The organism is Streptomyces sp. NPDC111516 (assembly GCF_055635345.1).
The window spans coordinates 1-230686 of the sequence record NZ_JBVKBV010000005.1 but is presented as its reverse complement, the minus strand read 5'-3'; the positions used below and the strand labels follow the sequence as shown (position 1 = coordinate 230686).

Below are 230686 nucleotides of genomic sequence, written 5' to 3'. Positions count from 1 at the left end.
GGATGACGGAGCAGCTGACGCCCATGCCCACGGACTGGCGGCGTGCCCTCGCCGTGGTCGCGCACCCCGACGACCTGGAGTACGGCTGCGCGGCGGCGATCGCGGACTGGACCGATGGCGGGCGCGAGGTCTCCTATCTCCTCGCCACCCGCGGCGAGGCCGGTATCGACTCGCTCGCCCCGGCGGAATGCGCACCACTGCGCGAGAGGGAACAGCGGGCGAGCGCGGCGGTCGTCGGCGTCACCACCGTGGAGTTCCTGGATCACCGCGACGGAGTGATCGAGTACGGAATCCCGCTGCGCCGCGACATCGCCGCGGCCATCCGCAGGCACCGCCCCGAACTGGTCATCACGCTCAACCACCGTGACACCTGGGGCGGCGTCGCCTGGAACTCCGCGGACCACCGGGCGGTCGGCCGTGCCACCCTGGATGCCGCGGCCGACGCGGGCAATCGCTGGATCTTCCCGGAGCTGACCGGGGCGGGGCTCCCGCCGTGGAACGGGGTGCGATGGGTCGCGGTAGCGGGGTCGGCCACCCCCACCCACGCCGTCGATGCGACGCCCGGACTGGAGCGGTCCGTGGAATCACTGCTGGCGCACCGTACGTACATCGAAGGGCTGACGGACGAGAACCCCGAGGCATACTGCCGCACCTTCCTGACCGGACACGCGCAGTCCGCGGCCGAGCGATTCGGTGGCCGCCCCGCCGTCACTTTCGAGCTCTTCGCCCGCTGATCGCGGGCCCGGGCAGGGTAGAGCTCCAGGCCCTGGTGTTGATGTTGTCCAGACCATTGACATGCAAGCGACACAATGTTGAATTCAGTGTTGTTGTGTTGTGTGACTCCGGTGACTTGAGTGATCAATGGAGGACCTGTGATGCCTCGCCCGTCCCGTTTCACCGCGCTCGGCACGGCGGCGACCCTGCTGGCCGGCGGTCTGCTGACCGCGGTGCCGCCCGCGCAGGCAGCCGACCGTGCCGGGACCGCCGCACCGGCGAAGTCCGCGGCGGGGCAGCGGACCCCCGCCATCTCGCCGACCCCGCAGTCCGTGCGGAACCGACCCGACCGGATCACCATCAGCCCCACCGTCACCGTGGTGGCGGGCGCGACCGCTGACGAGCCGTCCCTCAAGGCGGTGGAGACCGCGCTCCGCCGGGCCGGTGCACAGAGCGTGGTACGCAGCGACAGACCGGGCAGGAGCGGGCTCACCGTCCATGTCGGTGACTCCGCCGCGCTCGCCGCCCAGCACCTCGACGGCCCGTCCGGGCTGCCCGCCGACGGCTATGTGCTCGGCATCGGGGCCGACCGCATCGTCCTCGCCGGTAAGGACACCACCGGCACGTACTACGCCGCGCAGACCCTGCGTCAGGTTCTGCCGCAGGTGAAGCATCCGGGTGCCGAGGTCGCCGGGCTCGCCGTGCGTGACTGGCCCGGCACCGCACTGCGCGGAGTCATCGAGGGCTTCTACGGAACCCCGTGGTCGCACGAGGCCCGGCTCGACCAGCTCGACTACTACGGCGAGCACAAGATGAACATCTACGTGTACTCGCCCAAGGACGATGCGTATCTCCGGGCGAAGTGGCGCGACGCCTACCCCGCCGACCAGCTGGCCCAGATCAAGGAGCTCACCGACCGGGCAGTCGAACGGCACGTGGAGTTCACGTACGCGCTCTCGCCCGGCCTCTCCGTCTGCTACAGCTCGGACGCCGACGCCAAGGCCCTGGTCGACAAGTTCCAGACGATCTGGGACATCGGCGTACGGACCTTCGCCATTCCGCTCGACGACATCAGCTACACCAACTGGAACTGCGCCGAGGACAAGGCCAAGTGGGGGACCGGCGGCGGTGCGGCGGGCGCGGCGCAGGCCTATCTGCTCAACCGGGTCAACAAGGAGTTCATCGCCACCCACCCGGGTGCCCAGCCGCTCCAGATGGTCCCCACCGAGTACTACAACGTCTCCGCGTCGCCGTACAAGAAGGCGCTGGCCGAGCAGCTCGACCCCGGTGTCCTGGTCGAATGGACCGGCGTCGGCGTCGTCGCACCGACCATGACCGTCGCGCAGGCCGAGGCGGCCCGCACGGTCTTCAACCACCCGATCCTGACGTGGGACAACTACCCGGTCAACGACTACGCGACCAACCGGCTGCTGCTCGGCCCGTTCAACGGACGGGAGAAGGGCCTGCCCGGCAAGCTGGCCGGGATCACCGCCAACCCGATGATCCAGCCGTACGCCTCGAAGATCGCGCTCCATACCGTTTCCGACTACGCCTGGAACGACGCCGCGTACGACCCGCGCACCTCGTGGGGCGAGGGGCTGAAGGAGTACGCGGGCGGCGACCCCCGTACCGAGAAGGCGCTGCGGGCCTTCGCCGACGTCAACTACAGCTCCGCCCTCAACGAGGGCCAGGCCCCCGAGCTGGCGGCCGAGTTCGCCCGCTACTGGGAGTCCGGCGACACCGCGCGGCTCACTTCGGTGCTCGGCGCGCTCGGCTCCGCACCCGGCCGGTTGCGCGGCAGCCTCCCGGACCGTGGCTTCATCGCCGACTCCGGCCCCTGGCTGGACGCCACCGAGTCCTGGGCCACCGCCGCCCGTACCGCTCTGCGCATGGTCGAGGCGGCCCGCGCCGGAAAGGGCGCGCAGGCCTGGGAGCTGCGGCAGCAGCTGCCCGCACAGGTCGCCGCGGCGAAGTCGTTCACCTACACCGGGCTGGACGGCCGCAAGGTGCCGGTCCTCGTCGGTGACGGCGTGCTGGACCGGTTCATCGACGCGGCGAGCGCCGAACACGACCGGATTCTCGGCGTGAGCGGTCGGCCCTCGGCAACTACGAGCCTGGGCACGTACCAGAGCAACACGGTCGCCCGGATGCTGGACGGCGACGACTCCACCTACTTCTGGAGCGACCGCGCGCCCGCGGCGGGCGACCAGGTCACCGTGGACCTGGGCCGGGTGCGGGACATCGGCGACATCACCCTCGCCATGGCCAAGCCCGGCAGCACCGACGACTACCTGCACCAGGGCGTGCTCGAATACTCGGCCGACGGGCAGAACTGGCAGCAGCTCACTGCCTTCGCCGGGAAGCCGGACGTCACCGCGACCGCGCCCGCCGGAACGAAGGCCCGCTATGTGCGGGCGCGGGCGACCGCCGGCCAGGACAACTGGCTCGTCGTACGGGAGTTCAGCGTCCCGGTCGAGGACGGTGCGGTCACCGGAGGTCCGCCGGCCGCGACCGGATCCTCGCTGCGGGCGGCGTCCGACGGGGACCCGGGCACCGTCTACCGGGCCGCCCGCGCTCCGGAGGCCGGGGAGGCGCTGGAGATGGGGCTCGTCGCCGCGCGTCCCGTGCGGTCCGTCACCGTCCTGCAGCCGGCCGGATCCGCCGGGCGCGCCGACATCCAGCTGCGCGGCACCGACGGAACGTGGCAGACGGTCGGCGCGCTCGCCGGCCCGTACGCCGAGGTGCCTGCCGCGGGCCGCACCGCCGACGCGGTACGCCTGGTCTGGCGCGCGGGGTCGGCGGCGCCGCAGATCGCCGAAGTGGTGGTGGCCGGCCAGGACTGACGCCCGGCCGTCGGATCACGGCCGGGGTCGCACCGGCCGCCGGCCCCGGCCGAACACGCCCGGTCCGGGCCGAAGCGCTTCGGCCCGGACCGGGCGCAGCCATGCCCGCCTCGGGCCGAAACCGGCAACGGCAGGTTGTTTCCAGAGAGGCAAGCAACCGCTTAGTATGCGCCGGAGCAGTGGTAATGCCGACAGCGTTGTGGAGGCCCCTCATGCAGGCATGGCGAGTGCACCGGAACGGCGAGCCGAACGAGGTGATGCGGCTCGAAGAGACCGACCGGCCCACGCCTGTCGACGGGCAGGTGCTCATCGAGGTGCTCGCGGCGGACGTCAACTTCCCCGATGCGCTGCTCTGCCGGGGCCAGTACCAGGTGCGGCCGCCACTGCCGTTCACGCCCGGGGTGGAGATCTGCGGCCGGACGCCGGACGGCCGACGGGTGCTCGCCACGCCTGCCCTGCCGAACGGCGGATTCGCCGAGTACGTCGTCGCGGACGAGGCCTCCCTGCTGCCCGCCCCGGAAGCCCTGGACGACGCCGAGGCCGCCGCCCTCCACATCGGCTACCAGACGGGCTGGTTCGGCCTGCACCGCAGGGCACATGTCCAGGCGGGCGAAACGCTCCTGGTCCATGCGGCGGCCGGTGGGGTCGGCAGCGCGGCCGTGCAGCTCGGCAAGGCCGCCGGAGCGACCGTCATCGGCGTCGTAGGAGGTACCGAGAAGGCGAAGATCGCCGGCGAGCTCGGCTGCGACCTGGTCATCGACCGCCGGAGCGAGGACATCGTCGCCGCCGTGAAGGAGGTCACCGGCGGGCGCGGAGCCGATGTGGTGTACGACCCGGTCGGCGGCGACGCGTACGCCAAGTCCGTGAAGTGCGTCGCCTTCGAGGGCCGGGTGATCGTCGTCGGCTTCGCGAGCGGAGTCATCCCCGCCCCGGCGCTGAACCACGCCCTCGTCAAGAACTACTCGATCGTCGGACTCCACTGGGGTCTGTACAACTCGCAGGATCCGGCCGCCGTCCGCGCCTGCCACGACGAACTCACCCGTCTCGCGGCCGCGGGGGTCATCAAGCCGCTGATCAGCGAGCGTGTCGGGATGGACGGGGCCGCAGCCGCCGTCCAGCGGGTCGCGGACGGCACCAGCACCGGCCGGATCGTCGTCCTCCCGTCAGGAGCCGCCCGATGACGACCCCCGACGCGGCCGAACTCCGCCGCCGCACCCAGGAGCTGCTCGCCGCACACCCCCCGGCCACCACCGACCGCACCGCCTTCCTCAAGGCCCGCTTCGACGCCGGACTCGCCTGGGTCCACTACCCGGCCGGCCTCGGCGGCCTCGACGCGCCGCGCTCCCTGCAGTCCGTCGTCGACGCCGAACTCGCCGCCGCGGGTGCGCCCGACAACGACCCTCGCCGGATCGGTATCGGCCTCGGTATGGCCGCCCCCACCATCCTCGGCTATGGCACCGACGAGCAGAAGCAGCGCTTTCTGCGGCCGTTGTGGGTCGGCGAGGAGGTCTGGTGCCAGCTGTTCAGCGAACCGGGCGCCGGATCCGACCTCGCCGCGCTCGGCACCCGCGCCGTCCGTGACGGCGAGGACTGGGTGGTCGACGGACAGAAGGTCTGGACGTCCAGCGCCCATCTGGCGCGCTGGGGAATCCTCATCGCCCGCACCGACCCGGACCAGCCCAAGCACCGCGGTATCAGCTACTTCATCTGCGACATGACGGACCCCGGCGTCGAGGTGAGGCCGCTGCGCCAGATCACCGGCGAGGCCGAGTTCAACGAGGTCTTCCTGACCGGCGTACGCATCCCGGACAGCAGGCGCCTCGGCCCGGTCGGCGAGGGTTGGAAGGTCGCCCGGACCACTCTGATGAACGAGCGGGTCTCCATCGGCGGGGCGCGTATCCCGCGAGAGGGCGGCATGATCGGCCCGGTCGCCGGCACCTGGCGCGCACGCCCCGAACTGCGCACCCACGACCTCCACCAGCGCCTGCTGAGCCTCTGGGTCGAGGCCGAGGTCGCCCGGCTCACCGGCACCCGGCTGCGCCAGCAGCTCGTCGCCGGACAGCCCGGCCCCGAGGGTTCAGGCATGAAGCTGGCCTTCGCCCGGCTCAACCAGGAGATCAGCGGACTGGAGGTCGAACTCCTGGGCGAAGAAGGTCTGTTGTACAGCGACTGGACCATGCGCCGCCCGGAACTCGTCGACTTCACCGGACGCGACGCCGGTTACCGCTATCTCCGCTCCAAGGGCAACTCCATCGAGGGCGGCACCAGCGAGGTACTGCTCAACATCGTTGCCGAGCGCGTCCTCGGTCTGCCCGCAGAGCCGCGCAACGACAAGGACGTCCCCTGGAAGGACCTGGCCCGATGACCGCACCGACCGAAGAGACCCAGGCGCCCGATCTGCTGTACTCGGAGGCCGAGGACGATCTGCGCGCAGCGGTGCGTTCGCTGCTCGCCGACCGGTGCGACGCGCCGGCGGTCCTTGCCCGCATCGAGTCCGACACGCCCTACGACCAGCGGCTCTGGCAGGCCCTCGCCGCCGACATCGGCGCCGCCGGACTGCTGGTGCGGGAGGAACTGGGCGGGCAGGGCGCCGGCCATCGCGAGGCCGCGGTGGTGCTGGAGGAGCTGGGGCGCGGCGTCGCCCCCGTGCCGTATCTGACGAGCGCGGTCGTCGCCACCGAGATCCTGCTCGCGCTGGGGGCACTGGACGGACCGGTCACCGAACTGCTCCGCGACCTCGCCATCGGGCGCAAGGTCGCGGTCCTTGCCGTACCGTTCTCCGCCCCGTCGCCCGGCGCCGTACAGCCGGCCGGTGTCGTGGCCGACGCGCTGGAGGGGACCGTGACCGGCGTCGCCGACGCGCCCGCGGCCGATGTGCTGCTGGTGCCGACGACCGACGGTCTGTACGAGGTGGAGACCGGCGCCGAAGGCGTCACCGTCGAGCCCCTCGTCCCGCTCGACCTGACCCGCCCGCTCGCCACCGTCACCCTCGCCAAGGCCCCCGGAACCCGCCTGGCCAACGGTGCGTCCGCGGTCTCCGCCGTGCGCCGGGGCCTGCTGGCGGGCGCCGGACTGCTCGCCTCCGAGCAGCTCGGACTCGCCGAGTGGTGCCTGACCGAGACGGTCCGCCACACCCGCGAACGGCACCAGTTCAACCGGCCCGTCGGCTCGTTCCAGGCCCTCAAGCACCGTATGGCGCAGCTCTGGCTGGAGGTCGGGTCGGCCCGCGCCGCCGCGCGGAACGCCGCGGACGCCCTCGCGACCGGCAGCCCCGACACGCCGTTGGCGGTGGCCGTCGCGCAGGCGTACTGCTCGAAGGTCGCGGTGCACGCGGCGGAGGAGTGCATTCAGCTGCACGGCGGCATCGGCATGACCTGGGAGCACCCGGCGCACCTGTACCTCAAGCGCGCCAAGGCCGACTCGATCGCGTACGGCACGGCCGGACACCATCGCGAGGCCATCGCCGAGCTGGTCGATCTGCCCGCTCCGTAAGGAACGCCCCGCGGTGCGGCGGTAGTTGGGAGCGGAGGTGCGTGTCGGCGCACCTCCGCTCCGTCGCTCCGGCGTCCGGTGGGGTACCGAGCATCCCTTTACCTGTTGTTTAATTGCGAGGGATTCGCAACAACAGTCGATCTTCAATAAGGGGTGTGCAGAGTATGACGGGCCGAACGATACGGGGAGGGGTCGCCGCGACACTGGCGACCGTGCTGTCGTTGACCGCGGCGGCCTGCTCACGACCGGGTGGCTCGGACGACGGCAACTCCGGTTCGGGGGCGGGGGAGTCGGCGGTGGTCGCAATCGCCTACGAGCCCGACAGCCTCAGCCCGCTGCTGGGCTACGGCAAGGACGGCAACTCCAAGATCTTCGACGGGCTGCTCGCCCTCGACGCGCACATGAAGCTGCGGCCCGCTCTCGCCACCGCCCTGCCCGCGGTGAGCGACGACGGGCTGACGTACACGTACAAGCTCCGCCGAGGCGTGAAGTTCAGCGACGGGAAGCCGTTCGGCGCCAAGGACGTCGTCTTCACCTACCGCACCATCCTGGACGGGAAGACCAACAACGCGTCCCGGACCGAACTCGACGCGGTGAAGAGCGTCGCGGCGACGGGCGACGACACCGTGGTCTTCACACTCAAGTACCCCTACGCGCCCTTCGCCCAGCGCACCGTCCTGCCCATCGCCCCCGAACACGTCGCGGGCAGGCAGGATGTCAACACCGGCGCCTTCACGACCCACCCCATCGGCACCGGACCGTACGTCCTCACCAAGTGGTCCAAGGGCGAGAAGCTGAGCTTCAGGGCCAACCCCGACTACTGGGGCGGCGCACCGAAGGTGAAGAAGTTCACCATGGCGATCATCAAGGACGACGACGTTCGCGCCACCCGGCTGCGCTCCGGTGAGCTCGACGGCGCGATCCTGCCGCCCAACCTGGCCAAGGGCTTCGCCCGCGGCAGCGGTATGCGGACGTACGCAGCGACGACGTACGACTACCGCACGGTGACCCTGCCCACCCACAACAAGGTCACGGGCGACCCCGCGATCCGGCGCGCCCTCGATGCCGCCGTCGACCGCGAGGCCATGGTCGACTCCATCCTCAACGGCGAGGGCAGGCCCGCCTACGGCCCCGTCCCCACCCACAGCGAGTGGTTCGCCAAGGGCACCGAACGCCCCCACGATCTGGCCGCCGCGAAGAAGATCCTCGACGACGCCGGGTGGAAACCCGGCAAGGACGGCATCCGTACCAAGGACGGCGTACGCGCCGCGTTCCCGCTCTGGTACCTCACCGGCGACAAGCTCCGCCAGGACCACGCACTCGCCTACGCGTCCGACGCCAAGAAGGCCGGCATCGACATCACCACCGAGGCCGGAACCTGGGAGGTCATCGAGCCCCGGATGAAGCAGGACGCCGTGCTCGCGGGCGGCGGATCGCCGGCCGACCCCGACTTCGACCAGTACACCCTGCTGAAGTCCTCGCTCGCGGGCGACGGCTTCAACAACATGGCGTGGTACGACAACAAGGCCGTCGACCAGGCCCTCGAAGCGGGCCGCCGGAGCGGCGACACGGCCGCACGCAAGGCCGCCTACGACACCGTCCAGCGCGAACTGGCGAAGAACCCCGGCTATACCTTCCTCACCCACATCGACCATCTCTACGTCGTGAAGGACCGTTTCGGCGCCCTCACCACCCAGGTGGAACCGCACGACCACGGTCTGGCATCCGGCCCGTGGTGGAACGTCGAGGACTGGACGCCGAAGCAGTGAACCACCGCCTCCCCTGGGGAGAGATGGGCAGGATGGCGGGACGACGGGTGCTGCTCGCCGTCCCCGTCCTGGCCGCCGTGACGTTCGGGGTCTTCGCCGTCGCCGCCGCCTCCCCCTTCGACCCCGTCAAGGCGTACGCGGGCACCGCCGGTCTCACCGCCTCGCAGGAGAACCTCGATCAGCTGCGGGCCGGCCTCGGCGTCGACCAGCCCCTCGTGTCCCGCTGGTGGGACTGGCTGACCTCCGCGCTCAGCGGTGACCTCGGCGCCTCCAGCGTGCTGCGCCAGCCCGTAGCCGATGTCATCGGCGAGCGCCTGGGCTGGTCCGTGCTGCTCGCCGCGACCGCCTTCCTGGTCGCCGTAGTCCTGGGCACGGGCCTCGGCGTACTGGCCGCGCGTCGGCCCGGCGGTCTTCTCGACCGGTGCGTCAGCTCCGCCGCGTACACGCTCGAAGCCGCCCCGGCCTTCTGGCTCGGACTGCTCGCCATCTGGTTCTTCGCCCTGAAACTCGATGTGCTCCCGGCCGGCGGCCTCACCGACGCGGCCAGCGATATCGTCACCTTCGGGCAGGTGGCCACCCATCTGGTGCTGCCGGCGGCCGTGCTCGGGATCTCCCAACTGCCCTGGTTCTTCCTGTACGTACGCCAGGGCGTCGCCGACGCACTGGACGAGGACCCGGTGCGCGGCGCCCGTGCCCGAGGACTGCGCGAACGCACCGTGCTGCTCGGCCACGCCCTGCGCTCCGGCATGCTGCCGATGCTCACCCTCATCGGCTCCCGCGTCCCCGAACTCATCACCGGCGCCCTGCTCGTCGAGACGGTCTTCAGCTGGCCCGGCATCGCCGCCGCCACCGTCCAGGCCGCCACCTCCGTCGACTTCCCGCTGCTCGCGGCGCTCACCGTGCTCGCCACCGTGGCGGTCGTCCTCGGCAACCTCCTCTCCGATCTGCTCTACGCGATCGCCGACCCGAGAGTGGGCTTCGATGGCTGAACTCGTCCTCGGATCCGCCCGCCGCACCAACCGCCGCATCCGGGTGGCCGGCTCCGCCGGAATCGTCGCCGTGGTGCTGCTCGCGGTCCTGCTCGTACCACCGCTGGTCCAGCTCGACCAGCAGGCCGTCGACCTCGCGGCCAGACTCCGACCACCTTCCTGGGAGCACCCGTTCGGCACCGACGACGTCGGCCGCGACCTGCTGCTGCGTTGCGTCTACGGGCTCCGCGTCTCGCTGCTCGTCGGCATCGTCGCCGGGCTCACCGCCACCGTCATCGGGACCGCCGTGGGTGCGCTGGCCGCCGCGTTCGGGGGCTGGACCGACCGGATCGTCATGCGGCTCGTGGACATTTTCTCGTCCGTACCGCATCTGCTGCTCGGCATCTTCATCGTCGCCATGTTCCGGCCGGGCGTCGGCCCGGTGATCGTGTCCGTCGCCCTCACCCACTGGCTCTCGACGGCCCGGATCGTCCGCTCCGAAGTGCTGTCGCTGCGCTCCCGCCCGTTCATCGACGCGGCGATCTCCGGCGGGGCCTCACGCGGCCGGGTCATCGTCCGGCATCTGCTGCCCGCGGTACTTCCACAGGCGGGCCTCGCCGCGGTGCTCATGGTGCCGCACGCCATGTGGCACGAGTCCGCGCTCTCCTTCCTGGGGCTCGGACTCCCCACCCACCAGGCGAGCCTCGGCAACCTCGTGCAGACGGCGCGCGGTTCGCTGCTCGCCGGGGACTGGTGGCCGACGCTCTTCCCCGGCCTCTTCCTGATCATCCCGACCCTCGCCCTGGCGGGCCTCGCCGGTGCCTGGCGGGAACGGATCAACCCGCGCCGCCGATCGGAGCTGATGCTGTGAACATCGTCCCGGCCCCCCAGAACCCGGACTCGCAGACGAAGGAACCGCGGCCCCCGGTCCTGTCCGTCCGCGGGCTCTCCGTCCGCTTCAGCATGCGCGGCGGGCGGCACATCGCGGCCGTCAGCGACGCCCACTTCGACCTCGCGGCGGGGGAGTGCCTCGCCCTGGTCGGCGAGAGCGGCTGCGGCAAGTCCGTGCTCGCCTCCGCGCTGCTGGGCCTGCTCCCCGGCAACGCGCGGACCGCCGGCTCGGCGCTGCTCCACGACGGCACCGATCTCCTCACCGCCGACGAACGGACCCTCGCCCGCACGGTACGGGGCCGCCGCATCGGACTCGTACCGCAGAGCCCGGCGGCCCACCTCACCCCGGTCCGCACGGTGCGAGCCCAGCTGGAGGAGACGCTCCGCGAACTGACCGGCATCCGAAGGCCCGCGCTGCGCGCCGCCGCTGAACAGGCCGCCGCGCGAGCCGCGTTCCCGGCCGGCCACCTGGACCGGTACCCGCACGAACTCTCCGGCGGGCTCGCCCAACGCGCCGCGACCGCACTGGCCCTGATCGGCGACGCACCCCTGCTCCTGGCCGACGAACCGACCACCGGACTCGACCGCGACCTGGTCGAGCGGACCGTCGACGAACTGCGCCACCACACCGACGGTGACAGGGCGCTGCTGATCATCACCCACGACCTGGCGGCGGCCGAGCGGATCGCCGACCGGGTCGCCGTGATGTACGCGGGCCGCATCGTCGAACTCGCCGACGCCGACCGGTTCTTCGGGGGGCCGGGACCGGGCCACCCGTACGCCCGCGGTCTCCTCGACGCGCTCCCGGAGCGAGCCTTCACCCCCATCCCCGGGATGCCACCGGAACTCGGCGCGCTCCCCGACGGCTGCGCGTTCGCGGCCCGCTGCAGCCGCGCCGACGACCAGTGCTCCGTCCCACCCCCGTTCGACGGCCGTCTCGCCTGCCACCACGGCGTGCGGACCGCCGCGGAGGAGTCCGCCCATGCTTGAACTCACCCGTATCACCGCCGGATACCACCCCCGCGACCCCGTGGTCCGCGATGCCTCGTTGACGGTTGAACCCGGCGAATCCGTCGGACTGCTGGGCCCGAGCGGTTGCGGTAAATCGACCCTGGCCAGGGTCGCCGCGCTGCTGCACCGCCCGGACACCGGCACGGTCACGCAGGACGGCCGACCGGTACGAGGCTGGCGGCACCGCGCCCCGAGAGCGCAGCGCACCGCTGTCGGCGTCGTCTTCCAACAGCCCCGGCTCTCGGCCGACCCCCGGCTCAGCCTCCGCGAACTCATCGCCCAGCCCCTGCGCGCCACCGGCCGGCGCTCGGCGGTGACGGACCGGGTGGCCGAACTGGCACCGGCCGTCGGCCTCACCGCCGAACTGCTGAACCGGCGTCCGCACGAGGTGAGCGACGGCCAGTTGCAGCGCGCCTGCCTCGCCAGAGCACTGGTCCTGCGGCCGCGCTGGCTGATCTGCGACGAGATGACGGCGATGCTCGACGCGTCGACGACCGCCGCGCTGGTCGCGGTCGTCGAGTCCTACCGACGCGAGTCCGGGGCCGGTCTGCTGGCCGTCGGCCATGACCGGGTGCTGCTGGAACGCTGGTGCGACCGCACGGTCGGCTGGCAGGAAATCACCGGGCACGGCGCACCGAAGGAGGCCATGAACCCGGCTTGATGAGGGCGTGCTCTTCACGCATACGACAAGGAAGATCCCGGGGCGGTCCGCATTCGGCAGGCTCCGGTCGAAGGGAGACACGGCGGCGGCCCCCACCACCCCCGGACGGTCCCGGCCAGGGGAACGACAGTCGACGAGCGCACGACGAGCCGGTCAACTCTTGTGCGGCGCCTGCCGTTTGCAGGGACACCGGTCGCATACTCGGTCGCGTCCGACCGTCCGATCCGCCCCTCGCCCCGGGAGAATCCATGGCGTATCCGACCCGCCGAAGCGTCGTCACCACCGCGCTCGCCACCGTCGCCGCAGGCGCGGTGCTGTCCCCGAAGACAGCCGCCGCGTCCGAGGCCTCCGCCGAGCCCCCGGCCGCGGGCCGGCATCGCCCGCGACCGCTGCGCCGGGCCCACGCGCACAACGACTACCTGCACACGCGCCCCCTCCACGATGCGCTCGACCACGGCTTCACCAGCGTCGAGGCGGACATCTTCCTCGTGGACGGCGAACTGCTGGTCGCCCACGAGGCCACGGATCTCGACCCCGGCCGGACCCTCGCCTCGCTCTACCTCGACCCGCTGCTGGCCAGGATTCGAGCCAACCACGGCACGGTCCACCCCGGCTACCGCGAACCCGTCCAGCTGCTGATCGACATCAAGACCGACGGGGCGGCCGCCTACCTCGAACTCGACCGGCAGCTGAGGCGGTACCGGAAGATGCTGACGGCGTACCACCACGGCCGGGTCCGGCCCGGGGCGATCACACCCGTCATCTCCGGCGACCGCGCCGCCCGCGTCCCGATGGAGGCACAGCGCACCCGCTACGCCTTCTACGACGGCCGGCCCGACGACCTCGGGACGGCGGCCACCGCTTCGTTCATTCCGCTCATCAGCAGCAGCTGGAGCGACAACTTCGGCTGGCTGGGCGCGGGTCCCTTCCCCGTGGCCGAGCGGGACAAACTGCGCTCGCTCGTCACCACGGCCCACCGAAGTGGCCAACGCGTCCGCTTCTGGGCCACTCCCGACGTCGCCGGACCGGAGCGGGACGCCGTATGGACCGAGCTGCTGGCCGCCGGGGTCGACCATCTCAACACCGACGACCTGGCGGGGCTCGAACTCTTTCTCCGCACCCATGACAGGGACGCCGGGGCCGAGGCCGATGCGCTCGGCGGCTGACCGGACACGGCGCGCCGTCCGGGTGTGACAGCCAGTCAACACCCGGATGGCGGACACGCCAGTCCGCCGGATGGCCTCTCCGCTACGCCACACTGGCGGCCGAATGCCGCATTCCGGCGCGGCGGAGGAGGTTGGCCATGGCCATTTCGATCTCACTGGTGCTGTTTCTGCTGATCCTTGCGGTGATCTTCTTCCGCAACGGGGGGCTGAAGCTCTCGCATGCGCTGGTCTGCGCCATGCTCGGGTTCTTCCTCGCGGGTACGAGCATGGCGCCGACCATTCAGAACGGCCTGACGGCCACGGCCGACGTCGTCAGCAGCCTCAAGCCCTGACCACGGCGGCCCGTTCGGTGACCGGGACCCCAAGGGCGCGGTCACCGGACACCGTGTGCATTGCCGCCTCAGGGCGGTCCCGGGCATCGGTCGCAAACGGTCGTCGGTGATCCGGAACAGGGTGGATACGGGCCGGTATCACGAGCAGAAGGTGATCGTTCCGAACAGTCGGTGGCACGAAGCCGTCATCCGGGGACGGCCGGCCCGTGGGGATGAAACGGTCCTGGGCGACACGGACTGAACGGGTGACGGGGCCCCGACCGGACCTCGCACCGGGTCCCGCGCCTCCCCAAGGACCTGGAGAACGCCGCCATGTCTTTCCCACCCCTCGGACGAGATTCCGGCGCCGCTCACCACGAGTACTGTGCCCCCGGACGCTGTTGCCGCTGTCAGCAACGCCCCTGGACGACCAGGGCGGGCAACGAAAAGCTCTGCGGTCCGTGTGCCGCCTGCTGCCGCGAATGCGGCCGGGCCCCGGCGCCGCATCTGGACGGGCTGGACGGCGGTCTCTGTCTCGACTGCCGCGGCCTGTGCGGGCGTTGCCGTAAACCGCTGCCGTCCGAGGGCGGTTGTCCGTGCCGGAAGAAGTGGGAGAGGGCGGGGAGCGACCCGGTCGGATACGTTCTCCAGGCGCTTCCCCAGCCGCTGCTGCGGGAGCTCGGCCGCCGTCTTCCGCCCGCTCTTGTCGAACTGGTCCATCAGGAGCTGTCCGGGCGCAGCGCCTACCAGCTCCTGGACCGGGTGGAGCGCCGCTGGAATCTCCGCTGGGCCCACGCACTTCATGAGAAGAACGAGGAATACGGGCGTCGTTGGAGCGCTGAGGACATCGCCGAGCAGCTGCTGCGGCCGGGTTCCTGCTCCAACCCCCAGTGCGAGGACGGTTGTCTCGTCGCCACCGACACCGCGTGTCCGCACTGCCGACGGCCCGAGCATCGTTTCCTTTCCTCGGTCGCGGACCGGGTCGCCACGTCGGACCACGCACGGACCGCGGCCGCCGAGATCCGGCGCGCGATGCTCGACCGGCGCGACCGCACGCGACGCCCGGGCCCACGGTCCGGTCCCGCCTGACCTCGGTCTGCCGTACAGGACCGGCACCGAACCGCCGCCGTGCGGCGCCTCTTCACGAGCCGACGAGCCGGGACCGGATGAGGAAACGCACCCCCTCCGGCGCCTCCAGAGAGAAACCGCTGCCCCGCCCCTCCACCACGTCGACGATCAGCCGGGTGTGCGCCCACACCTCGTACTGGCTCCTCGACATCCAGAACGGGACGCTCTCCGCCACCCCGTCGACATCGAGTGACGCCAGCAGCACGTCCGAGCCGCCGGTACGGAATTCACCGGCCTGGTAACACATGGGCGCACTGCCGTCACAACAGCCGCCCGACTGGTGGAACATCAGCGGACCGTGGGCCGCGCGCAGCCGGCGCACCAGATCGGCGGCTGCGGCGGTGAGCTCCACGGCCACACTCCCCGACGGGCTCATCGCCGCGGTCCGGAAGCGGAGTTCCCCGCAGCGCGGCGGACCGGCGCCCGGGTCTTCGTACCGAGTCGGTTCATGGATCGGTCCCTTCGCACTGGTGCGTGAGATGGTGTCCCGGCGCCGCGGCCGGGCCTGTACGGCACCGTACGCCGCTCAATTCGCCTTCGCCCACGCGTAACGGTGTTCGGGCCGACCGGTGTCGCCGTACTTGAGACTGAGGCTGATGCGGCCCGCGCCCTCCAGATACTTGAGGTATCGCTGGGCGGTGGAGCGGCTCAGTCCGGCCCGGGCGGCGACCTCATGCGCGGAGAGCGGCTCCTCGGCCGCCGACAGGACGTGGCGGATCACGTCGGCCGTGGGCGCCGAGTGGCCCTTGGGCAGGGCCGCCGCAGGGCCGGACTCCGCGGTGCGAAGCGCGGCGAAGATCTGGTCGACCTGTTCCTGCCCCGCCTCGCCCCGACCGCCGCCCACGCCTTCGAGGGTGCGGCGCAGGGCCGCGTAACTCTCCAGCTTCGACCGCAGACCGGTGAAGCTGAACGGCTTGACCAGGTACTGCAGGGCGCCGTACCGCATCGCGGTCCGGACGGTCGACACATCACGGGCCGCGGTCACCATGATCACATCGGCCGGGTGACCGAGCTGGCGCAGCCGTCGTACCAGGGTCAGCCCCGTCTCGTCGGGAAGATAGTGGTCGAGAAGGACCAGATCGACACGTTCGCGCTCCAGGAAGGCCAGCGCCTGTGCGGCGGTGTGCGCACGCGAGACGACGCGGAAGCCGGGAACCCTGGCCACATACTCGGCGTTGATCTCGGCGACACGGAAATCGTCGTCCACCACCAGGACATCGATCATCGCAACTCTCCCACTTCGGTCGGCGGCCGGACGCCGAGTGCCTCGGGCAGAACGACGGTGAAGACCGCGCCACCGCCGGCCCTGGCCGTGACGCGAGCCGCGCCACCGTAGCGCTCGGCCAGCCGGCGCACCAGTGCCAGCCCCAGCCCGCGGCCGCGGTGCGCGGGGGATTCCTTGGTGGACCAGCCCTCGGTGAAGATGTGCTCGCGCATGGCGGGAGGTATCCCGGGGCCGTTGTCGCTGACCCGCAGGACCGCGGTCGTTCCCTCGGCGAGCAGCTCGACCTCGATGAGCGAGGCGACGTCCAGCGCATTGTCGATGAGGTTGCCGAGGACCGTCACCAGATCGCGCGGGTCCACCACCACGTCCGGTAGCCGGGTGCCCGGCGAGACGCGCAGGGACGCGCCCCGCTCCGCCGCGATGGCCGACTTGCCCACCAACAGTGCCGACAGCAGCGGGTCATTGACGCGCTCGGCGACCTGTTCCGCCGACGCCCGGTGACCGTCGGTCACCTCCGCGACGAACTCCACCGCGGCTTCGTGCCTCCCGAGTTCGAGCAGCCCGAGCAGGGTGTGCAGCCGGTTGGCGTGCTCGTGGTCCTGGGCGCGCAGCGCGTCGAGCAGGCCGTGCGTGGAGTCCAGTTCACGGCCGAGGAGCTCCAGCTCGGTGCGGTCGCGCAGGGTGACGACGGCTCCGCCGTCACCGGTGGGCATGCGGTTGGCGATCAGCACGCGTCCGTTGCAGACGGTGATCAGGTTGGCCCCCTCGACCCGCCCCGCCAGCACCTCCGACGTACGGCCGGGCGGCAGCACCTCGCCCAGCGTGCGTCCGACGGCCTCCTGGTCCAGCTCCAGCAACCGCTGGGCCTCGTCGTTGAGCAATCGGATCCGGCCCCGGGCGTCGAGGGCGAGAACCGCCTCGCGAATGCTGTGCAGCATGGCCTCGCGCTCGTCCAGCAACGCGGAGATGTCGGCGAAGGCGAGGCCGTGGGTGCTGCGCTGCAGCCGCCGGGAGACGGCCAGCGCGGCCAGCACACCGGCGGCGAGCGCCGCCCCGGAGTAGAGCAGCAGACCGGGGATGGCTTCGAGCAGCCGCGTGTGGACGCTGTCGTAGGCGATGCCCACCGAGACCGCGCCCACGATGGTGTGCCGGCTGTCCCGCAGCGGGACCTTCGCGCGTGCCGAGCGGCCCAGGGTTCCGTTGTCGATCTGCATGATCTCCCGGCCGGACAGCGCCGTGCTGGGGTCGGTCGAGACGTGCTTGCCGATCTGCTCGGTCTCGGTGTGCGACCAGCGCACCCCGCGGGTGTCCATGATCACGATGTACAGCGCTCCGGTGGCCTGCCGTATCCGCTCGGCCTCGGCCTGCACCGGCCCCGTGGGGGTGGGGTCGGTGCTCGTCAGGTTGCGCACCAGACCGGGTTCGGCGGCGGCGGTCTGGGCGATGGACAGGGCCTGACGCATCGCCTGATTGTCGAGCTGGTGACTCAGGGGCGCGAGGAAGAGCCCGGTGACGAGCATGATCACGCCGGTGGTGATCACCACCTGGGTGAGCAGGACCTGGGCGAAGACACGGCGGGGCCAGTGAATCCGCATGTGCTTCGACCTCTGCCTTTCGCCGGCCAGGAACCTGATGCTCCGTTTCGTCCTTGTGTGAACGCAACGTAAACGTCTCCGACGCCGATGACCAGTCCTCGTGTCGCATTCGTTGTCGCAGCGCGAGCAAAACGAGCAGAACCACGGGTTATGGGCAGAAGCAGGAGTTGTGAGCGCAAGGGTGCCCAGGTCCGCGCGCCGCACTTAGCGTCCCGCTCCATGAACAGCGATACGAGCCCCGCCATCGAGCTGCGGGGGGCGAGCAAAGCGTTCCGGACTCCGTCGGGGACGCTCCACACCGCCGTACGGGATCTGGACCTCACCATCGGGCGCGGCGAATTCGTCGCCGTGGTCGGCCCCACCGGATGCGGCAAGTCAACCACTCTGACCCTGGTCAGCGGTCTGGAAGAGCCCACCGAGGGGGAGGTGCTGGTGGGCGGCGAGCCGGTGCGCGGCATCGGCGACAAGGTCGGCTTCGTCTTCCAGCAGGACGCGGTCTTCCCCTGGCGGACCGTGCTCTCCAACGTGATGGCGGGGCCCCGCTTCCGTGGCGTGCCGAAGCCCGAGGCGAAGGAGCGGGCCAGGGAATGGCTCGCCCGGGTCGGCCTGTCCTCCTTCGAGGACCGCTATCCCCACCAACTGTCCGGCGGCCAGCGAAAGCGGGTCGCCCTCGCGGCCACCTTCGTCAACGACCCCGAGATCCTGCTCATGGACGAACCCTTCTCCGCGCTCGATGTGCAGACCAGGGCCCTGATGTCGGACGAACTGCTGGAACTGTGGGCCGGCACCGGCTCCTCCGTCGTCTTCGTCACCCACGACCTGGAGGAGTCCATCGCGTTGGCCGACAAGGTCGTGGTCATGACCGCGGGACCGGCCACGGTCAAGGAGGTCTTCGAGATCGACCTGCCCCGCCCCCGCAAGGTCGAGCAGGTGCGTCTGGAGCCCCGGTTCGTCGAGATCTACCGGGAGATCTGGTCCTCGCTCGGCGAAGAGGTCCGCATCACCCGTGAGAGGGGTGCGCTCAATGTCGCCTGAAACCGTCACCGCGAGCGCCCCCGTCACCAAGACCGAACGGACCCAAGCCAGGGCGCGGGCCGCCCGGAACCGCAAGTACCTGGTGCTCGGGAGCCGGGTGGCGGTGCTCCTCGCGGTCATCGGACTGTGGGAGTGGCTGGCCCGGACCGCGGTCATCGACCCGTTCAACTTCTCCATGCCGTCGAAGATCTGGGACCAGATCCGCACCTGGGTCGTCGACGGTACCGCCCAGGGTTCCCTGTGGGAGCAGATCTGGTACACGCTGTACGAGGCGCTGCTCGGCTGGGTCATCGGCGTGATCGCCGGTGTGCTGCTCGGAATCGCACTGGGCCGCGTCCGGTTCGCCGCCGATGTCCTCGGCCCGTACATCAAGGTGCTCAACGCCCTTCCGCGTATCGTGCTCGCCCCGATCTTCCTCATCTGGTTCGGCCTCGGACCGGCCTCGAAGGTCGCCTCCGCGGTCGTCCTCGTGTTCTTCCCCGTCTTCTTCAACGCCTTCCAGGGAGCCAGGGAGGTCGACCGCAACCTCGTCGCCAACTCCCGCATCCTGGGCGCCAGTAACCGGCAGGTCACTCTTCAGGTGGTCATCCCCTCGGCCACGTCGTGGATCTTCACCAGCCTGCACGTGAGTTTCGGCTTCGCGCTCATCGGCGCCATCGTCGGCGAGTACATCGGCGCCACCAAGGGGCTCGGACTGCTGGTCGCCGCCTCTCAGGGCACGTTCAACGCCGCCGGTGTCTACGCCGCGATGGTCATCCTCGCGATCGTCGCGCTGCTGGCCGAAGGACTGCTGACCTTCCTCGAAAAGCGGCTCTTCCGCTGGAAGCCGGCCGACGCCGACTCCGCCCGGTGACGCCCGCCGCGCACCCGCACATTCGCACACCCGAACCGTTTCTTCACAAGGACGTGAATCAGATGCGCACATCCACCCGGATCTCGGCCGTCGCCGTAGCAGGGGCGCTCGCCCTGACCACCCTGACCGCCTGTGGCGGCGACTCCACCTCGGCCTCCGGTGGCAAGAACGACAAGGTCAAGATCATGGTCGGGGGCCTGGACAAGGTCATCTACCTGCCCGCGATGCTCACCGAGCGGCTCGGCTACTTCAAGGAGGAGGGGGTGTCGGTCCAGCTCCTCACCGAGCCCGCGGGCGTCCAGGCCGAGACGGCCCTGGTATCCGGCGACGTCCAGGGCACAGTCGGCTTCTACGACCACACCCTCGACCTGCAGGTGAAGGGCAAGCACGTCGAGTCGGTCGTCCAGTTCTCGCAGGCTCCCGGCGAGGTCGAGATCGTCTCCAACCAGGCAGCGGGCGACATCAAGTCGGCCAAGGACTTCAAGGGCAAGAAGCTCGGCGTGACCGGCATCGGTTCCTCGACCGACTTCCTGACGAAGTACCTCGCCGTGAGTAACGACGTGAAGACCAGCGAATTCTCGCCCGTGGCCGTCGGAGCGGGGCAGACGTTCATCTCCGCCCTTCAGCAGGGGTCCATCCAGGGCGGTATGACCACCGACCCGACCGTCGCCACCATCCTGGACAAGAAGCTCGGAAAGATCCTCATCGACATGCGGACCCCCGAGGGCTCCAGGCAGGCGCTCGGCGGGCTCTACCCGTCCTCCAGCCTCTACATGCAGACCGAGTGGGTCAACAGTCACAAGGAGACCGTCCAGAAGCTGGCCAATGCCTTCGTCAAGACGCTGAAGTGGATGTCCACGCACAGTGCCGACGAGATCGCCGCGAAGATGCCCGCCGACTACGCCCAGGGCGGGGGCAAGGCGCTGTACGCACAGGCCATCAAGAGCACCCTGCCCATGTTCACCACGGACGGCGTCATGCCCGAGGACGGGCCCGCCACCGTCGAGCGCGTGCTGAAGGCCTTCAACCCGAACCTGAAGAACGCGAAGGTGGACCTCGCCAAGACGTACACCACGGAGTTCGTCAAGAAGGCGAACTGACCGCGGGCGCCGAGGACGCCGCGCGCACCGGACCGCGGAGCCCCGGCCCTGAACGACTCGTCACGTCCTGCGAGTTGTTCGAGGCCAGGGCTCCGCGGTCCGCTTTCATCCGCCTACTGCCGCCAGTTCGGCGGCTGGGCGGGGTCGAGCGTCCGCCACTGGGCGAGGACCTCGGGGTCCTGCGCATCCAGCCAGTCGGTCAGTTCACTGAAGGAAACACAGCGCACCTCCTTGCGCGGGCAGACTTTTCGCATGGTTTCCTCGGCGGCATCCATGTAGATCCCGCCGTTCCAGTCCTCGAAGTGGTTTCCGATGAACAGCGGAGCCCGGCTGCCGTTGAACACCCGTTCGAAACCGGCGACGTAGGAATCCCGTGCCTCCTTGCGCCACTTCCGGTACTGCGCCGGGTCGCCCTCGGTGCTGCCCTCCGACTGGTTGTAGAGGAAGTTGAAGTCCATCGAGAGCACCTGGAAATCCTTGCCGGGGAACGGCAGCATCTGCAGCGGGAGGTCCCAGATGCCGTTCTTCTTGGACGGCCAGATCTGGAAGTCCCCCGGGGAACTCGCGTCGTACCGCCAGCCGAAGGGCTTCGTCGCCGGCAGAAGGGTCTTCTGGCCTTCGAGGCACGGGGCACGCCCGCCGACCACCTCGCGGGTGGGGTCGAAGGGCAGCGGATCGAGGTCCTTGAAGCCTGTGTTCGTCTTCCAGTTCTGCACGAAGGAGTAGAACTGGTTTATCTCGCTGATCCACTCGTCCGTACTCCAGTCCCCGCCACCCTTCTTGTCGCAGAAGTGGCCGTTGAAGTGGGATCCGATCTCGTTGCCCTCCCGCCAGGCGCCGCCGAGCTGTTCCAGCGTCATGCGGATGTGTTCGCGCGTCGGGTAGGAGATCGCGGCCGCTCCGGGCTTGTGCCGGGGCGGTTCGTAGAGGTTCCTCTTCTCCTCCGGAAGGAGGTAGATACCGGTGAGGAAGAACGTCATGTGCGCATTGCTCTCCTTCGCCGCACGGCGGAAGCGCGAGAACGTGCGGTCGTCCCCCTCGAGCGCGCCGTCCCACGAGAACACCACGAACTGGGGCGGTTTCTCCCCGGGCTTGAGGCGCTCGGCCTTCGACCGGCCGGGCTGCGGGCCCGTGTAGGACGTGGAACCGTCCCCCAGAATCCTGACCTTCCCGTCCCACTTCTCCTCTTCCGTCACCTTCCCGTCGCTCCCGCGATGCTCCCGGGCAGTAGGGGTCGGCGCGGCGACGGTGCTCGCCCCCTGCTGCGGGGTCCCGTGGTCCGGGGAATCGTCGGATGCCGACGCAACGAGCGCCGCGGCACCAGACGCCACCACACATGCCGCGAGCCCCAGGACGATACGGGGCGTCAAGCCGGCCCGTATTCGTTGAACGGCCGATTCTGCTCTGGTGTCTGTCATTTCGTCGTGGCTTCCGTGTATGAGTGCCAGATCCGGGACGGGAGCTTCTTGCCGTCGGCCGCGGTGCCGCCGAGCCCCTTCAGCGGAAGTGGCGCCAGACTCTTTGCCAGGTCCATGCGGTACACGACCACGGCAGTGGACGCGGCCCGGTCGTAACCGACGTACCAGCGTGCGGTGTCGTCCTCGGTGGTTCCCGCCTTGGCGGCGACGGGTGCGGCGGAGGGCGTGCCGCTCTCCTTGCCGGGCCGTGCGAGCGCCGCGGTGACCTCGTCGGCGACGGCGGAGCGCACGGCGCGCGTGGCCCGCGGAAGATCCAGCCGGACCGGCTCGCCGTTGCGCGTGACCTTGCGAACCGAGTACGGATCGGTGTGCATGCCGTGGGCCGCGAACATGCCGTACGCGTCGGCCATACGGATGGCGCTCGGCGTGGAGTTGCCCATCGAGAATGCGGGAACGGGTGGACCGAAGCTGGAGGGGAGCAGCCCCGATGCCTCGGCCGTCCTACGGACCTGCTTCAGCCCGGCATCCATGCCGAGTTGGAGAAACGGGGAGTTCACGGCCTTCGCCATGGCGTCGTGCAGACTGATGCGGCCGTAGGATCGGTTGCCGTCGTTGTGACCATTGACCGTCTTGCCGCTGCGGTCCCAGTAGGGGCCTTCGGGCGTCACGACCGGAGTGCCGTCGTCACCGTCGTACACGGTCGAGGGTGTGACGGTGGTCCGGGGACCGTTGCGCCCGCGTGAGACGCCGTGTTCCAGACCGGCGGCGTAGACGAACGGCGTGAACGCCGAACCGGCCGGTACGGTACTCGCGTTGGATTCGTTGAAGGCCTGCCGCTCGAAGTCCGGTCCGCCGTACACGGCGAGGATCCGGCCGTCCGGGGCGACGGACGCGGCCCCGAACCGGACATGGCGATCGGTCTTGCGCTGCCCGGGGTCGAGTGTGTCGTGGCGCGCATCCTTCACGGCCCGGGTGAGGGCGGTCATCCGCGGCTTCTCGAACGTCGTGTAGATCTGGTAGCCGCCGAGGTCGAAGCGTGCGTCGGAGATGTGCGCCGCACGCTTGGCGTACGACTCGGCGAGCTGGACGAGATAACCGTCCTGTCCGGCCGTGCTGTTGGGTCTGTGGGGCGGCTTGGGCTCGGGAAAGGTGGTGTACCGGGCGCGCTCGGCCGGGCTCAGCCTGCCGATCTCCACCATGCGGTCCAGCGTCCATTTCCACCGTTTGACGGCACGGTCACGGTTGCGGGGGCTGACGGCGGGGTCGTAGAGCGAGGCCCCCTTGAGTAAGGACGCGAGGAACGCGCCCTCGCCGGCGTCGAGTTCGGTGACCTCCTTGCCGTAGTAGGCCTGGGCCGCGCGCTGGAGGCCGTAGGTGCCGCGGCCGAACCAACTGGTGTTCAGGTACTCCTCAAGGATCTTGTCCTTGCTCACATGCCGGTCGAGTTTGACCGCGAGCAGCATCTCGGTGAACTTGCGGGAGAAGGACTGGTCCTGCGAGAGGTAGACGTTCTTGACGTACTGCTGGGTGATGGTCGATCCGCCCTGGGTGTCCCCCTCGCCGACCGTGCGCCACAGCGCGCGGGTGATTCCCTGCGTCGATATGCCGTGGTCCGAGTAGAAGTCGGCGTTCTCGGCCGCCAGCACGGCCCATCGGACATCGTCGGGAATCTTCGACAGAGGCATCTCCTGGCGGCTCACCCAGCCCGTACGGGCCATGGGAGTGCCGTCGGCCCAGTAGTAGACGGTGTCCTGCTGGGTGGCGAAAGCGTTGAGGTCCTCGGGGATGTCCGTACGCGCGTAGGCGATGGCCACCACGGTCGTCAGCGTTGCGGTGAACATCAGGAACGAACCCACGGCGAGCCGCCACGAGGGCACCCACCTTCGCCAGCCGCGTCGGCCCGTGCGCGGATAGTCCGGCTTGCGGGGCAGGCGCAGGCGCGGTCGGTTCGCCTGTCTTCTGCATCTCTTCCCGGGGGCTAACACGGCCCGAGCGGCATGTGCCGTTCTACTGAATAAGTTGTGTTGTGTCATTCCGTCCAGCCATGACAGGCCGGGCCGGCCGCAGACTACGACCGTGCCCGTACACGTGTAGTGGTCATTGCTCGTGCGCCGCCACGCGCCGTTTCGGCCGGCCCTCCCGGGGCCCCGCGGAAGCCTGCCCGGCGCTCGGCGGGCGGCAGGGTCAGGCGTCCCGGCCGGTGTATGGCATGTGCATCCCCAGGTTCAGTTCAGGCCGTGCGGCTGCTGATCGGTCCGAAACGCCCAGAGGGCGGTCACGCGCTTCCCCCTTGCGACTCCGCCACAGCAAAGGCCAAAGCATGACCGAGAGTTGCGTCGCGAAGTCACGTAAAGATAACAGGCTGCCGGGGCGGGCCATGCCGCCCGGCCCCGACCGGTCGCGGCGGGTGCGTAGTCGGGCTCGGAACGAACGCTCGGTTCCGTGTCATGCCCTTGTCCGGTTCATTCCGATCCGCTGAGCGCCGGGCTCGGTCCACGGGTTCCACTGAGTGGTCGCCGATACGTTCGCTTTCGGGTGACCTCGCGGCCGGTTGCCGCTGGAGCCCCGATTGCGATACCCACGATCGCTACCAGCCGGATCTGCCCGGCGTTGGGAGATTGCCATGCACATTCTGATCATGGCGAGCGCGTTCAACAGTCTCACTCAGCGTGTTCATGCCGAGCTGAGGGACCGCGGTCACGCCGTGGCGGTGGAGCTCACAATCGGGGACGCGTCAGCTCGCGACGCGTCGCTGCGCCGAGCCGTCCACGAGTTCGCGCCCGACCTCATCCTGGCTCCGTTGCTGAAGACCGCCATCCCCCGGGACGTGTGGGCGGCGCACACCTGCCTCGTCGTCCACCCCGGCCCACCCGGTGACCGCGGGCCTTCTTCCCTCGACTGGGCCATCCACGAGGACGCGGACACCTGGGGCGTGACGGTCCTGCAGGCCGACGAGGAGATGGATGCCGGAGACATCTGGGCATCGGCCACCTTCGCGGTGCCTCCGGTGGGCAAGAGCGACCTGTACCGCAACGAAGTCTCCGACGCCGCGTTGCGGGCTGTGCACCTCGCCGTCGAGCGCTTCGCGTCCGGTACGTACGTCCCTCGTCCGCAGACCGGCGGGGACGAGGAGCTGTGTATTCGTACGCGCCCGTACTTCCGCCAGGAGCGCCGTCGCATCGACTGGGAGTCGGACTCCACGGAAGCGGTCCTGCGCAAGCTGCGGGCCGCCGACTCGTTCCCCGGAGTGCTCGACGAACTGCTCGGGGACGAATGGTTTCTGCACGGGGGGCACCCGGAGCACGAACTGCGCGGCAGGCCGGGCGAGCTGGTGGCTGTACGGGCAGGGGCCGTTTGCCGGGCGACGACCGACGGCGCGGTGTGGATCCCCGAACTCCGCCCCCGCCGCACACCGGGCGGGCCCGCCACGTTCAAGCTGCCCGCTGTGACGGCGCTCGCCGGGCGTCTGCCCGCACTGCCCGAGCATCCCGCGCCGCTGTACGACGAAGGGGGTTGGCACGGCTGGAGCGACATCCGGTACCGGGAGGTGGGGCAGGCCGGGATCCTCTCGTTCTCCTTCCCCGGCGGTGCGATGAGCACGGCGCAGTGCCGACGCCTGCACGACGCCTACCTGGTGGCCTGCCGACGGCCCACCGCGGTGCTGGTGCTGGGCGGCGGCCGGGACTTCTTCTCCAACGGCATCCACCTCAATGTCATCGAGGCCGCCGCCGACCCCGGCGAGGAGTCCTGGGCCAACATCAACGCCATGGACGACCTCGTGGAGGCCGTACTGACCACCACCGACCGGCTGGTGGTCTCCGCCGTGGGCGGCAACGCGGCCGCGGGCGGGGTGATGCTCGCCCTGGCCGCGGACGAGATCTGGTGCAGGTCGGGCGCGGTGCTGAACCCGCACTACCGACTGATGGGGCTGTACGGCTCCGAGTACTGGACGTACACGCTGCCGCGCCGGGTGGGGAGCGCCGCCGCGGATCGCCTCACCGGCGATGCGCTGCCGGTGAGCGCCGAAGCCGCGGTGCGGCTCGGACTGGCCGACCTGACGGTCGACTGCGCTGCCCAGTCGTTCACGGACGAGGTCACCCGGCTGGCGGCCCGCCTCGCCGCGTCGCCCGCGGCACAGGCGCGGATCGCGGCGAAGAAGGCGGAGCGGGACCGGGACGAGGCCCACAGACCCCTGGCCGACTACCGCGAGCAGGAACTGGCGGCGATGCGGCGGACCTTCTTCGACCCACGGTCGCCCTACCACGCACTGCGGCGCGCATTCGTCCACAAGGATCCTCCCTCGGGCCGCCCCTCGCACCTCGCCCCGGCCGCCGGACCCGCAGCGGGACGGCCCGCCTTTGAGTCCGGCGTCACCGCACTGGCGGCGCACGATGGTGTATCCGCACCGAAGGCTTGCTACCAACAACAGTGAAGGCCGACATACCGGCCTTCACTGTTGTCTCTTTCCAGGGAGGCATCCTCATGGATGCAGCAACGTCGAACACCGTGGACGCATCCGCTGCGGCCACCGGAGAAGAGTCCCCGATCCACATCCTCTGGATCAACGCGGGGCTGAGCTGTGACGGCGACTCGGTGGCCCTGACCGCCGCGATGCAGCCGAGCATCGAAGAGATCGTGACCGGTGCGCTGCCCGGTCTGCCCAAGATCGAGGTCCACTGGCCGCTGATCGACTTCGACAGCGGCCCGGTGGGCGGTGCGGACACGTTCATCGAGTGGTTCTTCAAGGGCGAGCGCGGCGAGATCGACCCCTTCGTCCTGGTCGTGGAGGGTTCCATCCCGAACGAGACGATCAAGGCGGAGGGCTACTGGTGCGGCTTCGGTGACAACCCGGAGACCGGCCAGCCGGTCACCACCAGCGAATGGATCGACCGGCTGGCGCCCAAGGCCCTGGCCGTCGTCGCCATCGGGACCTGCGCCACGTACGGCGGAATCCACGCGATGGCCGGCAACCCGACCGGTGCCATGGGCCTGCCCGACTATCTCGGCTGGGACTGGAAGTCGAAGGCCGGGATCCCGATCGTGTGCGTGCCCGGCTGCCCGATCCAGCCGGACAACTTCTCGGAGACCTTGACGTACCTGCTGTACCAGGCGGCGGGATCCGCTCCGATGATTCCGCTGGACGACAAGCTCCGTCCCACCTGGCTGTTCGGCGCCACCGTGCACGAGGGGTGCGACCGGGCCGGGTACTACGAACAGGGCGAGTTCGCCGAGACCTACGACTCGCCCAAGTGCCTGGTCAAGCTCGGCTGCTGGGGCCCCGTCGTCAAGTGCAACGTACCCAAACGCGGCTGGATGAACGGCATCGGAGGCTGCCCCAACGTGGGTGGCATCTGCATCGCCTGCACCATGCCGGGCTTCCCCGACAAGTTCATGCCGTTCATGGACGAACCGCCGGGCGCCAAGGTCTCCGTCACCGCCAGCGGCGCGTACGGCGCGGTCATCCGCCGGCTCCGGTCGATCACGGCGAAGACCGTGGACAAGGAGCCGAAGTGGCGGCACAAGAGGGACCGGCTGACCACCGGCTACCGGCCCCCGTGGTGAACCCGTCCAGGACACCGACGGCACTGCGCACCTCCCGGTGACGACCCCACCTCACGCTTATCAGAAGGGCTACGGCACACACGATGGCACCGACAACGAAGGCGGCCGGCGACGGCAGCGGCCTGGTGGAGATGGCCTGGGATCCGATCACCCGGATCGTGGGCAGTCTCGGTATCCACACGAAGATCGACTTCAAGCAGAAGCGGGTCGCGGAGTGCTACAGCACCTCATCGGTCTTCCGTGGCTACAGCGTCTTCATGCGGGGCAAGGACCCCAGGGACGCGCACTTCATCACCAGCCGCATCTGCGGGATCTGCGGCGACAACCACGCCACGTGTTCCGTGTACACGCAGAACATGGCGTACGGGGTGAAGCCGCCGCACCTCGGTGAGTGGATCATCAACCTCGGCGAGTCCGCGGAGTACATGTTCGACCACAACATCTTCCAGGAGAACCTGGTCGGGGTCGACTACTGCGAAAAGATGGTCCGCGAGACCAATCCCGGTGTCCTGGAACTCGCCGAGCGTACCGAGGCGCCGCACGCCGGGGAGCACGGATACCGCACGATCGCCGACATCATGCGGTCTCTCAACCCCATCGAGGGCGAGTTCTACCGCGAGGCCCTCCAGGTGAGCCGCTACACGCGGGAGATGTTCTGCCTGATGGAGGGGCGCCATGTGCACCCCTCCACGCTCTACCCGGGCGGGGTGGGCACCGTCGCCTCCGTCCAGCTCTTCACGGACTACCTCAGCCGCCTCATGCGCTATGTGGAGTTCATGAAGCGGGTCGTGCCCCTGCACGACGACCTGTTCGACTTCTTCTACGAGGCCCTGCCCGGGTACGAGGAGGTCGGGCGCCGACGGGTGCTGCTCGGCTGCTGGGGAGCGCTCAACGACCCCGAGCACTGCGACTTCACCTACGCCAACATGAGCGACTGGGGACGGAGGATGTTCGTCACCCCGGGTGTGATCGTGGACGGCAAGCTGGTCACCAACGACCTGACCGAGATCAACCTCGGCATCCGGATCCTGCTAGGCAGTTCGTACTACGACGACTGGCAGGGCAAGGAGCAGTTCGTCACCCACGACCCGCTCGGCAACCCGGTCGACCCACGCCACCCGTGGAACCAGCACACGATCCCCGCGCCGCAGAAGCGGAACTTCGACGACAAGTACAGCTGGGTGATGTCGCCGCGCTGGTTCGACGGCAAGGACCACCTGGCCCTGGACACCGGCGGCGGTCCCATCGCCCGGCTGTGGTCCACCGCCCTGTCCGGGCTCGTCGACGTCGGCTACGTCAAGGCCACCGGACACAGCGTCGTCATCAACCTGCCCCGCACCATGACCAAGCCCGAGACCACCTTCGAGTGGCAGATCCCGAAGTGGAGCAACGCGCTGGAGCGCAACCGCGCCCGCACGTACTTCCAGGCGTACGCGGCCGCGATCGCGCTGCACTGCGCCGAAAAGGGGCTTGAGGAGGTCCGCGCCGGACGCACCCAGACCTGGGAGAAGTTCGATGTCCCCGACGAGAGCATCGGCGTCGGATTCACCGAGGCCGTGCGGGGTGTGCTGTCGCACCACATGGTGATCAGAGACGGCAAGATCGCCAACTACCACCCCTACCCTCCGACGCCGTGGAACGCCAGCACCAGGGACACCTACGGAACTCCCGGCCCGTACGAGGACGCCGTGCAGAACACTCCGATCTTCGAGGAGAACCCGCCGGAGAACTTCAAAGGCATCGACATCATGCGCACCGTGCGCAGCTTCGACCCCTGCCTCCCGTGCGGCGTCCATATGTACGTCGGCGGCGGCCGAACCGTGCAGAAGATGCATGTGCCCACCGGTCTGAGCGGACTCGGCGGATGAGCGCGACCACACATACCGCGGCAGCGAAGGTGCTCGACGCGGAGCAGGCCGGGCGCCGCGTCGAAGAGGTGCTCGAACAACTGACGGCAGCCGGTGACCGGAAGACCTCCGCGACGGCCGAGGAACTGGTGCGGGCCCTGATGGACTTCTACGGGGCAGGGCTGGCCCGGATCATCGACGGGCTCCTGGCCGCACCGGGCCGCGATACCGGCGACACCCTGGACGCGCTCCTGGGCGACGGCCTCGTGTCGAGCCTGCTGGTCCTGCACGACCTGCACCCCGAGGACACCGGCATGCGTATCGGGCGGGCCCTCGAAGCCGTCCGTGATCCCGTCGAGGTGGTGAGCTTCGACGACAGCACGGGCACCCTGCGCCTGCGGACCGCCGGCACGGGCGGCTGCGGCTGCAGCGGTGCGCCGGTCGCACAGCTGTCCGTCGAGAATTCCCTGGCCTGCTTCGCACCGGAAGTCACCACGGTCGAGATGGAGCCCGCCTCCGCCAGTCGGGAGCCGGCACTCCTTCAGATCGGAACCCGCACGCCGAAAGGCGCGTCGACCGCCCGTCCGGCCCCGGCCGGGACGCCATGAGCGCGCCCCGGACGTGGGCCGGGCGGTCCGCGCCCGCCTCGGGCGTACACATCCTGCGGCGGTTCGCGCTACCGCGTGAGCCGCGGCAGGAGCGGTGCGAACTGTGCGGAGTCCTGGTCGCCGAGGACAACCACCGGCATCTGGTGGACACCGAGCAACGGTCGCTGGCGTGCGCCTGCACCCCGTGCGCCCTGCTCTTCGAGCGGCCCGGCGCCGCCCACGGCCGCTTCCTGAGCGTCCCGGACCGCTACCTCGCCGACCACGACCACCGTCTCGACGACAACGCGTGGGAGCTCCTGCAGATCCCGGTCGGCGTGGCGTTCTTCTTCCGCAACGCCGCACTGGACCGGCTGGTGGCGCTCTACCCGAGCCCCGCCGGAGCCACCGAGAGCGAACTCGATCCGTTGGCCTGGCAGACGGTCCTCGGCGGCAGCCGTCTCTCCGAGCTGCTCGAACCCGACGTGGAAGCCCTGCTGTTGCGCCGCTCCGAGGGCCGGGCCGAGTGCTATCTGGTACCGATCGACATCTGCTACGAGCTGGTGGGACGCATGCGCCTGCGGTGGCAGGGCTTCGACGGCGGAGCCGAGGCCCGGGCCGATCTGCAGGCGTTCTTCGAACACATCGAACGTCGGGCCGAGGCAACGGTGGGGGAGCGTCAGCCATGACGGACTTCACCTTCACCTGCACCGGCGTACGCGCCGATCCGTACGCCGCCGGCCCAACCCTCGTCTTCCGGCTGCGCATCACCGTGTCCGAGGGAGCGCGGGTCCACGCGCTCGCGCTGCGCTGCCAGATCCGCATCGAACCGGCCCGGCGCGGCTACGAAACGACCGAGGCCGAAGGCCTGACGGACCTGTTCGGAGAGCGCTCACGCTGGGGCAGCACACTCCAGCCCGTGCAGTTCGCCCAGGTCCCGGTCATGGTTCCCGCGTTCACCGGAGAAACCGAGACGGACGTCGTCGTGCCCTGCACGTATGACCTGGAGATCGCCGCGACGCGGTACATGAACGCGCTGACGGACGGTGAGGTGCCGCTCCTGATGCTCTTCTCCGGCACCGCCTTCACCGGCTCCGGCGGCTTCCGGGTCGAGCCGGTGCCGTGGGACCTGGAGGCGCCGTTCAGGATGCCGGTGGCGGTGTGGCAGGAGATGGTCGATCAGCACTTTCCCGGGTGCGGCTGGATCCGCCTCCGCCGCGACACCATGGACGCGCTGCTGGAATTCCGCTCCCGGCAGGCACTGCCGTCCTGGGAGGCGACCGTCCAGGCACTTCTCGACGCGGCCGGGACCACGGCCGCCCTCCCGCCACCGGACCGAAGACTCGCCGACGCGGGGCTCGCCGAGAGGACGGCGCAATGACCACATCCGCGCTCACCCCCGCGCTGGAAGCCCGTTTCGCCGCCGCCCGAGGCGTGGCCGACGCGGTCCTCTTCGAGGGCTACGTCCTGTACCCGTACCGTGCGTCGGCGGCCAAGAACCGGCTCCGCTGGCAGTTCGGGGTGCTCGTGCCACCGGCCTGGGCGGCGGCCGCCGAGGAACACGACTTCCAGCACACCGAGTGTCTGATGGAACCGAAGGCGAATGCGACGCTGGCGGCCGAGGTGCGGTTCCTGCACGCCCAGCGCCGCACCGTGCAGCAGATCCGGGGGGACGGTACCTTCCGGACCGTCCCCGAACTCCATCTCACCGACCGGGTCCTGGTTCCCTGGGACGAGGGCGCGGAGGAACGGGTCGAAGTGCTCACCACCGTGGCCGAACTCGCCGGCGACGGCGTCGTCGTCCACTTCACGCGCCCGGCACGCGAGGAGTACGAAACGGTCCGCGACGAGGAGGGCCGGACCGTGGGGCGCCTGGTGCGCCGCTGCGAGGAGGTCAACGGCACGGTGAGGCTGTCCGCCGCCGAACTCGACGGCCCCTACCGGGCGATGCGGCTCACCGCCGTGGTGGAGAACACCAGCACCTGGACGCCGGACGCCGCCGACCCCGACCGCGATGCCGCGCTGCCCAGATCACTGGTGGCCGCCCACCTCCTCCTGGGCCTCGACGCAGGCTCGTTCCTGTCGATGACGGACCCTCCCCAGTGGGCCAAGGGCGCGGTCGCGGGCTGCCGGAACCTGCACACCTGGCCCGTACTGGCCGGGGAGCCCGGCCGAGCGGACCTGATGCTCTCGTCCCCGATCATCCTTGAGGACCACCCGGCCATCGCCCCTGAGAGCCCCGGAGCGCTGTACGACTCCACGGAGATCGACGAGATCCTCGCGCTGCGGACGGCCGCCCTGACGGACCAGGAGAAGCGTGAGGCCCGGGGGACGGACGACCGGGCGGCCGCAGTGATCGACCTGGCCGACTCGATGCCCCCCGAGGTCCTGGAGCGGCTGCACGGCGCGATGCGGGCCCTGCGGGAGGTCACCGAGCCGAGTGCGCCCGCGGCCGTCGCCTCCGACGGAATTCCACAAGTGCCGGAAGGGTCCGACGAGTACGACCTGATCAGGCCGGACCAGCCGTGGTGGGACCCGGCAGGCGACGGCGGCGCCGACCCGGCGCACGACCGGATTCTGGTGGACGGCCGACCGGTGGGCGCGGGCAGCCGCGTACTGCTGCGGCCGGGCCTGCGCCGTACCGACGCCCAGGACCTCTTTCTGAAGGACCGCAGCGCACTGGTCGAAGCGGTACTCCACGACGTGGACGGGGGAGTGCACCTCGCGGTCACCGTGGAGGGCGACCCCGGTGCGGACATCCGGCGCGAGCAGGGCCGGTTCCTCTACTTCCAGCCCGACGAGGTCACACCCCTGGAGGACGCATGACGGTGCCCTCGGAGCAGCGAGCGACGACTCTGGTCGCGGGCGTCGGGAACATCTTCCTCGGCGACGACGGCTTCGGTGTCGAGACCGTACGACGACTGGCGGCAGGACCCCTGCCCGGCCACGTCGAAGCGGTGGACATCGGGGTGCGCGGAGTCCATCTTGCGTACCAGCTCCTCGACGGGTACGACACACTGGTCCTGATCGATGCCACGCAACGCGGCGGCGAGCCCGGAACGCTGTATCTGATCGAGGCCGACCGGCCCGGCCGTATCGAGCCGCAGGAAGCGTTGCTCGACGGCCACCGGATGTCCCCCGACGCGGTCCTGACCCTGCTGGAAACCCTGTGCGCCGGGACGGGCTGCACGCCCCCGGGGCGCACGCTGGTCGTCGGATGCGAACCCGCCCGCGTCGACGAGGGCATCGGCCTGAGCGAGCCCGTCGCGGCTGCCGTTCCGGAGGCCGTGAAAATGGTCCTGCACCTGGTGCGGGACGACGAACGGGCCGCGTCCGCCGCGCAGTCGGCGGCCGGCCCGGCCCAACTCTGAGGAGACGAACCTGTCATGAAGAAGATCATCATCGGTGGCGCCCTTGCCGCCGCCCTCGCCGCACTCGTGGCCCAGGTACTGCCCGACATCAAACGCTACGTGCGCATCCGGTGCATGTGACGGCACCCGAGTGGCCGGGCCCGGGCTGCACCGAATGACGTACCTGCCGGGCGGCGTCGGCGAGCCGGGCCGGAGGCGGCCGTGACCTCCCGTTGTAATGACCCGGGCAGGACGGAGACCCATGCACGAGATGTCCATCGCCATGGCCGTCGTCGGTCAGGTGGAAGAAGCAGCCCGGGACGGTGGAGCCGTCGCCGTCACCTCCGTCCGGCTCCAGGTCGGCGAGCTGGCCGGAGTGGTCCCCGACGCACTGTCCTTCTGCTTCGAGCTGGCCTGCGCCGGAACCGTGCTGGAAGGCGCGGAGCTCGTGGTCGACGCCGTACCGGCGCGAGCACGCTGCGCGCCGTGTGCTGACGAATGGGCGGTCGGAATGCCACCGCAACTGTGCTGCCCCTTGTGCGGCGAGGCGACCGCGGAGCTGCTCTCGGGCCGCGAGCTGCAGATCGCCGACGTCCGCTGGGACGAAGGGCCCATGCAGAGACGTACCCGTGAACCGATGTCCGAGGAGCGCTGAACCATGTGCCGTGTGGTCGATCTGCAGCAGGCGGTACTCGCGAAGAACGACACGACAGCGCATCACCTGCGCACCGAACTCGCCGCCCGCGGCACCGCGGTCGTCAATCTGCTCTCCAGCCCGGGCAGTGGGAAAACGGCACTGCTCGAACGCGAACTGGTCCTGGCCCGCGAGACGGGCGTCCCCGTCGCGGCACTGACCGCCGACCTGGCCACCGAGAACGACGCCACGCGCCTGGCCCGCTCCGGCGCCCCGGTCAAGCAGGTGCTCACCGACGGGCTCTGTCATCTGGAGGCCCGGATGCTGGGCGGACACCTCGACGGGTGGCTGCCCGAGGCCACGCGGCTCCTGTTCGTGGAGAACGTCGGCAACCTGGTCTGCCCGGCCTCGTACGACCTCGGTGAAACCCTGAGGGTCGTCCTCGCCTCGGTCACCGAGGGCGAGGACAAGCCGCTGAAGTACCCCACCGCCTTCGGGCTGGCGCACCTGGTGCTCGTGACGAAGACGGACATCGCCGACGCCGTCGAGTTCGACGAGGACGCGTTCCGCGCCCATGTCGAGCAGGTCAATCCCGGTGTGGAGGTGCTCCTCACGTCCGCCCGGCGCGGTGCCGGCGTCGGGGCGCTTCTCGACCGGGCGCTGGCCGCCGCGAACGGCGCGCCGGTCCACCGGCCCGTCATGGCCCAGCAGCACCACTCCACGCACACCCATACACACACGGAGCCCGGCGAAGCTTCTCGCAGCCGGACCCACACGCATGCCGGTCGGGGCGAGCCGGGTGCTGCGGCGGACGCGTCCGGCGCCACGGCGCCGACCCGCGCGTGACGGCGCAACGGTCCGGCCCTGCCACCGCAGAGCCGGCGCAGCGTCGCCGGGTCACCGTCCGGGGGATCGTCCAAGGCGTGGGGTTCCGGCCCTACCTGTACACACGCGCCCTCGCGATGGGCCTGGCGGGACATGTCACCAACACTCCCGAAGGCGTCGTCGCGGAAGTCGAGGGCTCACCGGCCGCCGTGACCCTGTTCTGCGAAGGAATCGCCGCGGACGCGCCGCCCATGGCCGTCCTCGATTCCGTCGAGCACAGGGAAGTCCCCGCCGCGGGTGACACAGGATTCACCATCGTCGCCTCCCGGACCGGCGGACCCTCCCGCACTCTGGTCCCCCCGGACGTGGCCACCTGCGCCGACTGTCTCGCCGAGCTGGCCGACCCCGCGGACCGGCGCCACCGGCACCCCTTCATCACCTGCACCAACTGCGGGCCGCGGTTCACCATCGTCACGGATCTGCCGTACGACCGCGCGCACACCACCATGGCCCGCTTCCCCATGTGTCCGGACTGCGCCCGCGAGTACGCAGACCCCGCAGACCGCCGCTTCCATGCCCAGCCGGTCGCCTGCCACCGATGCGGGCCCCGTCTCGAACTGCTGGTGGCACACCCGGATCCGGACAAGCCCGCACGACGCGCGACCGCAACGGACCCGGTCGCCGAGGCCCGCCGGCTCCTGGCCGGCGGCGCGATCCTCGCCGTCAAGGGGCTCGGCGGCTACCACCTCGCCTGCGATGCGGCCAGCCACCGGGCCGTGGCCGATCTACGCCGCCGCAAGGCCCGTGGCGACAAGCCGTTCGCCCTGATGGCCCGCGACATCACCGACATCGAACACCTCGTCCATGTCGGAGCCGAGGAGCGGGCCCTGCTCACCGGCGTCGTCCGGCCGATCGTCCTGCTGAGGCGCCGCAGTCGCGGTGACTGCGGGCCGGACGCCCCGGTGCCGTCGGACAGCGTCGCCCCCGGCAGTCCCGACCTCGGCGTCATGCTCGCCTACACCCCCCTGCACCACCTGCTCCTCGGCCTGCCCGGCGACCCGGCCGGGCCGCGCCTGCTCGTCATGACCAGCGGCAACGTGGCCGGGGAACCGATCGTCACCGACGATGCCGAAGCGCTGGACCGGCTCGCCCGCCTGGCCGACGCCTGGCTGACTCACGACCGTCCGATCCATGTACCGTGCGACGACTCCGTCGTACGCGTCTGTGACGGGGAACCGCTGACCGTACGCCGCTCGCGCGGTTACGCCCCCCGGCCCCTCGAACTGCCCCTCCCGGTACCGGCGATCCTCGCAGCGGGCGGCGACCTCAAGAACACCCTGTGCCTGGCGGAAGGGAGCCGGGCCTGGCTGTCCGCCCACATCGGTGACATGGACGACCTTGCCACCCAACACGCGTTCGAGCATGCCGGACAGCAGCTGGAGACCATCGCCGGGGTGCGACCCGAAATCCTGGCGGCCGACGGACACCCCGGATATCGCTCGGGACAGCTGATTCGCCGTCTGGCCGGTGGACGGCCCGTCGTGCGCGTGCAGCACCATCACGCACACATTGCCTCCGCGATGGCCGAACACGGCCTGGACGGCGGCCGGCGGGTGATCGGAGTGGCGTTCGACGGCACCGGCTACGGCGACGACGGTGCTGTGTGGGGCGGCGAGTTCCTGTTGGCGGACTACGATGGATACCAACGGTTCGGGCATCTCGCGTACGTCCCGCTCCCCGGCGGCGACGCAGCCGTACGGCGTCCCTACCGGATGGCCCTGGCACATCTGTACGCGGCAGGCATCGGCTGGGCGCAGGACCTGCCGTGCACGACGGCCTGTCCGTCCGACGAACTGGCAACGCTGAAACGTCAGTTGGAGCGTAATCTCAACTGCGTCCCCACCTCCAGCATGGGCCGGCTGTTCGACGCCATCTCCTCCCTCACGGGAATCTGTCACCGGGCCGGATACGAGGCCCAGGCCGCCGTCGAACTCGAATCCGCTGCCCTGGGAACGGCTGAGGACGACTGCGGCGGATACGGTTTCGCCCTGCGATCGCCCGCGCCGGACAGCGGGGGTCCGCTGATCGCCGACCCCGCGCCGGTACTCTCCGCAGCGGTCGAGGATGTATACGCGGGCACCGCGCCGGGAGTTGTCGCGGCCCGCTTCCACGAGGCGGTCGCCGCCCTCGTACACAGCGTCTGTGTTCTGGCGCGTGAGCGGTATGGCCTGGACACCGTCGCCCTGACCGGTGGTGTGTTCGCCAACACGCGACTCTCCTCGGCGTGCGCCCGGATACTCCGCGGCCACGATTTCACCGTCCTGCGACACCACAAGGTCCCCCCGAGCGACGGGGGGCTGGCCCTGGGACAGGTGATGGTGGCCGCTCGGACGCACGCCGCCCGGCCACTCGACGGCCGTATCGGATCGGCGCGGGGCAGTGCAGCCATCGACTGACGGCGTGTCCCGGCAGGGCCGGGCAGGCGGATTCAACCACAGCAAGGAGGAGCCATGTGCCTGGCGGTGCCCGGCAGAGTACTGGAAATCGAGGAACGGGACGGTACCCGCATGGCCACCGTCGATTTCGGTGGGGTGGTCAAGGAAGCGTGTCTGGAGTATCTGCCGGACCTTCAGGTCGGCGAGTACGCCATCGTCCACGTGGGGTTCGCCCTGCAGCGGCTGGACGAGGAGTCGGCCCGGCAGACGCTGGAGCTGTTCGCTCAACTCGGAATGCTTCAGGAGGAGTTCGGCGACCCTTGGGAAATGGCGGCAGAGGCCGGCGGATTGCCGTTGCCCGACGCCGGTGACGCACCGCAGGAGGCGCGGCAGTGAAGTACATCGACGAATTCCAGGACCCCGAGCTGGCCCGCAGGCTGCTCGACGAGATCCGCTCCACCGTCACCAGGCCGTGGGCGCTGATGGAGGTCTGCGGCGGGCAGACCCACACCATCATCCGGCACGGCATCGACCAACTCCTGCCGGACCAGGTGGAACTGATCCATGGACCGGGCTGCCCCGTCTGCGTCACCCCGCTGGAAGTCATCGACAAGGCGCTCGAGATCGCCTCCCGTCCCGAAGTGATCTTCTGTTCCTTCGGCGACATGCTCCGCGTCCCCGGCACCGGACGCGACCTCTTCCGAGTCCGCAGCGAGGGCGGAGACGTGCGCGTCGTCTACTCCCCGCTCGACGCGCTGAAGATCGCCCAGCAGAATTCGGACCGGGAGGTCGTGTTCTTCGGAATCGGCTTCGAAACCACCGCCCCTCCCAATGCGATGACGGTCCATCAGGCACGCAGGCTCGGCATCCGCAACTTCAGTCTGCTGGTGTCCCATGTCCGGGTGCCACCGGCGATCGAGGCGATCATGCAGTCGCCGAACTGCCGGGTACAGGCATTCCTCGCCGCGGGACATGTGTGCAGTGTGATGGGCATGGGCGAATATCCCGGGCTGGCCGACCGGTTCGGCGTCCCGATCGTGGTCACGGGATTCGAACCGCTGGACATCCTGGAAGGTGTACGCCGCACCGTGGCCCAGTTGGAGCGCGGCGAACACACCGTGGACAACGCCTATCCGCGCGCGGTCCGCCCCGAGGGGAACCCCGCCGCTCTGGCCATGCTGGAGGATGTCTTCGAGGTGACCGACCGGACCTGGCGCGGCATCGGCGTCATTCCCGGCAGCGGCTGGCGGCTCTCCTCGCGCTATCGGGACTACGACGCCGAATACCGCTTCTCGGTGACCGGCATCGATACCCGTGAACCCGCTCAATGCCGTAGTGGAGAGGTCCTGCAGGGCCTGCTGAAACCCCATCAGTGCGAGGCATTCGGCACCGCCTGCACCCCTCGAACCCCGCTGGGAGCCACCATGGTCTCCAGCGAGGGCGCCTGCGCCGCGTACTACCTCTACCGGCGGCTGGACATGAACAAGACCGCACGACTGGAGGCGACCCCCGTTGGCTGAGACCGTCGACATCCTCACGCGCGGCGACGGAGCCGCTTCGGCAGCGTCCACCCCGGGTGTCCCGCCCCTCGATCCCACAGCATGGACGTGTCCGGCCCCGCTGCGGGATCACCCCCGCATCGTGATGGGCCACGGCGGTGGCGGCGCGCTCTCCGCCGAACTGGTCCAGCACATCTTCGCCCCCGCCTTCGGAGGCGAGACGCTCGCGCAGATGGGCGATTCGGCTTCGGTGTCGCTCGGCGGCGCCCGACTGGCCTTCTCCACCGATTCCTTCGTGGTACGGCCTCTGTTCTTCCCCGGCGGCAGCATCGGCGACCTCGCGGTCAACGGCACCGTCAACGACCTGGCCATGAGCGGTGCGCGTGCCGCCCATCTGTCCTGCGGATTCATCCTGGAGGAGGGTGTCGAGCTGTCTGTCGTCGCGCGTGTCGCCGAGGCCTTCGGCGCCGCCGCGCGCAACGCGGGCGTCGAGGTGGTGACGGGGGACACCAAGGTGGTCGAAGCCGGTCACGGAGACGGCATCTTCATCAACACCGCCGGTATCGGCCTCATCCCGGCCGGCGTGGATCTGCGGCCGCAGCGCGTCGTCCCGGGTGACGTCGTGATCGTGAGCGGAGCGATCGGCGTCCACGGCGTGGCGATCATGAGTGTGCGTGAGGGGCTGGAGTTCGGAGTCGAGATCGCGAGCGACTGTGCCGCCCTGGGCGGACTCGTGCAGGTCATGCTCGCCGTCACCCCGGACCTGCACGTACTGCGCGACCCCACCCGTGGGGGGCTCGCCGCATCTCTCAACGAGATCGCGGCCGCGTCCGGCACCGGCGTCCTGATCCAGGAGCGACACGTCCCCGTTCCCGCGCCGGTGGCCAATGCCTGCGCCATCCTCGGGCTCGACCCGATGTACGTCGCCAACGAGGGGAAGCTGGTGGCGTTCGTACCGCGCGAACACGCCGACGCGGTCCTGGACGCGATGCGGGCACACCCGCTGGGCCGGGACGCCGCAGTGATCGGTGAGGCGGTGGACGCCCACCCGGGCATGGTGGTGGCCCGCACGGGGCTCGGAGGGACACGTGTGGTCGACCTCCCGGTCGGGGAGCAGTTGCCGAGGATCTGCTGACGCCATCGTTGCGTCGTGCGGGTCCGGCCGCATCGAACCGGCCATTTCGAAGTGGCGGCCGGACCCGGCACGCTGGGCCACCGAGCCGCACCTGCCCCGGCACTGGGAGCGGCAGTGGGGGCGAGAAGGGGTGCGAGGAGGCGTCAAGCGCTGTTCCGGCCAAGACCGAAACGGGCGCCGGACAGTGGCGTGGTGGCAACGGGGGGTGCATGCCTAAGGTCTGAGTGTGCGCATCGGGGCAGACCGGTCGAGCCACTGAAAGGCTCGACGACGCATCCCACAGGGGGGAAGCAGTGCCGCCTGCCAAGCCCGTCCTGGCACGGCTCCTCCGCAGGGCTCCCATACTTCACCTGGACGTCGCCCGCCGGGGCCGGGTGCGACGTCCGGGACCCGAACTCGAGGAGCACGGCCCCACCGGATCGGTGAAGGACCGCAGCGCCGTGGGGCTGTTGCAGGCGCTGCACGACGAACGGCCGCTCACCCCGGACACGGTGATGGTGGCACCCACCTCCGGCAATCTCGGCCCGGCCCCGGCCCGTCTGCTGCCCTCCATCGACCGTGCCCTCCTCGCGGTGGTCGATCTCAAGACCCCGCACGCCACCCGCGCCATGCCCCCCGAGCCCGGCGCCCGCGTGACCGTCGTCGACGAACCGGACGGCTACCTGCTGGAACGACCGCGCGGACGACCGGCTCGCGGTCTGCCTGGCCGCCGACGGCGGCGAATACCGCGACACCCGCTACTGCGACGACTGGGCGACCGGGCGGGGCGTCGTCAAGGAGATCGCCGCTGCCGTGGAACCACCGCGCCGCGGAAGCCTCTTCTTCGACCGAAAGCATCAGGAGCACTGCCCATGGGTACGAGCACCACCCTCGACCGGCGGCGGACGAGAACCGACCACCGGCAGTTCCTGCCGCTGGTCCAGGGCGCCACGCTGATCGAGTGGACCGGCACGGGACTGTTCCTCGCCGTCTCCACCATCTACTTCGTCAAGGTCGCCCACCTCAGCACCTCGTCCGTCGGCACCGGCCTGACGATCGGCGGAGCCGTCGCCCTCGCCGCCGCCGTGCCCCTCGCCCGGCTGGCCGGACGCTTCGGGCCGAAGCCCGTCCTGATCGGTGTGATGCTGCTGCGTGCGCTGGCCACCGCCGGCTATCTCTGGGTGGACGGCTGGTGGAGCTTTCTCGTCGTGGTCGCCGTCATCGCGGTCACCGAGCAGTCCTCGCCCGCACTCGTGCAGTCGTACGTCGGTGCGCGAACCCCCGAGAGCCTGCGCGCGAAGGTGATGGCCGTCCAGCGCACCGTCGTCAACCTCGGCATCAGTCTGGGCGGGCTGATCGCCGGAGTCGCCCTGGGCTCCGGCGCGCCCGGAGCCTTCCGGCCGCTGCTGATCGGCGGCGCACTCGCCTACGTGGCGGTGGCCGTGGTGTACGCCACCGCGCAGGGCGAGGGAGCGGCGACCGCTGTCGAGAGCGCCCGCGTCGGGGATCTGCTCAAGGACCGCCGGCTCCTGGGCTTCACCGCGTACAACGCACTGGTGTCGCTCTGGATGCCGGTGCTCAACGTGGCCTTCCCGCTGTGGCTCGTCACCGAGACGGACGTACCGGAGCGCTACGTCGGCATCCTGTACGCCGTCAACACCGTGCTGTGCATCGCTCTTCAGTACCCGCTCAACCGCTGCTACAGCACAACGCGCCGCGCGTGGTACTCGTACGCGACCGCGGCACTGCTGCTCAGCCTCGGCGCCCTGGCCTTCGCCGCCGCGCCCGGCTTCGGAGCGCGGGAAGCGCTACTGGTGCTCGGCGCCGCCGTCGTCCTTCTGACGTTCGCCGAACTGCTCCAGGTCGGCGCCTCGTGGACCCTCTCCTTCGACTTGGCGCCGGAGCGGTCACGCAGCGCCTACCTGGTGCTGTTCAACACCAGCCGCACCGTCGCCAACCGGGTCGCGGGCCCGGTGCTGATGACCGGCGTCGTCCTCGCCCTCGGGACGGCCGGTTGGACAGCCCTCGCCTGCGTCCTGCTGCTCGGCGCCCTCGTCCCCTTCGCGATGCTGCGCGGACCGGGCGGCACCGGCGACTGAACCAACCAGGACCCCACCCGGCACCGCCACCGACCCGCACATCAAGGAGCTTCGCCCGCCATGGACTTCGAGCATTGCCCCGGCGGGCCGGCGCGTGCCACCGCGCCACGTCCTCGGCGCACCCACCGTGACCCAGACCGCCGCACCGTGCAGCGGGACCCAGCAGGAGGAGCAGGCATGAACGTCCCATGGTTGAGCGTGCCGGACCCGGACCCGCAGGCCGGCACCCTCGCCGTGTGCTTCGCGCCCACCGGCGCGCACGGTTCGGCATTCGCGAACTGGCGGGGCCTGCTGCCCGAGGACATCGCCCTCGCGCTGATCACACCGCCCGGTCGGGGCACCCGCGTCGGCGAGGAGCCCGTCACCGACCTGGCCGCCTACGCGGACGCCGTGGCGGCCGAGGTGCGCGCACTGCGGGGCGGGCGGCGACTGGTGCTGATCGGCGTCGGCGTCGGCGCGCTGCTCGCGTACGAGACGTCCTGCCGGCTGCTCGACGCGGGGGTGCCGGTCGCGCGGCTCTGCGCCGTGGCCGGGCAGTGTCCCGGTGACTTCCACGGCGATGGGGGCGCTGTGACCGTCGAGGACGCACGTGCCTTCGTCACCGGGACCGGACCGACCGGTCCGGAGCTGCCGGCGGACCCTGAGTTCGAGGATGTGCTGCTGCCCCCCGTCATCGCCGATCTGCGGATGGCCGCGGGATACGACGGCAGCCACACCCCCGTACCGCACGTCGAATTGCGCGCGGTGTGGGCGACCGACGACCCGCACGTGCCAGAAGTGACCGTGCGCTGCTGGGCCGAGTGGACCCGTGCCGAGTGCACGACGCTGTCCGTCGAGGGCGGTCACCACGCCCACCGGGAGAACCCGGCAGCGGTCGTCTCCGCCTGCCTGGACGGCTTCCCCCGAGTCCGGCCGTCACGCCGCTCCGTGCTCGGCGCCGGGGCGACGGCCGTCGCGGGCACGGCGCTCGGCCTCGGCGCGATGGCATCGGCAACACCAACGGCATCGGCCGCACCCGCTGCGGGCGGCGTCACCTTCCACGGAGATCCCACCGACCCCGTGGTCCTCGCCGTGGCCATGATCCGCCAGAACACCAGCAACCCCGGCGACGGCGCGCTGACCCGGCCGCTCGCCCGGATGCTCCAGGGCGTCTTCCGCGCGGCCGGGGTCGGCACCGAGATCGTGCCCACCCCCAAGAACGGCAACGTCCACTTCTTCGCCCGCGTCCCCGGCAGCGGACCGGCCCGCAAGAAACCGCTGATCCTGCTCGGCCACTCCGACGTCGTCCCCGCCATCGGAGACAGATGGACGACGGACCCCTTCGCCGGCGACATCAAGGACGGCAAGCTGTACGGCCGCGGCTCGCTCGACATGAAGGGCGTCAACGCCGCCTTCGCCGCCGCCCTGCTGCGCCACGTCCGCGAGGGCACGGCCTTCGACCGCGACATCGTGTTCTGGTCCGACTGCGACGAGGAACAAGGACCTTACGGGGTGCGCTGGTTCCTCACCGAACACCCCGGAAAGGTCGAGGCGGGCGCGGTCCTCACCGAGGGCGGCTGGGTGCTCAACCAGCGCGACGGCAGGACGCCCATGATCGCCTCGCTCACCTGCAACGACAAGCGTTCCCTGCTGCTGCGCCTGGAGACCTCCTCGTATGCCACCCACACGTCCAAGCCGTTCACCGGGCAGGCCGTGATCCGGCTGGGCGAGGTGCTGGAGCAGCTCGGGGACTGGCGCGCCCACACCCGTCCCAACGCGCTGTCCCGGCGGTACTTCGCCGAACTCGCCGAGGCCACAACCGACCGGCCGCTCGCCGAGGCCGTGCGCTCGATGCTCGACGCCCGTACGGAGCAGCAGCGGGACAGGGCCGGCGAAGCGGTGGTCCGGCTCAGCGAGACCCCGGAGCTGCACAACGCGATGCTGCGTACCACGCTCGCCTTCACCTCGGCGCAATCCGGCTACTACCCGAGCATCGTGCCGGGCACGGCGACCGCGGAGTTCCGCGCCGCTTTCCTGCCGGGCGGCGACGACCCGGGCCGTATCGTCGCCGAACTGCGCTCACTGGTCGGCAACCGGGCGACGCTGACCGTGGTCGGGAACACCGGCGAGAGCGAGCAGCAGGCCCTGGACCGGCTGCGCGGCTATCTGGCCACGCCCGACTCCAGCTACGACACGGACGTCTTCCGCGCCTGGCAGACGGCCGTACGCCGGACACACCCCGGAGTACGGGCCACCGCCTGTCAGTTCGAGGCCGTCACCAGCGCGGTGCCGTTCCGGGAGCAGAACATACCCGTCTACGGCATGTACCCGTTCACTGTGAACCGGGACATGCTCAAGCGCATGCACGGCACCGACGAACACATCGGCGTGGACGCGCTGCGGCAGGGCACCGAGACCGTCTACCAGCTACTGGCCGGACTGCGCGCCGGGGCCTGACCCGCCGGACGCCGTACGGGCCGGACCCGCCGGGCACGCCCGTACGGCGCGCTCGACGGACCCCGACGTCATTCCACCCGCACCCAGTCCAGGGTGCGCTCGACCGCCCGCTTCCAATCGGCGTATCCCGCGGCGCGCCGCTCCTCGCTCCACTGCGGCTGCCAGCGCTTCGACTCCTGCCAGTGCTCCCGCAACTCGCCCCGGTCGCGCCAGAATCCCGTGGCGAGACCCGCCGCGTACGCGGCGCCCAGCGCGGTGGTCTCGGCGACGACGGGGCGGCTGACGGGCACTCCGAGGACATCGGCCTGGATCTGCATGCACAGGTCGTTGGCCGTGACCCCGCCGTCGACCTTGAGTACATCAAGATGGACGCCGGAGTCCTGTTCCATCGCGTCCACCACATCCCGGCTCTGGTAACAGATGGCCTCCAGAGTGGCCCGCGCCAGATGGGCGTTGGTGTTGTAGCGGGCCAGGCCGACGATGGCTCCGCGGGCGTCCGAGCGCCAGTACGGGGCGAAGAGGCCCGAGAACGCCGGCACGAAGTACATCCCGCCGTTGTCCTCGACGGTCCGGGCGAGCCATTCGCTCTCGGCGGCCTCGGTGATGATCTTCATCTGGTCCCGGAGCCACTGCACGGCGGACCCGGTGACCGCGATGGAGCCCTCCAGGGCGTAGACCGCCGGACTCTTCCCGAACCGGTAGGCGACGGTGGTGAGCAGGCCGTGCTGCGACCGGATCAGCTTCGTACCGGTGTTGAGTACGAGGAAGTTGCCGGTGCCGTACGTGTTCTTCGCCTCGCCCGGCTCGAAGCACACCTGCCCCACGGTGGCCGCCTGCTGGTCGCCGAGCACCCCGGTGACCGGGATCGCGGCCCGCAGGGGCCGGGACGTGCGTGTGCGGCCGTACGCCTCGGGGTCGGAGGACGGGTTGATGACCGGCAGCATCGCCCTCGGAATGCCGAAGATGTCCAGCAGTTCGTCGTCCCAGTCGAGTGTTTCCAGGTTCATCAGCATCGTCCGGCTGGCATTGGTCACGTCGGTGGCGTGGATGCCGCCGTCGGGGCCGCCGGTGAGATTCCACAGCACCCAGCAGTCGGTGTTCCCGAACACCGCGTGGCCCCGCTCCGCGGCCGCGCGGACCCCCTCGACGTGATCGAGGATCCACTTGATCTTCCCGCCGGAGAAGTAGGTGGCCGGCGGCAGCCCCGACTTGCGCCGGATGACCTCGCCGTGCCCCTCGTCCTCCAGGGCCCGGGCGATCGAGTCGGTACGGGTGTCCTGCCACACGATGGCGTTGTAGTACGGACGGCCGGTGCGGGGATCCCAGACGACCGTGGTCTCACGCTGGTTGGTGATCCCGATGGCGTCGAGATCGGTGGCGCCGAGACCTCCGGTGCGCAGAGCGTTCTGCATGACCGAGTTGGTACGCTCCCAGATCTCCACCGGGTCGTGTTCCACCCAGCCCGGCCGGGGCAGAATCTGCTGGTGCTCCAACTGGTGCTTGGCCACTTCGTTTCCGTCGTGGTCGAAGACCATGAAGCGGCTGCTGGTGGTGCCTTGATCCACCGCGCCGATGAAGTCCGCCATGGCATGCCGCCTTTCCGCGGTCCGTCCTCGATGAATGAACCGGGCGGTCAATTCTCCGGGGGCAGGGGGAGGGTGCCCTCCGGCTCCGCTTCCGCGGCGGGCAGGAAGCGGCCGATGAAGGTCTGATAGAGGAACGCGCCGACCGGGCCGCCCACGAGCGGGCCCACGATCGGCACCCAGTAGTAGAGATTGCCGTACTGGTCCCGCCACGCCCCTCCGTAGCCGGTGAGGAAACTCGCGAGCCGGGGCCCGAGGTCACGAGCCGGATTGATGGCGTAGCCGGCGTTGGTCCCGAACGCCATACCGATGGCCACGATGATGAGACCCACTATGAACGGGCTGAGGTTGGCGCCCGGTGGCGTATTGAGAAGATCCGTGACCGCGAAGATCAGCAGCATGAGAATAGCGGTGCCGATGACCTGGTCCCGCAGTGCGCCCCACTCGTGGACAGGAAGTGCGGGGTTCCCATTGGCGGGCAGCGTGGAGAAGACGAATTGCGTCTTGATGGTGTGCCCGGGATCCGCCTTGGCCAGGGCCTCGGCGTAGTTCCAACGCACCAGCAATGCACCGATGAACGCCCCGACGAACTGCGCGACGGTGTAGGGAGCCACCTTCTTCCAGGGGAAATCCTTGAAAGCGGCGAGCGAGAGGGTCACCGCGGGATTGAGGTGGGCTCCGCTCAGTCTGCCCGCCACATAGATACCCAGAGTGACTCCGAGCCCCCATGCCCAGGCGATGCTGTCGTGATTCCCTAGGCCCCCCGGCGGTTCGGTGAGTGCTCCGCCCGCCACGACCTGGGCCACCACACCACAGCCGAACAGGATGAGAATCATCGTGCCGAGGAATTCCGCCGAGAGTTCCCCGACCAGTCCCGACGCCTTGAGCCGCTCCATGGGCATCTCGCTTCCTGATCGGGTGCACGACCGTCGGCGGCATGGATCCAGAAGTGAGCGTAGACGCAGAGAATCGCTCCCGCATTCGGTGGCGCGTGCCCGGGCGACGGCCCCCGGCACACCCCGTGAAGGGGCGTGACCGGCGCCCGGTTCAGTACACGTCGACGTTGTCGGCCCTGCACCCCGGACGGCACATCGCCTGGCTTCAGTGGATGGCGGCGACCACCGCGTCACCGGCTCCCACCGCTTCCTCCGCGGGGGTGTCGTGCAGGCCGAGGCGCAGGTGTTCGATGTGGAACAGGGCCTGGTCGAGGAGTTCGGCGACGTGGTTGTCGTACAGCGCGTAGATCACCGAGCGGCCCCGGCGCTCGCCGGTGACCAGGCCGAGGTTGCGCAGCAGCCGCAGCTGATGGGAGCAGGCGGACTGTTCCATGCCGACCGCGTCGGCGAGCTCCGTCGCCGGGCACGGCCCCTCCTGGAGGCGGGCCAGGATACGGAGCCGGGACGGGGTGGCGAGAGCCTGCAGGGTGGCCGCCACATCGGCGGCCCCCACGGCGTCGAGGCGCTCGCGCGCGGTGGCAGCAGTGTTCGCGTCAGCTCCGTGGCCCATGCTCTACATCCTACGGAGATGAACACATGAATGTGTGTTCATGTGATCCTGTATGGTGCGGGGGTCGAAGTACTCCGCCTTCTCGTGTGAAGGATCACCGCCCATGTCTTTCACCGTCACCCGGACGGCTTCGCCGGTCGACCCGGTCCGGGACGCGGTCGTCACCGGACGGCGCACCCGGATCCTGGCTCTTCCGGAGGCCCGTTGGGCCGCGGCTGCCCTGGGGCTGTTCCTGTCGGCGCTGTGCCTGCACCTGCTCGGCGCCCCGTGGTGGGCGTGGGGCCCGCTGTATGCGCTGACGTACCTCGCGGGCGGCTGGGAGCCCGGGTGGGAGGGCCTGAAGGCCCTCAAGGACCGGACATTGGACGTGGATCTGCTGATGGTCGTCGCCGCCCTCGGGGCGGCGGCGATCGGGCAGGTGCTGGACGGTGCCCTGCTGATCGTCATCTTCGCCACGTCGGGCGCCCTGGAAGCGTTCGCGACCGCACGGACCGCCGACTCGGTGCGGGGCCTGCTCGACCTCGCACCCGCCACGGCGGCCCGCCTCGGCGACGGCGGTGTCGAAGAGACCGTGCCCACCGCGCAGTTGAGGGTCGGGGACGTGATCCTGGTGCGTCCCGGTGAGCGCGTCGGCGCCGACGGCCGGGTCCTCGACGGGGCCAGTGAGGTCGACCAGGCGACCATCACCGGCGAGCCGCTGCCGGTGACCAAGGAGCAGGACGACGAGGTCTTCGCCGGGACGTTGAACGGCACCGGGGCGCTACGGGTCGCGGTGGAGCGTGACCCGTCCGATTCGGTGATCGCCCGGATTGTCGCCCTGGTCGAGGAGGCGTCCGGGACGAAGGCCCCCACCCAGCTGTTCATCGAGAAGGTCGAACAGCGGTACTCCATCGGCATGGTGGCGGCCACCCTCGCCCTGTTCACCCTGCCCCTCGCCTTCGGTGCGGACCTGCAGCCGACACTGCTCCGGGCGATGACCTTCATGATCGTGGCGTCTCCGTGCGCCGTGGTCCTGGCCACCATGCCGCCGCTGCTGTCCGCGATCGCCAACGCCGGACGGCACGGAGTGCTGATCAAGTCCGCCGTCGTGATGGAGCGCCTCGGACAGATCGACGCCGTGGCCCTCGACAAGACCGGCACCCTGACCGAAGGCACCCCACGCGTCACCGACATCCGCCCCCTGGCCGGCCCCGGCCTGACCGCGGACACTCTGCTCACCCTCGCGGCGGCGGCCGAGCATCCCAGCGAGCACCCCCTCGCGCGGGCCGTCACCGACGCGGCCCGGAGTCGCGGTCTCGCCCTGCCCGCCGTGAAGGACTTCGTCTCCACCCCCGGCACCGGCGTCGCGGCGACGGTGGACGGCCGCGCCGTCGCCGTGGGCAGCCCCGCCCGTCTGCTGAACGGCCGCCCCCACGAAGGGGCCGCCGAACTCAGCGCACATCTGGAGGAAGACGGCCGTACCGCCGTACTGGTCGTCCTCGACGGCGCGCCCGTCGGCGCTCTGGGTATCGCCGACCGGCTGCGCATCGAAGCCCGGGACACCGTCACCCGCCTCACCGCTCTCACCGGGAGCACACCGGTGCTGGTCACCGGCGACAATCCGCGCGCCGCCGCTCGCCTGGGCACCGAGGCCGGGATCGGCGACGTCCGGGCCGGTCTGCTGCCACAGGACAAGGTGCGCGAGGTCAAGGAGATGGAGGGCGCCGGACGGAAGGTCCTCGTGGTCGGGGACGGGGTCAACGATGCCCCGGCACTGGCCGCCGCCCACACCGGCATCGCCATGGGCAGAGCCGGCTCCGACCTCGCCCTGGAGACCGCCGACGCCGTCGTCGTCCGCGACGAACTCGCCACCATCCCGACTGCCGTGGCGCTCTCGCGCCGGTGCCGCCGCCTCGTGGCGCAGAACCTGGTGATCGCGGCCGTCTTCATCACCGGCCTCGTCATCTGGGACCTGACCGGCACGCTGCCGCTGCCCCTGGGCGTCGCCGGGCACGAGGGCTCCACTGTCATCGTCGGCCTCAACGGACTGCGCCTGCTGCGCGACGCCGCCTGGACGCGCGCCCGCAACGCCGGGTGAGCCATCGCGCATCGGATGCCCCGGCCCGGCTGTCTTCGTCCGCGCCCCGCACGAGCAGGTCGTCCTACCGCAGTCCGTACGGATGCAGACGCTTTCGTGGGCACGGCGGCCGAGCACGTCGTCCCGGCGGCACGGGGGTGCGACGGCACGTCGTGCGACAGGACGGGGGGAACCCGGTGGGGGTATCGTCGGGCCGGTACCGCAGGACTCGTACGACCGGGAATTCGAGGCAGCCGTGGATCGCAGCAGGACGCGCGCACCGGGAATGTCCCGGTTGCTCGTGCTGTGTGCCGTGCTGTGCGGGCTGTTCCTCATGCACGGGGCCCCGGCGAGTGCTGCCGGGGGCTGTCACGGTGGCATGGCCGTGACCTCGGAATCGCCCATGTCCATGGCGACCGGTGCCGGGCATACGGCCGTACCGGAAGAACATGGCATCCTCCGGGCGGACGCCGCCGCGACCGGGATGAACGGCGAGTCGTGCGTATCGACCCACGTCCGCGACCGGTTGCTGCCACTCTTCATGGCGCTGGGTCTCGTGACCCTGGCCGTGTGGGTGCTCGGGCGGTTGCGTCCGGCGGTGCGAGGACCGGCACGGCGGGGGCCGCCGTTCGTCGGCAGAGAGCTACTGCTCCAGGTGTGTGTGGCGCGGACGTGACGGGTGTCCGCCGGTTCCCTGCCCTACGGCCGGACCGGCTCGAGGATCCTGCCCGTTTCGCGCGCCACCGGTGTGGCGCGATCCACCTGGAAAGAACGTGTGATGTCCGTTTTCCTGTCTTCCGCTGCCCCCCGCCGCACGCTCGCGGCCGTCGGCACCGTCGCCGCACTCGCCCTGACGCTGGCGGCCTGCGGCTCCTCCGAAGGCTCCGGCTCCGACGGCTCGTCCATGCCCGGCATGGACCACGGCTCCGCCGGTGCCTCCGCGCCGGCCATCCCCGTCGGTGCGTTCAACGACGCGGACGTGAAGTTCGCGCAGCAGATGATCCCGCACCACCAGCAGGCCGTCGAAATGGCGAAGCTGGCCGACGGCCGCGCCGCCGACCCCGAGATCAAGGAACTGGCCGCCGCGATCGAGAAGGCCCAGGACCCCGAGATCAACACCATGAAGGACTGGCTGACTTCCTGGGGCAAGCCGCTGCCCGAGTCCTCGGCCACGATGGGTGACATGCCCGGCATGGACCATGGCTCGGACGGCGGTTCGGGGTTGCCCGGGATGATGTCCGACAAGGACATGAGCGACCTCGAAGGTGTCCGGGGCAAGGGCTTCGACAAGAAGTTCGCCCAGCTCATGATCGGCCACCATCAGGGTGCGGTCACCATGGCCGAGGACGAGCAGAAGAACGGCAGCAACGCCGACGCGAAGAAGCTCGCCGGCGCCGTCATCACCGCCCAGACCGCCGAGATCACGAAGATGAACAAGATCATCGCCAGGCTCTGACCCGTGGCACGGGTGCGGGCCTCCGTCCTGCTGAAGGCCCGCACCCCCTCCCGTGCTCCTCTTACGCCTCCGCTCGCTCCGTTTCCGGTGCTGCGAGCAGTTCACGCACCTCCTCCGCGGTGGTGTCCTGGAGCTCCTCCCCGAGGAGCAGCCAGCGGGTGATGCCGACCGATTCCAGGAACGGCAGGTCGTGGCCGGCGACCAGCAGCGCACCCTCGTACGACTGGAGTGCGCTGGTCAGCTGTCGCACACCGGCGATGTCGAGGTTGTTGGTCGGCTCGTCCAGCATCAGCAACTGCGGGGCCGGTGCGGCGAGCATCGTCGCGGCGAGCGCGGCACGCAAGCGCTCTCCACCCGAGAGGGTGCCAGCCGGTTGTTCCGCGCGCTTCCCCTGGAACAGGAAGCGCGCGAGCTGGGAGCGGATGTGATTGTCGGTGACCCCGGGAGCCATGCGGGCCACGTTCGCCGCAACGCTCAGCTCCTCGTCCAGCACATCGAGCCGCTGGGGAAGGAACTGCAGCGGTACGAACGTCCTGGCCTCGCCGGACAGCGGAGCCAGCTCGCCGGTGAGGGTGCGCAACAGCGAGGTCTTGCCGGCCCCGTTGCGCCCGACGAGTGCGATGCGTTCGGGCCCGTGCACATGGAGGTTGCCCTGGCGCAGCCTGCCGAACCGGGGGCGCAGTTCGTGCAGGCTCAGCACGGTGCGGCCGGTGGGAACGGCGGTGCGGGGAAGACTCACGCGGATCTCGGCGTCGTCACGTACCGCGTCCGCGGCCTCCTCGCGGCGTTCGCGCGCCTCGCTGAGCCGCTCCTCGTGGACGCCGCGAAGCTTGCCCCCGGACTCCTGCGCGGACCGCTTCCGACGGCCGGCGAGGATCTTCGGGAGGCCTCCGTCGGCCTCCGCCTTCCTGCCTTGGCGCTGGCGGCGGGCCAGCTTCACCTGGGTCTCCTCCAGTTCGCGTTTCTGCCGGCGCACGTCGGCCTCTGCGGCCTTCAACATCCGTCCGGCGGCCTCCTGTTCGGTGGCCAGTGCCTCCTGGTAGGCCGACCAGCCACCGCCGTACCAGCTCACGGATCCGGCGCGCAGTTCGGCGATGCGGTCCACGCGTTCGAGCAGTTCGAGGTCGTGGCTGACCACGACCAGTACTCCGGAGCGCCAGTTGTCGACGGCGTCGTAGAGCCTGCGGCGCGCGAACACATCGAGGTTGTTGGTCGGTTCGTCCAGCAGGAGGACGTCGGGCCGTTCCAGCAGCAGGGCGGCCAGGCGCAACAGGACGGTCTCCCCGCCGGACATCTGGCCCACGGTGCGGTCCAGTTCCAGGTATCCGAGCCCGAGCGACCCCAGTGTCGCGAGGGCCTGTTCCTCCACGTCCCAGTCGTCGCCGATCGTCTCGAAATGCTTCTCGTCCACATCTCCGGCCTCGATGGCGCGCAGCGCGTCGCGCCGCCCGGCGATGCCCAGGGCCTCGTCCACCCGCACTGTCGTATCGAGGGTGATGTTCTGAGGAAGGTAGGCGAGGTTGCCGCCGACGGTCACCGAGCCGTGGGAGGGGCGCAGCCGGCCGGCCAGCAGGCGCAGCAGTGTGGACTTGCCCGCGCCGTTGTTGCCGACGAGGCCGGTTCGGCCCCGGCCGATGCTGAGCGAGAGCCCGTCGAGGACGGTAGTGCCGTCCGGCCACTGGAAGGACAGGGCGGAGCAGGTGAGGGAGGCGCTGGGGGTGGTGGGTGTCGCCATGGTGATCCTCGCAGTCGTGAGCGCGGTGAAGGGGGCTTCGTATGCGAGCACCACGCAGCGACCGAAACGGGAACAGGTACGGCGGTCCGAAAGATCGAGGGACGGCTCATGCACCGAGGTCGCATCCACGCGGGGTCACGGGCAGGGGGAAACACTGCTACTGCGTGACGGGCGTACGACCGGAGCCGTACGGCGCGATGATCGCGAACCTCAGATGCGCAACGTCCACCTCTATCGGAGACAACAGGACAGCTTGAAACCTTAGCGATCCGGCGGGCGGAAGGCAACGCCTCGGTTGCGTGCGGGGGAGTGGCACCAGTGAACGGGCGGCCGCTCCTGCCGGGCGTGGTCGGCCCGACGGCGGCGCACCGGAGCGAGAACATGCGAAGAGTCAGTCAAATGTCCAATATGTGCAATTTTGTTGGACATGAGCCCTTGGGTAACAAAGGGGCATTTAGGGGAGTTGCGGTCTCTGGGTGTTGCCCGAAATGCCCCTTTCTGAAGCTGCGTGGTGTGAGTCACGTTCAGGCCTCGCCGTGTCGTGGAGTGCCACCCGGTTCCCTTCTGTGCAAGGGAATTTGACATGGCTATGTGAGGTGGCTTACTTCCCGTTCAGTGATTCGATCTTGCAAATGAATTGTGATCAAAAATTAGAGGCTTGTTCCCTTCGGCATTTCTCGCCTACGGTCACCCTCAATCCGGACGGAACGCCGAATCCTGCCACCGTCCGAAAAACCGACCCACTCACGTACGGCAGGAGCGGGGGACCCAGGTAAGCCGCCGAACCGGTATCCGGAACGGCTCGGGGTGAAGTCGCAATTGCATGCGGCCAGACATCTCCAGTCTGAACCCGACAGCTCACCTCGTAGGCGACGGAGAGGAATTCGCCATGCCCGCTACGGGTAAGTATCGTCGTCGCAAGCCCACTTCGCTGACCCGCAGTTTCATCGCCGCGACCACGGGCGGAGCCGCCCTCGTGCTGCCGCTGGTCTGCGCCGGCTTCGCCTCGGCCGCGCCGGCCCAGGCCGCCACCGCCGAAAAGGCCACGGCGTCGGCCGCCACCAAAGAAATCTCCGTACAGAAGGCCGCGCCCACCGTCTATTCCGTGATCGCGGGTGACACCCTTTCCAAGATCGCGAAGCAGCATTCCGTCAGCGGTGGCTGGCAGAAGGTGTACGAGGAAAATCGAGAGACCGTCGGTGACAACCCCGCCCTGATTCACGCGGGCATGAAGCTGACCATCGGCGCCAAGGCCGGGGCCAGCGCTTCCACTGGCGTATCCGCCGTGAACAACGTCGCCGTTGCGGCCGCCGCCGCCCCCGCCAAGTACACCAACAATCTGGACGGCTGGATCAAGGAGTCGCTGGCCGTTATGGCTCAGAACGGCATCCCCGGCAGCTACGACGGCATCCACCGCAACATCATGCGCGAGTCCTCCGGCAACCCCCGGGCCATCAACAACTGGGACTCGAACGCCGCCGCCGGAATACCGTCCAAGGGTCTCCTGCAGATCATCGACCCGACGTTCCGTGCCTACCACGTGCCCGGTACGTCGATGGACAGCTACGACCCGGTCGCCAACATCACCGCAGCGTGCAACTACGCGGCCCACAAGTACGGCTCGATCGACAACGTCTTCGGTGCCTACTGACACACACTGTCACCGAACGGCGGTTCAGGGCCGACGGGTTCACGGGTTCACGCGGGGTCGAGCAGACCCCTTGTGAAGGACCGCACCCGCCGGTCAGGGACCGCCGTTCGGTCGCTGCTGGACAAGAACGGAGAGCCGGAAGAGCAGGGACTCCAGTTCCTCTCCGCCGCCGCGAGCAGGGCGTCGTCCAACGCCGACGTGTGCTGCGCGCAGTCCCCCGCGCTGCCGGCGCCTCGACGGCACGCACCAGCCGGGCTCCGCTGTGATGCGAGAAAGCCGCCGTACGGAACGACGCGATCTGCCCCGGCCGACGGTGAGCGCTACTCCGGCTTCTGGGGTGGTGGCCTGGGAACCGTGGCCGCTGCTCCTTGACGGACGGACTTCACCACGGCGTCGTGAAGGCGTCGACTGTCGTCCTCGGAGCAGCAGCGCACGGGGCTGCCCGACATGGTGAACCAGTCGATCGCACCCGTGTACTGCACAGTCACCTGGGCCGTGTCATCGGCCCAGGTCGTGTGAACCGTCAGGTCTCCGGACAGGACGCCGACCTCGTCCGTCAGCACGCCACCATGCCCGGAGAACACACCGCGAGTCGTCCATGACGCCCAAGCCATGAGACCAGGCTGGCACCAAGTCCGTGGACGCGCACCCGCAGCCGGAGCGTGGGGACTCGCCGCCCGAGCGACGCGCACGCTCAGCCGTCCGCCCTCCGCGGTGCCCCGGGACGCCCGCACCCTTCCGGAATCTGGAACGGGCGAAACTTTCCACCGGATCCCGCTGCGGTTCCCGTATCCGCCGATCCTCAACGGAATGACGCACTTTTAACACCAAACCGTTGGACCAGTTTGCCGAAACAACGAATTCCGTAGGTGAATAGCTCTTGACCTGCGGAACTCGTCAGGATTGCATGTCGTCGCCGGGAGCGACGAAACCACTCACCACGTCCTCGTCTGGAGGCGATACCGCTCCCGCGCTCAGTCACCGCACCTGTTGATCGGAATCGCACGATGACCGAAACGCTCAGCGCTCCCCAGGCGCTGGCCCCCGCGACCGGCCCCACCCCGCAGAAGCTCAAGCGTTCCATCGGTGTCGTGGGCGGAACACTGCTCACGCTCTCCTGCGTGACGCCCGCTTCGACACTCTTCGTGGTCGTACCGGACCTGTTCTCCAGCCTCGGCACGTACACCGCCCTGACCATCGGCATCGGCTCGCTGCTCTGTATCGCAGTCGCCTTCTGTTACTCGGAACTGGGCACCCTCATCCCGAGTGCGGGCGGTGAGTACGCCATGGTGTCGACCATGGCGGGACGGCTGGCCGGTTGGCTCGTCTTCGTGCTCTCTCTGCTGGTCGTGATGATCGTGCCCCCGGTCATCGCCATGGGCACGGCCGACTACCTCGCTCCCGTGGTGCACATACCGGCCCCCCTCGCGGGCGCCGGAGTCATGGTGCTCGCCACCCTCGCAGGTCTCCTGGACCTGCGCGCCAACGCGTGGATCACCGGAATCTTCCTCGTCCTGGAAGTGATCGCGGCCGGCGTCGTCGCCGTTCTCGGCTTCGCGCACTCCGAGCGCGGAGCCTCCGCGCTGGTGCACGGTTCGGTCGCCTCGTCGGGCGGGACGAGCTCCACGGTCACCGCGATGATGGTGGTCTCCGGGCTGGCGATCGCGCTCTTCATCACCCAGGGCTTCTCCACGGCCGTCTACCTCTCGGAGGAGCTGGAGAATCCCCGACGCAACGTGGCCCGTACCGTCCTTGCCACGCTTGCCATCTCCACCGCGGTCATCCTCGTCCCGGTCATCGCCATCACGCTCGGCGCCCCGGACCTCGCGGACCTGACCTCGGGCGACCTCAACACCATGGTCGCCGCCTGGTCCAACTCGGCTGTCGGCACGTTCGTGAGCCTCTGCGTCGCCCTCGCGATCATCAACGCGGGCATCGTGATGGTCATCCAGAACTCACGGGTCCTGTTCGCCTCCGCCCGCGACAAGGCATGGCCCGAGCCGGTCAACAACGCCCTTTCCCGGCTCGGCCGGTTCGGCTCCCCGTGGGTCGCGACCCTGATCGTCGGCGTCCCCGGCGCGGCACTCTGCTTCGTCAACCTGGACACCCTCTACGGCGTCACCGGCGTCTCCGTCACCGGCATGTACCTGCTGGTCGCGGTCGCCGCCCTGCTCTGCCGCCGCGGGGCGCACCGCGAGGCGCCGGCCTGGCGCATGCCGCTGTGGCCGGCGATCCCTGTGCTGCTCATCGCCGTGCTCGCCTACATCCTGACCCAGCAGGAGACCGAGTACCTGCTGTGGACCGGTGGAATCACCGCGGTCGCCACGCTTTACTGGGCGCTGTATCTGCGGCCCCGCCAGGAGACCCGCTGGCTGGTCAGCATTCCGGAGGACGTGCGGCCCTGACCGGACGACCGGGGCCCGCGACCACCGTCCTGCACTCCGGTCCGCCCGGCCCCGCCGTCACCCCCGCTCTGCCGTCACCTCATGACGGGCGTCGGGGGTGGCGGCGTCGGCGCGGCCGGAATCCGCGGGACACCCGGGTGTCACTTCCAGATGCCGGTGATGTCGGACGCCGAGGCCGCGTTGCCTGCGTGCGTCGTCAGACCGGCCAGGTCCTCCAGGGTGCGGAGCACGTCGTAGTGGTCGTAGGCGTCGCCGTTGGAGCTGCCGGGGATGACGTGCTCGCCGTAGAGGACGGTGGGTATGCGGTTGCCCGACCACTTGCTTCCCTCGTCGAACGTGACGACCAGGAGGCTGTTGTGGGTCCTGGCCCAGTCGGCATAAGCACCCAGCTTGTTCTTGATCCAGGTGTCACCGGTGGAGACCGGGCACGTGTGCATGTCGTCGCACAGGTTCGGCACGACGAACGAGACCTTCGGCAGTTTGGTGAAGTCGGCCGGGAACTGCGCCATGGTCTTCGCGGTGCTGGTCGGCACATTGGAGAAACCGAACCAGGGGTTGTGCCGCTGCGTGTAGTCGCCGCCGCCGCAGACCGTCGAACCCTGGCGGGGCAGCGACTCGTTGAAGCTGGCCCAGGTCTTCCCGGTTGCGATCAACTCGGCGGCGAGATTGGGCGCGGACAAGGAACCGACGCCCGTACAACTGTCCGTGGTGCGGCCCTGGTCGGAGCCTGAGAACAGCATGTAGTAGTTCGGCTCGCTGGGGTGCGTGAGTCCGAAGGACCGGGTGAGGTCGGCGCCGCCCGCCTTGAGGGTGTTGTTGATGTACGGGGCGTCCGAGCTGCCGATCACCTGGTTGTAGCCGTGGTTCTCCATCACCACGACCACCACGTGATCCGGGGCCGGGAGACCGGCGGCCGGCGCGAGGGAACCGGTGGTGGCCCAGAGGCCGATCGAGGCGGCGGCGAGAGCCAGGGCCCCGGCCGACGCGCTGAGAGGACGCCGCTTGTGCCGGGACGCCTCGACCTCGGTCATGACGCGTTCCTCCGGACGGATGTGACGGGCACACGGTGCCGCGCTCCCGGAAGCCACCGGGCGGCACCGGCCGCGTCCCGTGCATGAAGAGCGGACGAACCCTTCCCCACCAGTCTGCCGCGCCCGCTCCGCATCACGCCGCGCCCCGTAGCGCCCGATCGCCTGACCGCGGACGGCCCGGCGGCCCGGTGATCGAGCGGGCGCACCCGTGGGCCATCAAGGTGGAGTCAGGACATGGTCACTGCCACCACACAGGAACACGGGGAGTCGGAGCGAGATGAGTGTCGAGCGGGTCGGAATCGTCGTCCACCAGGGACATCCCGAGGCTGTCGTCGCGGCGCGGGTGGTACGCGACTGGTGCGCGGGCGAGGACATTCCGTGCACGGACATCGACGTGTGGCGCGACGACGCACGTCGGCGCGGCGGACGGGAGGAGGCCCATGTCGCCGGCAACCCCGACCTCATCGTGACACTCGGCGGCGACGGGACCTTTCTGCGCGGCGCCAGGATCGCGGCCAAGAACCACGGCGCCGTCCTCGGGATCGACCTGGGCCGGGTCGGCTTCCTGACCGAGGTGCCGGTCGAGGACGTGGTCCGGGCACTCGATGCCGTCCACCGCGGGCGGGCGGACGTCGAGGAGCGCATGACGCTGACGATGAGGACCTCCCGGGTGCTGAAGGTTCCCAAGGACATCGATGCCTTGATGGGCTATGGACGACGCCCGATGCTGCCGCCTCCCCAGGTCGACCGGGAGGCCGAGGCCGGGGGGGAGGGCTGGGGAGTGGCGTTGGACGTCACGGCCCTCAACGACGTCGTCGTCGAGAAACTCGCACGCGACCGGCAGGTGAGTCTCGGCGTGTACATCGGCGGCCGGCTCCTCGCCTCGTACTCGGCCGACGCCGTCATCATGGCCACCCCCACGGGGTCGACCGCCTACAGCTTCGCCGCGGGCGGTCCGGTTGTCTCACCGCGCATGGATGCCATCCTCTTCACGCCCGTCGCGCCGCACATGACCTTCGATCGCACCGTGGTCGTCGCGCCGGACGAACCGGTCGCGGTGCGGGTCCTGCCCCATTCGGGGCAGGGCGCGGTCACGATCGACGGGCAGCTGCGCGGCGTGCTGGACGCCGGGGACTGGCTCGGGGTGTACGCGGCCCCGCGCCGTCTGCGCGTCATCAGGTTCGGTCCGCACGATTTCTACGGGCGGCTGCGCACACGGCTCCGCCTCACGGACGCCCCGGCCACGGCCGCCGACGGGGAGAGCGCACCCCTCATCCGCCACGACGGCCCCGTGCCGCACGACCTGGCCCACCTGCATCTCTCCCCGGATTACCGGGACGCGGCCACCGATCGCTGACCGTGCGAGGGGTCGCGCTGGTGACCGCGGGGGTGGAGTACGACGTGCTCGGCATCGGGTACGTCGACATCGGCCTTGGGGACCAACGGGACAGCCAGTAACGCTAAGCACTTGATCTTGGGCGTTTAACACGGGTGATCGGTGCCGTGCGGGGGTTCGGCGGAAGGTCCGGCAGGTCTCGGAGGTCCGTACGATCGCCGAGAAGCGGCGGTGTTCACGGGTGAGCGGGCAGCTCGTACGGTTCTGAGGCGTGCGCCCGTTCCACCGCCGCCTACGGAAAGGCCATGCTGTGCCGGTTGTCCTCGTGCTGCTGCTCGCCGGGACCTGGCTGCTCTCCGGCGCCCTGGTCACCGGGACCGATCCGCTGATCGTCGCCGTGGGCCGCACCGCGGTGTGCTGCGCCGTACTCACCGCAGTCGCCGCCTCCAGCGCGGGCGGCAGGGCCGAACTGCGCCGGGCCGCCGCCCGGCCGGGCAACGTATGGCTGCTGGGCCTGCTCGGTTTCGCCGGATACGCGGCCGGTACCCTGCTCGCCATCCCGCGCATCGGCACCTCGCTCACCAATCTCGTCGTCGCGCTGATGCCGTGTGCCTCGGTTGCCGTGGGTGCGTTGTTCTTCGGCGAGCGGTCCGGGCCGCGCAAGGCGGTGGGGGCGGCGCTGGCCTGCGCGGCGGCGGCCGGATACGCGGGGCTCGGCGCGGACGCGGGCGACGTGGACGGGGTGGGGCTGCTGCTGGTGGCGGCCGCGACCGTGGCCTTCGCGGTGTACGGGTTCCTGTACCGGGAACGGTTGTCGGGGCTGCCACCTCTCGCCGTTCTGCCGGTGCTGCTCGCCGCGGCCACCTGTCTGCTGCTCCCGATGGCCTTGCCCGCGCTGATCGTCCACCCTCCGACACTCGCCGCGACCGGTGGCATCGTGGCGCTGGGCGCGGCTGTGTACGCGCCCGCCTACCTCGTACAACACCGGCTCATCCTGCTGCGGGGGCCGGTCTTCACCGCCGCTGTGCAGCTGGCCGTTCCCTTCACGGTGCGCCTCGGCGACTGGGCACTGGGCACCGCGCCCGCCCCCTCGGTCACCGAACTCCTGCTCCTCGCGTTGTGCTGCGCGGGCATCGCCCTCGTCACCGTCCAGCCGCACGGCAGACTCGCCACGGTCAGGTGAGTGCGGGAGCAAGGCAGGCACAACGACGTGCTACGCCCGGGCGTGCGCCGAGGTGATGAACCGGCGCGCACCGCCCTTCGCCTGCAACCGGTGGGATGCCGGAAACGTCGTGTGCAAGAAGTGCGACCGCACGAGAAGACAGGTTGTACAAGTGTGAGAAGACGGACTGCACGCGAGGGAAGGCGGGAGATCTTGAAATCGAGCAGGGGCGCGTCACGCCGTGCGGTGCTCGCCGGCGGTCTGGGGGTGGCGCTGGCCACTGGCTCCATGACAGCGGCCGCGTACGCCGCCGGCCCGGGAAGCGGGGCGGCGCGGAAGCTGCACGACCTGGAACGGGAACATGCCGCGCGGCTGGGGGTGTTCGGGTGGAACACGGTGACGGGCAGGGCCGTCCTCCACCGGGGGGATGAGCGCTTCCCCATGTGTTCGGCGTTCAAGACGCCGGCCGTCGGGGCCGTCCTGAGGGACCTCGACCATGACGGGGCGTTCCTTTCGAAGGTCATTCACTACACGGAGCAGGACATCAAGAGGTCGGGAGGCGCGCCCGTGACCGGTCTGCCCGAGAACCTCGCGCACGGGATGACGGTCGAGGATCTGTGCGGCGCGGCCATCTCGCACAGCGACAACACCGCTGCGAACCTCCTGCTGGAGGAGCTCGGCGGACCGACGTCCGTCACTCGCTTCTGCCGGTCCATCGGGGACGCAGTGACCCGGCTCGACCGCTGGGAGCCTGAGCTGAACTCGGCGGAACCAGGGCGTCCGACCGACACCACCAGTCCCCGGGCCATTGGCCGGACCTACGCGCGGCTCGCACTCGGGAACGCCCTGGCGGCGGGGGACCGGAAGCGGCTGACCGGGTGGCTGCTGGCCAACACGACCGGCGACAACCGCCTGCGCGCCGGCCTTCCCGAGGACTGGACCGTCGGCGACAAGACCGGCACCGGCCGCTACGGGACCACGAACGACGTGGGCATCGCCTGGCCGTCCCACCGGGGGCCGGTCGTGATGGCTGTCCTGTCCACTCGGCACGAGGAGGACGCCGAGGCGGACGACCACCTGATCGCCGAGGCAGCCACCATCCTGGCGGCGGCCCTCACCTGACGCCGGCGACCGAACCCACCACCTACGCACGTGATGGGGCGTGGCGACCACAGCAGGGGCTCGCCCGCCCCGTGACCTGGGGGGAGTGCAGTCAGCGATCCGTGTCACCGTGAAGGTAGCCTCTCCCGATGCGTATCGGGATCACTGGCACCGAGAACACCCATGTCGACCACATCGTCGGCCACCTCAACGTCCACGAGGCGGCCGGCGACGCCCGCGTCGTGGCTCTCAGCGGTGGGCAAAACCGGCGTAACGACATGCTGGCAACCACCCCGGGGGTGGAGAGGATTGTCGACGAACCCACCGCCCTGCTCGGACTGGTGGACGCCGTCATCGTCGCGGACCGGCACGGTGCGCACCACCGCGACCTGGCCGTCCCCTTCCTGACCGAGGGGCTTCCCGTGTTCGTGGACAAGCCGCTGGCCTGCACCGTCGAGGATGCCCGGGCCATGACGGACACCGCGCTCGCCCATGACGCGCCGCTCACGTCGTCCTCGGCACTCCGCTGGATTCCCGACGCCGACGCACTGGTGGCCCGGTCCGCGAGGGCCGGCAGGCCGCACGCGGTCGTCATGTCCGGGCCGGCCGATCCCGACAGCGAGTACGGCGGGATCTTCTTCTACGGCATCCACCCGGTGGACCTCGCTCTCCGGCTCGCCCCCGGCGAGATCTCCGACGTACGCACCGACGCCACCGACACCACGGTCACCGCGTCGTTCACCGCGGGCGGCACCCGTGTCGTCGTGAACTTCGTCAAGCCGAACGACAGGGACCAGATCCCCTTCCACGGAATGACGTTCACTCAGGACACCATGGTCCAGCAGACGCTCACCCTCGGCGCGCGGTACTGCGTACCGGGCCTCGAGGCGTTCCTGGAGATGGTTCGTACCGGCAGGCCACCGATCGGCTACGGGGACTTGCTGCGCCCCATCGAGGTTCTGGAGTCCGTCGCCGCCGCCGTGCGTTCACCGGCGGCCGACCTTCGTTGAGGCCACGGGGGCCGGCCCCCGCCATCCAGCCGGGCAGGTGAGGACGAACGGGCCGCCGGGACAGTGGCGGAGCGGCTGCTCCACCTGATCCCCACTGCCTGGGCGCCTGGCCGGCCCGGCTCGAACTCCAGCTGTCCCTGCACCGGCTCGCCGGCCGCTTCCCCGGCATCCGCCTGGCACGCCCCGCCGACGAAGTCGAATGGCGAAGCGGCACCACATCCCGCAGCGGATCACCGTCACCTGGTAGGACGGGGACCGGCGGACCGGTCCATGGGGACGCGAGGTCCGTACGCCCGCTCAGTGCAAGTGCACCGGCAGCGATTCGACGCCGTACACGATCGACAGCTTCCGGAAGGCCAGTTCCTCGGGCGGGACGGCGAGGCGCATCCGGGGAAACCGCCGGGCCAGGGCGGGATAGGCGGAGCGCAGTTCCATGCGTGCCAGTTCGGCGCCGATGCAGCGGTGGATGCCGTGACCGAAGGCGAGATGACCCGAGGGATTGCGGTGCGGGTCGAAGCGTCCGCCGTCGCTCACGTACGACGTGTCGCGATTGGCGCTGCTCAGTGAGCAGAGCACCATGTCGCCGCGGGGGATGACCATCCCCGCTATCTCTATGTCCTGACGGGCGAACCGGGGAAAGGCGAGCTGCACCGCGGAGAGGTAGCGCAGCACCTCTTCGACGAGCGGTGCGGCGGCCGCGTCGTCCGTCCGTATTCGCTCGAAGACGTCGGCGTTCTGGAGCAGCACGAGGGAGCCGAGGGCGATCGTGCTGGCGGTCGTCTCGAAGCCGCCGGTCAGCACTCCGTCGGCGAGGCCCGCGAGTTCCTCGTCATCGACGCTGTCGCCGTGCTCCTTCACGATCATGCCGAGCAGCCCGTCGCCCGGTGCTTCGCGCTGCATCCTGACCACGTTCCTGAAGTACGCCAGGGACTCCGACATGGCGCCGAAGGGCGCGGTCGTGCCACCGAAGAGGTCGAAGCGGTCCATGGCCAACTGCTGGAAGTCGTGGCGGTCCTCGTAGGGCACGCCGAGCAGCTCACAGATCGTGAGGGAGGGTATCGGAAGCGAGAACTCCTTCACGAGATCGACCGGGCCCCGACAGGCTTCCATCGCGCCCAGGCGTTCCTCGACGATGGCATCGATCCGGGGCGTGAGACGACGCAGCCGCCGCATCGTGAACTCCGGTGTCAGGATGCGGCGCAGTCGGGTGTGCACGGGAGGGTCGCTGAACCCGAGCCCGCCGGGGCTCTGTTCCGCTGCCACTCCGGCGTTCGTCGCGAGATGGGCGAAGTCGGTGCTGAAACCGTCGGCCGATCCGAGCACGGCCTTCGACTCCTCGTAGCCGGTGACCACCCACACATCCATTCCGAACGGCAGCGACACCTTGGACACCGGCGCGGTCGCCTGGAGCCCGGCCAGCTTGTCCACCGGGTCCAGGCCGTCCCTGCGCAGCAGCATCAGCAGGTCCTCGGGCAGCAGCCGGATCGTGGAGGAGCCGATTCCGTACTTCTGGATCCTGGACAGGTAAGTGCGCCCAAGCCGGGCGGTGATACGAGAACGGAACTTCGTCCCCAACGTGTTCTCCATGGGTCGTCGCGCGGTCCGCACACACACGGTGCGGAGATGAGAGGCGGTGCAGCAGGCTCGGAAGTGGACATGGCGGGCGCCGGCACGGCTTGCGCCGAGAGACGTCGTATCTCAGGGCAGAAACCGGAAGAGCGCTGGTAGCACACGGTAGCGTGAGCGGCCGGGACGGGGGGCGGCTGGCGCACACGCCATGAGCAGGGCGGACACAGCGTCAGCAGTCGTGGGAACGACTCGCTGTGATCGAGCGTCAGTGGGCTGAGCTGGGCCGTGGTCTCTGTCGTCCGACCGGGCAACGAGCCGTCCGTGAGAGTGGCCGAGCGTCTCGGTTTCTCGCCGCGACGCCAGGACACGGTCAAGGGCAATCCGGTCACGGTATACGCGCTGGACCGCCCGCCGGGCCCGTCCGGCAGGGCCGCGCGCGTGGTCGGCGATGTCCGAGCCGGCCAGCGCCGCGGGATCCGTGACGAGGACACGCGCGACGTCGAGGGCGACGTTGCCGTTGCCGGTCACGACCACGCGCTCGGCCGACAGATCGATGACGTCCGGCCCGACCTCGGGGTGCGTGTTGTACCAGGACACGAACGTGGTCGCCGAGATGCTGCCCGGCAGGTCCTCGCCCGGGATGCCGAGTCGGCGGTCGGTGGACGCGCCCACGGCGTAGATGACCGCGTCATGATGCGCGGCGAGTTCCTCCGCGGTGATGTCCTTGCCGATCTCGACGCCCGGGTGCATCCGTACCCGGGGATGGGTGTGGAAGCGCGCGAAGGTGTCACCCACCTTCTTGGTCGCGGGGTGGTCGGGCGCCACGCCGTACCGGACGAGTCCGCCGGCCACCGGCAGCCGGTCCGCTTGGCGGCTACGTGGTGCGCCGGCCGTCCCGGAGTCGAGAGCGTGCACCTGCTGCGGGTGGGCGGAGGTGCGGTCACCCGCTCGGCGCCTTGCCCGGTCACGGATGTCGGCGGCGCCCCGGGCCGCAGGCTCACGGCCCTGCGGGATCCCCCGGAGGGCCGGTCCCGGCGCAGCCGGTCACTGTGCCGGTGACCAGGCCCGGCAGACTCGATCGGCGCTGTGCGGGATGCCGCGGTCGCAGCCGCCGCTCTCAGCGGCACCAGGGCGCATGGCGCCCCTGAAAACGCGGCGCACGGCGGCCGGCGAGCCATGTCCGACGGTCTCGCACCGCCTGGGGTGAGCCCTGCTGGAGTGGGCACTGGTCGTCCATCGCCGTAGCATGGTCCGCGAGGACGGCTCCTCTCAGAGAGAGATCGGATTCAGTGGCAGCCCCCTGTGAGAGCAGGGGGCTGTTGCCGTGTCAGGCGGTGGCCGGGCAAGGGCACCCGTTCACTCCCGTACGGTTCACCTGCCGCGGTCGCAGACATCTGCCGTGTCCCATGCGCGGTTCACCGCGGCGGCCTCACCGCTGCGTATGTTCCCGCGCCCGCTGCCAGCAGCATCACGCAGCCCGCGAAGATCAGGCCGGCCGGCCGCAGCCCGAGCCAGGTGGCCATGGCGCCGACTCCGACGACCGGTAGCGAGATCCCGGCATAGGCGACGACGAAGAACGCCGAAATGGTGCCGCCACGATGCCGTGCCGGGGCCGCGCCGCTGACCAGGGTGAGCGCCGCCCGAAAGGCCAGTCCCTGGCCGCTGCCGCCGCACAGCGCGCCGAGAACGAGCAGCGGCAGGGATTCGGCGATCAGCGATGACGCCACCAGCAACAGGCCCACGACGAGGATGCCGCACCCCACGGGGAGCGCGAGGCGCGCGCCGATCCGTGGCGTCAAGGACTGCCCGACGGTCGAAGCGAGGAACACGGAGAACACCACCGCGCCGGAGACGGCCAGGTTGTGCACACCCAGGGTGCGCGAGGCAAAGCTCGGCGCCACCGCCGTGAACAGCCCGAGCAGCGAGAAGCCCGCGAAAGCTGCCAGCGAGGCGGGCGTGAACACACCTTTCACCTCGGGAGGCACGGAGACTCCCTGCGGCTTCGGACGCGGCCACCGCTTCGGCTCCGGCACGGTCTCCGGCAGGAGCCAGGTGATCCCGGCAGCCGCGGTCGCCAGCCCCAGGTGGACCCAGAACGGCAGCATCAACGGCCAGGGCGTGTACTGCGCGAGGAGGCCGGAGAGCAGCGGACCGCAGCCCAGGCCGCCCATGTTCGCGGCAGTGGCGGCGAAACCGGCTCGCGCCTGCTGCCCGGGAGCAGCCAGTTCGAGGACGGCCGCCGTCGCCGCGCCGCTCAGCAGCCCGGCCGCGCAGCCGGACAGCAGCCGCCCCACGAAGAGCAGGGGCAGGCCGCTCTGCAGGAGGAAGCATCCCGCGCTCGCGGCCGACAGAGCCATGGCGGTCAGGAGCACAGGTCTGCGGCCGACCTCGTCGGAGTAGTTGCCCGCCACCAGGAGCACGGTGATCACCGCGACGGCGTACACGGCGAAGACCACCGTCACCATCAGCTCGGAGAACCCGATCTGTTCCTGGTAGAGGCCGTACAACGGTGTGGGCAGGGTGGTCCCGGCCATCCCGACGGCGAACACCGCCGCCGCGGCCGGGTAGCCCGGCCGCCGGCGACCGCCTGGACTCATCAGTCCCAGAGTTTGTACGTCACGACCCGGTGCGTCTGCGCAGGCGTGCTGTCCGTGTACACGAGCTGCAGCCGGGTGAAGTGCTGGAGCTCAGGATGTTTCTGCCAGCTCTGCGGGCGGTCGAGCCGCACCGTGACAGGGTAGGAGTGGAACTTGCCCACGGCGCAATAGGGCTGACAGTCATTCACCGCGTCGAGTCCGCTGCCCACGGCGGACGCCGGTCCCCAGTGGGTCCAACGCAGCGTGATGAGGCGGTTGTTGCCGTCCCCGCAGGCGATCAGGAAGTCATCAGGGCGTACTTGTGAATTCGAGAAACAATCGACGGCCACCGCGCGAGCGGGCGAGGACGATCGTGCGGAAGCGGATGCAGGTACCGCTGCTGCTGCGAGCGCCGCGGTGGCGCACAGCATGACCGCTGTTCTGATTCTGTCTCGTTGCATGTCGGCTCCCCAGCTGCCTCTCTCCGAGCCCGGGCGGCCTTCGCGTCGCACCGGACCCGCCCTATGTGCCGAGGCCTGCGCGTCAGCAGCAGTCGTCGGTGGCGGTGCCCTTTCTCCAGCGGTCGTTCCTGAATCGACAGTACGACCGTGCCCGGGTATGCACCACCCGTACAAGTATCGGCCCGTACAGGGGGACATCGGCCTGCCGGCGACCGTGGCGGACTACATCGCCACCGTTCTTCCGCGTCCCGGCACCGAAGCACCGCCGGGAAGCGGTTCTCCGTCACCCGAGTGACTCCGTATCGGGCGGGGCCCCGTGCCGGACGGACCCGCTTCGTCACGGCCGGACCCGCCCCGCCGTGACGCGTCGCGTCCCTGCCCGTCGGCTGTCGCGCTGTGCGACGCACGGGTCGCCCAGTGTGTGCGCAAGGTGTACAAAGAGGGCATGATCGGACGGGACGGCCGCCGACGCTCGGTTCTCAGGATGCGAACTGTCGCTGGTCAGGTCTTTCTCCTGCAGGTGGCGATCGTGGTGTTGCTCGTGGCCGCCGCAGTGGCCGCGCTCGTACTGCAGTCCCGGGCCGCCAGCGAAAAAGAAGCCCGTAGCCGTTCGGTCGCTGTCGCCCAGGCCTTTGCCAGCTCACCGGGGATCGAGGCGGCACTGAAGAGCCCCGACCCGACCGCGGTGCTCCAGCCGCTGGCCGAGCGGGCCCGGAAGCTCACCGGCGTCGATTTCGTCGTCGTGCTGAACCGGGCCGGAGTCCGTTACACCCACCCCCTGCCCGACCAGATCGGGAAGAAGTTCGTCGGCAACCTGAAGCCCGCGCTGAACGGCGGCATCGTCGTCGAGGAAATCACCGGGACCATCGGACCCCTCGTGCAGGCCGTGGTACCCGTCACCAGCCGTGACGGCCGCGTGGTGGGTCTGGTCTCTGCAGGAATCACCATCAAGCGCGTGAGCGGCGTCGTCGAGCAGGAGTTCCCTCTCCTGTTCGGCTCCGCCGCGGGAATCCTGATGCTCACCATGGCCGGGACGGCGCTGGTGAGCAGACGGCTGCGTCGCCAGACGCACGGCCTCGGCCCCGCCGAGATGACCAGGATGTACGAGCATCACGACGCCGTCCTGCACGCGGTGCGTGAAGGCGTCCTCATCCTCAGCGGCGACGGCCGGCTGCTGCTCGCCAATGACGAGGCCCGCCGGTTGCTCGGCCTGCCGGCGGATGTGGAGGGGCGCGTGGTCACCGAGCTCGCGCTCGACCCGGTCACCATGGAGTTGCTGGTCTCGGGAAGGACCGTGACCGACGAGGTGCTTCCGGTCGGCGAGCGTCTGCTCGCTGTCAACCAGCGGTCGACCGACCGGGACGGCGGCCCGCCCGGCAGCGTGACGACCCTGCGCGACACAACCGAGCTCCAGGTGGTCACCGGCAGGGCCGACGTGGCGCGCGGACGGCTGAGTCTGCTGTATCAGGCCGGCACCGAGATCGGCACCACCCTCGATGTGGTGCGCACGTGCGAGGAACTGGCGGAGTTCGCGACCGCCCGCTTCGCCGACTTCGCCACCGTCGATGTGATGCAGGCAGTCCTGCGCGGTGAGGAGCCCACGCACGCGGGCCTGGAGACCGAGTGGCGTCGCACCGCCTTCAGCGGCATACGGAACGACTCGGTGCTCCAACCCGTCGACTCGCTGCTCCGCTACCCGCCGACCACGCCCGTGGGGGCCGGCCTGCGCAGGGGAGAGGCAGTCCTCGACGCGGACCTGGCGGCCTCCTCCGGATGGCAGCGGCAGGATCCCGCAGGAGCCCGGGAGCTCCTCGCGTACGGATTCCACTCGGTGATCGCGGTTCCGCTGCGCGCCCGCGGCGCCATCCTGGGCGTCGTCCTGTTCTGGCGTGCGGGGGAGTCCGAACCATTCGAGGACGAGGACCGGTCACTCGCCGAGGAACTGGTCGCCCGGGCCGCGGTGAGCATCGACAACGCCCGCCGCTACACACGCGAGCACGCCATGGCGGTGACCCTGCAACGCAGTCTGCTGCCGCGCGGCGTCCCCGACCAGAACGCCATCGACGTCGCCTACCGGTACCTGCCCGCACAGGCCGGTCTGGGCGGCGTCGGCGGGGACTGGTTCGACATCATCCAGCTGCCCGGCGCCCGCGTCGCGCTCGTCGTGGGCGATGTCGTCGGCCACGGACTGCACGCCGCCGCGACCATGGGGCGCCTGCGCACAGCAGTCCACAACTTCTCCACCCTGGACCTGTCGCCCGGTGAACTCCTGTGGCACCTCGACGAACTGGTCGCCCAGATCGACCAGGACGAGGCCGTCGACAGCGCCGACGCGGAAGTCGCCGGAGCCACCTGCCTCTACGCGATCTACGATCCGGTGTCCGGGCGCTGCACCATGGCGCGGGCCGGCCACCTCCAGCCCGTGGTCGTCCACCCGGACGGCACCTGGGAATTCGCCGAGGTGCCCGGCGGCCCGCCGCTGGGGCTCGGTGGCCTGACCTTCGAGAGCTTCGAAACGCAGCTGCCCGAGAACAGCCGGCTCGTGCTCTACACGGACGGACTCGTCCAGGACCGGCACCGGGACATCGACGAAGGCCTGTCCCTCCTCGGCCGGACTCTCGCCGAGAACGCCGACCGGACACCCGAGGAGACCTGCGATGCGGTCCTGCGCACCCTCGTGCCCGATGTCGCCCGCGACGACATCGCGCTGCTCGTCGCCCGTACTCGCAGACTGGACGCCGCGGACGTCGTCCAGATGGACGTACCCAGCGACCCCTCGTCGGTCTCCCGGGTACGGGCCGAGGTGTCCCGCAAACTGGCCGAATGGGAACTGGCGGAAGAGGCGTTCACCACGGAGCTGATCCTCAGTGAACTGGTCACCAACGCCATTCGCTACGCCACCGGCCCCATCGGGGTTCGGCTGCTCCGCGACCGCTCCCTGATCTGCGAGGTGTCCGACCACAGCAGTACCTCGCCCCATCTGCGGCAGGCGGCCACCACGGACGAGGGTGGCCGGGGACTGTTCCTCGTCGCCCAGTTCGCCGACCGGTGGGGAACCCGCTACACGGACCACGGCAAGGTCATCTGGACCGAGCAGGCACTGCCGGCCGACACGCTGCCGGGCGGCCCCCTGAGTCTGTGACCGGGCCCGGCCGCGGACCGTGCGCCGGTCCTGGCGGACGACGACCAGGGCGATGTCGTCAAGGGCGCCGCCGCTGACGCCGAGGCGGGCCGACAGGGCTGCGGCGGGACGTTCCGGGCTGCGTCTTTGAACCGCGGTGTCATGGGTGAAATTGTGATGCCACCCATAGGAGCTGCGTCACATCCTAAGGGTGACAGTAGGTCGGAGGCCACCCAAGAGGCGAAGAAAAGCCGTAGAACGTAGCATTTCGGACATTCCTCCGTAGTTGGGTAGTACGTCACATAATTGCGCTCCGCCCTGTCCGCCGCTAACCATGGCTGTCGTTGCAGGGAGCAGTGGTCGGGCCCGGCGGTTTCGCCGGATCGGTTCGCTCGGACCCGCAGCAGTGGAGTTCGGCTCCGCAAGCCGCCGCAACCGAGACCGGCCGGCAACACCAAGACGTCCCCATTGGAGAGTTCCTTCCGTATGACCACGTACACCCAGACCCGCACCAGCCGCATCGCCCGCCTCCGTAGGCTCACCGTCGCCGGTATAGCCACCGTGGGTGCCGCGGCAGCAGCCCTCACGCTGACGTCGACATCCGCGCACGCCGCCGAGGTGGCACCGGCGAGCGTCTCCGTGGTCAAGGCTTCGGCGGACGGTGGCCAGAGCGGCAAGGGATACGCCAACAACCTCGACGGCTGGATCAAGGAGTCGCTGGCCATCATGAAGGCCAAGGGCATCCCCGGCACCTATGAGGGGCTGCACCGCAACATCATGCGTGAGTCGGGCGGCAACCCCGGCGCTCAGAACAACTGGGACGTCAACGCGAAGAACGGTGTGCCGTCCAAGGGGCTGCTCCAGGTCATCCAGCCGACCTTCAACGCCTACCACGTCGGTGGCACCGCGAACGACCTCACCAACCCGGTCGCCAACATCACCGCGGCCGCCAACTACGCCGCCGACCGCTACGGGTCGATCGACAACGTCAACTCTGCCTACTGAGTTGTAGACCCCGCGCCCGCTTCGCGAGCCAGGACCGGCATGGTCGGCGACACGCCGACCATGCCGGTCCTTCGGCTTCCCGGCGTGGTGAACAACCTGCCGCCTCAGTCGTCGACGGCATCGATTGCGTCGTCCGGATCCGCGAACTTGAAGTCCATGGACGGTCGTTCGGAATCTCCCTCCACGTCGCGAGGTCGTTGCTGTGAGGCCCTTCCGTCGGACAACGCGACGCATGGCGGGCCACCCGATGATCAGCCGATGCCTTGGACGGCGGTACGGTCGCCTACGCGCTCCCGGGCGTGACCGGCCGGGCCTCGCCGCTCAACTACCCGTCTGTGGTGGGCGGTTCAGGTTCCGGGGCGGGATTCGGCGGCCCGGCGCAGTTGGCGCGCCGGGCTTCGTCGAGCTGGTCCTCGAGGACGACGATGCGGCAGGCCGCCTCGACCGGGGTGCCCTGGTCGACGAGTTCGCGGGCGCGGGCGGCGATCTTCTGCGCGCCGTAGGCGGCACACACATCCCCACGTCCTGCCGTGCCGAGGGCCTGACCAGGACTGGTGTCGGGCTCCGGTCAGCGCTCCCGTGCTGGGCCCGTTCCTCCGGAGCCGTGACGGAAGCCGTCGGACCGGGCGGCCTTTCCGTGATGGAGTCTCGAATCGACGGCAGGTATGCGATGGATCGCGATGACAGCGGCGTCGTCACCGAGACACCCGCCGGCGTGGGCCAGGAGGTCGCGGCGCAGGTGGCGCAGGAGCATCTCCGGAGAACTGTCGGTCCACCGGGCGGCCCGTTCGGCGAACGGATAGAAGTCTCCCTCTCGGCCGCGTGCTTCGATGACGCCGTCGGTGTAGAGGAGAAGGGTGTCGCCGTCCTCGAAGGTGAACACGTCAACGGTGTAGCCCGTCTGCCCTGTGCCGCCGACCCCCAGCGGGGGCGCGGGGTGCAGACTCGGGACGCTGACGGAATGTCCTGGGCTGAGCAGCAGCGGGGCGGGGTGTCCGCAGCTGGTCATGCGGATGACAGGGTCATCGTCGGGGATCTCCAGCAGGAGTGCCGTGACGAAGCGTTCCCCGGCCTCGTTTTCCGGCTCGAAGTCGGCCTGGTAGCGGCCGACGCTCCGTTCGAGGGCGGCGGCGAGGGCCGGCAGGCTGGCGTGGTGGTGGGCGGCCTCGCGGAAGGCGCCGAGCAGAAGGGCGGCTTCTCCGATGGCGGCCAGGCCCTTGCCTCTCACATCACCGATCATCACATGGGTTCCGCCTCCGGTACGGGTGGCCGCGTACAGGTCGCCCCCGATCAGGGCTTCGTCCTCCGCGGCCAGGTACAGCGAGGCGACCCTCAGCGGCCCGATGCGGTCGGGGAGCGGCCACAGCAGGACCTGCTGCGCGGCTTCGGCCACCGACCGTACCTGGGCGAGTTCCCGGCCGTGCCGCTCGCGTATCAGGCAGAAGAAGACGACCAGCGCCGAGAGCACGGCAATCGCGGCAATCTGCACGAGCACGCCCCGAGAGGTCAGCATGCCGAAGTGCAGACCGATGTACGCCTGGGCCGCGACGGCCAGGACTCCGATCACCCCGGTGGACAGCGGACCGGCGAATGAGGCGGTGATCGCGGGAGCGATGACCAGCAGCGGCCCCAGACGGACGTCCTCCGGCGACAGGATGTCCACGACCGTGATCACGACGATGAGCGCAACGGGAATCACCAGCAGCGCATGGCTCGGCCGCCATGACTCCCGCAGACCCGCGAAGCGTTCACTGAGACCCACGTCATCCACAGTGCACCGCCCCCGGGCAGTGCACGAGTCGGGCCGGTGGCGCAGGGCCCGGCCAGGTGAATTCCCCACCGGCGTGTCCGAGCCCGAGCGCGGAACCTTCGGGGGCGGGCTGTGGGGTGAGTGTTGGTTCTAGCTAGATCCTGTCCTGTCGATCTTCGTGGACCGGCCCGGGGCGTCTGGTGCGGTGCATCGCAAGGCGGAGGATCGTCCTCGTACTGGACGTACTCGGGCGACTGACGACAACGCGGCGAGGTGCCGCGCCAGGCGTTCCGGGCACGCGAAGATCGGCAGGACAGGGCTAGTCGGGCAGGTGGTAGACGGCGAGAGCCGCGGTGTCGTCGTGGAGGCGGTTGTTGCTGTAGATGAGGAGATCGTGGTGGAGGCGGTCGAGGAGTTCCCGGGGCGGGAGAGGACCCCAGGACAGGACACGCTGGCGGAGGGGGTAGAAGGCCCCGGTGAGGTCGCGTGCTTCGGTGACGCCGTCGGTGTAGAGCAGCAACTGGTCGCCGGGGCCGAAGGCGTACTCGTCGACCCGGTAGGACTCGGTGAGGAGCATGCCCAGGTTGAGGGGCGGTGCTGGGTCGGCCGTCTCCAGCTCGGTGACCCCGTCGGAGCGGATGAGCAGGGGCGGGGGGTGGCCGCAGTTGACGATGCGGACCACGTGCCGGCGAGGGATCTCCGCGAAGACGGCAGTGACAAAGCGTTCGCCCATGTCGCTTCCGGCCAGGCGGGCGGCCCTGCGGTTCATGCTCGTCTCCGCCCGGCGGGCAACGGCGGCGAGGTCGGGTTCGTCGTGGGCGGCCTCGCGAAAGGCGCCGAGGAGGGTGGCGGCCGTCTCCACGGCAAGGAGTCCCTTGCCGCGGACATCGCCGATGACGAGGCGGAGTCCGTACGTGGTGGGGACGGCCTCATACAGGTCGCCGCCGATGCGTGCTTCCGCGGCGGCGGACAGGTAGAGGGCTTCCACCAGAATGGGGCCGATGCGGTGAGGGACCGGGCTGAGCAGGACACGCTGCGCGATCTCGGCCACGAAACGCACATTGGCGAGGGTGCGTTCCCGGCGAACTCGGTGGGCAGACAGGATTGTTCCGAGGATGCCGACCAGAGCGGTGCACACGTAGGCGGTCACGTAGTGGCGGTCCCACACGTAGCTCACCGGGCGGCCCGCGCAGCACGGGGTGCCGGCCAGGACCGCTTCGAAGGCGATCGCGAACACGGTGACGGCGGCGACGGCAGCGGGGCCGTGGGCGAAGGCGGCGATCACGGGGAGGGCGATGAGCAGGAAGCTCACAGGCCACTGCACGGGTGTGAGGGGTTCGATTACCAGGATGCCCGCGACGTAGAAGGCGGGCAGCCAGCGCATCCATGCCGGTGTGGCAGGCACCGGTGGGCCCCCGCTGTCAGGCCGCGCCGCCGAGCCGTTCGCCGCCCCGGGGTGGCCTGGCCACCTCACTGCGCCCTCCGGCGCGGAGCGAGCGCGGACGCTGCCCCGCCGGAGCACGGAGACACCGCGTGGCCCGCACGCGGATGGCTCTCCTGGCGGGACCACTCACAGAGCCTGTACACGCGGAACTCCTGACACAAGACGTTGTCAAGACGTCCATCCTGCTGCGCCGCAAGGCTTCGGGCCGGTCATTGCTCCAGCCAATGGCATGTCAGGACCGGTACGGTCGGCGAGCAGCGACGACGTCCCGTCGTATCACCCACTTCACCGTTGCGCGCGTAGGCGTACGGGTGAGCAGGCTCCCTCCGCACCCTTCCGGCGCAGGCTGTGGTCCGGCCTCGCACGGCTCGGCTGAGGTCTGCCGCCGGCTCGGGCCTGCGGCTCCGGCCCGGTCTCACTATTCAGCCAAATTTGACATTAGCTCGCCTTATGGAAGATAAAGAAGGTCCTTTGGGTTGAAGGTCACGCAGCGTAATATTCGAGGCGTGGCAGCCGACGCACGTCTACGTGAATGAGTCATGCCGTGTCCCACGCCGCCGTAGTACCTGACCAGCCGACCGACCCCGCCGGGGACTGGGAGGCATGGCGCGCCGAGCGGCGGCGCTCTGTCACCTCGGCCACCGGGAATCTCGCCCTCGTCGAGACCCGCTGGGCCCCGACCGGTGAGCGCCCCGACATCGATGCGGCACGTTCCGGTCAGCCGGATTCTGTGACCGTCACCACAATCGAGCGCACCGACCTCGTCACCGGCGAGCCGGAGCACGGTCTCCGCTTCTGGGATGCGCAGTCACCCGCGATCCAGAACTTCGAGCGAACCGATGTCTTCCCGTACGACCCGGCCTGGGTACTGGAGGCCACGTACACCCCGGTGCCGGGTGCCAGGCGGGTCGGGTTCGAGCACATCCGGGACAACGGTGGCACGCGTGATCTCGCCGTGCCGGGAGATATCAAGCTCACCCTGGACGGCGAGGACTACATACTGAGCGCCTTCGACGACGACGGCACCCTACTGCTCGTCTTCGGTGACCCCACCAACGGCGACATCACCTACGGTGCCGGGCGCTTCCTCTTCGTCACCCGTACCGGCGAGGGCCGCGTCCTCCTCGACTTCAACCGTGCCTTCGTGCCGCCCTGCGGATTCTCCGACCAGTACAACTGTCCGATGCCGCCGCGGCAGAACCGTTTCCACCTGCCCGTAGAGGCCGGAGAGAAGCGACCCGTCTTCCGCGACGGCTTCGCCGCGCAGCACTGATCAACCCCGTTACTCCTCCGCCTCGCAGCACGAAAGCGCGTACTCCTCATGAGCATCAAGAAGACTTCTCTGTACGGCGGAGCCACCGCCGCCGCCCTCGCCCTGACCCTCACGGCCTGCGGCGGCGGCTCCACCGCGGGCGGCGCCGCCGGAGGGGCGCACGACAAGAACGCCACGGTGAACATCGGTTCGCTCTACGAGCCGCAGAACCTCGACAACACCGCGGGCGGCGGTCAGGGCGTCACCGAGGCGCTCAACGGCAATGTGTACGAAGGGCTGTTCAAGCTCACCGACGACGGCAAGATCAAGAATCTGCTCGCCCAGGACTACAAGGTCAGCGGCGACGGGCTCACGTACACCTTCACCCTGCACGACGGGGTGAAGTTCCACAGCGGCAAGAAGCTCACCAGCCAGGACGTCAAGTACAGCCTGGAAAAGGTGATCGCGAAGGACTCGCAGTCCGCACGCAAGAGCAATCTCGAGGTCATCAAGTCCGTCGAGACACCTGATGCGCACACGGTGGAAGTCCAGCTGACGAAGAAGTCGATCTCCTTCGTCTACAACCTCTCCTACGTCTGGATCATCAACTCCCAGGCGAAGGACCTCAAGACGGCCGAGGACGGCACCGGCCCCTACAAGCTGAACAAGTGGACCCGCGGATCCGCTCTCAGCCTCGACCGGTTCGCCGGCTACTGGGGCGACGCGGCCGCCAACAAGCAGGTCGTCTTCCATTACTACAAGGACGCCACGGCGCTGAACAACGCGCTGCTGACCAACGCGGTTGACGTAGTCACGAGCGAGCAGTCGCCAGACGCCCTCGACCAGTTCAAGAGCAACCAGAACTACAAGGTCAACGACGGCAACTCGACGACCAAGCTGCTGCTCGCCTTCAACGACAAGGCCAAGCCCTTCACGGACGTCAAGGTCCGCCAGGCCGTCTCCGCCGCCATCGACGACAAGAAACTGCTGGAGTCGGTCTGGGGCGGCTACGGCAAGCCCATCGGATCCATGGTGCCGCCCACCGACCCGTGGTACGAGGACCTCACCAAGGTAAACGGCTACGACACCGCGCGCGCCAAGAAGCTGCTCGCCGAGGCCGGATACAAGAACGGGTTCAGCTTCACCCTCGACACCCCGAACTATGACCCGCACCCGACCGCCGCGACCTTCATCAAGTCGCAGCTCGCCAAGGTCGGCATCACCGTCGAGATCAACACGATCACGCCGGACGAGTGGTACACGAAGGTCTACAAGAACCACGACTTCACGGCCACGCTCCAGGAACACGTCAACGACCGAGACCTGGTCTGGTACGGCAATCCCGACTTCTACTGGGGCTACGACAACAAGCAGGTCACCCAGTGGGTCGAGGAGGCCGAGCAGGCGTCCAGCACCGCTCAGCAGACCGAACTCCTGAAGAAGGTCAACCGCAAGACCGCCGAGGACGCGGCCAGCGACTGGCTGTACCTGTACCCGCAGATCGTCGTGGCCGGCAGCAAGCTGTCCGGCTACCCGGTCAATGGCCTCAACTCCCAGTTCTTCGCCTACGACATCAAGAAGGGCTGATGGCTCGGTACCTTCTGCGCCGTCTCGCCTTCCTGCTGGTTTCGCTGGCGCTCGCGAGCGTGGTCCTGTTCATGCTGCTGCGGATGCTGCCGGGCGACCCCGCCAACGCGCTCACTTCCGTGGGCGCCGACCCCGAGCAGATCGCGGCGGCGCGGCACTCCATCGGATCCGACAAGCCGTTGCCCGAGCAGTTCATCCACTGGATCGGGCAGTTGGCGAGCGGTGACCTCGGTACGTCGTTCGTCAGCTCGCTGCCGGTCGGGCCCGAGATCGGCTCCCGGCTGAACGTCACCATCCCGCTCACGCTGGCCGCCTTCGTCCTGGCGGTGCTCATCGCCGTTCCGATCGGCTTCGTGGCGGCACACCGACGCCGGACCTGGTACGGCGCGCTGCTCAACGGCGTGTCCCAACTGGGCATCGCCGTCCCCGTGTTCTGGCTCGGCATGATCCTCATAGCCGTCTTCGCCCTGAACGCCGGCTGGCTTCCCGCGGGCGGCTTCCCGCCGGACGGCTGGTCACAGCCGGCCGAGGCGGTCCGCTCACTCGCCCTGCCCGTCCTCACCATCGCGCTCGTGATGAGCGCCTCGCTGATCCGCTACGTCAGGTCGGCCACACTTGACGTGCTGGGCAGCGACTATCTGCGCACCGCGCGAGCCATGGGCTCGTCGTTCGGACAGGCCATGTGGCGGCACGGGCTGCGCAACGCCTCCGTACCCGTGATCTCGATCCTCGGCATCGAGTTGGCGTCCACGCTGCTGGGCGCGGTGGTCGTGGAGTCCGTGTATGCGCTCCCGGGCCTCGGTTCGCTGCTCGCGACCGGCATCGCGCAGCACGACTATCCGGTGATCCAGGGTGTGCTGTTTGTCTCCACGCTCGCCGTGCTGATCATCGGCTTCGCGGCCGACTTCGCGCAGCGGATCATCGATCCGCGGCTGCGCGGCAGGCTCTCGGGAGGTGCCCGATGAAGCAGTCGACGAAGCGCTCGTACACGTTGACCGTCGGATGCGTCCTGGCCGCCCTGATCGCCGTGCTCGCGCTGGTCTCCATCTTCTGGCTCCCGTACGCAGCCGACGACACATCCGGCGGACGGCTCACGGGCCCCGGTGCGGGCCATCTGCTCGGCACCGACAAGCTCGGCCGCGATCTGTTCACCCAGCTGATGACCGGCTCCCGTATCGCCTTCGAAGCGGGCCTGGGATCGGTCCTCATCGCGACCGCTCTCGGCGGCACACTGGGAGTGCTGGCCGCGTTCGCGCAGGGCTGGCTCGACGACACGCTCTCGGCGTTCCTCGACATCCTGATCGCCTTCCCGACGCTGCTGCTGGCGATGCTCATCGTCGCCGCCCGCTCGGCCACGCTGGGGTCCGCCGTGCTGGCGATCGGCCTCGCGCAGAGCGCGGTCGTGGCACGGCTGGTGCGGATCCTGGTCAAGCGGGTCCTGGCGCAGGACTACATCACGGCCGCGCGCACATCAGGCACGTCGTGGCCGCGGATCGTGGCCGGGCACGTACTGCCCAACATCTGGCCCACGCTCGTGGTGAACCTGGCCCTCCAGTTCGGGCTCGCGGTGCTGGCCGAGGCCGGCCTGTCCTACCTGGGTCTGGGAGCGCCGCCTCCCAACGCCTCGTGGGGCCGGATGCTCCAAGAGGCGCAGGCCACTTTCACCACGGCCCCGGCAGGCGCCCTGGCCCCCGGGATCCTTCTCGTCCTGCTCGTCATCGGCGTGAACCTCATCGCCGACGGACTGCGCGACACTCTCGACCCTGCGGCCCGGCGGAGGCGCGCATGAACATCCTCGACGTACGCGACCTCACGATCCGTACGGCTGACGGACGCATCCTCGTCGACGGCCTCTCGCTGACCATGGCCTCCGGCGAACGCCTGGGCCTCATCGGAGAATCGGGCTCCGGCAAATCGCTGACCACCCTCGCCGTGCTCGGCCTGCTGCCCGACGGCATGACAGCTACCGGCAGCGCCGAGCTCGCCGGCACCCAGATCGTGGGCGCGAGCGAGAAACAGCTCACGGATGTACGCGGCCGGGACGCCGCCATCGTCTTCCAGGAGCCGCTCACCGCACTCGACCCGCTGATGCGCGTCGGCCGGCAGATCGCCGAACCGCTGAGCAGAAGGCGAGGGCTGAAGGGCGCCGAACTGAAGCGGTCTGTCGTGGAAGCGCTGGAGCAAGTGCGGCTGCCCGAACCGGACCGCATCGGCCGCGCCTTCCCGCACGAAATATCCGGCGGACAGCGGCAGCGCATCGCGCTCGCCATGGCACTGGCCTGCGACCCGAAGCTGCTCATCGCGGACGAACCGACCACCGCCCTCGACGTCACCGTGCAGTCCGACATGCTCGACCTGATCGACACCCTCGTACGGGAACGGGACATGGCCGTCCTCTTCGTCAGCCACGACCTCGCGGTCGTCTCGAAGGTCACCGATCGCGTCCTGGTCATGAAGGACGGCCGTGCTGTGGAGGAGGGCGACGTCCGCGAGATCGTGCGGGCCCCGCGTGAGGAGTACACCAAGGCGCTGGTGGCAAGCGCGCGGCAGCTGGAATCGGCTCTGGACCTGAGGAGCGCGCGATGACGCCCGTACTGGAGCTGAACGGAGCCTCCTTCAGCTACCGAGGACACACCGCGCCCGTCGTCGAGGACATCTCGCTCGCCGTCGAGACCGGGCAGAGCCTCGCCCTCGTCGGTGAATCGGGCGCAGGCAAGACGACTCTGCTGCGGCTACTGCTCGGGCTCGCCCGGGCCACCTCCGGCAGAGTGCTGTTCGACGGCGAGACGCTGAAACCCCGCGACAGCGAGCAGATGCGGCGTTTCCGGCGCAGCGTGCAGTGCGTCTTCCAGGACCCGTACTCGTCGCTGGACCCGCGTCAGCGCGTCGGCAGCATCGTGTCCGAACCGCTGCGCTCGCTCGGTATCGACAGCCGGGGCACGGCCGTGCCCAAGGTGGCCGACGCCCTGGAGCGGGTCGGACTCCCGGCCGACGCCGCCGAGCGCTATCCACACGAATTCTCCGGCGGCCAGCGCCAGCGCATCGCGATTGCCCGCGCGACCGTGTGCGACCCCCGGGTGCTGCTCGCCGACGAGCCCGTCAGCGCTCTCGACGTCACGACTCGCGTCAAAGTCGTGGACCTGCTCAACGAGTTGAAGCAGGAGCAGGGCCTGACTCTCGTCATGGTCTCCCATGACCTCTCGGTGGTCGCCTCGCTGTGCGAACGCACTGCCGTCCTCGAGAACGGCCGCATTGTCGAACAGGGCGAAACCGCACAGGTGCTGGGCGCTCCCGCGCACCCGTACACACGTTGCCTCGTCGAAAGCGTGCCCCGACTGCCCGCTTGACCGGTGGTTGCGTGCCTGCCGGAGACGGTGGTGCAGATCCAGGCCCGGCCGCTGCTGGAAGAGGCGGTCGCCGAGGTCGGCACCGAGTACGTGTGGCGGCCGCACATCCTCGTGGCCGACGAAGTCGGCTGCCTGCCGCTGGAACGCGATTTTTGGTCGGGTGTGCCTGCTTCGTGGGGGGCTTCGAGCCGGCAGGGTACGGAGTCGGCGCGCAGTTCCCGGAGTCCCGGGATTGAAGGAGTCTCTGAAGGCCCTGGGGAGTTCAAGCGGCCCCGCAAGGCGATCTTCAGAGAACGAAGGTTTTGAAGATGTCAGGGCTCGATCACACTTGGTACCCCACTCCCCAGGCGGCTCAGCGCCTGCATGGCCTGGCGCTCTATACGTGAAAGATCGCACAGGACGGTGCCTGCCTGTATGAGGTACTGCGCATCACCTGACTCACCGGCTTTTGTGATCAGTGCTGCGGCTTCCGTCCACAGGGTGGCTGCCTCCGTGTACAGCACGTGTCCGGTGCGCAGGTGACTGCGGTCGAGTTGTTGGGTGCATTCGGCGAGGAAGTCGCGGTAGAGGTTACGGAACAGGGCGCCGCCCGTGCCGGCCTTCTCCATCAGGAGGGCGGCCTGCGGTAGGTCCCGTTGCGGGTTGTCGGTCCGCTGGAGCCAGGTGCGTACCAGCTTGCCGGCCTTCTCGATTCCTTGGTGGCCGAGGTTGGTGATGGGCGAGTCGAGGAAGGCGTCGGCGCAGGCGGTGATGGCGGGAATGATGTGGCCCCGTGAGGAGAGCACGTTCCTCGGAGCGGTGAGGGTGAAGGACCGGTGCTTGGCGGTCATCGGGCCGCGCGCGGCCCTGGCCTGGGCGAGGCTGGTCAGGCTGGTGGATACCGTTCCGCCTTGCTGGTCGGTGTCCACCAGGTATGCGTCGTGGTCGTCGTAGCCGTACATGGCGACGACATGACCTCCGAAGTGCACCTCCGACCCGAAGTAGTCCAGATAGTAGCTGTCGAGTTGCAGTCCGACGGGGTGGCCGGCGCCGATGGGGGCTGCCACGTTCTCCCATGCCCTGCGGGGGGAGGCGGTCTCCTGGACCAGGAGTTCCAGCCCGAGTCTGTTGGCCAGGTTCCTGGTGAGGTCGAAAGGCTTGACCCGCCCCCCGAGGAAGGGAAAGCCCATGTTCTTGCTGTCCCAGTAGATGAAGGACAGACCGGAGCCGAGGCCGAAGAGCATGGGCTCCGACAGATCGAGTCCTTGGTGCCGCAGCAGCACCCCCAGAGCTGTCGTCTCGCAGTGCTGCGTACCGCGGGACTCGATGTCTGTCACCTTTGTCATGTCATGTCATGTCATGTCCTCCTGGACGGGGATGATCAGCCGGTTCATCAGCTCTGCTGGCGGTGCCTCCGCAGGCCCGATGAGATAGGCCTCGCGTACGGGCGATTGCGGGCGCAGCCCACGCTCGTGGATGGCGGCGAAGAGCGCGCTGTAGGCTCGCGCTCTTGGCGCATCGTCACCTCGTAGCCGGGCAGGCCGCCCTCCGCCAGCCGCTCCAGCATCTCCAGCCGTGCCTGGTCCCTGCTGATCCGCTCGGCCGGCCGGTCCCGCTCCGCGCGCAGGACCGGCTCACGGTGAGATGACTTCTTAGGGGAAGAGCGTCATTCCTTCTCTTCCTTCCCGGGCCGGGCCAGGGTGGTCCGGTCCTGTCCGGTTCCACTGACAGCAGCCCTCCCGCCCTCGCGACGCCCGTGACTGCTCCGTCGGTGCGAAGTCTGTGCGGCGCGGGCCCTGCCTCGCTGCCGCAGCTCGGGACACGGCGGAGCATGACACAGCGGGCATCGGATCCACAGGCATGCACGCCGTCACGTCGCCGTCAACAAAGGGCTCTGGCGCCCTCCCTCCCGGCCGTGATGCGTCTCAGATGACACTCGGGCCGGAACCCTGCGAAGGATTCCAGCCCGAGTGCTGACCCCAAACCGCGGCAAGCCTGTCTGCGCGGGGCTACGACCGGCGAGGACGTCAGCGGGGCGTCAACAGGACGTGAGCTCCGGGCAGGAGAGTGATGAGTGTCAGGAGGTCAGGGCCGTTCGCCCGCAGGTCCAGGTCGTTGTCGCGCTGTCCCACTTGGGGGATCCTCATGCGTACGTTCCACAACCGTCACCACACCACCGTCATCGGCGCCGCCGCCACTGCGGTACTCACTCTGGCATTGACCGCCTGCGGTGGGTCGGTGAAGACCAGCGATGCCGTGCAGAACACCGGCACCGCGAACGCCGTCACCATGAACGCCGTCACCGCGAAGGCGGCGGGCGGCGCCGCCAACAGCGACAGCTACGCCTACACGCACCCGTGCGACATGCAGAAGCTGTCGGTAGACGTGACCCGCCGGGTAAGTGCGCCCACCCAGCGGGTGATCAAGGTGCGCAACCTCGGCGCGAACGCCTGCGGCCTGAGCTACTACCCACGGGTCAGCCTGGGCAACTCGCATGCCGCCGACCACAGCCACGACGTCAGGCCGCTGATTCCAGGCGGGCTCGGCGGGGCACCCGCATACTCGGTCCGGGCCGGACACATCGCCTACGCGGTGATCGATCTCAATCCGAGTGGTGCAACCACCGGGACCGTGGCCGAGATCGATGAGATGAACGTACTGGCTGACGGCGATCACATGCCCAACGCGGCCACGCTCAACTTCCCGCTCGGCTCCGGCGCGAAGGTGCTCAAGCCCAAGCTCGGCCTGTACCGGAACACGATTGCGGACGCGGTCGGTTCCATGGCCCGGGCCGACACACAGCCTTGACCGCGCCCCACACCGACCAGCCCCGGCCCGCCGACGGACCCCTCGAGGCGCTCTTCGACGGCACCCACACGGGGGAGCAGCTGATGCGGAGCACTGCAGACGCTCTGGACGAGTTGCTGACCGAGCACGGCCGCGAGATGCTCGCACATCCGACGGGGCCACTGGCGGCGGCGCTGCGCACAACCTACGCCGTATGCGCCGACTGGGCTCCCCGTGCCCATGTCCGGCTCTACATGGCGACCGGGGACGAGCAGGCCGTCACCGCCAACACGGGGCACTGCCAGGCAGCTCTGCTCAGGAACGGCGTGGACGTTCCGGTCGTCGATCTCGGCGATGCCGACTACCACGGATCCCGTCACCCGGGGTCCAATGTGGCGGCCACGTAGGCGATCGTGCGCTGGTTCGGTGAGTTGCGCAAGCAGTGACGGGAACGACCCGGCTCCGGGGTCCCTGCTTCTTCGGCGAAGCCAGAACGGCAGATCGGTCGCCCTCGTTGGTGAGAATCAGCACGTATCGGCTCAGGACACTGGTTGTCCAGTGAGCGCTGTAGTTGACCACTGCGGTGCTCGGTAGGCGAAGAGCATCTGTTCAGTCGAGGACCGCAGTGGCTTCGATCTCGACGAGATGGTCGGGGACGTCCAGTGCCGCTACGCCCAGCAGCGTGGCGGGCGGGCACGGGGCGACCGCCAGCTTCGCGGACGCCCGGGAGATCCCCTCCAGGAGCAGCGGCATCTTGTCGGGGGTCCAGTCGACGACGTAGACGGTCAGTTTCGCCACGTCGCCGAAGGAGCCACCGGCCTCGGCCAGGGCGGTGCCGACGTTGAGGTAGCACTGCTCAACCTGCGCGGCGAGGTCGCCTTCGCCGACCGTGACCCCCTCGGCATCCCAGGCGACCTGCCCGGCGATGAAGACGAGCTTCGATCCCGATGCGATCGACACCTGCCGGTAGACATCGATCTCGGGCAACCCGCTGGGGTTCATCAGGTTGATGGCCATGCTGCCTGCCTCCTTGTCGCGAGAGACGCCTTTGGTCTCTTGTGGTTACTCAGGAACTGTAGGAGAGTGACCGCTGACTTGGAAGAACGCACTTTTCGGTGACTGGGGAACCTCATGGTGACCAAGCAGTTCAAGGGCTCGCCCAAGGACGAAGCAGACCTGACACGCGCGGACTCGTTGGCGCGAGAGATCTTCTCGGACGTCGCCAACAAGTGGGCGCTCCTGATCATCGAAGCCGTGGGTGAACGCACCCTGCGCTTCACCGAGCTGCGCGACGGGATCGAGGGCATCAGCCACAAGATGCTCACCCAGAACCTGCGCATGCTGGAGCGAAACGGCCTGGTGGAGCGGTGCGTGCACCCCACCGTGCCGCCGCGAGTCGAGTACACCCTCACGGAGCCGGGCCGAGCCCTGCGAGCGACAGTGGACGGAATGTGCGACTGGACCCACCGGTACCTCGGCCACATCGAGACCGCCCGCCGCCGCTTCGACGCCTGACGGCAGGGGCACTCGCACGCGCAGCATGGTGTCGGCAGACCGCCGATGGGTGGAGACCGCGCTGGAGGTGATGGTCGAGCACTGACCAGTCACGGCCGTCGCGAACGATGGTGATCGATCGCAGTGCGGGCCCGCTCCTCGAGTGGTCGGGACGGCGCCGACGGGTGGCCGCGCCTTGTGCAGGTTGCCCTGGAGCGGTGTACGGGACGACTCTGGAGGAGGCAGAGCCTGCGGCTCGGGGAACTCGGCCTCAGGCCGTGCATACGGAGAGGACGGAGAGGCGCCGACTGTGGACGGTCGGGAACCTACGGGGCAGCAGCCTGGCGCGAGTGGCCACTGGGCTGTGCCACATACCGCGGACATGCAGGTTGAGGCGTGGTCGCCGACGGCCGCGGGCTGTATCGGCGAGGCTGTGCGCGCGGTGGTGGAGGGTTTCGCAGACACGTCCGGGGCCGCAGTTGTCGGGGACCACGAATACGCGATCACGGCGGAATCCGATGAGGATCTGCTGGTGTCCGTCCTGGAGGAGGTCGTCTACCGGATGGATGCCGACGGCGAGATCCCGATCGATGTGGAGGTGGGGGCGATCCGGTCGGCGAGGGACGGCCGGGGCCTGTCGGTCCGCTTCCGAATGGCCGACGCCGGCACCGCCGTCGCGGTCGGTGCGGTGCCGAAGGCCGTTTCGCTGCACGACCTGCAGCTGCGGTGCGGCCCTGGCGGCTGGACCTGCCGGGTGACCCTCGACGTCTGAGGGGGCGGAGAAGGGACAGGATCATGGCGCTCACGGTGGCACTGGCAGGCGACACCATGCTCGGGCGCATGGTCGCCGAGGAACTGCGCCGCTCGCCGGTGCCGGGGACGCTGGTCTCCACGGGGGTCAGGAAGGCGCTCGCGGAGGCGGATCTGTTCGTGCTCAATCTGGAGTGCTGTGTCTCCGACCGCGGTCATCGCTGGCCCGACCCGCGAAAGGCCTTCTTCTTCCGCGCGCCCTCCGCCGCCGCGAAGGTGCTGGCCGAACTGGGTGTGAACTGTGTGACGCTCGCCAACAACCACGCCCTGGACTATGGGTTCGACGCCATGGCCGACACCTGCACCCTGCTGGCCGGGGCGGGCGTCCACACGGTCGGCGCCGGGGCGAACGTGCGCGCGGCCCGGGAGTTCGCGGTGCTGGAGGCGGGCGGAGTGCGGCTGGCGGTGGTGGGCGTCACGGACGACCCGGAGGAGTACGCGGCAGGGGAGAGCAGTCCCGGCGTGGCCTGGGCCGATCTCCACGAGGGGGTGCCCGGCTGGCTGACGGAGTCGGTGGGCCGGGCCGCCGCGGTGGCGGATGTCGTGCTGGTCACCCCGCACTGGGGCCCCAACATGACCTCCAGGCCGCCACGCCGCATCTCGGCCGCGGCCCCGGAACTGCTGGCGGCAGGAGCGACGCTGGTCGCCGGGCACTCCGCCCACGTCTTCCACGGGATCGCCGACCGGATCCTCTACGACCTGGGTGACTTCGTCGACGACTACGCCGTCGATCCGGTCCTGCGCAACGACCTCGGGCTCCTCTTCCTGGTGACCCTGGACGGCCCGGATGCTGCGCACCTGGTTCCGGCCCGGGTGAAGGCGGTACCGCTGACCCTGGACTACTGCCACACCCGCCTGGCATGCGGCGAGGACCGGGAGTGGATCCGCGACCGGCTCACCACCGCCTGCGCCGAGTTCGGCACCGCCGTCGTCGATCGGACCGAATGGCTGACGGTCGACTGGAGATGAGAGACGTGGAGATCGCACTGCTGGAGAGCAGTCCGTACCGCTTCCGGATCGAGCAGCGCGAGCCGATGCGCGTCCCCGGAGTCGTGTTCGCCTCGCGGGCGCTGCTGCCGCAGGCGGCGGGGGACAAGGCGCTGGAGCAGGTGGCGAACGTGGCGACGCTGCCCGGCATCGTCCGCGCATCCTTCGCCATGCCCGACGTCCACTGGGGCTACGGCTTCCCGATCGGCGGGGTGGCCGCCACCGACATCTCCCACGGCGGGGTCATCTCGCCCGGCGGCGTCGGGTTCGACATCTCCTGCGGCGTACGGTTGCTGGCCGCCGGCATCGACCGCGAGGCGCTCGGCCACGACCGGACGCGGCGGCTGATGGACATCCTCGACAGCACCATCCCGCGTGGTATGGGGCGCGGCGGCCTGTGGAAGCTGTCGGGGGCCGGGGAGATGGACGAGCTGCTGGTCGGCGGCGCTCGGTACGCGGTCGAGCACGGCCACGGTGTGCCGCGCGACCTCACGCGCTGTGAGGACTACGGCGTCCTGGACGGTGCGGCCCCGGGGCAGGTGAGTGCGCGCGCCGTCGAGCGCGGCCTCCACCAGGTGGGGAGCCTCGGCTCGGGCAACCATTTCCTGGAGGTCCAGGCGGTGGACCAGGTCTACGACCCGGCCACCGCAGCGGCCTTCGGGCTGCGGGTGGGCCAGGTGTGCGTCATGATCCACTGCGGCTCGCGCGGCCTGGGGCACCAGGTGTGCACCGACCACGTCCGCGTGATGGACCAGGAACTGCACCGGCACCGCATCCAGGTCCCGGACCGGCAGCTGGCCTGTACGCCGGTCGACTCGCCGCGGGGCCGCGCCTACCTCGGAGCGATGGCGGCGGCCGCCAACTACGGTCGGGCCAACCGTCAGCTGCTGTCAGAAGCCGCCCGCCACGCCTTCGCGACCGCTGCGGGAGTCGGTCTGGAGCTGGTCTACGACATCTCGCACAACACCGCCAAACTCGAGACCCACGAAGTGGACGGCGTGGCACGTCCGCTGTGCGTCCACCGCAAGGGCGCGACGCGGGCATTGCCGCCCGGAGACCCGAGCCTGCCCGAGGACCTTGTCCAGGCGGGCCAGCCGGTACTGGTCCCCGGGACGATGGGCACCGCCTCGTACGTGATGGTCGGCCTGCCCGGCAACGACGCCTTCCACTCCGCCTGCCACGGCGCCGGCCGGGTCTGGAGCCGCCACCAGGCGCTGCGCATGGTCCGTGGGGAGCAGCTTCGCGGCGAGCTGGAGGCCCGGGGCATCGCCGTGCGGCCCTCCTCATGGCGTGGTCTCGCCGAGGAAGCGCCGCAGGCATACAAGGACGTCGACGCGGTCGCAGCCGTCACCGAGGGCGCCGGACTCGCCCGGCTGGTTGCCCGCCTGGTGCCGCTGGGAGTAGTCAAGGGATGAGCCGGTACGAAGCGCGAGAGATCGGTACAGCTTCCCCGGAGGACCTCGTCCGTGCGGCCGGTGTCGCCGGCGCGCCGAAGCGGCGCTCATGAGGGGCTCCGGTGGTGAAGCCGCTCGCGCGTCGGCGGAAGGCGAGCAGCGTGGGTGCAGGGTCGGCAAGAAGTCCGGTCGGAAGCCGAGAACAGTGATCACAGACCGAGGTCCTGTGCTCTTCAATGAAAGTCGGGCGGAGTGGGGGCAAATCCTCTCGACGCATCGAGCAGCGGCACGTAGCCGCAGCAACCGGTGGGAGGAGCGGCGATGGCGGCCGTGGATCCGGAAGCCGTCGTGCATGCTGGACCGGTCCCGCTCCACAGGGAGTTGAAGGGCGACCTGGCCACGCTGCTGTTCGATACGGATCCGGCCAGAGAGTGGTTCGCCGGCCAGCTGGGTCGTCGAGCAGGATCAGGAAGTTGGGCGTCGGCCGCCACGCGGACAGCTTTGCCGCATCGATCGACGCGGAGTGCGGCGCTCGACCAAACGGAACGAGGCCGTCTATACAACTGGCTTATCTACGCGCATCATTGAGTTGCTTCGCTCGGACAGCCATCCTCGGCCGGAACGCGGGCGTCTCCGTTTCACGTGTCAGGTCGACGTTCGGCTGAGAATTTGTCATGCACTCGTCAATCCTTGAGAAGGGAAACACGATGGCTTGCGGATCTACCAGCCTGTGGGCCGGTGAAACCAGCTGGTTCTGCTGTGGCAATGCCTGGGGGCCATGCTCCAGTGCCGGCGGCGGCGCCTGTGGCAACTGCCAGTCCAGCGCACGCCACGGCGCTTGGCCCAACGCCTCACAGGCGTGCTGGAACATCACCCGGCCCGACCTCTGTGGCGAGAACATACCCAGACGCGGCTGCGGTGCAGTGATGAACGTCAAGCACCAGTGCTCGGGCGCGACGGTGTGCATCACGATCACCGACTGCGGGCCGCGCACCAAGGACTGGTGCGGCGAGGCGACTTGCTGCAACGGCACCTGTCGCACCAACCGTGTCCTCGACCTGACCCCGGCAGCCTTCTCGGCGATCGGCAACCTGAGCTCGGGCAAGCTGCCGGTCTACATCTACGAGTGAGGAGCACCGACATGACCGTACGACACGACCGGGCCGACGGGATGCGCCGTCGGCGCTTCCTCACCAATGCCGCGCTGGGTGGCGCGACCATCATCGGCGCGACCGCGCTCGGCGGCCTCGACGCCGATGCCGCCTTCGCCGCGGAACCCTCGCTCGACCCCGCGATAGCCAAGTCCACCTTCGTGGAGGGACGGATCACGGGCATCACCGGCAGCATCCTGGAGGTGGCCGGATCCAACGGCGGCCACTCCCGGGTTCAGATGACCAACGTCACCAGCGTGTGGAAAGTTCGCCCCACCACGGCCGAAGTGATCGACGTCGGCGACGGGCTCTACGCACGCGGCGTCAAAATGCCCGACGGCACTGTGGCCGCAGACGCTGTGTGGGTGAACATCGTGAATCTGGACACGCAGATCCGCGGCATCGCGAAGAACCGGCTGCACCTCGCCCACGGGCAGCACGAACTGGTCGGTCACGTGGCCCCGGACGCCAGCGCCTCCTATGCGGGCCGCGCACTGACGTCGGACCTGTCCCGGCTGCGCATCGGGCAGAGCGCCCAGGTGCTTGGTGCCTGGCGGCCGTCCGACAACTCCGTGGACGTGGTCCGCATCTCCGTCGGGCACTGATGCAGGCCCGGAGACACAGAGGGAGGAAGAGATGCTGTCACTGACAACGGGCCTCGCCCCGCTGATCCTCGCGGGCCTGTTCGGGTGGACCGGAGCGGTCAAGGTGTTCAGCCGAGGCACCGCACAGCAGGCGCCGAAGACGGTGCTGGCCCGCGTGCTGCGCAGCAGTGAGCGGGCCACGACGGTGTTGCGCGCGACCGGCGCGGGTGAACTCCTGATCGCCGCAGGTCTGCTGATGACCCCGGCGAACCCGGTGCCGGGGGCCGCCGCCGCGGTCCTCGGGGTGGGCTTCCTCGCCTACCTCGGCTACGGCCGGACGGTGGCACCGGAGTCCTCCTGCGGCTGTTCGGCCAGTGAGGACACCCCCATCACCTGGCGGGCGTTCGCACGGGCGGCGGTCGTGGTCATCGGCGGGACCACGGTTGCGGTGGCACAGGACACCTGGTGGTCGGCGATCTCCGAGCGGCCTGCCGGAGCCCTTGTCTTCCTGGCTGGGGCGGCAGCGGTTCTGGTCGCCCTCTCGGTCGACCTCGACCGGTGGTGGCTGCTGCCGCTCCGCCGGACGAGGCTGCGTGTCTTCGGCCACCCGCTCCTCGGCACCGCCGGGAGGGACCAGGTGCCGGTCGCGGCGAGCGTCGAACTCCTGGAGAACTCCCTTGCCTGGCAGGCCGCCGCACCAGTGGTTCGGTCTGCCTTGCTGGACCACTGGGAGGACGACGGCTGGCGCATTCTCCAGTACTCGGGTGTGTACGGGGACCGGGAGAACGCGCGCCCGGTCGCGGTGGTTTTCGCACTCGACGCCACGGCCGGGCGCGAAACCGGTGACGAACCGATCGTCCGTGTCAGCTATGTCGATGCGGACAGCGGGGAGACGGTGGCCATGGAAGAACTCAACACGGTGCCGTCGCGCAGGGGCCTGCCGCTGGCGGGCTGACGTCACGGACGGATACCTCGGCCCGGTTCGGTCGCCCGGTCACCTCGCGGTGGCGCGGGCGTCCTGACCCTGCGGATCCCGATCGCCGAGCGCTCGAAGGCCCTTGTGGTCGGTGGCCAGTGATCCAGACGAAACCCCTAGCGGGAGATGCCCTTCCGGTTCCTGCTGTGACGAACTGTCGCCGCCGATGATGCGCGCCTGGCCGCTGACCGGACACTTCCAACCCGGATCTCAGACGGTTCAGCGACGGGCGCTTTGTCGTCACCGATGACACCGCCGGAATGTTCGCCGCCGTCCACGGCGACGTCCTCACCGCCCGAAACGATGCCCGCATTGCCCCCACCCACTACACCGACTGGCTCTCCTGAACCAGCTCCCCTCCAGCGGAACCACCGAGTGAGGGGCGGAAAGGACGGATCGCTCACCAAGGCAGAAAACCTGGACGCCTACGGGAGGCCCGGCTGATACATGGACAACGTGCTGTCAGAACACGGCATCGGCATCCCCGCCCTCGCAGCTCAGTGACGTGCCTGCTCAGAGGCTGGTTGCGCTGCAGCATCGTCATCGAGTCGTGCACGGCGCAGGTGAACGGATCGCCCACACCGGTCCCCGGGCTCGCCCCAGGGCACGCGACCGAACTGACGTGGGACGGCTACCCGGCCTACTGCGGATCGTCGTGGCTCACACGCCGTGGCGGGAGCGAGTCAGAGCCAGCCCACCAAGGGTCGTGGCGATCAGCCCCACCACTAGGGCCACGATGGCTCCGCCCAGCCCGTTGCCGGTGCCGAGACCGCCGTCGGAGGTGGCTACAACCAGCCCGCCAAGGGCCATGGCGATCAGCCCCGCCGCCAGGGCCACGATGGCTCCGAGTCGCCCGTTGTCGGTGCCGAAACGCCCGGTGGGGCGAGCCAGGGCCAGCCTGGCGACGACCACGCCGATCAGCCCCAGCACGGCGGCCGTGGTGGCTCCGAGTCGCCCGGCGCTCATGGTGTAGACACTGGCGGCGGACGGCTGGGCGGAGCCGTGCGCGGCCGCTGGTGCGGCCAGCACGAACACCCCGAGCAGCGCGGCTCCGGCCATGGTAGGCAGCAGTCGGACTGCCGTCAGGGCTCCTGATGAGCTCATGTCCCTCTCCTCTTTCGTGCGTCTCGATTCCAAGGTTTGGATGCCGCCTGATCATGTCCGCCGGACCCGTCACCGGTCGTCTTGCAGACGGAGGCATTTCGCGCTGCCGCAGGTGGCGCATCAGGCTGCTGCGAATGACGCAGGCGCCGGGAAGGTACTGCGGGTGCGGTAGGTGGCCGCTCGTCCGCGAGCGGGACTCGCTCGCAGCGGTATCCGGCTAGGGTCCGCGTATGACCACAGGACGGTTCGGTGTCCGGGCCGATGTCAGAGACTGGGCGATCGCCGTTGGTGTGGCGGCGGCGCTGGTGGCCACCGGGCTGTCCGAGCAGCCCTCCGCCGCGGCGCTCGACCTGCTCGGCTACGCGCTGCTGGCGGTCGGCGGCCTGGCGCTGGCCGCGCGCAGCCGGGCTCCGGTTTCCGTTCTGGCCCTCACCGGCCTGTGCGCGCTGGGCTACCAGGCGGCCGGTTTCGACGTGCCGGCCGTTGCCTACCTGTTCGCGGTGTACGCCGCGATGCGGGCGGGACACCACATCATCACGGTGGCCGCGTCCGTGACCCTGCTGGCCGTTCTCCCGCTCGCGGCCCTGGCCTCCCTGCACGACACGAGCGAGGCGTTCGCGCAGGCCCGGGGCGCCCTGGAGATCGCCTGGCTGATCGCGGCCGGTGCCGCGGGGGAAGCGCTGCGGCAGGCCGAGCGGCGGGCGGACGAGGCCGAGCGCACCAGGGAGGAGACCGCGCGGCGCCGCGCCGATGAGGAGCGGCTGCACATCGCGCGGGAGTTGCACGATTCGCTCACCCACCAGATCTCGGTCATCAAGGTGCAGTCCGAAGCGGCCGTGCACGTGGCCCGCAAGCGTGGCGAAGAGATACCGGAGGCACTGCTGGCGATTCGGGAGGCCGGTCGTGAGGCGTCCCGGGAGTTGAGAGCGACCCTGGAGGTGCTGCGCGACGACGACAAGACCCCGCCGCAGGGGCTCGACCAGGTCCCGGAACTGGTGGAACGGTCCCGTACGACCGGCCTGGACGCGACGCTGACGATCGACGGACAACCACACGAAGTGTCGGCCGCGGTGGGCCGGACCGCCTACCGGATCGTGCAGGAGTCGCTCACCAACATCGCACGACACGCCGCCGCCACCAGCGCATCGGTTCACATCGGCTACCGTCCGGACGCCCTGACCATACGAGTCGATGACGACGGCAAGGCCATGCCGGACACCATCCCAACGCCCGGCATCGGACTGCTCGGCATGCGCGAACGAGTCACCGCCCTCGGCGGTCGCCTGCACGCAGAACCGCGTAGCGAGGGCGGCTTCACCGTCCACGCTGACCTCCCCGCGGACGGAACATCGTGATCCGCGTCCTGCTGGTCGACGACCAGCCACTCCTGCGCAGCGGATTTCGCGCGCTCCTCGACCTCGAAGACGACATCGAGGTGGTGGCCGAAGCCGCCGACGGGCGCGAGGGCCTGGCCCTCGCCAGAGAACACCTGCCCGACATCGCGCTCATCGACATCCAGATGCCGGTCGTCGACGGCATCGAGGCGACCCGGCTCATCGCCGCGGACCCGACCCTGGCCGGGGTGCACGTCGTCATCCTCACCAACTACGGCTTGGACGAATACGTCTTCGACGCGCTGCGCGCCGGCGCTGCCGGATTCCTCGTCAAGGACATCGTGCCGGAAGACTTCCTCCACTCCGTACGCGTCGCCGCTCGCGGCGACGCCCTGCTCGCACCGTCGATCACCCGCAAGCTGATCAATCGGTATGTCACCCAGCCGCTCCACACCGGCGCCGCCATGGAGCTGGAAGGGCTGACCAGCCGCGAACGCGAGGCCGTCGCCCTGGTCGCGCAGGGACTGTCCAACGAGCAGATCGCCGACCGCATGGTGATCAGCCCACTGACCGCAAAGACCCACATCAACCGGGCCATGGCCAAGCTCCACGCCCGTGACCGAGCTCAACTCGTGGTCCTCGCCTACGAATCCGGCCTGGTCACCCCTCGTAACCGCTGATACCGACGGCGCTCAGCCCCGTCCCACTCCGCTGTGATCCGCTCGTCCACCCGCAGACGCTCGGCTCTTTTAAATTCCGAGTGCGACCCGTCAGCGACACCGGCGGGCGTTGAGCCGGGCGGCCTGGCGCGTCAGGTGGTCGCGCTCGGCGAGGTCGGGTGCCTTTTGGGCCGCCTCGACGTACAGCCGTGCCGCCGTCGCCAGGTCGCCGTCGCGCTCCTCGTCGACGAGGTCCTCACGCCGGCGGCGGGCGGCGTCCGCCCGGGTCGCGTCGAGAAGCCGGCGCCAGGCAACGGTGACCAGCCAGCCCTTCGGGTCCCGCGGGGGGGGGGGCGGCCGGCCAGACGCGGACCGCCTCGACCAGCGCGTCCTGCACGGCGTCCTCGGCCGCCGCGAAGTCGGCGCCGCGGCGGACGAGGATCCCGAGCACGCTCGGCGTGAGGCTCCGGAGCAGGTTCTCGTTCATCGATGAGGTCACTCCGTGATGGTGGGCGGCGCGGTCAGGAAGGGCCGCACCTCGAGCCACTCGTGGATCGGCTCCCCGCCCGCCCCAGGGGCGGCGGACAGTTCCCCGGCCAGCTCGATGGCGCGCTCGTAGCTGTCGACGTCGATCACCATCCAGCCGGCGATGAGGTCCTTGGTTTCGGCGAAGGGGCCGTCGGTGACCGGCGGGCGGCCCTCGCCGTCGTACCGGACGAACGTCCCCTCGGGGGCGAGCGCCTGACCGTCGACGAACTCGCCGGTCCCCTCGAGCCGGGCCGCGAAGTCTTGCATGTACTGCACGTGGGCCGAGATCTCCTCCGGCGTCCACTGGTCCATGGGCACGTCGTTGACCGAAGCCGGGGCGCCGCGGTAGTGCTTGAGCAGCAAGTACTTGGCCATCGTGTTTCTCCTCGGTGCTGATGCGACCCATCCTGGCCGCGTTCCTTGCGAGGACGGAGCCAGTCACGCGTTCTCGACATCGCCGTCCGTTTTTTTTGGCTCTCGCGGATGAGCCGAGGCCACCGGTCGAATGCCGGCCACCCGCGGCCCGGTACAACGCGGCAGCATCTCGGCGGAACTCGTCCGAGTACTTCGACGGGCGTCCCACCTGGACTTCCTCTTCTGGACCAACAGGATCCAAGTGTCCGGGGTGTCCACGTCGAGGCAAAGCCCACACCCGGGAGTGTGCCGGTCACAACCACCCGCAGCGCTGTGCCTGCAAGGCCATCTGGAAGCGGTTCGCGGCGCCCAGCTGGGCCATCAGGATCTGCAGCCGGCGGAACAGCGTGCGGCGACTGATTCCCATTTCGCGGGCGATGACATCGTCGCTCGCGCCGCCCGCGAGGAGCCACAGCAGGCGGCGGTCGTCGGGTGGCAGACCGCCTGGGCGTGTGGTGCGGCCGTGGAACGGCAGGGCGTTCTGCCAGGACTGCTCGAACAGTGCCACGAGCGCGGAGAGCAGGCCGCATGGCTGGACGACCAGCATGGTGTTGTGCACGTCGGCCTCTTTGATCGAGAGCGACACGAGCGCGTACGCCTCGTCGATGATCACGAGTTTGACCGGCACCGACGGCAGTACCCGGGCCTGTTCGCCGGCCCTGATGCACGGTTCGATGACCTCCTTCAGGTGGCCCGGATGCTCCAGCGACTCCCGCGAGTACACGACACGCTGCGTCACACCGCGGGCGAGCGTGGCCAGCGCGTCGTCCGTGGCCCCGGACAAGGGGAAGTACGGCGGTGACTCGAACTGCCGAATCTGATCGCGGGCGCTCGCCCAGGCGTGACGAATCCTGGTGCCGATGGCGTCGCCGGTGACGACCTCGACGAGATTGTCGTTGTACGCGGCGAGCCGCTGTCGCCGGAACGACTCGAACGCGCCCCCGACGGTGATGCGCGACTCCTCGACCTCGGCCACCCGGTGCCGGGTGAGGATCTCCAGGCCCGCGGTGGGCGGAACCGGGGCCACCACGTCCCCGCCCTCCTCGGCGGCACTGGCCAGACCGGCGTCGACCAGTGCGCCGTACGCCGTGGAGAGTTCCGCCCCGCCCAGACCGGCCGCGGTTCCGATCGCACTCAGCGGAGCGGGGGCCAGCTCCAGCAGCGCCAGATAGACCCGGCTCGCCGCCTGATCGATTCCCAGAAGCCGAAGGGCCTCGCCGAGTTTCGCGTTCGTCATATGCCGCATTATCGACGGCTCCCGTCGGAACTTTGGCGGATCTGTGCCAGTGGCAGTCTTCGGCACCGAACGCGCGCGGCGCGGGATAACGTCCCGGAGTTGCCGGCGAGCGGCGGCAGCGAGGGCGCCAGGGCCGCGCCGGGAGGAAGCTCGGCCTGTTCGTTGGGCTCCCTCTGCCCCTCGCCGTCGAGGAACCCACCCAGAAGAAGGTGTATGACGTGGCGGAAGGCCGAAAGAACGGTCTCTACTCAGGGATCTCCGAGGAACTGTCCTCTCTGATGCGGACGGGATGGGCGGACACCGAGCGGCACGACCTGCGGCTCGGCGAGCAGGCTCCGCATGCGGCTCTCCGCCGCGCCGCGCTGTCCGCGCGCTTCCCCGGCGAACGACTTGTGATCCCCTCGGGGAGTCTCAAGGTCCGTTCGAACGATGACACCTACCCGTTCCGCCCGTACTCGGGCTACGTGCACATGACCGGGGACCAGGTCCGGGACGGCGCGCTCGTCCTCGAACCCCGTGCGGACGGCGGCCATGACGCCTACTGCTACCAGCTGCCGCGGGACGGCAGGGACAACGACGAGTTCTGGACCGGCGCCACGGCGGAGCTGTGGATGGGCCGGCGCCGCTCCCTCGCCGAGTCGGAGCTCGTGCTCGGCCTGCCCTGCCGCGACGTCCGCACGGCGGCCCGCGACCTGGCCGCCTCCTCCGATGCGCCGACCCGGATCGTCCGCGGTCTCGCCCCGTCCCTCGAGGCCGCCGTCACCACCGACGAGGAGCGCGACGCCGAACTGGAAGAGGCGCTCAGTGATCTCCGCCTCGTCAAGGACGACTGGGAGATCGCCGAACTCCGCAAGGCCGTGGACTCCACCGTGCGCGGATTCACCGACGTGATCGGTGAGCTCTCCCGGGCGATCGCGTCGTCCGAGCGGTGGATCGAGGGCACGTTCTTCCGCCGTGCACGCCTGGAGGGCAACTCCGTGGGCTACGGCTCGATCTGCGCCGCGGGCGAGCACGCCACGATCATGCACTGGACGGACAACGACGGTCCGGTGCGCCCCGGGGACCTGCTCCTGCTCGACGCCGGCGTGGAAACGCACACCCTCTACACCGCCGACGTCACGCGCACGCTTCCGATCAGCGGGACCTTTACGCCCCTGCAGCGCAAGGTCTACGACGCGGTGTACGAGGCCCAGGAGGCCGGCATGGCCGCCGTCAAGCCGGGCGCCGCGTACCGCGACTTCCACGAGGCGTCCCAGCGCCACCTGGCGGCCCGGCTGGTCGAGTGGGGCTTCGTCGAAGGTCCGGCCGACCGCGCGTACGAACTCGGCCTCCAGCGCCGCTTCACCATGGCGGGCACCGGTCACATGCTCGGTCTTGACGTCCATGACTGCGCGCAGGCCCGGCACGAGGAGTACGTCGACGGCGTGCTGGAGCCGGGCATGGTGCTCACCGTCGAGCCCGGCCTGTACTTCCAGCCGGACGATCTCACCGTGCCGGAGGAGTGGCGCGGCATCGGCGTCCGGATCGAGGACGACCTGGTCGTCACCGACGCCGGGCACGAGAACCTGTCGGCTGGCCTGCCGCGTTCGGCGGACGACGTCGAGGCGTGGATGGCCCGGTTCGCGGGTTGAGTGCGTCGAAGAAGGATGCGGCTACCGGATCCCCCGGACCGAACGGGTGTTGAGCGGCAACGCAGGGGCCTGTCGCAGGGGCCGGCTTCGAAAGCCGTCCTCGACGGCCTCGTCGTGACGGGCGAGTGGCCTGGGCCCGCTGGGCCCAGGCCACTGCGTGCCGGCACGTGGCCGTCCCCGCAGTTCGACAACGTCAGTGGCCCGACTTGCGCGAAGATCCACCGCTGAACCGCTCATGGTGCCGGCGGCCGTCCTCGGCGCCGGCACACTCCAGGGCGACCTGCGCTTCGTCGACGTCCTCCGCGACATGGGCGCGGACGACGAAACCACGCAGGACGCGACGACCGTCCGCGGCACCGGTACCCTGCGCGACCTCACCGTCGATATGCGCGACATCTCCGACCACCTGCCGACCCTCGCCCCCGTACGTCGACGGCCCGGTCCGCATCTCGGCGTTCGCCCGGATCGATGTGCAGCTACTGGGGGTTGGACGCCCGGCTCTCCCAGCGCGTGAACGCGTCACCGTCCACCACGAACGCGGCCGCCCGGTCGGCCGAGACCCGCCCGGAGGCGGCCACCGGGCGGTTCAGCGCCAGGTCGGCCAGCCCGATGTTCAGCACCCGGGACAGGAAGCTGTCCGCCGTACCGCCGGTGAGCTGCTGCGGGATCGCCGCCAACGCGGCCCGCTGCTCGCGCAGCACGTCCGTGAGACGCGCGACCTCCGCCGTGTCGCCCGCCGCGTCCGCCCGCAGCAGCTCCACCGCGGTCCGGCCGGCCTCCCCGTACGCGCCGAGCTTCTCCAGCCACGGTCCGGTCTGCGCTTCGAACGCCGGGTCGCCCATGTCGCGCTCGATCCGGCCGGGAGCTTCCACCAACTCGCCGAAATACTCGTCCAGTTCGGCCAGCGCGTCCACGTTTCCGGGCTTCTCCCACACAGCCGCCACCAGAGCCTTCAGGCGCCCCGCGTCTGCCGTCGACGTCAGCGGCCCGCTCCGCGAGTTCTCCGCCCGGCTTCAGGCCCTCGGCGCCGGGCGACGCAGGATGCGTGCCGACGTAGACCGGGTACGCACCCGGGCGGGCCGCCGATGCCTGGGTGACCTCGCGCACTCCGGCCGCCCGCAGCGCCCCGGCCACGGTCGCCACGGCCTGCGGATCGCTCTCCCCGTCGCACACCACCACGGCGCGCCGCGGCACCGGGAACTCCTTCCCGTACGAAATTTGGTGCGGGACGGGTGAGACGGCCGGTGTGCGGTCACCGCCCCTGCCTGCCGCTTGCGCCGCACCGGATAGAGTGCTGCTCTGAGGTGCGGATGAGCCGAACGTAAAGTCGGGCGGTTCACTGCCCCTGGGCAATGTCGGCTGCGGGTCGTCCACCGCCCGAGCCGGAACGGTGACCAGCGCCACCGCCAGCGCCGTGACGATTCCGTAGGTGCCCTGGTTGTTCATCTCCACGGACCTTGTCCTCGAGGACGACGATGTGGCGGCCGTTCTGCAGCCCAGGCATCGACCCGTGCCTGCCCACGTCGGCCCGGCTTCGGGGCCGACGCGGAACCAGATCGGTTCAGCCCTCGAACGCCTGGTGCTGGAGGACGATTTCACGCTTGAGGATCTTGCCCGTGGCTCCCTTGGGGAGCCCGTCGGTGAACGTGACGATCCGTGGGTATTTATAGGCAGCCACCCGTTGTTTGACGTAGTCGCGTAGCTGATCGGCAGTGGTCCGTGCACCATCCCGGAGTGTTACTACGGCGGCTACCTCCTCCCCGTGTACCTGGTGTGGCACGCCGACCACTGCCGCCTCGGCGACGGCAGGGTGTTCGTAGAGCACCTCCTCGATCTCGCGCGGGTAGACGTTGTATCCGCCACGGATGATGAGGTCTTTCTTCCGGTCGACGATGAAGTAGTAGCCGTCTTCGTCGACTCGGGCGAGATCACCGCTGTGGAACCACCCGTCCCGGACGGCTTCCTCGGTCGCACCGGGACGGTTCCAGTAGCCCTTCATGATGTTCTCGCCGCGGATCGCGATCTCACCGACTTCGCCCGGGCCGACCGCGGTGCCATCGTCCGCGACGAGCCTGAGTTCGACCCCGCGGATGGGCAGCCCGATCGAACCGGCCTTGCGCGGCCGGTCCGGAGGGTTGAATGAGGCGACCGGGGAAGTCTCCGAGAGTCCGTAGCCCTCCAGCACGGTGACACCGAATTCCCGCTCGAAGCCGTGGAGTACTTCGACCGGCAAGGAAGCGCCGCCGGAAACGGCCAGGTGCAGCCGTGAGAGGTCATGGCCGTCGGGGATTCCGGCCTGTAGCAGGGCTGTGTACATCGTGGGGACGCCCAGAAAGACGGTGGCCCCATCCCGGTGAATGATCTCCAGCGCCTTCGTCGCCTCGAATCGTGGCAGCAGACTCAGGGTGGCGCCCGCAGCGACAGCCGTGTTGAGGGCGCAGGTCTGCCCGAACGCGTGGAACAGTGGCAGGCCGCCGAACAGTACGTCGTTCGGCCCGACGTGGAGCAGCGTCTCGACCGTGGTGACCGCGTTGGTCATCAGGTTTCGGTGGGTCAGTTCGGCGCCCTTCGGGGTCCCTGTTGTGCCCGAGGTGTAGAGGATCACGGCGGTGTCGTCCTCTGCCCGGTCGACGATCTCGGGCATCGGTCCGGTGGCCTGCACCAGGATGTCGAATGCCGCTGGGTCCGTGACCAGGCATTCGGCCCCGACCTCTGCGGCGGCGGTTTTGACCTCGTCCGCGAACAGCGGGGACGTCACCACGATGCGGGATCCGGAATCCCGGAGGGTGAATTCTATTTCACGGGCTTTCAACAGTGGGTTCATCGGTACCACTACGGCACCTGCGCGGAGGATGCCGTAGTAAGCGATCGGGAAGTACGTGACGTTGGGCATGACCAACGCCACGCGATCGCCCGGCCGGATGCCCTTGGCCTGCAACAGGGTGGCGACCCGGGCGCTTGCATCGTTCAGTTGGGCATAGGTCAGGACGATCTCGTCCTGACGAATGGCGATGCGGCCGCCATCGGCCGAGGCGGATTCCGCCAGGAGTGAGGCGAGGTTGTTCATTCGGCTTCCCCTTCGATCGGAGCTGGTGGCGGTCACCAATGGCTGCGGGAGCCGCAGAGGCCCGCCGCGTTCTGCGTCGCGATCACGTCGCGGGGGGTGATCCCGCCGCGGCCGGGGCGGTCGCCGTCGCTGTGCGGATCCCCCCAGAAGTCCGGTGGCAGGTCGCGTCCCTGCCGCAGGGCCAGCCACAGCCGCAGCACGTGGCGCTTCAGCTCGGGCTCGGCGAAGTCCTCGTACTCCGTGCGGGAATGAAGAACCGCGTGGTTGTTGAGCAGCAGCAGGTCGCCGACCTCGAAGTCGACGTCGAGTCGGAATTCCCGGGACTCGGCCAGTTCGTCGATGAGGTCGAACAGCTCCACGTCCGCCGGCTGCAAGCGGGGAACGTCGGAGAAGCGCTGTGCGGACTCGAGGTAGCAGCGGTTGTATCGCATGCTGAGCTTCCCTCCGTACCAGGACGCGAACGGAACCGCGGAGTACGGAGGTTCACCCGGGGGTTGCTCCTCCCGACGGTCGAGGAAGTGTGTCCGGTACAGACGCTCGACCAGCTTCGGCCGCCGTGCCAGCACGGCGTTGTAGACCGCTGCCGAGCTGACGACGGCTGTGCGTGCGCCGGTGCGAGCCGCTCGCAGACACAGCAGCCCGAGGACATCGGAGCCGTCGGTGTGAAACGGCAGCCTCGCTCTTGTCTGATAGCCGCGCGTCGCGGGGTCGGCCATGGTGCCGCCGGTGTCCCGGGCATGACCGAGCATGTGGCCGGCAGCGTTCTGCGACACCGGGACGCCCAGATGCTGGCCCAGTCCCCAGAAAATGGTGCTCGCCGCCGCCTGGCCGTACTGCTCGACCGGAATGCCTTTCACGAGCACGAAGCCCCGCCCGTTCTCCAGTGCGTCCGCGAGTCGTGCCAGCTCGCCGGCCAGGGTCGGCAGCGGAAAGTCGTCGGCGGTCACCTTCAGGAGCGGAACACCACGCTCACGCACGGCCCGTAGGGCAACCTCGAGTTCGTCGGTCTGCGCCGGCGAGAGTCGCAGGACCCACTCGGTGGAGTTCGCCAGGTCCGGGCCCTTCCATACGGCCGGCCCCGCGCAGGGCCGGCGCAGCACGTTGATAACGCTCGTCATGGTGGCCTCACTCGGGTCGTGCATCCGTCCGGCCGAAATCGCTCGAGGCTTTTCCCTGGCTGGGGGACCGGAGAACGCGTGCACGACCCTTCTCCTTTCCACGTGGAAGAATCCTATGGATTTGAACCAGCCATTCCGTCGGGGGCATTGATCCGCATGGGATTCCGTGCCACTTTTCCATGGGGCTGGTCAACGGTTGGAGTATTTGCCATGGTGTTCTCCGCCGGATTTCCGATCAACCGGGACGCCGAATCCAGGAGGTGAGCTCCATCGCAGTGGTGTAACGCTAGGTCACGACCTGGCGCATCGCTTTACTTGACGTGACATCTTACTTACCATTTGGGGACAGAGCCTTGGAGTGCGCCTTGAAGCGACTGGTCCGCAATGCAGCGCTGAACAGCTACGTCGAGCTCAGCCAGTCACTCGGCATCGACCCGCGAGCGCTGATGAAGAGCGTGGGACTGGACCCCGTGGGCCTCGCGGCCCAGGACAGATGGATCTCTGGTGTGGCCGTGACTCGGCTGCTTGAACTCTCCGCGGTGGCCTCGCACCGCGAGGACTTCGGACTGCTCCTCGCCGAGCGTCGCCGCTTCGCCAATCTCGGCCCCATCAGCTTGGTCATCCGTGAGGAGCCCGATGTTCGCAGCGCACTCGAGCTACTTATACGACATGACTACATGTACAACGAAATGCTCCGCAGTCGAGTCTCCGACGCAAACGGCCTGACCACCCTCAAGGTGGCCCTGGAGTTGGGTGAGGCAATGGAAGCCCGGCAGGCCACAGAGTTGGCCGTGGGCGCCTTCCATGGAGTTCTCCGCACTTTCCTCGGCGCTCGGTGGCAGCCGGTCTCCGTGTGTTTCACGCACAGCGCTCCCAAAGATCTCGGTACCCACCGGAACATCTTCGGTCCGGTAGTGGAATTTGACCGGGAATTCACCGGGATCGTTTTCTATACAAGCGACCTCAACACCCCCAATACGATGTCGGATCCGCTGCTCCGGAACTACGCACGGCAGTATTTCGATTCCATCGCAGTCTCAAGGGACACGACCGTGCTGGACCGTGTGCGCGAGTTGATCGAAGTCCTGCTGCCGAGCGGGCGCTGTTCGATCGAGCAGGTCGCATCCAGCCTCGGCGTCGACCGGAGAACCGTCCACCGGTACCTGGCGGGTTCGGGCGAGACGTTCTCCTCCCTCCTCAACGCGACGCGTACCGAGCTCGCGGAGCAGCTCGTGGCGAATCCGCGCCGTTCGTTGACGGAGGTCTCCGGGCTGCTGGGATTCTCCGGACCGAGCGGCTTCTCACGCTGGTTCCGTGAGCAGTTCGGCAGTAGCCCGAGGGAGTGGCGCACCGGGAGGGCCAGGCAGCAGCACTCCGGCGAGGAGTGATCACCGGCGATCAAGAGCCGGAGGTCGGAGCGACCCGCCACCTCGGGCCTTGCTGGGCCGGGGCGACACCGACAGGGGCCAAGTGTCCCCAAGTGATAAGTCAGTTGTCACCCAGGGGAAAGCGTGCCGCGTAACCGGCCCTTAACGTTGCATTACCGCAGGGGACACCGACGGCCCCACAAGGACCAGCAGGAACCCTGCTGCAGCCGCGTTCTCCCTCCGGACTCGCTGATCGTATCTGAGCCGCCCAGCGGGCCCGGGAACCCGGTCTGCGAGCTCACTCCGCCTCTCGCCAAGCCCTTCGGACCTCGCATTGCGGGCAGTGATGCGCGCAGCGAGTGACGACCCGTCCGACAAAGGAGATGGACCGTGCACTTCCTCGACGACTCCCTGTACCCGGAGAACCAGGAGAAGTTGGTGATCCAGGCGGCCCCCTACGGGCCGGAGTGGCTGCCCGGTGACGCCGACGACCTTCCGCTCACCATGGATGAGCACGTGCAGGCGGCGGTCGACTGTTACAACGCCGGCGCCACGGTGCTGCACATTCACGTGCGCGAGCTGGACGGTCACGGCTCCAAGCGCATGTCCATGTTCAACGAGCTGATGGCCCGACTGCGCGAAGCCGTGCCGGACATGGTCCTCCAGATCGGTGGGTCGATCTCCTTCGCCCCCGAGGACGAGGGCTCCGATGCCAAGTGGCTGAGCTACGACACCCGCCACATGCTGGCGGAGATCACCCCAAGTCCGGACCAGGTGACGATCGCGATCGGCACCAACCAGATGAACATCGTCGAGCTCTTCGACGACGAGGACATCGAGGGCACCTCCATCGCGAAGCCGGCCATGTACAAGGCCTACCGCGACATGGTGGTCGAGGCAGGACCGGACTTCTACCTGGAACACCTCGAACGGCTCCGCGCCAACGGCATCCAGCCGCACTTCCAACTCGCCAACATGGCACAGCTGGAGACCGTGGAGCGGCTGATCCGCAAGGGCATCTACAACGGGCCGCTGGTGCTCAACTACGTAGCCATCGGCGGCGGGTTCGCCGGCCGCCATCCGGGCGACCTGATCGAGTTCATCCGCCGCGTCCCGGACGGCGCCGTGCTCACCATCGAGGCCTCCATGCGCGCGGTGGCGCCGATGAACGCGATCGGCATCGCCCTGGGCACGCACGTGCGGGTGGGCAACGAGGACAACCTGTGGCGGCGCAAGGGCGAGCGGATGTCCTCCGTGAAGCAGGTCGAGCAGATGGTCGAGATCGCCAACGCGCTCGGTCGTGAGATCGCCACCGGGCAGGAAGCGAAGAAGATCTACAAGATCGGCGAATGGTACTCGGACACCGACGAGACCCTGGCCCAGCTCGGCATGGTGCCCAACCGTCGCCCCGGCCGGCGCGGCTTCATGCTGCGCGACGTCAAGAGCTGACCCACCCCCACCAGCGGCGGTCCCGGGCCGATCCTGCATCCGTCCCGGCTGATCCGGGTCGGCCCGCGACCGCCGTACCCACACACGAGCAAACGGAGCAACTTGTGCCACACGCCATTCGCTTCCATGAGACCGGCGGCCCCGACGTCATGCGGTGGGAGGAGGTCACCGTCGGCGACCCGGGCCCGGGCGAAGTACGGATCAGGCACGTCGCCGTCGGACTCAACTTCGCCGACACCTACTTCCGCTCCGGTCTGTACCCGGCTCCGCTGCCTGCGGGGCTCGGTGTGGAGGCCTCAGGTGTGATCGAGGCCGTGGGCGAAGGCGTCACCCATGTCGCAGAGGGCGATCGGGTGACCTACACCGGCAGCCCGCTGGGGGCCTACAGCACGGAGCGGGTCATGCCCGCGGACTCGCTGATCAAGTTGCCGGAGGAGATCAGCTGCGAGACCGCCGCGGCGATGACCATGCGCGGCCTCACCTCGGCCTATCTGCTGCGCCGGATCCACCCGCTGAAGTCCGGCGACACCGTGCTGCTCCACGCGGCGGCGGGCGGCGTGGGCCTGATCTTCTCCCAGTGGGCCAAGCTGCTCGGCATCACCGTGATCGGCACGGTCTCCAGCGAGGAGAAGGCCGAGATCGCCCGCGCACACGGCTGTGAACACATCATCTACTACCGGCGCGAAGACGTGGCAGAGCGGGTGCGCGAGCTGACCGACGGCAAGGGTGTCCCAGTCGTCTTCGACAGCATCGGCAAGGACACCGTCGCCGGCTCCATGGCCTCGCTGCAGCGCCGCGGCCTGCTGGTGTGCTTCGGCACGTCCTCCGGAGTGCCGCCCCTCGACGCCATGCAACTCGCCATCCACGGCTCGCTGTTCGTGACCCGGCCCGCACTGGCCGACTACATCGCCGAACCCGCCGAGCGGGACGCCCTGGCGGGCGAGCTGTTCGGTCACGTCGCGTCCGGACGCATCAAGGTCCAGATCAATCAGCGCTACTCCCTCCAGGACGCGGTACAGGCACACCGCGATCTGGAAGCGGGACGGACCACGGGATCTTCCGTCTTCGTCCTCTGAACACTCCGTGCCACGCACCTTCGAACACGCCGTGCCCGGCACCTTCGAACACGCCGTGCCTCGCACATCACCCCAGGAGTGAGAACATGCCCCAGACAGTCCACCCGAGGGAAGCCACACCCGCCCTGGTGCGCCCGGGCGTCCTCCGTACATCGATCAAGGTCGAGCCGCTGACCTGCACCATCGGCGCCGAGCTCTTCGGAGTGAACCTCGGCGACGTCTCGCGCGACGACGACCTGTTCGCCCAGTTCAAGGAACTGCTGCTGAAGTACAAGGTCCTGTTCCTGCGGGACCAGGACATCACGCGCGCCGAGCACGTCGCCATCGCCTCGCGCTTCGGCCCGCTGGAGGACCATCCTGTGGTCGGCAGCGATCCGGACCACCCGGGGCTGGTCCGCATCTACAAGGACCTGGACAGCAAGCCCGAGCACTACGAGAACGCGCTGCACTGCGACGGGACCTGGCGCGAGTGCCCGCCCATGGGCGCCGTGCTGCGCTGCGTGGAAACGCCTGAGGTCGGCGGAGACACGGTCTGGGTCAACATGGCCGAGGCCTACCGCAGGCTGCCGGAACACATCAAGACGCAGATCGCGGGTCTGCGCGCGCGGCACAGCATCGAGGCGACCTTCGGCGCCGTCATGCCCATGGAACAGCGCCACCAGCTGAAGGCCCGGTACCCGGACCCCGAGCACCCGGTGGTGCGCGCCCACCCGGAGACCGGCGAGCAGATCCTCTTCGTCAACGCGTTCACCACGCACTTCGTCAACTTCCATACACCCGAGAACGTGCGCTTCGGCCAGGACCACGCGCCCGGGGCGAACAACCTCCTGAACTACCTGATCAGCCAGGCGGCCGTACCCGAGTACCAGGTGCGCTGGCGCTGGCAGAAGAACAGCTTCGCCATCTGGGACAACCGCTCCACACAGCACTACGCCGTCCAGGACTACTGGCCCGCCGTCCGCAAGATGGAGCGCGCCGGAATCGTCGGCGACAGGCCCTTCTGAGCCCTGACCAGAGACGAGAAGGTGACGCCAATGGGAGTTCACACCGCCGGCACGGTCGTGCCGGGCACGTCTCGCGCCATGCCGACTGTATCTCGCGGGTACGCCCGGCTGGTGTTCGCGCTGAGCTTTGGGCTCCTGCTGATCGACTACATGTCGAGGCAGGTCCTCAACGCGGTCTTTCCTCTGCTGAAGGCGGAGTGGCTGCTTGCCGATTCCCAGTTGGGTTCTCTCAGCGGCATCGTGGCCTTGATGGTGGGTGTGCTCACCTTCCCCCTGTCGCTCCTGGCGGACCGCTGGGGCCGGGTCAAGAGTCTGGTCATCGCCGCGACGGTGTGGAGCCTGGCAACGCTGGGCTGCGCCGTTGCCGCGAGCTACGGCCAGATGTTCCTGGGGCGGTTCATGGTCGGCGTCGGCGAGGCGGCCTACGGGAGTGTCGGCATCGCGGTGGTCCTCAGCGTCTTCCCCGTCAGCCTGCGGGCCACACTCTCCGGCGCGTTCATCGCGGGAGGCGCCTTCGGATCCGTGCTGGGCGTGTCGATCGGCGGCGTCGTCGCCCAGCAACTCGGCTGGCGATGGGCGTTCGGCGTCATGGGCATCGCCGGACTGGTCATGGCCGCGATCTACGGCATTGTGGTCAAGGAAAAGAAACTGGGTTCAGGTGCCGTCGGCAGCAGCGGTACACCCGGCGAACGGGCCCCGATCCGGACCTTGCTGCCGCGGCTGTTCTCCTCGGTCTCCGTGCTCTGCGCCTACATCGGCAGCGGGCTGCAGATGTTCATTGCGATGGCCCTGCTCGCCTGGATGCCCAGTTTCCTCAACCGTTATTACGCCATGCCCACCGCGAAGGCCGGCGTGGTTGCCGGGGCCTTCGCATTGATCACAGGGACGGGCATGATCCTCTGCGGGTTCGTCACCGACCGCCTCAGCCGGAGGATCGGCGCCCGGAAGTGGACCGTCGCGATCATCTGCAGTCTCGGTTCGCTCGTGCTGCTGATGGCCGGATTCCACCTGCCGGTCGGCCCGCCGCAGCTGTTGCTGATCGGCGCCGGAACCCTGCTGTCCAACGCCACGGCCGGCCCGGCGGCCGCCATGGTGGCGAATTTGACCCCTGCCGCCGTCGCGGCGACGGCCATGGCCACGCTCACCCTGGCCAACAGCCTGCTCGGACTCGCCCCGGGGCCCGCGGTGACGGGCATGCTCGCGGACCGCATGGGCCTGCTCGGCGCACTGCGGGTGGTCCCATTGATCGCGGTCCTGAGCGGCGCGGCCTTCGTCATCGGCAAGCTCCACTACGAGAAAGATCTACGCCGCTTGAGCCTGCTTCCCGACGTGACTCTAAGGAATCCGGAGCTGTCGTCATGAGTCCCACCACATCGCCGACGGTCGTCATCGTCCCCGGACTGCGTGATCACGTGCCGGAACACTGGCAGACCATCCTCACCAACAAGATCGCCAACACCCGTACCGTTCCGCCGTTGACGAACGGCAGGTTGAGCTGCAGCGCTCAAGTCGCCGCACTGAACGAAGTGCTGTCGGACATCTCCGGGCCAGTCGTCATGGTCGCCCACAGCGCGGGAGTGATGACCACCGTGCACTGGGCGCAACGACACCGGCGTCCGATCAAGGGCGCGCTGCTGGCGGCACCGCCGGACTTCGGTACGCCGCTGCCCGCGGGTTACCCCACCCTGGAGGCCCTGCGCGAAAACGGCTGGTTGCCTGCGCCGCGGACAGCCCTGCCCTTCCCCAGCATCGTCGCGGCGAGCACGAACGACCCCCTGGCCGATTTCAATTACGTCGCCGATCTCGCCCGGGCCTGGGGGAGCCGGCTCGTGGATCTCGGCGCGGTCGGACACCTCAACCCTGCATCCGGCTACGGCGAATGGTCTCGGGCGGAAGAGTTCATCCGCGAGCTCAGCTGAATTCTGTCGGACATGTCCGTCCGACGCCCGGCTGTCGCTCTCCTCGCACCTCCTCCTGCCCGCTCTTGGGCAGGAGGAGCCGTGCGCCCACCGAGCGCGAATCCTCGGACGAGTGTGAGCGGCCCGTCCTTAGAGGAGCTCACAAAATGGGCGTCCGGCTCGCGACGCCTGGCACGCACGCTCGCTGCGTTGCCGAAATGCCCTAGTAGCTCCGCTACGAGGACCTTCCGGCGCCTTGCGATCGCACGCACCAGACGCCGCGAGCTGATCGGACTCTCATTTTGTGAGCTCCTCTTAGACCGGCCGGCAATTGGGGGGCGGCGTCACGGGGCTGGGGCACGCACCTCGCGGCGTTGTCGTCAATCACCATGGCTCCGCCATGTCTCAATCCTCCGCCTTGCGATGCACGCACCCCAGCCCCGCTCCTTCACCCACCCCCCAATTGCCGGTCGGTCTTGGACGCTTTCATCCCGTCGGCCTCTGTACTGGTTTCCACCCGCACGACCCCGCCTCTGGAGGCGCTGATGAGCACCGACACCGACCTGCTGTGGTCCCCGAGCCGCTCGGCGGCCGAAAGTTCCAACATCGCCGGCTTCATGCGCTGGCTGAGCGGGGCGCGTGGACTGTCCTTCTCCGACTACACGGAGCTGTGGCGGTGGAGCACTACCGACGTGCCCGCATTCTGGTCCGCGGTATGGGAGTTCTACGGCCTCGACGCTGTCAGCGGCTACGACGAGGTGCTGGCCGACCCGTCGATGCCCGGGGCATCCTGGTTCCCTGGGGCACGACTGAATTTCGCCGAGCGATGCTTCGCCCGTGCCACCACCGCGCGGCCCGCCCTGATCAGCGTGTCCGAGGGCGGCAAACCGGTGGAGACGTCGTGGGAGCAGCTGGGACGCGAGGTCGCGGCTGTCGCAGCGTCCCTTCGAGACATGGGCGTGAGGCCTGGTGACCGCGTTGCCGGCTACCTGCCGAATACGTCGGCTGCCGTGGTCGCGTTGCTGGCCGCCGCTGCTGTCGGCGCGGTGTGGACGGTGTGCTCGCCGGACTTCGGTACGCCCAGTGTGCTTGCGCGGTTGCAGCAGGCGCAGCCGACGGTTCTGGTGGCCGCCGACGGCTACTACTACGGGGGCAAGGAGTTCGACCGGCGTCCGGCGGTCGCTGAGATCGTCGACGGGTTGCCCACGGTCCGGCATCTCCTCGCTGTCGACCACCTCTATGCGTCCTCGACCACATCATCGTGGTCGCAGCGGCCTGATGTGGCGCAGCACACGTGGTCGGCGCTACTCGGGAATCGGGCCCAACTCAGCTTCGCCGACGTCCCGTTCGACCACCCGCTCTGGATCCTGTGGTCATCGGGCACCACGGGCATACCGAAAGGCATCGTACAAGGCCACGGTGGCATCGTTGTCGAGCTGCTCAAGGCCCTCGGTCTCGGCGCCGACCTGCGGAGCGACGACCGTTACTTCTTCCACACCTCCACCAGTTGGATGGTGTGGAATCTCATGGTCGGAGGCCTGCTGCACGGGGCCACCATCGTCCTGTACGACGGCAGCCCCACCTATCCCGACATCAATGGCGTCTGGAAGGTTGCCCAGCAGACTCGCGCGACGATGGTCGGCGTAGGGGCGGCCTACCTGGTCGCAGCAGAGAAGGCGGATGCCCACCCAGCAGTCGAGTGCGATCTGAGTACCGTGCGATCCATCCTGCAGACCGGCTCGTCGCTTCCCGCGAGCACGTGGCGCTGGGTCTACGACCGTCTTGTTGCCGACGTATGGCTTCAGTCGATCTGCGGAGGAACCGACATCTGCTCGGTACTCGCCGGCGGCTCTGCGTTGCTGCCCGTGCGCGCAGGCCGGATCCAATGTCCAGCCCTGGGTGTTGCCCTCGCCTCCTGGGATACCTCGGGGCAGCCGCTCGTCGGGGAGCAGGGAGAGCTGGTGGTGACGGCGCCGCTGCCCTCGATGCCCTTGCACCTCGTCAACGACCCTGGGAACGAGCGCTACCTTGGGAGTTACTTCGACGTCTATCCCGGAGTGTGGCGGCATGGTGACTGGGTCACGGTCGACGTCGACCTGTCAGTCGTGGTGGCGGGGCGCTCGGACTCGACACTCAACCGCATGGGCGTGCGGATGGGATCCGCGGACATCTACGCCGTCGTAGAGCAGCTCCCACAGATTTCCGACAGTCTCGTCATCGGCGCCGAACTGCCGGACGGCCGGTACTTCATGCCGCTGTTCGTCGTCCCCGCCGAAGGCACAACCTTCGAGGACGCACTCCGGAACAGCATCGCCACGTCGATCAAGCAGAAGCTTTCGCCTCGTCACGTGCCGGATGTCATCGTTCCGATAGAGGCCGTGCCGCGAACCCTGACCGGTAAAAAGCTCGAAGTTCCTGTCAAACGCATCATCCAGGGAGCTCGTGTCGCCGATGTGAGTGCGGAGGGTGCCATCACCCATCCTGAAATGCTGGCCTGGTTCGCAGATTTCGCTGCCGAGCTCTCAGCTGGGGACTGACCGGTCGCCAGGTCTGCCCCGGATCGAGTCCCTGCGCCCGCCGCGTGTGTTGCGCTCGGCTCGGAAACCGGGGCCGCCGGTGGTGTACTCAGCGGTACGGTGACCGTCGGACGGACAGGATCGCGACGTCGTCGTGCTGGCCGCCCTCTCCGGCGAACGCGCGCGCGTCGTCGTAGAGGGCGTGCGGCAGGTCGGTGGGGGAGAGGGACACGCGCTCGGTGAGGCGTTCGGTGACGGGGTAGAACGTGCCGTCGGCGTCGCGGGTCTCGGTGAGCCCATCGGTGGTCAACAGCAGCGTCGCGCCGGGTGGGAAGGTGAACCAGTCGACGGTCGCGGGTTCGGCGGCGAGTTCGGCGAGACCGAGAGGGACGCCGGAGCCCAGGGCCGGCGTGATGACGGTGGTGTTGTGCAGCAGCTGCGGGAGAATGTGCCCGCAGTTGATGATTTGTACCTCGTTGCGAGCGTCGATATTGACGATGAGCGCTGTGACGAACCGTTCGTCGTCGCCGGTCTGCGCGGCGTAGGAGTTGTGCCGTACGACAGAGGTGTCCAGGGCGTCGACGAGCGCGGTCAGGGTGGGCTCTCGGTGGGCCGCCTCACGGAAGGCGCCGATGACGGCGAACGCGGCGCCGACCGCGGGCAGGCCCTTGCCCTGGACATCACCGATCAGAACCCGGGTTCCCCACGGAGAGGCGACGACGTCGTAGATGTCGCCGCCGACGAGCCGGTCCTCCTGCACGGGCTCGTACACGCCGTCGACCAGGACGTCGTCGGTGAGCAGAGGCAGAGGGCGCAGGATGTGGCGTTGCATTGCTGCAGCGGTGGAGCGCAGCCGCAGCGTCTCGTGCTCGCGTTGGATACGCCGGTGGCAGGCGTAGACGGAGGCCGCGCCCAGGGCGAGGGTGAGCAGCATCATGAGGATCCTGTCGAGCCACGACCGTCCGTCGCCGTGCCGGACCAGCACGGTGACGATGACCACAAGCGTGGTCCATGCAGCCACGAACTTCGTCTGGCGTACGGTGCACAGCGCGGACGCCGTCCCGGGCAGGAACACCAGGAGCCCGAGAAGCCACACCGGGGACTCGGAAAGGGCACCGAGGAGCATCACCAGAAGGGTTACTGACGCCACGCCGATCACTACGTCGGTGTTGCGCGGTGGTTCGATGGCCTCGAAGGGACGCGCGATTTTCTTCGGATGCTTATGCGGCACGGGACCTCCCGGACAGGTGGTGTACTCCCCGTACGTTAGGCAGGCCCGGCCGGGGGTGTGCTGCGCCCCGCCGGACGATGTCTCCTGCGCGGCGACCAGCACTACGTGCAGGGTACGCGGCCCGTGCACTCCTTCGGCCCGGTCGTATTCGGTGGCGCCGGGTGCGACGGGCCCGGGAGCCGGGGCAGAGGCCCATGCCAGGCGGGGAAACCCGGTCCGGGCGGTCCAGGTGGGGTGTACAACAGGCAGCAGTCGATGGCGACATTCTGGCAGTGGGATAAGGTTATCGGCCGAGAAGAATCTGCTCGGTCAACCCTAGCTGCGCCAAGGTCGGACACGGCGGCCGCCCGAGGAGGGAATTGGATGCTGCAGGCATTGGGATTGGGGCAGGCCGAAGAGGCCATCTACACGGCACTGTTGTCCCGCCCGACAGCCTCTGCGCAGGACCTCGCCCGGCAGACCGGACTCGAGCAGGCCGATACCACCCGCATCCTGCTCGACCTGGCGACACGCGGCCTGGTGGCGATCGCCACCGAGGCCGGGAGCGGGGAAGGCGACTCGGCCGACTGCGGGGCCGGTCAGCAGCCCGCCCGCTACCGGCTCACACCACCCTCAGTGGGCCTGGCCCCGCTCCTCGTCGAGCAGCGCAACGCACTGCACCGGGCCGAGACCGCGTTCTCGATGCTGACCGAGCAGTACCGCAGTACCGCCGCACATCCTGCGGGCAGCGTCGTGGAGGTGGTCGTCGGCGTGGAGCAGGTCGCACACCGGTTCCACCAACTGCAGCGCGGCGCTCAGCGGGAGTTGCTTGTCTTCCTCGTCGGCGAACCCATCGCGGTGCCGCGCGAGGATGCCGACATGTCGGAGAGTTCCGCGCTGGACCGCGGAGTCGACTTCCGGGTCGTGGCTGCCAAGGACTATCTCGACGGTCCGGAAGTAGCGGTGGATTTGAGGGCGGCCATCAGGGCGGGAATGGAGCTTCGCCTTGTCGACTCGTTGCCGCTGAAGATGGTCGTCTCGGACCGGGAGCGTGCCATGGTGCCACTGGACATGGCGGACTCCGGCGGTGAGCCGAGCGCCATCGTGGTGCACCGCAGCGGCCTGCTGACGGCCCTGGTCCATCTCTTCGAGAAGGAATGGGCCCAGGCCCGGCCGCTGTACGTCACCACAACGGGCGTGCGCGCGGAGGCGACAGCCGATCAGCGGCCGACCGAGGGGGAACTGGAGGTCCTCGCGCTGCTGCTGGCAGGGATCTCCGACCGGCGGGTGGCCTCTCAACTCGGTCTCTCCATACGCACCGTGGAGCGACGGACACGCCGTCTGATGGACCTTGCCGGAGCGGATTCGCGCCTGCAACTCGGGTGGCATGCCGCACGTGCGGGCTGGCTTTGACCTCTTCCTCCTCCTTCTCCTCGGCCTGAAGGCCCAGTGGTCTCCGTCTGTTGGCGGGTCATCCTGCGAGGGTGGCCGTCAATTCCTGGCGGGTTTCCTGCTTCACCGTCGGCGTGCCCGTGGGAATACGAGCGTCGGCCCGGTGGGGCATGCCCCACCTGCCAGACCCGAGGCCCCACCGAGCTGACGGACCCATCGATGTGACCGCGTGACGGAATACCGACATGTGGGAAACCCGTCACGCACAGCATCCCTACACGATCCGTGTGTCTGCCAGGCTGCGGAACGGCATGTTCACGGCGTCCAGTAGGAGACTCATGCGCCCCATAACACGTACAGCCTTGGGCGCGGCAATCGCCGCCGTCCTGGCCGTCACTGCGATCGGACCATCAGGGGCGGCGGATACCCCGCCTGACGGTGCCTCGGGGAAGCGGCCCATCATCGGCAGCGGGACCGCAGCACCGGGCGGCAAGCAGGTGACGGTCACGCTCGTCACCGGCGACAAGGTGCTGGTGACCACGGACAGGTCGGGCCACAGCTCGGCGGCCGTGCTGCCCGGCCGGGACGGCACTCAGTCGATGGTCCAGACCTATCAGATGGGCAAGGACCTCTACGTCTACCCGGAGGGCGCCTCCAAGGCGATCGCCGAGGGCAAGGTCGACGAGCAGCTGTTCAACGTCACCGGGCTCATCCGCCAGGGATACGACGACACGCATACCGACACGCTGCCACTTATCGCCACTTACCAGAACAGTGTGAACGTTGCCGACAGCGCGCCGGCGGCCCCTCGCGGATCCGAGCGGGGCCTGAGCCTCCCGGCTGTGGACGGGGTCGCGCTCAGGGCCGGCAAGGACACTGCCGCCACCTTCTGGCAGGACGTCACCAACCCCCGTTCACGTTCTGGCTCCACGCTGAAGAAGCTGTGGCTGGACGGCAAGGTCGAGGCCACGCTGGACCGGTCCACCGCGCAGGTGCACGCGCCGGAGGCCTGGGCGGCAGGCTACGACGGCAAGGGCACCAAGGTCGCCGTGCTGGACACGGGCGTGGACGCCGAGCACCCGGACCTGGTGAGCCGGGTCGCCGGTGCCAAGAACTTCACGGACTCCAAGACCACCGACGACCGGCAGGGCCACGGCACCCACACCGCTTCCACGGTCGGCGGGTCCGGAGCGGCCAGTGACGGCCGCAAGAAGGGTGTCGCCCCCGGTACGTCCCTGCTCATCGGCAAGGTCCTCAGCGACCAGGGCTACGGCCTGGACTCCTGGATCATCGCGGGTATGCAGTGGGCCGTCGACCAGCAGGCCGACGTCGTCTCCATGAGCCTCGGCAGCTCCGCGATCGGCGACTGCAACGACCCGCTGTCCCAGGCCACGCAGCAGCTGTCGCAGAACAAGCACACCCTGTTCGTCGTTGCCGCCGGCAATATGGGCCCGGGCACCGAGACCGTCTCCTCGCCCGGTTGCGTGCCCGGCGTGCTGACCGTCGGTGCCGTCGACCGCGATGACACCACGGCGCAGTTCTCCAGCCGCGGTCCGGTGGCCGTCACCCATACCCTCAAGCCCGAGATCGCCGCCCCCGGCGTCGGTATCTCCGCGGCGAACGCGGGCGGCCGCGGCGTCTACGCCTACCGGACGATGTCCGGCACCTCGATGGCGACCCCGCATGTCGCGGGCGCCGCGGCCATCGTCCGCCAGGCCCACCCGGACTGGACCGCGCAGCAGATCAAGGAAGCCCTGGTCTCCTCCGCCCGCACCGGCGGCAAGGTCGCCGGCGCCGACGAGACCGGGGCCGGTGTCCTCGACGTGTTCGGCGCGGTGAACCAGAAGGTGCTCTCCGCCCCCGCCGTCCAGGCCGGCAGCTACAACTGGCCGCAGGACGCCTCGGACCGCACCACCGTGCGGGTGCCCTTCACCAACACCAGCGACCGCGACCTGACCCTGAGTCTGAAGATCAGTGGCGTGCACGGCAACGACGGCAGCGACGTCAACTCCGGCATCATCAAGCTGGAGCAGGGCAAGGTGACCGTCCCCGCGGGGGCCACCGCTCAGGTGCCGCTGCGGATCGACCCCACCGCCCGCCTCAAGGCCGACCAGTACGGTGCTGTCACCGGCCGGATCGTGGCCACCGGCGGCGATGTGCACGTCTCCGTGCCCGTCACGCTCCACGTCCAGCCGGAGACGGTCACCCTCAGGGTCGAGGTCATCGACCGCAACGGCAAGCCCGCGGCCGGCACCTCCTCCCTGGACCTGGTCAGCCTCGACACCGACAAGGGCGAGCGCCGCAACAACAACGGCGCGGCCGACCAGACGTACCGCGTGCGCCCGGGTGACTATGCCCTCAGCAGCTTCGTGGCGACGAACGACGCGAACAACGCGCCCGAGTCGGTCGGCTACCTCGCGAAGCCGCAGCTGCGGATCACCCAGGACACCACCGTCGTCCTCGACGCCCGCAAGGCCCACCGGCTGAGCCTGCGCACCGACCGCCCCTCGACGGTGAACAACACCACGTTCAGCTACGCCCGCACGTGGGACGACACCTGGCAGATATCCGGATCGCTCATGGCCGGCAGCACCGTCCAGAAGTTCTACGCAGACGTCGACGGACGTGCCAAGAACGGCACCTTCGAGTTCCGGCCCACCTGGCGCGCGACCGGCTCCGAGGGCGGCTCGCCCTACGTCTACAACCTGTCGTTCCCGACCGAGGGTCCCCTGCAGTCCGACCAGGTCTACCAGCCCAAGGACTCCAAGCTGGCCCAGGTCAGCGAAACGTGGAACGCCCTGGGCAAGGAGGCCGACTACATCGACGCGATGTTCATCCGTCCCTCCTGGAGCAGCAACACCTACGTTCCCGTGAGCCCGTTCGGCCAGGTCCACGTGCCCGCCACCCGCACCGCCTACTACACGACCGGCGACGACGCCTGGTACCACGGCGCGATGACCAGCTTCCCGTTCGCCGCGTTCATGAACGACCAGGAGCGCACCTACCGGGCCGGAGAGCGGCGTGCCGAGGAGTGGTACGGCGGCCCCCTGCGGCCGGGCGCGGCACGTGACGCCGACGGCAAGTTGATGCTGGCCGCCGAGCGGCAGGGCGACCTGATCGGCTTCCAGAACGCGCTCTGGGTCGACGGCTCCGGCGACCACTGGTCCTACGGCGGGTCGTTCGGCGACCTCGGCAACCTGGCGCTCAAGCGCAACGGTGAGCAGATCGCCACCTGGGCCTGGCCGTACGGGGTGTTCAAGGTGCCGGACGAGGACTCCGCGTACGAGCTCACGCAGAACCTGGAGAAGATTCCGTCCTCGGACCGGCCCTGGTTGCGCTCCACCGCGGTCACCACCACCTGGAGCTTCCGCTCCCACCGGGAGCCGGACGTCTACTCCCGCGGCCTGCCGATTCTCTCCCCGGCGTACGACCTGCCGGTGGACGGTATGAACACCCTGCCCGCGCAGAGTGGCATCAAGGTCGGCCTCTCGGTCGAGGGCCACGAGGGGTACACCCCGGGCGCCGTCAAGGAGGCATCGCTGTCCTACTCCTACGACGGCGGCACCACCTGGACGCAGGCGCCGACCGAGCAGCAGGACGGCAAGTGGACGGCTGTCCTCGACCACACCGGCGCCGCCGGCAAGCAGGTCACGACGAAGGCCACCTTCACCGACACCAACGGCAACGCGGTCACCCAGACCATCACCCGCGCCTACGACGTTCGGTAACCACATGGTCCGGCCGGGCGGCCGCCCGGCCGGCCACCTGCTTGTTCCCACCAGTGATCATCAGAGCACGGTCGGTGAGAACGCCGGAGCCCCGGCAAGCGGATTGCTTGCCGGGGCTCCGGCGCACGCAAGGCGTACGACACCGGACGGGGTCGGGGCTCCAGGCCGGGCTACGGGCACCCGTACCCTTGCGCGCCGTCACCGGGCAGGCGCACGCGTTGCACAGGGCTCCGATCAGTCATGTCGGCAGGGCGGCGGCTCGAAGGCGGTCGGGAGCGCGCCGGGGGTGACCGGGGTCCGCTGGCCGGAGCCGGTGACCGGGAGGCGGGCGCCGTCGAGAGCAGGGTCCACGTACTCGGCGAACCAGGCGTCGAGCCGGGTGGCGAGTTCGGTGCGGACGTCCGCATGGAGCGGCGCGTCGACGAGGTTGTGCTCCTCGCCCGGATCATCGGCCAGGTGGTACAGCTCGTGCGGGCCGTGCGGGTAGCGGTGGACGTATTTCCAGTCGCGGGTGCGGATCATGCGTACCGGCCCGTACTCGTCGTAGACGACGATCCGCTCCCGTTCGGCGCCGGCGCCGTCGCCGTCGTCCGTACCGGTCAGGATGTCCGCGAAGGACCGGCCCGGCAGGCGGGGGTCGTGGTGGTGGTGGAGCCCGAGGTGGTCGACGAGCGTCGGCAGCACGTCGTACTGCGAGAGCAGCGCGTCGCAGTGGCGCCCGGAGGGGATGCGGCCGGGCTGGGAGATCAGGCAGGGCACGAGGACCGAACTGTCGTACATGTTCTGCGGGAACGTGCCGTTGCCCTTGCCCCAGATGCCGTGGTGTCCGGCGTTGAAGCCGTTGTCGCTGGTGAAGATCACGAGGGTGGACCCGGTGAGGCCGAGGGTGTCGAGCCGGTCCAGAACCCCGCCGATGGCGGCGTCCATGGCGGTCGTGGCGGCGAAGTAGCCGATCAGGGCCTGCCGGGTGTCGCTCTCGCCGCCGACAGGTGAGCCGTCCTCGGCCAGCGGCTGCCACGGGTGCGCCGGCCCCTGCGGGCAGGTGTCGAAAGCGCAGTCCTCGTACAACGCGGTGTACTGGTCGGGGTGTTGTCCGTGCCACGGCTTGTGCGGCGCGGTGAAGTGCAGGGAGAGATGGAAGGGCTCGGGGCGCTCGGACTCGGCGGTGAGGAACTTCTCGGCGTCGGCGGCGAGCGCGTCGGTGAGATAGTCCGGCTCCTCCGTCCGTGTTCCGTCGCGGTACATCGGCGCCCCGTAGTACGGGCCGCCGCCGCTCTCATGGGCGTACCAGTGGACGAAGCCCTTGCGGGGCCGGTCGTTGGCGCCCAGATGCCACTTGCCGCTGAGACCGAGCCGGTATCCGGCGTCCGCGAGCAGGTCGGTGAAGAGTGTGCTTCGGGAGAGGAAGTCGATGCCCGTCCGCCCGGCGTGATGGTAGGAGAGCCAGTCGTGGACCCCGTGCTGGGAGGGCAGTTCCCCGGTGAACAGGGAGGCGCGGGCCGGCGAGCAGACCGGTGAGGTGCAGAAGAAGCGGCTGAAGCGGATTCCCCGGGCCGCCAGGGCGTCCAGGTGCGGGGTGTGGATCTCGTCGTTGCCCGCGCACCCCATCGCCCACTGCCCCTGGTCGTCGGACAGGATGAGCAGGACGTTGGGGCGGTCCGGGTCGCGGCTGGCCAAGGGATCCTCCTCGAACGGTGGCCGTGAGGGCCTGGACGGGCAGATCGCCCGTGCGGATGGCGTCCGCCGCAGCCGTGGGTACGGGGGCTTCGTCATGGAGCACGGGGCCGGGGCTGGCCTGCTGCCGGTCCGTCTGAGTTGTCTGTGCTGCGTGGGAGCGAGTGCCCCGCGCATGTCCTGAGCCTGGGGGCGGCTGCGCATCGAGTCAACTGCTCACCGGGTAATGAATTCCCTATGAATGCTTCGATCGCCTGGCGATCAACCCGAGGTGTGGATGGCTCCTTGCGCTTGGCTGACCGTTTGAGTGTGTGCGGACTGTGTGCGCCCATCCGGGGTTCATTCATTGGCAATTCATATGCTGCAGTGGCGATTGACTGCTCGATGAATGGCTGGAAATCATAGGCCCAATCTTTCCGGCCCCCGCCTCAGACCGCAGTCCCCGAGGAGAGCTATGCCCACCGACAGCCAGCCCGTCAGCTCTGCGCGCATCTCGCGCCGAGCCGTCCTCACCACTGCCCTCGCCGCCTCCGTCGGTCTCACCGTGGCCGCCTGTTCCCCCGGCGCGTCGTCCACCGGGGGCGGCGGTGACTCGTTCACGTACTGGTCCATGTGGAAGCAGAACGAGCCACAGGCCAAGGTGCTGCAGGCGGCGATCGACCGGTTCACCAAGGACACCGGCATCAAAGTCAGCATTCAGTGGAAGGGCCGACAGGTCATCCAACAGCTGGCGCCCACCCTGAACACCGCCAACGTCCCGGCCGACCTCGTCGACTCCGCGGACCGATTCGCCTACGCGCAGCTCCAGGCCACCGGCCAGGCGCTCGACCTCACCCCGCTGCTGAGCGAGGCGATACCCGGGGAGAGCGGCAACACCGTCGGCAGCGTCGTCCCGGCCCGTTACCGCGATCTGAACACGACCGACGGCACCCTCTGGCAGATTCCGTACGAGGTGCTCACCACCCAGATCTGGTACGACGGGAAGGCGCTGCCCGACCTGGCCGCCAAGCCGCCGGCGACCTGGGAGGAGTTCACCGAACTGCTGGCCCGGCGGAAGAAGGCGCTCGGTGACGGTCCGCTCGCCCTGGACGGGGACATCCCCGATTACACCGCCTACTGGACCTATTACGCCGTCCTGCGCGGAATGGGCCCCGGGGCCTTCGGCAAGGCGGCCATGGACAGGACCGGAGCCGCGTTCGAGGCCGAGGGCTTCGTCGACGCGCTCCGGCACATCGAGAATCTGATAGGCGCCGGCGACTTCACGTCCGGGTACGACGGCTCCAAGTGGCCCGCCGTGCAGCAGAAGTGGGCCAAGGGGAAGTCCGACTTCCTGCTGCTGGGCACCTTCGTGCCCAGCGAGACGGCCGAGTTCGCCTCCCCCGGCTTCCGCTACCGGTCCTTCTCCTTCCCGGCGTTCACCGGTGGTGGCGAGGCGGCCCAGGACATCTCGCTCATCGGCTTCTCCATCCCCAAGAAGGCCAGGAACAGCGCAGCCGCGCAGAAGTTCATCGCCTACTTCCTCGCCAAGCGCCAACTGTCGGGCATCTCCGACCAGGCCAAGAACATCACCCCGCGCACCGACATCGCCGCCCCCGCCGAGCTGGCCGATGCCCAGAAGGCCCTCGCCTCCGGCACCATCGTGAAGACCCTGGACGGCGTCAAGGAAACCGCCGCCGAGTGGTACACCAAGGTCTTCCAGCCGCTGAACACGAGCTTCATCACCGGTCACCTCACCGCCGAGGCATTCGCCGGCAAGCTCAAGTCCGCGTCCGCCGCCTACTGGAAGACCGCCTCGTGACGGCCGACGCCGCCGACGGGCTGCGGACCCGTCGGCGGACGTCCGCCGCGCGGACGGAGGCGCGCCCCAGCCCGCTCGTCGCACGGCGCCGCCGGCTGTTCTGGCCGCTCCTCGTGCCCGCAGTCGTGGTCTACGTCGTCTTCTTCGCCGGCCCCTCGCTGTACACGGTGTGGCTCAGCTTCAACAAGTGGGGCGGCGCCGGTCCCATGAGCTTCGTCGGGATGGACAACTACCAGCGCCTGCTGGAGGATCCGACGTTCCGGCAGTCCTTCACCAACACCCTGTGGATCATCCTCGGCGTCGGCGGGCTGACCTTCCTGGTCTCGTTCGCGCTGACGATGGTGCTGCGCGACATGAGGGGCCGCAAGGCCGCCCGGTCCATCCTCTTCTTCCCCAACATCGTTCCCAGCATCGCCCTGTCGATCCTGTGGGGTTTCCTCTTCCAGCACGACGGACTCGCCGACGCCCTCGTCGGGGCGCTGGGGATGGAGCACCCGCCGAACTGGCTGGGGCAGAGCACCATCTTCCGGGTCATCATGATCGGCCTGGTGTGGACCTCGACCGGCTTCTACACCACCATCCTGATGGCCGCAGTCGACCAGATCCCGCCCGAGCTGTACGAGGACTGCGACCTCGCCGGGGCCAACGCCTTCCAGAAGTTCCGGCATGTGACCCTGCCGCTGATGTGGGACGTGGTCGGCGTCTGCGCGGTGCTCTGGACCATCAGCGCCGTCAAGGTCTTCGAGTTCATCTACGCCTTCGCCGGCGCAGCGGGACAGATGCCCGACGCCGGCGTGTGGAACACCGCCCTCTACACCTACGGCGAGGCATTCGCCTCGGGCGGCGTACCGCGCTACGGCTCCGCCGCGGCGAGTGCCGTGGTCATGGTCACCCTGGTCGGCGTCCTCGTCGTGCTGATCCGGCGCGTCATGCGGCGTGACAGCGTGCAGTTCTGACCGCCCGGCGTACCGATCCCCAGCCCATCGTCTCCCGAAGCCCGTCGTTTCCCGAGAACCCCAGGAGGCCTGCCGCCATGGCCGTCATCACATCCGGTCGCCCGCCCGGCCGCCTCGCCCGCCTGCGCGGCCGGCTCACCGCTACCCGTGTCCTCGGAGTGCCCCTGGTCTGGGCCTTCGCCGGTTTCAACATCCTCACCGGGTTGTGGCTGCTGCTTTCGTCGCTGAAGAGCGCAAGCGAGATCTTCAGCTCCCCATGGGAGTTGCCGCACGCCCTGCACTGGGACAACTACGCACGGGCCTGGACCGGCGGCCTCTTCGGACAGGCCGCCCTCAACACCCTGGTCGTCGTGGCCGGCACCGCGGTGGGCACCCTCGTCCTCGCCGCACCCGCCGCGTACGTCCTCAGCCGCGTCACCACCCGTTTCAACGGCGGTTTCGTCCTCTTCTTCGCCCTGGGCCTCGGCATCCCCGCGCAGGTGGTGATGCTGCCCCTGTTCGTGGTCATGAACAAGCTGTTCCTGGTCGACAGCCTCTTCGGACTCATCGTGGTCTACGTGGCGACCTCGCTGCCCTTCGCCGTGTTCTTCCTCACCGGCTTCTTCTCGACCCTCCCGGTGGAACTGGAGGAAGCGGCGGCGCTGGACGGGGCGTCCGCGTTCCGGACCTTCTGGCAGGTGATGCTTCCGCTGGCCCGCGGCGGACTGGTCACCGTCCTGATCCTCAACATCATCCAGCACTGGGGCGAGACCGTCTTCGCGCTGGTCTTCATCCAGAACACCGATCACCAGACCCTCTCCCTGGCGCTCCTCGGCTTCCTCCAGCAGATGCAGTACAACGGCGCCGACTGGGGCGGCCTGTTCGCCGGCGTGGCCGTGGTCGTCCTGCCGGTGCTCGCCTGCTACGTATGGCTCGGCCGCCGGATCATCGAAGGCATGACCGTCGGCTCCGTCAAGTGACAGGCAGAGGAGACGTCATGGCTGACCGGCCGCATCCGTCAACGGCACAGATCGCCGAGGGCACGAGGGACCTGAAGTTCCGGCAACTCGCCCACGAACTACGCCAACAGCTCCGGGACGGTGTCTGGCCCGTCGGTGGCCGACTGCCCACGGAAAAGCAACTCGCCCTCAACAGCGGCACATCGGTCAGTACCGTACGGCGTGCCGTCGACGAGCTCATCGCCGAGGGACTCGTCGTACGACGCCAGGGATCGGGCACCTTCGTCCTGCCGCCCGACGCCCCCGGCACCGGTCGGGCGCTGATCGGAGTCCTCGTCCCCGACACCACCTTCTACTACCCCCAGATCCTCCAAGGCATCGAGGAAGGACTGTCCACCGCCGGTGCGCGGCTGCTGCTCACCTGCTCCGGTTATGACCAGGAGCGCGAGGCCCGCGACATGCAGGACATGCTCGACGCCGGAACCGACGGGCTGCTGCTCGTGCCCACCATCACCGGCCCCGAACCGACGGACCGTTACCTCGCGCGTCTCGCCGCACTTCCCGTGCCGGTCGTCCTGGTCGAGCGCCGGAGCACCTCCCTGGGCGACACCAACGAATACGTCTGCACCCACCACGAGGCCGGCGCCTACGACGCCGTCCGGCATCTCGCCGGACTCGGCCATCGGTCCATCGGCCTCGTCCTGCGCGCCCCCAGCCCCACCGCACCTCCGGTGATCGAGGGCTACCGGCAGGCGGTGACCGAACTCGGCTGCACAACCGCCGAGTTCCGCGCCACCCGGCAGGAGTGGAGCCCGGCGGCAGCCGACCGCTGCCTCGCCGTGCTCCGGGATGCGGGCGTCACCGCAGCCGTGTGTTTCGGCGACCGGCAGGCCGCGCTCCTGGAAGGCGCCGCCCGCCGGGCCGGACTCACCGTCCCCGACGATCTCGCCCTGGTCGCGTACGACGACGAGATCGCCGACCTCGCCGACATTCCGCTCACCGCCGTCGCACCCCCCAAACACCTGCTGGGCAGAACGGCCGCCGAGACGCTGCTGCGGCGGCTGGGCGAACCCGGACTGGCCCGCCACCGCATCCTGCTGCGCCCCAGCATCACCATCCGCCAGTCCTGCGGGGCACGGCCGACCGACACCAACGCCACACCGAAGCAACAGGAGATCACCTCGTGACGGACATACGGCTCGGCCTGATCGGAGCCGGCGCGGTCGCCGCCCTGCACGCGCAGGCCGCCCAAGGCATCCCCGGCGTGCGGGTCACCGCTGTCTGCGACCTCGTGGCGGCCACGGCACGGAATGTCGCCGGGCCCCTGGGAGCAGCCGAATTCACCGACCACCGTGCGCTGATCGCCTCCGGGACGGTCGACGCCGTCGTGGTCAACACGCCACACGCCCTGCACACCGCGATCGTCACCGACTGCGCAGCGGCCGGCCTGCACGTCCTGGTGGAGAAGCCCATGGCTACCACCTCCGCGGACTGCGAGGTCATGGACCGCGCCTGTCAGGACGCCGGCGTCGTCCTCTTCGTGGGGCACATCCAGCACTTCCTGCCGCCGATGGCGGCCGCCAAGGCCGCTCTCGACGCGGGCGCCATCGGTTCGCTGCTGGCCGTCAGCGACTGGCGCAGTACCGACTACCGGCCCGGGAGCCGCCCTGCCTGGTTCTTCGATCCGGCCGTGTCCGGCGGTGGTGTCTTCATCAACATCGGCACCCACTGTGTGGACCGGCTGCTATGGCTGGCCGGACGGCGGGTCCTCGCGGTCAGCGCCACCGCCGCCCACCGGGCGAACACGCCCGCACGCATCGAGACCGACGTCCTGACCCGCCTGGAGCTGGAAGACGGTCTCGTCGGGCACATCGGCATCACCAGCACCAGGCTGCCCGCCCGTGACGAACTCACACTGATCGGCGAACGCGGAGCCATCCGGGTCGCCCGCGGCTCCGGCGCGATCCTGTACCCGGACGACGCCCCCACGGGCGGCTCCACCGTTCTTGCCGCGGAGTCCGACGACGACGTCCCCCGGGCCTTCGGCGACCAACTGGCCGCGTTCGCCGCCGCGGTGCGCGGACAGCAGCCCCCGGCCGTCTCCGCCGAGTACGGGCGGCAGGTCATCGACGTCATCGAAGCCGTCTACCGGTCCAGCGCCACAGGCGAGCGCGTCGCTCTGGCTGCCGGACAGGGAGCCGGCCTTGCCTGAGCGCAGGGCCGACGCGTCCCCGGAGCCCGCGTTGAGCGCCCCCGCCTGCAGGGTGACACCCGGTCAGGTCGTCGCCGTCGACCTCGGCGGTACGGACATCAAGGCGGCGCTGGTCGCCCACGACGGCACCGTGCTCCGCCGCGTACGCAGAGCCACCCACCGCGAACGCGGACCCGAGGCGGTCCTCGACCGTCTGGTGGAGACCTCGGCCGGCCTGGCCGCCGAGTGCCGCGCTGTCCACGGACGGCCCCCGTCGGCCGTGGGCGTGGTGGTGCCGGGGATCGTCGACGAACAGCGCGGCTACGCCGTCCGCTCCGCCAACCTCGGCTGGCACGACCTTCCACTGCGCGACGTGCTGACCGCGAGGCTGGGCCTGCCCGTCGCACTGGGACACGACGTGCGGGCAGGGGCTCTGGCGGAGGGCAGGCTGGGCGCGGCCCGCGGCCTGGACGACTTCCTGTTCGTCGCCCTCGGCACGGGTGTCGCCTCCGCCCACGTCCGCGACGGCGTCGTGACCGGCGGCAGGCACGGTGGCGCGGGAGAGCTGGGCCACCTGCGCGTACGGCGAGGTGGTCCCAAGTGCGGCTGCGGCAACCGTGGCTGCCTGGAGAGCATCGCCTCGGCGTCCGCCGTCGCGCACCGCTACGTCACGGCGCTGCGGAGGCCGGCCCGTCCGGCCGCGCCGCGCCCCACGGCCGAGCAGGTCTGCAGGCTGACCGCCGCCGGGGATCCGGTCGCCCGCCGGATCTGGGACGAAGCCGTCGCGGCGCTGGCGGACGGCCTGGCCGCCTGCACCGTGCTGAGCGACCCCGGTCCGATCGTGCTCGGCGGCGGTCTGGCCCGGGCCGGCACCACCCTGACCGATCCGTTGCGACACGCGCTGTCCGAGCGATTGCACTGCCGCACCGCGCCCGCACTCCTGGTGGCCGAGCTGGGCGCGGAAGCCGGCTGCCGCGGTGCGGCCCTGCTGGCGCTCGACCGGTTCGCCGTCGCCCCGCACGCGCCGGAACCGACAGGAGCCCCGCCTTTCGTGTGAACCGGCCGGACCGTTCCGGTCCCGCTGAGACCGATCGACCACCGCACCCGAAGCATTCCTGAAGCTCGCTCCCCAACGAGGAGGTTCCTGTGCACGAGATCACAGCCGCACCGTTCGGCCGCCGAGGATTCCTGTCCGCGGCCGCCCTGGCTCTCGCCGGTGGACTCCAACTGCTCCCCGGTGCCGACCCTGCCGCCGCGGACGACGCCTATGACTTCCTGCGGAAGACCTGGGCGGCCATTCTGACGGGTGGCGCGATCGAGGCATCGGACCCGGACTACGCCCCGGGGCTGGCAACGCTGTCGGCCACCGCGACAGGCCTGTGGAACTCCATGACGGCGGACACGGCGGCCAACTCCCTCTGGCCCGGCCTGACGCTGTCCACTCCCGCCAACATCACGGCCGGCTACAAGCAACTCGCCACCATGGCCACCGCCTACGCCACCGAAGGCACCGTGGCCACCGACGGCAGCGGGCGGACGCTGTACGACAACAGCGCACTCGGCGCGGCCGTCGTGACGGGGCTGGACTTCCTGCACACCCAGGCATACAACGCCGGGACCGAGGAGACCGGCAACTGGTGGGAATGGGAGATCGGCTGCCCCGTCGCCCTCACCAACGCCGCAACCCTGGTCCACCCCCTGCTCTCTGCGACCCAGCTCGCCAACTGGACCACGGCGATCGACCACTTCGTCCCCGATCCCACCCAGAACCGCTACGGCACCGCCCGCACCACATCCACCGGCGCCAACCGCGTCGACCTGTGCCAAGTGGTGGCCCTGCGCGGCATCCTCGGCAAGAGCGACGAGCGTCTGGCGGCAGCCGTCACGGCCCTGACGGACGTCTTCCCGTTCGTGACCGCCGGCGACGGGCTCTACGCAGACGGCTCCTTCATCCAGCACACCTATGTGCCCTATACCGGCACCTACGGCATGGTGCTGCTGCGCGGCCTGACTTCCCTCTTCCAGCTGCTGAACGGCTCCGACCACGAGGTCACCGATCCCGGTGCCGCCAACATCCACGCCTCGGTCGAGAACGCGTTCGCGCCGTGGATCTGGAACGGGCTGTGCATGGACGCCGTCCGTGGCCGGGCGATCAGCCGCTCCAACGAGACCGACTTCTACGACGGAAACCTCATCACCCAGGCCGTCCTGCGTGCCGCACTGTCCGCCCCCACCGTCACGCAGACCGAGCGCTTCAACAGCCTCGCGAAGGGCTGGATCTCCCGTGGCAACGCCTACGCCCCGTACACCGACAACGCCACGATCTCCGGCATCGCCTTGGCACGGCCGGTCCTGATCGACTCCTCCCTGGCCCCGGCCCCCGAGCCCGTGGGGCACATCCAGTTCCCGAACATGGACCGCGCGGTGCATCGGCGGAAAGGATGGGCCCTCGCCCTGTCCATGTCCTCCGCCCGCGTCGCCCGCTACGAGTCCATCAACGGCGAGAACCTGCACGGCTGGCACACCGGCGACGGCATGGCCTACCTCTACCTCGCCTCCGACCTCGGTCACTACACCGACGATTTCTGGCCCACCGTCGACCCGCACCGGCTGCCCGGCACCACCGTGGACACCCTCGCCCTGGCCGACTCGTCCGGAACCGGCACCCGCCCCGCCGCGACCTGGGCCGGCGGAGCGAGTCTGTCCGGCACGTACGGCAGCGTGGGCATGGACTTCCGGCAGTACGGATCCTCCCTCACCGCCAAGAAATCGTGGTTCTGCCTCGACGATTCCGTCATCTGCCTCGGTACGGGCATCAGCGGCGGCAGCGGAGCAGAAGTGGTCACCGTCGTCGAGAACCGCAACCTGCACCTCGGCGGCACCAACACCCTACGAGTGGACGGTGCCGCCCAACCCGGCCCCACCGGCTGGTCGGAAACCCTCGCGGTGTCGGGCTGGGCCCATGTGCAGGACGTCGGCGGCTACCTCTTCCCCGGCGGTGCGACCGTGCAGGCCGCCCGCACCGAGCGTACGGGCGCCTGGCGCGACATCAACGTCGGCGGCAGGACCACGTCGACCACCCGGCCCTACCTCTCGCTGTGCCTCTCCCACGGCACCGCCCCCCTGTCCGACTCCTACGCCTATGTGCTGCTCCCCGGCTTCACCGCGGGGCGGACGGCCGCCCGCGCGGCAGCGCCCACCGCGAAGATCCTGGCCAACACCCCGACTGTCCAGGCGATCCACGACCGCTCCCTCCGCATGACCGCCGCCAACTTCTTCAGCCCGGGGTCGGCGGGCGGTATCACCGTCAGCAGCCCCTGTTCGATCGTCGTCCGTCAGGTCGGACGCGTTCTCACCGTAGGTGTCTCGGACCCCACCCACTCCGCCTCGACGATCACGGTGCAACTCGTCCACGCAGGGGCCGTGGTCGACTCGGACCCCCGGATCTCGGTGACTCGAACCTCACCCACGCTCACCTTCACGGTGGACGTCTCCGGCGCGGCCGGGGCCACCGTCGAGGCATCCTTCGCGGCGCGGATACCCGAACCCGCACGGCCACGACACTCGTCGTGAAGGCTGCCACCGATAGCGGTGGGGGAGTGCGCTGCTGCTCGGAGGCGGACGGCGAGACTGCGTGGGACGATGAAACAGGAGTGCCCCGGCCGGTAGCGGTGGGAGGAGCAGAGATGGAGATCAAGCCGCAGGCGGCCGTCATCCCCAAGGAGACCGACCATCTCGAGCAGGGGAAGTACGGCCCTGTTTTCCCCAGGACACCGGCGTGTTACGGGTTCACCATCGTTGCGAAGGTCAAGCCGGGCCGGGCAGGGGCGATGCGGGAGTACGGCAGCGCCTTGGCCAAGGCGCTGGAGAGCGATCCTTATCTTCTCGCGCCGCTGAAGCTGCACTACTTGCGCTGGGTGCTCTTCGACGACGACACGCGCTTCATGTACCAGGGGATCTTCGACACCGATTTCGACAAGTACACCGAAGACGCCGTCGCGTTGTTCAGCAAGGCGGGGGTGAGCACGGCGTTCGAGAACCTCGAAGGGTTCCCCGAGGACTGGAAGACCAACCCCGAGGCGTTCGCCCGGTTCGTGCGTGAGCACCACTGCCCGAGCTTCATCGAGTACGGGGAGTATCCATACGTCACCGCCGACGAGATCAAGAAGGCTCTGCGGATCAAGAGCGCCCTGTCGGAGATGCTCGACCAGTTGCAGTGAGTGAGTGCCCCGGCCTGCACTGACAGCAGGCCGGGGTATGTCTCACTGCGGATCGGAGGCGAGATGAGCGAGGTCAGGACCGCACGCACCTACAACCAGAACCACATCCCGCGCGCATACACCCCTGGCCGGCGGCGGGTGAGCATCTACGTCTCGTGGAGTTATCCGGCCGAGGCCGGCAGGAATCCGGCCGAGCTGGACAACCGGTTCTCCACCCTGACCGAGGTCCGGCGTGTGGCCTGGCCTGCCTACGAGGACCCGAAGTGGTCCGACCCACTGCAGTTCCAGCAGGGCATCGCGGGTTCACTGGAGTTGTTCTTCTGGGCGTGGGTGCCGTTCCAGCAATTCGTCGAGGAGATCACCGGACATCCTGTCTCCGTGTATCAGCGCATCGACCAGGCCGGTTTCCATACCCCGCTCGACGAGCGGGTACTGGCCGACACCGACACCCTGTTCGTGTTCGGGCTGGATCACATAATCACCGGGCAGGAGGCCGGGCCCGGGGAGGTCGAGGCGCTGCGGGCCTTCCTCGGCCGGGAGGACACCTGTCTGGTCCTCGGGCCTCACCACGACGTCGGGGCATCGGACGACTTCGCGGTGCGGGACATCGAGTACCGCCATCACGGCGATCCCCTGGTTCCCCGGCAGCAGCGGTTCGCCACCCACATCCGGGGTCTGATGCGGGGCCTCGGGGTACCGGTCGAGAACCGCTACGGACTGCGTCCCGCGGTGCAGGAGCCGAACAAGATCGCCCCGCTGTCCACAGTCAGGGACCTGGACGGGAAAGGTTGGCTGGAGGGGGTGACGAACTTCAACTTCCACATGCACCTACCGCACTACGCCGTGACGACGGACGATCCGGATGCCATTCATGTACTGGCCAGGCAGCCGATCGACACCTCCAGGCCGCATCCGTTCACCGAGGCCGGCAACACCGAGTTCAACATGTTCCTGTGGATGCCCCCCGAGGGCGAGCGGGCAGGCGACGTGCTGCTGGCGGACTCCACGATCTTCAGCTCGTTGTTCGGCGGTGACGAGAGCCTGCGCAACTTCTGGCGGAACCTCGTCACGAAGTGATGTCGCGGGAGAGCCGCAAGGAGGCGACAGGCGTGAGCGGACACACGCAAGCCGCACTGGACCTCGACGACATACAGCGCGGGGTTCTCAGCCCTCGGCCGACCCCGTACGCGGCGACCTACCTTGCGTTCCGCGTCGATGACCGGGCGCACGGGCGGGAGCTGATGCGGCGCGCGAGCGCGGTGGTGACCCCCGCCGCCGAGTCGGCCAGTCCGTTGGGGGAGACGTGGGTGAGTGTCGCGGTCACCTGCCGCGGGATGGAGGTGCTGGGTGTGCCGCGCGCGTCATTGGAGACGTTCGCCTGGGAGTTCCGGCAGGGGATGACCGCCCGGGCCGTGGCGCTGGGCGATGTCGGCGAGAGCAGCCCTGAGCACTGGGAAGCGCCGTTGGGCACGCCGGACGTCCACGTGGTCCTCACGGCTGTCGCGCCTGATACCCCACGGTTGGAGGAGGCCCTCGACCGAGCCCGTCCCGCCTACGACCGTCTTGCCGGTGTGACCGCGATCTGGCGGCAGGACTGCTACGCGCTGCCCACCGAGACCGAGCATTTCGGCTATCGCGACGGCGTCAGCCACCCTGCCGTCGAGGGCAGCGGTATCGCCGGGTCCAACCGGCTGGAGATGCCGTTGAAGGCCGGCGAGTTCGTGCTCGGCTATCGGGACGAGATCGGCGGCCTCCAGACTCCGCAGCCGGAGGTGTTGGGACGCAACGGCAGCTACGCGGTCTTCCGTAAACTCCACCAGAACGTCGTCGCGTTCCGGCGCTACCTGCGGGACAATGCCACCGGCCCCGAGGACGAGGAACTGCTGGCAGCCAAGATCATGGGCCGCTGGCGCAGCGGAGCTCCGCTGGCGCTCAGCCCACACCAGGACGACCCCGCTCTGGGCGCTGATGCAGAGCGCCGCAACACCTTCCTGTACGAGCGTGACGATCCAGCCGGATTCGTCACCCCCGGCGGGTGTCACATCCGCCGGGCCAACCCTCGTGACGCGTCGGTGGCGGGGGATGTGCGTCTGCACCGCATGATCAGACGCGGGGCCGTCTACGGGCCGCCGCTGCCCGAGGGTGCCCTGGAGGACGACGGGGTGGACCGCGGCCTCATGTTCGCTTTCATCGGAGCCCACCTGGGGCGGCAGTTCGAGTTCGTCCAGTCCGAGTGGATGAACGACGGCGTCTTCTTCGGCGCGGGCAGCGCCAAAGACCCCGTCACCGGCTCCCACGACGGCGCCAGCGGCTTCACCATTCCCCGGCGACCGCTGCGCCGGCGCCTGCCCCCGCTGCCGCGGTTCGTCGTCACGCGCGGCGGCGAGTACTGCTTCCTGCCGAGCCTGCGTGCCCTGCGTTGGCTCGGCGCCCTCCGGGACTGACCGCGCGGCCAGGCACGCTGTGGCGCCGCCCGGAGGCGCCCTTGGTTCGTCGTCCCGGTGGCATGACGTCAAGTCACAGGACCGGGACGCTGTTCCAGGGCCGGACGGCCTCGATCGCTGCCGCGGCGCGGAACACCGTGACGTCGTCGTAGGTGCGTCCGACGACCTGCACCCCCGTCGGTACTCCGGTCGAGGCGAAGCCGGACGGCACGCTCAGCACCGGGCAGCGGCTGGCGATGTTGAACACCGTGGTCATCGCGGATTCCAGATAGAAGTCCAGCTCCACGCCGTTGATCACAACCTTGGTCGAGAGGTAGTCGTCGTCCGCCTTGAGCGCCGGGATGGCGGTCGTCGGGCACAGCAGGACGTCGTAGCGGTCCAACAGGGCGCCGAGCGTCGTCTGCACCGCAGCCTCGATCTCGAGGCCCTGCAGGAAGCTGCCGGGCTCGCGGACGGCCTCGGCGGCCCGCCGGGCGAAGTCGAGCGCGTACGTGGTGAGCTGGTCGCCGTGCTCGGCGGCGACCGACGCGATGTAGGGGCCGAAGACGGAGCCGAAGTGGATCATCGCTGCCCGCATCACGTCCGCCCGCATGATGGGGACCTCCACCTCCTCGACGACGGCTCCGGCCGCGCGCAGCGCCTGGGCGACCGCGCGAGTGTTGGCCTCGACCTCGGGATCGACCGGCCAGTCCCCGAGAGTGACCGAAAGCGCCACCCGCAGGCCTTCGACGCCCTCGGACCGCTCGGGCAGGACGAGCCCGGGCCGCAGCGAGACCGCGTCCAACGGGTGGGGCCCGGCGATGACGTTCTCCAACAGGGCGCAGTCTCCGACGGTGCGCGCCATCGGACCGTCGTGGCAGTACGTGTCGAGGTTGAACGGCGTCATCGCCGGTACGCGCCCGTACGGCGGCTTGAAGCCGACCGTGCCCGTGTACGAAGCGGGGATGCGGATCGAGCCGCCGATGTCGGAGCCGGTCGCGAGCGTTGTCTCACCCGCCGCGAGCGCGGCGCCCGCGCCGCCCGAGGAGCCGCCCGGAGTGAACTCCAGGTTCCACGGGTTGCGGGTGACGCCCCACAGTCGTGACTGCGTGTACCCCGCGCAACTGAACTCCGGGGTCGTGGTCCTGGCGTGCACGATGCCGCCGGCAGCCTGGACCCGCTCGATCACCGGGTGCGTCTGCTCGGCTATCTCGCACTGGTACGCCAAGGAGCCGTCCGTGATGCGGCGGCCCGCGATGGGCTGCTCCTCCTTCGTCGCGACGGCGAGACCCTCCAGCGCCCGGGGTGCCTCGCCCTTGCCCCCGTACCGCGCTTCGGCCTCGCGGGCGGCGGCGAGCGCCTCCTCGAAGGTCCGCTCGGCAAGGGCGTTGACCTTCGGCTCGACGGCTTCGGCGCGCGCGATGACCGCGGTCATCAGCTCGACCGGTGACAGGGAGCGGTCACGGAATCGGCGCAGGGCCTCGGTGGCCGGCAGATAGGCGATGTCGGTGAGGTCGGTCATGTGATGGTCCTTTGCGATGAGTCAGAAGGGTCGGGCAAGCGCGCGGCGGCCTGCGGAGATGCGGGCCGGATCCCATCCGGGCCGCGGTACGGAGTCGAGCAGGAGACGGGTGTAGGGATGTTCGGGGCTGGTCAGGACGGATGTCGTGGGGCCGGATTCGACGATCTTTCCGGCCCTGAGCACGACCACCTCGTCGGTGATGTGCCGGACGACCGCGAGGTCGTGGCTGACGAAGAGGAAGCCGATGCCCTCGTCGCGGCGGATGCCGGCGAGCAGGTCGAGGATCTGCGCCTGGATGGAGACGTCGAGGGCGGCGACCGCCTCGTCGAGGATGAGCACCTGCGGTCGGGCCGCCAACGCCCGGGCGATCGCCACGCGTTGACGCTGTCCGCCGGACAGGTGGCGGGGCAGCGCCGCGGCCTCGCGCTCTCCCAGTCCCACCTGGTCGAGGAGTTCGGCGACCCGCCTGCGCCGCGCCGGCGAGTCCAGCGGGAAGTGCAGGCGCAGAACCTCCTCGATGCATGCACTCACGCCGATGCGCGGGTCGAGGGAGAGGTACGGGTCCTGGAACACCATCTGGATCTCGCGGGCGCGGGCCAGGCGCTCGGCCCGGCCACGGGCGCGTGCCGAACGGTCGCGTCCACCCAGGTGGACCGTGCCGGCATCGGGTGTCTCGAGGCCGACGAGCATGCGTGCCGTGGTGGTCTTGCCGCATCCGGACTCGCCGACGATGCCGAGTGAGCCTCCCGGCCGCAGGGCGAAGGAGACGCCGTCGACCGCCGCGTGGCCGCCGAAATCCTTGCGCAGTCCGTCCACCACGAGACCGGACGCGCCGGTGTTCTCTGTCACGGCGGTCACAGCAGGATCCCTTCTTCGGCGCGCAGGCAGGCGGCCAGGCCCTGGCCGCCGTACTGCCGCAGGACGGGCTTTTCGACCGAGCAGCGCTCCTGCGCGTGTGCGCAGCGCGCGGCGAATGCGCACCCGGACGGTGACTCGGCGAGCGAGACAGGGCGGCCGGGGATGGGCCGTGGCGGAGCCGCGTCGGGTTCGACGCGGGGTGTGCAGGCGAGCAGGCCGGCCGTGTACGGGTGGCGCGGGCGGCCGAACAGGTCGCCTGCGGCCTGCGTCTCGACGATCCGTCCCGCGTACATGACGTAGACGCGGTCGCAGATGGCCGAGGCCAGTTCCAGGTCGTGGGTGACGAGGAGCATCCCCGTGCCGCGCTCGGCCTGCAGGCGGGTGAGGATCGCGATGACCTCGGCCTGGGTCGTGACGTCCAGCGCGGTCGTCGGCTCGTCGGCGACGAGCAGTGAGGGCCGGCTCGCGAGTGCCGCCGCGATGACGACCCGCTGGAGCATGCCGCCGGAGAACTGGTGCGGGTGGCGTCGCAACGCGCCTCGCGGGTCGCGGATGCCCACGGCGTCGAGGAGTTCCTCGGCACGGCCCCTCGCCGCCGCCGCGGGTACGCCGGCGGCACGCATTCCCTCGGTGAGGAAGTCGCCCACGCGCCGCATCGGATTGACCGAGGCACGCGGGTCCTGGAAGATCATCGATACCTGACGGGTCCTCAGTTCCTTGAGCCCGTCGCGGTCCAGCCTCAGTACGTCGCGGCCCGCCACACGGACCTCGCCGTCCGTCCGTGCCTTTTCGGGCAGCAGCCCGAGCACGCTGCGGCACGCGACCGACTTGCCCGAACCGGATTCGCCGACCAGGCCGACGGTCTCACCCGCCGCGACGCGCAGGGACACGCCGTCCAGGATCGGCCGGGCCGCGCGCCCCTCGGGCAGCCGCACGGTGAGGTTGTCGATCTCAAGAAGAGTCTGCTGCACAGTCATTCGCCTCACCGATCCCGCTTCGCGACCCGGTCGGCGATGCCCTCGCCGACGATGCTGAACGCCACGACGGCGAGCACGATGCACACGGACGGCGCGAGCGCGGGAAGCATCGCGCCCTGCAACAGCGCGCCCTCGCCCTCGTTGATCATCGCGCCCCAGTCGGCGGTCGGCGGCTGTACTCCGAAGCCGAGGAAGGAGAGCGCCGCGAGGTCCATCAGGGCGTACCCGAAGTTGATCGCCGACTGGGCGAGCACCGTCGGCGCGATGTTGGGCAACAGGTGCCGGACGCAGATCGTCCAGCCCGACCAGCCCTGGACGAGGTACGACTCGATGTACGGACGGGCCTTCTCCTGCTGGGCGATGCTGCGCACCAGGCGGCCCACGTACGGCGTGTACGCGACCGCCATGGCGATGACCGGCGCGGTCATGCCCGGCCCGGTGACCGCCACGAACATGATCGCCACAAGCAGGCCGGGGAAGGAGAACACCAGGTCCATCGACCGGGAAAGGACTGTGTCCGCCCAGCCGCCGCGCCAGGCGGCCACGACGCCCACCAGGATGCCCAGGAGGGTCGACAATGCGACGACCACGAGCGGTCCGAGCAGCCCGGAGCGCGCGCCGTACAGCAGGCGCGACAGCACGTCGCGGCCCGACTGGTCGGCGCCCAGGAGGTGGTCGGTGCTGCTCCCGGCCAGGGTGGCCTGCAGGTCGAGGGCGTCGGGGTCGTACGGCGCGATCAGCGGCGCGAAGACGGCGACGGCCACCAGTGCGGCCAGCAGCAGGACGGCCGCCGTGAACAGCGGTCCCTGCCCGAGTACGTGCAGGCGGCGCAGGCCCGGGCGCCGGCGCAGCTCGGTGACGTCGACCGCGGCGGTCATGCGGCACCTCGCCGGGTGAGGGTCAGCCGGGGGTCGATGAGCGGCGCGAGGAGGTCCACGACCAGGTTCACGAGTACGAACGCCGCTACGGTGATCAGCGTGATGGCCTGCACCACGGGGAAGTCCTTGACCGTCACCGATTGCACCAGCAGTGAGCCGACCCCGGAGACGTTGAAGGCGGTCTCCACGATCGAGGTACTCACCAGGAGACCGGCGAGCATGGTGCCACCGACGGTGACGATCGGACCGAGCGCGTTGCGCAGCACGTGCCGGCGCACGACGTCGCCCTCGGCTACCCCACGGGAACGCGTCACCTCCACGTGCTCCCGTCCCAGCTGGTCGAGCATCGCGGAGCGGGTCACCCGGGCCAGCAGCCCGGTGAGGGTGACCGCGAGGGCGACAGCGGGCAGTGTCAGGTGGTAGAGCCGGTCGGCGAAACCGGTGCCGGTGGCACCGGGGCCCGGGAACCAGCCCAACTGCACCGAGAACAGCGAGACCAGCACGATGGCGCTGACGAACGGCGGGGTCGCCGTGGCCACGCCGGTGCACAGGAGCACCACGCGGTCGACCGCCCCGGGACGCAGCGCGGCGAGGACGCCCGCGAGCACACCGCCGAGGCAGACCAGGACGGCCGAGTACCCGATGAGCAGGGCCGTGCTCGGCAGGCGCGAGCCGATCAGGGACCCGACGTCGTGCCGGAACTGGACGGAGCGCCCGAAGTCGCCGTGCAGAGCGTTGCCGACCCACTTCAGGTACTGGGTGAGGAACGGGTCGTCGAGGTGGTACTGGGCGCGGATCGCGGCCTTGGTCTCCGGCGACACCGGGTGTCCCTTGAGAAGGAAGGACACCGGATCCCCCGGGGCCAGGTGCACCGCGCTGAAGACCAGGAAGGAGGTGATCAGCAGCACGGTCACCAACCCGAGGAGCCGAGCGAGGAGGTAACGGGTCATCAGTTCGCCGAGCCGATCTTCGCGGCCCACGGGTAGTACAGCTGGGCGATGCCGGCCGGGGCACCGGTGATCCGGCTGCCCAGGAACACCGAGTGGGGAGCCTCGTACAGCGGGATGGCGGGCAGGTCGCGCAGCGCGATCTTCTGCAGCTCGGCGGTCAGGTCGGCGCGGGCGGCCGGGTCGGCGACCGCGGTCGCCCGGTCGTAGAGCGCATCGAACTCGGGGTTCGAGTACTTGCCGTAATTGCCGAAGTCGCCGGTGCGGAACGACTGGTAGAACTCGAGTGGGTCGGGTGAGTTGATGTAACCGTTGGTGAACACCAGGTCGATGCCGGCACTGGCGTGTGGGTCGGTGAAGAGCGCGGTGTACGCGTCGGGCGCGATCGGCTTGATCTGCACGTCGAGACCGATCTGCTTGCCGGCCGCCTGCACGGCGTTGGCGACGACGTTGATCTCCGGAGTGAGCGTGCTGCTCGCGACGACGACCTTCTTGCCGGTCGCACCGGCCTCCTTGATCAGCTTCCTGGCACCGTCGATGTCGTACACCAGGTCGGGAAGGGCGGAGAAGTAGCCGTCCGTCCGGTCCGGGGCGGTCTGCCAGGCGCCTCGCGCGGCCGGGGCCTTGGCCGGGACGGCCACTCCCGCGACGGCGGCCTTGATGATGCTCTGCCGGTCCAGCGCCATGGACAGCGCCTTACGGACCTTCAGATCGCCGAGCGTGCCCTTGAGGTTGAACACGGCGAGGTCGGAGGCGGCGGTGTTCGGGCCGAAGTACAGCTTGCCCTGCGAGGTCGACTTGAGCTGCCCGATCGAGGTGGACGGCACCAGGTACCCGCCGTCGACCGATCCGGAGAGCCAGGCGTTGGTGCGCGCGGCCGGGTCCTGGACGAAGACGAACTTGACGCTCTCCGCCTTGGGGGTCAGTGCGCTGTCCCAGTAGGTGGGGTTCTTCTTCAGGGTGATGTTGTCGCCCTGGGCCCAGCTGCCGAGTGCGTAGGGGCCGGTGCAGTCGACGCCCGCCTTCGGATTGCCGTAGTCCCGGCCGCTCCTGGCGAGGAAAGCGGCGCTCTCGACGGTGCCCGGAGAGGCCGCCATCAACTCGTTGAGCAGGACGTCGGGCTTGTTGAGCTTGATCGTCACTTCGAGCGGCCCGGTCTTGGTGACCGAGGCGACGTTCTTGAACGCGCTGCCCCACGCCGAGCCCACGGCCGGGTCGAGATGGCGCTTGAGGGAGGCGACGACGTCGTCCGCGGTCATGGTCGAACCGGAGTGGAACTTCACGCCGCTGCGCAGGGTGTACACCCGGGTCAGCGGGTCGGGATTGGCCGACTTCACGGCCAGGGCCGGCACGATCCTCATGTCCGGCGTGATGCGGAACAGTTGCTCGCAGACGTTCGCCAGGACGGTGTTGGGCGGGTAGTCCCAGGCCTGTGTGTAGTCGAGGGAGTACGGCTCGGCGTACAGCGACCAGGAGAACGACGGGATCGAGCCCTTGGCCGCGGGTGTGTCCGCGGAGACCTGGTAGGCGGTGCCGCCCTTGGCGGATCCGGCGCCGGTGGACGATGCGCCGGAGCAGCCGGTGACGGCCGCAGCCAGGGCGACGGCTCCGGCGAGCAGGACGGTGGGTCTGGAGGCATGCAAGGAACCGACCCCTTTCCGGGGATGGAGGGTTCACGAGATTGCAGCGAGTATTGATGCGGGAACGTTCCCGCACAAGGGTTTGCGGGAACGGTTTTTTGAAGGTCGGAGGCGCGTGGACGGCGGCGCGCCGGACTGGCAGCATCAGCGCATGACCGATACTCCGCGCCGCACTGACCACGGCGTCCCGGCCGCCGTTGCCCGGGTCCGCCTCGTCGACGTCGCCCGCGAGGCGGGTCTGTCCAAGACCACTGTCTCGGCGGCGCTCAACGGCACCGGGCGCCTCTCGCCGGCCGTGCGCGAGCACGCCCGCGAGGTCGCGCGCCGCCTCGGCTACCGGCCCAACCCGACGGCGCGGCTGCTGCGCGCCGGGCACGCCAGGCTCATCGGCTATGCCGTGGGGGAGTACCCCACGGGCCCCGGGACCTACATGGACTCCTCCTACTTCACGAAGCTGACCAGCGCCGTCGCGACCGCGGCCCTGCGCCACGGCTATGCCCTGGTGCTGCTGCCCACCAGCTCCTCGCCCGGTGAGTGGGCCGACCTGCCCCTGGACGCCGCGATCGTCGCGGACCCGCTCCCGGACGATCCCCTGGTGGAGGACTTCGTCGCCGCCCGCATACCGCTCTTCACCGACCGCTCGGTGGAGGGCCGCCCCGGTACGCACTGGGTGGACGTCGACGCCGACGCCGCCGTACGCGAGGTGCTGGACCATCTGCACGCACAGGGCGCGCGGCGTATCGCGGTCGTGGCGCCCGACACCCCGACCCGCTTCTACACGGCGGCCCTGGACGCCTACCGGCGCTGGTGCGGCGAGCGGGGCGCCACGCCTCGCGTCACGGTTTCGGCGGGGCCGGGGAACGGCCCTGCCATCGAGGCGGTCGAGCGGTCCCTCACCATGCCCGACCGGCCCGATGCCCTGTTCGTGCTGACCGAGGCGAATCCGCCGCTGGTGCTCGACGCCGCACGCCGCCTCGGTCTGTCGGTCCCCGGAGACCTGCTGCTGGTGTGCGCGAGCGAGGACCCTTCGGCCGCCCACGCCGACCCGCCCGTCACGACCTTGAGCCTCCAGCCGGTGAGCGTGGCCGAGAAGGGCGTCGAACTACTCGTCGCAGCCTTGGAGAGCGGGAGCCAGGAGCCGACGGGCGCGCTGGTGCGGACGAAACTGGAGATCAGGACGTCGTCGGAGCGTGGGGGCGATTCCACGGCTGCGGTCGCGCCCCGACGGCGCGGCTGTCAGGAGGCGGAGTGCACCAGCACTCCCCCCACGTAGGTCTGCAGAACCCGGGCTGTGTGGATCTCCTCGGCCGGGGCGGTGAAGATGTCCCGGTCGAGGACCACGAGGTCGGCGACGTGACCCGGCCGCAGGGTGCCGGCGTCGTCCGTGCCGTTGACGTGGGCCGAACCCGCCGTGTAGGCCGCGACCGCGGTGGCGAGGTCGAGCCGCTGTTCGGGCAGGAAGACCCGACCGTCGGTTGCCCCGGGCTCCATCCGGTTGACGGCGACGTGGATTCCGGCGAGAGGGTCGGGGCTGCTCACGGACCAGTCGCTGCCCGCGGCGAGGGTTGCGCCGGCCCGCAGCAGGGAGCCGAAGGGGTACTGCCAGGCGGCGCGTTCGGGACCCAGGAAGGGGATGGTCAGCTCGTCCATCTGCGGCTCGTGCGCGGCCCAGAGCGGTTGGATGTTGGCTATCGCACCGAGCAGGGCGAAGCGCGGGATGTCGTCGGGGTGGACCACCTGCAGGTGGGCGAGGTGGTGTCGGGTGGCACGACGGCCGTTGGCGGTGCGGGCCGCCTCGATCGCATCCAGCGCCTCGCGCACCGCGCGGTCGCCGAGGGCGTGGAAGTGCACCTGGAAGTCGAGCGCGTCGAGCGCGGTGACGTACGCGCGCAGCGCGTCCGGGTCGACGAAGCTCAGTCCGCTGTTGGCGGTGGCGCAGCCGCAGCCGTCCAGGTAGGGGCTGGTCATCGCGGCGGTGAAGTTCTCCGCGATGCCGTCCTGCATGATCTTCACCGAGCCGGCCCGGAACCTGCCGTGGGCCAGTTCCTCTCGGCGGGACACCAGTTCCGGGATCTGGTCGGAGCCTCGGCTGCGGTCCCACCAGAGCGCGCCGTTGACCCGGGCGGTGAGGCTTCCCTCGCGGGCGGCGGTGAGATACGCGTCGGAGGGGTCGGGCTGGCCGTTGAACACGCCGAGCAGGGCGTCCTGCCAGCCGGTGATCCCGAGCGAGTGGAGCAGCCGCTGCGCGCGCAGCAGTCCGTCGAGGCGGTCGGCGGCGGTCTTTTCGGGCACCAGCCGGGCCACCAGGCCGGTGGCGCCTTCCTGGAGGACGCCGCTCGGTGTGCCGTCGCCCTCCCGTTCGATCCGGCCGTCGGCGGGGTCCGGGGTGTCCCGGGTGACGCCCGCGAGTTCGAGCGCGCGGGTGTTGGCCCAGGCACCGTGGTGGTCGCGGTTGACCAGATACACCGGCCGGTCCGGCACCACGGAGTCGAGCAGTTGTCGGGTCGGAAGGCCGCCCTCGAAGCTCTCCATGGACCAGCCGCCGCCGGTGATCCAGGTGCTGTCGGGATGGGCATCGGCGAACTCGCGGAGGCGGCGCAGGTATTCATCGACTCCCACGGTGCCGGAGAGGTCGCACTCGGCGAGCTCCAAGCCGCCGTAGACGGCGTGGATGTGGGAATCCTGGAAGCCGGGAAGCAGCAGCTTGCCCCTGAGGTCGACCACTTCGGTCTTCGGGCCGATCAGCTCCCGTACCTCGTCATGGCCGACGGCCGAGATCCGCTCCCCGGTGACGGCGACGCTGCTCGCCCGGGTGCGGGCGGGGTCCCCGGTGTGCACGGGGCCTTGGGTGAAGACCAGATCGGCCTGGGTCATGGGAGGTGCTCCTGATGGGTCGGCGGTCCGTGAGCGGGCCGCGGGAGGGGAACGAGGTGTCGCGGTCCGTGCCGCGCGTCAGCGGTGTGGTGGTCAGAGGGCGGTGCTGGGTTCGCCGTCGGCGGCGTCGCGGGCAGGGATGAAGTAGGGCGACCGGCGGTGCCAGCGGGCCCACGCGGCTGCCAGCAGTCCGGAGCCGATCATCAGGACCGGGACGAGCAGTGCGAACCAGCCGTTGTCGGCGGAGACTTCGAAGTGGTCGGTGGAGCGGTAGAAGGTCCAGGTGAGGTAGCCGCCGGTGGCGAGCAGCGCGAGCGCGCCCAGCACCGGTCCGACGACGGCGCGCAGGGCCTCCAGCGGTGACGTGCGCAGCAGGTGGCGGAAGTGCACCGCGGCGGCCGCGGCGGTGAGGGCGTAGTAGAGGGCGACGACGATGCCGATCGCGTTGACGGCGGCGAAGATCAAGTCGTTGACGGTGGGGATGACCAGCGCCGTCGCGGCGAGGGCCAGAGCGATCGCGGTGATCAGCAGGGTGCCGACTGCGGGGGTCCTGTGCTTGGGGTGCAGCCGTGTCCAGACGGGGCCGAGAACGCCGTCACGGCCCATCGCGTACATCCCGCGGGCGGTGGGGATGACCGAGGCCTGGAGCGACGCCACCGCGGAGAACATGAGGGCGATGAGCGGCAGTGCGGCCAGCGGCTGCTCGGCGAGTTTCGTACCGAAGTAGGCGAGTCCCTGTGCGCCGTTGTCGGCCAGTTCGTCCAGCGGCAGGACTCGTTGGAAGGCGGTGCCGGCGAGCAGGAAGAGGAGCAGCATGACGGTCAGGGCGATGAACCCGCCACGGGAGGCGTCCCGCGGGTCACTGACCTCTTCACCGACGCTGAAGACCGACTCGAAGCCCCAGTAGCAGAAGACCGCGAGCACCATGCCCTGGGCGAGGGCCGCGGCTGAGGGGATGTCGAAGGGGTTGAACCACTGGAGCGAGAAGGGCTGGTCCCCGGCGAACAGTCCATAGCCGCAGAAGGCGAGCAGCACGCCGTACTCGAAGATCAGCAGGTACTTCTGGAGACGCGCCGCGAGGTCGAGCCCGCGGACGGCGACCAGCGCGGCGGCGACCAGGACGGCCATGCCGAGCAGGGTGGACTGGAGGGTGGAGTCCGGATCGAGGGAGAGACCGGCGACGCTGTGGACGGAGGCCTGGCCGAGGAGCTGGATGGTCGCCGAGCCCGTCACCGTGGTGGTGTAGGCCATGAACACGATGGTGCCGACGACGTTGACCCATCCGGTCAGGAATCCCAGCCAGGGGCTGAAGATGCGGCCGACCCACTTGTAGCTGCTGCCGGCGTTGGGTTCGACGCGGTTGAGCCGCCCGTATCCGCCGGCTATGCCGAGCACGGGCAGGAAGGCCAACAGCATGATCGCCGGTAGATGCAGGCCGACGATGCTCGCCATCAGACCGAGTCCGATGCCGATGCTGCTGGTCGCCGCGGTGCTCGACGCGGCGAGGACGATGCCGTCGACGACGCCTATGGATTTCCGCATCGCGGCCTGGGGGACCTGGGCGTTTCTTATCGGCGTGGTGCTTGCACTTTTCACTGGTACCGCCAACGGATCGTCGCCTTTGCGCAGGGGAAGGTGGGCCAAGGGCCCGGATGGCAGGCCATGAAACCGTTGCCCTCTTCACACGTCAATGGTGTTGTCATAAGCTCCGCGCCATGAATGAGCGTGTGGTTCCGGAGCCGCAGCGGCGCCGCAGAAGACCGACGAAGCAGGGCACGGTGCTGTCCGAGCAGGCCATCGTGGAGACGGCCCTGCGGCTGGTCGGTCAGCATGGTGCGGATGCGTTGACGGTCCGCCGGCTGGGAGCAGCGCTGGGCGCCGACCCCAGTGCGCTCTACCGGTACTTCCGCAACACCGACGACCTGCTGCTGGCGATCGCCGACGAGTTGATCGGCCGTGCCCAGCTGGGCTGGCGGCCCACCGGCGAGTGGCGTACCGACCTGTGCGAGCTGGGTCTGCGCGTCCATGCCTCGTACCAGGCGCACCCGCAGGCCGCCCTGTTGGCGGCGCACCGAACGACCGGGCGGGACAACGAGATGCGGGCCGTGGAGATGATCCTCGGCGTGCTGCGGTCGGCGGGCTTCCCCGACCGGGAAGCGGTGCGGATCTATCACTCCTTCGTGGACCAGGCGCTCGCCTTCGCGGCCCTGGACGCGGCCGCGCTCGCCCTGCCTCCTCCCGCGCAGGCGGCCGATCTCCAGGTGTGGCAGGACCGCTACGCCCGCCTGGAAGAGAGTGCCTACCCCCACATCGCCGCCACCGTGCGCCTGCTGTCCGCCGACATGATGCTCAGCGGCTATCCGTTCGCGCTGGAGCTGCTGCTCGACGCCGTCGCCGCCAGGCTGCCCGGAGCAGGTGGGGAGGCCGGCTGAGGCCGGGCCGGGCGGCGTGAGGAGAGGCGGGGGTGGAGGACCGCCGGGACCGTCAGGGCGCCAGGGGGTGGTGGCGGGGCGGTGGGAGACAGGCGGGAGACCAGGGCCGTCACCGCGGTCTCGGCGATCGTTGCGGGGTGCAGGGTCACGGTGCTCACCGGCGGATCGTTCTCGGCGTAGGCCTGGTCCTCGCTGGCGCAGACGAGGAGGAGGTCGTCGGGGATCCGCAGGCTGTGGCGGGCCGCTGCGGCCAGGACCTGGTGACCGCCGGGGTCGTAGACCGTGTAGACCGCGTCGCAGGCGCGGGTGGCGAAGACGGCGTCGAAGCCGTGGCCCGGGGTGTCGTACGGGTCGAAGGTGAGGACCATTGGAATCCGGCCGTGTTCGTGGCACCACTGCTCGTACGCGCTGGTCACTGCCCGGGTGTAGTGCTCGTCGCCGTACCCGGCGTGCAGGGCGATCCGCCGGGCGCCCGAGGCGGCCAGGTGGCCGAGGACCTCGCGGGTGGTGGCGGTGTGGTCGTTGTCGACCCAGACGTCCCCGGGCCTCGGATCGACGGGTCGCCCGTCGAAGACGAGCGGGATGCCCCGCGCGCGCAGCGCACGTAGCACCGGGTCGTCCGTGGGGCTGTCGAGAAGCAGCATGCCGTCCACGGTGAGGGTGTGCCAGGGCGTCTCGGCCCCGCAGGTGGCGGGGAGGATCGTCAGGGCGTAGCCGTGGGCGTGCGCGGTGGCGGTGGCGACGGTGAGGAGCCGGGCGAAGTACGGGACGTCGAGGAAGTTCCAGGCCGATCCGGCGTAGGTCGTGACGGCCACACCCAGGGTCTTCCCGGTCCGCGCGGTCCGCTGGGAGCCGTAGCCGAGCATGGTGGCCACCTCGCGGACCCGGCGCCGTGTGGAGTCGGCGAGCCGGCCCGTTCCGTTGAGAGCGTGCGAGACGGTGGCGGTGGAGACCTCTGCGGCGCGTGCCACATCGGCGAGAGTGGGCCCTGACATGGCGTCATCCTACGGATTCCGTCGTCCCGGGCGGGTTCTGGTTACGGCGTTAATCAAAGAGGGTCCGGCCACAGCGAATGCAGCACAACCCTTGGAGTGGTCATGACTTCTTCTCTCGCCCGGCGGACCGTGCTTGCCGCGGGAGCGGCCGGACTGGTGGGCGCGGCGGCCGGCCCCGCGGCCGCTGCGCAACCGAGTGCCGCGGCCCTGGTCGTCCACAACGCAAAGGTGTTCACCGGGCTCCCCGGTGCCCGCCCCGTCGAGGCCGTGGCCGTCGGGCACGACGGCCGGATTCTTGCCACCGGCCGGGGCCGCGACCTGCGCCGTCTCACCGGGCGGGGCACCGAAGTCGTCGACGCGCGCGGGGCGACGGTGATGAGCGGCATCCACGACGGCCATGTGCACCCGCTCTCCGCGGGCGACCGCTCACTGCGCCCCTCCCTGGAGGGCGCCGAGACGACAGCCGAGGAACTCCTGGCGATCCTCACCGGTTTCCTCCAGGACTCGCCGGGCCAGGAGCCCGACGGCTGGCTGGTGGTCTCGGACTGGAACCCGATCGGTCTGCTGCCGCACGGCACCCTCCCCCACCACTCCCTGCTCGACAGCCTTCCCACCCGCCGCCCGGTCGCCCTCGTCGGGGGCGACGGCCACAACATCTGGGTCAATGCCCGTGCCCTGGAGATCGCCGGCATCACCGCGGCGACCCCCGATCCTGTGGGCGGAAAGATCGTGAAGGGGCCGGACGGGAAGCCCAGCGGCGTGCTCAAGGACGACGCCCAGCCCCTGGTGACCCGTCACATTCCGGAACCGAGCGAGGCCGATCTGGTCGCCGCCTGCTCCCGGGTCCTCGCCCAGGCGGCGGCCTCCGGGGTGACCACGATGATGGACGCGATGGTCGGGCAGAGCGAGTTGGCGACGTATCAGGCTCTGGCGAACGCGGGGTCGTTGCCGCAGCGGATCGTCCCCGCGATCAGGATCGACGCGGACCTGGCGAAGGACCCGAAGGCGGCGCTTGCGTATGCGCGCGGGCTGGAGCGCTCCTTCCGTAACGTACCTGGGCTGCGGTTCGGGACGATCAAGGTGTTCCTCGACGGGGTGATCGAGTACCCGGCGCAGACGGCGGCGCTCCTGACGCCCTATCTGGACGGCTCCGGACACCCGACGGACAACCGCGGTGAGCTGTACACCTCCGGACAGGATTACGGGCGGCTGACCGCGGTCTTCAACCAGGCCGGCTGGCAGATGCATGCCCATGGGCTCGGCGACCGCGCGGTGCGCACGGCGCTCGACGGCTACGCGTACGCCCGGCGCACGACCGGGCTGCGCGGTGCCCGCAACACCATCGCTCACCTCCAACTGGTGGACCCGGCGGATCTGCGGCGGTTTGCCGAACTGGACGTGGTGGCCTGCATGCAGCTCCAGTGGGCGGAACAGGACACGTGGACGATGGATGCGCTCCTGCCGTACATCGGGCCCGAGCGTCACCGGTGGATGTACCCTGCCCGCTCCCTGGAGCGGCACGGGGCCCGGCTCTCGGGCGGTTCGGACTGGCCGGTGGACCCGCTCCAGGTGTGGAACCAGATCCGTACGGCGATCGACCGCACGGGCGCGGAGGGCGACGGGCCGCTCTACCGGGAGTTGGAGGGGTTGAGCCGTACGTCGGCGCTGCGGATGCACACGTACGGCACGGCATGGCAGCTGCGCATGGACCGGCTTACGGGAACCGTCCGCCCTGGGCTGGCGGCGGACCTGATCGTTCTCGACCGTGATGTGACAAAATGCCCGGTGGCCGATATCAGCGACGCCCGTGTCGAGCTGACCCTGGTGGGCGGCCGGGTCGTCCACGACGCGCACTCATCGGCGGGCCGGGCCGCGGTCGCGCGACTTGACCGGGCCACCGCCGCGCCCCGCCCGTCGGCGTACGCGGCGGTGCACGGCGGACGACACCGGGCCTGCGGCCACGGCAACGACCGGGCGTAGCGGTCCGGTCCCCGGACAGCCGCTTCCGCATGCGGGCCCACTCCTGGGCCCGCATGCGGAAGGCGTCGAAGACGGCCCCACCCGGCGCCGCCCACCCGGGGAGCGGGTCAGCCGGCCACGGTGAGGCGGCACAGACCGGACGGTGGTACGTCGAGCGCGTGAACGCCGCCGGTGAGCAGTCGCGTGGCGGCCGGCCGGGGACGTCCGTCGGCGCTGTAGGAGTGGACGCGGACGACGACGGGCTCGGCCGGCTCGGGGGTTTCGACGAGGAGCCGGGCCCTGGGGGTCGCGTTGACGAGGGTGAGAGCCTGCCATGGCCCCTGGGGGAGGCGGAGGACCGTGTCGGCGTAGGCGGTGATCACCGTCTCGGTCGCGGAGTGGGCGGTGACGTGCGGATAGAGCTCGTCCGGCCGCCCCGTCTCGTACGTGCCTCCGATGAGTGCCGGCCGAAGCCGGTGCCAGCTTTCGAGCCAGAAGGCGAGGGTGTCCCGGTGTCCGGGGGAGAGCCGGGAGAGGCGGGTGGAGATCTGGGGCACCGCGTGCAGGGCGCCCTGGACGTGCCGGGCGACGGTCTCGGGTGTCGCGTCCGGGTCCCACATCAGCATGTCGGAGTGCACGACACCGCCCGGGGCGAGCAGAGCGACGTCCAGGGTCCGCACGCGGTTGGCGACGGGGTCGGCCGGACAGTCCGACGCGCGCAGCGCGTTGGCGAACGTCGTCATGGCCGGTCCGGTGTAGGGCTGGCGCAGTTCCAGGACCACGTGGTCCCCGCGCAGGGACCGCAGTTCGTCGCGCAGCCGCGCCAGAAGCTCGGCCAGGGCATGCCCGACGTCGGCGATGTAGCCCGGCTCCCGCGCACTGGACGGCGGGGTGTCCGCGTAGGCCATGACCTCGTCCAGGAAGTCGAGCTTGAGTCCGTCGAGATGGTTCTCCTCGACGAGTCCGCGACAGGTGGTGACGACGTGGTCGCGTACGTCGCGGTGGCGCGGATCGAGCACATGACAGTCCAGATGCGGCACGTACCGAGGTGCGCGCCCCGCCCATGCCCGGTGGGCGTCCGAGCGGTTCCCGAGGAGCAGCGGCGCGATCCACACGACATGGCGCAGCCCCAGGCCGTGGATCTTCCTGACATGGCCGGGCAGATCGGGGAACTTGGCGGGATCGGGCAGCCAGTCGCCGCAGCCCGCGTAGCCGCGGCCGGCGCCGTGCAGTTGCCAGCCGTCGTCGAGGAAGAGCTGGCCGCAGCCGAGTTCGGCCGCGAGAGCGGCCTCGGCCTCGACGTCGGCCGCGTTCACGTCCTGAGTGAAGGCGTACCACGTCGAGTACACCGGTGTACGGGCGAAGTCCGGCACCGGCAGCGGGCGTACGGCCGGAAGCTCCGTCAGCCAGTGCCGTAGCTCTCGCAACGCCGCCGCCACGGTGACGCCAGGGGTGGCGAGGCGTACGAGGCAGCTCTCGCCCGGCGCGAGCGCGAAGCGCAGCCACACGCCGAAGCGCTTGTGCTCCTCGGACACCCCGAAGCGGATCAGGCTCTGCCCCACGACACGGTCGGTGGCGAACGCGAGCAGGCTCCGCCCCGCCGCGTCGTACAGGCATCCGGCCGGTGCGGAGCGGACGAGCGACAGGGGCCGCCAGGCCGACCAGTCGGCGGGCAGCGTCCGCTCCCACCCCGCGTCGGGGTGCCAGAAACCTGCGGCGTCGCCGAGCGGGACGTCGAGACGGACGGTGACCTGGGCCGCCGCGCTCGCTGTGACGCGCACGAGGGACGGCTGCCCCGGGGCCGTCCCCCCGGCCGCGCCGACAGCGCCGCCGGCGGCATGGACGCTGACCGTCGCACTGTCGACGTGGAGGGCGGAGGGATCCCGCCACCACTGGTCGTCGTCGAAGGGCGACGCCGTGACGTGGTCCGCCGCGACGAGTGGGAAGGGGGTGGTGTTCACGGAAGTCCTCCGGTCGGATCACGGGGCGAAGGGGGTGCCGTCCAAGGTCCAGTGGGAGTCTGGGGTGATGCCGAGGGCGGTGTAGACATGGGCGGCGACGTCGGAGTGGTGGAGGGCCGACGGGGCCTTGCCCGCGGGCAGACCGGGACCGCACGCGGCGACCCAGGCCGTGCGCTCCTGCGGGCTGCGTCCCCCGTGGCCCCCTTCGTCGCGATGGCCGTGGTCCGTCACCACGATGATCGTCCACTGCTCCGCCGCGTTGCCGGGCCGCTGCCGTACGGAGGTGAGGAGTCGGCCGAGCCGCCGGTCCGCGGCCTCGATGGAACGGCGGTACTCCTGGCCGCAGCCGAGGAAGTGGGCGGTCTCGTCGACGGCGCCCAGGTAGACGAATCCGGCGTGGAGCTCCTCGTCCAGGCCGAGAAGGTGTTCCGCCTCGGCGGTCACCCTGTCGTCCGCCTCCTCCCATGCTTCGGGGGTGTCCGCGCGCGGGGCGACGTAGCCGAGCCGGGTGGGAGCGACGAAGAGCGGGCCGCCCTGCTGTGCGAGGAAGAGCGGCGCCCAACCTCCGACGGCGAAGGTCCGCAGTCCGCAGTCGGCGGCGAGGCGGGTCGTGAAGTCGGGGAAGACGTCCAGGCGGTTGCCGTCGAAGCGGTTGGCCCACACCCCGTGCTTGGTGACGCCGACGCCGGTGACGATGGTGGTCCAGCAGGGGCCGGACATCGTCGGCGTCCCGGGGTCCACCTCCACGGGTACCAGGAAGCCCGCGCGGGCGATCCCGTCGAGGTGGGGGGTGTCGAGTTCGGGGAGCAGGTCGAGGCGTACGCCGTCGATGCCGACCACCAGTACGCGGGCGGTGTGCTGGGCGGTGTCCATGGGCGGATCCAGAGGTTTCGTGGGTGGGCGAGGGAATCAGGCGTCGTGGGGCACGGCGCTCAGGGGCCGACGCGGCGGAGCCGGATCAGGCTGCTGGCGTAGTCGCCGACGGGAAGTCGCGGGTCGATGCCCTGGTGGACGAGGACGGCACCGCCGTACACCCGATTCAGGTCCGGATCCAGATAGCGCGCCTCGGGGTCGAGCGCGGGCAGCCGCACCGGGGCCGGGCGGTGACCGAAGCGGGTGGTGGGGCGCCAGACGAGAACCACGTGCTCGCTGTCATCGGGCGCCGCGTAGTGCACGGCGGTCACCGGGCCGCCCGAGGTGACGCGGTGCTGGGTTCCCCGCTGCACGAGCGGGCGGATCCGCTTGTACTGGGCGACGAGCTCGGCGGCCTCTTCGAGTTCCTCGTCGGACCAGGACGCCAGGTCTCCGCCCAGCCCCAGCGCCCCGGCCATGGCGACCTGGAAGCGGAAACGCAGGGGGGTGTGCCGATCGGTGACCGGGTTGGGGCTGTCGGTGACCCACGCGGCCATGGCCTGGGCGGGGAAGAGTTGGGAGAAGCCGTGGTGGATGCCGATCCGGTCAACCGGGTCGGTGTTGTCCGAGGTCCAGGCCTGGTCGGTGCGGGCCATCATGCCGAGGTCGACGCGCCCGCCGCCGCCCGCGCAGGCCTCGATGCGCAGACCGGGGTGGGCGGCACGGAGCCGGTCCATGATCCGGTGGACGGCCCGGGTGTGATCGATCCACACGCGGTCCGGGTCGGAGCAGCCGTCCCAACCGGCCTCGGTGAAGGCCCGGTTGGCGTCCCACTTGAGCCAGTCGACGTCGTGGTCGCGCACCAGGCGGTCGAGGGTCCCCTGGGCCCAGGCCTCGACCTCGGGCCGGGCGAAGTTCAGCACCAGTTGGTTGCGGAGCTCGGTCGCGTCGAGGCGGGGGGAGTGGACGACCCAGTCCGGATGGGCGCGGTACAACTCGCTGTCGCGGTTGACCATTTCCGGTTCCACCCACAGCCCGAACTCCATGCCGAGGCGGTGCACCTCGTCGGCGAGCGGACGCAGTCCGCGGGGGAAGGCCTCGGGACGGGGAGTCCAGTCGCCGAGCCCGGACCGGTCGTCGCGGCGGGTGCCGAACCAGCCGTCGTCCAGGACGAAGAGCTCCGCACCGAGCCGGGCGGCCAGGTGCGCAAGGCGGATCTGGCCGGCCTCGGTGACGTCGAATCCGGTGGCCTCCCACGAGTTGTAGAGGACCGGCCGGTCCCGGTCGGGCTCCGGCAGTACGTGCCCGCGTACGTAGTCGTGCCAGCCGCGGCTGGCCGCGCCGAAGCCGTGCGGGGTGTAGAGGCCGGCGTACACCGGTGTGCGAAGGCTCTCGCCCGGCCGCAGAGTCCAACTGAGGCCCTCGTGACCGAAGCCGCCGGTCCAGGTGGTGCGGCCGACCGGATCGCGGTGGACCGTGACGCGCCAACTCCCGCTCCAGGCGAGCGCGGTGCTCCACACCTCGCCCCGCTCCTCGCTCGCGGTGCCGTCATCGAGGGCCAACCAGGGACTCGCGTGGTGGCCGGTGAGTCCCCGACGGCTCGTCAGTACGGTCTCGGCGACGGGGAGCCGGTCGCGCTGGAGCTGGAACTCGCTGTTCCAGCCGCCCACCAGATGGCTGAGCCGGTAATCGGCCAGTGCCGGAGCGGTCCAGGAGGCCGAGTCCAGCCGGTCGACGGTGACTGGATCGGGCGGGCCGTCCGCGGCTCCGGTGTGGGTCAGTTCCGTCCAGCGCTCGACGACGTCGGTGCCGGGCCGGACGCGGTAACACAGTTCGGCCCGCAGGGGGCGGTGCCGGTCGTCGAGGCGAAGCCGGAGATCGCCGCCGTCGACGGTGTGTCCGGCGAAGCGCCACTGGGCGCCGCGGGTGCCGTCGGCGAAGCGGACCTGAAGGCCGGCCGGTCCGAAACGCGCCCCGGTCTGCGGTGCGAGTTCGTCGGCGGCGGCGTCCGCCTCGAAGCTGCTCGCGGCGGGGGAGACCGCTTCCGGCAGCGCGGCCAGGGTGTCGGTGTCGAGCGGCGCGCCCCAATACAGGTGCCGGGGGCTGCCGTCGGGGGCGACGCGGAACGCGTACACGCTGTTCGGCGTGGACAGGACCGCGAGACCGAGGTCGGGATCGAAGGTGACGAGCGGGAGCGTGGCGAGCACGGATGGGTCCCCTGACGTGCGGAGAGGAACAGGGTCTTATCCAGGGCGGCGTGGGCAGAGCACGGCCGACGCCGCGATCCGGTGCCCTGGACGGGCACGGAGGCGGCCCCGAGCGTAGGACGGCACCAACTCCTAAATCAATACTGGAAGAAGTTATTTATTTGCTCTACGTTTCTCCCGTGTTTCGACATCACCCCCAGCCTTCGACGCCTTTGGTCAGTGCGCCCGCCGAGACCGCGGTCCTCGCCCTGCTCCTCGCGGAGGGACCGCTCAGCAGAGTGGAACTCGCGCGGCGGACCGGGCTCTCCTCGACGGCCGTCACCAAGGCGGCCAGACCGCTCATCGACGACGGCTACCTGTACGAACTCCCGCCGGAGCGCACCGCACCCGGTGCCGGCCGGCCGGTCAACCCGCTCGCAGTCGCTCCCGACCGGGAGTACTTCGTCGGACTGAAGATCAGCGTCGACCAGGTCTTCGGCGCCGTCTGCGATCTGCGGGCCGGCATCCGAGCCGCGGCCGGCCGGCCGCTCGACGTGTGCACCCCCGAGGTCGTCGCCGCCCGCGTCGCCGAGCTGGTCGGCGAACTGCTGGACGCCGAACCCGCGTTCCGGGACCGTACGCGCCACCTCGGCGTCGCCATGAACGGGGACGTGGACCGCGAAACCGGCAGGCTCCGCCACTCCGGCCTCCTCGGCTGGCGCGACGTCCCACTCGCCGAACTGCTCACCGCCTCCACCGGTCTGGCGGTCACCGTCGAGAACGACGTCCGGGCCCTGACCGTCGCCGAGCACTGGTTCGGCGAAGGCATCGGAACCGGCCACTTCGCGCTGGTCACCATCGGCGCAGGCATCGGCTCCGCGCTCGTCGTCAACGGGCACCTGCTCAGAGGGGCCCATGGCGTGTCGGGCGAGGTCGGACACATCTGTGTCGACCCGACCGGACCGCTCTGCCGCTGCGGCGCGCGCGGCTGCGTCGAGGCGATCGCGTCGACCGACGCGATTCTCGCGGCGGTCCGCCATGCCGCCGCGAACCCGCGCCTCACGTTCGACGAGGTCGTCGAGATGGCCCGGGAGGGCCATCCGGCGGCCCGCGAGGCCTTCGCCCGGGCCGGACGGGCCATCGGGGTCGGCATTGCCGCACTGGTCAACCTCGTCGGCCCGGAGCGTGTCGTCGTCAGCGGTGAAGGGGCCGACGCCTACGACCTGTTCAGCCGTCACATCCAGGACGCGTACGCCGAACACGCCTTCGGAGCGGCGTCCCGGTGCCCGCTGTCACTGCGCCCGCTGCCCTGGGAGGAGTGGGCCCGCGGTGGCGCCGCCGTGGCCATACAGGCCCTCTTCCCACAGCCCGCGGCCACCCCCACGATCGGCGTCGGCTGACCGAGGGTCACCCCCTCGCTCCGCAGCCTCGCGTACGACTCCCTGGCCGTCGCCCTCCACTGCCGGCAAGCACGGACGAAGGCGCCGACCAGGGAGCACATCCGCCCCGTACACACACCCTCACAGAAGGAAATGCGACATGAGCGCACGCAGAGCCGAGCTTAGCCGACGCGGATTCCTCACCGGATCGCTGCTCGTCGCCGCCGGAACGGTCCTGACGACCGCCTGCAGCACCGACCCGACCGGTGACTCCGCCTCCGGAGCGAAGACCACCCTCAACGTCTGGTACCACGCCTACGGCGAGGCCGGCACCCAGCAGGCGGTGCTCCGCTACGCCAAGGCCTTCACCAAGGCCAACCCGGACATAGCCGTCAAGGTGACCTGGGTCCCCGGCGACTACGCGGGCAAGCTCAACGCGACCCTGCTGACCGACTCGGCCCCCGACGTCTTCGAGATCGGCGACTTCAGCGAGAGGTTCGTCCGCGGCGGCCAGATCGCCGCCCTCGACGACGTGTACGGCAGCGCCAAGAGCGACTTCAACACCAACGCCATCAGCTCGGTCACCGTCGACGGCAAGCTCTACGGCGTCAAGGAGATCGACGACGTCATCATGCTCTACTACCGCAAGAGCGTCCTGTCCAAGGCCGGGATCACCCCGCCCACGACCTTGGACGGCCTCATCACCGCGGCGAAGGCCCTGTCCACCAAGAAGAACAAGGGCCTGTTCGTCGGCAACGACGGCATCGGCGACTCCCCGAGCAACGCCGTCTGGTCCAACGGCGGCGACCTCGTGACCCCCGAAGGCAAGGTGGCGTTCGGATCGGCCCAGGCGCTGGAGGCGATCACCGCCCTGAAGCGTCTGCACGACGACAAGTCGCTGCTGCTCGGCTTCACCACCGACTGGTGGGACCCCGCCGCCCTTACCCAGGACGTCGTGCCGATGCAGTGGTGCGGCCTGTGGGCGATGCCCGCCATCCAGTCCGCGCTCGGCGACGACTTCGGCGTCCTGCCGTGGCCCGCCTTCAAGGCCGGCGGCGCTCCCGTCGTCCGCGTCGGCGGGTGGACCAGCTGTGTCAACGCCAAGGGCAAGAACGTGGCCGCGGCGAAGAAGTTCGTCCAGTGGGTGTGGGTCGAACAGTCCGACCTGCAGCGGGACTTCGCCGAGAGCTACGGCTTCCACGTGCCGCCGCGCACGTCCGTGGCGGCGTCCGCGAAGAAGCTGTCCACCGGCGCCGCCAAGGAGACCGTGGAACTGGCTGCGAAGTACGGGAAGCACAACCCGGGCACCTGGGACACCGCCGTGAGCAGCACCTTCAACGCGGCCGCAATGAAGATCGTCAGCGGACAGGGCGATCCGGCCGCCCTCCTCGCCGACGCGGTGAAGAAGGCCCAGAGCGAGATCGACAAGCAGCTCGGCCGGTGAAACCGATGAACTCGGCGACCGACACTCCTCTGCAGCCCGAGCACGCAGGGCGCCCCGCGGTCACCCCGCGGGGCGCCGCCCGCACCGGCCGGGCCCGCGCCGGTCGGCCTCGCGTCGGCCGGTCCGGCTGGATCGCGTTCGTGCTGCTCACCGCGCCGGTGCTGATCGGGCTCGGCATATTCAAGTACGTCGCGATCGGCTGGAGTTTTCTGCTCAGCCTCAGCGACGCGCGCGGCACCATCTCCCTCGGCCACTGGGTCGGACTCGACAACTACCAGACCCTCCTGTCCGACCAGGCGTTCCGTGACTCGCTGGTCACGATCCTGCTGTTCACCGCCTTCATCGTGCCGGTCACCTTCGCAGGCTCCTTCGGGCTCGCCCTGTTGGTGCACCGGATCCGGCGCAGCAGGGCCCTGCTGCGCACCACCTTCCTCATCCCGACGGCCGTCTCGTACGTCGCCGCGTCACTGCTGTGGAAGATGTGCCTGTTCAACGGTCTGCCAACGGGCATCGCGAACATGATCGGCGGATGGTTCGGGGCGGAGCCGGTGGCCTGGCTGCAGTCCACCTCGCCACCGCTCTACTGGATCGTTCTCGTCACGCTGCGTCTCTGGCTCCAGGTCGGCTTCTACATGGTGCTCTTCCTCGCCGGGCTCCAGGCCATCCCCAAGGAGCTCTACGAGGCCGCCGCGCTCGATGGCGCCAAGGGCCGGCGACTCCTGACCGGGATCACTCTGCCCATGCTGCGCAACACCTCCGTCGCCGTGCTGATGCTGCTGTTCATCGCCGCCTTCCAGGCCTTCGACGAGTTCTACAACCTGTTCAACAGCGGGCTCTCCGGAACTGGAACGGCCCCCGTACAGACGCCGCTGGTCCACCTCTACAACACCGCCATGGGCAGCCAGAACTACGGCCTCGGCTCGGCCGGAGCCTTCGTGCTCACCGCCCTCATTGTCGGAGTGACCCTGATTCAGGGACGGTTCACCGGATTCGGCAGGAGCGGAGAATGAGAAGCGCATGATCACCCTGCCCGGACTGTCCCGATCCGCGCGCATCCTCGCCCGCGGCCTCCTCGTCGGCCTCCTCACCGCGGCCTTCCTGGCGCCCTTCTACCTGCTGCTCCGCAACTCCCTCATGGACTCCCAGGGCCTCACGGCGCCGGAGTGGACGTGGTGGCCCTCGACGATGCACTTCGAGAACTTCACCGCCCTGTTCGACGACCCTGCCGTCTTCATGGGCCAGGCCCTCGGCAATTCGCTGCTCATCGCCGCCGTCACCGCACCGGTCTCCACGCTCCTCGCCTCCGCGGCCGGCTACGCACTCGCCCGGATTCCGGTCCCGGGACGCGGTGTGGTGCTCGCCCTGGTGGTGGCCACGCTGATGATCCCCGGCTCGGTCACCTTCGTACCGACGTTCGTCGTCGTCGGCTCCATGGGCGGTGTCAACACACTGTGGGGCATCATTGTGCCCGGCCTCTTCAACCCGTTCGCGGTCCTGCTGTTCCGCAACTTCTACCTCCAGTTCCCGAGTGAGATCGAAGACGCCGGACGAATCGACGGCCTGGGCTGGCTCGGCCTGTACCGCCGGATCGCCCTGCCGAGCTCCGGAGCGATGCTGGCCTCGCTCGGGGCGCTGTCCTTCATCGACAGCTGGAACTCCTTCCTGTGGCCGCTGGTCATCGGCCAGGACCCGTCCGCCTGGACCGCGCAGATCGCGCTGTCCACCTTCCTCACCTCGCAGACCATCAACCTGCCCGGTCTCTTCGCCGGCGCCGTCGTCACCATCACGCCCCTGGTCGTCATGTTCCTCGTCGCCCAGCGCTACATCGTCGAGGGCATCGCCACCAGCGGCCTCAAAGGCTGATCCACCGCACCACACCGTTCCACACCACGCACAAGGCAGGCACACGTCCCCCACCCGCAAGGAGCTTCCCCGTGACACCTCGCATCACCCTGCTCCGACGCGCGACCGCGGCCCTCGCCACGTCGTCCGCGCTCCTCCTCTGCACCCTCACCCCCACCGCCGCCGCGGCGGACACAGGGACGGCACCGCCGCCCCCGGCCCTCACCGGCGCACAGCTCGCCGCCTCATGGACCGCCCCGCTGTCCACCCGGGACCGATACGTCGTCGACGCCGACGGCGACCGGTTCAAGCTCAAGTCCGGCAACTGGGCCGGCGCCCAGGGCACCTGGCAGGGCAGCGGCGACGTCAACGACGTCGCCAACCACCAGGCGAGGCAGATGTCGCACAACATCCCGCTCGGCCTCGACCGGAAGCCGATGGCCCAGATCCTGGCCGACTTCCACGCCCTGGGCCTGAACAGCATCCGGCTCCCGTTCGCCAACGCACTCATCCACGACACGAGCGCCGTCCCTGACTCGGCCGTCGCCGCCAACCCGCAGCTCAAGGGCAAGACCCCGTTGCAGGTGCTCGACGCCGTCGTCGGAGCCCTGACCGCAGACGGCTTCGCCGTCATCCTCAACAACCACACCACCAGCTACCGCTTCTGCTGCGGTCTGGACGGCAACGAGCGCTGGAACAGCGGCCAGTCGACGCAAGCGTGGATCGACGACTGGGTGTTCCTGGCGAAGCGCTACCAGGCCGACAAGCGGGTCGTCGGAGCCGATCTGCGCAACGAGGTTCGCCGCGACACCTGGAACGACGCGAACTGGGGCTGGGGCGACGACCACGACCTCAACAAGGCCCTGGAAGAAGCCGGCAACAAGATCCTGCAGGCCAACCCGGACATGCTCGTCATCATGGAGGGCATCAACTGGCAGGGCATACCGACCGACCTGACCCCCCACAGCCGCCCGACACTCACCCCGGTCGCCACCCTGTCCAACACCCTGATCCGCTCCGACAAACTCGTCTACGCAGCCCACTTCTACGGCTACACCGGCCCGAACCACACCGGCGCCACCGGAACGGGCGAGACACACGACCCGCGCTACGAGGAATTCACCCCCGCACAGCTCGCCCGGGTCGTCGACGACCAGGCCCTGTTCGTCACCCGGTCCGGCCAGCACTTCACCGCGCCCGTGTGGATCAGCGAGTTCGGCGCCGCCGGCCGCGGCGACATCGACGCCAAGGAACGCGCCTGGTTCGCCAACTTCACCGACATCCTGGTGAAGAACGACACCGACTTCGCGATCTGGCCTCTGGTCGGCTGGACCGACACGAACGGCACACCGCAGGACAACTGGGCCATGGTCAACTACAGTGCGAACGGCACACGACTCGGTGTCATGGACGTCGGCGACTGGCGCGCCACCGACTGGAACAAGCTCGTCAACTCCGCCGGCAAGACCGGCCGGATCGCCCCGGCACCCCGCTGGAACATGCTCAACCTGGACTACGCCGACTACAACGTCTCCGCCACCATGCTGGCGAAGCCGGACTGGTCCCCGGGCAACCGCAAGGCCAACTGCCCGGACAGCCAGCGGCTCGTCGGGCTCGGCCGCAGCGACAGCCGAGGACTGTGCACCGACGCCGGCCAGCCGACGAAGGGGAACGGCGCCTGGACCGTCGTCACCGACGAACGATATGTATCCGGCGCCGACTGGGCGAGCGGTTACAACAAGCTCCAGTGCCCGGACAACACCTTCGTGGTCGGCTACAGCGTGCGCAGCAACGCCATGACGGCCCTCCTGTGCGCCCCGGCAACCAACTCCCTGCCCACCACCGGCCGCGCGGTCTGGTTCGACGGCGGTGACAACCGTCCCGCCACCGGAGGCTCGACCGGCAGCGACTGGGCCCCGGGCTACTACAAGGGCCAGTGCGCCGACAACGAGTACCTCGCAGGCGTCGCCTACACGTGGAAGTGGAACCACGGAGGCGTTCCCGACGCTCTGCTCTGCCGCCGGCTTGCCTGATCATCCCTTCCGCACCCACATTTAGGAGCACCCCAGCATGCCCCGACTGGAGATCGCCGAGAACGGATTCCGTCTCGACGACCACCCGTTCCGCATCATCTCGGGCGGACTGCACTACTTCCGCGTCCACCCGGAGCAGTGGGCCGATCGGCTCCACAAGGCGAGGCTGCTGGGACTCAACACGGTCGAGACCTACGTCCCCTGGAACCTCCACGCCCCCAGGCCCGGTGAATTCCGGCTGGACGGAGGTCTCGACCTGCCCCGCTTCCTCGATCTCGCCGCCGCGGAGGGCCTGCACGTCCTCCTCCGCCCCGGCCCGTACATCTGCGCCGAATGGGAGGGCGGCGGCCTGCCCTCGTGGCTGCTCGCGGAGGACGGCATCGAGCTGCGCAGCCGCGACCCCCGCTTCCTCGCAGCCGTCGACGGCTATCTCGCCGCCCTCCTCCCGCCGCTGAAGCCTTACCTGTCCTCCGCCGGCGGACCGATCATCGCGGTGCAGTTGGAGAACGAGTACGGGGCCTACGGTGACGACGCCGGCTATCTCGCGGACCTCGCCGGTCTGCTGCGCGCCCACGGCGTCGACGTCCCCCTCTTCACCTGCGACCAGCCCGCCGACCTCGCCCGTGGCGGCCTGGACGGCGTGCTGCGCACCGTGAACTTCGGCAGCCGCGTCGAGGCGGGCCTCGACCAGTTGCGCCGGATCCAGCCGACCGGGCCGCTGATGTGCTCGGAGTTCTGGATCGGCTGGTTCGACCGCTGGGGCGGCGTCCACACCACCCGCGACGCCGCGGACGCGGCAGCCGACCTCGACCGCCTGCTCGCCGCCGGCGCCTCCGTCAACATCTACATGTTCCACGGCGGCACCAACTTCGGCCTCACCAACGGAGCCAACGACAAGGGCTCCTACCGCCCCACGGTCACCTCCTACGACTACGACGCCCTCCTCGACGAAGCCGGCGACCCCACCCCCAAGTACGAGGCGTTCCGCGAGGTCATCGCCCGGTACGCCCTCGTCCCCGACGAGCCCCGTCCCGCTCCCGGCCCGAAGCTCGCCCCCACCCTCGTGGAACTCGACCGCTGCGCAGGCCTGTTCGACCAGGCCCACCTGTTCGGGTTGGCGGTCCGCGCCGACCGCCCGCTCACCATGGAGCAGCTCGGCCAGTCCTTCGGCTTCGTGCTGTACGAGACGGAGTTGCCGACCGCGGGGCCGGCCGTGCTGCGGGTGGGCGAGGTCCGCGACCGGGCCCAGGTCTTCGTGGACGGGCAGCCCGTCGGCGTACTGGAACGGGAGAACCACGAGCACGCCCTCGCCTTTGTCTCGCCCAGGAGCGGCGCCCGGCTCGCGGTCCTGGTGGAGAACCAAGGCCGGGTCAACTACGGACCCGGCATCCACGACCGCAAGGGCCTGCTCGGCCAGGTCACCGTCAACGGCGCGGAACTCGTGGACTGGAGCAGCAGCCCGCTGCCGCTGGACAGCCTCGACGCCCTCACCCTCACCCCTGCCGCGCCCCTCGTCGGCCCGGCCTTCCACCACGGTTTCTTCGAACTCGGCAGGCCCGCCGACGGCTACCTCGCCCTGGACGGCTGGACCAAGGGGCACGCCTGGGTCAACGGCTTTCCGCTGGGCCGCTACTGGTCCCGGGGCCCGCAGACCACCCTGTACGTACCCGCGCCGGCGCTGCGTCCCGGCCGCAACGAGATCACCGTCCTCGAACTCCACGCCACCGCGTCCCGCACCGTAGAGCTGCGGGACCGGCCCGACCTCGGCCCCGCCCAGGACTGACAACCGCCCGGAGAAGCCCATGCACAGCAAGCAACGCCTGATCGAGCAGCGCCTGAAGCGGGTGCTCACGGAGCGGATCCGACCGTCCGTGCACGCCCGGACCGTCCCGCTCCAGGCCGGGATCTGGAATGCCCCGGGCGAGCCGGTGCCGGTCGCCGCCGGCCTGGCCGCGCCGTACCGGCCGGTCCAGGTCGGACACCGCTGGGGGCCCGCCTGGTCGACCAGCTGGTTCAAGATCACCGGCAGGGTTCCCGAGGAGTGGGCCGGGCAGCGGGTCGAGGCCGTCCTCGACCTCGGCTTCAACGTCACCGGCGCCGGCTTCTCCGCCGAGGGCCTGATCCACCGGCCCGACGGGACCGTGCTCAAAGCGCTCAACCCCCGCAACGGCTGGGTTCCGATCGCCGACCCGGCACAAGGGGGTGAGGAGTTCACGTACTACATCGAGGCCGCCGCCAACCCGGCCCTCTGCGACAGCCACATGCCGACCTCGCTCGGAGGCCTGCCCCCATGGACGACCGGGAGCGGGCAAGCCGGCGACACGCTGTACCAGCTGCTCCGCCTGGACCTCGCCGTCTTCGACACCGAGGTCTGGGAACTCGCCCAGGACCTGGACGTGCTCGGTGAGCTGATGCACGCGCTCCCCGAGGCCGACCCCCGGCGCTGGCAGCTCCTGCAGACGATCGACCGGGCCCTGGACGCCGTCGACCTCCAGTCCATCTCCGCCAGTGCGCCCGCCGCCCGTGAGGTCCTCCGTCCGGCCCTGTCGGCCCCGGCCGCCCCGAGCGCCCACCGCGTCTCCGCCGTCGGACACGCCCACATCGACACCGCCTGGCTGTGGCCGATGCGCGAGACCGTCCGCAAGGTCGCCCGCACGCTCTCCAACGTCACCCACCTCATGGGCGACCACCCGGACTTCCGTTTCGCCATGTCCCAGGCCCAGCAGCTGGCGTGGCTGAAGGAGAAGCGCCCCGAGGTGTACGCCCGCGTCCAGGAGAAGGCGAAGAGCGGCCAGTTCCTGCCGGTCGGCAGCCTGTGGGTGGAACCCGACACCAACATCACCGGCGGCGAGGCCTTCGCCCGGCAACTGATCCACGGCAAGCGGTTCTACGCCAAGGAGTTCGGCGTCGAGACCCAGGAGATGTGGCTGCCCGATACCTTCGGCTACAACGCGGCCATGCCGCAGCTGATGAAACTGGCGGGTGTGCGCTGGTTCCTCACCCAGAAGATCTCCTGGAACACCACCAACAAGTTCCCACACCACACCTTCCGCTGGGAGGGCATCGACGGCACCCGGATCTTCAGCCACTTCCCGCCCGTCGACACGTACAACGCCGAGCTCACCGGCGCCGAACTCGCCCACGCGGTCAGCAACTTCCGTGACAAGGGCGCGGCCGGCAGCTCACTCCTCCCGTTCGGATACGGCGACGGCGGCGGCGGTCCCACCCGCGAGATGCTGGCCCGTGCCGCGCGCCTGAGCAGCCTGGAAGGCTCGCCCCGGGTGGTTATTGAGCCTCCCGCGGAATTCTTCACCCGCGCCGAGGCCGAATACCCCGACGCCCCGGTGTGGGTGGGAGAGCTGTACCTGGAGTTCCACCGCGGAACGCTCACCAGCCAGCTGCGCACCAAGCAGGGCAACCGGCGCAGCGAACACCTGCTGCGCGAGGCCGAACTCTGGTCGGCCACAGCGGCGATGCGCGCAGGCGTCCCCTACCCGTACGACGCGCTCGACCGGCTGTGGAAGACCGTGCTGCTGCACCAGTTCCACGACATCCTGCCCGGCTCCTCCATCGCATGGGTGCACCGAGAGGCCGAGCAGACCTACACCGAGGTCCTCGGCGAGCTGGACGGGATCGTCTCCTCGGCCCAGCGTGCGCTGGCCGGCGAGGGGGAGCGGACCGTCGTCTTCAACTCCGCACCGCATGCCCGCGGCGACGTCCCCGCCCTCGGCGCGACCGTCCGCACCACGCCCGTCCACCCCGCGGTCGCGCCGGTGCGGTCCGGGAACGGCTTCGTCCTCGACAACAACCTCGTGAAGATCGAGATCGACGCCCGCGGTCTGATCACCTCGGCGATCGACCTGACGGCCGACCGTGAGGCCCTCGCCCCGGGCGCCGCGGCCAACCTTCTCCAACTGCACCAGGACTTCCCCAACGAGTACGACGCCTGGGACATCGACGAGTTCTACCGCAACACCGTCCACGACCTCACCGAGGCCGACATCCTGCGCGCCGAGCCCGAAGGCGTCCGGATCGTCAGGACCTTCGGCGACTCCCGGATCGAGCAGCTCCTGTCGCTGCGCGAGGGCTCCCGGCGGCTCGACATCGACACCGAGATCGACTGGCACGAGAAGGAGAAGCTCCTCAAGGCCGCGTTCCCGCTCGTCCTGCGCGCCGACCACTCCAGCGCCGAGATCCCCTTCGGACACGTCAAACGCCCCACCCACACCAACACCAGCTGGGACGCGGCCAAGTTCGAGATCTGCGCCCACCGCTACCTGCACGTGGGCGAGAACGACTGGGGCGCCGCCCTGGTCAACGATTCGACGTACGGCCACGAGGTCACCCGGGATGTACGCCAGGACGGCGGCACGACCACGACCGTACGGCTCTCGTTGCTGCGGGCCCCCCGCTTCCCCGACCCGGACGCCGACCAGGGCCGCCACCGGCTGCGCTACGGCTTCGTCCTCGGCGCCGCCATTGCCGACGCGGTACGCGAGGGGTACGCCTTCAACCTGGCGGAGCGCGCCGTCCCCGGGGCGACGGAGGTGACCCCCCTTGTCAGCACGGACGACGAGGCCGTCGTCATCGAGGCCGTCAAGCTCGCCGACGACCGCTCCGGCGACCTCGTCGTCCGGCTCTACGAAGCCCACGGCGGACGAGCCCGGGCCGCGCTGACCATCGCCGCCCCGTGGGACACCGTGACCGAGACGGACCTCCTCGAACGCCCCCTGGACGGAGCGGAACCCACCCGGCCCGGCACACCGGAGAACACGTCGCTCCACCTCACGCTGCGCCCGTTCGAGATCCGCACCCTCCGGATCGGGCTCCGGGCCCGTACCTGACGGACGCATGACCGACACCACCAGGGAGACTCCGTGCCCACCGAACTCCAGGCAGTCCTCTTCGACATGGACGGCACACTCGTCGACACCGAGCGGCTCTGGCTGCGGACGGTCGAGGTCGAGGCCCACGGCCTCGGCCTCGACCTGACGGACGCGGACCTCCCGTTCGTCCTCGGCCGCTCGATCGAGGACAGCGCCGCCCATCTCGCCCACCGCGCGGACGGCCGTGCCGAGACGGCCCGGCTCGGCGCGTCCCTTGAACGGCGCTTCACGGAACTCGTACGCGGGCAGGTCGCCCCCCTGCCCGGGGCCGTCGAGCTCCTCGCGGCGCTCCGGGCCGCGGGCGTGGCCACGGCGCTGGTCTCGGCCTCGCCCCGGCCCGTCGTGGACACCGTCCTCGACGTCCTGGGGCGGCACTGGTTCACCACCTCCGTCGCGGCCGGCGAGACCCCGCGCACCAAGCCCTTTCCAGACCCCTACCGGGCGGCACTGGCCGCCCTCGGCACCAACCCGACCGCCTGCGTCGCCGTCGAGGACAGCCCGACCGGCGTCGAGTCCGCAGAGACGGCCGACTGCGCGGTGCTCGCCGTACCCTCGCTCACGCCCGTCCCCCCGGCACCGCGCCGGACAGTGGTACGCAGCCTGCTGGACGTGGACCTCGGCCTGCTCCGAAGACTCGCCGCCGAGCCGTGAGCGGGCATCCGGCACCGCGCAGTGCGGTGCAAAGGACGGGCCAGTTCGGCCAGTTCGACCTTCCGGAGTTGTCACGGTGAATCCTGGTTGCCCGGGGGCTGGGCAGACAGCGATGATCCTCCCTATGTCCGACACTGCGTCTGCGGGTTCCGCGCTATGGCCGTATCCCAAGATCTCCGCGAGGGGACGGCTTGGTGTGTCCGGGGCCCGGGAGTGGGTCGCGGTGGAGAAGGTGCACGGTGCGCACTTCGCGGTGGTGTGTGATGGTTCTGGGGTCCATCCGGCGAAGCGGCGTGAGCTGTTGGGCAACGATGCGCTGGATGGCTTCTTCGGCGTGAGCAGGGTCTGGCCGGTGTTGTCGGTGGCGGCAGCCCGTTTCGCCTCCGCACTGCGCAGTGTGTGGGGTGACGCTGCGGTGGTGACGATCTACGGCGAGCTGGCCGGTGGATGCTACCCGCACCCAGATGTTCCTGCCGTTGCCGGGGCCGAGCCGGTACAGACGGGCGTGTGGTACGCGCCGGGCCTGCACTGGCTACCGTTCGACGCATCGGTCGAGAGGACTGAGGGCCGTTGTTGGATCTCTGACCGTGCTCTGCGCGGAGCCGCGGCGACGGCGGGGCTCGCCTGCCCTCCCGCTCTCGGGCACGGCGCACTGAACAAGCTCCAGGAGCTGCCGTGCGCCTTCTCCACAAGAGTCCCGGCTCTCTTCGGACTGCCCGAACTGGCGGACAATCTCGCCGAAGGCTACGTCCTCAAGCCGGCCGGCGAATGGCCGGAGGCTGATTCCGCAGGCGCGGGCATGCGTCCGGTGGGCAAAGTGAAGCAAACGTCTTTCGCCGAGGACGAGCGGTTCAACGGCGCACGTCCCTATCTGCCACCGCCGCAGGGAGCGGCCGGAGTTCCCGCCTGGCTCCTGGCCCAGGCCTCGGCACTCCTCACCCCCGCTCGCGCGGCCGCCGCGGTCAGCAAGATGGGCCCCCGCACTCCGGTGGACGCTGTGGCGGAGGAGATCATCCGGGATGTTTCGGAAGAGCTCGCCGAAGCGGTGGGAGGCCTGGAGGACACACTCCTACGCCCGCTGGAACGGGCGCTTCTGCCCGGGGCACACTCTCTGGCGGTGTTCAACGCCAAGGACCGCCATCCCTCAGGCAGAGAAGGCACACAGTGACGGCGGCGAGCAGTCGCCTCCGTTATAAGGCACGCGGGCACAAGGCATCAGTCAGCAGGCGTCGCTGATTGGCTGCTGCCACCTGCTGCCACCTGCTGCCACCGCTCGCACTCGGGCCAGACATCGACACAGGCCAACACCGCCCTGCACGCCGAGGTCCGCACGCTGTCGGCGCAGGGCGACAATCCGTTCGCCGTGGCCGCGCGGGGTGAGCACCCGCCCTGAGCCGTGACGGTCCCACCATGCGTACTCGGGGCGTGAGGGAACTGCTCGGTACCTGCACCGGTCCAGTCGATCGACTGCACCATGGGCGTCGGTCAACCGGCAGTCGTACGACCGATGTGCCGGCCTGGTCCTTGCTCGGAAACTCGTGGTGCGGCGGACGCTCCGCCGCACCTCACCGCTCGGTCGGCCCCAGTGCTGGGCGCGTGGCCGGTGAGATATGACCCCCGGGAAAGGCAGCGTCATGAGTGAGCAGACACGTCCCGTCTTCGACGCCTCGGAGACCGTCCTGGCACTGATCGACTACCAGGACGGGGTGCTCGACCTGATCTTCGAGCAGGATCGAAGGGTCATCGAGCTCAACACCCGTTACCTGGCGAAGTTCGCGAAGGCCATCGGTGTCCCGGTGGTGCTCAGCACGGTCGGCGTCGAGATGGGTGTCAACGGGCCCACCATCAAGACCATCCGGGCCGAGCTGCCCGATGTCGAGGAGATCGACCGGTCCCAGATGAATGCCTGGGAGGACGCCGCCTTCGTGGACGCGGTCAAGGCGACCGGCCGCAAGAAGGTGGTGATGGCGGGCATCGTCACCTCGGTGTGCCTGACCTTCCCGGCGATCGACGCGATCGCCGATGGGTACGAGGTCGCGTTCGTCGCGGACGCGGTGGGTGACGCGACCAAGGAGATCCACGACACCTCGGTGCTCCGGCTCGTGCAGGCGGGGGCGGTGCCGGTGACGACGATCGCGCTGATGGCCGAGTGGTTCCGCGACTGGAAGTCGCCGCTCGCCGACGCCGCCCGGGAACTGTGGGTGCCGTACAAGGAGGAGTGGGCGGCCCTGAAGCGGAACCCCGAGTTCGTGGAGCCCAAGGGCCTGCTGTGAGGGTGTAGAAGACGGGGGTGTGACATGGCGCGAGCCCGGAGTCCGGAGGGTCTCCGGGCCGCGCCTGTCGCGCGCCCACGCGTCCTCGTCGCGATCAGCAGCGTCCTGTACGGCTCAGGCTCAAAGAGGGAAAGGTCGCATGTACCGCAGCATCGTCGTCGCCGTCGACCCGAGCCCCGCCCGGCACCGCGTGGTGCGCGCAGCGGGCGAACTGGCCCGGCTGACGGGCGCCAGGATTCACGTCGTACACGTCGCGCCGAGCGCTGTCGCCCGGGACACGGTGGTCGCGCTCGAGGCGGACCGTGAAGTTCACGCGATTCTCGAGGAAGCCGGCGGCGCACTGCGAGCGATGGGTGTCGGAGCCGGCGGGGAGACCGTCCGTGCCATGGACCGCGAGATACCGGGGGTCATCTCGCGCATCGCCGAGGCGGTCGAGGCCGATCTCATCGCGCTCGGTCCGCATCACCAGGGCGCGGTCGCCGCCTTCTTCAGCCCGCGCGTCAGCGATGCCGTCGCCCATGCCGGCCGGATCTCCGTGCTCCTCGTCGCGGAGTCGGAGTCGGAGTCGGAGTCGGACGCGGAGTCGGCCCCGGGGCAGGGCTGACGACCGAGCCGCGGAGCGAACGTGCTCATGCTCTGCCGTGAGCCTCCGCCAACTCGAAGTCGCAGGTCAAAGGGCTGGTGTGGCAGTCGTTCGGGGTGCTCATGCTGGTCAGGGGCGGCAGACTGCGCAGTAGATCAACCTCAGCCCGCACCCCGGCCTGACGGATGATCGGGGGCTGTAGAGCGGGTGCTGCCAGGGGCTGGAGGTCTTGGTACATCATCTGCGTTGGTATCTGGCTGCCATCGTGTGGAATACCTTCTTCGGTTCCCAGCGCCTCTCGTCGAGCATCCGGACGACGCCGTAGGAGCCAAGGTCTTGCTCCCCGGGCCTGCTGTAACCGGCGAAGGTGAACCAGAGCGCGGTGTCCACGCCTTCCTCCTCGAAGATGTCCAGCAATTCGGTGAGGTAGCGCGCCTGCTCGTCCTCGTCCGGGACCGCGCCGTGCGGCACCTGCCAGGCCATGCCGCCACGTTCTCCCGCGCCCTGGTACGCACAGGTTCCGTACTCGGTCACCGCGACGGGCTTGCCATGGGCGAGGTGCCCACGCAGCTCGTCCCGGAAGGTGTCGGCGTTGTAGGCGGCCCGGTAGGCATCGATGCCGACGAGGTCGAACGCACCCCAGTCGACGAACTCCCAGGGAGCCGAGGCGTAGGTGACCTGCCCGCCGAAGTGCGTACGGACGGTCGTGGCGATCTGGGAGAGGAAGTCGTTGAGGCGTTCTTGCACCGGTCCGAGGGAGGACCACCACTCCATGTCGGCGGCAGCCATGGCCCGCATACGGTCGCCGTAGGTGTCGCCCGGGAGGAAACCGCCGCAGAACGCGCTGATCTCGCAGCCGGCGACGAACACCACATCGGCGCCGGCCTCCCGTACGGCTTCGGCCCGAACGGCGCAGTCAGCGAAGAACGGGAGCAACTGGTCGGGGGGAAGGTCCACAGGAAAGGGGGCGAACCAGACCTCAAGGCCCGCGTCTGCAGCGTGTCGGGCAGCGACGCTCATCCGTTCAGGCTCTCGTCCGGAGATACGAACGGCGTCACAGTGGAGATCCCCGGAGATCACCGCCATGTCGTGCCGGACCGTCTCAGGGGTGAAGCTCTTGCGGGAGAGCTCTTCCCCTGGGAGGAACCCGGTGTCGTAGTTGATGCCCCGTGCGCGCACGTCCATGTCCCTTCACTTGACCGTTGCCGTGTTCCAGCAAGTCAAAGCCGCGCTCGGGGTTCTTGGCCAGAGGGCGGAACGGCTGCCGAAGGTGGTGTCGCATCCGGAAGAGCCCAGGAGCGGGCCGGGCAGACGATCACCCTGGCGCGGCTCGGGATCCATAGACCAGATCGTAGAAGGCCACGCGGCAACCTCGAGCGGGAACCGGTGAGTCCCACCACTGACGGACGATCTACTGCTCAGACTGCCGCCCACGACCAGCGTGAGACTCCCAGTAGACCGTCACACCAGCCCCTTGACCTGCGGCTTCAAGCTGACGGCGGCTCCGTCCAGCACATCCATCGAGTCCAGCGAGTTCAGTGCGTTGAGTGCGTCCCGCAGGGCGGCTCGCGTCGTGATGCCGAGTTTCGGATACACCTTGTACAGGTGGGCTCCGACGGTCCGGTGCGAGATGTAGAGCCGCTCCCCGATCTGCTTGTTGCTCATGCCGGAAGCCGCCAGGTGCGCGATCTCCAGCTCCTGGGGTGTCAGCAGGTGTTGGGCGGTTTCGGGCAGGGTGGCCTGGCCGGCCGCGCGCAATTCTGTACGGGCCCGCTCCGTCCAGGGCGCGGCCCCGAGCCGGGCGAAGGCATCCGCGGCGGCCGTCAGTGGTGCCCGGGCCTGCCCCTTGGCGCCGGTACGCCGCAGGCGTTCGCCGAGCGCCAGCCGGATCCGGGCCGCCTCGAACACCCAGCGGTCAGCGCCCGGCACCGACAGTGCCTGTTCGAAGTGGGCGATGGCTTCGGCGTCCGGGGCGCACAGCCCGGCCGCGCCCGCGACCAGCATCGCGTAACGGTCCGACAAGCGGGCTGTGCCCAACTCCCGCAGGGTCCGCAGATGCGCGGCCGCCTCCGCCTCGCGGCCGGTCCTCACGGCCGTTTCGATCAGGTCGTAGGCACCCCACAGCGCGTGCGCCCGGTAGGGCGCCAGGGTCCCGGCCGGGGTGAGTGCGGTCGCGTGGCGGTACGCGGACTCGTAGTCGCCGGCGCCCAGTGCGACCAGGGTCCGTGCCTGGTGGGCGAAGGCGACGGTTGCGCCGGCACCCCGCCGCGTCCCCCAGTGCACCATGCGTTCGGTCAGTGCGTTTCCGGCTCCGGTCTCGCCGCGCGCGCCGTGCAGCAATGCCTGGTTGTACTGGAAGTACCAGGCGAAGAACGGGTACTCGGTGTCGCACAACGCCCTGCCCTCGTCCACCAGTTGCTGTGCCTCCTCCCACTCGCCGGTCAGGAAGTCCTCCATGCACAGGTGCATCAGGGCGCCGAGGTGCCGACGGGCCGGTCCGCTGCCGTCCCGGCCTTGACGCACCAACTCCCAGAGTCGGTCGCGCAGTTCGCCTACCCTGTCGACATAGACCGTCGCGGTCGCGCCGCGGACCAGCACTGTCGGATCGGCCGTCCGGCGCAGCACCTCACGGACCTCGTCCAGGTCGGAAAGGGCCGCGACGCCGGTGCGTGCCGGATCGGGGAAGGTCCGGGCGGCCATGGCCAGTACCGGCGGTGCGGCCGGCTTGAGACGGGCCACGGTGTCGACGAACGGTGCCCACAGGTCCTCTCGCCCGCTCCACCAGCAGACCAGCTGCAAGGTGTGCAGCGCGTCGACCAGCGCGGGATCCGCGGCGTCGTAGACCGGTCCGGCCGCTTCGATCGCGCCGACCAGCAGCTGGTGTGCGGTACCCAGATCGGCTTCGGCGTTGAGGAGGACGTACACCGTTGCCGCCGCCGCGTACAGGGCGGCGCCTGAGCCGGGATCGGCGCTCTGTGCTTGCCGGAGCAACTCGGCGGCGCCCGCGACGTCGCCGGTCGCTTCGGCGCCCAGGTAAGCCGCCTCGGCCAACCGCCGCGCGCGGTCGCCGACTGCCGGGCTGAGATCGGCGGCGCGGGTCAGGGCCGCGACCGCGCCGATCGCGTCGCCTCGGCCGAGCACCAAGTGCCCGGCCTGTTCCAGGAGTTGGGCCACGGGTTCGGCCGGTTCGAGTGCCGCCTCCGCCAGATGCCAGGCCCGGCGCTCGGGACGCTCCTCGAGGGCTTCGGCGAGCGCCAGGTGCGCGCCACGCCGTTCGGCGATCGTGGACGCCTCCACGATCGCTGAACGGATGAGCGGGTGGCCGAACGTCAGGCGCCGGGCGGCGCTGTCCGTCCGGACCAGGCGTTCCCGCTCCGCGGTCGCGAGGTGCGCAAGGGCACCGGTGTCCGGGCCGGCGGCGTGGTGCAGGACGCGGAGATCGCCGGTGCCGTCCAGCGCGGCGAGCAACAGCACCCGGCGTGGGCCCTCGGGCAGGGCGGTGACGCGGGTGACGAACAGGGCTCGCAGGCGCTCGCCGAGGGGCAGTACCGCGGGCAGGTCCTCCAGCGCGGCCTGCTGCGGTCCGCTGAGTTCGGCGGGCAGCTCAAGCAGGGCGAGCGGATTGCCGCGGGCCTCGAGCACCACCCGTGCCCGGACCCGGGCCGCGAGTCCCGGGTACCGGGCGGCGAGCAGCAGCCGTGCCGAGTCGTCGTCGAGCGGGCCGAGTTCGATCTCGTGCAGGCCGCTGTGGTCGAAGACGTTCTCCGCACCGCTCCGGGACGCCCCGATGAATCCGACCCGGCTGCCGGTCAGACGGCGGGCGACGAAGCCGAGGACCACGGCACTGGCCCGGTCCAGCCAGGGCAGGTCGTCGACGATCAGGAGCAGCGGCGCCTCGGCCGCGACCTGCCGCAGCAGGGTCAGCGTGGCATTCACCAGAATCAGCCGGTCCGGCGCGGGGCCGGTGCCGAAGCCGAGAGCGACCAGGAGCGCCTGGCGGTACTCGGACGGCAGCCGCTCGATGTCGTCGACCACGGGCAGCAGGATCTGATGCAGGGCGGCGAAGGAGACATCCGCCTCGAACTCGACGCAGTCGGAGCGCAGCACCCGGGTCCCGGACTCGGCCACCGCCTCTGCGACCGCGTCGAGCAGCGACGTCTTGCCGACGCCGGCCTCGCCGACCACGTGCAGGCCGCGGCCGGAGTCGCCCTCGAGGTACGCACACACCCACTGCACGTCCTGGATGCGGCCGACGATCTGCGAACGCCGGCTCCACGGTTCGCTGCCACTCATCGCTCTCGCCTCGCTTCGGCTGCCCCTGATACGGGGTGTGGGCCCGCTCCACGCCCTGCCGACCAGAGTGCTCGACCAGGCCCGCAGGACCGCCCGGGGGAGTCCCTGGCCGACCCCCGGGTGCGCGTCACCGATCCACTGTTCGACCGGTACGGCTGCGAGGGCTTCGGAGCAGGCGACCCGGGCAGGCTTTTCCTTGACGCGTCAAGGAGCTAAGGTGGGGGCGTGCCCGGCGGCACCGCCCCACACCAGGGATGCCGGCTCAGTTTCCCGGGACGGTGAGAAGTGCTCGTTTTGCGGCCCCGGCCAGCCAGTCCTCGGCGGCGTCGAAGGTCCAGTTCCGATGGCCGACGAGGCTGAACCAGGCATCCTGGCCGAGATGGAACCAGAGCAGGTCGACCGCGCGGGGCAGATCCACATCGGAACGGAGCGCGCCCAGGTGATCCAGGCGCTCCGCCACCATCGTCAACGCCTTGACGTACTCCACGTTCCCGGCCGCGAGCACCGCCGCGGCGGACGGCTCGGCGGGGCACTGCGGCACCACGGCGGCCAGCGTGGTCCAGTGCGCCTGGTGGGCCCGGCGCGTCCCGCGAGCCGTGGCGTCGATGACCTCGCGAGGATCGTCGGTCTCGGCGATCGCCTGCATGGTGACCGCGACATTCGGGTCGTTGATCGCGGGGAGCAGCAGTTCCCGGAGGATATCCGCCTTGCCCCCGGTACTGCTGTAGACGGTCTGCACCGCCACTTGAGCGGCTTGGGCGATCTGGGCGACGGTGACGCAGGAGTAGCCGCGAGCGACGAACAGTTCCTCCGCGGCGGCCAGAATCGCCGTCCGGGTGGCGGCCGCGGCATCCGCCCGTCGGCGGGAGCGGTAGCCCCTGTTGCTCATCGCTCACCTCGCGCTGTGCCCACCGTGTCCGTACACCGACCCTATCCGGCCCGCGATCTACCACGGAGGAGGGGGAGGTGCAGTGCCCTCATGACCGGCCACCTGCGCAAGCCGCATCAGGTCGGTCGTGACGTCGACGTCGCCGGAACCCCGTTCCGCTCGGGTGGCATGGCTGCCGAACCGGTGCTGATAGCCGGCCCAGGCGCCGTCGGCGATGGACCGGCCGACGCCCGCGCGCAGCAGGAGTCGGTCAGCGCCGCGATGTGCGCGAGCAGGGTCGTCGGCGACGACGGGATGAACGGGGGGTTGTGGTGCTCTCCGAGCGCGAACACATCAAGGCCGACCTCGTCGGCCCGTTGAGCGACGCGCACGATATTGCTGATCCGTTCCGCCTCGCTCTGGGTGTAGCCGGTGACCGGGTCGGGTGCGATATCACCGACCGAGAAGATGCCGAATTGCATGGTGTCCGCCCTTCGCGGCTGTCCTACGGATGCGGGGTGTCCTGCCGGAACGTGTGGCCGGGGCGCCCTCAGGAGTCCGCGAAGCCCGGCGCGACGATGGCACAACCCCAGTGGTAGAAGGTGTTGTTGAGCGCCAGGATCGTCGACTCCTGGCTGCCGTGCAGGGTGCTGGTCGCGGTGAAGGACTACGCGATCTTGTCCGCCGGCCGGCCTTCGGCCCACAACGGACCCGTGGTGTCGATGAACTGCTTCATCTGCGAGGCGGGCAGCCCGTACCGGGTCGGCGCCCCGAGCAGGAGGACGTCCGCCCACGCCAGGTCGTCGTGCGTCGCCTCCTTGACGTGCTGGGTGACGTCCCGGTGCGCCGACCAGCCGGCATTGGCGGCGATCGCCTCGGCGGGGGCCGGCTCGGGCACCTTGCGCAGCCGCACTTCGCCTCCGGCCCTCTCGGCGGCGGTGGCCGCGGCCTTGGCGAGGGCGAACACGGCTCCGGTGGCCGAGTAGTAGATCACCGAGACATTGACCTGTGCGGGCAGGTCTGCGCCGATGGTGTCCATGAGGGCTCCCGTTCGATGAAGAGTTGGGTGCCGTGGGGCGGCTTCGGCCCGCGGCACGCTCCCAGGCTCGGGGTTCGACACCGTGCTCACATCGGTCATCCGACCATCCTTGGGGCGCCCCGCCGCGGACCAGTCATCCGACCGAACTCCCCTCGCGGCAGGGCCATCTGTCCAGGTCGACGCGGGCCGTTGACGGGGCCGGGCGCTGACCTGCAACATTCGATAGAGCACCCTCTATCGAATAGAGTCACTTTCATGGAATCCTGCGGTAAGCCCTGCGCCGACCTCGGCGCTCGCGAAGGCATGCTCCGGACCCGGTGTGCGGACATCGGCCGGGTGGACGGCCACGCCGAGCCGGCGGGATGAACATGCCGGGTGGGACACCGGTACGGCGCACCGGGCTGATAGGCCGGATCGGCGAGCGCGAGGCGTTCACCGAACTGCTCGACACCGTACGTGCCGGAGAGAGCCGCGCGTTGGTCGTGCGCGGTGAGCCGGGCGTGGGCAAGTCGGCATTGCTGGACCACCTCGCGAGCCGGACAGTAGGGTGCCGCGTGCTGCGCGTGAGCGGTGTGCAGTCGGAGATGGAGCTGGTCTTCGCGGGGCTGCACCAACTGTGTGCTCCGCTTCTCGGCCGGCTCGACCGGCTTCCCGCACCGCAGCGGGATGCGCTGCGTACGGCCTTCGGGCTGTGCGACGGCGCTCCGCCCAAACCGCTGCTGATCGGGCTCGCGGTCCTCAGTCTTCTGTCAGAGGCCTGCGAGGAGCAGCCTCTGCTGTGCGTGATCGACGATTACCAGTGGGTGGACCGGACTTCGGCGCAGGCGCTCGGATTCGTCGCCCGGCGGCTCGCCGCGGATCCGGTCGGCATGGTCTTCGGGACCCGGATCGCCGGCGACGAGCTGGACGGGATCCCCGAGCTGCACCTCGGCGGGCTGCCCGATGTGTACGCGCGGGAGCTGCTGGAGTCCGTGCTGCCCGGATCGCTGGACGGGCGGGTACGCGATCAGATCGTGACCGAGTGCGGCGGGAATCCGCTCGCGCTCCACGAGTCGCTGCGCGGCACGACCGCGCATCAGCTGGCAGGTGGTTTCGGCCTGCCGGGCTCGGTGCCGCTGTCGTACCGGATCGAAGAGGGGTTCCGCCGCCAGTTGGCGGAACTGCCCACCTCTACCCAGCAGTTGCTGCACCTGGCTGCCGCCGACCCGTCCGGTGACGCGGCATTGGTGTGGCGTGCCGCCCGCCACCTGGGGATCGGATTGCACGCGGCCGCGCCCGCGGTCGAGGCCGGCCTCGCGGAGTTCGGAACGCGCGTGTGGTTCCGGCATCCGCTGCTGCGCTCGGCCGTCTACCGGTCGGCGGCGCCGCAGGAGCGGCAGAAGGTTCATCTGGCCCTGGTGGAGGCGACCGACCCTGACGTCGACCCCGACCGCAGGGCCTGGCACCGGGCACAGGCGGCCGTCGGACCGGACGAAAGCATCGCGGCGGATCTGGAACGGTCGGCCGACCGCGCCCATGCCCGGGGCGGGCCCGCCGCAGCCGCCGCGTTCCTGGAGCGCGCGGCGCTGCTGTCGGCCGATACCGTGCGGCACACCGAACGGCGCCTCGCGGCGGTGCAGGCCAACATGCAGGCCGGATCGTACGAGCGGGCCCGGGAACTCCTGGCCGCCGCGCAGGCCGGCCGGCTGGATCCGCTGCATCGGGCCCGGGCCGAGCTGCTGCGCGGCCACATCGCCTTCGCTTCGGGGCTGGGGAACACCGCCCCGCCGATCCTGCTCAAGGCGGCCGAGCGCCTGGTGCCACTCGATCTCGCTCTGGCGCGCGAGACCTGTCTGGCCGCGTGGATGGCCGCGGTGTTCGCCGGCGGACTCGCCACCGAGGGCAGCCTGCCGGACGTCTGCCGCGCCGCCCGGGAAATGCCACCCTCCGCACGGCCCGACAAGCCCGAGCTCGTCCTGAACGCTCTCTCTCTGGTGATCACGCAAGGCCCGGCGGCTGCCGAGCCGGCGCTGCGGGACGTGCTGAACGCCTTCACCGCGGCGGAGATCACCAGGGAGGAAACCCTGCGGTGGGGCTGGTTCGCGCACTCGGCCGCCATCGCTCTGTGGGACCACGGTGCCTGGCGCTCGATGCTCGAACGGGTAGCCGAGGTCATGCGCGCCGCCGGCGCCCACGATCTGCTGCCCATCGTCCTGTCGACGCTGTCGACGGTCACGGCGTGGAGCGGCGACTTCGATGCCGCGACGGCACTGATCGCCGAGGGCGACATGGTGTGCGAGGCGACCAGAGCCCCGGCGGCTCGTTTCGCGCCGATCGTGCTTGCCTGTCTGCGGGGTGACGAGGCCACGGCCGTCCCGCTGATCGAGGCGTCGGTCAGCGGCGCCGCGGCCAGCGGGACGGGCGTCTTCCTCACGTACGCGAACTGGGCGGCGGCCGTCCTCCACAACGGCCTCGGCCGCTACGAGGACGCGCTGGCGGCAGCCGTCCGGTCCCGCGAGAGCGCGCCCTACCTCTTCGTCGCGAACTGGGCGCTGCCCGAACTGGTCGAGGCCGCCGTGCGCAGCGGCGACACCGCCGCCGCCCGTCACGCCGTGACACAGCTCGCCCACTCGGCCCTGCCCGGCGGCACCGACGTCGGGCTCGGCCTGGTGGCCCGCTCGCGGGCACTGCTGAGCGACGGCGAGCAGGCCGAGCAGCTGTACCGCGAGGCGATCGACCGGCTCGGCCGGACCCCGTTGCGTCCCGAACTCGCTCGCGCCCACCTGCTGTTCGGCGAGTGGCTGCGCCGCACGGGCCGCCGTACCGACGCCCGGGACCACCTGCGCACCGCCCATGGTCTGCTGAGCGGGATGGGCGTCGTGGCGTTCGCCGAGCGGGCTCGGCGCGAGCTCCTCGCCACCGGTGAACGCGTCCGCCGCCACAGCGCACAGACGGCTACCACGCTGACCGCGCAGGAAGCCCTCATCGCACGGCTCGCCCGGGACGGTCTGACCAATCCCGAGATCGGCGCACAGCTCTTCCTCAGCCCACGCACCGTCGAATGGCACTTGCGCAAGATCTTCGGCAAGCTCGGCATCACCTCCCGCCGGGAACTGGCCTCGGCGCCGCCCGCATCGGGTGGTGAGGCAGTGGTGCGCGTCGGGTGAACCCCCCGGGGTGCCGGGGGCGGAGCCGCACATCGCAGTCGGATGACCGATGCGGGCGGCCGGCGGGCGCGGACAGGCTGGACGCGAGGCAGGGCAGCCACCCGCTGCTCCAGCAGACTTCCGCCCGAGGGATCGCCATGCCGCACATCACGACCGGCCATGAGACCAGTGCCGCCGTCGACCTCTACTACGAGGACCACGGAAGCGGGCAGCCCGCCGTGCTGATCCATGGCTATCCGCTCGACAGCCGCGGCTGGGACCGTCAGGTCGCGGCACTCCTGGCGGCCGGCCATCGCGTGATCACCTACGACCGCCGGGGGTTCGGCCGCTCCTCACCCGCCGCGAACGGCTACGACTACGACACGTTCGCGGCGGATCTGCACTCCGTCCTGGTCGAACTGGGCCTGGACGAAGCCGTCCTGGTCGGCCATGCCGCGGGCACCGGGGAGATCGCGCGCTACCTGGGCACCTACGGTTCGGCGCGCGTGGCGAAGGTCGCCTTCCTCACCGCATTGCCCCCGTTCCTGCTGCGGACCGGCGACACGCCCCAGGGCCTCGAACTGTCCTACTTCGACGCGCTGATCGCCAAGGCGCGACGCCCGGAAGGGCGCGCCTACTTCGCGGAACTCCGCGAGGCCTTCCTCAACCCCGACGAGAACCTCGGTACCCGGCTCGGCACGCAGACCCTGGACGCCTTCGTGGACCTCGCGGCCGCCGCGTCCACGCGGGCCCGCGTGTCGGTGATCCCGACCTGGATCACCGACTTTCGCGCCGACATCGCCGCGATCGACGTCCCGGTGCTGATCGTCCACGGCGCCCGCGACCGCCTCCTGCCCATCGACGCCACCGCCAGATCCCTGCGCGCGCTGCTGCCACAGGCCACGTACATCGAGATCGCCGACGCCCCGCACGGCTTCCTGTGGACACACCCCGAAGAGGTCAACCGCGCCCTGCTCAGGTTCCTGGCGCACTGACCGGGCGGTTGGGTCGGGCGAGGGCGTCGGCCCCGTCAGTCGGACTCGAGCCGTGCTCGGACGAGCGGTGCCACGCCCGTGCCGAACAGCTGGATCGACCGCATCAGTTGAGAGTGCGGCATCGGGCCCATGCCGTACTTGAGGTCGAACCTGCTCGCCCGTAGTTGCCGCATGGTGCGCGCGATCTTCTCGGCGACGGTGGCCGGCGAGCCGACGTAGAGCGATCCGTGTTCCAGCTCGCGTTCGTAGTACTCCCGGGTGATGGGCGGGAAGCCGCGCTCGTAGCGCGCCTCCAGGAGGTAGGTCCGGTAGTACGGCCAGTACTCCTCGATCGCCTGCTCGTCGGTGTCGGCGACGTGGCCGGGCGAGTGGACGCCGATCGGGCGCTCGGGGAAGCCGTTCTTCTCCAGGCTCTTCAGATAGAGCTCGGAGAGCTTCGTGAAGCGGGCCGGGTTGCCGCCGATGATCGCGAGCATGAGGTTGAGGTCGTGCGTGGCGGCGCGCACCACCGAGGCCGGGTTGCCGCCGACGCCGACCCAGGTCGTCAGGGACCCGGACTCGGTGCGCGGTACGACCAGTTGTCCGTCGAGCGCGGCCCGCGTGGTCCCTTGCCACTTGACCGGCTGCTCGGATCGCAGGGCCGCGAACAGTTCCAGCTTCTCCTCGAACAGCACGTCGTAGTCCGCGAGGTCGTAGCCGAACAGCGGGAACGACTCCTTGCTGGACCCGCGGCCGAGGATCACCTCGGCGCGACCGTTCGAGAGCGCGTCCAGGGTGGCGTAGCGCTGGAAGACGCGGACCGGGTCGTCGGAGCTGAGGACGGTGACCGCCGAGCCGAGGTGGATCCGTGAGGTGCGGGCGGCCACCGAGCCGAGCACCAGGTCCGGTGCGGACAGTGGCATCTCGCGGGTGTGGTGCTCCCCGAGCCCGAAGAAGTCCAGTCCTGACTTCTCGGCCAGCACTCCTTCGTCGACGAGTGCGCGGATCGCCTCGGCGTCGCTGTACGGACGGCCGGTCGCGTCGACGGTGATGTCGCCGAAGCTGTCGATTCCGAACGTGAGCCTGGAGCCGGTGGACGCGTTCATGCTGACCTCCCGTGTAGTTGACACGTCAATGATATGGCTGCATGATTGACACGTCAATCAAAAGGAGTGGAGATGGCAACGAGACAAAAGACCGAGGGAGCCAAGGCCCGGCTCTCCGAAGAGGCCCTGGGCACCTGGCGCTCCCTGCTGGACCTGACCGACGACCTGCGCCGCATCCTCGGCGCCGAACTCCAGGAGAGCGGAGTGTCCCCGGCCGACTACGCGGTGCTGCTCGCCCTCAGCGAGGCGCCGGACCGGGCGCTGCGCTCCTCGGAGCTCGCCGACAAGATCGACTGGGAGCGCAGCAGGCTCTCCCACCACCTCGCCCGGATGGAACGGCGCGACCTGATCCGCAGGGACACGTGCGCCACCGACAGCCGCGGGGCCGTGGTGGTCCTCACCGAGGACGGCCTCGGCGCGCTGCGCGGAGCCTCCGGACCGCACCTGCGCGCCGTGAAGCACTACTTCGCCGACGCGCTGACCGGCGAGCAGATCGCCCAGCTCGGCGAGATCCTCGCCGCCGTCCGCCGCAACGTCGCCGACAAGACCGCACAGTGAGGGAACGACCATGAACATTGTCGAAACGGCACCCCGGATCGCCGTCCTCGGTGCCGGCCGGGTCGGCTCCGCGCTGGCGCGGGTGACGGTCGAGGCCGGTCATCCGGTGTCCGTCTCCGCCTCTCGCGGACCGGACGAACTGGAACTGATCGCCTCCGTGGTGATGCCCGGGGCGACTCCGATGTGGACCGCGGACGCGATCGCCGCGGGCGACGTCGTGGTGCTCGCGCTACCGCTGCACAAGTTCCCCGTCCTCGACCCGACGCTGTTCGCGGACAAGATCGTCGTGGACGCCATGAACTACTGGCCGCCGATCGACGGCAGGCAGGAGTTCTTCGAGCGCGGCGGCGCGGGCAGCAGCGAGATCGTCCAGGAACACCTGTCCTCGGCCCACGTCGTGAAGACCTTCAATCACCTCGGCTACCACGAGATCGAGGACGACCGGCGCCCCGCGGGGGACGCGGACCGGCGTGCCCTCGGCGTGGCCGGCGACGACCGCCGGGCCGTCGAGCTGGTCGCCTCGATCGTCGACCGGATCGGCTTCGACCCCGTCACCTTCACCTCGCTGCGGGACGGACGCGCCTTCCAGCCGGGCGAACCGGCCTTCGGAAACCCCCTCACCCGGCCGCAGTTCCTCGAACTCGTCCCACGCAGGGTCGCCGCCTGACCGCGCCCCGTTCCCTCCGCCCCCTTCGTTCCGGCAAGGAGACCACCATGTCCACCAGCACCGACAAGCCCCGCACGTACACCTTCGGACTCGACACCTTCGGTGACATCTCCAGTGCCGCCGACGGCACCGCGCACACTCAGGCCGAAGCGATCCGCAGCGTCGTCGAGCAGGGCGTGCTGGCCGACGAACTCGGCGTCGACCACTTCAGCATCGGCGAACACCACACCGGCGACTTCCCGATGCCGGCGGGTGACGTCGTCCTCGGCGCCATCGCCTCGCGCACGTCCCGTGTCACGCTCGGCTCGGCGGTGACCGTACTCAGCTCCGACGACCCGGTCCGCGTGTTCCAGCGCTACTCCACGCTCCAGGCGATCTCCGGCGGTCGCGCCGAGGTCACCCTGGGGCGCGGGTCCAGCACCGAGTCGTTCCCCCTCTTCGGCTACGACCTCACGGACTATGAGGTCCTGTTCGAGGAGAAGCTGAACCTGTTCGCCGAGGTGCTCAAGGGCGACCGGGTGACCTGGAGCGGCACCGTTCGCCCGCCGCTGAACGACCAGGAGGTCGTGCCCGGCCTCGACGTCCCGCTGCCGGTCTGGGTCGGTGTCGGCGGCAACCCGAACTCGGTGATCCGGGCCGCGCGTTACGGCTTCAACCTCCGGCTCGCCATCATCGGCGGCCCGCCCGCCCGGTTCGGCCCGCTCGCCAAGCTCTACAAGCAGGCCCTTGAGCAGTTCGGCTTCGAGGAGCGGCCGATCGGCATCCACTCGCCCGGCCACGTCGCCGAGACCGACGAGCAGGCGATCGAGGAGTTCTGGCCGCACCATCTCGACGTCATCACCCGGATGAGCGAGGTCCGCGGCTTCGGCATCCCGACCGAGGAGATGTTCCGGCGCGAAACCGGGCCGGCGGGCTCGCTCTACGTCGGCTCGCCCGAGACCGTCGCCCGCAAGATCGCGCTGACGATGACCACGCTCGACGCGAGCCGGTTCGATCTCAAATACGCGATGGGCAAGCTCGCAGAGGACAGGCTGCGCACGAATATCGGGCTCTACGCGACCGAGGTGGTGCCGCGCGTGCGCAAGCTGCTCGAAGACTGACGCATCCGGCATCCCGCGACTTGAGCTCAGAAAGGTATGGGCAGCCCGGTCTCCCGCAGATGGGGCGTAGTTGGTGGTCCACCTCCGCTGCCAGCTCCTCCGCAGCCGCCTCGTTCAGGTCGGCCACGACCACCGCCATACCTTCCTCGGCCAGCCGGACGGCCGTCGCGCCGCCGATGCCGCCCGGCGCGCCGCCCGCGACGACGGCCACCTTGCTTCAGTCCACGCATGCTGCTTTCCTCCTCATGTACGGCGGGCCAGGTGACGCAGGAAGATCTCCCGTTCGCCGGCCAGCGCGTCCCGGAAGGGCAGTCGGCGGCCCTCCCGGAGTGACGTGTTGGCCGCGATCAGGGCCGGCCCTGAATGACGTACGAACTGCTGCGCCCACTCGACCGCGTGGTCGACGAACTCCTCGGCCGGCAGCACCGCGTTCAGCCAGCCGACCCGAAAGGCCTCCTCCGCGCTGAACTCCCGCCCGCTGAGGACGACTTCGGCCGCGATCCCTGGGCCGACGAGCCGCGGCAGCCGAACCGTGGCCCCGCCGCCGGGGGTTGATCCCCGCCGGCACCTCCGACTGCCGCAGCCGGGCACGCGGCGAACCGACGCGCATGGTGCAGGCCAGCGCGAGTTCGCTGCCGCCGCCCGACGCGAGACCGTCGATCGCGGCGATCGTCGGCTGGGGAAGCTCCTCGATGCGGTGGAAGGCGTCGAGGTAGGCCTCGAGCCCGGGGGAGTGGATCGCCCCGTCCCGGCCGACGGCGAGCCAGTCCGGATGCCCCGTCAGATCACCGTGGTTGACGAAGTACCCGTCGCCGCCGCCGGTGACGACGACCAGCGTCACCCGATCCGCGTGCTTGGCGAACTCGTCGAACAGGGCGACGAGTTCGGCGAGCGATTCCGGGTCGAGGTACTGGTCAGGTGGCCTGTGATACGTCAACAAGGCGATCGAGCCACGGTGTTCGACGGTCCAGCTGATCACGGCGGGGTCCGCTACTTACCGGTGGAGCCCTGCGCCAGGACGTAGTTCGTCCACAGGGCCGCCGCGCCACCGTGCCGCATCAGCACGTCCGTGAGGGCGACGCGCTCGGGCGAGGTGATCTCCGGGGTCCACTCGCTGAGCAGAGCGGTCCAGTTGATGGGCCGGGCGCCGGCCATGGTGAGGCGCGTCTTGGCGTCCTCGTGGGCCTCAGGACTGACGCCGGCGGAGCAGTCGGACACGAAGTACACCTCGTAGCCGTCCTTGAGTGCGCCGATGACGGCCTGCGCGAGACACACGTCGGTGGACAGGCCGGCCATCACGAGCTTGCGGCGCCCGGTGACCTCGACCGCAGCCCGCACCTCGGGATGGGCCCAGGCGTTGGTGGTCACGCGATCGATCGGCTTGAGATCCGGGAACACCTCGCTGATCTCCGCGAAGATCGGGTCGTCGAGCGGGCCGCCCGTCGCGCCGACCGTGGTCAGGACGGTCGGAACGCCCAGGATCTTCGCGGTGCGGGCGAGCCCGACGACGTTGCTGACCAGCTCGGTCTGCGAAGGAGGGGTGGTCATCAGGGCGATGGCGGGCTGGTGATCGATCAGGACGACGGCGGAGTTCTCGATGGTGAGCTCGTTCTGGTTCTCGGACATGGCTGTCTGACTCCCCTGTTCGGCGGGGGCGGCCCCGCGGCCGCCGCTGACACCGAGTCTCGTGAGCCCCGGCCCCCGCCACATCGGTCAAACGCCTGCCGACACGCAACGGGCCCGGCGACGGTCGTATTACCTATGCCGGACCGGACGTGTGGACCCTCCGCTCTTCCCGTGCGTCGGTGACCGGCTCGCTCCGCGAGACTTCTCACGTTGAGCGGGAAGTTGTTCTCGGTGGCGGCTCGTTCGTACTCGTGCGGGGTCAGGGAGACGGAACTGCCGGCAGGTCGGGCTGTCGGTTTCACCAGCCCGCGTGCCCGCCGCCGTGGTGGCCGGTGCCGCCTGCGCCGCCCTCGGACCAACTGCCCGCGTTCAGGTCGTGGCCGAGACCGTGGCCGCCGGTGGTGAAGTCGGCGTAGAGGTCACTGAGCTCGCCGAGGAGCCGGCGGGTGAGGACGTCGGCGCCGGTGGTCAGTGCCGCAGCGAGTTCCTCGTCGGCGACCGGGGTCGCTCCGGCGGTTGCGGGGGCGAGACGGTGGGCTGCGGCGAGGGCGGCCAAACGGCGGCGGCCGGTGATGCCGCGCAGTCCTGGATAGGCGGCCGGGGCGAGGCGCGCGGCCTGGACGAGCACGGCGAGGGTGAGGTCGCGGTCGGCGGTGGACCTTGCGGAGCCGGAGCGGACCACGCTGTCGAGGCGGGTCAGCAGCGCCCGGCGGCGCGGCAGGTCCACGGAGAGAATGTCGTGGCGGGTACGGCCGCTGGAGTCGCGCCACCGACGGACACGGACCGCCTTCTGGTCCTGCAGCCGGGAGAGGTACTCGACGGTCAGGGAGCGCGGTGTCCGGCGCAGCCAGTCCTCGAGGCCGGGCGGGGGAGCAGCCGCGCCGAGAGTGTGCAGGACATTGCTCAGGCGGCGGTCCTCGACGGGCCGGGTGTCCACCACCTCGATCCGCCGGCGGCCGACGGCGATCCGTCCGGCCAGGCCCAGATCCGCCAACTCCGCGGTCCGCAGGGCGAACCGGAGCCGGTCCCCGCCCCGTATCCGTATGCGCCGCCTGCCCGGGACTATCGCGAGCAGGAGCAGTTCATCCCCCGTGGTCATACATGCCAGGGTAGGCGCGGCCTTCCACGGAAGGGAGCGCTCCGCACTCCGCGGACCCACCACGCCGGCTTCCCCGACCGGCCTCACCCTGCGTCCTCCGAGCCCGGGCAAAAGGGTCCGCAGCGTGCCGGCTGTACCGGAGCGCCCACTTCCGGGAGGCCGAGCCCGGACGCACAGGTCACAACCTGGCCGGGTTCCTCCGGGGTTCGGTGAGACGCCTCAGCCCGCGGATTCGCCGGACATCCCGGCACTCGCGTACACGCGGCTCGCGAACTCGGCGATCTGTTCGTCGCTCAGATTCTTCGCAAGATTTGCCTCCGTGATCATGCCGACCAGACGGTGGCCGCCCTGGACGTCGATCACCGGCAACCGCTTGATCTGGTGTTCCTCCATGGTCCTCAGGACATCGCCGGCGTCCGCTTCGGCATCGATCCAGTGCACCTTGGCCTTGAGTGATCCGGCCTGCACGGTTGCCGGGTCGATGCCCTCGGCGCAGCATTTGACGACGATGTCACGGTCGGTGATCAAGCCTGTGAGCTTGTTGTTGTCGCCGCAGATGGGCAGGCAACCGACGTTCAGATCGCGCATCATCTTCGCCACGTCGAACAGCGACTGGTGCGCCCCGACGCACTGCACGCCGCCGGACATGATGTCTCGCGCTCGCAGTGTCCCAGCCATGATTTCCTCCTGTTCCGACAGCGTTGCCTCCTTCGTCATCGATCACAACACGAATGGGTCAACACCGCTCCTCGGAAGCGTCAGCGATACAGGGATCCCGAGCGTCGTCGCCCGACCGGATCGGACCCGAGCGGCCGAGGCGGACATCGGGAAGGGCCTTGTCGGTGCTGCCGGCCCCTCGGACGGGGCGCCCGGGGCTTCGCTGGAACTGGTGCGGGTTGCCATCGCGGCTTTTGGTACGCGTGGTCCGGCCGACCGCCCTACCGTGTCGCCGGCGAGGGGGCGGCTGCCCAGGAATCGGCGGCCTCCTTGTCGGAGTCGAGCCCGTCCTTGCCGTAGAGGTCCTGCAGCCAGTTGGTCTGGTAGATGGTGTCGAGGTAGCGCTCGCCAAGGTCCGGGCCGATGGCCACTGCGGTGAGTTCGCGCGCGTCATGCCGGGCCAACCAGTCCGTTGCGCCGCTGATCACCGTGCCGGTGGAGCCGCCGAACAGGAACCCGCGCTTGGCCAGACGATGGCAGGCACGTATGGTGTCCGACTCCTCGACATGAATCACCTCGTCGACATAGGACTCGTCGAGCAGCGGCGGGCGCACGCTCATGCCCAGACCGGGAATCATCCGGCGGCCCGGCGAACCGCCGAAGGACACCGAGCCGACGCTGTCCACCGCGACGATGCGCACCGGCCGGTGCCATCCCCGGAAGTAGCGCGCACAGCCCATCAGGGTCCCGGTGGTGCCGGCTCCGACGAACAGCACGTCCAGCCGCGGGAACTGACGCGCGATCTCCGGCGCGGTCGTGCGGTAGTGCGCCTTCCAGTTGCTCGGATTGGTGTACTGGCTGAGCCACACATACCGGTCGTCGGCGGCGCACAGCGCGCGGACGTACTCGAGCCGCGCGCCGAGAAAGCCACCGGGGGCCTCCTGTTCGGTAATCACGTGCACCTGGCTGCCCAACGCCTCCATCATCATTCTGTTCGACAGATTGCCGCGGGAGTCCGTCACACACAGGAACCGGTAGCCCTTGCTTGCCGCGATCACGCTCAGCGCCACGCCGAGGTTTCCGGACGAGGACTCGACCAGGATCGATTCCGGCTTCAGGATTCCGTCCCGCTCAGCGGCCTCCACCATCTCGGTCGCGGCCTTCAACTTGATCGAGCCGGCGAAGTTGAAGCCCTCACACTTCAGGAAGAGCGAGTGCCCGAAGATCGACCGGAGGTCGACATAGAGATTCTCTTCGTTGAAGGCGTAGGGAACGGAAATGACGGGCACGATGATCTCCTCTGGCTGGAGCAGAGCACTTTCGGAACTTCCATCCGGCCCTGGGCGGGCTCCTCGCTTGTGCGGATGAGACCCCGTGTCCAACCAGGTGGGACGGGGCCCTACGTCAGCGGCCGCTGTCTCGTGCGTCAGGACCTGCTGTGACGTGACCGGTGGTCTCCTCCTGGGATCAGCCCTGAAGGAGTCTCTTGGTCTCTCGGCCGGCTCATCCGTACCGGCTCAGTTCGTGGAAGAAATCGTCGACGACCTGCAACTCTCCGCAGCGGGCCACTTCGGTGTACACGTACTTGCCCACCGCGAGGTCGAGCACCCCGAGGCCGAAGGGCGAGAACACCACCGGCCGGTCCGTCGGCACCCTCACCCGCCCGGCCATCACGTCGTCCAACGTGCCGTTCAGGAAGTCCCGGTTGCCGGTGAGTTGCTCGGCCAGATGCGGCGACGTGTCGGCCTTGAGGCAGTGCTCGACGTCGTCGACGATGTTGGTCGAGGCGAGCAGGATCTCCGGCGCGAGGTCGCGCAGCGACACATGCACCACCAGCGGATTGTGTGCGAACCATGACAGGTCACTGACGTGCGGTTGACCGGCGACCGTGGCGAAGACGACCAGATCGCTGTTTCGGATCAACTGCTCGGCGCTGTCGTGCACGGTGATTCGGCCGGTGGTGTCCGACTGCTCCAGGTAGCACCGGAAGCCTGCCGCGCTGTCGGCGGACAGGTCGTGCACGCCGATCTCGTCGAACGACCAGCCGGTGCCGACCAGGAAGGTGTGGATGTAGCGGGCGATCAAGCCCACCCCGAAGAACCCGACGCGCGTCGGGCGTGGCCGTTCGCGGCTGAGCCAGTCGGCCGCCAACGCCGCGGACGCGGCCGTCCGGGTGGCGCTGATGATCGAACTCTCCAGACAGGCGAACGGGTAGCCGGTGTCATGGTCGTTGAGGATCAGCACGGCCGATGCCCTTGGGATGCCGGCCGTCACGTTCTCCGGGAAGCTGGAGATCCACTTCAGGCCGTCCACCCGTGTCTCCCCGCCGATCGAGGCGGGCAGCGCGATGATCCGGGAGGACGGGCGATCGGGGAAACGCAAAAAGTACGACGGCGGGTTCACCGAATCACCGGCGCCGTGCACCCGGTAGGTGGCCTCGACCAACTCCGTGATCCGCTTCTCGCATCCGTGCAGCGTGCGCCGGACCTGGGCACCGGAGATCACCGCGAACGGTGGCACGGTGATCGGTGCGACACTTGCGGACTCTCTCGCTGTGGAATCGACGGTGGTCATTGCGTGGTCACCTCTACGGTCGGCGAGCAGTCGGCCAGACGCACCGGTTCGGCCATGGCGACGAGCACCTCGCGCGGTCCCTCGAAGGGCTCCCTGCTGTGCGCGGTGCGGACGTTGTCGACGAGCATCAGGTCACCGGCCTGCCACGGTTCGCGGGCGGTGTTCGCCTCGTAGACGCTGTTGAGCAGCTGCACGACGTCCTCGCCGATCGGGTCGCCGTTGCCGAAGCGGGTGTTGAACGGCAGCCCGTCGGCGCCGTAGACGTCCACCAGGTACTCGTGGACCTCGGGAGCCATCGTCCACTCGTTGAGGAACGCGATCTGGTTGAACCAGCAGCGTCGGCCGGTGACCGGGTGGCGCACCACGGCGCTGCGGCGCTGTCTGGTGCGCAGTCCACCGTCGGGCTGCCACTCGAACGTGATCGCATTGGCGCGGCAGTAGCGCTCGACGGCGCCCCGGTCCTCGGTGCCGAAGGCCTCGGCGACGGAGGCGCCGATCTCGTCGTTGTAGCTGCGGGTGAGCAGCCAGCCCTCGCGCTCGAACCGCTCGGTCAACCCGGTGGGCAGCGCGTCGAGCACGGTCGGTGAGTCGGCCACCGCGGTCGCCCCGCCGTCGGTGGGCGCACTGAGACAGGCGAACATCATCAGGCCCGGGAACTCAAGCGTGTAGCTCAGTTCGTGATGCATACACATGGGCTGGTTCGGCGGCCACTTCGATGAGGAGTACACCCCGTCGGAGTAGGTCTGCCGGGGTGCGAAGGCCTCCTGCTCGGTCATCAGACCGGTGGCCAGCTTTGAGAAGACGGCACCGGTCTCGGCCGCATCACGCAGTCCGAGGCCGCGGACCAGGACCGAACCGTGCTCGGCGACGACTGCGCGCAGCGCGTCCCGGTGGTCGGCCGCCCAGGCAGGCGCGTCGCCGGCGGTGTCGGCCCGCAGCCGTGGGGGTCCGCCGGATTCCAGTTCCACGTCGACCAGCAACGCCGTGGATGTGAACGACATCTCGATCTCCTTTCAGCTGACACTCAGGAAGAAGCGAACAATTCGGCGGCGTGCAGCACGGCCTTTGCTGCCTCGGCCGGACGGGTACGCAGGAAGTAGTGGCCGCCGTCGGCGAGTTCGTGCAGGTCGACCCGCTCGGCCAGGAGCTGCCAGTCGCGGTACCGGCGCGGGTACTCCGCCGTGCTCGGGTCGTCCGCGGCAACGACCACGGTGACCGGCGCGGAGAGCTTCTGCGCCGGCGGGCGTTGCAGTGCGTCGGCGAAGTAGTGGTGTGCGGACACGCAGTCGTGCCGGTAGGCGGCGCCGACGTGCTCGGCGTGCTGCGCACCCAGCTCACCGAGTGAGGTGTAGCCGCCGTCCGTGCTCAGGCTCGCGGCGATCTCGGCGTTGCTCCGCCCGGTCAGCTCGGTGATGGTGGCGCGCCGGTCGTCGGCGTCACCGAGCAGTTGCGCGCCGAGGAACACCCGTTGGACGTCCACCCCGCGCTCCCGCAGCTTTCTGGCCGTCTCCACGGCCAACGCGGTGCCCGAGGAGTGGCCCCACAGCAGGACCCTGGTCAGGCCACGCCCGGTGATCTCGTCGACGACCTGCTCGACCACGTGTGTCATCGGCGCGAGCGGCTCGCTCTCGGCGGCCACGTCGTGACCCGGCAGCTCGACGGCGTAGACCGCCGGTCCACCGTCCGGCAGCGCCCTGGCCATCGGCTGGAAGTTCACCGCGTTGCCGCCGGCGTAGGGGAAGCACACCAGGGCTGCGGTCTGCGCACCATCCGATTCCGACAGCGGCTGAAGCAGCCCGGCACGCCGCTCGGACCTGCCGTCGACCAGCCCGGCCAAATCGGCGAGGATCGGGTGACGGGTGACGTCCTTGAGGGACACCGCACGGTCCAGGACGATGGCCAGCTTTACCGCCGACAGCGACGTGCCGCCCCGGTCGAAGAAGTGGTCGCGCCGTCCGATCTGATTCTGCGGGATGCCGAGCACCTTCGCCCATGCGGCCGCCAACTGCTGTTCGGTCGGCGTATCCGGCGCGCGGTAGTCGTCCCGGACGGTGTCGAGTTCTCCGGCGAGTGCCTGCAGAGTCCTTCTGTCGATCTTGCTGTTGGCCGTCAGCGGCAGAGTCTCCCGCCAGTGAAAGGCCGACGGGACCATGTACGCGGGCAGCGACTCACCGAGCCGGTCCAGCAGGATGTCGACCTCGAGCGGCCGCCGACCGGAGTAGAACGCCACCAGGTGCTTGCTCTGGCCGGCCCGCTCGGCGACGACGACCGCACCGTCGCGAACACCGGGCACCTGCAACAGGGTGTTCTCGATCTCGCCGATCTCGATCCGGAAGCCACGGATCTTCACCTGGGTATCGCGGCGCCCGAGGAACTCCAGCTTTCCCTCGGGCGTCCAACGGCCGTAGTCGCCGCCCCGGTAGAGCCGGGTGCCCTCACGGTGCGGATCGGCCAGGTAGGCCTGCCGGGTGCGCTCGGGGTCGTTGACGTATCCGCGGCCGACGCAGACGCCGGAGAAGACGATCAGACCGGGGGCTCCGAGCGGCACCGGGATCAGGTGCTCGTCGACGACGTAGACGTGCACGTTGTTGACCGCAGGACCCAGCAGGACCCGGTCTCCGTCGGGCACGCGGTCCATGACCTCGTGGTTGGTGTCGTCCGAGGTCTCGGTCAGCCCGTAGGCGTTGACCAGCTTGATCCCGGGCTGGGCGGCGAACCAGCGCTGCACGAGCTCCTTCTTCAGCGCCTCGCCCGTGACCGACACGCACCGCAGGTCCGGCAGCTCGCGGGGGTGCTCCTTCAGCCAGGACACGACCACGTCCAGGTAGGAGGGCACGATCTGGAGGACGGCGACCCGGCCGTCGACGATCTTGTCGACGAACCGCTGGACGTTCAGGATCACCTCCTGCTCCACCAGCAGGGTCCGCCCCCCGACCAGGAGCCCGGACACCAGCTGCCACAGCGAGATGTCGAAGCATTGGGGTGCAGTCTGGGCGACCACCTGTCCCTCGCCGATCTCCAGGTCGTCGATCTTGGCGTAGAGGTGGTTCAGCAGGCCCGCGTGCTCGCACATCGCACCCTTGGGCTCACCTGTGGAGCCGGAGGTGAAGTAGATGTAGGCGAGCTGGTCCGGTGCGACGTGGAGGCCCAGATCACCGTCGGCATGGTCTTCCTCGTAGGCTGCGCCGACGAAGAGCTTCCGGACCCCGGACAGCGAGTCGAGGGCCTGGTCGAGCGTGGAGGTGCTGCCGGGTTCGGTCAGCACGAGCCCGCATGCGGCACGCGAGAGCATGGTCGCGAGGCGGTCGGCCGGGAAATGCGGCTCGATGGGCAGATATACGCCGCCGGCCTTGAAGACCGCGAGGACGGCGGCCATCCAGTCCAGGTTGCGCTCGGTCACCACCGCGACGACACCCTCGGGGCGCAGCCCCCGCGCCAGCAGGGCTCGTCCCACCCGGTTGGCGCGCGCGTTGAGTTCTCGATACGTCAGTTGCTGATCCCCATGCACCGCGGCGACGGCGTCCGGGTGTGCCGCCACCCGCTGCTCGAACAGTTCGTGGAACCGGCGGTCCGGCAGTTCCCGGCGTGGACCGGCGAGTTCTTCGAGCTGGAAGTGGAGTTCCTCGGCGGAGAGCAGGCTCTGCCGCCCGTGCTCGGCGTCCGGATCGGCGGCGATGAGCGCGAGTGCGGTGAGGTGGTAACCGGCGATCCTGACGACGCAGTCCTCGTCGAGCGCGTCGGTCCGATACCGCAGCCGCAGCACAGGGTGGCCGCCACGTTGCGAAAATCCCACCCACAGCACGGTGTTACCGGCGACTTCGCCGCCGGCGCCGTGTAGATCGAACACGGCCTCGATCGACGGCTCGGCCAGGCCCAGTTCGCACCTGAGCTCATCGACCGGGAAGTCCTTGTGCGACAGCAGGTCCGACGCGACTCGATGGGCGTCCAGCAGCAGCGCCCGCCACGAGTCGGGCTCGGTCGTCAGCCGGCAGGGCAGCGGTCGGCCGCCCTCCGCGGAGACGTACCCGGTCGCGACCTCGTGCTCGCCGGACAGCGCGGCGAGCACCTTGGCGTGCGCTGCCAGCAGCACTGAGCCGAGCGGCACCGCCAGGTCCTTGGCCAGCCGGCCCAACGCCGCGACGACGTCGTCCGGGATCGGCGCCTCGTGTTCGCCGACGCCCTTCACCGGATTGAGCGTCCACCGCGGGATTTCGGTGAATCCACCGGCGACGAGCACATCGCGCCAGAACTCCCGGTCGGCCTGCGCTTGCATTCCCATCTGGTCGTCCCTCTCCATTCACCTTCGCCACCGTGCTGTTCAGCGCCGACAAGGGCGGAGCTGCTATCCCATCCGCGTCAGCGCCTCGGACTGATCAGGGGCGTCTCGCAGCTCCGTGGCGGGGTTTCCTCCCCAGCGTGCGTGTTCCGGGACCTCCTCGCCCTTCATGAGGAAGGAGTCGGGTGCGAGCACCGCGCCGGTGCCCATCGTCACGCCGTAATGGACATGGGCTCCCACACCGATGGTGCAACCGGCGCCGAGGGTGCTGCGATCGGATTTGAAGGTGCCGTCCTCCTGCGAGTGGCACTGGATCTTGCTTCCCGCATTGAGCGTGCAGTCGTTCCCGATGGTGGTGAGCGTCCGCTCCGTCACATAGCAGCCGTCATCGAAGACCCTGCTGCCGATCCGAACACCCAGCATCCGCCAGATCACGTTCTTGAAAGGGGTGCCGTTGAAGATGTCGAGGTAGTGGTCGGGCACCTTCCAGAGGCGTTCGTGCCACCAGAAGTACGGGTCGTAGATGGAGCACACCTGCGGTTGCAGCGCGCGGAATGCCGCGATGCCGCGCTCCACCAGTACGAAGTAGACGGCAGTGAACCCGAGGCTGAGCACCAGGAACGCGGCGATCAGCACATGCCCGTAGGAGCCGTACAGCTCGGCGTTCGCCAGGCCGAGCATCGTGAGCACGAAGAAGTGCAGCCACCGCACGAGCAGGAAGAAGATCATCGAGCGGATGTTGTAGTGGTTCTTCGCAGCGAGGCTGCGGCGCAACTCGTCGCCGGTGCGCAGATGGTCGAACCGGGAATCGCGCTCGACCGACCGGGGAATCTCGAAGCACGGTGAGCCGAGCAGGCCCACCCCCTCGCGCACCTCGCCTTCGAGGGGAACCATCACCTTCGTCGCGAGGAGACAGTTCTCGCCTGTCCTGGCCCCCGAGGGATAGGCGATGTTGTTCCCGAGGAAGTTGTATGACCCGATCGAGGCCCGGGACACCCGGAAGGACGTGCTCGAATAGTCGGCGTTGATGATGGAGAGCCCGTCGGCGACCATCGTCCCGCTCCCGACCGAGCACAGAAACGGGGTCTCGTGTTGCACTTCCGTGCCGAAGTTCGACCCCGTCTGCTCGACCCGGGACAAGTCGTATCCGATGCCGCGCAAGTAGTGGACGATGTAGGAGCTGTCACCGAACAGCCATGTGAAGAACTTGATGTTGGTCATGCGCCCGATCGCCCGGTGCGCCGAGTAGTGAAACCCGTACAGCGGATAGACCTTGTCCGGCTTGACGACCAGGTTCAGCAGGCGCGGAACGGTGAACATCACGGCCAGGCCCACGACGACGAAGCCGAAGAACAGCAGCAGGGAAAGGACCAGGGCGTCGATGTAGAGATCCAGCGATGTGAGCTCCACCGTGCCCGGGCTCAGCCGGTTGTGCAGCGCCGGGACCAGGGTCACCAGCATGTACGCGCCCCCGACGGCTAGTGGCACGTAGAGGAAGAACAACTGAAGCACGGTGATGAGGCCGAAGCCGGCCCGGCGCAGCGTGCCGCATGTGGCCGGCCCGATTCTCAGGTAGTCGTGCTGCGTGAGCTGTGCCGGGGACCCGTGCCAGCGCTGACGGCCCGGAACCGCCTGGCCGCTGTACAGCGTGGACGTGTGGCCGAGTTGAGCCCCGTCGCCCATCGACGTGTTGATGTCGAGCACCGTCTTCTCGCCGATGAACACGTCCCGGCCAAGGGTGACCCGGCCGGTCTGGATACGGCCGGCGTGCGCCCGGTAGCAGGGGAAGAACGAGTCTTTGCGGATCACCGTGCCGGCGCCGACGGTGAGCAGGTCGGGACAGACCGGAACGCTGCGGGAGAGGATCGTGACCCCTTTGCCGATCCGCGCGCCCAGGGCTCGCAGGTACAGCACGTACAAGGGATTGCCGACGAAGAAGATCATCGGGTTGGCGTGGATCAGCACCTTGACGGTCCAGAAGCGCAGATAGGTCAGACCCCAGACCGGGAACTCGCGTGATTTCCACCGGCCGATGAGGAGCCATTTGGCCGCGATCGGGAAGGTGCACAGCCCGACGAAGCCGATGCCTCCGAAGACGAACGATCGCAGGTAGATATCGATCACACCCGAGCCGGCGGAGACCCATGCGTAGCCTCGGTCGGCAACAAGTCCGGCGAGGAACGAGTACCCCAGGAAGAGCAGGAACTGCAGCGTTCCGCAGAGGGCGTACCGCGCCGTGCCGATTGGGGTCACCACCTCGGCCGGCGCCGGGACCGGCGGCTCGAGTGGGGTGGGCGCGGCGTTCGCGAGCCCCGTCGCCAGGCTGCGGATCGTCGGGTGCCGGTAGATGTCCTTCATCGACGCCGAGGGAAGGTCAGCCCGCTTCCTGACTCGTGCGCAGAAATGAGCCATCACCAATGAGTTGGCGCCGAGGTCATCGAAGAAGTGGCTGTCGATCGACACCCGTTCGACGCACATGACGTCAGCCAGCACCTCGGCGAGGTCTTTCTCGACGCCGTTCTCCGGGCCGGTGTACTTGTGTACGTCGATCGCGGATTCATCCGGCCCGGGTGTCAAGACGTCGAGGGATTTCTCCTCCATGCGAGCTCCTTGAGGAACTTTCGAGCGCCGCCGACATTACGGCCGGCACCCGTACTCGCGCTTTTCGATGGCCGGAGCGAGCGGTCCGGAAATCACGATGTCGGGATCTGTGGTCGGATCCAAAACCGCTGCCTCAGTCTTAGCCGTCCACCGTCGGGCTGCCACTCGAACTCGATCGCATCGGCGCGGCAGTAGCTCTCGACGGCGCCGAGGCGGTCCTCGCTGCCGGACTCCTGGCGCCGGCAACGCGGAGCGCTCGCCGCCCGGTTCACTCCTCGCCCACGATTCTGCCCGGCGGGACGGCGATGAAGTGCGCATGCGTTTCGCCGTACTGCATGCGAGTGGGGCGTGCCTGATCCGGGAGGAGCTGCGCCGGGGCGCGGGGCGGTGACGACAGCCGGGGCATCGCAGTTGTGAGGAGTCGAAGTGACATCCGTGCGCTTCTCAGTGGTGGCGCGGTGGCACGCGCGGCCGCAACCCGGTGATGTGACTCGATCAAGTGAGGTACGTCCGCGCGCCCGCAGCGTGATCATGGTCATGCTCCGTGACCATTCACCCGCTCGCTTCAGAGTGCGGCTGACGTATGACGAAGCGATCGTGCAGGTCGGACTCGGTCCACGCCGCACACGTCGGTGCCTTCGTGCCCTGGGACAACCGGGTGACCTGGCACCATGCCGTGGACGACTACGGCGACGGTGCCCGTGCCCACCGCAAGTGGCCGACGGGGGCGGCGGCCGCTTTGGCGAGGAGGCCATGGGCCGTTGGACGGACGAGTGCGGCTCCGCCGACGGTCCGCAGGTCGATTTCGCCCAGCGGGGTGTGCAGGGGGAAGGCGAAGCGGGCAGGGCCGACGGCGTACTCGGCGTAGCCCCCCGTCGCCGGGCAGGTACACGGCGACAGGGGCTCCGACTGCGAGACCGCTGACGTCTTCGCCGAGCGCGGCGATGTGCTCGCAGTTCTCGGTGGCGGCTCGGCTGAGCCCGACCCGGTTCGCGTCCGGCCCCGGCGCACCGCTCGTACCGAAGTGCGTTATGACCCGCACATGGGTCCTCGACCATGACGCGCTCGGCAGCGGTCACCGAAGTCCCAAAAGGGCGAGTGGTACGGCGACGGCACCGGCCGACACGCGGCGGTGCCGTCGCCGGCCGTCTCACCGAGTGGCGTCGGACGTCACGGAGGGCAGGTAGCGCGGTGCCCGCCAGGCATCCAGCCGCTGCTCCACCGCCGCCCCCAGCGACAGCAGCTCGGCGTCCTGGTGGCCGCCGGCCATCAGGAGCAGGCCGACCGGCAACTCGCTGACGAACCCGGCGGGCACGGACAGCGAGGGGTACCCGGCGACGGCGGCCGGGGTGGAGGACGGGATCACGTCGTTGTCGCCCCGCGCGCAGTCGGTCGTCCAGGCGGGCGGGTTCGCCGGGGAGGCGATGGCGTCCAGGTCATGGGCGGCCATGGTCTCGTCGATGGACCGCCGGGACAGGTCCTTCAGCTCGGCGCGCATGGCCCGGTAGCGCGGGTCTGTGGTCGACGGCGCGACCAGGGCCTGCTCGAACAACTCCTGGCCGGCGAAGCAGGTCCGCTCGGCCGGGTGCGTGCGGTTGAACTCGATCAGCTCGGCGAGGTCGCGAGGCCCGTTGCGGGTGGACAGGTAGGCGTCGATGTCCCGGTGGAACTCGCTCAGCAGAGCCGGGAACTCGAGTTCGGCGAGCCTGTCCTGGTACGGCGGCTTCACCTCGAAGACCTGGGCCCCGGCGGCACGCAGTTGTGCCGCGGTCCGGGTCATCAGGGCGTCCACCTCGGCGCCGAGCGAGGGGAGCCGCCACAGGCCGATCCGCTTGCCGCGCAGGCCGCCGGGGCGCGTGGCCGCGTCCGTGAGGCCGAAGGCACCGTCGGCGCCCGCGGCTTCCTGACCGCTGAGCACCGAGAGGGTGATTGCGGTGTCGATGACGTTGCGCGCCATGGGGCCGGCCGTGTCCTGCTCGGCGGAGATCGGGACGACGCCAGACTGGCTGACCAGTCCGAGGCTGGGCTTGTGGCCGACGACCCCGTTCATCCCGGCCGGGCACACGATGGAGCCGTCCGTCTCGGTGCCGATCGCCACCTGCGCCAACGACGCGGCGAGCGCGGTGGCGGAACCGGAGGACGATCCGCACGGATTCCGGTCCAGGACGTACGGGTTGTTTGTATGCCCGCCCACCGCCGACCAGCCCGACGTCGGCTTCGCCGCGCGGAAGTTGGCCCATTCGGACATGTTGGCCTTGCCGAGGATCACCGCGCCGGCCGCGCGCATCCTGCTGACCAGATCCGCGTCCGTGTCCGGCGGACTTCCGGCCAGCGCCAGCGACCCGGCCGTTGTCGGCATGTCGCGGGTGTTCACATTGTCCTTCAGCAGGACGGGGATGCCGTCGAGCGGGCCGCGGACCTTTCCGAGGCGATGCCTGACGTCGCTGGCGGCCGCCTGGCGCAGGGCCGTCGGGTTGGTGCGCAGCACCGCGTTGATCTTCGGGTCGATGGCCTTGATCCGCCGGAGGTACGACAGGGTCAGCTCCGACGAGGTCAGGGACCCGCGCTTCATGCGCTCCTGTAACTCGGGGATCGTCACCGTCTCCAGGTCCACTCCGCGCAGGAGCGTCGACTCGGTGGGGGACGAGGAACCGTCGGCACCGGAGTCGGCGGCCACCGCACGCTGCCCCGGCACACCCGCCGCCAGAAGGGGTGCCACGGCCAGGGCCGCGGTCAGTGCCGCAATGCTTCTCTTCTTCATGGGGGACAGCCCACTCCAGGAGGATCGCCGGACGCAAGAGACTTCTGCGCCTCCCTCCGATGCTCGACCGACCGACTGCCCGGCCGACCGACTGCCCGACTGCCCGACTGCCCGACTGCCCGGCCGGCCGGCCGACCGACCGCCCGCCCGACCGGGCGCGGGGGTGCGCGGGACGGAGCCGTTCCATACCCACACCCGTACCCGCGCCTCTCCCAGGACGTCCTCAGACCCGGCTGCCGAGCCACCGGTGGACGGCGAGTGCGGTGGTACGGGCGTGTTCCTCCAGCATGGTGAAGTGGTCCCCGGGCACGGTGACCTCGGCGTGCGGCAGGCTCCAGTCCGGGGCGGGTTCGGCGCCGGGCAGCAGGTCCCGGGCTCGTACGTACAGGGTGGGACAGGCGAGCGGCGCGGGCTTCCAGTCACTGAAGAGCTCGAAGTATCCGGCCATGGCGGTGAGCCGGTCAGGCTCGGCAGAGGCGAATTCCGCCGCCCGGCGCAGCATGTCCGACGTCATCGCGGAGAGCGCTTGACCCCGGTCGCCGTGACCGGGGGGATAGGTGTCCACCAGGACGACGGCCGCCGGGGCGGCACCCTCGGACTCCAGACGCTCGGCCACGGCATGGGCCACCCAGCCACCGGCCGACCGCCCGAGCAGTACCGGGGGGCCTTCGGCCGCCGCTGCGCGGACGGCGGCGGCCTGGGCGGCGACGAGGGCGTCCAGTGTGGCGGGCAGAGCCTCTCGGGGCTCGAACCCCGGGTACCGCACCGCGGAAACCGGCCGCAGCCCTCGCAGCCCGGCACCGAGGCGCGCGTACTCCTGCGGTCCGGACAGCGCGCTGAGCGCGGGGGAGCAGACCAGCCGGGCCGCCGTGCCGCCCGCCGCGAGCATGACGGGTGCGTGCGTCGCACCGGGCGCCCCGGCCGTATCGAAGACCGGGCGCAGGCGCGCGGCGACGGTGAGGAGCACCATGCCGTCCCAGCTCTGTCCCCGGGCGCATGCGGTACGAAAGAGCGCGCCGAGGGAATCCGGTGCTCCTCCGGCATGCGGTGCGCCGGTGGCCTGCACCCGGGCGCCCGGCGGAGCGCCCGCCTCCGGACCGTCCCCCGCGCCGTCGTCCGCCGGTCGCCCCGGGGAGCCCGGAGGGCCGGCGGCCTCGGGCCGTACCGGGCCGTCGGACCCGGCGCCCGCAGGAGGTGCCTCGGCGGCATACCGCCGCGTCAGTTCGGCGGCGAGCGCGCGCGGCGTCGGGAAGTCGAACAGCAGTGTGGACGGCAGTGCCAGCCCCGTCCACGCCGCGAGCTCATTGCGCAGATCGACCGCGGCCAGGGAGTCCAGCCCCAGGTCCGCCAGCAGGGTGTCCTCGTCGATCTCGCTTGCCTCCTCCCGGTGGCCCAGGACGCGGGCTGCCAGGATCCGGACCTTGGTGAGCACCACCCCGCCCTGCTCGCCGGGGGGAGCAGCCGCCAGCACCCGGCCGAGTCGGTCCCCGCCCGCGCCGGCGGCAGACGTTCGGAGCCTGTTCGCCGCCGGGTCGCCGCCGCGGAGAGCGGCCGGAGCGAGGCGGGCCGCCACCACCACGGGTTCGTCACCGGCCACGGCGGCGTCGAAGAGGGCCAGACCTTCTTCCGGCCCGAGCGGGCCGAACCCGGAGCGGGTCATCCGCTGCCGATCCGCGTCGCCGAGGTGCGCCATCATGCCGTCGTTCTGCCGCCAGGGGCCCCAGACGATCGACGTACCGGGCAGTCCGAGCCGCCCGCGGTGTCGTGCCAAGGCATCGAGCACGCAGTTGGCCGCGGCGTAGTTGGCCTGGCCGGCGGAGCCGAAGGTACCCGCCACCGAGGAGAACAGCGCGAACACCGCCAAGTCGTGTTCCCGGGTCAGTTCGTGCAGAGCGAGAGCGGCATCCGCCTTGGGGTGCAGCACCCGCCTCAGACGGTCGGTGGTGAGCGCCGCGACGACGCCGTCGTCCAGCACTCCCGCGGTGTGCACCACGCCGGTCAGCGGGTGGGCCGCCGGTACCGCGCCGAGCAGGGCGGCGAGCGCGGTCCGGTCCGCGACGTCACAGGCGTGAACGGTCACCTGGGCACCCGCCTCACGGAGTTCGGCGACGAGTTCCCGGGCCCCTGGCGCGTCGGGCCCGCGCCGGCCGGCGAGCAGCAGATGCCGGACGCCGTGGGCGGTGACCAGGTGCCGCGCCACCAGCATGCCCAGGGAACCGGTGCCGCCGGTGACCAGGACGGTGCCCTCCGGGTCGAGCGGCAGCCGCTTCTGCGGTTTCGGTGCCGCCTTGGCCAGTGGCACCAGCTTCGGCACGTACGCCGTCCCTCGGCGTACGGCTGCCTCGGGCACCGAGGCGGCCAGCAGGGCGGGCAGGGCACTGAAGGAGTCGGGGTGTTCGTCCACGTCGATCAGGGCGAAGCGGCCCGGGTTCTCCCGCAGGGCCGAGCGGACCAGTCCCCACACCGGTGTGTGCAACGGTACGGACGCTGTTTTGCCGGATCGGCCGTCATTCCCGCGACCGGCGCCATCCGCAGGGAATCCGTCGTCGGCCGAAGTGACGACACCGGACGTCACGAGGACGAGACGGGAGCGGGACAGGTGCGGTTCGGCGAGCCATTCCTGCACGAGCCTCAGCGCCCAGTCCGCTGCCCGCAGCAGCCCGGCGGCTCGGTCCTGCGCGCCGCCGGTCGTTTCGGGCGGCGGGCACGGTGCCACGACGACGGCCGACGACGCGTCGCACGCCGCGGGTCCGGGGTACACCGGGACGCCGGAACCCGGGGGTGCGAGGACATCCACCAGCCGTGTGCCCGCCGTGCCCAGAACCCCCCAGCGGGGCATCGCCACGGGTTCGGGCGGCTCGGTCAGCGGCAACCAGTCCGTCCGGTGGAGAGCACCGGTGACCGCGTCCGCCGTCGCCGAGCCGGAACGCGGAAGGGGCCGGAGCGTCAGCGAACGGACCGTCGCCACCGGTGAGCCCGTCTCGTCGGCCAGCTCCACTCCGGCCTGCCCGTCGGGCCCGGGGGTCATCCGTACCCGCAAGCGCTGTACGCGGGTGGTGTGCACGCGCACTCCGCTGAAGGCGAACGGCAGGGACAACCCGTCGGCCGCCGGACCGGCTGTCCCGGAACCGTTCGTGACAAGGCGGTCCAGGGCCAGGGCGTGCAGCGCCGCGTCGAGCAGTGCGGGATGCAGGACGAAGTCCGGGCCGTCCGCCTCCGGGTGCGGGTCCCGGGCCGCTTCGGGCAGCGCGACGTCGGCGTACAGTTCCTCCCCGCGCCTCCAGGCGGCGTGCATGCCCTGGAAGGCGGGGCCGTAGAACAGCCCGTCGGCGGCCAGCCGCTCGTACGGTCCGGTCCCCGGACCGTCGGCATGCAGTGGCACCGCCGCCTGCGGCGGCCAGGACGCGTGCGGCCGGGGCGCGGCGCCGGTCTCGGTGGCGGCGGCTCCCCGGTTCGCGGGCGGCTGCGCCGGCGAAAGAGTGCCGGCGGCGTTCCGGAGCCAGGGCTGGTCACCCGCCGGAGTGTGCGGCCGGGAGTGGAAGAGCACGGTCCGCCGTCCCGCGTCGTCCGCCCCCGCCACCTTCACCTGCAAGGCGACGGCACCGTCCGAGGGCAAGGGCAGCGGCGCGGTCAGGACGAGCTCGTCCAGGACGGCCGCGCCCGCCAACTCGCCGGCGTGGAGGGCCATTTCGACGAAGGCGGTCGCCGGCAGCAAGATCTCCCCAGCCACCACATGGTCGGCGAGCCACGGCTGGTCGCGCACCGAGAGCACCCCGCTCAGCAGCACTCCGTCGTCGTCGGCCGTGCGGGTGTCCGACCGCAGGAACGGATGGGTGGCCTCGGCCGTCGGGGACACGGGCGGCAGCCCCGGGTCGGGCTCCAGCCAGTACCGGCGGCGCTGGAAGGCGTACGTGGGCAGTGCGACGCGCCGCCCGCCGCGCCCGGCGAAGACGGCCCGCCAGTCGACGGGCACGCCGTGGGCGTGCAGCGCGGCCAGCGTGTCGAGCAGGGCGTCCGCTTCCGGCCGCGTCCCGCGCAGTGTCGGCAGGACCAGCGGTGCCGGGCCCCGCTTGCCGCCGCCCGCTTCGCCCGTGTCCGGGTCCGCCGGGGCCGGTCCGGACGAGGCGAGGCAATCTCGTACCAGGCCGGTGAGCACCCCGTCCGGCCCCAGTTCGACGTAGTGTGCCGCGCCTCGCTCACCCAGGTGCGCCACCGAATCGGCGAAGCGGACCGGACGGCGGACATGGTCCACCCAGAACTCCGGTGTGCACAGCTCCTCGTCGGTGGCCGCCCGGCCCGGCACGGCAGAGATCAGAGGCAGCCGCGGCGCGGTGAAGGACAGACGCCGGACCACGTCCGCGAAGTCGGCCGGCACGGGCTCCATCCGAGCGGAGTGGAAGGCGTGGCCAACCCGCAGTGGCGTTGCCGAACGGCCCCGCATCCGGAAGTACGCGGCGGCCTCCCGCACCGCGGCCTCGTCGCCCGAGACGACCACCGAGGCGGGCCCGTTGACCGCGGCGATCTCCAGCGCACCACCGGTCTCGGCGAGGTGGGCGGCCACCTCGTCCGCCCCGGCGGCCAGAGCCACCATCGCGCCGCCCGGAGGCAGCGCGTTCATCAGCCGCCCCCGGGCCGCCACCAGTGTGCACGCGTCCGCGAGGGACAACACCCCGGCGACATGTGCCGCCGTCACCTCGCCCACCGAGTGCCCGGCGACCAGCCCGGGGCGTACCCCCCAGGCCTCGAACTGCCGGAACAAGGCCGTCCCCAGGGCGAAGAGCGCCGGCTGCGCGAACCGGGTCGTATGCAGCAGCGCGCCCGTCTCCGTACCGGGCCCGGCGAAAACGACGTCCCGCAGGGGCACCGGCAGCAGCGTGTCGAACAGGACAAAGCACTCGTCCAACGAACTGGCGAAGGCCGGATGCAGATCCCGCGACTCGTACAGTTCGCGGCCCATGCCGACGCGCTGGCTGCCCTGGCCGGTGAACAGCAGGGCCGGCGGGCCGTGGTGGCGGGACGTGCCCGTGCGTACTCCGTGCCGGTCGCCGCCCTCCGCCACGGCCCGCAGGGAGCCGAGCAGCTCGGCACGGTCGCGGGCCACCACCACGGCCCGGTGCTCGAAGGCCGCACGCGTGGTGGCGAGCGAGTAGCCGATGTCCACCGGGGCCGTATCAGGGGCGGCGACCACATGGTCGTACAGCCGTCGTGCCTGGGCCCGCAGCCCCGGCACGCTCCTGGCCGACACCGGAAAGGCCACCGCGACCGGTCCGGGACGTGCCGCACCTTCCAGCGCCGCCCCGGGCCCGACGCGGCCACTCGCGGTCCCGCCGTCCGCCACGGCACACGGCGGTGCGGCCTCCCCGTCGTCCGGCGCCTCTTCGAGCACCACATGGGCGTTGGTGCCGCTGATGCCGAACGAGGACACCCCCGCCCGTCGCTGACGGTCCGTAGCAGGCCACTCCACCGCCCGGGTCAGCAGCGTGATCCGCCCCGTCGACCAGTCGACACGGGGGGTCGGCTCGTCGGCGTGCAGCGTACGCGGCAGCACGCCGTGCCGCATCGCCTGCACCATTTTGATCACGCCGGCCACTCCGGCGGCGGCCTGGGTGTGACCGATGTTCGACTTCACCGAGCCCAGCCAAAGGGGACGCTGCCGCGCCTGGCGCCCGTACGTCGCGAAGAAGGCCTCCGCCTCGATGACGTCCCCCAGCCGGGTGCCGGTGCCGTGCGCCTCCACCGCGTCGATGTCCCCGGGGGTCAGCCCCGCGTCCGCGAGCGCCTGTCGGATCACCCGCTGCTGCGCCGGTCCGTGCGGTGCGGTCAGCCCGTTGCTCGCCCCGTCCTGGTTCACCGCGGAACCGCGCACCACCGCCAGTACCGGAAGTCCGGCGCGGCGCGCCTCGGACAACCGGCTCAGCAGCAGCATGCCGGCGCCCTCGGCCCACCCCGTGCCGTCGGCGGACGCACCGAACGCCTTGCATCGGCCGTTCGGAGCCAGCGCCCGCTGGCGACTGAACTCCACGAACGACGAGGGGCCCGACATCACCGTGGCGCCGCCGGCCAACGCGAAGGCACACTCACCCCGGCGCAGCGCCTGGGCCGCCAGGTGCAGGGCCACCAGGGACGAGGAACATGCCGTGTCCACGGTGATGGCAGGGCCTTCGAGGCCGAAGGTGTAGGCGATACGACCCGAGGCGACGCTTCCGGCGTTGCCGAGGCCGAGGTACCCCTCGACATGCTCGGGCGTCTTTGTCAGGTGGCGGGCGTAGTCGCTGTACATCAGCCCGACGTACACCCCGGTCGCCGAGCCGCGCAGGGTGCGGGGGACGAGACCGGCGTGCTCGAAGGCCTCCCACGCCACTTCGAGCAGCAGCCGGTGCTGCGGGTCCATGGCCGGCGCCTCGCGGGGAGAGATGCCGAAGAAGCCGGGGTCGAAGCGGTCCGCACCGGAGAGGAAACCGCCTTCGCGCACATACGTCCGTCCGAGCCGCCCGGGATCCGGGTCGTACAACGCCCGGGTGTCCCAGCCCCGGTCGGTGGGGAAGGGACCGATGGCGTCCCTCCCGTCGGCGACCAGCCGCCACAGTTCCTCGGGAGAGGCCACGTCTCCGGGATAGCGGCATGCCATCCCCACGATCACCACAGGGTCGTCGTCCGACCGGGCCGCACTCCGGTTCACGGGCCCGGCGCCGGCCGGCGCGGCGGCGTTCCGTTCCCCGAGGTGGGCGGCGAGCGCGGCGACCGTGGGGAAGTCGAAGGCGACGGCCTCGGAGAGAGGCAGGCCGGTCACCGCCGACAACCGCTCCCGCAGCACCGTCGCCGTCAGGGAGTCCATCCCCAGGTCCCGTAGTGCCGTGTTCGGCTCCACCGCTTGAGCTGCACAGCCGAGCACGGCCGCCACCTCGCTCCGCACCAGGGCCGGCAGGCCCTCCGACGGCTTCCCGGCGGCCTCCGCGCCCAGCGTCCGTGCCGGCCGGCCGGCGAGGTCCCGCCGCAGGGTCTTCCCGGAGGCGGTACGGGGAATGTCCGCCACCTCGAACAGCTCGACGGGTACCTTGAAGCCGGACAGTTCCGCACGGCAGGCGGCGAGGACGCGCCCCCTGTCCAGCACGCCGCCACCGGGCTCGGGTACCAGATAGCCGACCGGCACCTCGCCGAAGACGGGGTGCGGGCGTCCGGCCACGGCGGCGTCCGCCACCCCCGGCAGCCGCCGCAGCACCATCTCCACTTCCGAAGGGTGGATGTTCACCCCGCCTCGAACGATCAGATCACTCGCCCGGCCGGTGATGGCAAGTCCACCGAAGGCATCGATCCTGGCCAGGTCACCCGTGCGGAACCAGCCGTCGCGCAGTGCCTCCGCGGTGGCTTCCGGCCTGCCGTGGTAACCGGCCATGACCCCGGGCCCGTTGACCCACAACTCGCCCTCGCCCGTGTCCCGGCCGTCGGGGCCCCCGCCGACCCGCACCCGGGTACCGGGCAGCACGCGGCCGCACGCCCCGGACGCCGTCGCCTCGCCCGGCGCCGGCATGGTGACCGGGCCCGCCTCCGTGCTGCCGTAGTGCTCCAGATAGGGGACACGGCAGATCGCCTCGAAGGACTCGCGGAACCCGGGCCCCGCCGCGGCGCCACCGCTGACGCAACCCCGCAGCGCTGGGGCGCCAAGACCGCCGCCGTCCTTGCCGCTCTCCTCGCCCCGGACCGCGTCGAGCAACGCCGAATACGTGGTGGGGACCCCACCGAGCAGGGTGAACGAGGCTTCCCCACGCCGCAGTTCGCCGAGCACCCCCGCCACCGAGAAGCGGGGCAGCAGCACCGCGCTCGCCCCCACCGCGGTCACTCCGAGGAAGCACACCACCTGGCTCATCGCGTGATGGAGGGGGAGCGGCCACAGCACGCGGTCCTGTTCGGACAGGCCAAGGACGCCGACGAGGCCGGTCGCGACCGGCGCGAGGCGGTTGCGCTGGGTGGACAGGACGCCCTTGGGCGCGCCGGAGGAGCCCGAGGTGTAGAGCAGCCAGGCCACTTCGTCCAGTGCGAGATCGTCCCGGGCCGGCGTCCGCGGCTCCGTACCCGCCAACTCCTCGTACCGGAGAACGCCGCCCGCGCCCGCGACCGCGGCGGGCCGGCCCCCGGTTCCGCCGGCCTCGTCCGCCGACGCCTCGAAGTCCGCCCACGAAGGCAAGCCCACGCCCCCGTCCTCGGCGCCGCCTTCGACCATCACCACGGTCAGCCCGGGGCGGAACGGCAGCGTTCTCCGCCGCGTCAGGCAGGCGTCATCGGCGATGAGCATTCGTGCCCCGCTGTCGTCCAGCAAGCGGGTCAGCTCCTCCTCCGAGTTCCCGGGGTCCAGAGGTACGCCCACGCCGCTCGCCCGGGTGACGGCGAGCAGACTTTCGACCGCCTCGACACGGTTGCCGAGCAGTACGGCCACGCGGTCACCGCGCGCCAGGCCGAGTCCTGCCAGGTGACCGGCCAGCCGTGCGGTTCTCCTGTCCAGCTCCCGGTAGGTCACACGCCTGAGCCGGTCCTGGAAACAGACCTTGTCCCCGAGGCGCCGGGCGTGGCACCCGAGCAGTTCCGGCAGTGGTTTGACGATGTCGGCGTGCGGACCCACCGCATGACCTCCTTGAGACGACCCGTCGTTGAGGACGACGGCACGGTTCACCGGGTTGCGTCCCGGCGATGGGTGGACCGCGTCGGCGATATCGACCACGGTCACGTCAACCGCGATGAAGAAATGCAGCATGGCCATGCAGCACAGCACCAGCCACGTACGCACCGGGGAAGATCCGTCCCGGTGCGAAATCCTGGGCCGCCACACGCTCGCGCGCCATGGATCCCCAACCGCTGCTGCTGCAGATGAGCCAGACTCCGCACGGCGACGGCTCAGGGCTGGGGCTGGAAACCTCCTCCCGCACACGCGGGCTGCTGTACGCGGCGGGAGCGATCCGCGCCGCTGCCGCGCACGGCGTGGCCACCGTCCACATTCAAGAGAACGGTCCCTCACTCCGCGTTTGACGCCCGCGCGTTCGGCCGCTGCACCGGCGCATGGTCCGCGACGACGAGCACCAACCCCCCTTCTCCGTCTCCCGCGTCTGCTGGGCCATGACACATCTCATGGCCCACCGTGCGCTCCGTCGGCGGCCGCACGCCGCGCTCCTGTTGGATCGGATCAGTAACCGCCGTGGCCGCCGTGGTCACCACCACCGTGCTGCGGTACCTGACGGGGACCTGGCGGCGTGAGGCGCAGTGGACGCGATCGGCGGTCCCGGGCGCACCGATCGCGACACCACCGGCCACAAGGACGCCTGCCGCGAACGGCGGGCGGATGCCGCCCCAGGCGTCGTGCTTGCCCGATCACATGGGCATGGGCCGGAACTCAGAGCTGAATGGGCAGGTGGCGGGGACCGCGAAGCATGGCGTTCTGCCGGTAGGGAGGCGGGTCCTGGACCAGACGCGCCGCGCCCAGGTAGGGAATCAGCGCGCCGAGTGCGGCCTGGGCCTCGATACGGGCCAGGGGAGCGCCGTAGCACAGGTGGATACCGCTGCCGAAGCCGAGGTGCTGGTTGTCCGGGCGGGTGGGGTCGAACCGGTCGGGCTCGTGAAACCTCATGGGGTCGCGGTTGCCCGAGGCCAGCGCCAGGACGACGGATGCGCCCGTGGGGATCGTGGTGCCGGCAACTTCGATGTCGGCGTGGGGGATGCGTTCGCGCATGTGGACGGGGGGTTCGTAGCGCAGCAATTCCTCCACGGCTTGCGGCAGCAGGTCGGGGTCGCGGCGCAGGTGGTCCAGGTGCTCGGGCTGGCGCAGCAGGGTGAGCACCCCGTTGGTGATCAGGTTGACGGTGGTTTCGTGTCCGGCTATGAGCAGCAGTACGGCTGTTTCTGCCAGTTCTTCCTGGGTGAGCCGCAGGGTCGGATCCGGCTCGTTGACGAAGGCGGAGAGCATGTCGTCCTCCGGACGGCCGCGGCGCTGTTCGGCGAGGTCGACCAGGTATCCGCCCATCTCGACCCGTGCCTGGTCGCCGGCCTTGTCCGCCTCGGTGGTGTTCTGGCCGGGCCGGACATCGGCGGCTGTGACCAGAGCGTCGGACCAGGCCCGGAACAGCGGCTCGTCCTCGCGGGGGACGCCGAGCAGGCGGCAGATCACTGTGACGGGCAGCGGGTAGGCGAAGTCGTCGACGATGTCGATCTGCCGCGCTGCCTCGAAGGATGCCAGCAGTTCCTTGGTGATCTGGTCGATCTCCCCGCGCATGGCGTCCACCCGGCCCGGGTTGTGTGGTGGCCCGAAGGGCCGCATGGCCAGCGTGCGCAGCCTGTGGTGCTCCGGGTCGTCGAGCCGCAGGAACGGCGGCTTGTGTGTCACTTCGCCACGGGTACGGGGGTCGACACTCATGCGTGGGTCGTGAAGGAGTGCGGCGATCTCGTGGTATGTGCCGATCAGGTAACTGTCGTCCGCCTGCCATACCACGGGACCGGCCGCGCGGAGTTCCGCATACAGCGGGTAGGGGTTGGGGCGGCTGGCGTAGTCGGTTATCCGTGCCAGCAGGGTCTCGGAGTCCATGATGGCTCCTCGTCGTGGGACGGGACGCGTGTCAGCGCGGGTGCTGCAGCACGGTCAGTCGGCGGTCGGGCAGGTATCCGGTGAGTGCCACGGTGGGGCCGTGGGACAGCCCCTTCGGATCCGGTACGTCGGACGGAATCGGGACGTCGGCCGCGAGCGCACGGTCCAGCGCGCCGGGCGGGGGTGGGAACGGGGCCGCGGTCTCGATCAGGTGCCGGTAGTAGTTGAGCGACTTGGCCATGTCGACGGTGACCGCGGCGGTGACCCGCCCTTGGTAGCCGTAGACCATTGCCAGACGGCGCGCCTCCAAAGAGCCCTGGGCGATGACCACGTGGTCGGAGAAGGTCGGTACGCCCACGGACTTGATGTTGAGCCCGAACTGGGTCGACCAGAATGTCGGGATGGCCAGGTGCGGGCGCTGCCTGGGCCCCGGGTTGATCATGTTGTGGGCTGCCACTTCGGCCTGCTCGACCGCGTTGCCCCAGTGCTCCAGGGAGAGCATCTGGTAACCGAAGAGCGGGTGGGGGAAGCGGGAGACGTCGCCGGCCACGAAGACGTCGTCGGTGACGATGCCGTACATGTTGAAGGCGCGGCACCCGGCGTCGCAGGCGATCCCGCGCGGGCCCGCCGCCAGTCCGGAGTCGGCCAGCCATTCGACGTTGCGGACCGCCCCCAGCGCCACGACGCACACGTCCGCGTCGACACGCGTGCCGTCGGACAGGTCCGCGCCGGTGAAGCTGCCGTTCCCGCGCAGGGCGGTGACGGTTACTCCGCAGCGCAGGTCTACGCCGTGGTTGCGCTGCATGACGGCCGCGAGCTTCGACAGGGTGCCGCCGAGTGCGCCCACCAGGGGCGCGGGGCCGCGTTCGGCAACCGTGACGTCCAGTCCGCGCTCCCGGCAGGCCGAGGCGATCTCCGAGCCGGTGAAACCGGCACCGATCACCAGCACCCGCCTCGGCCCGGCGTCCAGTCGCTCGGCCAGTCCTGCGGCATCCTCACGTGTGCGCAGGGTGAACACCCCGTCCAGGGCGCCCTCTGCCGGGTTGGGCCAGGGCCGCGCCCGGGTCCCTGTGGCGATCAGCAGCCGGTCGTACGGCAGCGACTCTCCGTCCGCCAGCAGCACCCGCTTCTCCAGAGGGTCCAGCCCGGTGGCGGCCGTTCCCAGCCGCCAATCGGCGTCCGGGTCCCGGCGCATAGGCAGTTCGGTGGTGTCCGCCGTTGCCTGGCCGAGAAGTACCTGCTTGGAGAGCGGCGGCCGGTCGTAGGGCGGATGGGGTTCGTCCCCGACCACCGTGAGGGAGCCGGTGAAGCCCTCTTCGCGCAGCGTCTCCGCGGCCCTCAGCCCAGCCAGAGACGCACCGACGAGCACGATCCGGCCCTCCCGAAGATCACCGGCGGCCATCGGGGTTCACCTCTTCACCGACGAGGATGGCCTGGACCGGACAGGCCGCCGCAGCCTGGCGCACGTGTTCGGCCTGGTCGTCCGGGACGGCCGTGGCGTACAGCAATCCTTCCTCGCCGTGCAGTTCGAACATCTTTGGTGCGAGGAATACGCACTGTGCATAGCCCTGGCAGCGCGTGAGGTCCACTACGGTTCGCATCCCCACCACTTCCTCTGTCGCCACACCCCCCTCTTTCTTCCAGCATGAGCCGAGCACCGCAGGCTCGCACGGCGACTGCTCGCGGGGCACTGTCGGGTCGGTTGTCAGCCCGTGGCCCCGTCGAAGTCGAACCCGGCGCCGGTGCGGCTCGGGCATCGGCGCCCCCGCATCCTGAGCGCTGCTCGCGTACCCGGCCCGTGTGGTGCTCCCCTGGCGTCCCTGGCAGACCAAGACGACAGTGGAAGAAGGGCCTCAGAAAGGCGAGCAGGACGATGGACCGTTACCCGCCCATCGCCGACCACGGCGTCGTCGGCGATCTGGAGACAGCCGCCCTGGTTTCTTCGCAGGGGGTCATCGACTGGTTCGCGGCCCCCCGGTTCGACTCGCCCAGCATATTCGCCGCCCTACTCGATCATGATCGCGGCGGCCGTTTCCTGTTCGCTCCGGAGGCCAGGGGCGCCACGTGCAAGCAGCTTTACTATCCCGACACCGCGGTCCTGGTGACGCGTTTTCTGTCGCCCGACGGGGTTGGGGAGGTATTCGACTGCATGCCGCCGGGCCGAACCGGCAGGGCCACCGACCGGCATACACTGATCCGGGGAGTGCGGGCAGTACGTGGCAGTATGCGCTTCGTGTTGGAGTGTCGGCCGCGGTTCGACTACGGCCGGGCCGACCATGAGCTCGACGTCCGCGACGGCACCGCGACCTTCCGGGCTCCGGGTGTCACCGCGTATGTGCAGAGCACGTTCCCCTTGCAGCCGGACGGCAGGGACGTACGGGGTGCCGTCACTTTGAACGCGGGGCAGGTGGCTGCCGCGGTGTTCACCGTCGACACCGTGGACAGTCAGCCCCCGGTTCCCCCGACACCGGACGGCGTGATCAGCCAGTTCTGGGACGTGGTGGGATTCTGGCAGCGCTGGGTTCGCGCCTCCCGGTACCGTGGGCGCTGGCCGGGAGTGGTGAACCGGTCGGCCATCACTCTCAAACTGCTCACCTACGCTCCGACGGGCGCTCCGGTCGCCGCAGCCACCATGGGTCTGCCTGAGCAGATCGGCGGGGAACGCAACTGGGACTACCGGTACACCTGGGTCCGTGACGGTTCTTTGTCGGTGCGGGCCCTGCTCGACCTCGGGTATGTCGAAGAGGCGGCGCACTTCACTCGTTGGCTGGGAGACCGCTTCCGAGCTCGTGAGGGCATCGGAGGTGAACCGCTGCAGATCATGTACCGCGTCGACGGAGATCCTCAGCTTCCGGAGGAGGAGCTCACACACTTCGAGGGCTATCGCGGCTCGTATCCGGTGAGGGCCGGGAACGGCGCCGCCGATCAGTTGCAGCTGGATATTTACGGCGAGGCGCTTTACGCGTTGGCCGAGGGCGGCGAGATCACCATGCGGGCCGGCTATCACGGCTGGAAGAACGTCGCCCGGACGTTGGACTGGCTTGCTGACTCCTGGGACCGGCCCGACGAGGGCGTGTGGGAAACCCGCGGCGGGCGCAAGGACTTCACCTTCAGTCGAGTGATGTCCTGGGTGGCCTTCGATCGGGGGCTGCGCTTGGCGGCCGAGTACAGCCGTCCCGCCGACACGGTGCGGTGGACCGCCTCTCGTGATGCCATCCTTGAACAGGTGATGGAACGCGGCTGGAACGAGAAGTCCCAGGCTCTCGTGCAGCACTACGGAGGCGAAGTCCTCGATGCCGCGCTGCTGCTCATCCCCCGCGTCGGCTTTCTGGCTCCGAAGACGGAGAGCTGGCTGTCCACGCTCGACGCCATGGAACGCACCCTCGTGTCGGACAGCCTTGTCTATCGCTATGACCCCGAGGCCTCCCCCGACGGACTGCGCGGCTCCGAAGGCACCTTCAGCCTGTGCACCTTCCTCTATGTGGACGCCCTCGCCCGCGCTGGGCGCTTGCGCCCGGCGCGTTACGCCTTCGAGAAGATGCAGACCTACGCCAACCATGTCGGTCTGTTTGCCGAGGAGATAGGCCCCAGCGGTGAGCAGCTGGGCAATTTCCCGCAGGCGTTCACTCATCTGTCGTTGATCATGGCCGCGACTACTTTGGACGATGCCCTCGACCGGCAGCGCATGGAAACCTTCGATGCCCCTTTGGAAGAACGGTGAGCCATAGTGCCCCATCTTCGTGTTCGGCTCAGTCCTCGGAGCCGTTGATGATGACGGACAGGTGTCGCGAGCCGCGAGCCCCGCAGGACCGGCAGAGGAGGACCGCAGCAGCCGGCGCGAGTTGGCGTTGAAGTGGAGCGAGGCACTGAAGTCGCTGCACCGGCCGTCGCGGGGCTGAGTGTCGCGGCGAACACAGAATGACGTCAACCCCCATGGGTCTGATTTGCCAGATATTGCGCATCAGATAGATCTGGAAAACCAGTTTGGTAGTCTCGATGGAGAGCTTGCCCTCTCGCCCGCGAGCGGGCCCGTAGAGGAGACCGAGGAGCGAGGTTGACCCGACGCGAGCCGTCGCCACCTGTGCCACAACAGGCGGGTGCGGCGGGTGCTTATCGACCCGGTTACGAGATTGCCGCGGAGCGGATCCTCGAGTACATCGTCCAGGAACGCCTCGAGCCCGGTGCTCGCCTGCTGACGGAGAAGGACCTGGCCGACGCCGTCCAGATGAGCAGAACGGTGGTCAGGGAGGCGGTGAAGATCCTCTCCGCCCTGGGGCGGCTCTCCGTGCAGAAGGGCAGGGGCATCTATGTCGCCGAGCCGGGGGGCGACTTGTGGCGGGAGTCGGTCTCCCACTTCCTGCCCGCGAACCTTCAGCAGGTGGACGAGATGTTCGAGTTCCGCCGCTTCGTGGAGACCACCACCGCGCGTATGGCGGCGCAGCGGGCCGTACCCTCCCAGGTGAAGGCGCTGCGCGAAGCGGCACAGCAGTCGGCGGACGCGGCAGAACGCAACGACATCAGAGCGTTCAACCAGGCCGACGAGCTGTTCCACGGCAGGGTCGGGACCGCAGCGGCCAACACCTTCTTTTCTGCGACCCTCGAGTCCGTCCAGCGGCTCCAGCGGCAGGTCAGCGCCATCGGGCTGGCAGGCAACACGAGTGGGTCGCTAGTGGTGGCCGCAGAGCAGCACCTGGCGATCGCGGACGCGATCGCGTCCGGAGAAGAGGACCGGGCAGCAGTGCTCATGGCCGAGCACATAGACCTTACGCAGGAGCAGTTCCAGCGGGAAATCCGCCACCGCCTCTTCCCTCCCGATAACGCGGCCCCGACCAGCAACCAGTCACCGGACGTGCTGGACGACCACGCGCACCACTGACGCGAGCACCGCCGCAGGCTCAGCCTTGAATTCGATCGCGACGGCCTCGTGGACCAGGGCGGGAGAGGTGGTGTGGTCGAGGTGCACGCTTCGCCGATGTGCCGTCGACGAGGAGATCGACGCCACCAGTCTGGCCGCTCGGAGTGACAGACTCTTCGCTCGCCGGCCAGGGGTCCGGTTACTCAAGGTGCTCGACCAACGAGCCTGAGGACGGCGGCAGTTCTGGCGATGACGCGGCAAGTGGACTGATTCCGTCACTCGTTCGCGGTGAGGAACAGCCTGGCCTCGACCGCGTTCAATGCGATCCGCACGGCACCCAGTGCGACGGCGTCGTCCCCGAGGTCGGAGACCTCGACACGGGGTTCGAACACGCACGCAGTGGCAAGGTGCTGCCGGATGGGCTCGACGACGACTTCCCCGACGCACGACAGAGGTCCGCCGATGACGACGACCTCCGGGTCGATGGCGACGATGAGCCCTTCGACGGTCTTGACGAGTTCGCGTGCGAAGGTCTTGACCGCGCGCACGGCGACCGGTTCTCCGCGTGCCGCGTCTTCGAAGACCGGCCGCGCGTCCGGGATCAGTACCTCGGGCGACTGGTCATGGACCGGGCCCGGCACCGCCTGGCCGCAGAGTCGGCGGTAGGCCTTGACCAGGCGCGTTCCGCTGCTCAAGGTGAGCTCGCCGGCGGCGCCGTGGCGCCCGCGGGGGATGTGGCCGTCGATGAGGAAGCCGGTTCCCATCCGGAGTCCGGCGTGGAGATAGACGACGTTGTCGGCCGACGTGGCCGCGCCGATCCAGCGTTCGGCGACCGCGCCGGCGCGCATGTCGTTCTCGACGGCGATCGGTGCGGAGACGAGGTCGCCGAGTTCCGCGGCGAAGTCGAGGCCGGTCCAACCCGGCAGCAGCGACAAGGCGACGCGCCCCTCGGCATCGACGATGCCGGTCGTCGCGACCGCCATGCTCAGGACCTGCTCGTCGACGACCGAAGCCTGGGCCATCGCCGCGCTCACGCCGCGCCGGATGACGTCGATCCGCTCGGCACGCCCGGCCCGGACCGGGACGTCGGCCCGATGGGCTGCGATCACCGTGCCCATCAGATCGGTCACCAGCACGCGCGTAGAGTCCGGTCCCACGTCGACGCCCAGCACGTAGCCGTACCGGGCCCGGAAGCAGAAATGCCGGGCCGGGCGTCCGGCTGCGCGGGCCCCGGTCGTGGTCGCCGGGACCTCTTCGAGCAGCCCCTGGGCCAGCAGCTCCTCGACGACATCCTCGGCCGTCGGCCGGGAGACGCCAACGGCCTTCGCGATCTGAGCCAGCCTCAGCGAGGCGGCGGCGTTGGGCTCTGCCGGACTCCGCCGCCTCGCCTGGTGCAGGACCCTCAGCACTGCGGCTGAGTTGAGTCGGCGCAGCACCGACGGATCTCCGCTCAGAACACTCACATGCATCGTCCCTTGACCCTCGTCGTATCGGCGTGCCACACTACCGCCCCAACCATAAGAAAAGAAAGTTTCATTAAAAATCCGCAGGTCGGGCGGAGCAGAGCAATGCGGATGGATCCATCGACACCCGTCGGTTTCCGGCGGTCATTCAAGGAGAACTGCAATGCACAGATCCCGAAGGATCGGCCTGCGCGCGATCGCCGCAGTCACGGCTGTCGTGCCCCTGGCGCTCAGCGGGTGCACGGCCGGCACCGCCGACTCCACCCACGGCGCCAAAGGCGACGGCAAGAACGTGACGCTCACCTTCCTCACGTTCGAGTCTCCGAATCTGAGCGCGTCGTACTGGGACGCCGCGATCGCCCGCGCGACGGCGAAGGTGCCGGGTGTGACGATCAAGAAGCTGGTCGGCACGAACAGCGCCGCGTACCTCCAGCAGCTCTACGCCTCGGGTCAGGCGCCGGACATCATGACGAGCATCCCGCCGGACGGTTTCGCCCAGAAGGGCGAGCTGGCCGAGTGGAGCCCCAGTGACACGAAGAACTTCGTGGACCCACACGCCGGAGCCATCGGCGGCAAGACCTACGCGCTGCCGTCCAACGTCCAGGCGATCCCGCTCGTGTACTACAACAAGAAGTACTTCGCGAAGGCGGGGATCGCCGCGCCGCCGACCAACTACGCAGAATTCCTTGCGGACTGCGCCAAGCTCAAGGCCGCCGGCATCACCCCGATCGAGGTCGGCGGCGGCGGCCAGGACACCTGGGCGGCGGCCTTCGGGCTGGGGGCAACGGTCTCGGCCGACGTCCTGACCAAGCAGCCGGACTGGTTCGTCCAGCGCAACGCCGACAAGGTGAAGTTCGCCGATCCCGCGTTCACAGCGGCAGCCAAGAAGGTCGCCGACCTGTCGGCCAAGGGCTACCTCGACTCGGCCGGGCTGAGCCGCTCGTATGCCGACACCGAGCAGGCGTTCCGCAACGGCAAGGCGGCGATGTACCCGATGGGGTCGTGGTTCTCCGCCTCGGTGGACAAGAAGAAGCCGGAATGCGCGCGATCTTCTTCGTCCCGGTGGTCCTGTCCTCGGTCGTCGTCGGCGTCATCTGGGAGACGATCCTGACCGACGACGGACTGCTCAACCGCACGTTGCATGGCATGGGCGTCGCGCATCCGCCGGGGTGGCTGTCCGATCCGGGGATCGCGTTGTACAGCGTCGCGTCGATCATGTGCTGGCAGTCGCTCGGCGTATGCGTGGTCATCTATCTCGCGGGGCTGCAGAGCGTGCCGCGAGAACTGATGGAAGCCGCCGCCATTGACGGAGCCGGACCCGTGACCCGATTCCGCGCCGTCACCTGGCCCATGCTCGCGCCGGCCGTGACCATCACCACCGTCCTGCTGCTGATCGGCGGATTCAAGGCCTATGACCAGGTCAAAGTCATGACGAACGGCGGGCCGGGCATCGGCACCACATACACCCTGGCCTTCGACGTCGTGGAGACCGGGATCAACGGCCCGCATGTCGGGTACGGCGCGGCGAAGGCCACGATGATGCTCCTGCTGATCGCGGTCGTCTCCACGGCGGTGCTCCGCGTCCTGCGGCGCCGCGAGGTCGAGCAGTGACCGCCGCGGAAATGCCACGCGGCGCCGTGCCGCGGCGACTCCGGCGTTCGACCGGTCCACTGCGCACGCTGTCCGCCCTGCTGGTGACGGCGCTCTTTGCCCTGCCGATCTACCTCGTGCTGGCGAACACCCTGAAGCCGGGCGCCGAGATCTTCGCAAATCCTGGGTCCCTGCCGCTGCACCCCACCTTGGCGAACCTGCGCGGTGTCCTGGAGCGGCCCGACCAATTGTTCTGGTCCGGGCTGATCAACAGCGTGCAGGTGACGGCCTTGTCCATCGTCGTCTCGACGGTGATATCGGCAATGCTGGCGCACTATCTCGTGCGGGCAGGAACGCGTACCGCGCGGGTCGTCACCGTCCTGGTCCTCACAGGGCTGACGATTCCCAGCGCCGTCACGCTCGAGCCGGTGATGGAGGTGCTCAGGTACCTGCATCTGATGTCGACCGTCCCCGGCCTCATCCTGGTCAACGTCGCCGCGAACATCCCGTTCGGCGCGCTGGTCTTCATGGGGTTCATCAAGAACATCCCGGTGGAACTCGAGGAGGCCGCGGCGATCGACGGCGCCGGGCCGGTGCGGACGTTCTGGGCGATCGTCTTCCCGCTCATGCGGCCGGCCGCCGCCAGCGTCCTGATCTTCACGGCCGTCAGCGTGTGGAACGACTTCATCACGCCGCTCATCATCCTGGGGCCGGCCAACGGCAACACCGTCACGGTCGGCATGTACCGCCAAGTCAGCGAGCACGTATCCGACTTCGGGGCGGTGTTCGCCTTCATGGTGCTGGCGACGATCCCGATCCTGATCCTCTTCCTGTTCTTCCAGCGCTACTTCATCAAGGGCCTGCTCGGCGGGGCCACGAAAGGATGATCCACGACATGCCCAGCTCACTTCGTCTCGACGGCGACCGGACCGATGGCGACGCCGCCCAGGGCCCGGCAGCGGCTCCTGCCGCTTTGCGCTACGCACCCGGTCGGCCGTCGACCGTGGTGGTCGCCGGCGCCGGGGCCCGCGGCTTCGCCTACGCGGAGACCGCGACCCGGCTCGACGACCAGGTGGAGATCGTCGCAGTGGCCGAACCGCGCCCCGGCGCGCGCCGAAGTTTCGCCGAGCGGTTCGGCCTCACCGAAGCCCACGTCTACGAGGACTGGCGCGACATGGCGGCCCCGGACCGCCTGGCGGACATCGTCGTCATCAGTCTGCTCGACGATCAGCACGTCGAGGCGGCGCTCGCCTTCGCGGAGCGCGGATACGACATCATCCTGGAAAAACCGATGGCGACCACCGAGCAGGACTGCGTCACCATCGCGGACGCCACCGCCAAGGCCGGCGTGAACGTCGCCGTCTGCCACGTGCTTCGGTACACGCCCTACACACTGGCCCTCCAGGACCTGCTCGCCTCCGGGGCGATCGGCGAGATCGTCAGCGTCGAGCACCTCGAGCCGATCGGGCACTCGCACTTCGCCCATTCCTTCGTCCGGGGCAACTGGCGGAACACGCGGGAAAGCAGCCCGCTGCTGCTCGCCAAGTCCTGCCACGACATCGACTGGTTGTGCTCGATCGTCGGCCGGCCCGTGACCCGGGTGGCCTCGTTCGGCAGTCTCAAGCACTTCCACGCCGGTGCCCGGCCGCCTGGCGCCGCCGATCGGTGCATCGACTGCTCCGTCGAGTCGACCTGCGGATTCTCAGCGACGCGGGTGTACCGCCGGGGAGTCAGCGAGCCCGACTCCTTCGAGGGCTACATGGCCCGCGTGATGGCCGGGGATCTCACCGCCGAGGCGGTGGAGGACGCACTCGCCCACGGGCCCTACGGGCGCTGTGTCTATGCCAGCGACAACGACGTGGTGGACCACCAGGTGGTGCAGATGGAATTCGAGGGCGGCGCGACGGCCAGCTTCACCCTGACGGCATTCGCCGAGGGGACGAACCGCAAGACCCGCATCTTCGGCACCCGGGGTCAGATCACCGGGGACGGACAGCACCTGGAAGTGTTCGACTTCCTGTCGGAGCGGACCACGGTGATCGACACCGACGAGTCCGGACACTGGGCCTCCGACGGCCACGGCGGCGGTGATCGCGGACTCCTGGAGTCCTTCATCAGGGCGCTCCGTGACGGAACACCCGAAAACGTTCCGACCAGCCTGAAGGAGAGCCTGGCCAGCCATCGGGTCGTGTTCGCGGCCGAGCGTGCACGCCTGAGCGGAACCGTCGTCGAAGTCAACGCGGATTAGCGCCCTGACACCCTCGGACCGCGCCAGCACACCGGGTGTGCGCCGACTGTGCGGTCCGTTGACGACCCGCATCCCGTCCTGATCACCCGACCGATCCGATTACCGCGTCGAGCCGGTTCAGCGCGCACATCCGACTCGGCGTCGCCGACGACATCACCGGCGCGACCGGCCGCGGCGAGTGGGCCTCGAACAGCGAGCAGACGCCGTGGATCAAGCTCGCCTGGCCGACCGCGCAGAAGAGGAACACCATCGTGCTCAACGACCGGCCGAACTCGGCCGACTGGGTCAAGGGCGGCACACCGACCTTCGGCGACAACAGCGTCATCACCGTCCCGGCGCTGCCCAACGACGGGTCGCCGTACGTGCTCCGCTTCCCCGGCAAGTCGGTCCGCTCCGTGACCTTCCAGGTCACCAGCGGCGCCGGGTGCGTGGGCCTTTCGGAGTTCCAGGTCCTCGACGTACCCATCTTGACCAGGCAGTCTCCGAGACCGTTCCCACGCTGCTGCGGCTCCGCGACGAAGGCGTCGTGGGGGCCGTCGGGGCTGGCATGAACAGCGACATGCGTACCGGGACGCCGCCGATGACCGAGAGGCAGGAGGAGGCAGCGAGCGGCTGGAGGACCGGTGGGTGGCGACGCTGGCGAGTGCGGCCCAGGACCGCCGGCGCTGCGCCGTGTTCCAGGCAATATCTCGTGCCTGCCGTCGTTCGAGAGCGGGCTGGTGTGTCCCGGCGCCCAATGATCCGGCCGGTGCGGCCGGATCGGGGCGCCGGGGTGGAGCCGTGGTTCAGGCGGCGCTGCGGCCGCACAGGTCACGCAGCTCGGGCTGACTCTCCGGCCGACTTGCGGTAGCGCTACACGCCGTAGCGTACGACCGATGTCGGCACCACTGTTCGGCGTGCCGGACCCGCAGGGGCGTCCGCTCCCTGCACGATGCGGTCCACCAGCAGCCGGGCCGCCCGGCGCCCGACCTCGTCCGCGTCGTAGGAGACCACCGTGACCGGCACCCTCAGCATGTCTGCCATCTCGAAGTCGTCGAAGCCCGCGAGGGCGGTGTCGGTGCCGAGGTGCTGGATCGCGCGATAAGCGCCCAGCGTGATGCGGTTGTTGGTGCAGAACAGTGCCGTCGGCGCGTCCTCGCGGTCCAGCAGTTCCCTGGCCGCCGCTTCTGCGGTGGGGATGTCGTGCGGGCCCCGGCGTGTCCACTCCTCGCGAGGCGCGAGCCCGGCCTCCTCGTGCGCGGCCCAGTAGCCGCGAAAGCGTTCGGCGCTGGTGAACAGAGTGGGCGGGTTGCCCAGGAAGCCCAGGGCGCGGTGTCCGTCTGCCAACAGCTGGGCTGTCGCCGCGCGAGCTCCGCCGAAGTCGTCCACGAGGACCGTATCGGCTTCGATCCCAGAGGGCGGGCGTGACGCGAATACCACGGGGGTGCCGCCGAGCGAGGCGGGGCTGAGGTGTTGGTGCGTGGCCCCGGCCGGGACCACGATCATTCCGCTCACCCGGCGGCCGACCAGGTCTTCCACCAACTCGCGCTCGCGCGGGGCCTGTTCCGCAGTGTTTCCCAGCACCAGCCGAAACCCATGTTCCTCGGCCACCTGTTCGGCGCCGAGGGCGAGCCGGGAGTAGAAGGGGTTGGCGAGATTGGTGACGACGAGGCCGATCATGCCGCTGGGACGGCCGAGCCGCAGATTGCGGGCCACCTCATTGCGGCGGTAACCCAGTTCACGTACGGCGGCGAGTACTCTCTCCCGGGTTCCGGGGCCGACGTGCTCGTCCTTCAGGACCCGCGAGACGGTCATGGCGCTGACTCCGGCACGTGCCGCGACGTCCCGCATCGTGGGAGTGGCGGGTCCGGACGGTCCGGAGTTGCCGGATGGTGGCACTGGGCTTGCACTCTCCTGAAATCGACTGCTGCGGGTGCCTTGGCAGTGCGCCCGCAGCCTTCATTCTAGGCGGTTGTCACCGGCTACCCGCTGCTGCGGGCAGCGGTCGCATCGCCCACCAGGCCGCCCCCAACAGCGGCGCGTCCTGCGCGCGCTCGGCGGTACGTAGCACCAGCCGTTTGCCGCGGACGGGGACCGAGCCTTCATCCAGGCCGGACCTGAGTGGCCCCTCCACCAGGTCCCACGAGGCGGCGATCGAGCCGCCGACGACCAGCGCCGTCGCCTCGAACCGCGTCAGCCACGGAGCCAGGGTCATCCCCAACACCCAAAAGGCGTGCCCCAGCGTGTTTCCCGCGTGCTGATCACCACCGCGGGCCAGCTCTGCGATGGCCTGTACGTCAGGGACGACGTCCAAGTCGTCCAGCGCCGCACGGGCGTAGGCAGCGCGGATCCCGCGCCGTGACACGGTCTCCTCGAGCGGTCGCCCGTCGTACGACAGCAGATGCGCACTGCCGTCCGGCGGCACCAGCGGGCCGTCGTTGACAGGCTCCCCCCGGTCCAGAAAGGCGGAGCCGACACCGCTGCCGAGGGTGACGCAGACGGCGCGCGGTTGGCCGGCGGCCGCTCCGGCGGCGTGCTCGCCGATGCCGAAGGCGTCCGCGTCATTGAGGAAGCGCAGCGCGGCGGGTGCAGGCCGCAGTCGTCTCCTCAGCTCGGCCCCGACATCCACGCCGTACAGGGCTTCGAACTTACCGACATCGTGGAAGAGCCCGATGCCCGTTGCGTAGTCGAAGGGGCCCGGCACCGCCACGCCCCAGCTCGCCCCGGGTGGGGCGTCGATGCGGGCGGCGGCTGAGGCGATTGCGTCGAGGATCTCCGCTGCGGTGCCCTGTGCGGGCAGCGGCTCGCGCACTGTGCGGCCCAGAGGCTGTCCGGCGTCCAGGTCCACGAGCGCCGCGGTCACATGGGTGCCGCCGATCTCCAGGACGGGCACGGGTGTCGGCTTGGGGGCGTTCAGCATGCGATCAGCCCGCGGCGTGCGGCCTCGCCGAGACCCAGGTGCTGCGAGGCACGGGCGAACAGCGTTGCCTGGAAAGCGTGGTAGACGTGGGGTTTGCCGCCCCGCGTCGTCGTGGCGGGCCGGCCCGTCTCGTCGAGCTGGTGCCACCAGCTGCCGCCTACGGCCTGCGCGAAGAGGTGCTGGGCCGCCTCGGACGTCCAGGCCGCTCGGTCCCCGGCTTGCGCGCGCAGCGAGATCAGCAGCCGCGCCCACTCCATCCAGTGGCCGACCAACGAGCCGTATGGGCGGAAGGAGTCTTGTGGGCGGTGGATGTTGTAGTCCGGCACGACCTGCCGGGTCGTGCCGAAGTGCTCGGGTACGCGCCAGTTGTGGGCCACGCCGTGCTCTCCGACGAGGGGGCGGCTGGACCGATTGCCGGCCTCGGAGACGGTCGGGGGCTGGTTGGGGGCGGTGGTGCGGCTCATGGGAAGCTGCCTCTTCCTTTTATTGCGCCGTGAGGTGGGGGCGCAAGCGTGGGCAGGGGAGGAGTGTTATCGATATCACTCCTGGAGAGCGGGTTTGAGGGGGCCGGGAGGGGAGTAATCCCCCTCCTTGGTCCGGGCCTGTGGGGCTGCACCGGTCTCAGCGGACCAGGGACTTGATCACGTGTACCGGCCGCTCGCCCAACGGCCGGAGCCGGTAGGCGCCGACCGCGGCGGGCACGGTCAGTGTCTCGGCGAAGACCAGCTCATGAGTTCGGCCGTCAGCGGTCTCGATCACCACGCCGTCGCCGGAGGAGATGTTGAGGATGTGGAACGTCCCCCCGGTGTCGTCCTCGGCGGGGCGTGCCCCATCGGCCGCCGGGTCGATGACCAGACGCCGGACCTCGTAGAACATCTCAGGCAGGGCGCCGATGACCTCCTCGCGCCAGCCCGGGCCCTCGCGTAGCGTGCGCGGGTCCTGGATCAGCTCGCGGAGCACGTCCTCGCCCTGTCGGCCGGAATCGAGATTGGCGAAGCCGTGGTCGTACGGCAACGGGCGGGAGTTGCCCTGGGCGTCCTTGCGCAGCCAGTCGTAGAACCGTAGCGAGTACAGGTACGGGGTGGCGCTGATCTCCAGGACGAGGTTGCCCGCACCGGAGGCGTGCGGGGTGCCCGCCGGGATCATGTAAAGCCGTCCCTCCTGCGAGGGGTGACTCTGCACGAAGCGCTCGACGTCCATCACTTCACCGCGCTGGACCGCTGCCTCGACCTCCTTACGCATCAGGCCGATGTCGGCTCCGTGCTGCAGGCCGAGGTAGACACGCGGGTCATCTCCGGAGCTCGCGGTGACGTAGTACGTCTCGTGCTGGGTGTACGGCCAGCCGAATTGGTCGCGCATGTACTCCGCGCGCGGGTGGAGGTGCAGTGAGAGATTGCCGCCGTCGACCGTGTCGAGGTAGTCGTAGCGGATCGGGAAGGACGTGCCGTACTCCTCATGCACGGCCGCGCCCAGGAAGTCCTCCGGGTGCAGCACGCACAGCAGTTGGAAAGGCAGCTCGACCTCTGCCTCCGGGCCGGAGCCAACAAGCACGCCCGCCTCGGGGGCGATCAGCTCGTAGCCGAGCGCGGTGTTGTCCTTCTGCGGCTCGAAGCCCAGCTCACGCGCGGCCCATTGGCCGCCCCAGGGGGTGGAGTTGAAGTACGGTCGGGAGCGCACCGGGCCCTTGGCGAGGGCGGCAAGCGTGGCACGCATCGTCTCACCGTCGACGGACGCGGGGGCCTTGGGGTGCTGCACATCGAGCCAGCGGTCGATGCGGCCGGCGATGTTGTCACGGTGGGCGTCGATCATCGGCCAGTCGGCATAGAAGAGGCGGCGCAGATCGCCGGGCTCGCGGTGGCGGCCGAGGTTCACGCCGAGCGGCTGATTCCCCGCGGCGATCGCGGCCTCGGCGTACCGCTTCGGTAGATCGGCGTACCAAAGGACGTCGTGTTCGATGAGCGCGGCGCCGGGGCCGTGGACGATGAGCAGGCCCTCGGTGGGACGCTTGACCTGCGGAAGCCCGCGGTAGAGGTCCCTGAGGGAGTTCTGTGCGATCGGCAGGTAGTACGGGTCCGCCTCGGGCCCGGTGCTGTCGCCGGTGCGGGCGAGGACGGCGCCCCAGCTGTCCTCGTATTCGCGGAGATCCAGAAGCTGGGACGGTACGCCGTGGCGGGCGAGGGCCGCGGCGAGGGAGGTCGTGGCATCGGCCCAGTCCAGGGAGGCCGGCCCGTCGAGGGCGAGAACGGCTGGGCCTGCGGGAAGGGTTTCTGCGGCTGCGTCCCAGCCACGAGCGACAACCCCGTTCACCGGGGCATAGCGGGGATTGCGGTCGTAGGAACGGGTCACATCGTGCTCCAAGAGGCGGGGTATGCAGTGCGGTGTTAACGATAACAATGAATGCTGGTCACCCCCGCGTCAAGGGGCATCGGTTGAAGGCGCACGGCACACCACCGCTCACCCGTACTGCTCGTCAGTACCGATCATCCGTACAGATAGGAACGCACCGCATGGATCGCCTCAGCAACCCCGTGCGCCCCTGCTCCTGGGGCTCCACCACTGACATTCTGGAGCTGCTCGGCACCGAGCCGACCGGCCGACCAGAGGTCGAGATGTGGATGGGCGCGCACCCCGGAGCCCCGTCCCGGACCGATCGAGGGTCGGCCCCGTTCCCCTCTCCGAAGTGATCGAGGCCGATCCCGAGGGCGAACTGGGCCCAGGGGGCGTGAAGGCCTTCGGCCCCCGGCTGCCGTTCCTACTCAAGATCCTCGCCGCGGCGTCGCCGCTGTCTCTGCAGGCCCACCCCGACCTCGCCCAGACCCTGGCGGGCTTCGCCGACGAGCAGGGGCGTGGCATTCCAATCCACGCCCCGCACCGCACGTACAAGGACGCCAATCACAAGCCCGAGCGCACGGGCGCGGGGCGGGGGCGGCAGAGCATGTCACAACACATCACAAGGCGTCAGAACACCTGCACCTCGGCCAGCGAGAGCGCACTCGTACCGGTGAGTTGCACGCGCACGTAACGACCGGACCGGCCCACGGGGATCTCCGTGGGAGTGCCCGCCTGGGCCGTCTGCTTCGAGGACCAGACGCCCGGCGCGGCCAGGGCCTCGTCCAGGGAGTCCGGCAACGGCGTGTCCGACACGATCACGTAGTAGTTGGAGAGCCGCTGCCCGCAGCAGTCCGTACGGTTCCAGATCGCGATCTTGTTGATCGACTTGCTGGAGCCGAGGTCGACCTGCCACCACGGCTGGGACTGGGTCTCGGAGGTGTGCGTGACCGAGCCGTTTCCCCACGCGCCGTCGGTGTTGCCGTCGACGGCGAGGTCGGGTGTGCCGCCGTACGCGGTCGAGGACTGCTGGGCCGGCTTGCGGACGGCGATGCCGGGGTCGCCGACCGCCGGGTCGAGGAAGAGGCCGAGGCCGGCGACGCTCGGCGCGAGCCTGGATTCCAGGATGCGCAGCCGGAGCCTGTCGGTTGTCGTCGGAGCCACGTTGAGCAGCCGCTTGTAGCCCACGGTGGTCCCGGTGCCGATCTCGGTCCAGCCGCCGTCCAGCCAGGCGTCGACGGCGAACTTCTCGATGCGCTGGCCGACGTCCATGCTCTCCTGGAGCGAGAGGGTGGTGAACCTGCGGGGCTCCGGGAGGTCGAGCACGAGCTCGGCCGGGACACTGCCCGAGCGCGGGGTCCAGTACGTCGACGCGTCGCCGTCGACGACCGTGGCGGTGCGGTGCTCGCCGGTCGTCTCCTTCGGGTCGGCCGAGGTGACGGTCGCGCCCGTCGCGAGGTCCTCGGCGAAGATCGTACGGATCGCCTCGCCGAACTCGCGCAGCCGCCGCACGTCGCCGTCGGTGAACTTCCCGCGCCGGTCCGGCGGTACGTTGAGCAGGAGCACGCCGTTGCGGCCGACGGACTTGTTGTAGATGCCGAGCAGCGCGGGGAGCGACTTGATCTGGCTGTCCTGACTGCTGTGGTAGAACCAGCCGGGCCGGATCGAGACGTCGGTCTCGGCAGGGAGCCAGCGCAGGTAGTCGTGGAAGGGGAGTTGCTCGCGAGCGCCGAGCACCTTGCTGCAGCAGGGCGTGGTGCCGACCTCGTTGGCGTGGGCGTCGCCGTACATCGGCAGCACGCTCCACTCGGTCTCCCGGCCCACGCCGGACTCGTTGCCGACCCAGCGGGCGTCGGGACCGGAGTACTCGACCTTCGACTGGGGGCCGGTCTGGATGACGGCCTGGGGCTGGAGTGCGCGGACCATGCGGTACCAGGTTGCGTAGTCGTGCCGTTCATGGACGGGAGCACCGGGGTTCTCGATCTCGACCGGGTTCGCGCCGTCCATCCATACTTCGTCAACCGATCCGTACTCGGTGAGCAGCTCGTAGAGCTGGTTCTCGTAGTAGCGGTTGTAGTCGTTGCTCACCACGTCGAAGGTGGGCAGCTCGCCGGAGGCCACCTTTTCGGCCCGGTTGTCGTCGCGGACCAGTGTCGGGATGGTGGTCTTCTTCCAGGCGCTGTTGTTGTTGTAGACGCCCTCCTTGTACTGGTGCACGTCCGCCGGCGAAAGATAGAGCGCGGCGCGCAGGCCCTCCGCGCGTGCGGCCTCCACGAACTCACGCACCACATCGCCCTTGCCACCCTGGTACGGGCTGTTCTTCACCGAGTAGTCCGTGTAGCGCGACGGCCACATGGAGAAGCCCTCATGATGCTTCGCCGTGAAGATCACCACTTTGAAACCGGCGTCCTTGAGGGCGCGCGCCCACTGCCGCGCATCCAGGTCGGTCGGGGCGAACTGCGATGGTGGCACCTCGCCTGATCCCCACTCCACGCCATCGGCTCCGGCGAAGGTGTTGATCCCGAAGTGGATGAACGCGGTGAGCTCGTCGTTCATCCACTTCTTCTGCCGCTCGCTCGGGACGACGTTGGCCGCCTTGGCTTCGATGTCCTTGGCCGTGTCACACGGCGAAAGCGTCACGACCTGCCCGGGGCCCTTCGTCTGCCGCTGGGCGGGGGCTTCGAGTCGGAAGTTCGCGCTGGAGAACTCGCCGTCGAAGGTGGACAGCGCGATGCCGTCCAGTCCGCCCGCGAAGCCGCGGTCCGCGGCCGACGGGTTGGTGTCGCGGCCGAAGCCCACCGCCTCGGAGCGGCTCGGGGCGGGAGCCCCCAGCTCCAGCGCCTTACCCACCGCGCAGCCGTCGAGGAACAGCCGCAGCGTCGAACGCGTCGCGCTCACGGAGGTGTAGACGAGCGCGACGTGCCGGAACTGAGTCTTCGGAACCACCAGTCCCTGGCCGCGTACCGGGGCGGCACCGTCTGCGGACATACCGAATTCTGTCTCGAAGTCGTTGGCGTCCTTGTAGCGGAAGTAAGGCGAGCCGAACAGACTCAGCAGCGTGCCGAGCCGCGGCACATCGGTGCTGCGCTTCACCACGGCTTCGGCAACGAGATTGCCGGTGATGCGCCCGTCGCCGGCGAGCGGCGTTTTGGGGGTGAAGCGCAGCCCGGATGCTCCGCCGGGCAGCGTCGCCTTGCCCCGGTCAACCCGGACATCGGATCCGTCCAGGGCCAGGGTGCCGCGAACGATCTCGCCACCTGCAGGGGTGTACGACTTTCCTTCGAACGATCCCTCGAAGTCCACCTTGAGCAGTGTCTGCGCGCGGGGTGCCGCCGACCCGGCCCCCGGAGGAGAGCCGGCAGCGGCCGGGTCTGCGGTGGCTGACGGGCCGGACGCCCCGAGGATGAGTGCCGTCACGACGGCCACCCACCCGGAAACCCTACGAACCATGTGGCTTCCTCCCAAGGGAGCAACAGGTCTATACCTCGGTTGTTTGCGGGGGAAGCTAACAGCTGACTCCTATTCAGACAAGAGAGGAGGCGCCAGTCATCCGATGACTGGCTTCGCCGTTTCGGTTGCCGTGAGGGGAGTGGCGGATGATCCGTTTGCCGCGCGCGTGTTGCCCTGAGCGCGGGCCGCACGGACGGCATCGGCACCGTGGCCACTCCGCCATCTGCCGAATCCGTCCGCACCCACCAATCGAGCTCTGCCGAGACATCAACGCAGGCCCAGCCGCCCGACTTCACCTTCCGGAGTTAAGATCACCAACAGCATCCGAAACTGCGGGCAGAGGCACTTTCAAGAATCACCATCAGGGCCTCTTTCCCGGCCTGGTCATCACCTTGTAGGTGATCTCGGCGTCGGCGATGCTCCCACCGTTGCGGGCGGTGATGGTGAACTTGCTGGCGCCCTCGGTGGCGGGAATACCCGTGATGCCTCCGGTGTCCTTGTTGAGGGTCAGTCCGCGCGGAAGGCTGCCGGATGTGACTTCGTATCGGACGGTCTGTGGAGTACTCGAGGTCACCTTGAACTCGTACAACACACCGACCTGAGCATCAGACGGTTCCGGCGTGGTGAAGCCCGGCGTGGGAGCCTTGACCTGCTGCGGCTCGCCGATTGGCTGACCGGACGAGTCCACCCGCAGCAGCGTCCACTCCTGATTCGGCGTGACGGCACTCAAATGCCAAAACCTGCTCGGGTCGCCCAACTGCTTCTTCTGATCAGGTGTGAACGCACCCATGGCGCGTGCAGACTCCCATGTCGTGATCGCTTGCAGCAACGTGGCGGAGTTCGATCCGGATGCGAGGCTCCCCACGCTGGTCTCGAAGTTGATGCCGGCGTCGAGGGAGGCCGCGCGCGCCATGGTGGTTTCGATCTTCTGAAGGCTGTCGTTGCCGGACAACCCCTGCTGGCCCATCATGCCGGGCAGATAGTTGGCGCGGTAGAACGTGTTGCTCCGAAGGAGCTGCGCGTAGTCCGTCCTGCCGATCTCGCCCCAACTGGCTCGGGACTGGGCGTCCCAGGTATTGGACGCGAGGTTGCTGCACTCGGTGACGAAGTCCTCGGAGTCGAGCTGCCGGTGGACGCCGTTGACCAGGCGCGCGAAACCATAGCCGCCCCAGCCGGTGTAGCCCGCCGACTCCAACCCGTCGTAGGACGTGGCCCGGACACCGGTGTCGTTGTACGCAGTGGCCAGCCGGGTCGCGATCTCGTCGATGATCGGCAGACCGCCCATCGCGCCGCCGTAGCCGTTCTGGATAAGCCGGGCGGCGCTGGTGCCGGCCGGGTAGGACTGCGCGGCTGATCCCCACTGCGCCCGGTTCAGGCCGCTGACCTGCCACTCGTTGTCGCTGACCTTCGTGACGGTGCCGTAGGTGATGAACTCGTCGCCGATACGCAGCCTCTGTCCGTCAACGCCGGGCTCCAGCGGGGCCTCGGCGTCCACGTACAACGTGGTGTCCGACTGGCCGAGCGGGCGGGTCAGCTTGGCTTTCCCTCCCAGTGCCAGCCGCGGATCAGCCGGTGCCTTCACGTACGGGTCGTGGGCGTCGATGAAGTTGGAGAGGGTGTGTACACCGACCTCGATTCCCTCCTTCCTCGCCGTGGCCACCAACTGGGCTGCCGCCGCGTCCGATCCGCCGAACACGTCTCTGAACTGGTAGTGCCCATGCGATACCCACGGCCCGTCGCCGGAGATCGCATAGATGTTCCTGATCCCGGCCTGCTTGGCGTACTTGCTGGCGGCGGTGACGTTGCTCGTGTTGAGGTCGTAGACCCAGAAGTGGGATTGCGAAGTGCGCTGGGCCACCTTCTGCCACTGGCCGTCGAGGGTCGGGTATGCCTGGCCGTGCTGCTGGGCGATCTGACTGAGCACGGTAAGTGCGAGATCCGGAGCACTGCCGAAGAGTGCGATCTTCGATCCGACGATCCGGCCCTCCGGCGCCGGCAGCGGCCCGAGCGGGATCTTGTACCCGTTGGTGCGTTGCCGGACCCGCTCCCGGCTGTAGTCGTATGTGGTGGCGCGTAGGACGCTGCCCCATTTCGTCTTCGCCGCAACGTTGCTCGCCAGCCACTCATCCTTCTCGCCGGTCTGCAGGCCATAGGGATTCCAGATGAGATCCGGGCCGAACCCGTAGGCCAAGTGCTCGTTCGGCCACCCACCCACGGTCTTGTCGTTGAGCGGACGAACCCCCAGGACGAAGTCGCCGTTACCGACCACGCCGGCTGTCTCACCGATCGTCTGGGTGATCTTCGTCGGCAGCGGGCCCCACAGCAACGTCTGCACATCCACGCCCGGAGCGGCCGTCAGACCGACGACCTCAAGTGTGGAGTGCGTCGGGAGCGTGACGACCTTCACTTCGATCGTCACCTTGTCGCTTCCGAATACCAAGACTCGCCGGTCGCGCGGCGAGACCCTCATCTCGGCAGGAACCTCATGCGTGCCATCGGCCACCACACTGACCAGCGGCACCGATGTGCCCGTCGCCAGATAGTCGGTGCCATTCCGCAGATCCACCAGGCTGCTCACCTGACCAGAGCCGTTCACACCCACCGACAGGAAGCCTGCGATGATCCGCCGTGGCGGGGACGCCCCATTGTTGGTCGCTTGCACCGCCTGAGCGGTGGTGGCGGTAAGCCCCATCGCCGTGATCGAACTCAGGCCGCCGGCGACCAGAAAGCGACGTCTGTCCATAGTTCCTCCTCAGTGAGGCGAATCTCAACGAAGCGTGTGATTGCTGATCGTCTGCCCTGGAGCCGCGAGGGCGGGATCTCGCGCCGGGAGGTCCCGTCACCGTCCGCGCCGCTCGAGACCGAGGGGAAGGAGGTGACGGACGATGTCACCCACATAGTTCGTACTCTTCCGCGGGATACGGGCAAAGGCGACGGTGAGTCGACACTCCCGCAGCCTCGCCAGGACGGAAATCCCTTGTCTGTCCCGGGCAGACGCTCAGTGCAAGTGCGATCCAGCGTGCAGCTGGCCGCTCAGCGAGTCAAGGTTTAGTTAGGATCTATTTATATGTGAGGTGGGTGTACCAGGTCGGCCATACCGATCGCAGAAGCGATCGGGCCGGTGAGCAGCAGCAGGCCGCCGCCCTCATGGTCGGACAGATCGACGTGACGGACCTGCAGGTCCCGTGGGAGATCCTTCGAACGCGTTGACGATGCGCTGCATGTCCGGCCGCTGGTTCGCGTCCCAGATCTGTTAGGTGAGCTGGACCTTGCCGTTCGCCGTGCCGCCGGCCGAGCCGCCCGAGCGGGCGGTAGCGCCGAGAACCGAAGCGGCGGCCGCGGCGAGTGCCCCCCGGTGCCTACCGGCCTGGTCGATGTGTTCACTTCCACACCGAATGTGCATTGAGGTATCCCATCTATGGTGAGGTGCGCAACATATAGTTCTGATGCATGTCGGAGCTGTAAGGCTGGTCTGGGCTGACTTTCCGGAGGATCGCCGCAGGCTATGAGGCTCGGGACAGCTATCCGGAATGCATGTCATGACGAGAATCGGGCGAAACGGCCCAGCTGGGATAGGGAGGAGTCTGAGGTCATCGGGCCTTGGCGTCAAGGGTTTGGATGTGCTTCACTGAAGATGAACCGCCTGATATATCGGAAACATGTAAGTGTCGACAGGCGCCGAGGCAAGTGGGCGTCGAGTCACGGCGAGAGCGAAGTGGGGGAGAGACGTTGGCCCGCTCAGAGAAGATCTCCGCGCCCGCGGGCGCGGAGGGTGCCTACCGTCCCGGGTACGAGGTCGCGGCCGAACGCATCCTCGAGTATGTCGTCCAAGCGGGACTTCAGCCCGGCGCGCGGCTGCCCACCGAGAAGGATCTCGCGGATGAGGTGCAGATGAGCCGGACCGTGGTCCGGGAGGCGGTGAAGATCCTCTCCGCTCTGGGGCGACTGTCCGTGCAAAAGGGCCGCGGCATCTACGTGGCCGAGCCCGAGCAGTCCTCCTGGCAGACGTCGTTGGCCAAATTCCTGCCCGCGGACCTGCGGCAGGTGGACGAGCTGTTCGAGTTCCGTCAGCATCTGGAGACCACCGCTGCCAACCTGGCCGCGCGGCGGGCCACCCCGGCGCAGGTCAAGGCGGTGCGCGAAGCCGCGCGGCAGTCCGCCCTGGCGGCGGAGCAGGGCGACATCGACGCCTTCACCGTCGCCGACGAGGCGTTCCACGTCGGCATCGCGGACGCGGCGGCCAACATGTTCTTCGCCTCCACCGTCGACGCTGTAAGGCGCCTGCAGCGCCAGGTCACAACCATTGGGCTGGCCGGGGTAGCGGGCGGTTCGCTGCTGGTGGCCGCGGGGCAGCACGAGGCGATCGCCGAGGCCATCGCCTCGGGGGAGCCGGGCAGCGCCGAGGCCCTGATGACCGAGCACATCGGCATGACCGCTCAGCAGTTCCAGCGCGAGATCTGGCGTCGCGTCATGCCCGGCGACGACGCCGACTCCTGAACTCCAGACTTCCAGCAGTGAAGGACGTCCATGCGAATTACCGATGTGACTGTGGAACTCGTCGAACTGCCGGCTCAGCCGCCCTTCCGATGGCGGGCCGGGCTGCCGGGCTCGGAGCCGGCGGTGGTCGGCGGCATCCTGCGAGTCCACACGGACGAGGGCCTGGTGGGCGAGGCGCACACAAGACGCGGAGTGATCGTCGCCGACCTGGTCGAACGTCGCATCCGCGACGACCTCATCGGTCGCGATCCGCTCATGCGCGAGCTGCTGTGGCAGCGGCTGTGGGAGCTGGACCGGATCGAGGAGCTTCCGATCTATGCCCTCGGTCTGGTCGACGTGGCGCTGTGGGACCTGGCCGGCAAGGCGGCCGGGCAACCGGTCCACCGGCTGCTGGGCACCTACCGCGAGGCCATCCCCGCCTACGCGAGCACGGTCACCTTCGACAGCGTCGAGGAGTACCTCGACGTCGCCGACCAGTGCCTGGAGTTGGGCT

General features: G+C 69.7%; 178 protein-coding genes, 7 pseudogenes and 1 riboswitch. Of the genes and pseudogenes, 114 read left to right on the top strand and 71 right to left on the bottom strand.

What is annotated here, in order from left to right; all coding sequences use genetic code 11:
* Positions 1–2 precede the first annotated feature (2 nt).
* The 13 genes from ACZ7L9_RS13190 (at position 3) to ACZ7L9_RS13130 (ending at position 14915) form a co-directional block, all read left to right on the top strand.
* Positions 3–734 (top strand): PIG-L deacetylase family protein, encoded by a 732-nt coding sequence (locus ACZ7L9_RS13190; protein WP_471414980.1) that lies wholly within the window; start codon positions 3–5, stop codon positions 732–734.
* 141 nt (positions 735–875) lie between these two features.
* Positions 876–3557: a beta-N-acetylglucosaminidase domain-containing protein gene (locus tag ACZ7L9_RS13185; RefSeq protein WP_471414979.1), complete on the top strand. Its 2682-nt coding sequence runs from the start codon at positions 876–878 to the stop codon at positions 3555–3557.
* A 212-nt stretch (positions 3558–3769) separates the two neighbouring features.
* Positions 3770–4738 carry an NADPH:quinone oxidoreductase family protein gene (locus ACZ7L9_RS13180; RefSeq protein WP_471414977.1) on the top strand — a complete coding sequence of 323 codons (969 nt, stop codon included), beginning with the start codon at positions 3770–3772 and terminating at the stop codon, positions 4736–4738.
* Positions 4735–5922 (top strand): acyl-CoA dehydrogenase family protein, encoded by a 1188-nt coding sequence (locus tag ACZ7L9_RS13175; protein ID WP_471414975.1) that lies wholly within the window; start codon positions 4735–4737, stop codon positions 5920–5922. Before ACZ7L9_RS13180 ends, ACZ7L9_RS13175 begins: the two co-directional genes overlap by 4 nt.
* Positions 5919–7049, top strand: coding sequence for an acyl-CoA dehydrogenase family protein (locus ACZ7L9_RS13170; RefSeq protein WP_471414974.1), 1131 nt, complete (start codon positions 5919–5921; stop codon positions 7047–7049). Before ACZ7L9_RS13175 ends, ACZ7L9_RS13170 begins: the two co-directional genes overlap by 4 nt.
* A 164-nt stretch (positions 7050–7213) precedes the next feature.
* Complete coding sequence (locus ACZ7L9_RS13165; RefSeq protein ID WP_471414972.1) at positions 7214–8818, top strand: ABC transporter substrate-binding protein; 1605 nt, start codon at positions 7214–7216, stop codon at positions 8816–8818.
* 23 nt (positions 8819–8841) lie between these two features.
* Positions 8842–9807, top strand: coding sequence for an ABC transporter permease (locus tag ACZ7L9_RS13160; RefSeq protein WP_471415199.1), 966 nt, complete (start codon positions 8842–8844; stop codon positions 9805–9807).
* The gene (locus tag ACZ7L9_RS13155; protein WP_471414970.1) at positions 9800–10657 is read left to right on the top strand and encodes an ABC transporter permease; all 858 of its coding nucleotides are present in this window, start codon (positions 9800–9802) and stop codon (positions 10655–10657) included. Before ACZ7L9_RS13160 ends, ACZ7L9_RS13155 begins: the two co-directional genes overlap by 8 nt.
* Positions 10658–10749: 92 nt before the next feature.
* Positions 10750–11667, top strand: coding sequence for an ABC transporter ATP-binding protein (locus tag ACZ7L9_RS13150; RefSeq protein WP_471415198.1), 918 nt, complete (start codon positions 10750–10752; stop codon positions 11665–11667).
* Positions 11660–12349, top strand: coding sequence for an ABC transporter ATP-binding protein (locus ACZ7L9_RS13145; RefSeq protein ID WP_471414969.1), 690 nt, complete (start codon positions 11660–11662; stop codon positions 12347–12349). The genes ACZ7L9_RS13150 and ACZ7L9_RS13145 overlap by 8 nt, the downstream gene beginning before the upstream one ends.
* Before the next feature lie 248 nt (positions 12350–12597).
* Positions 12598–13515 (top strand): phosphatidylinositol-specific phospholipase C/glycerophosphodiester phosphodiesterase family protein, encoded by a 918-nt coding sequence (locus ACZ7L9_RS13140; RefSeq protein ID WP_471414967.1) that lies wholly within the window; start codon positions 12598–12600, stop codon positions 13513–13515.
* Positions 13516–13652: 137 nt separating this feature from the next.
* Positions 13653–13847: a hypothetical protein gene (locus tag ACZ7L9_RS13135; RefSeq protein WP_471414966.1), complete on the top strand. Its 195-nt coding sequence runs from the start codon at positions 13653–13655 to the stop codon at positions 13845–13847.
* Between the two features lie 312 nt (positions 13848–14159).
* Positions 14160–14915, top strand: coding sequence for a hypothetical protein (locus ACZ7L9_RS13130; protein WP_471414964.1), 756 nt, complete (start codon positions 14160–14162; stop codon positions 14913–14915).
* 52 nt (positions 14916–14967) lie between these two features.
* Here ACZ7L9_RS13130 and ACZ7L9_RS13125 read toward each other — a convergent pair whose 3' ends face one another.
* The 3 genes from ACZ7L9_RS13125 to ACZ7L9_RS13115 all read right to left on the bottom strand — a co-directional run bounded on the left by ACZ7L9_RS13125 (position 14968) and on the right by ACZ7L9_RS13115 (position 17774).
* Positions 14968–15330 carry a DUF779 domain-containing protein gene (locus ACZ7L9_RS13125; protein WP_471414962.1) on the bottom strand — a complete coding sequence of 121 codons (363 nt, stop codon included), beginning with the start codon at positions 15328–15330 and terminating at the stop codon, positions 14968–14970.
* Between the two features lie 150 nt (positions 15331–15480).
* Complete coding sequence (locus ACZ7L9_RS13120; protein ID WP_471414961.1) at positions 15481–16179, bottom strand: response regulator; 699 nt, start codon at positions 16177–16179, stop codon at positions 15481–15483.
* Positions 16176–17774 carry an ATP-binding protein gene (locus ACZ7L9_RS13115; RefSeq protein WP_471414959.1) on the bottom strand — a complete coding sequence of 533 codons (1599 nt, stop codon included), beginning with the start codon at positions 17772–17774 and terminating at the stop codon, positions 16176–16178. The genes ACZ7L9_RS13120 and ACZ7L9_RS13115 overlap by 4 nt, the downstream gene beginning before the upstream one ends.
* A 219-nt stretch (positions 17775–17993) precedes the next feature.
* Here ACZ7L9_RS13115 and ACZ7L9_RS13110 point away from each other — a divergent pair, with 219 nt between their 5' ends.
* From ACZ7L9_RS13110 to ACZ7L9_RS13100, 3 genes are all read left to right on the top strand, one after another.
* Positions 17994–18809: an ABC transporter ATP-binding protein gene (locus tag ACZ7L9_RS13110; protein WP_471414958.1), complete on the top strand. Its 816-nt coding sequence runs from the start codon at positions 17994–17996 to the stop codon at positions 18807–18809.
* Positions 18799–19662, top strand: coding sequence for an ABC transporter permease (locus ACZ7L9_RS13105; protein WP_471414957.1), 864 nt, complete (start codon positions 18799–18801; stop codon positions 19660–19662). The genes ACZ7L9_RS13110 and ACZ7L9_RS13105 overlap by 11 nt, the downstream gene beginning before the upstream one ends.
* Before the next feature lie 62 nt (positions 19663–19724).
* Positions 19725–20762 carry an ABC transporter substrate-binding protein gene (locus ACZ7L9_RS13100; protein ID WP_471414955.1) on the top strand — a complete coding sequence of 346 codons (1038 nt, stop codon included), beginning with the start codon at positions 19725–19727 and terminating at the stop codon, positions 20760–20762.
* A 113-nt stretch (positions 20763–20875) separates the two neighbouring features.
* On the opposite strand, the gene ACZ7L9_RS13095 is transcribed toward ACZ7L9_RS13100, so the two are convergent.
* A complete protein-coding gene (locus ACZ7L9_RS13095) occupies positions 20876–21958 on the bottom strand; it encodes a polysaccharide deacetylase family protein (protein WP_471414953.1) in 1083 nt (360 codons plus the stop codon).
* A gap of 218 nt (positions 21959–22176) precedes the next feature.
* Positions 22177–24021, bottom strand: a complete 1845-nt coding sequence (locus ACZ7L9_RS13090) for a transglycosylase domain-containing protein (RefSeq protein ID WP_471414951.1) — start codon at positions 24019–24021, stop codon at positions 22177–22179.
* 782 nt (positions 24022–24803) lie between these two features.
* On the opposite strand from ACZ7L9_RS13090, the gene ACZ7L9_RS13085 reads away from it, so the two are divergent.
* The 17 genes from ACZ7L9_RS13085 (at position 24804) to ACZ7L9_RS13005 (ending at position 44565) form a co-directional block, all read left to right on the top strand.
* On the top strand, positions 24804–26612 hold the full coding sequence (locus ACZ7L9_RS13085; protein ID WP_471414950.1) for a hydrogenase maturation protein: 1809 nt from the start codon (positions 24804–24806) through the stop codon (positions 26610–26612).
* A 50-nt stretch (positions 26613–26662) separates the two neighbouring features.
* A complete protein-coding gene (locus ACZ7L9_RS13080; protein ID WP_471414949.1) occupies positions 26663–27742 on the top strand; it encodes an NADH-quinone oxidoreductase subunit B family protein in 1080 nt (359 codons plus the stop codon).
* 83 nt (positions 27743–27825) lie between these two features.
* Positions 27826–29610, top strand: coding sequence for a nickel-dependent hydrogenase large subunit (locus tag ACZ7L9_RS13075; RefSeq protein ID WP_471414947.1), 1785 nt, complete (start codon positions 27826–27828; stop codon positions 29608–29610).
* Positions 29607–30197 (top strand): hypothetical protein, encoded by a 591-nt coding sequence (locus tag ACZ7L9_RS13070; protein ID WP_471414946.1) that lies wholly within the window; start codon positions 29607–29609, stop codon positions 30195–30197. Before ACZ7L9_RS13075 ends, ACZ7L9_RS13070 begins: the two co-directional genes overlap by 4 nt.
* A complete protein-coding gene (locus ACZ7L9_RS13065) occupies positions 30194–30862 on the top strand; it encodes a DUF5947 family protein (protein WP_471414944.1) in 669 nt (222 codons plus the stop codon). The genes ACZ7L9_RS13070 and ACZ7L9_RS13065 overlap by 4 nt, the downstream gene beginning before the upstream one ends.
* Positions 30859–31554 (top strand): DUF6084 family protein, encoded by a 696-nt coding sequence (locus tag ACZ7L9_RS13060; protein ID WP_471414942.1) that lies wholly within the window; start codon positions 30859–30861, stop codon positions 31552–31554. The genes ACZ7L9_RS13065 and ACZ7L9_RS13060 overlap by 4 nt, the downstream gene beginning before the upstream one ends.
* Entirely contained in the window at positions 31551–32999 is a 1449-nt protein-coding gene (locus ACZ7L9_RS13055) for a hypothetical protein (RefSeq protein WP_471414941.1), read from the top strand. Before ACZ7L9_RS13060 ends, ACZ7L9_RS13055 begins: the two co-directional genes overlap by 4 nt.
* Positions 32996–33544 carry a hydrogenase maturation protease gene (locus ACZ7L9_RS13050; RefSeq protein ID WP_471414939.1) on the top strand — a complete coding sequence of 183 codons (549 nt, stop codon included), beginning with the start codon at positions 32996–32998 and terminating at the stop codon, positions 33542–33544. The genes ACZ7L9_RS13055 and ACZ7L9_RS13050 overlap by 4 nt, the downstream gene beginning before the upstream one ends.
* 15 nt (positions 33545–33559) lie before the next feature.
* Positions 33560–33664 (top strand): DUF6893 family small protein, encoded by a 105-nt coding sequence (locus ACZ7L9_RS13045; protein ID WP_471414938.1) that lies wholly within the window; start codon positions 33560–33562, stop codon positions 33662–33664.
* Between the two features lie 121 nt (positions 33665–33785).
* A complete protein-coding gene (gene hypA / locus ACZ7L9_RS13040; protein ID WP_471414936.1) occupies positions 33786–34178 on the top strand; it encodes a hydrogenase maturation nickel metallochaperone HypA in 393 nt (130 codons plus the stop codon).
* A 3-nt stretch (positions 34179–34181) separates the two neighbouring features.
* The gene (gene hypB, locus ACZ7L9_RS13035) at positions 34182–35003 is read left to right on the top strand and encodes a hydrogenase nickel incorporation protein HypB (protein ID WP_471414935.1); all 822 of its coding nucleotides are present in this window, start codon (positions 34182–34184) and stop codon (positions 35001–35003) included.
* On the top strand, positions 35000–37438 hold the full coding sequence (gene hypF, locus ACZ7L9_RS13030; RefSeq protein WP_471414933.1) for a carbamoyltransferase HypF: 2439 nt from the start codon (positions 35000–35002) through the stop codon (positions 37436–37438). The genes hypB and hypF overlap by 4 nt, the downstream gene beginning before the upstream one ends.
* 54 nt (positions 37439–37492) lie before the next feature.
* Positions 37493–37813, top strand: a complete 321-nt coding sequence (locus ACZ7L9_RS13025; protein ID WP_471414932.1) for a HypC/HybG/HupF family hydrogenase formation chaperone — start codon at positions 37493–37495, stop codon at positions 37811–37813.
* Complete coding sequence (hypD, locus tag ACZ7L9_RS13020) at positions 37810–38937, top strand: hydrogenase formation protein HypD (RefSeq protein ID WP_471414930.1); 1128 nt, start codon at positions 37810–37812, stop codon at positions 38935–38937. Before ACZ7L9_RS13025 ends, hypD begins: the two co-directional genes overlap by 4 nt.
* A 10-nt stretch (positions 38938–38947) precedes the next feature.
* Entirely contained in the window at positions 38948–40051 is a 1104-nt protein-coding gene (gene hypE / locus ACZ7L9_RS13015) for a hydrogenase expression/formation protein HypE (protein ID WP_471415196.1), read from the top strand.
* Positions 40052–40344: 293 nt separating this feature from the next.
* On the top strand, positions 40345–42129 hold the full coding sequence (locus ACZ7L9_RS13010; protein WP_471414928.1) for an MFS transporter: 1785 nt from the start codon (positions 40345–40347) through the stop codon (positions 42127–42129).
* Positions 42130–42306: 177 nt separating this feature from the next.
* On the top strand, positions 42307–44565 hold the full coding sequence (locus ACZ7L9_RS13005; protein ID WP_471414926.1) for a M20/M25/M40 family metallo-hydrolase: 2259 nt from the start codon (positions 42307–42309) through the stop codon (positions 44563–44565).
* Between the two features lie 68 nt (positions 44566–44633).
* Here ACZ7L9_RS13005 and glpK read toward each other — a convergent pair whose 3' ends face one another.
* The 3 genes from glpK to ACZ7L9_RS12990 all read right to left on the bottom strand — a co-directional run bounded on the left by glpK (position 44634) and on the right by ACZ7L9_RS12990 (position 47654).
* Positions 44634–46151 carry a glycerol kinase GlpK gene (gene glpK / locus ACZ7L9_RS13000; protein WP_471414925.1) on the bottom strand — a complete coding sequence of 506 codons (1518 nt, stop codon included), beginning with the start codon at positions 46149–46151 and terminating at the stop codon, positions 44634–44636.
* 47 nt (positions 46152–46198) lie between these two features.
* Complete coding sequence (locus tag ACZ7L9_RS12995) at positions 46199–47044, bottom strand: MIP/aquaporin family protein (protein WP_471415194.1); 846 nt, start codon at positions 47042–47044, stop codon at positions 46199–46201.
* A gap of 205 nt (positions 47045–47249) precedes the next feature.
* Positions 47250–47654 carry an ArsR/SmtB family transcription factor gene (locus tag ACZ7L9_RS12990; RefSeq protein WP_471414923.1) on the bottom strand — a complete coding sequence of 135 codons (405 nt, stop codon included), beginning with the start codon at positions 47652–47654 and terminating at the stop codon, positions 47250–47252.
* 103 nt (positions 47655–47757) lie between these two features.
* Here ACZ7L9_RS12990 and ACZ7L9_RS12985 point away from each other — a divergent pair, with 103 nt between their 5' ends.
* The 3 genes from ACZ7L9_RS12985 (at position 47758) to ACZ7L9_RS12975 (ending at position 51166) form a co-directional block, all read left to right on the top strand.
* Positions 47758–49731, top strand: coding sequence for a heavy metal translocating P-type ATPase (locus ACZ7L9_RS12985; protein WP_471414921.1), 1974 nt, complete (start codon positions 47758–47760; stop codon positions 49729–49731).
* 364 nt (positions 49732–50095) lie between these two features.
* Positions 50096–50386 (top strand): hypothetical protein, encoded by a 291-nt coding sequence (locus tag ACZ7L9_RS12980; RefSeq protein WP_471414919.1) that lies wholly within the window; start codon positions 50096–50098, stop codon positions 50384–50386.
* Between the two features lie 102 nt (positions 50387–50488).
* Positions 50489–51166: a DUF305 domain-containing protein gene (locus ACZ7L9_RS12975; protein WP_471414917.1), complete on the top strand. Its 678-nt coding sequence runs from the start codon at positions 50489–50491 to the stop codon at positions 51164–51166.
* A 61-nt stretch (positions 51167–51227) separates the two neighbouring features.
* On the opposite strand, the gene ACZ7L9_RS12970 is transcribed toward ACZ7L9_RS12975, so the two are convergent.
* Positions 51228–52901: an ATP-binding cassette domain-containing protein gene (locus ACZ7L9_RS12970; RefSeq protein ID WP_471414915.1), complete on the bottom strand. Its 1674-nt coding sequence runs from the start codon at positions 52899–52901 to the stop codon at positions 51228–51230.
* Between the two features lie 726 nt (positions 52902–53627).
* A riboswitch (cyclic di-AMP (ydaO/yuaA leader) is annotated at positions 53628–53788 on the top strand.
* A 2-nt stretch (positions 53789–53790) separates the two neighbouring features.
* On the opposite strand from ACZ7L9_RS12970, the gene ACZ7L9_RS12965 reads away from it, so the two are divergent.
* Positions 53791–54552: a transglycosylase SLT domain-containing protein gene (locus ACZ7L9_RS12965; protein ID WP_471414914.1), complete on the top strand. Its 762-nt coding sequence runs from the start codon at positions 53791–53793 to the stop codon at positions 54550–54552.
* Positions 54553–54872: 320 nt separating this feature from the next.
* Here the strand turns inward: ACZ7L9_RS12965 and ACZ7L9_RS12960 are convergent, their stop codons facing one another.
* Positions 54873–55166 carry a hypothetical protein gene (locus tag ACZ7L9_RS12960; protein WP_471414912.1) on the bottom strand — a complete coding sequence of 98 codons (294 nt, stop codon included), beginning with the start codon at positions 55164–55166 and terminating at the stop codon, positions 54873–54875.
* 393 nt (positions 55167–55559) lie between these two features.
* Between ACZ7L9_RS12960 and ACZ7L9_RS12955 the strand changes: the two genes are divergently transcribed.
* A complete protein-coding gene (locus tag ACZ7L9_RS12955) occupies positions 55560–56957 on the top strand; it encodes an APC family permease (RefSeq protein ID WP_471414910.1) in 1398 nt (465 codons plus the stop codon).
* Between the two features lie 140 nt (positions 56958–57097).
* Here the strand turns inward: ACZ7L9_RS12955 and ACZ7L9_RS12950 are convergent, their stop codons facing one another.
* Positions 57098–57988, bottom strand: a complete 891-nt coding sequence (locus ACZ7L9_RS12950) for an alkaline phosphatase family protein (RefSeq protein ID WP_471414908.1) — start codon at positions 57986–57988, stop codon at positions 57098–57100.
* Positions 57989–58265: 277 nt separating this feature from the next.
* Between ACZ7L9_RS12950 and ACZ7L9_RS12945 the strand changes: the two genes are divergently transcribed.
* The 4 genes from ACZ7L9_RS12945 to ACZ7L9_RS12930 all read left to right on the top strand — a co-directional run bounded on the left by ACZ7L9_RS12945 (position 58266) and on the right by ACZ7L9_RS12930 (position 62597).
* Entirely contained in the window at positions 58266–59345 is a 1080-nt protein-coding gene (locus tag ACZ7L9_RS12945; protein WP_471414906.1) for an NAD(+)/NADH kinase, read from the top strand.
* 289 nt (positions 59346–59634) lie between these two features.
* Entirely contained in the window at positions 59635–60507 is an 873-nt protein-coding gene (locus ACZ7L9_RS12940; protein ID WP_471414905.1) for an EamA family transporter, read from the top strand.
* A gap of 189 nt (positions 60508–60696) precedes the next feature.
* Positions 60697–61608 (top strand): class A beta-lactamase, encoded by a 912-nt coding sequence (bla, locus tag ACZ7L9_RS12935; RefSeq protein WP_471415192.1) that lies wholly within the window; start codon positions 60697–60699, stop codon positions 61606–61608.
* A gap of 128 nt (positions 61609–61736) precedes the next feature.
* Positions 61737–62597: a Gfo/Idh/MocA family protein gene (locus ACZ7L9_RS12930; RefSeq protein WP_471414903.1), complete on the top strand. Its 861-nt coding sequence runs from the start codon at positions 61737–61739 to the stop codon at positions 62595–62597.
* Between the two features lie 297 nt (positions 62598–62894).
* On the opposite strand, the gene ACZ7L9_RS12925 is transcribed toward ACZ7L9_RS12930, so the two are convergent.
* The 4 genes and pseudogenes from ACZ7L9_RS12925 to ACZ7L9_RS12910 form a co-directional block, all read right to left on the bottom strand.
* Positions 62895–64172, bottom strand: a complete 1278-nt coding sequence (locus ACZ7L9_RS12925; protein WP_471414902.1) for a cytochrome P450 — start codon at positions 64170–64172, stop codon at positions 62895–62897.
* A gap of 416 nt (positions 64173–64588) precedes the next feature.
* Positions 64589–65030, bottom strand: a pseudogene (locus ACZ7L9_RS12920) (FAD-dependent oxidoreductase); the annotation flags it as partial.
* A 551-nt stretch (positions 65031–65581) separates the two neighbouring features.
* Positions 65582–66763, bottom strand: a complete 1182-nt coding sequence (locus tag ACZ7L9_RS12915) for an MFS transporter (RefSeq protein ID WP_471414900.1) — start codon at positions 66761–66763, stop codon at positions 65582–65584.
* On the bottom strand, positions 66763–67173 hold the full coding sequence (locus ACZ7L9_RS12910) for a hypothetical protein (RefSeq protein ID WP_471414898.1): 411 nt from the start codon (positions 67171–67173) through the stop codon (positions 66763–66765). Before ACZ7L9_RS12910 ends, ACZ7L9_RS12915 begins: the two co-directional genes overlap by 1 nt.
* Positions 67174–67648: 475 nt before the next feature.
* Between ACZ7L9_RS12910 and ACZ7L9_RS12905 the strand changes: the two genes are divergently transcribed.
* Together ACZ7L9_RS12905 and ACZ7L9_RS12900 are read left to right on the top strand one after the other, a co-directional pair.
* On the top strand, positions 67649–70345 hold the full coding sequence (locus ACZ7L9_RS12905; RefSeq protein WP_471414896.1) for a SpoIIE family protein phosphatase: 2697 nt from the start codon (positions 67649–67651) through the stop codon (positions 70343–70345).
* A gap of 465 nt (positions 70346–70810) precedes the next feature.
* Entirely contained in the window at positions 70811–71329 is a 519-nt protein-coding gene (locus tag ACZ7L9_RS12900; protein WP_471414894.1) for a transglycosylase SLT domain-containing protein, read from the top strand.
* A 325-nt stretch (positions 71330–71654) separates the two neighbouring features.
* Here the strand turns inward: ACZ7L9_RS12900 and ACZ7L9_RS12895 are convergent.
* From ACZ7L9_RS12895 to ACZ7L9_RS12885, 3 genes and pseudogenes are all read right to left on the bottom strand, one after another.
* Positions 71655–71819: pseudogene (locus tag ACZ7L9_RS12895) on the bottom strand (MerR family transcriptional regulator); the annotation flags it as partial.
* 78 nt (positions 71820–71897) lie between these two features.
* Positions 71898–73091 (bottom strand): PP2C family protein-serine/threonine phosphatase, encoded by a 1194-nt coding sequence (locus tag ACZ7L9_RS12890; protein ID WP_471414892.1) that lies wholly within the window; start codon positions 73089–73091, stop codon positions 71898–71900.
* Between the two features lie 307 nt (positions 73092–73398).
* Entirely contained in the window at positions 73399–74484 is a 1086-nt protein-coding gene (locus ACZ7L9_RS12885) for a PP2C family protein-serine/threonine phosphatase (RefSeq protein WP_471414890.1), read from the bottom strand.
* Between the two features lie 571 nt (positions 74485–75055).
* Between ACZ7L9_RS12885 and ACZ7L9_RS12880 the strand changes: the two genes are divergently transcribed.
* The 7 genes from ACZ7L9_RS12880 to ACZ7L9_RS12850 are packed head-to-tail and all read left to right on the top strand — an operon-like array spanning position 75056 to position 81015.
* On the top strand, positions 75056–75796 hold the full coding sequence (locus tag ACZ7L9_RS12880; protein WP_471414888.1) for a DUF1684 domain-containing protein: 741 nt from the start codon (positions 75056–75058) through the stop codon (positions 75794–75796).
* Positions 75797–75844: 48 nt separating this feature from the next.
* A complete protein-coding gene (locus ACZ7L9_RS12875) occupies positions 75845–77362 on the top strand; it encodes an ABC transporter substrate-binding protein (RefSeq protein ID WP_471414886.1) in 1518 nt (505 codons plus the stop codon).
* Positions 77362–78327 carry an ABC transporter permease gene (locus ACZ7L9_RS12870; RefSeq protein ID WP_471414885.1) on the top strand — a complete coding sequence of 322 codons (966 nt, stop codon included), beginning with the start codon at positions 77362–77364 and terminating at the stop codon, positions 78325–78327. Before ACZ7L9_RS12875 ends, ACZ7L9_RS12870 begins: the two co-directional genes overlap by 1 nt.
* The gene (locus tag ACZ7L9_RS12865) at positions 78324–79151 is read left to right on the top strand and encodes an ABC transporter permease (RefSeq protein ID WP_471414883.1); all 828 of its coding nucleotides are present in this window, start codon (positions 78324–78326) and stop codon (positions 79149–79151) included. The genes ACZ7L9_RS12870 and ACZ7L9_RS12865 overlap by 4 nt, the downstream gene beginning before the upstream one ends.
* Positions 79148–79948 (top strand): ATP-binding cassette domain-containing protein, encoded by an 801-nt coding sequence (locus tag ACZ7L9_RS12860; RefSeq protein ID WP_471414881.1) that lies wholly within the window; start codon positions 79148–79150, stop codon positions 79946–79948. Before ACZ7L9_RS12865 ends, ACZ7L9_RS12860 begins: the two co-directional genes overlap by 4 nt.
* On the top strand, positions 79945–80709 hold the full coding sequence (locus ACZ7L9_RS12855; RefSeq protein WP_471414879.1) for an ABC transporter ATP-binding protein: 765 nt from the start codon (positions 79945–79947) through the stop codon (positions 80707–80709). The genes ACZ7L9_RS12860 and ACZ7L9_RS12855 overlap by 4 nt, the downstream gene beginning before the upstream one ends.
* 27 nt (positions 80710–80736) lie before the next feature.
* Positions 80737–81015, top strand: coding sequence for a hypothetical protein (locus ACZ7L9_RS12850; protein ID WP_471414877.1), 279 nt, complete (start codon positions 80737–80739; stop codon positions 81013–81015).
* A gap of 5 nt (positions 81016–81020) precedes the next feature.
* Here the strand turns inward: ACZ7L9_RS12850 and ACZ7L9_RS12845 are convergent, their stop codons facing one another.
* On the bottom strand, positions 81021–82034 hold the full coding sequence (locus tag ACZ7L9_RS12845; RefSeq protein WP_471414875.1) for a BtrH N-terminal domain-containing protein: 1014 nt from the start codon (positions 82032–82034) through the stop codon (positions 81021–81023).
* Positions 82035–82833: 799 nt separating this feature from the next.
* Here ACZ7L9_RS12845 and ACZ7L9_RS12840 point away from each other — a divergent pair.
* Positions 82834–83496, top strand: a complete 663-nt coding sequence (locus ACZ7L9_RS12840; protein ID WP_471414873.1) for a DUF4232 domain-containing protein — start codon at positions 82834–82836, stop codon at positions 83494–83496.
* An 83-nt stretch (positions 83497–83579) separates the two neighbouring features.
* Entirely contained in the window at positions 83580–83882 is a 303-nt protein-coding gene (locus ACZ7L9_RS12835) for a hypothetical protein (RefSeq protein ID WP_471414871.1), read from the top strand.
* Positions 83883–84084: 202 nt separating this feature from the next.
* Here the strand turns inward: ACZ7L9_RS12835 and ACZ7L9_RS12830 are convergent, their stop codons facing one another.
* Positions 84085–84492: a RidA family protein gene (locus ACZ7L9_RS12830; protein ID WP_471414869.1), complete on the bottom strand. Its 408-nt coding sequence runs from the start codon at positions 84490–84492 to the stop codon at positions 84085–84087.
* 114 nt (positions 84493–84606) lie between these two features.
* Here ACZ7L9_RS12830 and ACZ7L9_RS12825 point away from each other — a divergent pair, with 114 nt between their 5' ends.
* From ACZ7L9_RS12825 to ACZ7L9_RS12790, 8 genes and pseudogenes are all read left to right on the top strand, one after another.
* Positions 84607–84990, top strand: a complete 384-nt coding sequence (locus tag ACZ7L9_RS12825; protein WP_471414867.1) for a winged helix-turn-helix transcriptional regulator — start codon at positions 84607–84609, stop codon at positions 84988–84990.
* Between the two features lie 289 nt (positions 84991–85279).
* The gene (locus ACZ7L9_RS12820; protein WP_471414865.1) at positions 85280–85741 is read left to right on the top strand and encodes an archease; all 462 of its coding nucleotides are present in this window, start codon (positions 85280–85282) and stop codon (positions 85739–85741) included.
* A 23-nt stretch (positions 85742–85764) separates the two neighbouring features.
* Positions 85765–86748: a CapA family protein gene (locus ACZ7L9_RS12815; protein WP_471414863.1), complete on the top strand. Its 984-nt coding sequence runs from the start codon at positions 85765–85767 to the stop codon at positions 86746–86748.
* Entirely contained in the window at positions 86745–88181 is a 1437-nt protein-coding gene (locus ACZ7L9_RS12810; protein WP_471414861.1) for an RtcB family protein, read from the top strand. The genes ACZ7L9_RS12815 and ACZ7L9_RS12810 overlap by 4 nt, the downstream gene beginning before the upstream one ends.
* A 905-nt stretch (positions 88182–89086) precedes the next feature.
* A complete protein-coding gene (locus ACZ7L9_RS12805) occupies positions 89087–89290 on the top strand; it encodes an RlpA-like double-psi beta-barrel domain-containing protein (RefSeq protein WP_326603381.1) in 204 nt (67 codons plus the stop codon).
* An 11-nt stretch (positions 89291–89301) separates the two neighbouring features.
* Positions 89302–89916, top strand: a complete 615-nt coding sequence (locus tag ACZ7L9_RS12800; protein ID WP_471414859.1) for a cell wall protein — start codon at positions 89302–89304, stop codon at positions 89914–89916.
* 31 nt (positions 89917–89947) lie between these two features.
* The gene (locus ACZ7L9_RS12795; RefSeq protein WP_471414858.1) at positions 89948–90850 is read left to right on the top strand and encodes a MauE/DoxX family redox-associated membrane protein; all 903 of its coding nucleotides are present in this window, start codon (positions 89948–89950) and stop codon (positions 90848–90850) included.
* 242 nt (positions 90851–91092) lie between these two features.
* A pseudogene (locus ACZ7L9_RS12790) lies at positions 91093–91218 on the top strand (LysR family transcriptional regulator); the annotation flags it as partial.
* A 313-nt stretch (positions 91219–91531) separates the two neighbouring features.
* Here ACZ7L9_RS12790 and ACZ7L9_RS12785 read toward each other — a convergent pair.
* On the bottom strand, positions 91532–91975 hold the full coding sequence (locus ACZ7L9_RS12785) for a DUF6223 family protein (protein ID WP_471414856.1): 444 nt from the start codon (positions 91973–91975) through the stop codon (positions 91532–91534).
* 230 nt (positions 91976–92205) lie between these two features.
* On the opposite strand from ACZ7L9_RS12785, the gene ACZ7L9_RS12780 reads away from it, so the two are divergent.
* Positions 92206–93330, top strand: a complete 1125-nt coding sequence (locus ACZ7L9_RS12780) for a sensor histidine kinase (protein WP_471414855.1) — start codon at positions 92206–92208, stop codon at positions 93328–93330.
* Positions 93327–93989 carry a response regulator gene (locus ACZ7L9_RS12775; protein WP_471414853.1) on the top strand — a complete coding sequence of 221 codons (663 nt, stop codon included), beginning with the start codon at positions 93327–93329 and terminating at the stop codon, positions 93987–93989. The genes ACZ7L9_RS12780 and ACZ7L9_RS12775 overlap by 4 nt, the downstream gene beginning before the upstream one ends.
* 216 nt (positions 93990–94205) lie before the next feature.
* Here ACZ7L9_RS12775 and ACZ7L9_RS12770 read toward each other — a convergent pair.
* From ACZ7L9_RS12770 to ACZ7L9_RS12760, 3 genes and pseudogenes are all read right to left on the bottom strand, one after another.
* Positions 94206–94455 (bottom strand): annotated as a pseudogene (locus ACZ7L9_RS12770) (sigma factor); the annotation flags it as partial.
* Positions 94456–94463: 8 nt separating this feature from the next.
* Positions 94464–94871 (bottom strand): YciI family protein, encoded by a 408-nt coding sequence (locus ACZ7L9_RS12765; RefSeq protein WP_471414851.1) that lies wholly within the window; start codon positions 94869–94871, stop codon positions 94464–94466.
* A 292-nt stretch (positions 94872–95163) separates the two neighbouring features.
* Positions 95164–96147 carry a LuxR family transcriptional regulator gene (locus tag ACZ7L9_RS12760; protein WP_471414849.1) on the bottom strand — a complete coding sequence of 328 codons (984 nt, stop codon included), beginning with the start codon at positions 96145–96147 and terminating at the stop codon, positions 95164–95166.
* A 218-nt stretch (positions 96148–96365) separates the two neighbouring features.
* Here ACZ7L9_RS12760 and ACZ7L9_RS12755 point away from each other — a divergent pair, with 218 nt between their 5' ends.
* A complete protein-coding gene (locus ACZ7L9_RS12755) occupies positions 96366–97778 on the top strand; it encodes an aminopeptidase P family protein (RefSeq protein WP_471414846.1) in 1413 nt (470 codons plus the stop codon).
* 193 nt (positions 97779–97971) lie between these two features.
* Here ACZ7L9_RS12755 and ACZ7L9_RS12750 read toward each other — a convergent pair whose 3' ends face one another.
* Positions 97972–98184 carry a hypothetical protein gene (locus ACZ7L9_RS12750; RefSeq protein ID WP_471415211.1) on the bottom strand — a complete coding sequence of 71 codons (213 nt, stop codon included), beginning with the start codon at positions 98182–98184 and terminating at the stop codon, positions 97972–97974.
* Between ACZ7L9_RS12750 and ACZ7L9_RS12745 the strand changes: the two genes are divergently transcribed.
* A complete protein-coding gene (locus ACZ7L9_RS12745; protein ID WP_471415190.1) occupies positions 98086–98292 on the top strand; it encodes a hypothetical protein in 207 nt (68 codons plus the stop codon). The two genes, ACZ7L9_RS12750 and ACZ7L9_RS12745, sit on opposite strands and share 99 nt — an antisense overlap.
* Here ACZ7L9_RS12745 and ACZ7L9_RS12740 read toward each other — a convergent pair.
* From ACZ7L9_RS12740 to ACZ7L9_RS12730, 3 genes are all read right to left on the bottom strand, one after another.
* Entirely contained in the window at positions 98255–98722 is a 468-nt protein-coding gene (locus tag ACZ7L9_RS12740) for a hypothetical protein (RefSeq protein WP_471414845.1), read from the bottom strand. The two genes, ACZ7L9_RS12745 and ACZ7L9_RS12740, sit on opposite strands and share 38 nt — an antisense overlap.
* 617 nt (positions 98723–99339) lie before the next feature.
* Positions 99340–100845 (bottom strand): long-chain-fatty-acid--CoA ligase, encoded by a 1506-nt coding sequence (locus ACZ7L9_RS12735; RefSeq protein WP_471414844.1) that lies wholly within the window; start codon positions 100843–100845, stop codon positions 99340–99342.
* 32 nt (positions 100846–100877) lie between these two features.
* Positions 100878–101963: a TauD/TfdA family dioxygenase gene (locus ACZ7L9_RS12730; protein WP_471414843.1), complete on the bottom strand. Its 1086-nt coding sequence runs from the start codon at positions 101961–101963 to the stop codon at positions 100878–100880.
* A gap of 365 nt (positions 101964–102328) precedes the next feature.
* Between ACZ7L9_RS12730 and ACZ7L9_RS12725 the strand changes: the two genes are divergently transcribed.
* The 7 genes from ACZ7L9_RS12725 (at position 102329) to ACZ7L9_RS12695 (ending at position 111294) form a co-directional block, all read left to right on the top strand.
* On the top strand, positions 102329–103351 hold the full coding sequence (locus ACZ7L9_RS12725; RefSeq protein WP_471414840.1) for an AraC family transcriptional regulator: 1023 nt from the start codon (positions 102329–102331) through the stop codon (positions 103349–103351).
* A gap of 369 nt (positions 103352–103720) precedes the next feature.
* A complete protein-coding gene (locus tag ACZ7L9_RS12720; RefSeq protein ID WP_471414839.1) occupies positions 103721–104779 on the top strand; it encodes a beta-keto acid cleavage family enzyme in 1059 nt (352 codons plus the stop codon).
* Positions 104780–104883: 104 nt separating this feature from the next.
* Positions 104884–105855 (top strand): quinone oxidoreductase family protein, encoded by a 972-nt coding sequence (locus tag ACZ7L9_RS12715; RefSeq protein WP_471414838.1) that lies wholly within the window; start codon positions 104884–104886, stop codon positions 105853–105855.
* An 86-nt stretch (positions 105856–105941) separates the two neighbouring features.
* Positions 105942–106859 (top strand): TauD/TfdA dioxygenase family protein, encoded by a 918-nt coding sequence (locus ACZ7L9_RS12710; RefSeq protein WP_471414837.1) that lies wholly within the window; start codon positions 105942–105944, stop codon positions 106857–106859.
* Positions 106860–106937: 78 nt separating this feature from the next.
* The gene (locus tag ACZ7L9_RS12705; protein WP_471414835.1) at positions 106938–108221 is read left to right on the top strand and encodes an MFS transporter; all 1284 of its coding nucleotides are present in this window, start codon (positions 106938–106940) and stop codon (positions 108219–108221) included.
* Positions 108218–108778 (top strand): RBBP9/YdeN family alpha/beta hydrolase, encoded by a 561-nt coding sequence (locus ACZ7L9_RS12700; RefSeq protein ID WP_471414833.1) that lies wholly within the window; start codon positions 108218–108220, stop codon positions 108776–108778. The genes ACZ7L9_RS12705 and ACZ7L9_RS12700 overlap by 4 nt, the downstream gene beginning before the upstream one ends.
* Before the next feature lie 524 nt (positions 108779–109302).
* Positions 109303–111294, top strand: a complete 1992-nt coding sequence (locus tag ACZ7L9_RS12695) for an acetoacetate--CoA ligase (RefSeq protein WP_471414831.1) — start codon at positions 109303–109305, stop codon at positions 111292–111294.
* 88 nt (positions 111295–111382) lie between these two features.
* On the opposite strand, the gene ACZ7L9_RS12690 is transcribed toward ACZ7L9_RS12695, so the two are convergent.
* The gene (locus ACZ7L9_RS12690) at positions 111383–112504 is read right to left on the bottom strand and encodes a PP2C family protein-serine/threonine phosphatase (protein ID WP_471414830.1); all 1122 of its coding nucleotides are present in this window, start codon (positions 112502–112504) and stop codon (positions 111383–111385) included.
* A gap of 363 nt (positions 112505–112867) precedes the next feature.
* Here ACZ7L9_RS12690 and ACZ7L9_RS12685 point away from each other — a divergent pair, with 363 nt between their 5' ends.
* Positions 112868–113896 carry a TrmB family transcriptional regulator gene (locus ACZ7L9_RS12685; RefSeq protein ID WP_471414829.1) on the top strand — a complete coding sequence of 343 codons (1029 nt, stop codon included), beginning with the start codon at positions 112868–112870 and terminating at the stop codon, positions 113894–113896.
* A gap of 317 nt (positions 113897–114213) precedes the next feature.
* Positions 114214–117603 (top strand): S8 family serine peptidase, encoded by a 3390-nt coding sequence (locus ACZ7L9_RS12680; RefSeq protein ID WP_471414827.1) that lies wholly within the window; start codon positions 114214–114216, stop codon positions 117601–117603.
* A 234-nt stretch (positions 117604–117837) separates the two neighbouring features.
* On the opposite strand, the gene ACZ7L9_RS12675 is transcribed toward ACZ7L9_RS12680, so the two are convergent.
* Positions 117838–119280 carry a sulfatase-like hydrolase/transferase gene (locus tag ACZ7L9_RS12675; RefSeq protein WP_471414825.1) on the bottom strand — a complete coding sequence of 481 codons (1443 nt, stop codon included), beginning with the start codon at positions 119278–119280 and terminating at the stop codon, positions 117838–117840.
* Between the two features lie 451 nt (positions 119281–119731).
* On the opposite strand from ACZ7L9_RS12675, the gene ACZ7L9_RS12670 reads away from it, so the two are divergent.
* From ACZ7L9_RS12670 to ACZ7L9_RS12625, 10 genes are all read left to right on the top strand, one after another.
* Positions 119732–121075, top strand: a complete 1344-nt coding sequence (locus tag ACZ7L9_RS12670; RefSeq protein ID WP_471414824.1) for an ABC transporter substrate-binding protein — start codon at positions 119732–119734, stop codon at positions 121073–121075.
* A complete protein-coding gene (locus ACZ7L9_RS12665) occupies positions 121072–122031 on the top strand; it encodes a carbohydrate ABC transporter permease (protein WP_471414822.1) in 960 nt (319 codons plus the stop codon). Before ACZ7L9_RS12670 ends, ACZ7L9_RS12665 begins: the two co-directional genes overlap by 4 nt.
* Positions 122032–122108: 77 nt before the next feature.
* Positions 122109–122990 (top strand): carbohydrate ABC transporter permease, encoded by an 882-nt coding sequence (locus tag ACZ7L9_RS12660; RefSeq protein ID WP_471414821.1) that lies wholly within the window; start codon positions 122109–122111, stop codon positions 122988–122990.
* Between the two features lie 17 nt (positions 122991–123007).
* The gene (locus ACZ7L9_RS12655) at positions 123008–124156 is read left to right on the top strand and encodes a LacI family DNA-binding transcriptional regulator (protein WP_471414819.1); all 1149 of its coding nucleotides are present in this window, start codon (positions 123008–123010) and stop codon (positions 124154–124156) included.
* Positions 124153–125181, top strand: a complete 1029-nt coding sequence (locus ACZ7L9_RS12650; protein WP_471414818.1) for a Gfo/Idh/MocA family protein — start codon at positions 124153–124155, stop codon at positions 125179–125181. The genes ACZ7L9_RS12655 and ACZ7L9_RS12650 overlap by 4 nt, the downstream gene beginning before the upstream one ends.
* Positions 125174–126217, top strand: coding sequence for an ROK family protein (locus ACZ7L9_RS12645; protein ID WP_471414816.1), 1044 nt, complete (start codon positions 125174–125176; stop codon positions 126215–126217). Before ACZ7L9_RS12650 ends, ACZ7L9_RS12645 begins: the two co-directional genes overlap by 8 nt.
* An 89-nt stretch (positions 126218–126306) precedes the next feature.
* Positions 126307–128733, top strand: a complete 2427-nt coding sequence (locus ACZ7L9_RS12640; protein ID WP_471414815.1) for a polysaccharide lyase 8 family protein — start codon at positions 126307–126309, stop codon at positions 128731–128733.
* A 113-nt stretch (positions 128734–128846) separates the two neighbouring features.
* Complete coding sequence (locus ACZ7L9_RS12635) at positions 128847–129380, top strand: hypothetical protein (RefSeq protein ID WP_471414813.1); 534 nt, start codon at positions 128847–128849, stop codon at positions 129378–129380.
* 63 nt (positions 129381–129443) lie between these two features.
* Positions 129444–130457, top strand: coding sequence for a hypothetical protein (locus tag ACZ7L9_RS12630; RefSeq protein WP_471414812.1), 1014 nt, complete (start codon positions 129444–129446; stop codon positions 130455–130457).
* A gap of 32 nt (positions 130458–130489) precedes the next feature.
* Positions 130490–131824 carry a Dyp-type peroxidase gene (locus tag ACZ7L9_RS12625; protein WP_471414811.1) on the top strand — a complete coding sequence of 445 codons (1335 nt, stop codon included), beginning with the start codon at positions 130490–130492 and terminating at the stop codon, positions 131822–131824.
* A 73-nt stretch (positions 131825–131897) separates the two neighbouring features.
* Here ACZ7L9_RS12625 and ACZ7L9_RS12620 read toward each other — a convergent pair whose 3' ends face one another.
* From ACZ7L9_RS12620 to ACZ7L9_RS12595, 6 genes are read right to left on the bottom strand one after another with little or no spacing between them, the layout of a single operon-like run.
* Positions 131898–133325 carry an amidase gene (locus tag ACZ7L9_RS12620; RefSeq protein WP_471414809.1) on the bottom strand — a complete coding sequence of 476 codons (1428 nt, stop codon included), beginning with the start codon at positions 133323–133325 and terminating at the stop codon, positions 131898–131900.
* Positions 133326–133346: 21 nt separating this feature from the next.
* The gene (locus tag ACZ7L9_RS12615) at positions 133347–134183 is read right to left on the bottom strand and encodes an ABC transporter ATP-binding protein (RefSeq protein ID WP_471414807.1); all 837 of its coding nucleotides are present in this window, start codon (positions 134181–134183) and stop codon (positions 133347–133349) included.
* Complete coding sequence (locus ACZ7L9_RS12610; RefSeq protein WP_471414805.1) at positions 134180–135160, bottom strand: ABC transporter ATP-binding protein; 981 nt, start codon at positions 135158–135160, stop codon at positions 134180–134182. Before ACZ7L9_RS12610 ends, ACZ7L9_RS12615 begins: the two co-directional genes overlap by 4 nt.
* A gap of 5 nt (positions 135161–135165) precedes the next feature.
* Positions 135166–136038 carry an ABC transporter permease gene (locus ACZ7L9_RS12605; RefSeq protein ID WP_471414803.1) on the bottom strand — a complete coding sequence of 291 codons (873 nt, stop codon included), beginning with the start codon at positions 136036–136038 and terminating at the stop codon, positions 135166–135168.
* On the bottom strand, positions 136035–136988 hold the full coding sequence (locus ACZ7L9_RS12600) for an ABC transporter permease (RefSeq protein WP_471414802.1): 954 nt from the start codon (positions 136986–136988) through the stop codon (positions 136035–136037). Before ACZ7L9_RS12600 ends, ACZ7L9_RS12605 begins: the two co-directional genes overlap by 4 nt.
* On the bottom strand, positions 136988–138628 hold the full coding sequence (locus ACZ7L9_RS12595) for an ABC transporter substrate-binding protein (protein WP_471414801.1): 1641 nt from the start codon (positions 138626–138628) through the stop codon (positions 136988–136990). The genes ACZ7L9_RS12600 and ACZ7L9_RS12595 overlap by 1 nt, the downstream gene beginning before the upstream one ends.
* 148 nt (positions 138629–138776) lie before the next feature.
* Here ACZ7L9_RS12595 and ACZ7L9_RS12590 point away from each other — a divergent pair, with 148 nt between their 5' ends.
* On the top strand, positions 138777–139898 hold the full coding sequence (locus ACZ7L9_RS12590) for a LacI family DNA-binding transcriptional regulator (protein WP_471414799.1): 1122 nt from the start codon (positions 138777–138779) through the stop codon (positions 139896–139898).
* Here ACZ7L9_RS12590 and ACZ7L9_RS12585 read toward each other — a convergent pair.
* On the bottom strand, positions 139862–141499 hold the full coding sequence (locus ACZ7L9_RS12585) for an amidohydrolase (protein WP_471414797.1): 1638 nt from the start codon (positions 141497–141499) through the stop codon (positions 139862–139864). The two genes, ACZ7L9_RS12590 and ACZ7L9_RS12585, sit on opposite strands and share 37 nt — an antisense overlap.
* Positions 141500–141592: 93 nt before the next feature.
* Positions 141593–143041: an APC family permease gene (locus tag ACZ7L9_RS12580; protein ID WP_471414795.1), complete on the bottom strand. Its 1449-nt coding sequence runs from the start codon at positions 143039–143041 to the stop codon at positions 141593–141595.
* Positions 143042–143214: 173 nt separating this feature from the next.
* On the opposite strand from ACZ7L9_RS12580, the gene ACZ7L9_RS12575 reads away from it, so the two are divergent.
* A complete protein-coding gene (locus ACZ7L9_RS12575) occupies positions 143215–143931 on the top strand; it encodes a TetR/AcrR family transcriptional regulator (RefSeq protein ID WP_471414794.1) in 717 nt (238 codons plus the stop codon).
* Here ACZ7L9_RS12575 and ACZ7L9_RS12570 read toward each other — a convergent pair.
* Positions 143856–144926 carry a LacI family DNA-binding transcriptional regulator gene (locus tag ACZ7L9_RS12570; protein WP_471414792.1) on the bottom strand — a complete coding sequence of 357 codons (1071 nt, stop codon included), beginning with the start codon at positions 144924–144926 and terminating at the stop codon, positions 143856–143858. The genes ACZ7L9_RS12575 and ACZ7L9_RS12570 overlap by 76 nt on opposite strands.
* Positions 144927–145028: 102 nt before the next feature.
* Between ACZ7L9_RS12570 and ACZ7L9_RS12565 the strand changes: the two genes are divergently transcribed.
* Positions 145029–146906 carry an amidohydrolase gene (locus ACZ7L9_RS12565; protein ID WP_471414790.1) on the top strand — a complete coding sequence of 626 codons (1878 nt, stop codon included), beginning with the start codon at positions 145029–145031 and terminating at the stop codon, positions 146904–146906.
* A 107-nt stretch (positions 146907–147013) separates the two neighbouring features.
* Here ACZ7L9_RS12565 and ACZ7L9_RS12560 read toward each other — a convergent pair whose 3' ends face one another.
* Genes ACZ7L9_RS12560 through ACZ7L9_RS12550 form a run of 3 tightly spaced genes read right to left on the bottom strand, consistent with a single transcriptional unit; the run spans position 147014 to position 151905 of the window.
* Positions 147014–148846, bottom strand: a complete 1833-nt coding sequence (locus ACZ7L9_RS12560) for a glycoside hydrolase family 36 protein (RefSeq protein WP_471414788.1) — start codon at positions 148844–148846, stop codon at positions 147014–147016.
* 18 nt (positions 148847–148864) lie between these two features.
* A complete protein-coding gene (locus ACZ7L9_RS12555) occupies positions 148865–149719 on the bottom strand; it encodes an alkaline phosphatase family protein (RefSeq protein ID WP_471414786.1) in 855 nt (284 codons plus the stop codon).
* Positions 149720–149778: 59 nt separating this feature from the next.
* Positions 149779–151905 carry an alpha-galactosidase gene (locus ACZ7L9_RS12550; protein ID WP_471414784.1) on the bottom strand — a complete coding sequence of 709 codons (2127 nt, stop codon included), beginning with the start codon at positions 151903–151905 and terminating at the stop codon, positions 149779–149781.
* A gap of 179 nt (positions 151906–152084) precedes the next feature.
* On the opposite strand from ACZ7L9_RS12550, the gene ACZ7L9_RS12545 reads away from it, so the two are divergent.
* From ACZ7L9_RS12545 to ACZ7L9_RS12495, 11 genes are all read left to right on the top strand, one after another.
* On the top strand, positions 152085–153284 hold the full coding sequence (locus ACZ7L9_RS12545; RefSeq protein WP_471414782.1) for an ROK family protein: 1200 nt from the start codon (positions 152085–152087) through the stop codon (positions 153282–153284).
* A 139-nt stretch (positions 153285–153423) separates the two neighbouring features.
* Positions 153424–154707, top strand: a complete 1284-nt coding sequence (locus ACZ7L9_RS12540; protein ID WP_471414780.1) for an ABC transporter substrate-binding protein — start codon at positions 153424–153426, stop codon at positions 154705–154707.
* 5 nt (positions 154708–154712) lie between these two features.
* Complete coding sequence (locus ACZ7L9_RS12535) at positions 154713–155717, top strand: carbohydrate ABC transporter permease (protein WP_471414778.1); 1005 nt, start codon at positions 154713–154715, stop codon at positions 155715–155717.
* 7 nt (positions 155718–155724) lie between these two features.
* Positions 155725–156570: a carbohydrate ABC transporter permease gene (locus ACZ7L9_RS12530; RefSeq protein ID WP_471414776.1), complete on the top strand. Its 846-nt coding sequence runs from the start codon at positions 155725–155727 to the stop codon at positions 156568–156570.
* Positions 156571–156641: 71 nt separating this feature from the next.
* Entirely contained in the window at positions 156642–158582 is a 1941-nt protein-coding gene (locus ACZ7L9_RS12525; RefSeq protein WP_471414774.1) for a glycoside hydrolase family 5 protein, read from the top strand.
* 37 nt (positions 158583–158619) lie between these two features.
* Positions 158620–160365 (top strand): glycoside hydrolase family 35 protein, encoded by a 1746-nt coding sequence (locus tag ACZ7L9_RS12520; protein WP_471414772.1) that lies wholly within the window; start codon positions 158620–158622, stop codon positions 160363–160365.
* A gap of 19 nt (positions 160366–160384) precedes the next feature.
* Complete coding sequence (locus ACZ7L9_RS12515) at positions 160385–163426, top strand: alpha-mannosidase (protein ID WP_471414770.1); 3042 nt, start codon at positions 160385–160387, stop codon at positions 163424–163426.
* A gap of 33 nt (positions 163427–163459) precedes the next feature.
* Positions 163460–164119, top strand: coding sequence for an HAD family hydrolase (locus ACZ7L9_RS12510; protein ID WP_471414768.1), 660 nt, complete (start codon positions 163460–163462; stop codon positions 164117–164119).
* 196 nt (positions 164120–164315) lie between these two features.
* On the top strand, positions 164316–165287 hold the full coding sequence (locus tag ACZ7L9_RS12505; protein WP_471414766.1) for an RNA ligase family protein: 972 nt from the start codon (positions 164316–164318) through the stop codon (positions 165285–165287).
* Positions 165288–165753: 466 nt separating this feature from the next.
* Positions 165754–166392 (top strand): isochorismatase family protein, encoded by a 639-nt coding sequence (locus ACZ7L9_RS12500; RefSeq protein WP_471414764.1) that lies wholly within the window; start codon positions 165754–165756, stop codon positions 166390–166392.
* A gap of 139 nt (positions 166393–166531) precedes the next feature.
* Positions 166532–166996, top strand: a complete 465-nt coding sequence (locus tag ACZ7L9_RS12495) for a universal stress protein (protein WP_471414763.1) — start codon at positions 166532–166534, stop codon at positions 166994–166996.
* A 216-nt stretch (positions 166997–167212) separates the two neighbouring features.
* Here ACZ7L9_RS12495 and ACZ7L9_RS12490 read toward each other — a convergent pair whose 3' ends face one another.
* From ACZ7L9_RS12490 to ACZ7L9_RS12470, 5 genes and pseudogenes are all read right to left on the bottom strand, one after another.
* Positions 167213–168154, bottom strand: a complete 942-nt coding sequence (locus tag ACZ7L9_RS12490; RefSeq protein WP_471415188.1) for a hypothetical protein — start codon at positions 168152–168154, stop codon at positions 167213–167215.
* 282 nt (positions 168155–168436) lie between these two features.
* Entirely contained in the window at positions 168437–171268 is a 2832-nt protein-coding gene (locus ACZ7L9_RS12485; protein ID WP_471414760.1) for a helix-turn-helix transcriptional regulator, read from the bottom strand.
* A gap of 262 nt (positions 171269–171530) precedes the next feature.
* The gene (locus ACZ7L9_RS12480; RefSeq protein WP_471414758.1) at positions 171531–172157 is read right to left on the bottom strand and encodes a TetR family transcriptional regulator; all 627 of its coding nucleotides are present in this window, start codon (positions 172155–172157) and stop codon (positions 171531–171533) included.
* Between the two features lie 245 nt (positions 172158–172402).
* Positions 172403–172618: pseudogene (locus ACZ7L9_RS12475) on the bottom strand (LLM class flavin-dependent oxidoreductase); the annotation flags it as partial.
* A 185-nt stretch (positions 172619–172803) separates the two neighbouring features.
* Complete coding sequence (locus tag ACZ7L9_RS12470) at positions 172804–173175, bottom strand: flavodoxin family protein (RefSeq protein ID WP_471414757.1); 372 nt, start codon at positions 173173–173175, stop codon at positions 172804–172806.
* Positions 173176–173543: 368 nt separating this feature from the next.
* On the opposite strand from ACZ7L9_RS12470, the gene ACZ7L9_RS12465 reads away from it, so the two are divergent.
* Positions 173544–176321, top strand: a complete 2778-nt coding sequence (locus ACZ7L9_RS12465; protein ID WP_471414755.1) for a helix-turn-helix transcriptional regulator — start codon at positions 173544–173546, stop codon at positions 176319–176321.
* Positions 176322–176458: 137 nt separating this feature from the next.
* Positions 176459–177295, top strand: a complete 837-nt coding sequence (locus ACZ7L9_RS12460; protein WP_471414754.1) for an alpha/beta fold hydrolase — start codon at positions 176459–176461, stop codon at positions 177293–177295.
* 35 nt (positions 177296–177330) lie between these two features.
* On the opposite strand, the gene ACZ7L9_RS12455 is transcribed toward ACZ7L9_RS12460, so the two are convergent.
* Positions 177331–178380, bottom strand: coding sequence for an LLM class flavin-dependent oxidoreductase (locus ACZ7L9_RS12455; RefSeq protein ID WP_471414752.1), 1050 nt, complete (start codon positions 178378–178380; stop codon positions 177331–177333).
* Between the two features lie 72 nt (positions 178381–178452).
* On the opposite strand from ACZ7L9_RS12455, the gene ACZ7L9_RS12450 reads away from it, so the two are divergent.
* Genes ACZ7L9_RS12450 through ACZ7L9_RS12440 form a run of 3 tightly spaced genes read left to right on the top strand, consistent with a single transcriptional unit; the run spans position 178453 to position 180705 of the window.
* Entirely contained in the window at positions 178453–178938 is a 486-nt protein-coding gene (locus tag ACZ7L9_RS12450) for a MarR family winged helix-turn-helix transcriptional regulator (protein WP_471414751.1), read from the top strand.
* Positions 178939–178948: 10 nt separating this feature from the next.
* Entirely contained in the window at positions 178949–179605 is a 657-nt protein-coding gene (locus ACZ7L9_RS12445) for an NADPH-dependent F420 reductase (RefSeq protein WP_471414749.1), read from the top strand.
* Between the two features lie 47 nt (positions 179606–179652).
* Positions 179653–180705, top strand: coding sequence for an LLM class flavin-dependent oxidoreductase (locus tag ACZ7L9_RS12440; RefSeq protein WP_471414747.1), 1053 nt, complete (start codon positions 179653–179655; stop codon positions 180703–180705).
* On the opposite strand, the gene ACZ7L9_RS12435 is transcribed toward ACZ7L9_RS12440, so the two are convergent.
* From ACZ7L9_RS12435 to ACZ7L9_RS12375, 13 genes and pseudogenes are all read right to left on the bottom strand, one after another.
* Complete coding sequence (locus ACZ7L9_RS12435; protein WP_471414746.1) at positions 180602–180916, bottom strand: SDR family NAD(P)-dependent oxidoreductase; 315 nt, start codon at positions 180914–180916, stop codon at positions 180602–180604. The two genes, ACZ7L9_RS12440 and ACZ7L9_RS12435, sit on opposite strands and share 104 nt — an antisense overlap.
* A 32-nt stretch (positions 180917–180948) precedes the next feature.
* Entirely contained in the window at positions 180949–181296 is a 348-nt protein-coding gene (locus tag ACZ7L9_RS12430) for an enoyl-CoA hydratase/isomerase family protein (RefSeq protein WP_471414744.1), read from the bottom strand.
* Positions 181297–181312: 16 nt separating this feature from the next.
* Positions 181313–181684, bottom strand: a pseudogene (locus ACZ7L9_RS12425) (enoyl-CoA hydratase/isomerase family protein); the annotation flags it as partial.
* Between the two features lie 11 nt (positions 181685–181695).
* Positions 181696–182331: an isochorismatase family protein gene (locus ACZ7L9_RS12420; RefSeq protein WP_471414741.1), complete on the bottom strand. Its 636-nt coding sequence runs from the start codon at positions 182329–182331 to the stop codon at positions 181696–181698.
* A gap of 298 nt (positions 182332–182629) precedes the next feature.
* Positions 182630–183430, bottom strand: a complete 801-nt coding sequence (locus ACZ7L9_RS12415) for a GOLPH3/VPS74 family protein (RefSeq protein ID WP_471414740.1) — start codon at positions 183428–183430, stop codon at positions 182630–182632.
* A gap of 219 nt (positions 183431–183649) precedes the next feature.
* Positions 183650–184108 carry a CBS domain-containing protein gene (locus tag ACZ7L9_RS12410; RefSeq protein WP_471415186.1) on the bottom strand — a complete coding sequence of 153 codons (459 nt, stop codon included), beginning with the start codon at positions 184106–184108 and terminating at the stop codon, positions 183650–183652.
* Between the two features lie 260 nt (positions 184109–184368).
* Positions 184369–185376 (bottom strand): 2,3-diaminopropionate biosynthesis protein SbnA, encoded by a 1008-nt coding sequence (gene sbnA, locus ACZ7L9_RS12405; RefSeq protein WP_471414738.1) that lies wholly within the window; start codon positions 185374–185376, stop codon positions 184369–184371.
* A 214-nt stretch (positions 185377–185590) separates the two neighbouring features.
* Positions 185591–186661, bottom strand: coding sequence for a 2,3-diaminopropionate biosynthesis protein SbnB (sbnB, locus tag ACZ7L9_RS12400; RefSeq protein ID WP_471414737.1), 1071 nt, complete (start codon positions 186659–186661; stop codon positions 185591–185593).
* Positions 186658–187662 (bottom strand): TauD/TfdA family dioxygenase, encoded by a 1005-nt coding sequence (locus ACZ7L9_RS12395; protein ID WP_471414735.1) that lies wholly within the window; start codon positions 187660–187662, stop codon positions 186658–186660. Before ACZ7L9_RS12395 ends, sbnB begins: the two co-directional genes overlap by 4 nt.
* 23 nt (positions 187663–187685) lie before the next feature.
* The gene (locus tag ACZ7L9_RS12390; protein ID WP_471414733.1) at positions 187686–190940 is read right to left on the bottom strand and encodes a non-ribosomal peptide synthetase; all 3255 of its coding nucleotides are present in this window, start codon (positions 190938–190940) and stop codon (positions 187686–187688) included.
* A gap of 63 nt (positions 190941–191003) precedes the next feature.
* The gene (locus tag ACZ7L9_RS12385) at positions 191004–193538 is read right to left on the bottom strand and encodes a Pls/PosA family non-ribosomal peptide synthetase (protein ID WP_471414732.1); all 2535 of its coding nucleotides are present in this window, start codon (positions 193536–193538) and stop codon (positions 191004–191006) included.
* 1150 nt (positions 193539–194688) lie between these two features.
* On the bottom strand, positions 194689–196299 hold the full coding sequence (locus tag ACZ7L9_RS12380) for an amidase (RefSeq protein WP_471414730.1): 1611 nt from the start codon (positions 196297–196299) through the stop codon (positions 194689–194691).
* Positions 196300–196522: 223 nt separating this feature from the next.
* Entirely contained in the window at positions 196523–205078 is an 8556-nt protein-coding gene (locus ACZ7L9_RS12375) for a type I polyketide synthase (RefSeq protein WP_471414728.1), read from the bottom strand.
* A 53-nt stretch (positions 205079–205131) separates the two neighbouring features.
* Between ACZ7L9_RS12375 and ACZ7L9_RS12370 the strand changes: the two genes are divergently transcribed.
* Positions 205132–205317: a hypothetical protein gene (locus tag ACZ7L9_RS12370; RefSeq protein WP_471414726.1), complete on the top strand. Its 186-nt coding sequence runs from the start codon at positions 205132–205134 to the stop codon at positions 205315–205317.
* Positions 205318–205678: 361 nt separating this feature from the next.
* Here the strand turns inward: ACZ7L9_RS12370 and ACZ7L9_RS12365 are convergent, their stop codons facing one another.
* From ACZ7L9_RS12365 to ACZ7L9_RS12355, 3 genes are read right to left on the bottom strand one after another with little or no spacing between them, the layout of a single operon-like run.
* Positions 205679–206863, bottom strand: a complete 1185-nt coding sequence (locus ACZ7L9_RS12365) for a cytochrome P450 (RefSeq protein WP_471414725.1) — start codon at positions 206861–206863, stop codon at positions 205679–205681.
* 31 nt (positions 206864–206894) lie between these two features.
* Positions 206895–208265 (bottom strand): NAD(P)/FAD-dependent oxidoreductase, encoded by a 1371-nt coding sequence (locus ACZ7L9_RS12360; protein WP_471414723.1) that lies wholly within the window; start codon positions 208263–208265, stop codon positions 206895–206897.
* Positions 208252–208464 (bottom strand): ferredoxin, encoded by a 213-nt coding sequence (locus tag ACZ7L9_RS12355; RefSeq protein WP_073781522.1) that lies wholly within the window; start codon positions 208462–208464, stop codon positions 208252–208254. The genes ACZ7L9_RS12360 and ACZ7L9_RS12355 overlap by 14 nt, the downstream gene beginning before the upstream one ends.
* Before the next feature lie 272 nt (positions 208465–208736).
* Here ACZ7L9_RS12355 and ACZ7L9_RS12350 point away from each other — a divergent pair, with 272 nt between their 5' ends.
* Positions 208737–210584: a glycoside hydrolase family 15 protein gene (locus ACZ7L9_RS12350; protein ID WP_471414721.1), complete on the top strand. Its 1848-nt coding sequence runs from the start codon at positions 208737–208739 to the stop codon at positions 210582–210584.
* Between the two features lie 333 nt (positions 210585–210917).
* Complete coding sequence (locus ACZ7L9_RS12345) at positions 210918–211739, top strand: FadR/GntR family transcriptional regulator (protein WP_471414720.1); 822 nt, start codon at positions 210918–210920, stop codon at positions 211737–211739.
* 254 nt (positions 211740–211993) lie between these two features.
* Here ACZ7L9_RS12345 and ACZ7L9_RS12340 read toward each other — a convergent pair whose 3' ends face one another.
* Positions 211994–213181, bottom strand: a complete 1188-nt coding sequence (locus tag ACZ7L9_RS12340; protein ID WP_471414719.1) for an ROK family protein — start codon at positions 213179–213181, stop codon at positions 211994–211996.
* A gap of 163 nt (positions 213182–213344) precedes the next feature.
* Between ACZ7L9_RS12340 and ACZ7L9_RS12335 the strand changes: the two genes are divergently transcribed.
* The 5 genes from ACZ7L9_RS12335 to ACZ7L9_RS12315 all read left to right on the top strand — a co-directional run bounded on the left by ACZ7L9_RS12335 (position 213345) and on the right by ACZ7L9_RS12315 (position 217570).
* Complete coding sequence (locus tag ACZ7L9_RS12335) at positions 213345–214292, top strand: ABC transporter substrate-binding protein (RefSeq protein WP_471414717.1); 948 nt, start codon at positions 213345–213347, stop codon at positions 214290–214292.
* Positions 214220–214792 (top strand): carbohydrate ABC transporter permease, encoded by a 573-nt coding sequence (locus tag ACZ7L9_RS12330; protein WP_471414715.1) that lies wholly within the window; start codon positions 214220–214222, stop codon positions 214790–214792. Before ACZ7L9_RS12335 ends, ACZ7L9_RS12330 begins: the two co-directional genes overlap by 73 nt.
* Positions 214789–215658: a carbohydrate ABC transporter permease gene (locus ACZ7L9_RS12325; protein ID WP_471414714.1), complete on the top strand. Its 870-nt coding sequence runs from the start codon at positions 214789–214791 to the stop codon at positions 215656–215658. Before ACZ7L9_RS12330 ends, ACZ7L9_RS12325 begins: the two co-directional genes overlap by 4 nt.
* A gap of 8 nt (positions 215659–215666) precedes the next feature.
* On the top strand, positions 215667–217019 hold the full coding sequence (locus tag ACZ7L9_RS12320; RefSeq protein ID WP_471414712.1) for a Gfo/Idh/MocA family protein: 1353 nt from the start codon (positions 215667–215669) through the stop codon (positions 217017–217019).
* 98 nt (positions 217020–217117) lie between these two features.
* Positions 217118–217570 carry a DUF7402 domain-containing protein gene (locus ACZ7L9_RS12315; protein WP_471415184.1) on the top strand — a complete coding sequence of 151 codons (453 nt, stop codon included), beginning with the start codon at positions 217118–217120 and terminating at the stop codon, positions 217568–217570.
* Between the two features lie 301 nt (positions 217571–217871).
* On the opposite strand, the gene ACZ7L9_RS12310 is transcribed toward ACZ7L9_RS12315, so the two are convergent.
* The 4 genes from ACZ7L9_RS12310 to ACZ7L9_RS12295 form a co-directional block, all read right to left on the bottom strand.
* Positions 217872–218849 carry a LacI family DNA-binding transcriptional regulator gene (locus tag ACZ7L9_RS12310; RefSeq protein ID WP_471414710.1) on the bottom strand — a complete coding sequence of 326 codons (978 nt, stop codon included), beginning with the start codon at positions 218847–218849 and terminating at the stop codon, positions 217872–217874.
* A 124-nt stretch (positions 218850–218973) separates the two neighbouring features.
* The gene (locus ACZ7L9_RS12305; RefSeq protein ID WP_471414708.1) at positions 218974–219918 is read right to left on the bottom strand and encodes an ROK family protein; all 945 of its coding nucleotides are present in this window, start codon (positions 219916–219918) and stop codon (positions 218974–218976) included.
* Positions 219912–220382, bottom strand: a complete 471-nt coding sequence (locus ACZ7L9_RS12300) for an AGE family epimerase/isomerase (protein ID WP_471414707.1) — start codon at positions 220380–220382, stop codon at positions 219912–219914. Before ACZ7L9_RS12300 ends, ACZ7L9_RS12305 begins: the two co-directional genes overlap by 7 nt.
* A 157-nt stretch (positions 220383–220539) precedes the next feature.
* Positions 220540–222264: a class I mannose-6-phosphate isomerase gene (locus ACZ7L9_RS12295; protein WP_471414705.1), complete on the bottom strand. Its 1725-nt coding sequence runs from the start codon at positions 222262–222264 to the stop codon at positions 220540–220542.
* Between the two features lie 161 nt (positions 222265–222425).
* Here ACZ7L9_RS12295 and ACZ7L9_RS12290 point away from each other — a divergent pair.
* Positions 222426–222823 (top strand): annotated as a pseudogene (locus tag ACZ7L9_RS12290) (type I phosphomannose isomerase catalytic subunit); the annotation flags it as partial.
* 53 nt (positions 222824–222876) lie between these two features.
* Here ACZ7L9_RS12290 and ACZ7L9_RS12285 read toward each other — a convergent pair.
* Together ACZ7L9_RS12285 and ACZ7L9_RS12280 are read right to left on the bottom strand one after the other, a co-directional pair.
* The gene (locus ACZ7L9_RS12285) at positions 222877–225663 is read right to left on the bottom strand and encodes an alpha-L-fucosidase (RefSeq protein ID WP_471414704.1); all 2787 of its coding nucleotides are present in this window, start codon (positions 225661–225663) and stop codon (positions 222877–222879) included.
* A gap of 394 nt (positions 225664–226057) precedes the next feature.
* The gene (locus tag ACZ7L9_RS12280) at positions 226058–228439 is read right to left on the bottom strand and encodes an Ig domain-containing protein (protein ID WP_471414702.1); all 2382 of its coding nucleotides are present in this window, start codon (positions 228437–228439) and stop codon (positions 226058–226060) included.
* Positions 228440–229425: 986 nt separating this feature from the next.
* Between ACZ7L9_RS12280 and ACZ7L9_RS12275 the strand changes: the two genes are divergently transcribed.
* Together ACZ7L9_RS12275 and ACZ7L9_RS12270 are read left to right on the top strand one after the other, a co-directional pair.
* The gene (locus tag ACZ7L9_RS12275) at positions 229426–230193 is read left to right on the top strand and encodes a FadR/GntR family transcriptional regulator (RefSeq protein WP_471414701.1); all 768 of its coding nucleotides are present in this window, start codon (positions 229426–229428) and stop codon (positions 230191–230193) included.
* 30 nt (positions 230194–230223) lie between these two features.
* Positions 230224–230686: enolase-like domain-containing protein (locus ACZ7L9_RS12270; RefSeq protein ID WP_471414700.1), on the top strand; the 463-nt coding region annotated here is incomplete at its 3' end.

Coding starts and splice junctions, on each gene's coding strand:
- ACZ7L9_RS12360 (WP_471414723.1), bottom strand. CDS start 208,265: ATGGCCGCCGGTGATCTTCGGGAGGGCCGGATCGTGCTCGTCGGTGCG.
- ACZ7L9_RS12630 (WP_471414812.1), top strand. CDS start 129,444: ATGAGCGAGGTCAGGACCGCACGCACCTACAACCAGAACCACATCCCG.
- ACZ7L9_RS13100 (WP_471414955.1), top strand. CDS start 19,725: ATGCGCACATCCACCCGGATCTCGGCCGTCGCCGTAGCAGGGGCGCTC.
- ACZ7L9_RS12370 (WP_471414726.1), top strand. CDS start 205,132: ATGGATCCCCAACCGCTGCTGCTGCAGATGAGCCAGACTCCGCACGGC.
- ACZ7L9_RS13190 (WP_471414980.1), top strand. CDS start 3: ATGACGGAGCAGCTGACGCCCATGCCCACGGACTGGCGGCGTGCCCTC.
- ACZ7L9_RS12470 (WP_471414757.1), bottom strand. CDS start 173,175: ATGGACACCATCGGCGCAGACCTGCCCGCACAGGTCAATGTCTCGGTG.
- ACZ7L9_RS12660 (WP_471414821.1), top strand. CDS start 122,109: ATGGCCGTCATCACATCCGGTCGCCCGCCCGGCCGCCTCGCCCGCCTG.
- ACZ7L9_RS12395 (WP_471414735.1), bottom strand. CDS start 187,662: ATGTCGTTCACATCCACGGCGTTGCTGGTCGACGTGGAACTGGAATCC.
- ACZ7L9_RS12305 (WP_471414708.1), bottom strand. CDS start 219,918: ATGCTGAACGCCCCCAAGCCGACACCCGTGCCCGTCCTGGAGATCGGC.
- ACZ7L9_RS12350 (WP_471414721.1), top strand. CDS start 208,737: ATGGACCGTTACCCGCCCATCGCCGACCACGGCGTCGTCGGCGATCTG.
- hypA (WP_471414936.1), top strand. CDS start 33,786: ATGCACGAGATGTCCATCGCCATGGCCGTCGTCGGTCAGGTGGAAGAA.
- ACZ7L9_RS13170 (WP_471414974.1), top strand. CDS start 5,919: ATGACCGCACCGACCGAAGAGACCCAGGCGCCCGATCTGCTGTACTCG.
- ACZ7L9_RS12445 (WP_471414749.1), top strand. CDS start 178,949: ATGAACATTGTCGAAACGGCACCCCGGATCGCCGTCCTCGGTGCCGGC.
- ACZ7L9_RS13080 (WP_471414949.1), top strand. CDS start 26,663: ATGGATGCAGCAACGTCGAACACCGTGGACGCATCCGCTGCGGCCACC.
- ACZ7L9_RS12520 (WP_471414772.1), top strand. CDS start 158,620: ATGCCCCGACTGGAGATCGCCGAGAACGGATTCCGTCTCGACGACCAC.
- ACZ7L9_RS12870 (WP_471414885.1), top strand. CDS start 77,362: ATGGCTCGGTACCTTCTGCGCCGTCTCGCCTTCCTGCTGGTTTCGCTG.
- ACZ7L9_RS12385 (WP_471414732.1), bottom strand. CDS start 193,538: ATGGAGGAGAAATCCCTCGACGTCTTGACACCCGGGCCGGATGAATCC.
- ACZ7L9_RS12310 (WP_471414710.1), bottom strand. CDS start 218,849: ATGCGGGACGTCGCGGCACGTGCCGGAGTCAGCGCCATGACCGTCTCG.
- ACZ7L9_RS12710 (WP_471414837.1), top strand. CDS start 105,942: ATGCCCCAGACAGTCCACCCGAGGGAAGCCACACCCGCCCTGGTGCGC.
- ACZ7L9_RS12530 (WP_471414776.1), top strand. CDS start 155,725: ATGATCACCCTGCCCGGACTGTCCCGATCCGCGCGCATCCTCGCCCGC.
- ACZ7L9_RS12555 (WP_471414786.1), bottom strand. CDS start 149,719: ATGGACACCGCCCAGCACACCGCCCGCGTACTGGTGGTCGGCATCGAC.
- ACZ7L9_RS12495 (WP_471414763.1), top strand. CDS start 166,532: ATGTACCGCAGCATCGTCGTCGCCGTCGACCCGAGCCCCGCCCGGCAC.
- ACZ7L9_RS12840 (WP_471414873.1), top strand. CDS start 82,834: ATGCGTACGTTCCACAACCGTCACCACACCACCGTCATCGGCGCCGCC.
- ACZ7L9_RS13155 (WP_471414970.1), top strand. CDS start 9,800: ATGGCTGAACTCGTCCTCGGATCCGCCCGCCGCACCAACCGCCGCATC.
- ACZ7L9_RS12970 (WP_471414915.1), bottom strand. CDS start 52,901: ATGGCGACACCCACCACCCCCAGCGCCTCCCTCACCTGCTCCGCCCTG.
- ACZ7L9_RS12635 (WP_471414813.1), top strand. CDS start 128,847: ATGGAGATCAAGCCGCAGGCGGCCGTCATCCCCAAGGAGACCGACCAT.
- ACZ7L9_RS13090 (WP_471414951.1), bottom strand. CDS start 24,021: ATGTTCACCGCAACGCTGACGACCGTGGTGGCCATCGCCTACGCGCGT.
- ACZ7L9_RS13060 (WP_471414942.1), top strand. CDS start 30,859: ATGACGGACTTCACCTTCACCTGCACCGGCGTACGCGCCGATCCGTAC.
- hypB (WP_471414935.1), top strand. CDS start 34,182: ATGTGCCGTGTGGTCGATCTGCAGCAGGCGGTACTCGCGAAGAACGAC.
- ACZ7L9_RS12975 (WP_471414917.1), top strand. CDS start 50,489: ATGTCCGTTTTCCTGTCTTCCGCTGCCCCCCGCCGCACGCTCGCGGCC.
- ACZ7L9_RS13145 (WP_471414969.1), top strand. CDS start 11,660: ATGCTTGAACTCACCCGTATCACCGCCGGATACCACCCCCGCGACCCC.
- ACZ7L9_RS13150 (WP_471415198.1), top strand. CDS start 10,750: ATGCGCGGCGGGCGGCACATCGCGGCCGTCAGCGACGCCCACTTCGAC.
- ACZ7L9_RS13130 (WP_471414964.1), top strand. CDS start 14,160: ATGTCTTTCCCACCCCTCGGACGAGATTCCGGCGCCGCTCACCACGAG.
- ACZ7L9_RS13005 (WP_471414926.1), top strand. CDS start 42,307: ATGAACGTCCCATGGTTGAGCGTGCCGGACCCGGACCCGCAGGCCGGC.
- ACZ7L9_RS13140 (WP_471414967.1), top strand. CDS start 12,598: ATGGCGTATCCGACCCGCCGAAGCGTCGTCACCACCGCGCTCGCCACC.
- ACZ7L9_RS12605 (WP_471414803.1), bottom strand. CDS start 136,038: ATGACCGCCGCGGTCGACGTCACCGAGCTGCGCCGGCGCCCGGGCCTG.
- ACZ7L9_RS12420 (WP_471414741.1), bottom strand. CDS start 182,331: ATGTCCGAGAACCAGAACGAGCTCACCATCGAGAACTCCGCCGTCGTC.
- ACZ7L9_RS12855 (WP_471414879.1), top strand. CDS start 79,945: ATGACGCCCGTACTGGAGCTGAACGGAGCCTCCTTCAGCTACCGAGGA.
- ACZ7L9_RS12330 (WP_471414715.1), top strand. CDS start 214,220: ATGCGCGCGATCTTCTTCGTCCCGGTGGTCCTGTCCTCGGTCGTCGTC.
- ACZ7L9_RS12955 (WP_471414910.1), top strand. CDS start 55,560: ATGACCGAAACGCTCAGCGCTCCCCAGGCGCTGGCCCCCGCGACCGGC.
- ACZ7L9_RS12780 (WP_471414855.1), top strand. CDS start 92,206: ATGACCACAGGACGGTTCGGTGTCCGGGCCGATGTCAGAGACTGGGCG.
- ACZ7L9_RS12795 (WP_471414858.1), top strand. CDS start 89,948: ATGCTGTCACTGACAACGGGCCTCGCCCCGCTGATCCTCGCGGGCCTG.
- ACZ7L9_RS12985 (WP_471414921.1), top strand. CDS start 47,758: ATGTCTTTCACCGTCACCCGGACGGCTTCGCCGGTCGACCCGGTCCGG.
- sbnB (WP_471414737.1), bottom strand. CDS start 186,661: ATGACCACCGTCGATTCCACAGCGAGAGAGTCCGCAAGTGTCGCACCG.
- ACZ7L9_RS12440 (WP_471414747.1), top strand. CDS start 179,653: ATGTCCACCAGCACCGACAAGCCCCGCACGTACACCTTCGGACTCGAC.
- ACZ7L9_RS12320 (WP_471414712.1), top strand. CDS start 215,667: ATGCCCAGCTCACTTCGTCTCGACGGCGACCGGACCGATGGCGACGCC.
- ACZ7L9_RS12810 (WP_471414861.1), top strand. CDS start 86,745: ATGAGAGACGTGGAGATCGCACTGCTGGAGAGCAGTCCGTACCGCTTC.
- ACZ7L9_RS13110 (WP_471414958.1), top strand. CDS start 17,994: ATGAACAGCGATACGAGCCCCGCCATCGAGCTGCGGGGGGCGAGCAAA.
- ACZ7L9_RS12300 (WP_471414707.1), bottom strand. CDS start 220,382: ATGAGCCGCACCACCGCCCCCAACCAGCCCCCGACCGTCTCCGAGGCC.
- ACZ7L9_RS12450 (WP_471414751.1), top strand. CDS start 178,453: ATGGCAACGAGACAAAAGACCGAGGGAGCCAAGGCCCGGCTCTCCGAA.
- ACZ7L9_RS12950 (WP_471414908.1), bottom strand. CDS start 57,988: ATGACCGAGGTCGAGGCGTCCCGGCACAAGCGGCGTCCTCTCAGCGCG.
- ACZ7L9_RS12590 (WP_471414799.1), top strand. CDS start 138,777: ATGACCGATACTCCGCGCCGCACTGACCACGGCGTCCCGGCCGCCGTT.
- ACZ7L9_RS12960 (WP_471414912.1), bottom strand. CDS start 55,166: ATGGCTTGGGCGTCATGGACGACTCGCGGTGTGTTCTCCGGGCATGGT.
- ACZ7L9_RS13120 (WP_471414961.1), bottom strand. CDS start 16,179: ATGATCGATGTCCTGGTGGTGGACGACGATTTCCGTGTCGCCGAGATC.
- ACZ7L9_RS12905 (WP_471414896.1), top strand. CDS start 67,649: ATGATCGGACGGGACGGCCGCCGACGCTCGGTTCTCAGGATGCGAACT.
- ACZ7L9_RS12460 (WP_471414754.1), top strand. CDS start 176,459: ATGCCGCACATCACGACCGGCCATGAGACCAGTGCCGCCGTCGACCTC.
- ACZ7L9_RS12680 (WP_471414827.1), top strand. CDS start 114,214: ATGCGCCCCATAACACGTACAGCCTTGGGCGCGGCAATCGCCGCCGTC.
- ACZ7L9_RS12815 (WP_471414863.1), top strand. CDS start 85,765: ATGGCGCTCACGGTGGCACTGGCAGGCGACACCATGCTCGGGCGCATG.
- ACZ7L9_RS13135 (WP_471414966.1), top strand. CDS start 13,653: ATGGCCATTTCGATCTCACTGGTGCTGTTTCTGCTGATCCTTGCGGTG.
- ACZ7L9_RS13055 (WP_471414941.1), top strand. CDS start 31,551: ATGACCACATCCGCGCTCACCCCCGCGCTGGAAGCCCGTTTCGCCGCC.
- ACZ7L9_RS12915 (WP_471414900.1), bottom strand. CDS start 66,763: ATGAGTCCAGGCGGTCGCCGGCGGCCGGGCTACCCGGCCGCGGCGGCG.
- ACZ7L9_RS12670 (WP_471414824.1), top strand. CDS start 119,732: ATGCCCACCGACAGCCAGCCCGTCAGCTCTGCGCGCATCTCGCGCCGA.
- ACZ7L9_RS13065 (WP_471414944.1), top strand. CDS start 30,194: ATGAGCGCGCCCCGGACGTGGGCCGGGCGGTCCGCGCCCGCCTCGGGC.
- ACZ7L9_RS12580 (WP_471414795.1), bottom strand. CDS start 143,041: ATGCGGAAATCCATAGGCGTCGTCGACGGCATCGTCCTCGCCGCGTCG.
- ACZ7L9_RS12875 (WP_471414886.1), top strand. CDS start 75,845: ATGAGCATCAAGAAGACTTCTCTGTACGGCGGAGCCACCGCCGCCGCC.
- ACZ7L9_RS12415 (WP_471414740.1), bottom strand. CDS start 183,430: ATGACCACGGGGGATGAACTGCTCCTGCTCGCGATAGTCCCGGGCAGG.
- ACZ7L9_RS12865 (WP_471414883.1), top strand. CDS start 78,324: ATGAAGCAGTCGACGAAGCGCTCGTACACGTTGACCGTCGGATGCGTC.
- ACZ7L9_RS12965 (WP_471414914.1), top strand. CDS start 53,791: ATGCCCGCTACGGGTAAGTATCGTCGTCGCAAGCCCACTTCGCTGACC.
- ACZ7L9_RS13160 (WP_471415199.1), top strand. CDS start 8,842: ATGGGCAGGATGGCGGGACGACGGGTGCTGCTCGCCGTCCCCGTCCTG.
- ACZ7L9_RS12600 (WP_471414802.1), bottom strand. CDS start 136,988: ATGACCCGTTACCTCCTCGCTCGGCTCCTCGGGTTGGTGACCGTGCTG.
- ACZ7L9_RS12565 (WP_471414790.1), top strand. CDS start 145,029: ATGACTTCTTCTCTCGCCCGGCGGACCGTGCTTGCCGCGGGAGCGGCC.
- ACZ7L9_RS13070 (WP_471414946.1), top strand. CDS start 29,607: ATGAGCGCGACCACACATACCGCGGCAGCGAAGGTGCTCGACGCGGAG.
- ACZ7L9_RS12390 (WP_471414733.1), bottom strand. CDS start 190,940: ATGGGAATGCAAGCGCAGGCCGACCGGGAGTTCTGGCGCGATGTGCTC.
- ACZ7L9_RS12900 (WP_471414894.1), top strand. CDS start 70,811: ATGACCACGTACACCCAGACCCGCACCAGCCGCATCGCCCGCCTCCGT.
- ACZ7L9_RS12785 (WP_471414856.1), bottom strand. CDS start 91,975: ATGAGCTCATCAGGAGCCCTGACGGCAGTCCGACTGCTGCCTACCATG.
- ACZ7L9_RS12685 (WP_471414829.1), top strand. CDS start 112,868: ATGCTGCAGGCATTGGGATTGGGGCAGGCCGAAGAGGCCATCTACACG.
- ACZ7L9_RS12990 (WP_471414923.1), bottom strand. CDS start 47,654: ATGGGCCACGGAGCTGACGCGAACACTGCTGCCACCGCGCGCGAGCGC.
- ACZ7L9_RS13085 (WP_471414950.1), top strand. CDS start 24,804: ATGCACATTCTGATCATGGCGAGCGCGTTCAACAGTCTCACTCAGCGT.
- ACZ7L9_RS12805 (WP_326603381.1), top strand. CDS start 89,087: ATGAACGTCAAGCACCAGTGCTCGGGCGCGACGGTGTGCATCACGATC.
- ACZ7L9_RS12485 (WP_471414760.1), bottom strand. CDS start 171,268: ATGAGTGGCAGCGAACCGTGGAGCCGGCGTTCGCAGATCGTCGGCCGC.
- glpK (WP_471414925.1), bottom strand. CDS start 46,151: ATGGCGGACTTCATCGGCGCGGTGGATCAAGGCACCACCAGCAGCCGC.
- ACZ7L9_RS12700 (WP_471414833.1), top strand. CDS start 108,218: ATGAGTCCCACCACATCGCCGACGGTCGTCATCGTCCCCGGACTGCGT.
- ACZ7L9_RS13180 (WP_471414977.1), top strand. CDS start 3,770: ATGCAGGCATGGCGAGTGCACCGGAACGGCGAGCCGAACGAGGTGATG.
- ACZ7L9_RS12280 (WP_471414702.1), bottom strand. CDS start 228,439: ATGGACAGACGTCGCTTTCTGGTCGCCGGCGGCCTGAGTTCGATCACG.
- ACZ7L9_RS12455 (WP_471414752.1), bottom strand. CDS start 178,380: ATGAACGCGTCCACCGGCTCCAGGCTCACGTTCGGAATCGACAGCTTC.
- ACZ7L9_RS12695 (WP_471414831.1), top strand. CDS start 109,303: ATGAGCACCGACACCGACCTGCTGTGGTCCCCGAGCCGCTCGGCGGCC.
- ACZ7L9_RS12945 (WP_471414906.1), top strand. CDS start 58,266: ATGAGTGTCGAGCGGGTCGGAATCGTCGTCCACCAGGGACATCCCGAG.
- ACZ7L9_RS12335 (WP_471414717.1), top strand. CDS start 213,345: ATGCACAGATCCCGAAGGATCGGCCTGCGCGCGATCGCCGCAGTCACG.
- ACZ7L9_RS12465 (WP_471414755.1), top strand. CDS start 173,544: ATGCCGGGTGGGACACCGGTACGGCGCACCGGGCTGATAGGCCGGATC.
- ACZ7L9_RS12730 (WP_471414843.1), bottom strand. CDS start 101,963: ATGACGAGCGTTATCAACGTGCTGCGCCGGCCCTGCGCGGGGCCGGCC.
- ACZ7L9_RS12845 (WP_471414875.1), bottom strand. CDS start 82,034: ATGACAAAGGTGACAGACATCGAGTCCCGCGGTACGCAGCACTGCGAG.
- ACZ7L9_RS12480 (WP_471414758.1), bottom strand. CDS start 172,157: ATGAGCAACAGGGGCTACCGCTCCCGCCGACGGGCGGATGCCGCGGCC.
- ACZ7L9_RS12535 (WP_471414778.1), top strand. CDS start 154,713: ATGAACTCGGCGACCGACACTCCTCTGCAGCCCGAGCACGCAGGGCGC.
- ACZ7L9_RS13185 (WP_471414979.1), top strand. CDS start 876: ATGCCTCGCCCGTCCCGTTTCACCGCGCTCGGCACGGCGGCGACCCTG.
- ACZ7L9_RS12705 (WP_471414835.1), top strand. CDS start 106,938: ATGCCGACTGTATCTCGCGGGTACGCCCGGCTGGTGTTCGCGCTGAGC.
- ACZ7L9_RS12765 (WP_471414851.1), bottom strand. CDS start 94,871: ATGGCCAAGTACTTGCTGCTCAAGCACTACCGCGGCGCCCCGGCTTCG.
- ACZ7L9_RS12735 (WP_471414844.1), bottom strand. CDS start 100,845: ATGAACAACCTCGCCTCACTCCTGGCGGAATCCGCCTCGGCCGATGGC.
- ACZ7L9_RS12380 (WP_471414730.1), bottom strand. CDS start 196,299: ATGAAGAAGAGAAGCATTGCGGCACTGACCGCGGCCCTGGCCGTGGCA.
- ACZ7L9_RS12365 (WP_471414725.1), bottom strand. CDS start 206,863: ATGGACTCCGAGACCCTGCTGGCACGGATAACCGACTACGCCAGCCGC.
- ACZ7L9_RS13125 (WP_471414962.1), bottom strand. CDS start 15,330: ATGAGCCCGTCGGGGAGTGTGGCCGTGGAGCTCACCGCCGCAGCCGCC.
- ACZ7L9_RS13175 (WP_471414975.1), top strand. CDS start 4,735: ATGACGACCCCCGACGCGGCCGAACTCCGCCGCCGCACCCAGGAGCTG.
- ACZ7L9_RS12995 (WP_471415194.1), bottom strand. CDS start 47,044: ATGGAGCGGCTCAAGGCGTCGGGACTGGTCGGGGAACTCTCGGCGGAA.
- ACZ7L9_RS12570 (WP_471414792.1), bottom strand. CDS start 144,926: ATGTCAGGGCCCACTCTCGCCGATGTGGCACGCGCCGCAGAGGTCTCC.
- ACZ7L9_RS12830 (WP_471414869.1), bottom strand. CDS start 84,492: ATGGCCATCAACCTGATGAACCCCAGCGGGTTGCCCGAGATCGATGTC.
- ACZ7L9_RS12745 (WP_471415190.1), top strand. CDS start 98,086: ATGGGCGCGGACGACGAAACCACGCAGGACGCGACGACCGTCCGCGGC.
- ACZ7L9_RS12585 (WP_471414797.1), bottom strand. CDS start 141,499: ATGACCCAGGCCGATCTGGTCTTCACCCAAGGCCCCGTGCACACCGGG.
- ACZ7L9_RS13025 (WP_471414932.1), top strand. CDS start 37,493: ATGTGCCTGGCGGTGCCCGGCAGAGTACTGGAAATCGAGGAACGGGAC.
- ACZ7L9_RS12355 (WP_073781522.1), bottom strand. CDS start 208,464: ATGCGAACCGTAGTGGACCTCACGCGCTGCCAGGGCTATGCACAGTGC.
- ACZ7L9_RS12835 (WP_471414871.1), top strand. CDS start 83,580: ATGCGGAGCACTGCAGACGCTCTGGACGAGTTGCTGACCGAGCACGGC.
- ACZ7L9_RS13105 (WP_471414957.1), top strand. CDS start 18,799: ATGTCGCCTGAAACCGTCACCGCGAGCGCCCCCGTCACCAAGACCGAA.
- ACZ7L9_RS12930 (WP_471414903.1), top strand. CDS start 61,737: ATGCGTATCGGGATCACTGGCACCGAGAACACCCATGTCGACCACATC.
- ACZ7L9_RS12800 (WP_471414859.1), top strand. CDS start 89,302: ATGACCGTACGACACGACCGGGCCGACGGGATGCGCCGTCGGCGCTTC.
- ACZ7L9_RS12500 (WP_471414764.1), top strand. CDS start 165,754: ATGAGTGAGCAGACACGTCCCGTCTTCGACGCCTCGGAGACCGTCCTG.
- ACZ7L9_RS12540 (WP_471414780.1), top strand. CDS start 153,424: ATGAGCGCACGCAGAGCCGAGCTTAGCCGACGCGGATTCCTCACCGGA.
- ACZ7L9_RS12760 (WP_471414849.1), bottom strand. CDS start 96,147: ATGACGAACGCGAAACTCGGCGAGGCCCTTCGGCTTCTGGGAATCGAT.
- ACZ7L9_RS12620 (WP_471414809.1), bottom strand. CDS start 133,325: ATGACCGACCTCACCGACATCGCCTATCTGCCGGCCACCGAGGCCCTG.
- ACZ7L9_RS12575 (WP_471414794.1), top strand. CDS start 143,215: ATGAATGAGCGTGTGGTTCCGGAGCCGCAGCGGCGCCGCAGAAGACCG.
- ACZ7L9_RS12825 (WP_471414867.1), top strand. CDS start 84,607: ATGGTGACCAAGCAGTTCAAGGGCTCGCCCAAGGACGAAGCAGACCTG.
- ACZ7L9_RS13165 (WP_471414972.1), top strand. CDS start 7,214: ATGACGGGCCGAACGATACGGGGAGGGGTCGCCGCGACACTGGCGACC.
- ACZ7L9_RS13050 (WP_471414939.1), top strand. CDS start 32,996: ATGACGGTGCCCTCGGAGCAGCGAGCGACGACTCTGGTCGCGGGCGTC.
- ACZ7L9_RS13115 (WP_471414959.1), bottom strand. CDS start 17,774: ATGCGGATTCACTGGCCCCGCCGTGTCTTCGCCCAGGTCCTGCTCACC.
- ACZ7L9_RS12910 (WP_471414898.1), bottom strand. CDS start 67,173: ATGCTGTGCGCCACCGCGGCGCTCGCAGCAGCAGCGGTACCTGCATCC.
- ACZ7L9_RS13045 (WP_471414938.1), top strand. CDS start 33,560: ATGAAGAAGATCATCATCGGTGGCGCCCTTGCCGCCGCCCTCGCCGCA.
- ACZ7L9_RS13075 (WP_471414947.1), top strand. CDS start 27,826: ATGGCACCGACAACGAAGGCGGCCGGCGACGGCAGCGGCCTGGTGGAG.
- ACZ7L9_RS12860 (WP_471414881.1), top strand. CDS start 79,148: ATGAACATCCTCGACGTACGCGACCTCACGATCCGTACGGCTGACGGA.
- ACZ7L9_RS12515 (WP_471414770.1), top strand. CDS start 160,385: ATGCACAGCAAGCAACGCCTGATCGAGCAGCGCCTGAAGCGGGTGCTC.
- ACZ7L9_RS12610 (WP_471414805.1), bottom strand. CDS start 135,160: ATGACTGTGCAGCAGACTCTTCTTGAGATCGACAACCTCACCGTGCGG.
- ACZ7L9_RS12880 (WP_471414888.1), top strand. CDS start 75,056: ATGAGTCATGCCGTGTCCCACGCCGCCGTAGTACCTGACCAGCCGACC.
- ACZ7L9_RS12655 (WP_471414819.1), top strand. CDS start 123,008: ATGGCTGACCGGCCGCATCCGTCAACGGCACAGATCGCCGAGGGCACG.
- ACZ7L9_RS12410 (WP_471415186.1), bottom strand. CDS start 184,108: ATGGCTGGGACACTGCGAGCGCGAGACATCATGTCCGGCGGCGTGCAG.